General features: G+C 68.2%; 216 protein-coding genes (2 of these 216 running past the window's edge). 86 read left to right on the top strand and 130 right to left on the bottom strand.

Annotated features, from left to right (window positions below):
* Together QM806_RS02175 and mdo are read right to left on the bottom strand one after the other, a co-directional pair.
* Positions 1-1035, bottom strand: the 5' portion of a protein-coding gene (locus tag QM806_RS02175) for a MadB family AAA-type ATPase (protein WP_120659364.1). It extends 72 nt beyond the left edge of the window; 1035 of the gene's 1107 nt are visible here — the first part of the coding sequence; the start codon lies at positions 1033-1035; its stop codon lies beyond the left edge, outside the window.
* A 107-nt stretch (positions 1036-1142) separates the two neighbouring features.
* Entirely contained in the window at positions 1143-2414 is a 1272-nt protein-coding gene (mdo, locus tag QM806_RS02170) for an NDMA-dependent methanol dehydrogenase (protein WP_005573920.1), read from the bottom strand.
* A 322-nt stretch (positions 2415-2736) separates the two neighbouring features.
* Between mdo and QM806_RS02165 the strand changes: the two genes are divergently transcribed.
* The gene (locus QM806_RS02165) at positions 2737-3792 is read left to right on the top strand and encodes a ferredoxin--NADP reductase (protein WP_005253784.1); all 1056 of its coding nucleotides are present in this window, start codon (positions 2737-2739) and stop codon (positions 3790-3792) included.
* Between the two features lie 6 nt (positions 3793-3798).
* Here the strand turns inward: QM806_RS02165 and QM806_RS02160 are convergent, their stop codons facing one another.
* Both QM806_RS02160 and QM806_RS02155 read right to left on the bottom strand, forming a co-directional pair.
* The gene (locus QM806_RS02160; RefSeq protein ID WP_039950378.1) at positions 3799-4395 is read right to left on the bottom strand and encodes a CHAP domain-containing protein; all 597 of its coding nucleotides are present in this window, start codon (positions 4393-4395) and stop codon (positions 3799-3801) included.
* Between the two features lie 25 nt (positions 4396-4420).
* Entirely contained in the window at positions 4421-5149 is a 729-nt protein-coding gene (locus tag QM806_RS02155) for a DNA alkylation repair protein (protein WP_283290180.1), read from the bottom strand.
* A 173-nt stretch (positions 5150-5322) separates the two neighbouring features.
* Here QM806_RS02155 and QM806_RS02150 point away from each other — a divergent pair, with 173 nt between their 5' ends.
* Both QM806_RS02150 and QM806_RS02145 read left to right on the top strand, forming a co-directional pair.
* Positions 5323-5688 (top strand): SPW repeat domain-containing protein, encoded by a 366-nt coding sequence (locus QM806_RS02150; protein WP_025432213.1) that lies wholly within the window; start codon positions 5323-5325, stop codon positions 5686-5688.
* 86 nt (positions 5689-5774) lie between these two features.
* The gene (locus tag QM806_RS02145; protein ID WP_005253780.1) at positions 5775-6428 is read left to right on the top strand and encodes a TetR/AcrR family transcriptional regulator; all 654 of its coding nucleotides are present in this window, start codon (positions 5775-5777) and stop codon (positions 6426-6428) included.
* On the opposite strand, the gene QM806_RS02140 is transcribed toward QM806_RS02145, so the two are convergent.
* The 4 genes from QM806_RS02140 to QM806_RS02125 all read right to left on the bottom strand — a co-directional run bounded on the left by QM806_RS02140 (position 6416) and on the right by QM806_RS02125 (position 11845).
* Complete coding sequence (locus QM806_RS02140) at positions 6416-7189, bottom strand: glutamate racemase (protein WP_005253779.1); 774 nt, start codon at positions 7187-7189, stop codon at positions 6416-6418. The two genes, QM806_RS02145 and QM806_RS02140, sit on opposite strands and share 13 nt — an antisense overlap.
* A gap of 32 nt (positions 7190-7221) precedes the next feature.
* A complete protein-coding gene (locus QM806_RS02135) occupies positions 7222-8451 on the bottom strand; it encodes an NAD(P)/FAD-dependent oxidoreductase (RefSeq protein WP_169693553.1) in 1230 nt (409 codons plus the stop codon).
* 84 nt (positions 8452-8535) lie between these two features.
* Complete coding sequence (locus tag QM806_RS02130; RefSeq protein WP_283290175.1) at positions 8536-11067, bottom strand: ABC transporter permease; 2532 nt, start codon at positions 11065-11067, stop codon at positions 8536-8538.
* A 4-nt stretch (positions 11068-11071) separates the two neighbouring features.
* The gene (locus QM806_RS02125) at positions 11072-11845 is read right to left on the bottom strand and encodes an ABC transporter ATP-binding protein (RefSeq protein ID WP_005253776.1); all 774 of its coding nucleotides are present in this window, start codon (positions 11843-11845) and stop codon (positions 11072-11074) included.
* 144 nt (positions 11846-11989) lie between these two features.
* On the opposite strand from QM806_RS02125, the gene QM806_RS02120 reads away from it, so the two are divergent.
* From QM806_RS02120 to QM806_RS02100, 5 genes are all read left to right on the top strand, one after another.
* Entirely contained in the window at positions 11990-12907 is a 918-nt protein-coding gene (locus QM806_RS02120; RefSeq protein WP_169693546.1) for a DUF3159 domain-containing protein, read from the top strand.
* A 72-nt stretch (positions 12908-12979) separates the two neighbouring features.
* A complete protein-coding gene (locus QM806_RS02115) occupies positions 12980-14542 on the top strand; it encodes a long-chain-fatty-acid--CoA ligase (protein ID WP_120659366.1) in 1563 nt (520 codons plus the stop codon).
* Positions 14539-14967: a YchJ family protein gene (locus QM806_RS02110; RefSeq protein ID WP_005573931.1), complete on the top strand. Its 429-nt coding sequence runs from the start codon at positions 14539-14541 to the stop codon at positions 14965-14967. The genes QM806_RS02115 and QM806_RS02110 overlap by 4 nt, the downstream gene beginning before the upstream one ends.
* A gap of 24 nt (positions 14968-14991) precedes the next feature.
* On the top strand, positions 14992-15594 hold the full coding sequence (locus QM806_RS02105; RefSeq protein WP_054245417.1) for an AMIN-like domain-containing (lipo)protein: 603 nt from the start codon (positions 14992-14994) through the stop codon (positions 15592-15594).
* 100 nt (positions 15595-15694) lie between these two features.
* The gene (locus QM806_RS02100; RefSeq protein WP_005239412.1) at positions 15695-17593 is read left to right on the top strand and encodes an ABC transporter ATP-binding protein; all 1899 of its coding nucleotides are present in this window, start codon (positions 15695-15697) and stop codon (positions 17591-17593) included.
* Here QM806_RS02100 and QM806_RS02095 read toward each other — a convergent pair.
* Complete coding sequence (locus QM806_RS02095) at positions 17574-18977, bottom strand: maltokinase N-terminal cap-like domain-containing protein (protein ID WP_133986462.1); 1404 nt, start codon at positions 18975-18977, stop codon at positions 17574-17576. The two genes, QM806_RS02100 and QM806_RS02095, sit on opposite strands and share 20 nt — an antisense overlap.
* Positions 18974-20830, bottom strand: coding sequence for a maltose alpha-D-glucosyltransferase (treS, locus tag QM806_RS02090; protein WP_169693547.1), 1857 nt, complete (start codon positions 20828-20830; stop codon positions 18974-18976). Before treS ends, QM806_RS02095 begins: the two co-directional genes overlap by 4 nt.
* Positions 20831-20982: 152 nt before the next feature.
* On the opposite strand from treS, the gene QM806_RS02085 reads away from it, so the two are divergent.
* Both QM806_RS02085 and QM806_RS02080 read left to right on the top strand, forming a co-directional pair.
* The gene (locus tag QM806_RS02085; RefSeq protein ID WP_005253766.1) at positions 20983-21534 is read left to right on the top strand and encodes a mycothiol transferase; all 552 of its coding nucleotides are present in this window, start codon (positions 20983-20985) and stop codon (positions 21532-21534) included.
* An 87-nt stretch (positions 21535-21621) separates the two neighbouring features.
* Positions 21622-22254, top strand: coding sequence for a hypothetical protein (locus tag QM806_RS02080; RefSeq protein WP_005573939.1), 633 nt, complete (start codon positions 21622-21624; stop codon positions 22252-22254).
* 37 nt (positions 22255-22291) lie between these two features.
* Here QM806_RS02080 and QM806_RS02075 read toward each other — a convergent pair whose 3' ends face one another.
* A complete protein-coding gene (locus QM806_RS02075; protein ID WP_005253764.1) occupies positions 22292-24052 on the bottom strand; it encodes a DEAD/DEAH box helicase in 1761 nt (586 codons plus the stop codon).
* Positions 24053-24160: 108 nt separating this feature from the next.
* Between QM806_RS02075 and QM806_RS02070 the strand changes: the two genes are divergently transcribed.
* The 4 genes from QM806_RS02070 to QM806_RS02055 all read left to right on the top strand — a co-directional run bounded on the left by QM806_RS02070 (position 24161) and on the right by QM806_RS02055 (position 28378).
* Entirely contained in the window at positions 24161-24958 is a 798-nt protein-coding gene (locus QM806_RS02070) for a carbon-nitrogen hydrolase family protein (RefSeq protein ID WP_054245434.1), read from the top strand.
* Between the two features lie 59 nt (positions 24959-25017).
* Complete coding sequence (locus QM806_RS02065) at positions 25018-25647, top strand: phosphoribosyltransferase (protein ID WP_005253762.1); 630 nt, start codon at positions 25018-25020, stop codon at positions 25645-25647.
* A 99-nt stretch (positions 25648-25746) separates the two neighbouring features.
* On the top strand, positions 25747-26451 hold the full coding sequence (locus tag QM806_RS02060) for a DUF8548 family protein (RefSeq protein WP_005564759.1): 705 nt from the start codon (positions 25747-25749) through the stop codon (positions 26449-26451).
* Between the two features lie 139 nt (positions 26452-26590).
* Entirely contained in the window at positions 26591-28378 is a 1788-nt protein-coding gene (locus QM806_RS02055; protein ID WP_005564760.1) for an AMP-dependent synthetase/ligase, read from the top strand.
* A 51-nt stretch (positions 28379-28429) separates the two neighbouring features.
* On the opposite strand, the gene QM806_RS02050 is transcribed toward QM806_RS02055, so the two are convergent.
* Complete coding sequence (locus QM806_RS02050; RefSeq protein WP_052023948.1) at positions 28430-29053, bottom strand: alpha/beta hydrolase; 624 nt, start codon at positions 29051-29053, stop codon at positions 28430-28432.
* A gap of 78 nt (positions 29054-29131) precedes the next feature.
* Between QM806_RS02050 and QM806_RS02045 the strand changes: the two genes are divergently transcribed.
* A complete protein-coding gene (locus QM806_RS02045) occupies positions 29132-32599 on the top strand; it encodes a TM0106 family RecB-like putative nuclease (RefSeq protein ID WP_169693548.1) in 3468 nt (1155 codons plus the stop codon).
* Here the strand turns inward: QM806_RS02045 and QM806_RS02040 are convergent.
* Positions 32584-33783, bottom strand: a complete 1200-nt coding sequence (locus QM806_RS02040) for an amino acid deaminase/aldolase (RefSeq protein WP_133986459.1) — start codon at positions 33781-33783, stop codon at positions 32584-32586. The two genes, QM806_RS02045 and QM806_RS02040, sit on opposite strands and share 16 nt — an antisense overlap.
* Positions 33784-33842: 59 nt before the next feature.
* Positions 33843-34487: a TetR/AcrR family transcriptional regulator gene (locus QM806_RS02035; protein WP_005564766.1), complete on the bottom strand. Its 645-nt coding sequence runs from the start codon at positions 34485-34487 to the stop codon at positions 33843-33845.
* 101 nt (positions 34488-34588) lie between these two features.
* Between QM806_RS02035 and QM806_RS02030 the strand changes: the two genes are divergently transcribed.
* Entirely contained in the window at positions 34589-35905 is a 1317-nt protein-coding gene (locus QM806_RS02030) for a D-arabinono-1,4-lactone oxidase (RefSeq protein WP_133986458.1), read from the top strand.
* Positions 35906-35915: 10 nt separating this feature from the next.
* Positions 35916-37280, top strand: coding sequence for an amidase family protein (locus QM806_RS02025; RefSeq protein WP_169693549.1), 1365 nt, complete (start codon positions 35916-35918; stop codon positions 37278-37280).
* A gap of 12 nt (positions 37281-37292) precedes the next feature.
* Here QM806_RS02025 and QM806_RS02020 read toward each other — a convergent pair whose 3' ends face one another.
* From QM806_RS02020 to QM806_RS02010, 3 genes are all read right to left on the bottom strand, one after another.
* Positions 37293-38258 carry an adenosine deaminase gene (locus tag QM806_RS02020; protein WP_283290169.1) on the bottom strand — a complete coding sequence of 322 codons (966 nt, stop codon included), beginning with the start codon at positions 38256-38258 and terminating at the stop codon, positions 37293-37295.
* Positions 38259-38284: 26 nt separating this feature from the next.
* Complete coding sequence (locus QM806_RS02015) at positions 38285-39481, bottom strand: class I adenylate-forming enzyme family protein (protein ID WP_054245423.1); 1197 nt, start codon at positions 39479-39481, stop codon at positions 38285-38287.
* Positions 39482-39573: 92 nt separating this feature from the next.
* A complete protein-coding gene (locus tag QM806_RS02010; RefSeq protein ID WP_169693550.1) occupies positions 39574-40377 on the bottom strand; it encodes an enoyl-CoA hydratase/isomerase family protein in 804 nt (267 codons plus the stop codon).
* Positions 40378-40417: 40 nt separating this feature from the next.
* Between QM806_RS02010 and QM806_RS02005 the strand changes: the two genes are divergently transcribed.
* A complete protein-coding gene (locus QM806_RS02005) occupies positions 40418-41782 on the top strand; it encodes an FAD-binding oxidoreductase (RefSeq protein WP_005574840.1) in 1365 nt (454 codons plus the stop codon).
* On the opposite strand, the gene QM806_RS02000 is transcribed toward QM806_RS02005, so the two are convergent.
* Positions 41736-43247 (bottom strand): MFS transporter, encoded by a 1512-nt coding sequence (locus tag QM806_RS02000; protein ID WP_005574839.1) that lies wholly within the window; start codon positions 43245-43247, stop codon positions 41736-41738. The two genes, QM806_RS02005 and QM806_RS02000, sit on opposite strands and share 47 nt — an antisense overlap.
* 2 nt (positions 43248-43249) lie before the next feature.
* On the bottom strand, positions 43250-43873 hold the full coding sequence (locus QM806_RS01995) for a PadR family transcriptional regulator (protein ID WP_039950392.1): 624 nt from the start codon (positions 43871-43873) through the stop codon (positions 43250-43252).
* A gap of 71 nt (positions 43874-43944) precedes the next feature.
* Between QM806_RS01995 and QM806_RS01990 the strand changes: the two genes are divergently transcribed.
* Together QM806_RS01990 and QM806_RS01985 are read left to right on the top strand one after the other, a co-directional pair.
* Positions 43945-44667, top strand: coding sequence for a GNAT family N-acetyltransferase (locus QM806_RS01990; protein WP_169693554.1), 723 nt, complete (start codon positions 43945-43947; stop codon positions 44665-44667).
* 30 nt (positions 44668-44697) lie between these two features.
* Entirely contained in the window at positions 44698-45735 is a 1038-nt protein-coding gene (locus QM806_RS01985) for a glutathione S-transferase family protein (RefSeq protein WP_005574836.1), read from the top strand.
* A gap of 9 nt (positions 45736-45744) precedes the next feature.
* Here the strand turns inward: QM806_RS01985 and QM806_RS01980 are convergent, their stop codons facing one another.
* Together QM806_RS01980 and QM806_RS01975 are read right to left on the bottom strand one after the other, a co-directional pair.
* Positions 45745-46140, bottom strand: coding sequence for a VOC family protein (locus QM806_RS01980; RefSeq protein ID WP_043794081.1), 396 nt, complete (start codon positions 46138-46140; stop codon positions 45745-45747).
* 4 nt (positions 46141-46144) lie between these two features.
* Complete coding sequence (locus QM806_RS01975) at positions 46145-46999, bottom strand: AraC family transcriptional regulator (protein ID WP_169693551.1); 855 nt, start codon at positions 46997-46999, stop codon at positions 46145-46147.
* 99 nt (positions 47000-47098) lie between these two features.
* Here QM806_RS01975 and QM806_RS01970 point away from each other — a divergent pair, with 99 nt between their 5' ends.
* Positions 47099-47785 carry a hypothetical protein gene (locus QM806_RS01970; RefSeq protein WP_043794080.1) on the top strand — a complete coding sequence of 229 codons (687 nt, stop codon included), beginning with the start codon at positions 47099-47101 and terminating at the stop codon, positions 47783-47785.
* A gap of 1 nt (position 47786) precedes the next feature.
* Here QM806_RS01970 and gad read toward each other — a convergent pair whose 3' ends face one another.
* Positions 47787-49169: a glutamate decarboxylase gene (gene gad / locus QM806_RS01965; protein WP_064080489.1), complete on the bottom strand. Its 1383-nt coding sequence runs from the start codon at positions 49167-49169 to the stop codon at positions 47787-47789.
* A 128-nt stretch (positions 49170-49297) separates the two neighbouring features.
* On the opposite strand from gad, the gene QM806_RS01960 reads away from it, so the two are divergent.
* The 5 genes from QM806_RS01960 (at position 49298) to QM806_RS01940 (ending at position 59722) form a co-directional block, all read left to right on the top strand.
* Positions 49298-50410 carry an ABC transporter ATP-binding protein gene (locus QM806_RS01960; protein WP_043794334.1) on the top strand — a complete coding sequence of 371 codons (1113 nt, stop codon included), beginning with the start codon at positions 49298-49300 and terminating at the stop codon, positions 50408-50410.
* Positions 50407-51186 carry an ABC transporter permease gene (locus QM806_RS01955; protein WP_005575286.1) on the top strand — a complete coding sequence of 260 codons (780 nt, stop codon included), beginning with the start codon at positions 50407-50409 and terminating at the stop codon, positions 51184-51186. Before QM806_RS01960 ends, QM806_RS01955 begins: the two co-directional genes overlap by 4 nt.
* Before the next feature lie 50 nt (positions 51187-51236).
* Positions 51237-55109: an ABC transporter ATP-binding protein gene (locus tag QM806_RS01950; protein ID WP_081276557.1), complete on the top strand. Its 3873-nt coding sequence runs from the start codon at positions 51237-51239 to the stop codon at positions 55107-55109.
* A 111-nt stretch (positions 55110-55220) separates the two neighbouring features.
* A complete protein-coding gene (locus QM806_RS01945; RefSeq protein WP_043786942.1) occupies positions 55221-58997 on the top strand; it encodes a multifunctional oxoglutarate decarboxylase/oxoglutarate dehydrogenase thiamine pyrophosphate-binding subunit/dihydrolipoyllysine-residue succinyltransferase subunit in 3777 nt (1258 codons plus the stop codon).
* A gap of 8 nt (positions 58998-59005) precedes the next feature.
* On the top strand, positions 59006-59722 hold the full coding sequence (locus QM806_RS01940) for an AAA family ATPase (protein WP_039950361.1): 717 nt from the start codon (positions 59006-59008) through the stop codon (positions 59720-59722).
* Here the strand turns inward: QM806_RS01940 and QM806_RS01935 are convergent.
* The 3 genes from QM806_RS01935 to QM806_RS01925 all read right to left on the bottom strand — a co-directional run bounded on the left by QM806_RS01935 (position 59719) and on the right by QM806_RS01925 (position 61431).
* Positions 59719-60186: a hypothetical protein gene (locus tag QM806_RS01935; protein WP_247607418.1), complete on the bottom strand. Its 468-nt coding sequence runs from the start codon at positions 60184-60186 to the stop codon at positions 59719-59721. The genes QM806_RS01940 and QM806_RS01935 overlap by 4 nt on opposite strands.
* A 90-nt stretch (positions 60187-60276) precedes the next feature.
* Positions 60277-60690: a hypothetical protein gene (locus QM806_RS01930; RefSeq protein ID WP_249343804.1), complete on the bottom strand. Its 414-nt coding sequence runs from the start codon at positions 60688-60690 to the stop codon at positions 60277-60279.
* Positions 60691-60783: 93 nt separating this feature from the next.
* Positions 60784-61431 (bottom strand): TetR/AcrR family transcriptional regulator, encoded by a 648-nt coding sequence (locus QM806_RS01925; RefSeq protein WP_005239342.1) that lies wholly within the window; start codon positions 61429-61431, stop codon positions 60784-60786.
* 70 nt (positions 61432-61501) lie between these two features.
* Between QM806_RS01925 and QM806_RS01920 the strand changes: the two genes are divergently transcribed.
* From QM806_RS01920 to QM806_RS01910, 3 genes are read left to right on the top strand one after another with little or no spacing between them, the layout of a single operon-like run.
* A complete protein-coding gene (locus QM806_RS01920; RefSeq protein WP_120659378.1) occupies positions 61502-63103 on the top strand; it encodes a flavin-containing monooxygenase in 1602 nt (533 codons plus the stop codon).
* A complete protein-coding gene (locus QM806_RS01915; RefSeq protein WP_005560749.1) occupies positions 63100-63930 on the top strand; it encodes an SDR family NAD(P)-dependent oxidoreductase in 831 nt (276 codons plus the stop codon). Before QM806_RS01920 ends, QM806_RS01915 begins: the two co-directional genes overlap by 4 nt.
* 7 nt (positions 63931-63937) lie before the next feature.
* Positions 63938-64858: an alpha/beta hydrolase gene (locus tag QM806_RS01910; RefSeq protein ID WP_005560751.1), complete on the top strand. Its 921-nt coding sequence runs from the start codon at positions 63938-63940 to the stop codon at positions 64856-64858.
* Here the strand turns inward: QM806_RS01910 and QM806_RS01905 are convergent.
* Positions 64817-65758, bottom strand: coding sequence for an ABC transporter substrate-binding protein (locus tag QM806_RS01905; RefSeq protein ID WP_005560753.1), 942 nt, complete (start codon positions 65756-65758; stop codon positions 64817-64819). The genes QM806_RS01910 and QM806_RS01905 overlap by 42 nt on opposite strands.
* A gap of 143 nt (positions 65759-65901) precedes the next feature.
* Between QM806_RS01905 and QM806_RS01900 the strand changes: the two genes are divergently transcribed.
* From QM806_RS01900 to QM806_RS01885, 4 genes are read left to right on the top strand one after another with little or no spacing between them, the layout of a single operon-like run.
* Complete coding sequence (locus tag QM806_RS01900; protein WP_065490206.1) at positions 65902-66873, top strand: ABC transporter substrate-binding protein; 972 nt, start codon at positions 65902-65904, stop codon at positions 66871-66873.
* 10 nt (positions 66874-66883) lie between these two features.
* Positions 66884-68041, top strand: a complete 1158-nt coding sequence (locus tag QM806_RS01895) for an ABC transporter ATP-binding protein (protein WP_169693552.1) — start codon at positions 66884-66886, stop codon at positions 68039-68041.
* 4 nt (positions 68042-68045) lie between these two features.
* Complete coding sequence (locus QM806_RS01890; protein WP_005560756.1) at positions 68046-68744, top strand: ABC transporter permease; 699 nt, start codon at positions 68046-68048, stop codon at positions 68742-68744.
* Positions 68741-69445: an ABC transporter permease gene (locus tag QM806_RS01885; RefSeq protein ID WP_005560757.1), complete on the top strand. Its 705-nt coding sequence runs from the start codon at positions 68741-68743 to the stop codon at positions 69443-69445. Before QM806_RS01890 ends, QM806_RS01885 begins: the two co-directional genes overlap by 4 nt.
* A gap of 82 nt (positions 69446-69527) precedes the next feature.
* Here QM806_RS01885 and QM806_RS01880 read toward each other — a convergent pair whose 3' ends face one another.
* The 3 genes from QM806_RS01880 to QM806_RS01870 form a co-directional block, all read right to left on the bottom strand.
* Positions 69528-70721 (bottom strand): NAD(P)-dependent malic enzyme, encoded by a 1194-nt coding sequence (locus QM806_RS01880; protein ID WP_283290154.1) that lies wholly within the window; start codon positions 70719-70721, stop codon positions 69528-69530.
* A gap of 376 nt (positions 70722-71097) precedes the next feature.
* On the bottom strand, positions 71098-71457 hold the full coding sequence (locus tag QM806_RS01875) for a hypothetical protein (protein ID WP_169695220.1): 360 nt from the start codon (positions 71455-71457) through the stop codon (positions 71098-71100).
* On the bottom strand, positions 71454-72308 hold the full coding sequence (locus QM806_RS01870; RefSeq protein WP_005571687.1) for a PHP domain-containing protein: 855 nt from the start codon (positions 72306-72308) through the stop codon (positions 71454-71456). Before QM806_RS01870 ends, QM806_RS01875 begins: the two co-directional genes overlap by 4 nt.
* A gap of 146 nt (positions 72309-72454) precedes the next feature.
* Between QM806_RS01870 and corA the strand changes: the two genes are divergently transcribed.
* Positions 72455-73546, top strand: coding sequence for a magnesium/cobalt transporter CorA (gene corA, locus QM806_RS01865; protein ID WP_037207598.1), 1092 nt, complete (start codon positions 72455-72457; stop codon positions 73544-73546).
* Here corA and QM806_RS01860 read toward each other — a convergent pair.
* Positions 73543-74130, bottom strand: coding sequence for a suppressor of fused domain protein (locus QM806_RS01860; protein ID WP_169695219.1), 588 nt, complete (start codon positions 74128-74130; stop codon positions 73543-73545). The two genes, corA and QM806_RS01860, sit on opposite strands and share 4 nt — an antisense overlap.
* A 65-nt stretch (positions 74131-74195) precedes the next feature.
* Between QM806_RS01860 and QM806_RS01855 the strand changes: the two genes are divergently transcribed.
* Positions 74196-74891, top strand: coding sequence for a metallophosphoesterase family protein (locus QM806_RS01855; RefSeq protein WP_169695218.1), 696 nt, complete (start codon positions 74196-74198; stop codon positions 74889-74891).
* A complete protein-coding gene (locus QM806_RS01850; RefSeq protein ID WP_005264657.1) occupies positions 74881-75747 on the top strand; it encodes a hypothetical protein in 867 nt (288 codons plus the stop codon). The genes QM806_RS01855 and QM806_RS01850 overlap by 11 nt, the downstream gene beginning before the upstream one ends.
* Here QM806_RS01850 and QM806_RS01845 read toward each other — a convergent pair.
* Positions 75737-76843, bottom strand: a complete 1107-nt coding sequence (locus QM806_RS01845; protein WP_133986450.1) for a winged helix DNA-binding domain-containing protein — start codon at positions 76841-76843, stop codon at positions 75737-75739. The two genes, QM806_RS01850 and QM806_RS01845, sit on opposite strands and share 11 nt — an antisense overlap.
* Before the next feature lie 75 nt (positions 76844-76918).
* Here QM806_RS01845 and QM806_RS01840 point away from each other — a divergent pair, with 75 nt between their 5' ends.
* Positions 76919-78454, top strand: a complete 1536-nt coding sequence (locus tag QM806_RS01840) for an MFS transporter (protein WP_005573475.1) — start codon at positions 76919-76921, stop codon at positions 78452-78454.
* Here QM806_RS01840 and QM806_RS01835 read toward each other — a convergent pair.
* The 6 genes from QM806_RS01835 to QM806_RS01810 form a co-directional block, all read right to left on the bottom strand.
* Positions 78424-79593, bottom strand: a complete 1170-nt coding sequence (locus QM806_RS01835) for an ABC transporter ATP-binding protein (protein WP_005573474.1) — start codon at positions 79591-79593, stop codon at positions 78424-78426. The two genes, QM806_RS01840 and QM806_RS01835, sit on opposite strands and share 31 nt — an antisense overlap.
* A 4-nt stretch (positions 79594-79597) precedes the next feature.
* A complete protein-coding gene (locus QM806_RS01830; RefSeq protein ID WP_005239292.1) occupies positions 79598-80434 on the bottom strand; it encodes a carbohydrate ABC transporter permease in 837 nt (278 codons plus the stop codon).
* Between the two features lie 2 nt (positions 80435-80436).
* Positions 80437-81384, bottom strand: a complete 948-nt coding sequence (locus tag QM806_RS01825; protein WP_005573473.1) for a carbohydrate ABC transporter permease — start codon at positions 81382-81384, stop codon at positions 80437-80439.
* A complete protein-coding gene (locus QM806_RS01820) occupies positions 81381-82745 on the bottom strand; it encodes an ABC transporter substrate-binding protein (protein WP_169695216.1) in 1365 nt (454 codons plus the stop codon). Before QM806_RS01820 ends, QM806_RS01825 begins: the two co-directional genes overlap by 4 nt.
* A gap of 250 nt (positions 82746-82995) precedes the next feature.
* Positions 82996-83487: a general stress protein gene (locus tag QM806_RS01815; protein WP_005239275.1), complete on the bottom strand. Its 492-nt coding sequence runs from the start codon at positions 83485-83487 to the stop codon at positions 82996-82998.
* A gap of 67 nt (positions 83488-83554) precedes the next feature.
* Entirely contained in the window at positions 83555-84517 is a 963-nt protein-coding gene (locus QM806_RS01810; protein ID WP_169695215.1) for an HpcH/HpaI aldolase/citrate lyase family protein, read from the bottom strand.
* 71 nt (positions 84518-84588) lie between these two features.
* On the opposite strand from QM806_RS01810, the gene QM806_RS01805 reads away from it, so the two are divergent.
* From QM806_RS01805 to QM806_RS01785, 5 genes are all read left to right on the top strand, one after another.
* Positions 84589-85860: a magnesium transporter MgtE N-terminal domain-containing protein gene (locus QM806_RS01805; protein ID WP_005264648.1), complete on the top strand. Its 1272-nt coding sequence runs from the start codon at positions 84589-84591 to the stop codon at positions 85858-85860.
* Positions 85857-86378, top strand: a complete 522-nt coding sequence (locus QM806_RS01800) for a DUF1003 domain-containing protein (RefSeq protein WP_005264640.1) — start codon at positions 85857-85859, stop codon at positions 86376-86378. Before QM806_RS01805 ends, QM806_RS01800 begins: the two co-directional genes overlap by 4 nt.
* Positions 86379-86494: 116 nt before the next feature.
* On the top strand, positions 86495-87664 hold the full coding sequence (locus QM806_RS01795) for a lytic transglycosylase domain-containing protein (protein ID WP_169695214.1): 1170 nt from the start codon (positions 86495-86497) through the stop codon (positions 87662-87664).
* A 295-nt stretch (positions 87665-87959) separates the two neighbouring features.
* Positions 87960-88838, top strand: coding sequence for a lytic transglycosylase domain-containing protein (locus tag QM806_RS01790; protein WP_005264638.1), 879 nt, complete (start codon positions 87960-87962; stop codon positions 88836-88838).
* Between the two features lie 23 nt (positions 88839-88861).
* Positions 88862-89998 carry an Mrp/NBP35 family ATP-binding protein gene (locus QM806_RS01785; protein ID WP_005573467.1) on the top strand — a complete coding sequence of 379 codons (1137 nt, stop codon included), beginning with the start codon at positions 88862-88864 and terminating at the stop codon, positions 89996-89998.
* 66 nt (positions 89999-90064) lie between these two features.
* Here QM806_RS01785 and tatB read toward each other — a convergent pair whose 3' ends face one another.
* The 4 genes from tatB to sigE all read right to left on the bottom strand — a co-directional run bounded on the left by tatB (position 90065) and on the right by sigE (position 93189).
* On the bottom strand, positions 90065-90490 hold the full coding sequence (gene tatB, locus QM806_RS01780; protein ID WP_005264637.1) for a Sec-independent protein translocase protein TatB: 426 nt from the start codon (positions 90488-90490) through the stop codon (positions 90065-90067).
* 69 nt (positions 90491-90559) lie between these two features.
* Positions 90560-92083 carry a trypsin-like peptidase domain-containing protein gene (locus QM806_RS01775; protein WP_169695213.1) on the bottom strand — a complete coding sequence of 508 codons (1524 nt, stop codon included), beginning with the start codon at positions 92081-92083 and terminating at the stop codon, positions 90560-90562.
* A gap of 94 nt (positions 92084-92177) precedes the next feature.
* Positions 92178-92540 (bottom strand): DNA-directed RNA polymerase sigma-70 factor, encoded by a 363-nt coding sequence (locus tag QM806_RS01770; protein WP_005264635.1) that lies wholly within the window; start codon positions 92538-92540, stop codon positions 92178-92180.
* A 16-nt stretch (positions 92541-92556) separates the two neighbouring features.
* Positions 92557-93189, bottom strand: a complete 633-nt coding sequence (gene sigE, locus QM806_RS01765; protein ID WP_005239257.1) for an RNA polymerase sigma factor SigE — start codon at positions 93187-93189, stop codon at positions 92557-92559.
* Positions 93190-93472: 283 nt separating this feature from the next.
* On the opposite strand from sigE, the gene QM806_RS01760 reads away from it, so the two are divergent.
* Complete coding sequence (locus QM806_RS01760; protein WP_005239255.1) at positions 93473-94111, top strand: O-methyltransferase; 639 nt, start codon at positions 93473-93475, stop codon at positions 94109-94111.
* A 24-nt stretch (positions 94112-94135) separates the two neighbouring features.
* Here the strand turns inward: QM806_RS01760 and glgC are convergent, their stop codons facing one another.
* The gene (gene glgC / locus QM806_RS01755) at positions 94136-95350 is read right to left on the bottom strand and encodes a glucose-1-phosphate adenylyltransferase (RefSeq protein ID WP_005239253.1); all 1215 of its coding nucleotides are present in this window, start codon (positions 95348-95350) and stop codon (positions 94136-94138) included.
* A 121-nt stretch (positions 95351-95471) separates the two neighbouring features.
* Here glgC and glgA point away from each other — a divergent pair, with 121 nt between their 5' ends.
* Positions 95472-96641: a glycogen synthase gene (gene glgA, locus QM806_RS01750; RefSeq protein ID WP_005264634.1), complete on the top strand. Its 1170-nt coding sequence runs from the start codon at positions 95472-95474 to the stop codon at positions 96639-96641.
* Between the two features lie 9 nt (positions 96642-96650).
* On the opposite strand, the gene QM806_RS01745 is transcribed toward glgA, so the two are convergent.
* The 11 genes from QM806_RS01745 to QM806_RS01695 form a co-directional block, all read right to left on the bottom strand.
* The gene (locus QM806_RS01745; RefSeq protein ID WP_120659387.1) at positions 96651-97493 is read right to left on the bottom strand and encodes a putative RNA methyltransferase; all 843 of its coding nucleotides are present in this window, start codon (positions 97491-97493) and stop codon (positions 96651-96653) included.
* Positions 97494-97583: 90 nt separating this feature from the next.
* Positions 97584-97751, bottom strand: coding sequence for a DUF3117 domain-containing protein (locus QM806_RS01740; protein WP_003936084.1), 168 nt, complete (start codon positions 97749-97751; stop codon positions 97584-97586).
* 150 nt (positions 97752-97901) lie between these two features.
* A complete protein-coding gene (locus tag QM806_RS01735) occupies positions 97902-98477 on the bottom strand; it encodes a DNA-3-methyladenine glycosylase I (RefSeq protein WP_120659388.1) in 576 nt (191 codons plus the stop codon).
* Positions 98474-98785, bottom strand: coding sequence for a DivIVA domain-containing protein (locus QM806_RS01730; protein ID WP_005239244.1), 312 nt, complete (start codon positions 98783-98785; stop codon positions 98474-98476). Before QM806_RS01730 ends, QM806_RS01735 begins: the two co-directional genes overlap by 4 nt.
* A 52-nt stretch (positions 98786-98837) precedes the next feature.
* Positions 98838-99797 (bottom strand): glucosyl-3-phosphoglycerate synthase, encoded by a 960-nt coding sequence (locus QM806_RS01725; RefSeq protein ID WP_372448426.1) that lies wholly within the window; start codon positions 99795-99797, stop codon positions 98838-98840.
* Positions 99794-100693 carry a dihydropteroate synthase gene (gene folP, locus QM806_RS01720; RefSeq protein WP_133986446.1) on the bottom strand — a complete coding sequence of 300 codons (900 nt, stop codon included), beginning with the start codon at positions 100691-100693 and terminating at the stop codon, positions 99794-99796. The genes QM806_RS01725 and folP overlap by 4 nt, the downstream gene beginning before the upstream one ends.
* Positions 100694-100787: 94 nt before the next feature.
* The gene (locus tag QM806_RS01715; RefSeq protein WP_283290139.1) at positions 100788-102563 is read right to left on the bottom strand and encodes a long-chain-acyl-CoA synthetase; all 1776 of its coding nucleotides are present in this window, start codon (positions 102561-102563) and stop codon (positions 100788-100790) included.
* An 84-nt stretch (positions 102564-102647) separates the two neighbouring features.
* Complete coding sequence (gene log / locus QM806_RS01710; RefSeq protein ID WP_043788732.1) at positions 102648-103205, bottom strand: cytokinin riboside 5'-monophosphate phosphoribohydrolase; 558 nt, start codon at positions 103203-103205, stop codon at positions 102648-102650.
* Positions 103205-104002, bottom strand: a complete 798-nt coding sequence (locus tag QM806_RS01705; protein ID WP_005564607.1) for an LOG family protein — start codon at positions 104000-104002, stop codon at positions 103205-103207. The genes log and QM806_RS01705 overlap by 1 nt, the downstream gene beginning before the upstream one ends.
* A gap of 42 nt (positions 104003-104044) precedes the next feature.
* Positions 104045-105118, bottom strand: coding sequence for a succinyl-diaminopimelate desuccinylase (dapE, locus tag QM806_RS01700; RefSeq protein ID WP_169694976.1), 1074 nt, complete (start codon positions 105116-105118; stop codon positions 104045-104047).
* Between the two features lie 41 nt (positions 105119-105159).
* Positions 105160-106113 carry an SMP-30/gluconolactonase/LRE family protein gene (locus tag QM806_RS01695; RefSeq protein WP_169694978.1) on the bottom strand — a complete coding sequence of 318 codons (954 nt, stop codon included), beginning with the start codon at positions 106111-106113 and terminating at the stop codon, positions 105160-105162.
* A 140-nt stretch (positions 106114-106253) separates the two neighbouring features.
* Between QM806_RS01695 and dapD the strand changes: the two genes are divergently transcribed.
* Together dapD and QM806_RS01685 are read left to right on the top strand one after the other, a co-directional pair.
* Complete coding sequence (dapD, locus tag QM806_RS01690; RefSeq protein ID WP_037206621.1) at positions 106254-107207, top strand: 2,3,4,5-tetrahydropyridine-2,6-dicarboxylate N-succinyltransferase; 954 nt, start codon at positions 106254-106256, stop codon at positions 107205-107207.
* Positions 107208-107211: 4 nt separating this feature from the next.
* Entirely contained in the window at positions 107212-108603 is a 1392-nt protein-coding gene (locus QM806_RS01685) for an amino acid permease (protein WP_005263042.1), read from the top strand.
* A gap of 18 nt (positions 108604-108621) precedes the next feature.
* Here the strand turns inward: QM806_RS01685 and QM806_RS01680 are convergent, their stop codons facing one another.
* The 8 genes from QM806_RS01680 to pruA all read right to left on the bottom strand — a co-directional run bounded on the left by QM806_RS01680 (position 108622) and on the right by pruA (position 118236).
* Positions 108622-109035, bottom strand: a complete 414-nt coding sequence (locus QM806_RS01680) for a DUF1622 domain-containing protein (RefSeq protein WP_005263040.1) — start codon at positions 109033-109035, stop codon at positions 108622-108624.
* A gap of 70 nt (positions 109036-109105) precedes the next feature.
* On the bottom strand, positions 109106-110752 hold the full coding sequence (locus QM806_RS01675) for a substrate-binding and VWA domain-containing protein (RefSeq protein WP_133986441.1): 1647 nt from the start codon (positions 110750-110752) through the stop codon (positions 109106-109108).
* Between the two features lie 151 nt (positions 110753-110903).
* Positions 110904-112142, bottom strand: coding sequence for a PucR family transcriptional regulator (locus QM806_RS01670; protein WP_005263037.1), 1239 nt, complete (start codon positions 112140-112142; stop codon positions 110904-110906).
* Between the two features lie 259 nt (positions 112143-112401).
* On the bottom strand, positions 112402-113442 hold the full coding sequence (gene curA, locus QM806_RS01665; protein WP_037206609.1) for an NADPH-dependent curcumin/dihydrocurcumin reductase: 1041 nt from the start codon (positions 113440-113442) through the stop codon (positions 112402-112404).
* Between the two features lie 52 nt (positions 113443-113494).
* Positions 113495-114895, bottom strand: a complete 1401-nt coding sequence (locus QM806_RS01660) for an acyl-CoA synthetase (protein ID WP_167117628.1) — start codon at positions 114893-114895, stop codon at positions 113495-113497.
* Positions 114896-114907: 12 nt separating this feature from the next.
* The gene (locus QM806_RS01655) at positions 114908-115567 is read right to left on the bottom strand and encodes a rhomboid family intramembrane serine protease (protein WP_169694982.1); all 660 of its coding nucleotides are present in this window, start codon (positions 115565-115567) and stop codon (positions 114908-114910) included.
* A gap of 54 nt (positions 115568-115621) precedes the next feature.
* On the bottom strand, positions 115622-116599 hold the full coding sequence (locus QM806_RS01650; protein ID WP_005565396.1) for a proline dehydrogenase family protein: 978 nt from the start codon (positions 116597-116599) through the stop codon (positions 115622-115624).
* Complete coding sequence (gene pruA, locus QM806_RS01645) at positions 116596-118236, bottom strand: L-glutamate gamma-semialdehyde dehydrogenase (RefSeq protein WP_005263015.1); 1641 nt, start codon at positions 118234-118236, stop codon at positions 116596-116598. The genes QM806_RS01650 and pruA overlap by 4 nt, the downstream gene beginning before the upstream one ends.
* A 156-nt stretch (positions 118237-118392) precedes the next feature.
* On the opposite strand from pruA, the gene QM806_RS01640 reads away from it, so the two are divergent.
* The gene (locus tag QM806_RS01640) at positions 118393-118983 is read left to right on the top strand and encodes a hypothetical protein (protein WP_005565397.1); all 591 of its coding nucleotides are present in this window, start codon (positions 118393-118395) and stop codon (positions 118981-118983) included.
* Positions 118984-119093: 110 nt separating this feature from the next.
* Here the strand turns inward: QM806_RS01640 and QM806_RS01635 are convergent, their stop codons facing one another.
* Complete coding sequence (locus QM806_RS01635) at positions 119094-119633, bottom strand: helix-turn-helix domain-containing protein (RefSeq protein ID WP_169694984.1); 540 nt, start codon at positions 119631-119633, stop codon at positions 119094-119096.
* Between the two features lie 210 nt (positions 119634-119843).
* Here QM806_RS01635 and QM806_RS01630 point away from each other — a divergent pair, with 210 nt between their 5' ends.
* Entirely contained in the window at positions 119844-120965 is a 1122-nt protein-coding gene (locus QM806_RS01630) for a hypothetical protein (RefSeq protein WP_169694986.1), read from the top strand.
* Between the two features lie 249 nt (positions 120966-121214).
* Here QM806_RS01630 and QM806_RS01625 read toward each other — a convergent pair whose 3' ends face one another.
* Both QM806_RS01625 and QM806_RS01620 read right to left on the bottom strand, forming a co-directional pair.
* Positions 121215-122342 carry a flavin-containing monooxygenase gene (locus QM806_RS01625; protein ID WP_054248248.1) on the bottom strand — a complete coding sequence of 376 codons (1128 nt, stop codon included), beginning with the start codon at positions 122340-122342 and terminating at the stop codon, positions 121215-121217.
* Between the two features lie 27 nt (positions 122343-122369).
* The gene (locus QM806_RS01620; RefSeq protein WP_169694988.1) at positions 122370-123389 is read right to left on the bottom strand and encodes a methyltransferase; all 1020 of its coding nucleotides are present in this window, start codon (positions 123387-123389) and stop codon (positions 122370-122372) included.
* A gap of 107 nt (positions 123390-123496) precedes the next feature.
* On the opposite strand from QM806_RS01620, the gene QM806_RS01615 reads away from it, so the two are divergent.
* Positions 123497-124621: a helix-turn-helix transcriptional regulator gene (locus tag QM806_RS01615; protein ID WP_054248250.1), complete on the top strand. Its 1125-nt coding sequence runs from the start codon at positions 123497-123499 to the stop codon at positions 124619-124621.
* A 478-nt stretch (positions 124622-125099) separates the two neighbouring features.
* Here the strand turns inward: QM806_RS01615 and QM806_RS01610 are convergent, their stop codons facing one another.
* From QM806_RS01610 to QM806_RS01570, 9 genes are all read right to left on the bottom strand, one after another.
* On the bottom strand, positions 125100-125858 hold the full coding sequence (locus QM806_RS01610; RefSeq protein ID WP_249344014.1) for an SDR family oxidoreductase: 759 nt from the start codon (positions 125856-125858) through the stop codon (positions 125100-125102).
* Positions 125859-125866: 8 nt separating this feature from the next.
* The gene (gene dmpG, locus QM806_RS01605) at positions 125867-126904 is read right to left on the bottom strand and encodes a 4-hydroxy-2-oxovalerate aldolase (RefSeq protein WP_065490190.1); all 1038 of its coding nucleotides are present in this window, start codon (positions 126902-126904) and stop codon (positions 125867-125869) included.
* Positions 126901-127848 (bottom strand): acetaldehyde dehydrogenase (acetylating), encoded by a 948-nt coding sequence (locus tag QM806_RS01600; protein ID WP_169694990.1) that lies wholly within the window; start codon positions 127846-127848, stop codon positions 126901-126903. The genes dmpG and QM806_RS01600 overlap by 4 nt, the downstream gene beginning before the upstream one ends.
* An 18-nt stretch (positions 127849-127866) precedes the next feature.
* A complete protein-coding gene (locus QM806_RS01595; RefSeq protein ID WP_169694992.1) occupies positions 127867-128667 on the bottom strand; it encodes a 2-keto-4-pentenoate hydratase in 801 nt (266 codons plus the stop codon).
* A gap of 43 nt (positions 128668-128710) precedes the next feature.
* Entirely contained in the window at positions 128711-129655 is a 945-nt protein-coding gene (locus QM806_RS01590) for a 3-carboxyethylcatechol 2,3-dioxygenase (protein WP_065490183.1), read from the bottom strand.
* 119 nt (positions 129656-129774) lie between these two features.
* A complete protein-coding gene (locus tag QM806_RS01585) occupies positions 129775-130644 on the bottom strand; it encodes an alpha/beta fold hydrolase (RefSeq protein WP_167117607.1) in 870 nt (289 codons plus the stop codon).
* Complete coding sequence (locus tag QM806_RS01580) at positions 130641-132542, bottom strand: FAD-dependent monooxygenase (RefSeq protein ID WP_497586484.1); 1902 nt, start codon at positions 132540-132542, stop codon at positions 130641-130643. Before QM806_RS01580 ends, QM806_RS01585 begins: the two co-directional genes overlap by 4 nt.
* 13 nt (positions 132543-132555) lie before the next feature.
* The gene (locus QM806_RS01575) at positions 132556-133902 is read right to left on the bottom strand and encodes an MFS transporter (RefSeq protein WP_133986837.1); all 1347 of its coding nucleotides are present in this window, start codon (positions 133900-133902) and stop codon (positions 132556-132558) included.
* A gap of 378 nt (positions 133903-134280) precedes the next feature.
* Entirely contained in the window at positions 134281-135006 is a 726-nt protein-coding gene (locus QM806_RS01570) for a GntR family transcriptional regulator (RefSeq protein WP_065490176.1), read from the bottom strand.
* 364 nt (positions 135007-135370) lie between these two features.
* Here QM806_RS01570 and QM806_RS01565 point away from each other — a divergent pair, with 364 nt between their 5' ends.
* From QM806_RS01565 to QM806_RS01545, 5 genes are all read left to right on the top strand, one after another.
* The gene (locus QM806_RS01565) at positions 135371-136444 is read left to right on the top strand and encodes an LLM class flavin-dependent oxidoreductase (RefSeq protein WP_169694995.1); all 1074 of its coding nucleotides are present in this window, start codon (positions 135371-135373) and stop codon (positions 136442-136444) included.
* 29 nt (positions 136445-136473) lie between these two features.
* Positions 136474-137094 carry a cysteine hydrolase family protein gene (locus tag QM806_RS01560; protein ID WP_065490173.1) on the top strand — a complete coding sequence of 207 codons (621 nt, stop codon included), beginning with the start codon at positions 136474-136476 and terminating at the stop codon, positions 137092-137094.
* Positions 137095-137219: 125 nt separating this feature from the next.
* The gene (locus QM806_RS01555) at positions 137220-138329 is read left to right on the top strand and encodes an alcohol dehydrogenase catalytic domain-containing protein (RefSeq protein WP_169694996.1); all 1110 of its coding nucleotides are present in this window, start codon (positions 137220-137222) and stop codon (positions 138327-138329) included.
* Positions 138330-138401: 72 nt separating this feature from the next.
* Entirely contained in the window at positions 138402-138722 is a 321-nt protein-coding gene (locus QM806_RS01550; RefSeq protein WP_169694997.1) for a WhiB family transcriptional regulator, read from the top strand.
* A gap of 37 nt (positions 138723-138759) precedes the next feature.
* Positions 138760-138921 (top strand): hypothetical protein, encoded by a 162-nt coding sequence (locus tag QM806_RS01545; RefSeq protein ID WP_167120753.1) that lies wholly within the window; start codon positions 138760-138762, stop codon positions 138919-138921.
* A gap of 568 nt (positions 138922-139489) precedes the next feature.
* Here QM806_RS01545 and QM806_RS01540 read toward each other — a convergent pair.
* The 9 genes from QM806_RS01540 to QM806_RS01500 form a co-directional block, all read right to left on the bottom strand.
* A complete protein-coding gene (locus tag QM806_RS01540; protein ID WP_283290125.1) occupies positions 139490-139996 on the bottom strand; it encodes a hypothetical protein in 507 nt (168 codons plus the stop codon).
* Between the two features lie 102 nt (positions 139997-140098).
* Complete coding sequence (locus QM806_RS01535) at positions 140099-140746, bottom strand: hypothetical protein (protein WP_502943817.1); 648 nt, start codon at positions 140744-140746, stop codon at positions 140099-140101.
* Between the two features lie 52 nt (positions 140747-140798).
* Positions 140799-141614 carry a hypothetical protein gene (locus QM806_RS01530; protein WP_133986429.1) on the bottom strand — a complete coding sequence of 272 codons (816 nt, stop codon included), beginning with the start codon at positions 141612-141614 and terminating at the stop codon, positions 140799-140801.
* Between the two features lie 83 nt (positions 141615-141697).
* A complete protein-coding gene (locus QM806_RS01525) occupies positions 141698-142591 on the bottom strand; it encodes a hypothetical protein (protein ID WP_169694999.1) in 894 nt (297 codons plus the stop codon).
* Positions 142592-142636: 45 nt separating this feature from the next.
* Positions 142637-143737, bottom strand: a complete 1101-nt coding sequence (gene dapC / locus QM806_RS01520; RefSeq protein WP_005569079.1) for a succinyldiaminopimelate transaminase — start codon at positions 143735-143737, stop codon at positions 142637-142639.
* 2 nt (positions 143738-143739) lie between these two features.
* The gene (gene fdxA, locus QM806_RS01515) at positions 143740-144063 is read right to left on the bottom strand and encodes a ferredoxin (protein ID WP_005263360.1); all 324 of its coding nucleotides are present in this window, start codon (positions 144061-144063) and stop codon (positions 143740-143742) included.
* 108 nt (positions 144064-144171) lie between these two features.
* Entirely contained in the window at positions 144172-144939 is a 768-nt protein-coding gene (locus QM806_RS01510) for a hypothetical protein (RefSeq protein WP_169695000.1), read from the bottom strand.
* Positions 144936-147563, bottom strand: a complete 2628-nt coding sequence (locus QM806_RS01505) for a bifunctional FO biosynthesis protein CofGH (RefSeq protein WP_283290121.1) — start codon at positions 147561-147563, stop codon at positions 144936-144938. The genes QM806_RS01510 and QM806_RS01505 overlap by 4 nt, the downstream gene beginning before the upstream one ends.
* 45 nt (positions 147564-147608) lie before the next feature.
* On the bottom strand, positions 147609-147794 hold the full coding sequence (locus QM806_RS01500) for an Rv3202a family protein (protein WP_005566848.1): 186 nt from the start codon (positions 147792-147794) through the stop codon (positions 147609-147611).
* A gap of 83 nt (positions 147795-147877) precedes the next feature.
* Between QM806_RS01500 and QM806_RS01495 the strand changes: the two genes are divergently transcribed.
* From QM806_RS01495 to QM806_RS01485, 3 genes are read left to right on the top strand one after another with little or no spacing between them, the layout of a single operon-like run.
* Positions 147878-148378 (top strand): PH domain-containing protein, encoded by a 501-nt coding sequence (locus QM806_RS01495; RefSeq protein ID WP_167120746.1) that lies wholly within the window; start codon positions 147878-147880, stop codon positions 148376-148378.
* Positions 148375-149916, top strand: a complete 1542-nt coding sequence (locus QM806_RS01490) for a PH domain-containing protein (RefSeq protein WP_169693580.1) — start codon at positions 148375-148377, stop codon at positions 149914-149916. Before QM806_RS01495 ends, QM806_RS01490 begins: the two co-directional genes overlap by 4 nt.
* Positions 149901-150614: a uracil-DNA glycosylase gene (locus QM806_RS01485; protein ID WP_005566843.1), complete on the top strand. Its 714-nt coding sequence runs from the start codon at positions 149901-149903 to the stop codon at positions 150612-150614. Before QM806_RS01490 ends, QM806_RS01485 begins: the two co-directional genes overlap by 16 nt.
* Before the next feature lie 71 nt (positions 150615-150685).
* Here QM806_RS01485 and QM806_RS01480 read toward each other — a convergent pair whose 3' ends face one another.
* Entirely contained in the window at positions 150686-151519 is an 834-nt protein-coding gene (locus tag QM806_RS01480) for a uroporphyrinogen-III synthase (protein ID WP_005253643.1), read from the bottom strand.
* Positions 151520-151558: 39 nt separating this feature from the next.
* Here QM806_RS01480 and QM806_RS01475 point away from each other — a divergent pair, with 39 nt between their 5' ends.
* Positions 151559-151936, top strand: coding sequence for a VOC family protein (locus QM806_RS01475; RefSeq protein WP_005253644.1), 378 nt, complete (start codon positions 151559-151561; stop codon positions 151934-151936).
* Here the strand turns inward: QM806_RS01475 and QM806_RS01470 are convergent.
* The 6 genes from QM806_RS01470 to typA form a co-directional block, all read right to left on the bottom strand.
* Positions 151933-153450 carry a catalase gene (locus QM806_RS01470; RefSeq protein ID WP_005253645.1) on the bottom strand — a complete coding sequence of 506 codons (1518 nt, stop codon included), beginning with the start codon at positions 153448-153450 and terminating at the stop codon, positions 151933-151935. The two genes, QM806_RS01475 and QM806_RS01470, sit on opposite strands and share 4 nt — an antisense overlap.
* A gap of 30 nt (positions 153451-153480) precedes the next feature.
* Positions 153481-153909, bottom strand: a complete 429-nt coding sequence (locus QM806_RS01465; RefSeq protein WP_283290117.1) for a hypothetical protein — start codon at positions 153907-153909, stop codon at positions 153481-153483.
* A 14-nt stretch (positions 153910-153923) separates the two neighbouring features.
* Positions 153924-154082, bottom strand: coding sequence for a hypothetical protein (locus tag QM806_RS01460; RefSeq protein WP_005566838.1), 159 nt, complete (start codon positions 154080-154082; stop codon positions 153924-153926).
* A 99-nt stretch (positions 154083-154181) separates the two neighbouring features.
* Complete coding sequence (gene mshB / locus QM806_RS01455) at positions 154182-155060, bottom strand: N-acetyl-1-D-myo-inositol-2-amino-2-deoxy-alpha-D-glucopyranoside deacetylase (RefSeq protein ID WP_005566837.1); 879 nt, start codon at positions 155058-155060, stop codon at positions 154182-154184.
* Positions 155057-156877 (bottom strand): ABC transporter family substrate-binding protein, encoded by a 1821-nt coding sequence (locus tag QM806_RS01450; protein ID WP_275948798.1) that lies wholly within the window; start codon positions 156875-156877, stop codon positions 155057-155059. Before QM806_RS01450 ends, mshB begins: the two co-directional genes overlap by 4 nt.
* A gap of 122 nt (positions 156878-156999) precedes the next feature.
* Complete coding sequence (gene typA, locus QM806_RS01445) at positions 157000-158907, bottom strand: translational GTPase TypA (protein ID WP_005239154.1); 1908 nt, start codon at positions 158905-158907, stop codon at positions 157000-157002.
* A 334-nt stretch (positions 158908-159241) separates the two neighbouring features.
* On the opposite strand from typA, the gene QM806_RS01440 reads away from it, so the two are divergent.
* Complete coding sequence (locus QM806_RS01440; RefSeq protein WP_005253649.1) at positions 159242-159418, top strand: hypothetical protein; 177 nt, start codon at positions 159242-159244, stop codon at positions 159416-159418.
* Between the two features lie 2 nt (positions 159419-159420).
* Here the strand turns inward: QM806_RS01440 and QM806_RS01435 are convergent, their stop codons facing one another.
* Positions 159421-159801 carry a (deoxy)nucleoside triphosphate pyrophosphohydrolase gene (locus QM806_RS01435; protein ID WP_005566834.1) on the bottom strand — a complete coding sequence of 127 codons (381 nt, stop codon included), beginning with the start codon at positions 159799-159801 and terminating at the stop codon, positions 159421-159423.
* A 58-nt stretch (positions 159802-159859) separates the two neighbouring features.
* On the opposite strand from QM806_RS01435, the gene QM806_RS01430 reads away from it, so the two are divergent.
* Complete coding sequence (locus QM806_RS01430; RefSeq protein ID WP_005239148.1) at positions 159860-160144, top strand: 4a-hydroxytetrahydrobiopterin dehydratase; 285 nt, start codon at positions 159860-159862, stop codon at positions 160142-160144.
* Here the strand turns inward: QM806_RS01430 and QM806_RS01425 are convergent.
* The gene (locus QM806_RS01425) at positions 160092-161423 is read right to left on the bottom strand and encodes a mannosyltransferase (RefSeq protein WP_054247377.1); all 1332 of its coding nucleotides are present in this window, start codon (positions 161421-161423) and stop codon (positions 160092-160094) included. The two genes, QM806_RS01430 and QM806_RS01425, sit on opposite strands and share 53 nt — an antisense overlap.
* 318 nt (positions 161424-161741) lie before the next feature.
* On the opposite strand from QM806_RS01425, the gene QM806_RS01420 reads away from it, so the two are divergent.
* Positions 161742-162524, top strand: a complete 783-nt coding sequence (locus QM806_RS01420) for an Rv1157c family protein (protein WP_182623861.1) — start codon at positions 161742-161744, stop codon at positions 162522-162524.
* Between the two features lie 108 nt (positions 162525-162632).
* Entirely contained in the window at positions 162633-162983 is a 351-nt protein-coding gene (locus QM806_RS01415) for a hypothetical protein (protein WP_005566831.1), read from the top strand.
* A gap of 10 nt (positions 162984-162993) precedes the next feature.
* Here the strand turns inward: QM806_RS01415 and QM806_RS01410 are convergent, their stop codons facing one another.
* The gene (locus QM806_RS01410; RefSeq protein WP_005253654.1) at positions 162994-163464 is read right to left on the bottom strand and encodes a MarR family winged helix-turn-helix transcriptional regulator; all 471 of its coding nucleotides are present in this window, start codon (positions 163462-163464) and stop codon (positions 162994-162996) included.
* Positions 163465-163788: 324 nt separating this feature from the next.
* On the opposite strand from QM806_RS01410, the gene QM806_RS01405 reads away from it, so the two are divergent.
* The gene (locus tag QM806_RS01405) at positions 163789-164292 is read left to right on the top strand and encodes a nuclear transport factor 2 family protein (RefSeq protein ID WP_005253656.1); all 504 of its coding nucleotides are present in this window, start codon (positions 163789-163791) and stop codon (positions 164290-164292) included.
* A gap of 5 nt (positions 164293-164297) precedes the next feature.
* Here the strand turns inward: QM806_RS01405 and QM806_RS01400 are convergent, their stop codons facing one another.
* From QM806_RS01400 to QM806_RS01305, 20 genes are all read right to left on the bottom strand, one after another.
* Positions 164298-165032, bottom strand: a complete 735-nt coding sequence (locus QM806_RS01400; RefSeq protein ID WP_169693581.1) for a DUF1906 domain-containing protein — start codon at positions 165030-165032, stop codon at positions 164298-164300.
* Between the two features lie 164 nt (positions 165033-165196).
* Complete coding sequence (gene nuoN, locus QM806_RS01395) at positions 165197-166819, bottom strand: NADH-quinone oxidoreductase subunit NuoN (protein WP_169693582.1); 1623 nt, start codon at positions 166817-166819, stop codon at positions 165197-165199.
* Positions 166816-168387 (bottom strand): NADH-quinone oxidoreductase subunit M, encoded by a 1572-nt coding sequence (locus tag QM806_RS01390; protein ID WP_085999969.1) that lies wholly within the window; start codon positions 168385-168387, stop codon positions 166816-166818. Before QM806_RS01390 ends, nuoN begins: the two co-directional genes overlap by 4 nt.
* Positions 168384-170306 (bottom strand): NADH-quinone oxidoreductase subunit L, encoded by a 1923-nt coding sequence (nuoL, locus tag QM806_RS01385; RefSeq protein ID WP_169693583.1) that lies wholly within the window; start codon positions 170304-170306, stop codon positions 168384-168386. Before nuoL ends, QM806_RS01390 begins: the two co-directional genes overlap by 4 nt.
* Before the next feature lie 72 nt (positions 170307-170378).
* Entirely contained in the window at positions 170379-170678 is a 300-nt protein-coding gene (nuoK, locus tag QM806_RS01380) for an NADH-quinone oxidoreductase subunit NuoK (RefSeq protein WP_005239116.1), read from the bottom strand.
* Positions 170675-171484 (bottom strand): NADH-quinone oxidoreductase subunit J, encoded by an 810-nt coding sequence (locus tag QM806_RS01375; protein ID WP_166680703.1) that lies wholly within the window; start codon positions 171482-171484, stop codon positions 170675-170677. The genes nuoK and QM806_RS01375 overlap by 4 nt, the downstream gene beginning before the upstream one ends.
* 31 nt (positions 171485-171515) lie before the next feature.
* Entirely contained in the window at positions 171516-172082 is a 567-nt protein-coding gene (gene nuoI, locus QM806_RS01370) for an NADH-quinone oxidoreductase subunit NuoI (protein WP_007300246.1), read from the bottom strand.
* Positions 172075-173427, bottom strand: a complete 1353-nt coding sequence (gene nuoH, locus QM806_RS01365) for an NADH-quinone oxidoreductase subunit NuoH (protein ID WP_169693584.1) — start codon at positions 173425-173427, stop codon at positions 172075-172077. The genes nuoI and nuoH overlap by 8 nt, the downstream gene beginning before the upstream one ends.
* Positions 173424-175901 (bottom strand): NADH-quinone oxidoreductase subunit G, encoded by a 2478-nt coding sequence (locus QM806_RS01360; RefSeq protein WP_376744836.1) that lies wholly within the window; start codon positions 175899-175901, stop codon positions 173424-173426. The genes nuoH and QM806_RS01360 overlap by 4 nt, the downstream gene beginning before the upstream one ends.
* A gap of 76 nt (positions 175902-175977) precedes the next feature.
* Positions 175978-177276, bottom strand: coding sequence for an NADH-quinone oxidoreductase subunit NuoF (nuoF, locus tag QM806_RS01355; RefSeq protein WP_005570820.1), 1299 nt, complete (start codon positions 177274-177276; stop codon positions 175978-175980).
* 1 nt (position 177277) lies between these two features.
* Entirely contained in the window at positions 177278-178237 is a 960-nt protein-coding gene (gene nuoE, locus QM806_RS01350) for an NADH-quinone oxidoreductase subunit NuoE (protein WP_005570819.1), read from the bottom strand.
* Between the two features lie 67 nt (positions 178238-178304).
* Positions 178305-179621, bottom strand: a complete 1317-nt coding sequence (gene nuoD, locus QM806_RS01345; RefSeq protein WP_054246714.1) for an NADH dehydrogenase (quinone) subunit D — start codon at positions 179619-179621, stop codon at positions 178305-178307.
* Positions 179621-180358, bottom strand: coding sequence for an NADH-quinone oxidoreductase subunit C (locus tag QM806_RS01340; protein ID WP_043794073.1), 738 nt, complete (start codon positions 180356-180358; stop codon positions 179621-179623). Before QM806_RS01340 ends, nuoD begins: the two co-directional genes overlap by 1 nt.
* A gap of 93 nt (positions 180359-180451) precedes the next feature.
* Entirely contained in the window at positions 180452-181006 is a 555-nt protein-coding gene (locus QM806_RS01335; RefSeq protein ID WP_005574811.1) for a NuoB/complex I 20 kDa subunit family protein, read from the bottom strand.
* Positions 181007-181055: 49 nt separating this feature from the next.
* Positions 181056-181415: an NADH-quinone oxidoreductase subunit A gene (locus QM806_RS01330; RefSeq protein WP_005239104.1), complete on the bottom strand. Its 360-nt coding sequence runs from the start codon at positions 181413-181415 to the stop codon at positions 181056-181058.
* 218 nt (positions 181416-181633) lie between these two features.
* The gene (locus QM806_RS01325) at positions 181634-182056 is read right to left on the bottom strand and encodes an Rv3143 family two-component system response regulator (RefSeq protein WP_037202955.1); all 423 of its coding nucleotides are present in this window, start codon (positions 182054-182056) and stop codon (positions 181634-181636) included.
* A 105-nt stretch (positions 182057-182161) separates the two neighbouring features.
* Positions 182162-183370: a serine hydrolase domain-containing protein gene (locus QM806_RS01320; RefSeq protein WP_065490156.1), complete on the bottom strand. Its 1209-nt coding sequence runs from the start codon at positions 183368-183370 to the stop codon at positions 182162-182164.
* Between the two features lie 166 nt (positions 183371-183536).
* Positions 183537-184436, bottom strand: a complete 900-nt coding sequence (locus QM806_RS01315) for a restriction endonuclease (protein ID WP_005253670.1) — start codon at positions 184434-184436, stop codon at positions 183537-183539.
* 42 nt (positions 184437-184478) lie between these two features.
* Entirely contained in the window at positions 184479-185882 is a 1404-nt protein-coding gene (locus QM806_RS01310) for a chloride channel protein (RefSeq protein WP_005574808.1), read from the bottom strand.
* Complete coding sequence (locus tag QM806_RS01305; protein ID WP_169693585.1) at positions 185879-187510, bottom strand: amidohydrolase; 1632 nt, start codon at positions 187508-187510, stop codon at positions 185879-185881. The genes QM806_RS01310 and QM806_RS01305 overlap by 4 nt, the downstream gene beginning before the upstream one ends.
* Positions 187511-187648: 138 nt before the next feature.
* On the opposite strand from QM806_RS01305, the gene QM806_RS01300 reads away from it, so the two are divergent.
* On the top strand, positions 187649-188779 hold the full coding sequence (locus QM806_RS01300) for an NADH:flavin oxidoreductase (RefSeq protein WP_043789999.1): 1131 nt from the start codon (positions 187649-187651) through the stop codon (positions 188777-188779).
* A 9-nt stretch (positions 188780-188788) separates the two neighbouring features.
* Here the strand turns inward: QM806_RS01300 and QM806_RS01295 are convergent, their stop codons facing one another.
* The gene (locus QM806_RS01295; RefSeq protein ID WP_169693587.1) at positions 188789-189310 is read right to left on the bottom strand and encodes an OmpA family protein; all 522 of its coding nucleotides are present in this window, start codon (positions 189308-189310) and stop codon (positions 188789-188791) included.
* Between the two features lie 304 nt (positions 189311-189614).
* Between QM806_RS01295 and QM806_RS01290 the strand changes: the two genes are divergently transcribed.
* The gene (locus QM806_RS01290) at positions 189615-189752 is read left to right on the top strand and encodes a hypothetical protein (RefSeq protein WP_009479155.1); all 138 of its coding nucleotides are present in this window, start codon (positions 189615-189617) and stop codon (positions 189750-189752) included.
* Between the two features lie 324 nt (positions 189753-190076).
* Positions 190077-191321 carry an esterase/lipase family protein gene (locus QM806_RS01285; protein WP_005567013.1) on the top strand — a complete coding sequence of 415 codons (1245 nt, stop codon included), beginning with the start codon at positions 190077-190079 and terminating at the stop codon, positions 191319-191321.
* Positions 191322-191330: 9 nt separating this feature from the next.
* Here the strand turns inward: QM806_RS01285 and QM806_RS01280 are convergent, their stop codons facing one another.
* Positions 191331-192101, bottom strand: coding sequence for a CPBP family intramembrane glutamic endopeptidase (locus QM806_RS01280; protein WP_169693588.1), 771 nt, complete (start codon positions 192099-192101; stop codon positions 191331-191333).
* Between the two features lie 177 nt (positions 192102-192278).
* On the opposite strand from QM806_RS01280, the gene QM806_RS01275 reads away from it, so the two are divergent.
* Positions 192279-193976, top strand: a complete 1698-nt coding sequence (locus QM806_RS01275; RefSeq protein WP_169693589.1) for a fumarate hydratase — start codon at positions 192279-192281, stop codon at positions 193974-193976.
* Between the two features lie 60 nt (positions 193977-194036).
* Here QM806_RS01275 and QM806_RS01270 read toward each other — a convergent pair whose 3' ends face one another.
* Entirely contained in the window at positions 194037-194705 is a 669-nt protein-coding gene (locus QM806_RS01270; protein WP_169693590.1) for a L,D-transpeptidase family protein, read from the bottom strand.
* 52 nt (positions 194706-194757) lie between these two features.
* A complete protein-coding gene (locus tag QM806_RS01265; RefSeq protein WP_005567020.1) occupies positions 194758-195567 on the bottom strand; it encodes a class I SAM-dependent methyltransferase in 810 nt (269 codons plus the stop codon).
* A gap of 131 nt (positions 195568-195698) precedes the next feature.
* On the opposite strand from QM806_RS01265, the gene QM806_RS01260 reads away from it, so the two are divergent.
* Entirely contained in the window at positions 195699-197093 is a 1395-nt protein-coding gene (locus QM806_RS01260) for an acyl-CoA dehydrogenase family protein (protein WP_005253679.1), read from the top strand.
* Between the two features lie 13 nt (positions 197094-197106).
* Here the strand turns inward: QM806_RS01260 and QM806_RS01255 are convergent, their stop codons facing one another.
* The 5 genes from QM806_RS01255 to QM806_RS01235 form a co-directional block, all read right to left on the bottom strand.
* Positions 197107-197457 carry a hypothetical protein gene (locus QM806_RS01255; RefSeq protein ID WP_005253680.1) on the bottom strand — a complete coding sequence of 117 codons (351 nt, stop codon included), beginning with the start codon at positions 197455-197457 and terminating at the stop codon, positions 197107-197109.
* A gap of 25 nt (positions 197458-197482) precedes the next feature.
* Entirely contained in the window at positions 197483-198052 is a 570-nt protein-coding gene (locus QM806_RS01250; protein ID WP_283290112.1) for a mismatch-specific DNA-glycosylase, read from the bottom strand.
* Positions 198053-198071: 19 nt separating this feature from the next.
* Positions 198072-199061 carry an SDR family NAD(P)-dependent oxidoreductase gene (locus QM806_RS01245; protein ID WP_169693591.1) on the bottom strand — a complete coding sequence of 330 codons (990 nt, stop codon included), beginning with the start codon at positions 199059-199061 and terminating at the stop codon, positions 198072-198074.
* 6 nt (positions 199062-199067) lie between these two features.
* Positions 199068-200996 (bottom strand): molecular chaperone HtpG, encoded by a 1929-nt coding sequence (gene htpG, locus QM806_RS01240; protein WP_133986417.1) that lies wholly within the window; start codon positions 200994-200996, stop codon positions 199068-199070.
* Positions 200997-201146: 150 nt separating this feature from the next.
* Positions 201147-201359 carry a DUF4287 domain-containing protein gene (locus tag QM806_RS01235; RefSeq protein WP_169693593.1) on the bottom strand — a complete coding sequence of 71 codons (213 nt, stop codon included), beginning with the start codon at positions 201357-201359 and terminating at the stop codon, positions 201147-201149.
* Positions 201360-201483: 124 nt separating this feature from the next.
* Here QM806_RS01235 and QM806_RS01230 point away from each other — a divergent pair, with 124 nt between their 5' ends.
* Positions 201484-203139: an alkaline phosphatase D family protein gene (locus QM806_RS01230; protein WP_005253685.1), complete on the top strand. Its 1656-nt coding sequence runs from the start codon at positions 201484-201486 to the stop codon at positions 203137-203139.
* Here QM806_RS01230 and QM806_RS01225 read toward each other — a convergent pair.
* Positions 203136-203603, bottom strand: a complete 468-nt coding sequence (locus tag QM806_RS01225) for an SRPBCC family protein (protein ID WP_005253686.1) — start codon at positions 203601-203603, stop codon at positions 203136-203138. The two genes, QM806_RS01230 and QM806_RS01225, sit on opposite strands and share 4 nt — an antisense overlap.
* Positions 203604-203741: 138 nt before the next feature.
* On the opposite strand from QM806_RS01225, the gene QM806_RS01220 reads away from it, so the two are divergent.
* Positions 203742-205817, top strand: coding sequence for an elongation factor G (locus QM806_RS01220; RefSeq protein ID WP_065490136.1), 2076 nt, complete (start codon positions 203742-203744; stop codon positions 205815-205817).
* Between the two features lie 125 nt (positions 205818-205942).
* Positions 205943-206302, top strand: coding sequence for a hypothetical protein (locus QM806_RS01215; protein WP_005567029.1), 360 nt, complete (start codon positions 205943-205945; stop codon positions 206300-206302).
* Positions 206303-206309: 7 nt separating this feature from the next.
* On the opposite strand, the gene QM806_RS01210 is transcribed toward QM806_RS01215, so the two are convergent.
* On the bottom strand, positions 206310-207353 hold the full coding sequence (locus tag QM806_RS01210; RefSeq protein ID WP_169693594.1) for a helix-turn-helix transcriptional regulator: 1044 nt from the start codon (positions 207351-207353) through the stop codon (positions 206310-206312).
* An 86-nt stretch (positions 207354-207439) separates the two neighbouring features.
* Here QM806_RS01210 and QM806_RS01205 point away from each other — a divergent pair, with 86 nt between their 5' ends.
* The 3 genes from QM806_RS01205 to QM806_RS01195 all read left to right on the top strand — a co-directional run bounded on the left by QM806_RS01205 (position 207440) and on the right by QM806_RS01195 (position 209246).
* Complete coding sequence (locus tag QM806_RS01205) at positions 207440-207907, top strand: cupin domain-containing protein (RefSeq protein WP_005253690.1); 468 nt, start codon at positions 207440-207442, stop codon at positions 207905-207907.
* Positions 207904-208308 (top strand): DUF1304 domain-containing protein, encoded by a 405-nt coding sequence (locus QM806_RS01200; RefSeq protein ID WP_005253691.1) that lies wholly within the window; start codon positions 207904-207906, stop codon positions 208306-208308. Before QM806_RS01205 ends, QM806_RS01200 begins: the two co-directional genes overlap by 4 nt.
* Positions 208309-208376: 68 nt before the next feature.
* Positions 208377-209246, top strand: coding sequence for a cutinase family protein (locus QM806_RS01195; RefSeq protein ID WP_120659417.1), 870 nt, complete (start codon positions 208377-208379; stop codon positions 209244-209246).
* A 12-nt stretch (positions 209247-209258) separates the two neighbouring features.
* Here QM806_RS01195 and QM806_RS01190 read toward each other — a convergent pair whose 3' ends face one another.
* Positions 209259-209795 carry a winged helix-turn-helix transcriptional regulator gene (locus QM806_RS01190; protein WP_081315304.1) on the bottom strand — a complete coding sequence of 179 codons (537 nt, stop codon included), beginning with the start codon at positions 209793-209795 and terminating at the stop codon, positions 209259-209261.
* A gap of 55 nt (positions 209796-209850) precedes the next feature.
* On the opposite strand from QM806_RS01190, the gene QM806_RS01185 reads away from it, so the two are divergent.
* Positions 209851-211251, top strand: a complete 1401-nt coding sequence (locus tag QM806_RS01185) for an MFS transporter (protein WP_065490135.1) — start codon at positions 209851-209853, stop codon at positions 211249-211251.
* Here QM806_RS01185 and ychF read toward each other — a convergent pair.
* Together ychF and QM806_RS01175 are read right to left on the bottom strand one after the other, a co-directional pair.
* Complete coding sequence (gene ychF / locus QM806_RS01180; RefSeq protein WP_005239054.1) at positions 211241-212320, bottom strand: redox-regulated ATPase YchF; 1080 nt, start codon at positions 212318-212320, stop codon at positions 211241-211243. The two genes, QM806_RS01185 and ychF, sit on opposite strands and share 11 nt — an antisense overlap.
* Before the next feature lie 47 nt (positions 212321-212367).
* Positions 212368-212781, bottom strand: a complete 414-nt coding sequence (locus QM806_RS01175; protein ID WP_005560516.1) for a CD225/dispanin family protein — start codon at positions 212779-212781, stop codon at positions 212368-212370.
* Positions 212782-212900: 119 nt separating this feature from the next.
* On the opposite strand from QM806_RS01175, the gene QM806_RS01170 reads away from it, so the two are divergent.
* From QM806_RS01170 to QM806_RS01155, 4 genes are all read left to right on the top strand, one after another.
* Entirely contained in the window at positions 212901-214478 is a 1578-nt protein-coding gene (locus QM806_RS01170) for an FMN-binding glutamate synthase family protein (protein ID WP_120659418.1), read from the top strand.
* A gap of 126 nt (positions 214479-214604) precedes the next feature.
* Positions 214605-216908 carry a carbon starvation CstA family protein gene (locus QM806_RS01165; RefSeq protein WP_054246715.1) on the top strand — a complete coding sequence of 768 codons (2304 nt, stop codon included), beginning with the start codon at positions 214605-214607 and terminating at the stop codon, positions 216906-216908.
* On the top strand, positions 216901-217092 hold the full coding sequence (locus QM806_RS01160; RefSeq protein ID WP_037202947.1) for a YbdD/YjiX family protein: 192 nt from the start codon (positions 216901-216903) through the stop codon (positions 217090-217092). Before QM806_RS01165 ends, QM806_RS01160 begins: the two co-directional genes overlap by 8 nt.
* 77 nt (positions 217093-217169) lie before the next feature.
* Complete coding sequence (locus QM806_RS01155; RefSeq protein ID WP_005560521.1) at positions 217170-218381, top strand: AI-2E family transporter; 1212 nt, start codon at positions 217170-217172, stop codon at positions 218379-218381.
* A 7-nt stretch (positions 218382-218388) separates the two neighbouring features.
* On the opposite strand, the gene QM806_RS01150 is transcribed toward QM806_RS01155, so the two are convergent.
* Both QM806_RS01150 and QM806_RS01145 read right to left on the bottom strand, forming a co-directional pair.
* Positions 218389-221370, bottom strand: coding sequence for an AAA family ATPase (locus QM806_RS01150; RefSeq protein WP_169693596.1), 2982 nt, complete (start codon positions 221368-221370; stop codon positions 218389-218391).
* On the bottom strand, positions 221367-222551 hold the full coding sequence (locus QM806_RS01145; protein ID WP_054248945.1) for an exonuclease SbcCD subunit D: 1185 nt from the start codon (positions 222549-222551) through the stop codon (positions 221367-221369). The genes QM806_RS01150 and QM806_RS01145 overlap by 4 nt, the downstream gene beginning before the upstream one ends.
* 190 nt (positions 222552-222741) lie before the next feature.
* Here QM806_RS01145 and QM806_RS01140 point away from each other — a divergent pair, with 190 nt between their 5' ends.
* Both QM806_RS01140 and QM806_RS01135 read left to right on the top strand, forming a co-directional pair.
* Entirely contained in the window at positions 222742-223905 is a 1164-nt protein-coding gene (locus QM806_RS01140; protein WP_005560524.1) for a DNA recombination protein RmuC, read from the top strand.
* Positions 223906-223928: 23 nt separating this feature from the next.
* A complete protein-coding gene (locus QM806_RS01135) occupies positions 223929-224771 on the top strand; it encodes a DUF6542 domain-containing protein (protein WP_169693597.1) in 843 nt (280 codons plus the stop codon).
* 27 nt (positions 224772-224798) lie between these two features.
* Here the strand turns inward: QM806_RS01135 and QM806_RS01130 are convergent, their stop codons facing one another.
* Positions 224799-225809, bottom strand: coding sequence for a 4-hydroxy-3-methylbut-2-enyl diphosphate reductase (locus QM806_RS01130; protein WP_065490123.1), 1011 nt, complete (start codon positions 225807-225809; stop codon positions 224799-224801).
* Positions 225810-225951: 142 nt separating this feature from the next.
* Between QM806_RS01130 and QM806_RS01125 the strand changes: the two genes are divergently transcribed.
* Genes QM806_RS01125 through QM806_RS01115 form a run of 3 tightly spaced genes read left to right on the top strand, consistent with a single transcriptional unit; the run spans position 225952 to position 228077 of the window.
* Positions 225952-226584, top strand: a complete 633-nt coding sequence (locus QM806_RS01125) for a lipid droplet-associated protein (RefSeq protein ID WP_169693598.1) — start codon at positions 225952-225954, stop codon at positions 226582-226584.
* The gene (gene xseA / locus QM806_RS01120; protein WP_005253706.1) at positions 226581-227837 is read left to right on the top strand and encodes an exodeoxyribonuclease VII large subunit; all 1257 of its coding nucleotides are present in this window, start codon (positions 226581-226583) and stop codon (positions 227835-227837) included. Before QM806_RS01125 ends, xseA begins: the two co-directional genes overlap by 4 nt.
* Positions 227838-227840: 3 nt before the next feature.
* Positions 227841-228077, top strand: a complete 237-nt coding sequence (locus QM806_RS01115) for an exodeoxyribonuclease VII small subunit (protein WP_054248320.1) — start codon at positions 227841-227843, stop codon at positions 228075-228077.
* A 14-nt stretch (positions 228078-228091) separates the two neighbouring features.
* Here QM806_RS01115 and QM806_RS01110 read toward each other — a convergent pair whose 3' ends face one another.
* Positions 228092-228661 (bottom strand): DUF4245 domain-containing protein, encoded by a 570-nt coding sequence (locus QM806_RS01110; protein WP_054248324.1) that lies wholly within the window; start codon positions 228659-228661, stop codon positions 228092-228094.
* Positions 228662-228850: 189 nt separating this feature from the next.
* Between QM806_RS01110 and glpX the strand changes: the two genes are divergently transcribed.
* Positions 228851-229891 (top strand): class II fructose-bisphosphatase, encoded by a 1041-nt coding sequence (gene glpX / locus QM806_RS01105; protein WP_043791864.1) that lies wholly within the window; start codon positions 228851-228853, stop codon positions 229889-229891.
* A 99-nt stretch (positions 229892-229990) separates the two neighbouring features.
* On the top strand, positions 229991-230686 hold the 5' end (the start) of the coding sequence (locus QM806_RS01100; protein ID WP_005238997.1) for a class II fumarate hydratase. The gene runs 708 nt beyond the window's last position; only the first 696 of its 1404 coding nucleotides appear in the window; its start codon is at positions 229991-229993; its stop codon lies beyond the right edge, outside the window.

Raw genomic sequence — 230686 nt, 5'->3', positions numbered from 1 at the left:
GGTGGTGTTGGCCGGCCGCGATGCGACCGTCACCCGCTCCACCGGCCCGGCCGGAGCGGTTTCGCCGTCGTCCGCCGGGACAGGCTGTTCGCCGGAGAGCCGGGTGCGGACCAGTTCGACGTCGCTGGTGTATTTCAGCAGGGCGGTGAGCAGGATGTCGCGGACCTCGGCCTGCGAACTCACGGCCACTCCCGTCGACTTCAGGACCACCGCCGCCCGGGCCGCATCGATGACCTCCGCGATGGACGGACTCTTGCGGAGCGGCAACTGCCGCAGCGTGCGAGCCAGATCCACCACGTCCGCCGCGACGGCCTCCTCGACCTCGGGGGCCTTGGCCGTCACGATGTCCCGCTCGCGCTGTGGTGTCGGGTAGCCGAGGTGGTAGTGCAGGCAACGACGCTTGAGTGCGGGCGACAGTTCACGAGTGTCGTTGGACGTCAGGATCACCCACGGCGCCGACCGCGCGGTGAACGTCCCCACTTCGGGGATGGTGACCTGTCCCTCCGCGAGAACTTCGAGGAGCAGCGCCTCCATCGACTCCTCGGTGCGGTCCACCTCGTCGACGAGCAGCACCACCGGTTCCGGTGACAGGATCGCCTCGAGCAGCGGGCGGACCGACAGGAACTTCTCCGAATACAATCCGAAATCCTGCGCGGCCAGGAACTGCGACGCCTCGGCGACATCGTCGAACGCGGCCATCTTCTCACCGATGCGGTCGCGCAACATCTGCACGTGCAGAAGCTGTTTCGCGTAGTCCCACTCGTACAGGGCCCGGTTGTCGTCGAGACCTTCGTAGCACTGCAGCCGAACGAGCTTCCGCCCCGACGCCTCGGCCAGCGACTTCGCCAGCTCCGTCTTGCCGACGCCGGCAGGCCCCTCCAGCAGCAGCGGGCGCTCGAGCGCGGTCGCCAGGTGGACGACCACCGCGAACTCGTCGTCGGCGATGTAGTCGACCTCGCGCAACGCCTCCTTCAGTTCCGCGCCGTCGGCGAAGCGGATGTCCTCCGGTTCCGGGGCTGTGTGCGGTGCAGTCATGATCGGGGCGTCCGTCCTTCGTCAGCGGTGTGGTGGTGGGAACGCGTCCGGGGCGGGGCCGGGCTGGGGTGAGGCGCCCGCCCCGGACGCGAGTCTTCTGCGGTCGGTCAGTACGCGTTGTTGATCGCGTGATCGACCACGGGGAGCATCGACTCGACCGTCACCTCGCGCGGGTTGCCCGGTGTGCACCAGTCGCCCTGGATGTGCTCGGAGATGGCCCGCACGGTCTTCTCGTCGCCCCGGATGGTGTCACCGCGACCCTCGTACTTCTTGGTGTTCATCTGGTTCTTGTCGTACGAGTCGGTGCGCACCTGACCGAAGTTGTCCGGAATGCCGACGTCCTTCGCCAGGCGGATGGCCGCCTCGACCGCTGCGTCCGCTGCCTGCACCGTGGTGAGGTTGCGGGTGTCCACGCCCAGCGCTCCAGCCAGCTGAGCGTAGCGCTCGTACCGCGACGGCAGGTTGTACTCCCAGACGCGGGGCAGGGCGATGGCGTTGTTCAGGCCGTGGTGGCTGTCGAAGAACGCGCTGACCGCGTGCGAGATGGAGTGCACGATGCCGAGGCCGCCGGAGTTGAATGCCTGGCCGGCGATGTACTGCGCGTTCATCATTCCCTCGCGGGCCTTCAGGTTGCGCGGCTCGAACACGGCCTCCCGCAGGTTCTTCGCGACCAGTTCCACCGAGTACAGCGCGTTGCCGAGCGACGGCGCGAAGTCGAGACGCGACACGTACGGCTCACTGCCGTGCGCGAGAACGTCGAATCCGCAGTACGCCGTGAAGTGCTGGGGGCAGGTGTAGTACAGCAGCGGGTCGTCGATCGCGAGGGTCACGATGGTCGCCTCGTCGAATCCCACCCACTTGTGCGGGTTGTTCATGTCCGACGTGTCGGTGATGACGTACGCCCACGATGTCTCCGAACCCGTACCGGCCGTGGTGGATACGGCGATGTGGGGTGGGTTCTCCTTGTTGGTGGACTTCGCGAATCCCTCGAACTCGTTGATGTTACGGCCGTCGTGCGCGACCACCACCCGGGCGCCCTTGGCGGCGTCGTGACTCGAGCCGCCGCCGACGGAGATGATCGAATCGCACTTCTCCTTCTGGTAGAGCGCGGCGGCTTCCATGACGTTGTAGTCCTTGGGATTGGACTCGACCTTGTCGTAGAGCACGACCTCGACGCCCTGGTACTCGATCTTGCCGACCAGTTCCTCGATGATGCCCGAGCCGCGCAGGCCCGTGGTCATGAGCAGGGTCCTCTTGAATCCGAGGTTCTTCGCCTCGACGCCGATGATGTCGTGGGCGCCCACTCCCATCAGTGCCCGCGGGAACGGGTGGAATTCCTTGATGGGGAAGTCCCAGATCTGGTTGAGCTCGATGGCCATGGCCGTCTCCTCGATTAGTCGATGTCGGATCTGAAGCGTTGCGGAAGGGGACGCACTCGATGTGATCGGCGTCTCACCTGGAATCCACTGTGACCTAGTTCGGGCCCCGGTTACAGGCCTGCGGGGCCGAACCGTCCGACCGCGGCGCACAAACTGCCCGAACGGGCAGGTGCGGCCGGGCCGAGCCGGAGGGGGCGGCACTCGATAGGATGTCCACTTCACGCGGAGTCCACCCGCTAGGCAAAAACTAGAACCTGTTCTATATTTGGAGCAGGCAAGCGAGCGTTCCGGCGCTGCGAAGTACGGAAGGACTGCACACACGATGACGACTGTCGAGGTGCCGCACAGCTCACGATCGGTGGTGCTCACCGTGTCGGGCGTGGTCGAGGAAACCCCCGACTCCCGGTCACTGGTCTTCGACGTCCCGGCAGACCTCGCCGACAAGTTCGCCTACAAGCCGGGCCAGTTCCTCACCCTGCGCATCCCCAGCGACCGCACGGGCTCGGTCGCCCGGTGCTACTCGCTGGCCAGCTCACCGTTCACCGACGACGCCCCCAAGGTGACCGTCAAGCGGACGGCCGAGGGCTACGGGTCCAACTGGCTCTGCGACAACATCGCCGTCGGCGACACCCTCGAGGTCCTCCCCCCGTCGGGAGTGTTCACCCCCAAGTCACTGGACCACGACTTCCTGCTGTTCGCGGCAGGTAGTGGCGTCACGCCGGTGATCTCGATCCTCAAGTCCGCCCTCACCGAGGGGTCCGGCAAGGTCGTGCTCTTCTACGCCAACCGCGACGAGAAGTCGGTCATCTTCGCGGAGGAACTCCGCACGCTCGCGAGCCGGTACCCGTCACGGCTCGTGTCCATCCACTGGCTCGAGACGGTCCAGGGACTGCCGAGCGTCGATCAACTCGCCTCCGCCGTCGCGCCCTACCTGGGGCACGAAGCATTCATGTGCGGACCGGTGCCGTTCATGGACACCATCCACAAGGCGCTCGCCGACGCCGGGATGCCCCGCAGCCAGGTGCACGCCGAAGTGTTCAACTCGCTGGCCGGCGACCCGTTCCGTGACGCCGACGTCGTGGAGGTCACCGACGACGAGGCCGCCGACGCCGCCACCGTGGAGGTGGAACTCGACGGCGAGATCCACAACCTGAGCTGGCCCCGCAAGCAGACCCTCGTCGACATCATGCTGGCCAAGGGAATCGACGTGCCCTACTCCTGCCAGGAGGGCGAGTGCGGGTCCTGCGCGTGCACCGTGCTCGAGGGCAAGGTCGAGATGGAGAACAGCGAAATCCTCGACCCCGAGGACATCGAGAGCGGCTACATCCTGGGCTGCCAGGCCCGGCCGGTCACCGACCACCTCAAGATCGAATTCTGACTCCGCTCACCCGAGCCGGCCGAAGCCGACGACGGCGGAGTCGCTCGTCCAGTCCACGGTGTGGACGCGGATACGGCCGAACTCGTTGCCGCCGACCGTCGTAGCGGTGTCCCCGTCCACCGCGACGACGACATTGGTGTGCTGGCCGACCCAGCTGCTGTTGTCGTAGAGCACCACGTCCCCGACGGTCGGGCGGTATCCGCCCCCGACCTCCTCGAACCGCGACTGCGACTCGTAGTACTCCTGCAACGTGTAGACCCCGGGAATCCGCCAGTGCCCGGAATTCGGATTCGCCAGAGGCAGGCCGGCTTCCCGCATGATCCAGCTGACGAAGTCCGCGCACCAGGGCTCCTCGACCCCTTCGGAGTAGAACGTGCCCGGCCGCTGCCTGTCGTGTTCGGCCTCGAGCAGCCCGACGATCCGTGCCTGCTGCGGCGACAACGCGGATGTGTCGACGGCCGGGAATTCTGCGGTGTCCCACGGTAGATAGCGGTCCGGCGCGAGCCACAACACCCCTCCCGCCACGACGACCATCACAGCGACGACGGCGCCGAGGATCACCCCGGCACGTCGGCGGCGGCGAGTGGGCGCGGGAGCAGTCATGCCACCGAATGTAGCGGGTATCCGGTCACCGCATCGCGCGGTAGCCCGCACGCTCCTCTGCGGTCAGATGCTCGCACGCATACGTCAGGGCGGTGCGGCCCATCGCCGCGGCGTGCCGGTCGAGGAAACCGGTGAGCAGGTCGTGGTCGACCCGCTTGCCGACCTCGCGCAGCATCCAGCCCGTCGCCTTCTGCGTGAGGTCGCGGCGATCACCGAGAACACGCTCCGCGACCTCGAGCGTCGTGGAGGCGTCACCTCGGCGGATGAAACCGAACGTACTGAGCAGCGCGACACGGCGCCGCCAGAGGTCGTCGTCCGCGGCCAGATCGAACACCGGGGCGCGCGGCCGGTCGTACAGCCACGCGCCCAGGATCCGGTCGGCGGACGAGTCCACCAGATCCCAGTTGTTCACCCGTCCCCGCATCACCACGTCGAGGTAGAAGGTCGCGATCTTCTCGCGCAGGGCGTCGTCGTCTGCCTTCGCCGCCCGGTCGAACTGCGTCGCGAGCACCAGCAGCCCCGCCAGTCGATGCTCGTGCACCGGACTGTCGAGGAGCACCGTCACCTCCGGAAGGTCCAGATCGGCGTGCGCACGAACCACGCTGCGCGTCCCGGGAACCCGCACGCCGATGAAGACGTCGCCCTCCCCGTACTCCCCCGGACCGGTCTTGAAGAACCGTGCCAGATTGACGGCGTCGGTCTCGTCCGACAACTCGTCGAGTGCGCGCTTCACGTCGTCCGCGGTGGAAGTCACGAAGGCACTGTCCCACAGGGGGCCGACAGCCGCCGCGACAGCACGGGCAAAAATCACGAAACATACTCTGACCTGCAGTTCGCGTTATCCGACTGCAACGAGCCAGGTATTGATCGGTCGGTCAATCAGGCGTGTACTCGAGGTGGACACAATCCATTTCGAGGAGGCTGGACATGAGATCGTGGAGTCGTATGCAAGATGTGGTGGCGATCGTGATCGGAGCCTTCGCGGCGCTCTCGCCGTTGTGGCTCGACACCAACAACGCCGCGATGTGGTCACTCATCGTGCTCGGTGTACTCGTGGCCCTCTCCGGTCTCGTCCACATGAGCCGCCCGGAGATGACCGTGGCCGAGTACGCGATGGCCGTCTTCGGAGTGCTGTTGTTCCTCTCCCCGTGGGTGATGAACTTCGACGCATTCACGGGCGCGTCGTGGACCGCATGGGTCGTCGGTGTCCTGGCAGTCGTCGTGGCTGTCACGGGGTTGCCGATGATGAGTTCCCGGATGCACGGACACGGAGGTCTGGCGACACATCACTGATCTGTGAACCACAGCACCGAGAACATCGATTGGGGCGGGGCGCAGGCTTACGGCCTGCGCCCCGCCGTTCACGTCCGGAAAGGCCCATGCCAGCACCTCATCTCGGTAAGCCCGGTGGCCTCCAACCGCGGAAAGGCCGGCGGCGGCGCAGCGCGAAGATCGACGGCGACGCCCGGGAACTGATTCTCGACGCCGCCGAATCCCTCATCGCCGTACACGGATTCGATGCCACGTCCACCGCATCGATCGCCTCTGCCGCGCACGTCCCGAAAGGACTGGTGTTCTACTACTTCCCCTCCAAAACCGACATCCTTCTGGCGCTGCTGTCAGAGAGACTGCCCACCGAACCCTTCGGCGACGTGGCCCCCCTGGTGACTCCGGGCGACCCCGCCGCCAGCCTCGTCAACCTCGACAACGCGCTGAATCTGCGCGATCACCACTCGTCGGTGATGCGCGTGATCATCTGGCGCGAGGCCGAGACCCACCCGGACGTCCGTGCACACCTGCGGCGGTTCCGCGACTACCTCAGCGACATCACCGAGCGTCTCCTGCAGGCCAGTTCGCCCTACCCCGTGCAACCCGGGACGCTCCGGGCCTGCGCGACGGCGTGGGTGGCCGCGATGTTCTCCGTGGCGGGCAACGACCGCCTCCACGACCTCGACGACCTGCCGCGACGGCACGGCGAGGAACTCGACAACGTCGCACGCGTCGTGGCGGCCGGGATGGTTCAGCTCGGCTGAGAACGCCCCGCCGACAACAGCTGACCGGCGGGGAACGCCTCGGCGCTCGCGGGCAGCCGCCCGGGCCTGCCGCTGAGGAAGACCTCGACGGTGCCCTCCCCCGCGCTCGGACGGTTCAACGCATCGATACGGCGGAGGGTCTGCGCCGCCACCGCCTCCGCGCTGTCGAACAACCGCACCCCGGCGGGAAGCTGCGCCGCGATCTCGTCGGCCATCAACGGATAGTGGGTGCAGCCCAGCACCACCCCGCCCACGTCGTCGGGTGTGCGCTCCACGGCGGAGGCGATGGCAGCGGTGGCCGCGTCCCGCTCGCCGCGGTCGATCGCCTCGGCGAGACCGTGGCACGCGACACCCACCACGGAACTGCCGTTCCCGAACTTCTCGATCAGATCGGCCTGATACCGGCTCGCCGTGGTCGCCGCGGTCGCCCAGACGGCCACCGACGGACACGCGGCGGCCGCCGGCTTGATCGCCGGAACCGTGCCGACGACCGGAACAGCCGGTCCGACGAACTCCCGGACGTGGTCGAGCGCCGTGACGCTCGCCGTGTTGCACGGCAGCACGATCACCTCGGCTCCGCGGTCGAGGCAGCGCTGCGCGGTCGCGAGAACGCGGTCGATCACCCACTGTTCCGGCTTGGGACCCCACGGAGCCCCGTCCGGATCCAGAGCGAGGATCAGATCCAGTTCCGGTCGCAACTTGCGCAGCCACGCCGACGTCGGCAACATGCCGAGACCCGAGTCGATGAGCGCAACAATCACCCGGAGAATCTATCGCGCCCCCGCCCGGCGGCCTACGCCGACGCGGCCTCGAGGACCTCCCCGATCGGAGTTCCCGCCGCGATCTTGCCCCGCATCTTCATGACGCCCCCCGCCATGCCGGCGCCGACGACACCCGCCAGGATGCCGTCCCGCTCGTAGTAGGCGAGGAACTTGCGGCCGTCGTCCTTGATCACGTGCACCTCGTCGGTGGCCGCCACCGTGCCCAGTGCCTGGATCTTGATGTCGTACTGGTCGCTCCAGAAGTACGGCACCTGAGCGGCGGCGTTCTCGTCGCCGGTCCCGGTCAACGCCCCGGCGAGGATCTTGGCCTGCTCACCGGCATTGCTCCAGTGTTCGACGCGTTTGCGACCGCCCACCTTCAGCTGCCACGCGGCCACGTCGCCGACTGCCCATACGTGCGGGACCGCCGTGCGTCCCACGCCGTCGCACACCACACCGTTGTCCCGTTCGACGCCCGAGCCGTCGAGCCACGCGGTGACCGGCACCGAGCCGACTCCGATCGCCACCACGTCGACGTCCACCTCGCTTCCGTCGCCGAGGACGGCTCCGGTGACGCGGTCCGTGCCCACCAGCGAGGTGAGCCCGACACCGGCACGCAGGTCGACTCCCTCGTCCGTGTGCAGCCGGGCGACGAGTCCGCCGATCTTCTCGCCGAGCACGGACGCGAGCGGTGTCGGCTGCGGCTCCACCACCACCACGTCGAGACCACCGGCCCGCATGCTCGCCGCCAGCTCGCAGCCGATGAAGCCCGCCCCGACGATCAGGGCCCGCTTGGCCTCGGCGAGGTCCGCGCGCAACGCCAGGCTCTCGTCGATGGACCGGAGAACGTGGACGCCCGCGAGGTCGGGCAGACCCGGTATCCGCCGCGGCACGAGGCCGGTGGCGATCACCAGTTCGTCGTAGCCGAGTTCGGTGCCGTCCGCGAGTCTCAGGATGCGGGAACCGGTGTCCACCGAGGCCGCCTCGACCCCCAGACGCAACTGGATGTTCTTCTCGTCGAAGAACTCGCGCGGCTTGAGTGTGGTGTCGCTCTTCTCCCCGCGCATCACTTCCTTCGACAGCGGCGGGCGGTCGTACGGAAGGTGCGGTTCACCGCCGAGAAGCACCAGGTCACCCTCGTATCCGGCCCGCCGGAGTTCCTCGGCTGTGCGCAGACCTGCCAGGCCCGCTCCGACGATCACAATTCTCTGCACTGTCCCCGTACCCGCCCAATCTGCCCCTGCGACGAACATGACCGCCATCACATCTCTGGCACAAGTCATATCAAACGCGCTCCGCACCCGTGAGTACTTGTCAACCGCGGGCGGTTGACAAGTACTCACGGGTCAGAGATCGGCGATGGCCTCCAGCGGCCGGGTGCGGGCGGCCCGGCTCGCCGGCCACAGCGCGGCGAGGACGCCGACCACGCCGGATCCGAGGAGCATCGCTATCACCTGCCCCCACGGCACCGTCACCTGGTCGAGCCCCTGGTCCTTCAGGGTGCTCACGAAACCCCAGCCGAATGCGATGCCGAGCAGCACGCCGACGGCCGCACCGAACACCGCGATCAGCATCGACTCAAGGTAGATCGTGCGACGCATCTGGGACCGCTGCATTCCGACCGCGCGGAGCATGCCGATCTCCCGCCGACGCTCGACCACCGACAGCGCGAGCGTGTTGATGATGCCGAGAATCGCGATCACGACGGCGAGTGCGAGCAATCCGTAGAGGATGGCGAGGAGTGTGTCGATCTGTTGCCCCTGTGTTCCCTTGAACTGTTCGCGGTCCTGCACCTGAACCACGACGAACTGCTTGGTCGCGGATTCGAGGTCGGCGCGCAGCTGCGTCAGATCTGCACCCGGCTTCGCGTCGACGAGGACAGCCAGATCGGGAATGGTCGCGGCGGGCATCACCTGGCGGTACACGTCGTCCGAGACGAGCCAGTCGCCGACCAGCTGGTTGTCCTCGAAGACACCTGTCACCTCGGCGTCGACGACCTTGCCGTCCGCGCTCGTCATCGGGACGGTTGTCCCCAGTGTCCAGCCCTTCTGCGCGGCCGTCGTCTGGGACACGATGAGGTGGTTACCCGTCAGATCGGCGCCGCCCGCGACGAGCTTGTAGTCGAGGACGCCCTCGAGCGGGCCGTCCAGCGACGCGCCCTGCTGCTGCTCGTCGTCGACCTTCACGGACACCGGATGCAGGGCGGCGGCGCTCTGGACGTCGTCGAGGTTCCGCACGGCCCTCGCCGCGCCGCTAGGCACACCGATCTGGTTGGGGCCGGTGAGCACGTAGTCGGCGGACACCCCCGAGTCGACGAGCTGGTTGACGCTGGCCTTCGCGGACGCGCCGAACACGCCGATCACGGACACGAGCATCAGACCGAGCGTCAGCGCGAACGCGGTGGCGGCGGTACGACGCGGATTCCGCACGGCATTGGTGCGGGCCAGGCGCCCGACCGGGCCGAACGGCTTGGCCAGTACCGCTCCGAGCGCCCCGACGATCGGCCGGGACAACGCAGGCGCAGCGAACAGCACGGCCAGGATCAGACCGAGCGCGCCGGCACCGACGACGGCGGCCGCGCCCCCACCCGTGCCGCGCGAACCGATCACGAGTCCCACGACGCCGAGTACCCCGAGGACGGCGCCGGCGACGGTCCGCACGTGCAGCGAGTCACCGGTAGACGCGAATTCCTCCCGCATCGCCGCGACCGGCGGCACCTTGGACGCGCGCCGGGCGGGCGCGTACGCGCTGATCGTCGTCACCAGCACCCCGACCACGAGGGCGATGAGAATCGTGCGCGGCCCCACCTGCAGGGGCCCCTCGGGCAGACCGACGTCGAACGCGTTCAGCAGTCCGCGCAGACCGTAGGCCAGGCCGACGCCGGCGGCGATCCCGATCGCGCTGCCGATCACGCCGACCACGAGGGCCTCGAAGACCACGGAACGGCCCACCTGCTTGCGGCTGGCACCGATCGCGCGGAGCAGCGCCAGTTCGCGCAGGCGCTGGGCCACGATCATCGAGAACGTGTTGTAGATGATGAACGTGCCGACGAGCAGGGCGATCGCACCGAATGCGAGGAGGAAGTAGTTGATGAAGCTCAGCGCCTCCGTCACCTGCGCCTTGGTTTCCTCGCGCACCTCGTCGCCGGTCTGGACCTTCGCGTCGGGAAGGGCCGCGGCGATCTCGTCGCGCAATTCGGTCTGGGACGGACCCGTTCCGGCGACGTCGATGTACTCGACGTGCTTGCCGTCGGTGAACAGTTCGCGGGCCTGCGAGTCGACGAACGTCGCGCCGATGAATCCACCGGTCTCGTTGCCGGTGTCGTAGATGCCGGAGACGGTGACGTCGACCATGCCGCGAGCGGGCACGAGAACCTTGGTGGTGTCGCCGACCGCCAGTTGCGCGCGTTCGGCGGCACTGGCGTTGACGGCCATCTGACCGACCTGGGCCGGCGGGCCGCCCCGAACGTATTCGTCGGGTTCACCGAGCGCCTGACCCGGCGGGAGGTACGACTCGCCGATGCTCGGCGCACCACCAGTCTGGACGGCGGCGCCGTCGGAGTCGATGAGGACGATCTGCCCGCTGACGGCTGGTGCCACCGCGCGCACTCCGTCGAGCGCGGTGATGGTGTCGAGGTCGGCGAGGGGCACTCCGCTGGAGTTGCGCTCCTCGCTCGACACGCGGACGTCGACCCCTTGCGCGGTGTTCTCGAAGATCGAGTCGAACGTCTTCTGGAGTGTGTCGGTGAAGACGAAGGAGCCTGCGACGAACGCGGTGCCGAGCACCACGGACAGCACCGTCAGTGCCAGCCGAACCTTGTGTGCCGCCAGATTGCGCAGCGACACCTTGCGCATCGGAGCGCTGGATGTGGACGCCATGCGGTCAGACCGCCGCGTCGGACGCGAGGGCGTGGGCGGGCTCGTCGAGTCGCTTCATCGTGTCGAGGACCGAATCGGCCGTCGGGTCCCGCAGTTCGTCGACGATCTTGCCGTCGGCGAGGAAGACCACCCGGTCGGCGTAGGCCGCCGCGCGGGGATCGTGCGTGACGATGACGACGGTCTGGTGGAACTCGTCCACCGCCGCCCGCAGGATCGCCAGCACCTCACCCGACGACTTCGAGTCGAGGTTGCCGGTGGGCTCGTCGCCGAAGATGATCTCCGGCTGCCCGGCCAGGGCGCGGGCGCACGCGACCCGCTGCTGCTGACCGCCGGACAACTCGCCGGGGCGATGCTCGAGACGGTCCTGCAGTCCGAGCTTGGTGAGCACGTTCTCGAGCCACGCGGCGTCCGGCTTGCGGCCCGCGATGTCCAGCGGAAGGGTGATGTTCTCCAGTGCCGTCAGCGTCGGCACCAGGTTGAACGCCTGGAACACGAAACCGATGCGGTCGCGTCGCAGCTGCGTCATCTGTTTGTCCGTCAGCGTCGTCAACTCGGTGTCGCCGATCAGGACGGAACCCGAACTGGCCGCGTCGAGACCTGCCAGGCAGTGCATCAGCGTCGACTTACCGGAACCGGACGGTCCCATGATCGCGGTGAACTCACCACGGGCGAACTCGGCGGATACCGCGCTGAGCGCGTGAACCTGGGTGTCGCCGGTGCCGTACGTCTTGGACAGCTCGACAGCACGGGCAGCGACAGCGGGGGCATGCGTGCTCATGATCGCCTTTCGTCATTCCTCTTGTGGCGGTCCGGCCCCGTGGTGACGGGCCGGGACGGTGCACGCGCGGCGCACTCCTCCATCTTGTCGACACCCGCGGCGCCCCGCCATCAGGGACCACCCTGATCTTGGGTCCCCGCGGCCGTGATCTCGGACACGGAGACCCGCGCGGAAACGCCCACGACGGAAGTACCGACCTGGGAGAATTCCGGTATCGCCGGTGCGAAGGAGAGCCTCATGGCCAACGAATCCCCCCAACCCCGGGCGGGATCGCGGTTCCTCGACGCGTTCCTGCAATCACCCTTCGCCGGCCTGGCGCCGTGGATCCTGATGTCGCTGCTGTCCGGTCCCGGGCGGTTCGAGGAATCGGTCGCCACCGCTCTCGGGTTGTCGATTCTGTTCCTGTTCCTCAGCCACCGCCGCGGCGGAACCCTCAAACCCCTCGAAGTGTTCGACATCCTCTATTTCGGCTGCCTCGCCGCCATCGGACTGTTCGCGTCCGACGACCTGATCACGTGGCTGGAGAAGTGGTCGGGCGAGATGTCGAGCCTGGCGCTGGTCGCGTTCGCGTTCGGCTCGCTGCTGCTACGCAGTCCGTTCACCCTGCCGTACGCGAAAGAGACCACGCCCGAGGAATATTGGACCTCGCCGCTGTTCCTCAAGGTCAACCAGCTCATCACGCTGGTGTGGGCGCTGTCCTTCACGGTATCGGCAGCGGCCGGACTGTACGGCGACCTGGTCCTCGACCAGCCGGACAATTTCTGGACGGGCTGGATCATCCCGATCGGAGCGCTGCTGTTCGCGCTGTCCTTCACCGAGTGGTATCCGGACGTGGCGAGCGCGCAGGCGCCGCGGGCGCCCGGAGAACCGGAAGAAGTGGCACCGCCCCTCGTCAAACTGTTCGACTTCCTGCCGCCGTTCGTGGTCGGCGTGGGGATCGCGATGCTCGTCACCGACAACGACCCCGACTGGCTGGGCATCACTCTGATCGTGGTCGGCGCCGTCGGCACCGCCGCGCTGCGACGCGCGGACACACAGAGCCGAAGCAGTTCGGCCGCGTGAGGCAAAACGTCACTGATCGGATCACCGACTATTAGCCTGATGTGACTGACGTCACAGACGAGAGGTGGGCGCATGTCGGACGCCGACAACGAGATCATCTTCGACCGACTCGCGCACTGGGCGCAGGTCCGACCGGATGACGTCGCCGTGCAGTTCCAGGGCACCGAATACACGTGGTCCGGATGGCACGACCGGATCCTGCACATCGCGGGAGCCTTGGCGGAGGGCGGAATCGGGGCGGGCGACACGGTCGCGTTCGTCGACAAGAACCATCTGTCCTGCCTCGAGGTCACCTACGCCGCCTCGCTCCTCGGCGCGGCCGCCGCAGTCCCCAACTGGCGATTGGCCGGTGAGGAACTCGACTACGTGATCAACGATTCCGGGGCGCGGATCCTGTTCGTGGGCAACGAGTTCCTGCAACAGGTCATGGCACTGCGCGACCGGCTGACCGGCATCGAGCAGATCATCACCGTCGGCGGAGAGCACGACGAGTTCGAGCCGTGGCTCGCCGAGGCGTCCGTGCTGTCGTCGCCACCGGAGGTCGGAGCGGATGCGACCGCCCTGATCCTGTACAGCTCGGGAACCACCGGCAGGCCGAAGGGGGTTCAGCTGACCCACCGCAACCTGATCGCCCACAGCGCCGCCGTGCTCGAGATCCTGCCCGCGCGGCACGACGACTGCCTGCTCGTCGCCATGCCGCTGTTCCACGTCGGCGGCAGTTGCTACGCGATCATGGGCGTGCACGCCGGCGCCCGATGCCACTTCACCAGGGAGGCCGACGCCCCGTCCCTGTTCGGCGCGCTCGCGGCGGGTGCGAACATCGCGTTCCTGGTGCCGCCGGTGATCGCCGGAGTGCTGGCCGCGGGCGAGCAGGCCGTGGCCGCGTTCAGCGCGCTGCATCGCATCACGTACGGCGCGGCGCCGATGCCGCTGCCGTTGCTGCGCAGCGCGCTCGCGGCCTGGCCGGAGACGGAGTTCGTCCAGGTCTACGGAATGACCGAGTGCGCGGGTGTCGTCACCGCTCTGCTGCCCGAGGTGCATCGCGACCCGGCGCAGGAGGAGAGGATGGCGTCGGCGGGCCAGCCCATTCCCGGTGTGGAGATGCGCATCGTGGACCCGGCCACCGCCGAGGACGTCGCCCCCGGCGAGACGGGGGAATTGTGGTGGCGTTCGGAACAACGCACGCCCGGGTATCTCGGCAAGCCCGAGGCGACGGCGGAGGCCGTCACCGCCGACGGATGGTTGCGCAGCGGCGACATGGGACGCGCGGACGCCGACGGTTTCGTGTTCATCGAGGACCGGCTGAAGGACATGATCATCACCGGCGGTGAGAACGTGTACTCCCCCGAGATCGAACGGGTGCTCGTCGAGCATCCGGCGGTGGCGGAGGTGGCGGTGATCGGCGTGCCCGACGACCACTGGGGTGAGACGGTCAAGGCTGTCGTGGTGCCGGTGACCGGGACGAGTATCGAACCGGACGAGCTGATCCACTACACCCGCCAGCGTCTGGCGAAGTTCAAGTGCCCGACGACGGTCGACATCGTCGATCTGCTGCCCCGCAACCCCACCGGCAAGATCCTCAAGCGGGAACTCCGCGCGCCGTACTGGAAGGACCGCGCCCACAAACTCGTGTGACCGCCGTCCATACTGGAACCGTGACCGCTCGATGCCCCTGTCTGCTCGGTGAACCGTACGACGAGTGCTGCGGGAGGTATCACCGCGGCGAGACGACGGCGCCCACGGCCGAACGCCTCATGCGATCACGGTTCAGCGCGTTCGCCGTGCTGGATGCCGACTACCTGCTCGCGACGTGGCATCCGAGCACGCGGCCCAGGACTCTCGACCTCGATCCGGAGCAGCGCTGGACCCGCCTCGACATCCTGGGCACGAGCGGCGGCGGACTGCTCGACACCACCGGCACCGTCGAGTTCCGCGCGCACTACGTACTGGACGGCCACCGCGAATCGCTGCACGAGAACAGCCGATTCGTCCGGGAGGACGGCAATTGGCTGTACCTGGACGCGATCGCGACGCCACGCCAGGGGCTTCCTCGTGTCTGATCGGCTCCGGCTTACGATCGGATCATGATCAACCACCGGATCGGTCCTTTCGCCGCGTTCGCCGCCTGCGCCCTGACCCTGACGCTCACCGGATGCTCGGAGTCGAACTCCGCCAGCAGTGTGGCGGCGACGTCACCGGCCGCGGCCGCCACCACCAGCAGCGCCCTCGAATCCGAGTCGGCGCCGATCCCGACGGACGCGTCGCCGAAATCGTCCGCGGCGTCCGAGTCCGCGAAGCTCACGGTCACCGACGTCCGCGTCGGCGAGCACGAGGGATTCGACCGCGTGGTGTACGAACTCGGCGGCAAGGGCACGCCGGGCTGGCGGGTCGCATACGTGGACGAGGCGGTGCAGGACGGCAGCGGCAAGACGATCCCGGTGTCGGGCAACGGCATCCTGCAGGTGCAGATCGACGGCTCGGCGTACCCGTTCGACAGCGATGTGGAGGGGTACTCGGGCCCCAACCCGGTGCCCGGTGTTCCCGGCGGCACGGTGACCGAGGTGAACGGCGCGCTCGTGTTCGAAGGTGTCACGCAGTCGTTCATCGGCGTGACCCGACCGGACCGTCCCTTCACGGTGTCGGCCCTGTCCGATCCGACGCGGGTGGTCGTGGACGTCGCGAAGTAGCGCTTCCCGCCCGCAGCTTGACCTCGAGTAACGTTGAGGTTCTACCGTCGTGTCATACCCCGGCTCTACCGTGGGGGGATAGCGACAGGAGGCCGCTGGCATGAGCATGGAAGTCACGGCGTGGAACGCGATGTACAACGCGATGCACGCCCAAGAGGATCGTCGACCCTTCTCCCGCACGACGTTGCGGCGGATAGCCCGATTCGCCCTGCCGCATCGACGCAGCCTCGGGTGGTATCTGCTGCTCAGCGTCGTCACGGCCGCGCTGGCCGTGGCCACCCCGGTGCTGGCGGGCCGTGTCGTCAACGCCATCGTCGGGGGCGACGCGGTGTCCGTCGTCGTGCGCCTCGCGGCGCTCATCGCGGTCATCGCCGTACTCGAATCCGCACTCGCCCTGTGGACGCGGTGGCTGTCCGCGAGCATCGGTGAGAACCTGATCCTCGACCTGCGGACCGCCGTGTTCGACCACGTGCAGCGGATGCCGATCGCGTTCTTCACCCGCACTCGCACCGGCGCGCTGGTCAGCCGCCTCAACAACGACGTGATCGGTGCGCAGCGCGCGTTCAGCGACACGCTGTCGGGCGTGGTGTCCAACCTCGTCACGCTCGGCATCACGCTCATCGTGATGATCGGGATCTCCTGGCAGATCACGCTGTGCGCGCTGCTGCTGTTGCCGATCTTCGTCCTGCCCGCCCGCAAGATGGGAGCGCGGCTGGCGCAACTCAATCGTGAGGCAGCCAACCACAATTCGGTGATGAGCACTCAGATGACGGAGCGGTTCTCGGCACCGGGTGCCACACTCGTGAAGCTGTTCGGCCGCCCGTCCGAGGAGTCCGCCGAGTTCGCGGTCCGTGCCCGGCGGGTACGGAACATCGGCGTCCGCACGGCGATGCTGCAGTCGGTGTTCGTCACCGCGCTCACTCTCGTGTCCGCTCTCGCGCTGGCGCTCGTCTACGGGCTGGGCGGGTTCTACGCACTGCGCGGACAACTCGACGCGGGTGCCGTCGTCGCGATGGCGATGTTGCTGACCCGGCTGTACTCGCCCCTCACCGCACTGGCCAGCGCACGCATGGACGTGATGAGCGCGCTGGTGAGCTTCGAGCGCGTCTTCGAGGTCCTCGACCTGAAGCCGCTGATCGCGGAGAAGCCCGACGCGGTCGCGGTGCCCGAGGGCCCCGTGTCGGTGGAGTTCGACTCCGTCGAGTTCGCATACCCCTCGGCCGACAAGGTGTCGCTGGCGTCGCTCGAAGAGGTCGCGACCCTCGACACCCGCGGCGGCGTCGACGTGCTGCACCAGCTGTCGTTCCGCGCCGAACCCGGGCAGATGGTCGCGCTGGTGGGATCGTCCGGAGCAGGCAAGTCCACCATCGCCCAACTGGTTCCCCGGCTCTACGACGCAGACGCCGGCTCGGTGAAACTCGGCGGGGTGGACGTGCGCGACCTGACCGCCGACTCCGTGCGGGCCACCGTCGGCATGGTGACTCAGGACGGGCACCTCTTCCACGACACCGTGCGTGCCAACCTCCTGCTCGCCCGCCCGGGCGCCACGCCGGCCGAACTCGCGGAGGTGCTGGAACGGGCGCGGCTCACCGACCTCGTCGCCGCCCTGCCCGACGGCCTCGACACAGTGGTCGGCGAACGCGGCTACCGGCTGTCGGGAGGCGAACGCCAGCGGCTGACCATCGCGCGCCTGCTGCTCGCGCATCCGCGGGTGGTCATCCTCGACGAGGCAACGGCGCACCTCGACTCCACGTCCGAGGCCGCCGTCCAGGAGGCGCTGGGCGAAGCCCTCGCCGGACGGACCGCGGTGGTGATCGCGCACCGGCTGTCAACCGTCCGCGCCGCCGATCTGATCCTCGTGGTCGAGGCCGGGCGCATCGTCGAACGCGGCACCCACTCCGAACTGCTCGCCGCGGGCGGCCGGTACGAGGAGCTGTATCGCACTCAGTTCGACACGGGCACGGTGTCGTCCCCCACCCTCACCGAGGTACTCCGGTGAGTCTGCGAATGGCCGAGAGGGGCAGGCCGATCCAATGCGGGCGGTTCCGCGCCTCGTACACGGTCTCGTACACCGCCTTGTCGAGTTCGTAAGCCCGCAGCAACGCCGCCGCCTCACGCGGGTCGGTGCCCGACACGGAGGAATAGCCCTCGCAGAAGGCGTCGGCGTTGCGCTGTGCCCACTCCCTCGCGCGGAAGTCCCGCTGCGACGCCGCCCCCATCGCTCCCATCGGCACCGAATCGGCCAGCAGGTGGTGAGCGGCGTAGTCGAACGACCGCAGCATTCCCGCGACGTCCCGCAACGGACTGTCCCGTTCCCGGCGCTCGTCGAGCGTCTTGGCGGGCTCCCCCTCGAAGTCGATCAGCAGCCACCGCTCCGGCGTCCGCAGCACCTGACCGAGGTGGAGGTCGCCGTGAATCCGCTGGACGGTGGTGGCGCCCAGAGCTTCCGCCTCGGCGAACTTGCCCCGCACCGCCGAGGCCACCTCTCCCAGTTCGGGAACGATCGAGGTGGCGGCGTCCAGCCTGCGCGTCATCGCCTCCACGGTCGTCGACGCCACCTGTCGTTCCTCCGCCCCGAGCGCACGCGCCAGGGTCGCGTGCACCTCGGCGACCGCGGCGCCCATCCGGTAGGACTCACCGGCGAAGTCCGTCCCCAACTCCGCGGCGTGGAGATCCGCTTCGATCAGGAGGTCGCGGACGCTGCCGAGCGCCATGCTCCACCCGTCCGCCGAGTTGGCCTCGAAATCCTGCACCATCGCAAGGGTGGTCAGAATCCCGGCCACGTCCGTCTCCATCCACGCCCGCAGCGTCGCCACGTACTCGCAGCCCGCCTCGGCGAGCGCGAGGTGGAGTTCGACGTCCGGGTTCACCCCCGGCGTGACCAGACGGAAGATCTTCATCAGGAGCTTCTCCCCCAGCACCACCGACGTGTTCGACTGCTCCGCGCCGAGCGTCCGCCCGCGGAGCCCCGCTTCGATCATCGTGCCCGGCACGGTCTTCAACTGCACCGGCCCGGAACCCTCGGCCTCCGACAGCAAGTCGGCATACAGGGTGATGATCTCGGCATCGTGCAGGCCGTCGTACGCGATCATGATGTTTCCGTCGCCGTCCGGCAGCGCCCACGGCTCGAGGTCCTCGGGTAGATGACTGCGGAACCCCAGCGGTATCTGGTACACCTGCGGCGGCCCCGCCTCGAACTCCACCGACACCAGGAGATGCTCGGCGGAGAAGCCGGAGACCGCCATCAGCTCGTGGCGCAGCAGGATCCGCACCGCCGAAATGGTGGTGCCCTTGGCGGCGAACCACCGCCGGTCCGGCAACCAACGGACGAGTTGCCGCTCGAGGGTCTCGTCGGGAATGCGTTCACTGCTGGGTTCGTTCACTGCTGCACCGCCTGTTCCGCTTCGCTGCTGACCGGGTGGCCGCTCACCGCGCCGTCGGACTTCGGATCCGGTTCCAGCGCAAACCAGAAGAATCCGTGACCGGGGAGTGTGATCATGTACCCGTCCTCCCCGATGGAGGGGAAGGGAACGGAACCGGTGAGCTCCACGGGAATTCGGCCGGCGAACTGGGTGAGGTCCAGGATCACCGCCTGCGGGAACCTGGACAGGTTGTTGACGCACAGAATGACGTCGCTGTACGGCCGGTCCTGGCTCGGCGGCGTCTCCCGAACATACGACAGGACGGCCGGGTTCGCGCTGCCGAGTTCGGTGAACGACGCCGTTCCGAACGCCGGATGCTGTTTGCGGACCTGGATCAGGCGCCGGGTCCAGTGCAGCAACGAGTTGGTCGAGTTCATCTGCGCCTCGACGTTCACCGACTGGTAGCCGTACGTGGGATCCATGATGACCGGCAAGTACATTCGCGCCGGGTCGGCGCGGGAGAATCCGGCGTTGCGGTCGGGAGTCCACTGCATCGGCGTGCGCACCGAGTCCCGATCGCCGAGCCAGATGTTGTCGCCCATGCCGATCTCGTCCCCGTAATAGAGGACGGGCGAACCCGGCAGGCTCAGCAGCAGCGCGGTGAACAGCTCGAGCTGGTTGCGGTCGTTCTCGAGCAACGGAGCGAGACGTCGGCGGATGCCGATGTTCGCCTTCATCCGCGGATCCTGTGCGTACTCGGAATACATGTAGTCGCGCTCCTCGTCCGACACCATTTCGAGCGTCAGCTCGTCGTGGTTCCGGAGAAAGATTCCCCATTGGCACGAGCTCGGAATCGGTGGGGTCTGCGCGAGGATCTCGGAGATCGGGAACCGGTTCTGCCGCCGCACGGCCATGAAGATGCGAGGCATCAGCGGGAAGTGGAACGCCATGTGGCACTCGTCGCCCACGTCCGGTTCCCCGAAGTACTCCACGACGTCCGACGGCCACTGGTTGGCTTCGGCGAGCAGTGCCCGCCCCGGGTACTCGGCGTCGATGACTGCCCTGCACTTCTTGAGAAACGCATGGGTCTCGGGCAGGTTCTCGCAGTTGGTGCTCTCCCGCTCGAACAGATAGGGCACGGCGTCCAACCGGAAGCCGTCGATTCCGAGGTCCAACCAGAACCGCAGCACGTCGATCATCGCGTCCTGGACGTCGGGATTGTCGTAGTTCAGGTCCGGCTGATGGGAGAAGAAGCGATGCCAGTAGTACTGCTTGCGCACCGGATCCCACGTCCAGTTGGACGTCTCCGTGTCGACGAAGATGATGCGCGCCTCCGGATACCCTTCGTCACGGTCCGACCACACGTAGAAGTCGCCGTACGGGCCGTCGGGGTCGGCGCGCGACTCCTGGAACCATGCGTGCGTGTCGGACGTGTGGTTCATGACCAGGTCCGTGATGACTCTGATCCCGCGACGGTGCGCCTGATCGAACAGCTGGACGAAGTCGTCGACCGTCCCGAGCTCGGGGAGCACGGCGCGGAAGTCGCGGATGTCGTATCCGCCGTCGCGCAACGGCGAATCGTAGAACGGTGGCAGCCACAGGCAGTCGACGCCGAGCCAGGACAGGTAGTCGAGTTTGGACGTCAGCCCCCGGAGATCGCCCGTTCCGTCGCCGGAGGAATCGAAGAACGCGCGGACCAGAACCTCGTAGAACACCGCGGTCTTGAACCACTCGCTGTCCACCTGCAGTTCTCTGGCGTGGAAGAAGTCCTCGGACCGGGCCTCGATGATGTGGCCTTCCAGGTCGTGCTCCGGCGGGGCCGCGCCCTCCCGGGACGGGTCGGCGAAGGCCGACGACGAATCTTCCAGGGGCATAAGCACCTCGGTTCGCGACTCGATCACAGGAACAGGGGCGTTCCCCGGACACGTGCCTCGATCGTAGGTCGGTCCTGCCCGAACCGCTGGGGACGCGCGCAGCGTGTCGATCGAGGACAGTAGGTGTCCGCTATTGCCGCCACACTGGGTGCATGACCGAATCACCCAGCACCCAGAACCTCATCTCCGACGAGCGCGGACTCCTTCTCCTCATGCTGGACAACCAGCGCACCGCCTTCCGCAACGCGCTGTCCGGGCTGACCGAGGAGCAGGCCCGCAGTGTGCCCAGCGCCAGCGAGTTGAGCCTGGCGTCACTCCTCAAGCACGTGATCGACGGCGAGGAGGCGATGACCTCCCGCATCACCGGGGCCCCGCGCGATGTCGGCGACGATCCGGTGGCAGCGTGGATGGCCGCATGGAACGTCGCCGAGGACGAGACCGTCGACGTTCTCCTCGCCCGCTTGGACGACGCACAGCGCGCCACCGAGGCCGCGGTCGCCGCCGAAACCGATCTGGATCGCGACGTCGACCTGCCCGCCGACGTGGCGCAGTGGATGGCGTCGGGAGTCACCTTCACGGTCCGCTACATGCTGCTGCACCAGATCGAGGAACTCGCCCGGCACGCCGGTCACGCCGACATCATCCGGCAATCCCTCGACGGTGCACGCGCCGATACGCTGGCCGGCGGCGGCAGCTGGTCCTGACTGTTTCCACTCTCTCGGGTAAATTCTCCGCTCGGGCGGCGCTGCAGAGCTGCCCGGACGAGACAACGAGGAGTTCAGGTGGACGGTATGAGCGTGATGCGACGCACGATCGCGGCGGCAACGGTCGGTATCGCGGCGACTTTCGGCCTCTCGGGCACGGCAGCGGCGGAACCGGCCACCCCGGACGTCCCCGGACTCGCCGAACTGCGCACCCAGGCCGACAAGCCCGAGGAGAAGGCCGCGGTCGAGGCGCTGGCCACGTCGACCGTGCTGCATGATGTCGCGGGCGCGTACACGCCGTTCCTCTACACCGCACCGACCGTGGGTTGCGGCACCGTCGCACCGGTCACGCTGACGCTGGCGTCGGGCACCACCGGGCCCACCGCCGAGGTGAAGGCCAACGAGATCAGCTTCCAGGCTCTCTCCGCGTACCCCGGTGTCGTGAAGTCGTCGGGACTCAACGTCGCGTGGATCAACACCAACACCGGCGCCAGCGGAATCCTGCCCCTCGACGGCGTCACCGACGGCGGCTACCCGGCGCTGAACAAGGTCGTGACGACGGGGCCGGGCACCGTCGTGGCATCGATCTTCGGCACCGTCGGTTACACCAACGCGACGTGCTACGTGCTGCCGACCGTCGGTTCGTTCTTCGTTCCCGAGGAGGGGCCGCTGCCCGCCGAGGCGGCACAGCCCGCCCCGGCTCCCGCTCCCCCGGCGTAATCGCCGGGGGATCCCGTTCGGGACGGCCGCGCGAGAACTACTCGCGCGGCCTTTTCCGGCTGTCCCGGTCGCGCTGGAACTTTCCGCCTGCCCGATCGTCGCGGCCACCGCGCGGCCGACCCGACGGCGGACCCGAATCGGGCTGCAGCTGAATCAGCACACCGGAGATCCGGGTACGGCGCAGGGCTTCGAGGGTCTCGCTGGACAGGTCGGCGGGCAACTCCACCAGGCTGTGGTCCGGGCGGATGCTGATGTGCCCGAAGTCGCTGCGCCGCAGCCCACCCTCGTTCGCGATGGCACCGACGATCGCACCGGGCACCACACGGTGCCGCTTGCCGACCGCGATGCGGTACGTCGCGAGCTCCTGGCCCTCCGGTCCACGCGACCGCGTCGGGGGGCCGTCGTCGAAACGGCGCGCCGGGCGTTCGCGGGGCTCACGCTCGCGGCGGGGCGCGGGCGGCGGTTCGGGCGCCATGAGGAACGCCTCACCGTCGCGCGACTGCACCGCGAGCGCGGCGGCGATGTCGGCGAGCGGGACGTCGTGCTCCTGCTCGTAGTCCTCGATCATCTTGCGGAACAACGCCAGGTTGTCGGACGTGAGGCTCTCGGTGATCGAGTCGCCGAACTTGGCCACACGCTGCGCGTTGACGTCGTCGACGCTGGGCAGCTGCATCTCGGCCAGCGGCTGACGGGTCGCCTTCTCGATGGCCTTGAGCAGGTGACGCTCGCGCGGCGCCACGAACAGCAGCGCCTCGCCGGCGCGCCCGGCGCGACCGGTGCGGCCGATCCGGTGGACGTACGACTCCGTGTCGTGCGGGATGTCGTAGTTGACGACGTGGGAGATGCGGTCCACGTCCAGACCACGCGCGGCCACATCGGTGGCCACGAGGATGTCGAGGGCGCCGCTCTTGAGCTGGCCGATGGTCCGTTCACGCTGCGCCTGCACGATGTCGCCGTTGATCGCCGACGCGGAGAATCCGCGCGAGCGCAGTCGTTCCGCGAGGTCTTCGGTGGCCTGCTTGGTGCGCACGAAGATGATCATCGCCTCGAAGTCCTCGACCTCGAGGACACGCGTCAAGGCGTCGAGCTTGCGCTGGTGCGCCACCTGGACGTACCGCTGCGAGATGTTGGAGGCCGTCGACGTCTTCGACTTCATCGTGATCTCGACGGGGTCGTGCATGTACTGCTTCGAGATCTTGCGGATGGCCCCCGGCATCGTCGCCGAGAACAGCGCCACCTGCTTGTACTCCGGAGTGTCGGCGAGGATGCGCTCGACGTCCTCCTGGAAACCCATCTTCAGCATCTCGTCGGCCTCGTCCAGGACGAGGTACGAGAGCTTGGACAGGTCGAGCGTGCCCTTCTCCAGGTGGTCGATCACCCGACCGGGCGTGCCCACCACGACGTGAGCGCCGCGCCGCAGCCCCGACAACTGGACGCCATAGCTCTGACCGCCGTAGATGGGCAGGACGTGCAGGCCCGGAATATGGGCGGAGTACTTGCCGAACGCCTCCGCGACCTGCAGCGCCAGTTCCCTCGTCGGCGCGAGAACCAACGCCTGCGGCGACTTCTGCGTCAGGTCGATCTTCGAGAGGATCGGTACCGCGAACGCAGCGGTCTTGCCGGTGCCGGTCTGCGCCAGGCCGACGACGTCGTTGCCGGCGAGGAGGGGCGGAATGGTGGCTGCCTGGATCGGCGAAGGCGACTCGTAGCCCACATCGGACAGTGCCTTCAAGACCCGATCATCGATGTCGAGGTCGGCAAAAGTGGGGGGTTCGGGGTCACGCTCGATATCACTCATTGACCAGCAGTTTAGTGCACGAGTCCACAGTGCATCGCCACGCCGCGGAAATACGCGGCGACCGGGACGGGAGACACCTGCCGCACCTCGTCGCCTAGCGTGGACGGCATGGTCGATGTCGCTGTCATTCAGTTCGCTCCCGGTCAGGACAAGCAGGAGAACCTGCGCACCCTCCGCACGCTCGCCGCCGAGGCCGCGGGCCGCGGCGCGAAGGTGGTGGTGGCGCCGGAGTACGCGATGTTCACGGCGCCGAGAACGGACGAGCGGATCGTCGAGTCGGCCGAGGGCCTGGACGGCGAGTTCGTCAGCGGGCTGGCCGCGACCGCGAAGGAACTCGAGGTCCACCTGATTGCCGGGGTCAACGAGCAGTTGCCCGGGGACGATCACATCTCCAACACCGTCGTCGCGCTCGGACCGGGCGGCGACATCGTCGCCACCTACCGCAAACTCCACCTGTACGACGCGTTCGGCTACAAGGAATCCGACGTCATCCGCGCCGGGGAGATCGGCGCCCCGGAGACCTTCGCCGTCGACGGCCTCACGTTCGGCATGCAGACCTGCTACGATCTCCGGTTCCCCGAGGTCACCCGCCGCATCGTCGACGCGGGCGCCGACGTGCTGCTGCTGCCCGCACAGTGGGTGCCCGGACCGTTGAAGGAGGACCACTGGTCCACTCTCGTGCGGGCACGCGCCATCGAAAACACCGTGTACGTGGCCGCCGCCGACCAGAGCGCGCGCACCGGGGCCGGCAACAGCATGATCGTCGATCCGATGGGCGTGACCCTCGCGTCCCTCGGTGAGCGGGTGGGTACAGCGGTCGCGGCGGTCAGCGCGGAGCGGATCACCGAGGTGCGGGAGAAGAACCCCGCACTCGCCCTGCGCCGATTCACCGTCAGCGAGATCTGAACGGCCCGATCGGGAGTAGCGTCGGAGACGAACTGTTCTCCCCGATCACGGAGCGTTCGATGTTGTACACCAGTCGCGCCGACGCCGGCCGCAGACTGGCCGCCGCATTGGAGCACCTGCGCGGCACCGATCTGGTGGTGCTCGGTCTGCCGCGGGGCGGCGTCCCAGTCGCGTTCGAGATCGCTGCCGCCCTGTCTGCGCCCCTCGACGTGGTCCTCGTCCGCAAACTGGGTGTCCCGTGGCAGCCGGAACTCGCCATGGGCGCCATCGGTGAGGGTGAATCCCGGGTGATCAACGACGACGTCATCCGCATCGCCCGGATCAGCAAGACCGCACTCGCCATGGTCGAGGCGAAGGAGCGCCGCGAACTCGAACGGCGGGCGCGGGTGCTGCGCGGCGGGAAACCGCGCGTGTCGCTCAAGGGCCGCACGGCCGTCCTCGTCGACGACGGCATGGCCACGGGCGCGACCGCGGCGGTGGCCTGCCAATCGGTGAAGAAGCTGGGCGCGGCACGCGTGATCGTCGCGGTCCCCGTGGCGGCCCCGGAGGCCGTCGGACGTCTGCGCGTGACCGCCGACGAGGTGGTCTGCCCGTACATCCCGGCCGATCTCGGCGGAGTCGGCAACGCGTACGACGATTTCCATCAACTCTCGGACAGCGAGGTCACAGACCTTTTGGCCCACCACTGACGGTGGTTCTCGAGGAATCTTCAGCTCCAGTGCAACGTTCCCGGAGGCCCTGTCGATACACCGGACAGAGCACAGAACAGACTGCCTTTGGAGGATCTCGTGACCGTCTCTGCCGATACCGTCGAAACCGTCGTCACCGCGTGCCTCGACCGATTGGGAGACCCGTCCGGCTGGGTCACCTCCGATGCCTACCGGCACAGCCTCGCTCTCTGCATCATCGAATCGGTGCAGTCGAGCGCCGGGCACAGCGAGGTCGCCGTCGTCGACCGCTATCTGGCGTACCGGCGGGCGCACCCCGATCAGCCCCTCACCGACGGCGCGCGCGACCTTCTCCGCACGTTCGAGGAGGCGGGCAGCTCGGATCAGTGGGCGGGCAAGGTCGGTTCGTACAAGAGGCGGTACTCCGCGACCGGTGTGCCGATCGAAGCGCGCCACATCCAGCTGGCGGCGGAGCGACTACACCAGCTCCGGATCAACAGCATCGACGACCTTCTCGAGGCCGCCCGGGACGAAGCCGCCCTGGAGCAGATCCACGACGCGTGGATCGAGGTGTGCGGTGAGAGCAGCGACGTCACGTGGGCGCATTTCCTGATGCTCGCCGGGATCCCCGGGGTCCGGCCGAATCGGGTGGCGGACGTGTTCATCAGCGGCGCGCTCGGCATTTCGGAAGCCACCGACGACGGCCTCGCCGAGGAGATTCTCGAGGCGACCGCCACCGAACTCGGTGTCGATCCGGACCAGTTGAACTACGCGATCCGGCGCTGGCTGTCGGCCAACTCGCGCCGTCTGGAAGAGGCCGCCTGAGTTATCAGTTTACGCCGAGTTACACTTATCTCCGCTGGTCAGACACGAAATACACATAACGGACATCGACCCTGGTGCGAAACTGGGACAAATGTGATCGAATGCACATCCGTCATGTCGTTTCAGTGGAGGGGTCATAGTGCGTGAATTCTCGGTACCGCAGTCGTTCTCAATTCCGGAGGACGCCTCCATGGCGGACACGGTCTTCCGTCATGCCGAGGAAGACCCGAAGTTCGTTCCGTTCAAGCGCCCCGGCAACGGTGGGTGGGTAGACGTCACCGCCGCGGAGTTCGCGGAGCAGGTCTCCGCCGTCGCGAAGGGCCTCATCGCTTCCGGCGTCGAGCTCGGTGACCGCGTCGCGATCCTGTCGGCGACCCGGTACGAGTGGGTCGTCATCGATTACGCGATCTGGACGGCAGGCGGGTGCACCGTCGCCATCTACGAAACGTCCGCACCCGATCAGGCCAAGTGGATCCTCGAAGACTCCGGCACGTCGCTGCTGGTCGTCGAGAACGCCAAGCAGGCCGACGCGCTGAAGGTCGTCACCGACGCCGCGCCGGACCTGCGTGAGGTTCTGCAGATCGAGGGCGGCGCGATCGACGAACTGTCGAAGCGCGGCGAAGGCGTCACCGACGAGCAGTTGCACGAGCGTCGTCACCAGGTGCGCGCGTCCTCCCCCGCGACCCTCATCTACACGTCGGGCACCACGGGCCGCCCCAAGGGCGTGCAGTTGACGCACTCCAACTTCTACGCGGAGTCCGCGGCCGTGAAGCTGGCGCTCAGCGACGCGATGTACGCAGGCAGGCGCACCCTGATGTTCCTGCCCCTCGCGCACGTCTTCGCCCGCGCCATCTCCTTCGGTGCGTTCGACGCCAAGGTCACGGTCGCGCACACCGCCGACCTCACCACGCTGCTCGACCAGTTCGCCGCGTTCAAGCCGCACTTCATCCTGTCGGTGCCGCGGGTGTTCGAGAAGGTCTACAACTCCGCCAAGCAGAAGGCGTACGACGGCGGCAAGGGCAGCATCTTCGAGAAGGCGTCCGCCACGGCCATCGCGTACAGCGAGGCGCAGGACAACGGCGGCGCCGGGCTGGGCCTCAAGCTCAAGCACGCCCTGTTCGACAAGCTCGTCTACTCGAAGCTGCGCACCGCCCTCGGCGGCGAGTGCGACCGCGCCGTCTCCGGTGGCGCCGCACTCGGTGCACGCCTCGGTCACTTCTTCCGCGGCATCGGCGTCCCGGTGTACGAGGGCTACGGCCTCACGGAGACGAGCGCCGCCATCTCCGTGAACACCACCCGCGCACAGAAGGTCGGCACCGTCGGCAAGCCGATCGACGGCCATGCCGCGAAGATCGGTGAAGACGGCGAACTGCTCCTGACGGGTCCCGTGGTGTTCGGCGGTTACTGGCACAACGAGCAGGCCACCGCGGATTCGATCCGGGACGGCTGGTTCCACACCGGCGATCTCGGCTCGATCGACGAAGAGGGCTACATCTCCATCACCGGCCGCAAGAAGGAAATCATCGTCACCGCGGGCGGCAAGAACGTCGCGCCTGCGGTCCTCGAGGACGCACTCCGCGCGCACCCGCTGATCAGCCAGTGCCTCGTCGTCGGTGACGGCAAGCCGTTCATCGGCGCGCTCATCACCCTCGACTCCGAAACCCTGCCGGGCTGGAAGGAACGCCACGGACTGGCCGCCGACACCCCGGTGTCCGAACTGGTGAAGAACCCCGACCTGGTCGCCGAGATCGACGAGGCCGTGGCCGAGGGCAACACGAAGGTGTCCAACCCGGAGCGGATCAAGAAGTACCGCATCCTCGAGGTCGACTTCACGCAGGAGACCGGTGAGCTCACGCCCACGCTGAAGCTCAAGCGGAACGTCATCCACAAGGAGCACGGCGCGGCCATCGAGGCCATCTACGCGTAGGCGGCTCCGCCGCCCGTGAGTGGTCGAGGAGTCCGGAGACTCCTCGACCACTCACGGGCGCGCAGCGCCGAGGATGAAGTCGCGGACCACCGCGGTCACGGTCGCGTGGACCTTCTCGTGGAGCAGGTCGTGTCCGGCGTCGTCGAACTCCCGGAATTCGAGGCCTCGTATCCCCGCCGCCCAGTCCCGGACGGGGTCGATCGGTGCGATGCGGTCGTCCACGCCGTGGACCGCGAGCAGCGGTATCCCGAGTGATTCGAGCGCATCCGCCGTCTGCTGCACGGCTGCGGTCTTCGGTGTCCCGCACAGAATCGCGCACCGGAAACCGGCGTCACCGGACGCGAGAAGTTCCATCGAGACCGCGGCACCGAGCGAATGCCCCATGAGCACGAGCGGAACATCCGGTGCGTGCCTGCCGGCGAGGCCGGTGAGAAGCGCGGCGTCCTCCGCCAGGTCCGCCACGGATCCCGGATGGTCGCCTTCGGACAGTCCGTGACCGGCCTGGTCGATTCCCCACACCCCGATTCCGGCGGGCGTGAGTCCGCGCGCGAACCGGTGGTAATGACCCGTGTGCTGCCCCATGCCGTGGAGAAACACCAGCTGCGCGGCGGGTCCTCCCACCGCGCTCCAGTGCCGGTAGTGGACTCGTCCGGAGTGGCCGTCGAAGAAGGGCATGGCTGCCATTCTGGCTCTGTCGCACCCCGATGGCACAATCGGCCGGGTGAACTCACCGGCAGAACTGGGGACGTAGCTGTGTTCCTCCTCGACGACACCATCGTCTACAGCGCCAGCGACCTCTCCGCGGCCGCCACCTGCGAGTTCGCGTTGCTGCGCCGGTTGGACGCCACGCTCGGGCTCGCCGGGGCCGGTTCCGCCACCATGTCCGTCGACGACGACCCCATGCTGAAACGGACGTCGAGCCTGGGCGATGCTCACGAACATCGCCGGCTCGAGCAGTTCCGCGCCGAGTACGGCGACGGGGTGGTCACGATGGACCGTCCCGAGTACACCGCGGTGGGACTGTTCGAGGCGAACCTGGCCACCGTGGAGGCGATCCGCGGCGGCGCCGACGTCGTGTACCAGGGGACGTTCTTCGACGGCCGCTTCCTGGGTTTCTGCGATTTCCTCGTTCGCGACGGCGACACGTATGCCGTCCACGACACCAAACTGTCCCGGCACGCGAAGGTGTCGGCCCTGCTCCAGCTCGCCGCGTACGCGGAAGCACTGGCCGACAACGGGATCCCGACCTCACCGGACGTCCACCTGCTGCTCGGCGACGACAGCGACTCGGCGCACTCGCTCGGCGACATCTTTCCCGTGTACTCCGCGCGACGCTCCTCGCTCGAGCGAATTCTCGACGAGCACCGCGACGAGCAGTCCCTCGCGGAGTGGGGCGACCCCCGGTACACGGCGTGCGGCCGGTGCGACACGTGCACCCCGGAGGTGGAGCAGCACCGCGACCTCCTGCTGGTGGCCGGAATGCGCACGACGCAGCGGAGCCGGCTGATCGCGGCCGGGATCGGCACTCTCGACGCCCTCGCCGCGCATACGGGCAGCGTCGAGGGCCTGCCCGAGCGCACCCTGGAATCGCTTCGCGCGCAGGCCGCCCTGCAGTTGCGCCAAGAGTCCTCGGGCACCCCCGAGTTCCAGGTGTACGCCCCGCAGGCGCTGGGCGGGCTGCCGGAACCGGACGACGGCGACATCTTCTTCGACTTCGAGGGAGACCCGCTCTGGGCCGAGAACGGATCCACGGACTGGGGTCTCGAATACCTCTTCGGCGTGGTCGAGGGTCCCGCCGACGCCGCCGTGTTCCGGCCGTTCTGGGCACACGACCGCGCCGAGGAGCGGCAGGCACTCGTCGACTTCCTCGACTACGTGACCACGCGTCGTCAGCAGTATCCGAACATGCACATCTACCACTACGCCGCGTACGAGAAGTCGGCGCTGCTGCGGCTGGCGGGACGGCACGGCGTCGGCGAGGAGACCGTCGACACCCTGCTGCGCGACAACGTCCTCGTCGATCTGTATCCGGTGGTGCGCGGGTGCCTGCGCATCGGCGAACGGTCCTACAGCATCAAGAAGCTCGAACCGCTGTACATGCCGGAGCAGCCGCGCGACGGCGACGTCACCAACGCCGCCGCATCGGTGGTCGCGTACGCCGACTACTGCGATCACCGCGACAACGGCCGGGAGGACGAGGCACGCGCGCTGCTGCAGGGCATCGCCGACTACAACGAGTACGACTGCGATTCCACGCTGCGGCTGCGCGACTGGCTGATCGGGCAGGCGGAGACCCACGGTGTCGCCCTCCGGCCGCCCGGCGACGGGCCCACCCCGGTGACCGAGGAATGCACCCCCACGGAGGCGGCGTTACGCGAGTTCGCCGGGCACGGACCGAGCGAGCACCGGGAACACGACCAGCAGGCGGCCGCGCTCATGGCGGCGGCGGTCGGCTATCACCGCCGTGAGCGGAAACCGTTCTGGTGGGCGCACTTCGACCGGCTGGTCGTGCCGCACGACGAACTGTCGGACATCCGGGACGTTCTGGTGGTGTCGTCCGCGGTCGTCGAGGAGAACTGGCACAAGAGCAGCCCGCGGCAGCGCAAGCTGCGCCGGCGACTTCAGCTCACCGGCCGTTTCGGGACCGGGAGCACGGTGGGGCCCAAGACCACGATGTACGCGCTGTACGACACCCCTGCACCCGAGGCGGTCGCGGGCGACAATCCGCAGCAACGGGGAACGTGCACGGTCAACGTGCTCGACGTCGGGAAGGACGGCCGCCGCCGCGACGTGGTGATCGTCGAGGAACTCCTGAACGGCGAGGAGTACGTGCAACTTCCGACGGCGATCACCCCCGGGCCGCCGATCACGACCGACCGGATCGAATCGTCCATCGCGGTGGCCGCGGACGGCATGTGCTCGCCGCTGCCGGCCCTCCCGCTGTGCGCGTCGGTGGACATCCTGCGGCGGTCCGACCCGCGCACCCGGAGCGGGAATCCGCTCCCACCCGTCGACGGCACGGATTACGCGGGCGCGATCACCGCGGCACTACTCGACCTCGACGACTCGTACGTCGCGGTGCAGGGGCCTCCCGGCACCGGCAAGACGTACACCGGGGCCCGGGTGATCAAGGCGCTCGTCGAGCAGCACCACTGGCGGATCGGCGTAGTCGCACAGTCGCATTCGGTGATCGAGAACATGCTCGGCGGCGTCGTGAAGGCCGGGCTCCCCGCCGAACTCGTCGCGAAGAAGGACGGGCGGCATCGCGCCGCGACGTGGACCGACATCAGCTCCAACGACTACCCCGGCTTCATCGACCAGGCCGAGGGAACGGGCTGCGTGATCGGCGGGACCGCATGGGACTTCGCGAACACCGACCGGGTTCCGCCGGGCAGCCTCGATCTGCTGGTCATCGACGAGGCCGGGCAGTTCGCTCTCGCCAACACCATCGCGGTGGGCGGCGCGGCCCGCAATCTCCTGCTTCTCGGCGATCCTCAGCAACTTCCGCAGGTCAGCCAGGGCACCCACCCGGAACCGGTGGACGCGTCGGCCCTCGGGTGGCTCGCCGAGGGGCACGGGGCGCTGCCCGCGAGCCGGGGATATTTCCTCGAACGCACGTGGCGGATGCACCCGGAACTGTGCGCGCCCGTATCGACACTGTCCTACGACGGCAAGCTGCGTTCACAGGAATCGGCCAGTGCCGCACGACGACTCGACGGCATGGAACCGGGCGTGCACACCGTCTTCGTCGACCACCAGGGCAACGCCACCCAATCCCCCGAGGAGTCGCGGGAGGTGGTCAACCGGATCACGAAGCTGCTCGGTTCCGGCTGGACCGACCCCAGCGAGTTCGAGGGCACCCGCCCACTCGGCGAGTCCGACATCCTGGTCGTGGCGCCGTACAACGCGCAGGTCGGGTTGATCGAACGCGATCTGGCCGCGGTCGGCCTCGACAAGGTCGAGGTGGGTACGGTCGACAAGTTCCAGGGGCGGGAGGCGGCCGTCGCCATCGTGTCGATGACCGCGTCGGCGATCGAGGACGTGCCGCGCGGCATGTCGTTCCTGCTGTCGCGGAACCGGATGAACGTGGCGGTGTCCCGCGGCAAGTGGGCTGCGATCATCATCCGGTCGGAATCGCTGACGCGGTACATGCCGAGCACCCCGGAAGGTCTGACCGAGCTGGGTGCCTTCATGCGGCTCACCGGTCAGCCGAAGCACTGATCTTCGCCGCGGTAGGTGGGCACCACGGTGCGGGAGCCGTCCGACTCGACGAGGTGCACCTCGGTGAACCGCTCGCACAGCTCGCCGGCCTTCGCGTGCCGGAACCACACCCGGTCGCCGATGCCGAGATCCGCTGCCGCCTTTCCGGTCACCGGGGTCTGGACCTCACCGGCGCCCTCGTTGCGCAGTAGCTTCAGCCGCGGCGGCCACACCGGCGTGGGCACGCGACTGCCCCCGGCGGGACCGGAGGCGATGTAGCCGCCGCCGAACAGCGTCGCGATGCCGGGTGCCGGCCGCCGGACCGTCGACAGGGCGAAGTACAGCGACGGGTGCGGACGGAACGCGCGGTACTTGTCGAAGAGCGTCGGGACGTACAGACCGGAGCCGGCTGTCACCTCCGTCACGACCGGGTCCGCGGAGCTCACCTCCACCGAGCCGGTGCCCCCGCTGTTGACGATCTCGAGCACCCCGACCTCCGACTGCACGGCGTTCACCACGGCAGTGCGACGGGACGTGAGTTCTTTCGCGGACGCCCGCTTCATCCAGCCGATCGGCGGACTGGAGTCGGGCAGACCCGCGATCTGCGCTTCGTAGAACATGACACCGACGACGGCGAATCCCCGCCCCGCGGCGCGCTTCGCGAACGCGGCGACGGCGGACGGTTCGCGGAGCGGGGAACGGCGCACCCCGATGTGGACCGGCCCGAGCCGCAACGAGGCGTCGACGTCGATGCACAGCCGGGCCGGGAGGGACGTGGTGCCTGCCGCGGCGAGAACGAAGTCGAGGTGGTCGTCGCTGTCGACCATCAACGTGATCCTGTTCAGCAGTTCGGGATCGGCCGCGAGTTCTGCGAGTGCCCCGCGGTCGGCCGTCGGGTAGCCCATCAGGATGTCGTCCGCGCCGTGCCGGGCGAGCCAGATCGCCTCGCGCAGCGAATACGCCATGATCCCGCGGAACCCGCCGGCCCCGGTGAGATTCTCCCCCAGTGCGACCTGGAGGACCGCGCGGCAGCGGACGGATTTGCTGGCGACGCGGACGGGGGTGCCGCCCGCACGCAGCACCAGGTCGGCGGCGTTGGCGCGCAGCGTGGTCAGGTCGAGTGCGGCCAACGGCGGGTCGACCTCGGTCGTCGAGGCGATGAGACGGTCGAGCGTGGGCGTCACAGTTCGTCCAATCTTCTCCATCGGTCTGCGACGCCAGTCAACCATCGAGTTGGACGATTGTCCAGATCAAACGGGCCCGCTCAGGCCTGCTCGACCGCCTTCGACGCGATCACGTGCACCATGTCGTCCAGCGCCGCGATCATCGCCTCACTGTCGCGGTCGACCAGCCACCGCAGCACGAGCCCGTCCAGGATGGCCAGCCCGAACCGCGCGATCGCCTCGACCGGGGTGGCCCAGCCGACTTCGGCGATGCGGGCGCACTCGGCGAGGAACTCGATCGCCTCCTCGTCCATGGTCCGATACTGCTGACCGGCGATGTCGCCGGCCCGCTCGCTCCCGGACGCCCGGTGCCGCAACGCCTGCGCGGTGATCTCGTACGTCAGCAACTGGCGGTCCGGGGTGGCCTCGATGATCGGCCACATTCCGCTGATCCCGATGTGGAGGAGTTCGCGCAGACCGTCGATCCCGCGCAGGTCCGGCGCGTGCCGAACCTGACCGAACGCCAGTCGCATCGACGCGCTGAGCTGCAGAACCAGGCTCTCGCCCATCGCCGCGAGGAGCTCCTCCTTGCTCTCGAAGCAGTAGTGCACCACCCCGAGCGAGACGCCCGCCTCCTCCGCCACGGCACGCACCGTGACCGACGCGACGCCGCGCTGCTCCGCGATGGCGAGCGCCGACTCGACGAGTTGGGCACGACGTTCATCCGCAGGAAGCCTGTTCAGCATCCTCTGATCGTAGAACCTGCGGGAGCCTCGCCTGTGACCAACACGGACGCCCGACCAACCCGCCATTTGCCTGGACGAGCGTCCAGGTTCATGATGGGCGAATGGCACAGGACACATGGCGCAACTGGGCGGGCACCGAGACGGCGAACCCGCTGCGCTTCGCGACACCGCGCTCGGTGGAGGAACTCAGCGCGCTCGTCTGCGGTGCCGCGGAGCACGGACAGCGGGTCAAGGCCGTGGGGTCGGGGCACTCCTTCACCGGGGTCGCCGTCACCGACGGGATCCTCGTCAGCCTCGACGCCCTCACCGGAATCGAATCCGTCACCCTCGACGAACCGGCGGGCGCCCTCGTCACCGTCCTCGCCGGCACGCGGCTGCACGACCTGAGCGAGCAACTCTGGCACCGTGGCCTGGCGATGATCAACCTGGGCGACATCGACGTGCAGTCCATCGCGGGTGCGCTGTCCACCGGAACCCACGGCACCGGAGCGCGTTTCGGAGGCCTCGCCACTCAGGTCCGCGCCCTGCAGGTGGTGCTGGCGGACGGCTCGGTGGCCGACTGCTCCCCCACCGAGAACCCCGAACTGTTCGAGGCGGCACGGCTGGGACTCGGCGCCGTGGGCATTATCTCGAAGGTCACGATCCAGTGCGTGCCGCACTACGTGATGCACGCCGTCGAGAAGCCCGAGTCACTGGACGCCACCCTCGACCGGCTCGACCACGACCGCACCACGATCAACCACTTCGAGTTCTACTGGTTTCCGCACACCCGCCGCGTGCTGACGAAACGCAACACCCGGCTACCCGGTGACACCCCGGTCTCTCCCCTCCACCCGGTCCGCGCCTACGTCGACGACGAACTGCTCGCCAACGTCCTGTTCGAGGGCATCAACAGGGTCGCCGGCCTTGCGCCGGCTGCGATCCCGAAGATCAATCGGCTGTCGTCGCGCATGCTCAGCGCGCGCGAATTCACCGATCGCAGCTACCGCGTCTTCGCGTCGGAGCGCCGGGTCAAGTTCCGGGAGATGGAATACGCGGTTCCCACCGAGGCGCTTCCCGACACTCTCGCGGCGATCGACTCGTGGGTGGAGAAGTCCGGTTTCACGGTCGCGTTCCCCGTCGAGGTCCGGTTCGCCGCGGGCGACGACGTGTGGCTGTCGACGGCGAACGGTCGGGACACGGCGTACATCGCGGTGCACCAGTACCATCGCCGCGATCACGAGCCGTACTTCTCCGCGGTCGAGGCCATCGCCCGGGAAGTGGAAGGGCGACCGCACTGGGGCAAGATGCACGGCCGCACCGCCGAGGACTTGCGGCCCGCCTATCCGAACTTCGACGAGTTCGTCGCCGTGCGCGACAAGTACGACCCCGAGCGAATGTTCGGCAACGCGTACCTCCAGCAGGTCCTCGGTCGCTAACGTGAGCTAGGTGGCCCCCAGTCGATCTTTCGACCGTCGCGACTTCCTTCGCGTCGCGGGTGCCTCCGGGGCGGCGGCGCTCGGTGCCGTGATGCTCGGCGCGTGCGGGGAACGCCTGCACGACCCGGAGGTTCCGCCGCTTCCCGACGGCCTGTCCGTTCCGGGCGGCGGAGCGGTGTCCGAGTTCGCGCCCGTCGACAAGGCGACGTGGCGCGTGCAGGGCGATCCGCTGGTCGCGCCGACCGGTGACGGGCCCCTCGCCGGCAAGCGACTCGCCGTCACCGACCTGTACGCCGTTGCGGGACAGCAGATCGGTGCGGGCAGCGGACGGCGGCTCGCCGAGGCACCCGTCGAAACCGGTACCGCCGCAGTGGTGGCGCGCCTCCTCGGTCAGGGCGCCCGCGTCGTCGGCCTGGCGCAGACCGACGACCTCGGTTACGGGCATTCCGGCATCAACCAGCAGTTCGGTACGCCGCCCAACCCCCGCGCCGAGGACTGCCTGCCCGGCGGTGCGACCTCGGGTGCCGCGAGTGCAGTCGCGCAGGGTTCCGCCGACATCGGATTGGGTGTCGACACCACCGGTTCCGTCCGCATCCCCGCCTCGTATCAGGGCCTGTACGGCTTCGCGCCGTCCCGGGGCGCCGTCTCCACCGACGGGCTGTTTCCGCTGTCCCCCACGTTCGACACCCCCGCGTGGGTCTGCGGCGACCTCGACACCCTCGTCGCGGTCTCCGGCGCGCTTCTCCCGCTCACGGCGGAGACCCCGTTCCGCAGCGCGCTCACCTCCGACGGCATCAACGCCGTCGCCGAGGCGGGGGCGCTCGGCGCTGTGCGGCGGGCCCTCACCGCGTGGGAGAAGAGTTCCCTCCCCCGGCTGACGTGGACCGACACGGACATCGGCCGGCTTCCCGACTGGTACGACGCCGTCGTCGCCGTGCAGGGCTACGAGGCGTGGCGGCTGCACGGCGACTGGGTGAGCGGGGCGATGACGTCGCTCGGCGACGAACCCGGCCGCAATTTCGCCGCCGCGAGCCGCATCTGGGAATCCACGTACGGCCGGAAACTGATCAAGCTCGCCGAGGCGTCGCAGACGATCACCGCGTACGTGGGCGACAGCCTGCTCCTGCTGCCCGCGACCTCCTCCACGGCCCCCGAGCGGACGAGCTACCCCAGCGGTGACCGGTTCCGGAACACGATGCGCGCCACCGGCATGCTCACCTGCCTCGCGAGCATCTCCGGACTGCCCAACGCGACCGTGCCGTTGCGCACCGACGACGGAGTTCCCGTCGGTCTCTGCCTGGTCGGCCCGCACGGCCGTGACCGCGACGTCCTGGCGGTCGTCGCGAGTCTCGGCGACACGGGGCTGATCGACTGACGGCCGGAACCGTCAGCCGCGGAGCAGTTGCGCCTTGCGCGCGTCGCTCGCGAACGACGCCGTGATCGAGTTGCGCGCGAGGGTTTCCCGCTCGGCATCCGTGAGGCCGAGCTGATCCCGCAACTGGGCGAAGTTGTCGTCGACGTACCCGCCGAAGTACGCGGGGTCGTCGGAGTTCACGGTGACGAGCAGACCCGCCTCCAGCATGGTCCGCAGCGGATGCTCGGACAGCGAATCGACGACACACAGTCGCACGTTCGACAGTGGGCACACGGTCAGCGGCACTTCCTCGTCCACCAGACGCGCCACGAGCGCCGGGTCCTCGAGCGCCCGCACCCCGTGGTCGATGCGCTCGGCACCGAGGAGATCGAGCGCCTGCCAGATGTACTCCGGCGGGCCTTCCTCGCCTGCATGGGCGACCACGTGCAGCCCCTCCGACCGGGCGCGGGCGAACACGTCCTCGAACAGCGACGGCGGGTTGCCCACCTCGGCCGAGTCCAGGCCGAGCCCGACGATCGGCGTCTGCAACCGGATGATCTCCGAGAACACTTCCTCCGCCTCGTGCACGGGACGGTCCCGCAGGATCGCGGCGATCGCGGCGCTGCTGAGGCCGAACTCCCGCTCGCTGGTTCCCACCGCGTCCATGATCCCGTCGAGCACCTCGTGCAGCGGCACACCACGATTGACGTGAGCCTGCGGGTTGAAGAAGAACTCCACGTGCGCGACGCCGCCCGCCGACGCCCGGGCGAAATAGGCGCGAGTGAGGTCCGCGAAGTCCTGCCCCGTCCGAAGCACCTGCATGTTGGCGAAGTACAGGTCGAGGAACGACTGCAGATCGGTGAACTCGTACCGCGAGCGGAGATCGTCGAGGTCGGTGTACGGCAGCTGCACGGAATTCCGTTCGGCCAGCGCGAAGATCAGCTCGGGTTCGAGGGAACCCTCGATGTGCATGTGCAGCTCGGCGACGGGAGAGCTCACGGGTGGATACCTGCCTTTCGCACCACCTAGGCAGCGGTGTCGCGGTCGACGATACGGACGAAGCCGTCGCCGTCGATATTCGCGGTGTCGCCGGTGTGAAACCAGCCACCCGTGAAGGTCTTCGCGGTGACCTCGGGCCGGTTCCAGTAGCCGCGGCTGACTCCCGGACCGCGGCACAGCAATTCGCCGGTACCGCGGCCGGCGTCGGGACCGAGGAGGGCCACCTCCATCCCGCCGAACGCGACGCCCACGCTGCCCGCGTGTGTCAGAGCGCACTCGTCGGGCAGCGCCAGGCCCGCCCCGCACGTTTCGGTCATTCCCCACCCGAGGAAGTGCCTGGCCGCAGGGAACGTCCGCCGGAGCAGTTGCGACTGCTCCAGGGACAGGCCGGAGCCGCTGTAGTCGATCCAGCGCACCGCGCGCCGGCCGAAACTCGTCACCCGCGAGTTCTCCACGGCCCGCAGGAGGACGGCGGGCGCCGCAGTGAGCACGTCGGCACCGGTGCCGCGCCACGACGCCGCGTCGGTGCTCCCGGTCAGCAGGACCGTTCCGCCCACCACCAGCGTCGAGAGCAGTTCGACGAGCGATCCGACGGTGTGCAGTTCGGGTTCGACGAGAAGATTCCGCAGTCCCTCGGAGCTGAACCCGCGCGCATGGAGCACGGATTCGATGGTCGAGAGGACGTTCTCGTTACTCAGCTCCACCCCCTTCGGGGACTCCGACGGCCCGGGCGTGTACGACAGCAGCACCAGCTCGTCGGGGCTCGCTCCGTCGTCGATGAACGAGATGCCCTCCGGCAGTTCGCCGTCGAGGATCAGTACCGATTCGCTGTCGGCGAGCACCTCACCGGTTCGCGCGTCGTCGAGTGCCGGGCTCACCCCGACCGGCACGCCGCCGGCCAGCAACACCCCGAGGAAGGCCTCGACCCAACGGACCCCCATGGGCTGCCGGACGGCGACGCGGTCGCCGATCTCGACGCCCTTCGACTTCAGCCCGCCGGCCACCCGCGCCGCGGACGTCCACAGTTGCGAGAACGTGAGCGACCGGCCACCGTCCTCCTCGACCGCGACCCGGCCCGCGTAGCGGTGCACGGAGATGTCGAGCAGCTCGGTGAGCGACGGGTTGAGCCCGCCGTACCGGAGCAGGCCGTCGCGACCACGGACCACCCGGTCGTCGTGGAAGAAGGGACCACTACTCGGGTACTCGACGAGGGACGACGGCATCTGCACCTCCGCTGACGACACTGCTGCGCGACCGGGACGTTGCCACGACTATATGACGCCCGTCACAGTTACGGGGAGCAGTTCGCCGACGCCTACCGCCCGCGGTACGTCGCCTTGCCCGGTCCGACGTTGAGGAAGCTGCGTACCGCACCCCGGAGGTCGTCGGTCTCGAACAGCGCACCCGACACGTCGGGCGTGATCGAGTCGGCGTGCGCGACCCCACCCGACCGCCACGCGGAGATGATCTGCTTCGTGGCGTCGTGTGCGCGCGTCGGCCCGTCCGCCAGGCGTGCGACGAGGGCGCGGGCCTCCGCGTCGACGTCCTCGTGGACGGCGTTGACCACGCCCCAGTCGCGCAGCGTCGCGGCGTCGTACAGGTCGCCGGTCATCACCAGTTCCCGGGCGCGGCCCGACCCCGCCCGCTCGGCCAGCCGCTGCGGACCGCCCATCGACGGGGTCAGCCCCACCACCGTCTCGACCAGTCCGAACTTCGCCTTCGGTGCGGCGAGGATGATGTCGCAGGCGAGCGCGATCTCGAAGGCCGCGGTCAGCGTCAGTCCGTGCGCCGAGTACACGACGGGGCACGGCAGCGCCTCGAGCGGATGGCAGATCTCGGCGAACAACTCCTGCCACAGGTCCGCGCCCTGTTCCGCCGTGAGCCCGTCGAACACGTGGACGTCCACTCCTGCGGAGACCACCTTGCCCTCGGCGCGCAGCAGCACCGCGCGCGGCGGATCCTCGGCGAGCGCCGCAACGTCGGCCTGCACGGCGTCGAACATCGCCTGATCGAAGAGGTTCAGTGCGCCGTGGGCGAACGTCAGGATCGCGATCTCGGCGCCGGCGTCCGTACGGACACGCTCGAGTCGGGTGGGATGCGCGGCTGCAGGCTCAGTCATGCCGCCAGACTGCCACACGCGTTCCGCCTACGATCGGGGTGTGGACTCGCTGCGCGCGGCGCTGGCCGACGTCGTCGGAGAACGGTTCGTGACCGTGGACGCGGACGTGCTCGCCGCCCGGGCCATCGACCACACGGGGCGCTACAGCGGGCGGGCGAGCGCACTCGTCCGGCCCGCGGATGCCGCGGAAGTCTCGGCCGTGCTGGGCATCTGCCGCCGAGCCGGGGTGAAGGTCACTGTGCAGGGTGGCCGCACCGGACTCGAAGCAGGGACGGTGCCCGAGCACGACGACGTGTTGCTGTCGATGGAACGGCTGACCGCGGTCGGCGCCGTCGACCGCGAGAACCTGCGCGTCACCGTCGGCGCCGGGGTCACCCTCTCGACGCTCCGGAACGCCGCCGCCGACGCCGGACTGCTGTTCGGCGTCGACATCGCGTCCCGCGATTCCGCGACGATCGGCGGCATGGTGTCGACCAATGCCGGTGGGCTGCACACCGTGCGGTACGGACACATGTCGGCGCAGGTGCTGGGCCTGGAGGTCGTGCTCCCCGACGGGGCGATCGTGCGGCGCAGCATGCGGGTGGGCGCCGAGAACTGCGGATACGACCTGCCCGCGCTGTGGGTCGGCAGCGAGGGGACTCTCGGTGTGGTCACCACTGTCGACCTCACGCTCCGCCCCGTGCCCGAGTTCCGAGTGACCGCCCTCGCCGGCTTCGCGCAACTGCCCGGATTGATCGACGCCGCTCGCGTCGTCCGGCGGCTCGAGGGGGTCGACGCCGTGGAGATGCTCGACGGCCGCGGGCTCGAATTGGCCTCCTCGCGGCTGGGTTTCGCGGTCCCCACGGGTCTGCCGTGGTACCTCCTCGTGGAACTGGCCGGCCACCGCGATCTCACCGACGAACTGGCCGAGGCCCTGGCGCAGTGCGCTCCCGACGACGAACCCGCCGTCGGGATCGATCCCGCAGGCCGCGCCCGGGTGTGGGCGGCGCGGGATGCGTTCGCGGAGGTGGTCGGATTGTTCGGGCCCCCGCTGAAGTTCGACGCCGCCCTCCCGCTGGACACCCTGGCCGCGTTCGTCGCCGACGCGGTCGCGCTGGTGACGAGCCGGGCCCCCGACGCGATCCCGGTGCTGTTCGGGCACGTCGCCGACGGCAACGTCCACCTCAACGTGCTGCGCTGCCCCGACGAGTCCGTGCTGTACCGGACGGTCACGGAACTGATCCGCGATCACGGCGGCAACATCGCCTCCGAACACGGTGTCGGCGCACACAAGCGCAACTACCTCGACCTCGCCCTCAGCCGCGAGGACATCACCGCGATGTGGACGATCAAGCGGGCGTTCGATCCCGCCGACTACCTCAACCCTGCAGTGATGTTTCCCGACTGGCTGCGTCGCCCGCACTGACTCCAGGCCTCTTCTCGCGCAACGGTCGCGCGAAACACACCGAGGCGATGAACCCGATCAGCAGGACGGCGGCGGGCAGCCAGATCGACTGCGACATCGCCGTCGCGAACGGCTCCTTCACGAATTCGGGCATCTCGCCGACGCCGGCCTCCTGGCTGTCGCTGTTCAGCCCCTGCGCGGACAGGCGGGCCGTGATGAGCGCGCCGATCGCGGCGCTGCCGAGGACGGCGCCGACCTGGCGGGTCGTGTTGTAGACGCCGGCTCCGGCGCCCGCCTGATGGGGCGGAAGGTTGTGCGTGGCGGTGGCCGCGAGCGGCGACCAGATACACGCGTTGGCGAGACCGATCAGACCGATCGGCAGCAGCAGTTCCCAGATCGCCACGTCGGGCGACATGACCATGGCCAGCCAGCCGAGTGCGATCGAGAACAGCAGGAATCCGGCGCCCGCGATGTACCGCGGGTGGGTGCGGTCGACGAGCTTGCCGATGAACGGGGCGAACACACCGGTGAGAACGGCCATGGGCACGAGGAGCAGGGCCGATTTCGTCGGCGACAGACCCCGCACCGCCTGCGTGTAGAACATCAGCGGCAGGACCATCGCGGTGATCGCGAACCCCATCGCGGTGATCGCCACGTTGGCGAGCGAGAAGTTGCGGTCCGTGAACAGGCCCAGCGGCAGGAGCGGCTCGTTCTTGTTCCAGGACTGGTACCAGACGAAGATGCCGAGTAGGACGAGGCCGGCGCCGATCGACGCCAGCACGGTCGCCGACCAGTCGTAGGAGCTGCCTTCCTGGATTCCGAACACGAGGAAGAACATGCCGAGCGCACTGAGTACGACACCGGGGATGTCGAACTTGTGCTCGTGGGTCTCGAGCGCGGGCACCAGCCGCCAGGCCAGCACGAACGCGATCACGCCGACGGGCACGTTGACGATGAAGATCCACTCCCAGCCGAGATTGTCCACGAGCACGCCGCCCGCGAGCGGTCCCACCAGGGTGGCGACACCGGCGACGGCACCCCACAGACCCATCGCGGTGCCGCGGCGGTCCGGCGGGAACGTGCGGGTGATGACGGCCATCGTCTGCGGCGTCATCAGTGCGGCGCCCAGTCCCTGGAAGACCCGGGCGACGATGAGCATGGTGATGGTGCCGGACAGGCCGCACCACAGCGACGCCCCGGTGAACAGGACGAGCCCGATCAGGTAGATGTTCTTGGGACCGAACCGATCACCGAGTCGACCGGTGACCAGCAGCGGCACCGCATAGGCCAGCAGGTACGCGCTGGTGACCCAGACGACCTTGTTGATGTCGGTGTGCAGGTCGTTCATGATCGCCGGGTTGGCCACCGCGACGATGGTGCTGTCGACGAGGATCATGAAGAAGCCGATGACGAGGGCCCACAGGGCCGGCCACGGATTTCGATGCTCGGGTGGCGACGTGGGTGGTGCGGTGCGCTCGGTGTCCATCGTCAATCCTTTGCTGAACCGGATGGGATCCGGCGTGAGTGTGTCAGTCGTTCGAGAAGTTCCGGCGAAAGCCACGGGAGGGCTCCGGAGTCGATGTCGGCCACCAGGGCGCTGAGCCATTCGTGCTCCGCGCGGGCGACGGTGACGAGAAATTCGTTGCCGAGGAGGAAGATTCTGGGAGTCTCGGTGGAACAGGCGAGAGCGGCGGCGGTCTCGAGCTCGTCGATCTCGCGGGTGAGGTGATCGAGCCGTTCCCGGAGCAGTTCCACCACGGCGGGGGCGTCGACGTTGTGCGCCTCCGCCAGGGCGAGGGGAAACTGCGGGTACTCGTGCACCGGAGTGGCGAGCATGTCGCTCACCCGTTGGACGAGCGCCTCCCGGCCCGCATGCGTGACCTCGTACATGGTGCGTTCGGGCCGGTTTCCCGCCCGGTCGGTACCGGTGGTGCGCACCAGCCCTTCGCCTTCGAGCCTGCTCACGGTGTGATACAGCGAACCCGGCCGGATCTTCACGACGCGTCCACGCCGGGCGGCCGCGAGTTGGTACATCTCGTACGGATGCATCGTGCGCTCACACAGCAGACCGAGGATGGTGACACCGAGCGGGGTGAGTGTCACGGTCACCACCTTCCACTCCTCCAAGGCGAATACTCCACGTGGAATATACCGTCCGGGCCGATGGGGAACAAGCGGTTACCGTGGGTCCCGTGGACTCCCATCACCTCGACATCATTCGACTCGCCTGGTCACGCGAACTGGGATTGCCCGACGACGCACTGTCCACCCGGCCGGGTGCCGACGACCGCGCCGTCCGGGTGGACGACGACACGGACACGATCCGATTCCTGCGCCTGGGCGATACGTCCGCGCTCGTCGGACCGCGGTGGGCGATCGAGCGTGCCGACGGGCACACGTCGGCGGAACTGACCGAATCCGCGACCCTGCTCGCCCTCACCCAGGATCGGTCCGGACGGTGCGCCGGTCCCCTGGTGCTCGCGTTCGGCACCGACTACCAGGATCCCGCGACCGGGCAGCCACCGCTCGTCTCCCACGAACACGACCACGTCCGGCAGGTCGAGGAGGCGTGTCCCCCGGACGACGTTACCGAGGCCCATCTGGGTGACCGCGACCGATGGTTCACGATTCTCGACGACGCGCAGCAACCGGTCAGTTCCGCCGGGTACGCCGAGTTCCAGGGCTTCCTCGCCGATGTCGGCGTGCTGACGGCGCCGGAGTTCCGGCGCCGGGGACTGGGCGCCACGGTCGCCGGGATCGCCACCGACGACGCGCTCGACAGCGGCCTGATCGCCCAATGCCGTTCACCCCGCGACAATCTGGCCTCGCGCGCGCTCGCCGCCCGCGCCGGGTACCGGGAACTGGGAAGGTACGCTGCGGTCACGATCTCCCGAAGTACGCTCTGAGACACATCGAAAGACGGGGACGAGTCGACCATGACAGACCGAACGGCGGAACCGCACAGCACGGAAGGCGCCTACGTCGAATCCGGCGCCGAGTTCACGCGCGACACCCACTACATCCCCACCCGCATCACGGCCGACGGCCGCGACGGCTATCCCGTCGAACCCGGCCGCTACCGTCTCGTCGCCGCCCGTGCGTGTCCGTGGGCCAACCGCGCGATCATCGTGCGGCGACTGCTCGGACTCGAGGACGTGTTGTCGATGGGGCTGTGCGGCCCCACCCACGACAAGCGCAGCTGGACTTTCGATCTCGATCCGGGCGGGCTCGACCCCGTGCTGAAGATCCCGCGCCTGCAGGACGCGTACTTCGCGCGTTTCCCCGACTACTCGCGGGGCATCACCGTGCCCGCGATCGTCGACGTCCCCACCGGGCAGGTGGTCACCAACGACTACCCCCAGATCACCCTGGATCTGTCCTCGGAATGGACGCGGTACCAGCGTGAGGGCGCGCCCGACCTCTACCCCGAGCCGCTGCGCGACGAGATCGACGAGGTCGCCGATCTCGTGTTCCGCGACGTCAACAACGGGGTGTACCGGTGTGGTTTCGCCGGATCACAGGACGCGTACGACTCCGCGTACGACCGCCTGTTCGCCCGCCTCGACTGGCTCGAGGACCGACTGACCGACCGCAGGTTCCTCGTCGGGGACACGATCACCGAGGCGGACGTGCGCCTGTTCACCACCCTGGCCCGCTTCGACGCCGTCTACCACGGACATTTCAAGTGCAATCGGAACAAACTCGACGAGATGCCCGTGCTGTGGGGTTATGCGCGCGATCTCTTCCAGACACCCGGGTTCGGCGACACCATCGACTTCACCCAGATCAAGCAGCACTACTACATCGTGCACACCGACATCAATCCCACCGGGATCGTGCCGAAGGGTCCCGACCTGTCCGGCTGGCTCGAACCACACGGGCGTGAACAGCTGGGCGGCAGGCCGTTCGGGGACGGCACACCGCCACCTCCGCCGAAGCCCGGCGAGGACGTCCCGGCCGGGCACGGGGCGTGATGGGCCGGTCTACGAGCCGGTGTAGGTGCCGAAACTCCAGAACACGCCCTCGGGGTCGCGGCAGGTGAATCCGCGCGATCCGTAGTCCTCGTCCCGGAGTCCGCGGACGATCGTGGCACCGGCGGCCACCGCGCGCTCGTGGAGGGCGTCGGGGTCGTCGACCACGAGGTACACCGAGCCGGTCCCCGGCGGCAGGTCGCTGATGACCGAGTCCTCACTGGGCGAGCCGAGCATGATCCCGCCGCCCTTCGGCCAGCCGAGTTCGGCGTGATCGACCCGGTCGCCCTCGCCGTACACCGCCTTCTCGGCGAATCCGAAGGCGTCGACGAGGAAGCGGATCGCGGCCCGCGCATCGCGGTAGACGAAGGTGGGCCACACACATGTGGATTGCGTCGAAGTAGTCATGTCATCACTCTGCGCCGTCGTCGTGGTAGGGGTCTTGGACGAATGAGAACGGGTCGATCTCGCGCCACCGCGACGGTGCGACGCCCGCGAGGTCGCGCCAGTCCCGCGCCATGTGGGCCTGGTCGTAGTAGCCGCACACCGCGGACACGTCGGCGAGCGTCGCCCCGGCAGCACCCTTGAGCATCCGGTGCGAACGGTGGAAACGCGACAACCGCACCACATCCTTGGGCGTCACGCCGTACTCTGCGACGAACTTGTTCACCAGATGCCTTCGGCTCCAGCCGACCTCGTGCGCGACGTCACCGACCCGGGTACCCTCGCCGGCCACGAGCAGATGCCAGGCGTGGGTGAGGTGCGGGTCGATCTCCGCCGGCGCCGCGCGGCGAGTCAGGACGTCGTCGAGGATCGCGAACCGCTCGTCCCAGCCGGGTTCGAGCGACAGCCGTTCGGTCAGTTCCCCCGCGACGGGACCGAGCAGTTCCTCCAGTCCGACGACCCAGGCGCCGAGGGCGGCGGTGGGCACCCCTAGTAGCGCCCGGGCGCCGAGAGGGCTGAGCGCCAGTTGGACGCCGTGCTGGTTGCCGTCGTGCCGGATCGTCACCGGTGCCGTGGCGATGCCGCTGGCCAGAGTGGCGAAACGACCGGGCGCCTGCTCGGGCGTCGCCTGGGCGGCGATGTAGAGCGGCTCGTCGATCGTCACGATCACCGTGAGGCAGGGCGACGGCAGACCGAGGTGGATTCCGGGCTCGAAACCGGCCAGCCGATAGCCGTCGTATCCCGTGACCAGCGCGCGTAACGGTGCCGCCGGGCGCCGGAAGGCCCCGGACGACACCGCGGTATCGCTGTCGGCGACGCTCACGAAACCAGCCTAGGCACCGGTGCCGGCACCGGCCACACCGTTCACTCACCTACAGTCGGTGCCAGCACACTCGAAACACACGGCGAGACGGGAGTCCCGATGGCTGGCAATGGTGGACCGGTGGAGAAGGTACTGGTCTCGGTCCTCGACAACGGAAGCCGTCTCCAGGCTCCCGCGGTGGCCAGGTACGTCGAATGGGTCCGGCGCTCGCACCCCGGTGAGTCGCCCGCGCAGATCATCGAGCGCATGGAGAAGATGTTCCTGCTGGCCGTGACGGGCAGCGGCAGCGCGGTCGGGGCCACCGCCGCCATTCCCGGAGTCGGCACCATCGCGTCCATCGCGGCGGTGGGCGCCGAATCGGCGTTCTTCCTGGAAGCGGCGGCGCTGCTCACTCTCGCTGTCGCATCGGTGCACGGCGTCTCCGCCGTCGACCACCAGCAGCGGCGCGCACTCGTCCTGTCTGTGGCGCTCGGTGAATCGGGCATGGAAATTGTCCAGAAGGCGACGGGCGTGACCGCGAAGAACTGGGCCAGCGCCATCACCAGCCGCATCCCCGGCCCCACGATGAAGGGCATGAACAACACCCTGGTGCGCAAGTTCATCACCAAGTACGCCGCCCGCCGCAGCGCGCTGGTCCTCGGCAAACTCGTGCCCGCCGGCATCGGCGCGGCCATCGGCGGCGCAGGCAACCGGGCCATCGGCAAGGGTGTCGTCAAGAACGCGCGCGAAGCGTTCGGGCCCGCCCCGGCCCGCTGGCCGGACGAACTCCGCGCGATCGAGGCCTGACCTAGTGGGCGAAGTGCTGTTCCGTCGAACGCCCGCCACCCTTCTCGCGGAGTTCGGCGCACACTTCCTCGATCGCCTCGGCGACGAGGGATCCGAGATCGGCGCTGAAGCCCTCGCGCACGACGATGCGCAGGACCGCCACGTCCTCCGCGTCGGCGGGCATCGTGTAGGCGGGCACCTGCCACCCCCGCGCCCGCAGCTCGTGTGACACGTCGAAGACCGTGAACCCGGGGTCGCCGACGAGTTCGAACGCCACCACCGGAATGTCGGTGCCATCCGTGATCAGGGTGAAGCCGTCGATCTCGGCGATGCGTCTGCCCACGCGAACTGCGGTGTCGCGCAACGTCTCCATGATCGACCGGTAGCCGGCCCGGCCCAGTCGCAGGAAGTTGTAGTACTGACCCACCACCTGATTGCCGGGCCGCGAGAAGTTCAGGGTGAACGTCGGCATGTCGCCGCCCAGGTAGTTCACCCGGAACACCAGCCCCTCGGGAAGGTGTTCCTTGTCGCGCCACACCACGAACCCGATCCCCGGATACGTCAATCCGTACTTGTGACCACTCACGTTGATCGAGGCCACGCGCGGAACCCGGAAGTCCCACAGCAACTCCGGTTGCAGGAAGGGAACGACGAAGCCACCGCTCGCCGCGTCCACGTGGATCGGCACGTCCGGGCCGCCGGACGCGGCAAGTTCGTCGAGAGCGTCTGCGATCGCGGCCACCGGCTCGAGCTCCCCCGTATAGGTGGTGCCCACGATCACGACCGCTCCGATCGTGTTCTCGTCGACCGCATCCCGAACCTGCTCCGGCGTGATGACGTAGCGGCCCTTCTCCATCGGCAGGTACTTCGGCTCGACGTCGAAGTACCGGCAGAACTTCTCCCACACCACCTGGACGTTGCTGCCGAGCACCAGATTCGGTCGCGCAGTGTCCTTCCCGGCCGCCTCCCGCTTCGCCCGCCACAGCCACTTGAGCGCGAGACCACCGAGCATGACCGCCTCGCTCGAACCGATCGTCGAGACGCCGGTGGCGCTGGACGGGTCGGTGGTCGACAGGTCGGGAGCGTGGAACAGATCGGCCACCATCGACACGCAACGGGACTCGATCGCCGCGGTCGCAGGATACTCGTCCTTGTCGATCATGTTCTTGTCGAACGTCTCTGCCATCAGCTTGTCGGCCTCGGGATCCATCCACGTGGTGACGAACGTGGCCAGGTTCAGCCGCGAACTGCCGTCGAGCATCAACTCGTCGTGGATGAACCGGTACGCGGCCTCGGGATCGGTTTCCTCGTCCGGCAGCCGCAGCGCCGGAAACGGATCGATCGAGAGGCGCCCCGTGTAGGCGGGAGAAATGACGTCGCGATGGTGATGGTGGTGCTTGCTCATGTGCGTCCCCAATCGATTGGTTTCAGCATGCGCCGTCGCAGACGCCCTGTACGTCAGTTGGTGAATCTCGGCACGGCAGCCCAGTAGGGTCGAAACAGTTCCATTCGATTGTGGCAGGGGAGGACGGGTTGACCACAGCAATCCCGGGAAGTTTCACAGCACCGATCGAGGTGCGGGGGCTGTCGAAACGCTTCAAGAACGTCGACGCGGTCACGGACCTCAGCTTCACCGTGCCGCAGGGATCGATCACCGGATTCCTCGGGCCCAACGGGTCCGGCAAGACCACGACCCTGCGGATGATCCTCGGTCTCGTGAAGCCGACGTCCGGCGCCTCCACGGTTGCCGGTGTCCCGATTCGCCACCTCGTCGACCCCGCGCGCACAGTCGGCGCCGTCCTGGATTCGCAGAGCCTGCACCCCAACCGGACGGCACTCGACCACCTGAAGGTGTACGCGTCCGCGATAGGGGTACCGGACGCACGCGCCCTGCAGGTGCTCGCGCTCGTCGGGCTCGAGGACGTCGCCGGGCGCAAGGCGGGCGGCTTCTCCCTCGGCATGCGTCAGCGGCTGTCGCTGGCGACGGCGCTGCTGGGTGATCCGCGCATCCTGATCCTCGACGAACCGGCCAACGGACTCGACCCCGAGGGCATCGCCTGGCTGCGTGAGTTCTTGAAGGGCTTCGCCGCATCCGGCCGGACCGTGCTGATCTCGAGTCACATCCTCCGCGAAGTGGAGCAGACCGTCGACAATCTCGTGATCGTCAGCCGCGGCTCCCTCGTCTATCAGGGACGGATGGAGGAACTGCGCAAGTCGCAGCAGAGCCGGCTGCTCGTCGCGTCCTCGAGCCCGCCCGCGCTGGCGACCGCCCTGGCCGCCAAGGGCATCGTCGATGCCCGGTCGCTCGCGGACGGACGCCTCGCCGTCGTCGGCGCGTCCCTCGAACTCGTCGAGTCCGTCGCCGCCGAAGCAGGGGTCACGATCTTCGGCGCGGTCGGCGATCACATCGACCTCGAGCAACTCTTCCTGTCGATGACTGCGGGTCAGTACGTGGCCGGAGCGAGCGCCGCGGCGCCCTCGGGGTACGGCCCACCGCCGACGTACTCACCCCAGCCCGGGTACGCACCTCCCGGGTACGCCCCACAGCCGGGTTACGGTCCGCCTCCCGGGTACGCCCCACCACCGGGCTACGGTCCACCACCCGCACACCCTCAGCACGGTCCGATCTCCGGAGGTCCGCGATGACAGCGCTGCTCACCGCAGAATTCCGCAAGGTCACCACCCTGCGGTTCTGGTGGATGCTCGGTCTCGCACCGCTGATCGTCGGGATGTTCTCGAGCGCGATCACCCTGCCGGTGATGCGTGCGTTCACCGACGCGTTCGAGGCCGATCCGAGCGAGGCCAACCTCGCCGCCACCCTGTTCGGGCTGGCGGTCGCGGTCGCCCTCGTCGTCCTGTTCGCCGCGCTCTTCGGGGCGGTGAACGTGGGCACCGAATTCCGGTACAAGACGCTCACCACCACGTTCCTCACCGCTCGCGGCCGGGACGGGGTGATCGGCACCAAGCTCGCCGTCACCGCGGCCTTCGGCTTCTTCTACTGCCTCGTGGTGGAGGTGGTCAGCGTCGCCCTGCTGCTGACGTTCGGCGGTGACACCTTCGAACTGCGCGGATCCCTGTTCGCCATGCTCGGGGCCGCCCTGATCTGCGGGGCGCTGTGGGCGCTCATCGGCGGCGGGGTGTCGATGCTCACCGGCTCGTCCGTCGGAAGCTGCATCGCCCTGGTGGTCTGGTACACCCTCGGCGAGATGATCCTCCGCTCGATCCTCAGCGGGATCGGCATCGGCGCCGTCGGCAGTGTCCTCCCCGTGTCGGCCACCCTCGGGACGGTCGCGAACGCGGCCGCCGGCAACGAGATCGACTGGCTGACGTTCTGGCCCACGGCACCCCTCGCCCTGCTCGTGTGGACCGCGGTCTTCGTCGGCGGCGGCTGGGCGCTCACCCGGCAGCGCGACATCACCTGACACGGCGCCGGGTGCCGTCCCTGTCGGTACCCGGCGCTAACGTGGATCCAGTGGCAAGTGAGAGTGCATCCGGTTCGGTGATCGAACGGGAGCAGACGCTGGAGCAGGATCAGGCACGGCCGGGCTGGATTCGACGGCTGAGCGGTGAGTGCTGGGCGCACCGCCGCGTCGCACTCGGCGCCCTGTCCGTGACAATCGTCGCCGCGGGTATCGACATCTCGTTCCCCCTCCTCACCAAGTACGCGGTCGACGCCGCCGGCTCGGGTCACGACACCCAGGTGATCGGCATCGCCGCGCTGCTCATCGCATTGCTCGCGTGCGTCCGCTTCGGCTGTCAGTACGGCCGCCGGATGCTCGCCGGGAAGCTGTCGCTCGACGTCCAGCACGATCTGCGGCTGGGACTGCTGAGTGCGCTGCAACGGCTCGACGGGCGGGGGCAGGATCAGATCCGCACCGGTCAGGTGGTCTCCCGGTCCATCACCGACCTCCAGCTGGTGCAGGGCCTGCTCGCGATGGTCCCGTTGTCGGCGGGCGCGTTGCTCCAATTCGTCCTCGCGCTCGCCATCATGGCCTGGCTGTCGCCGCTGCTGACCGTCGTCGCGCTGGTGATCGTCCCCGCCGTGTGCCTCGTCGTCTACGCGATGCGACCGAAACTGTTCGCGGCCACCTGGTCGGCGCAGCAACGCGCGGCCGACCTCGCCCAGCACGTCGAGGAGACCGTCACCGGCGTCCGCGTGGTCAAGGGCTTCGGCCAGGAGCGCCGGGCCGTCGACCAGCTCGAGGACCACAGCCGGATGCTGTACGCGGAACGCCTGCGAGCCGCCCGGATCAATGCGCGCTTCGCGCCGACCATGGCGGCACTGCCCCAACTGGGTCTCGTCGGGGTCATCGCGGTCGGCGGCTACCTCGCCCTGCACGGCTCCATCACGATCGGCACGTTCCTCGCCTTCGCGACGTACGTCGCCACGATGACCGGCGTCACCCGCACGCTGTCGTCGGTCGTGATCATGGCCCAGCTGTCCCGGGCCGCCGTCGAACGTGTGTACGAGGTGATCGACGCCGAACCGGAGGTCGCGGACCCGCCGCACCCCACCGCCCTGCCCGGCGGACCGCTGGGTGTGGACCTGCGCGCGGTCACGTTCGGCTTCGAATCGGACCGGCACATCCTCCGTGGACTCGACCTGCGTATCGCACCCGGCGAGACGGTCGCGGTGGTGGGGATGGCCGGTTCCGGCAAGACCGCCCTGTCGCTGCTGCTCCCCCGCTTCTACGCCCCGTCCTCGGGCTCCGTGTCCCTCACGTCGGCGGGCGCGTCGTTCGACGTCGCGCAGCTGAGCGCCGAGCAGTTGCGCGAAGCCGTCGGCCTCGTGTTCGACGAGCCGTTCCTCTTCTCCGACACCATTGCGGCCAACATCGCCCTCGGCAGGCCCGACGCCAGCGCCGAGGAGATCCGCGCCGCCGCCGACATGGCGGCCGCCGACGAGTTCGTCTCCGCATTGCCGGACGGCTACGACACCGTGGTCGGCGAACGCGGTCTCACCCTCTCCGGCGGGCAGCGGCAGCGGATCGCGCTGGCACGCGCACTCCTCACCGACCCGAGAGTGCTGATCCTCGACGACGCGACCTCCGCCGTCGACGCCACCACCGAGGCGTCGATCTTCGCGGCGCTGCGCGCGAATCGTGGCCGAACTGCTCTGATCTTGGCGCATCGCCGCTCGACCCTGTCGCTCGCCGACCGAGTCGCCGTGCTCGACCGCGGACGGATCATCGATTCCGGCACGGTGGCCGAACTCGACGAACGGTGCCCGCTCTTCCGCGCACTGTTCGCCTCCCCCGACAACGCGGGCCCGATCGACGTCAGCGTTCCCGCACCGAGCGAGCCGATGCCGTATCAGCGCATGCCGTCCGAGTCCGAGTTGTGGCCGGAGGACGCCGAGGAGTGGGACGTGCCTGCCGCGTCCGGCCGCACCCCGGCTCCCGGCGCGGGACCCGGCGGCGGCCGCGCCGCCGGCGGACCGATGGCGGGAGCGCTGGGCAACGTAGCCGCGACCCCGGAACTTCGGCAGGCCGTGGAGGCGCTTCCGCCCGCCGTCGAGAGCCCGGGAATCGACACCCGGAACCTGCGCCTGCCCGAGCCCGACTTCCGGCTGTCGCGGATCCTGCGGCCGGTCCGTGCCCTCCTCGTCGCCGTCGCCGTCTGCCTCGCGCTCGACTCGCTCGCGGGGATCGCGTTCCCGTCGATCGTCCGGTTCGCGATCGACCGCGGTGTCGTCCCGCAGGACTCCGCGACGCTGTGGACCGCGACAGGGGTGGGCGTCGCTCTCGTGGTCGCCGGCTGGCTCGTCGTCGCCCTGATGACGGTCCTCACCGCCCGAGCGGGGGAACGTGTGCTGTTCGGGTTGCGGGTGCGCAGCTACGCCCACCTGCAGCGGCTCGGACTCGACTACTACGAGCGCGAGCTGTCCGGTCGCATCATGACCCGGATGACCACCGACGTCGACGCGTTGTCGTCGTTCATCCAGACAGGAATGTCCACCGCCGTGGTGAGCGTCCTGACCGTCCTCGGTATCACCGTCGCGCTCGTCGCCACCGACGTCACGCTCGCGCTGGTGGCGCTTGCCGTCATCCCGCCGCTCGTCGTCGCGACGCTGATCTTCCGCCGGATCTCCTCGGTGGCGTACACGGTCTCGCGTGAGCGCATCTCACTCGTCAACGCCGACTTCCAGGAGAACATCGCCGGGCTCCGTGCGGCCCAGGCATACCGCCGCGAAGGGTTCGCCGCCCGCCGGTTCGCCGAGCGGGCCGACAGTTACCGGCGCAGCCGGATGCGGTCGCAGCGGGCGATCTCGCTGTACTTCCCGTTCATCGCGTTCCTCTCGGACCTCGCCCTGGCCGCCGTGGTGTTCGTCGGTGCGCGCCAGGTCGCGGGCGGCGACACGACGACCGGGACGCTCGTCGCCTTCGTGCTGTACCTCGGGCTCCTGTTCGGCCCCATTCAGCAACTGTCGCAGGTGTTCGACGGATACCAGCAGGCCAGTGTCGGCCTGCTCCGGATCGGGGACCTGCTCCGCACACCCAGTTCCATCGAGCGGGCGACCTCGCGCGAGGACCTCCAGCCGATCGACGGGCACCTGCGCGGCGAGCTGTGCCTGCGCGACGTCGGGTTCCGCTATCAGGGGGCGGACAGCGACGCCCTGACCCACATCGACCTGCACATCCCCGCCGGCACCACCGTCGCCCTGGTCGGCCGGACCGGCGCGGGCAAGTCGACCATCGTGAAACTGCTCGCCCGCTTCTACGACCCGACGTCCGGCGCGGTGCTCGTCGACGACGTGGACCTCCGCCGGTACCCGCTCGGCGCGTACCGCGGACGCCTCGGCGTCGTCCCCCAGGAAGCCCACCTGTTCACCGGGACCGTCGCCACCAACATCGCGTACGGACGCCCGGATGCGAGCCGCGAAGAGATCGAGGACGCTGCACGCGCGGTCGGCGCACTGGGCACGATCGCCGGATTGCGGGGTGGGATGCGTCACCCCATCGGCGAGCGCGGGCAGGGCCTGTCGGCCGGCCAACGCCAGCTGATCGCGCTCGCCCGGGCCGAGCTGGTCGACCCCGACCTGCTGCTGCTCGACGAAGCGACCGCGACGCTCGATCCGGCCACCGAGCAGGTAGTTCTCGAGGCGAGCAGCCGGGTGACCCGCACCCGGACGTCGGTGGTGGTGGCACACCGACTGGCCACCGCGGCCCGGGCAGATGTGATCCTCGTCATCGACGAGGGGCGGGTGGTCGAAACCGGATCGCACGCCACCCTGCGCTATGCCGGTGGCCACTATTCGGGACTGTGGGATGCGGCGGAGACCGGGGCGGGGAATAATCGCGGGGCGAGAACCGTCATCGATGGTGACCCCATCGGTTGGCCGTGAGACAGCTCACACGTGCAGGCCTGGCGATCTACACGTCACACGCGAGGGCTAGTCTCATGTATATAGGCGCTCTGATCGGGTACCGAAATAGAAACGAGGCGAACACCTGCCGTGAGCAGCAGCTCTACATCCCAGTTCGGACAGAACCAGTGGCTGGTTGACGAAATGTACCAGCGTTTCCAGGACGATCCGTCGTCCGTGGACGCGAGTTGGCACGAATTCCTGACGGATTACTCTCCCGACGCCGCCGCCAAGGCAGGCGCAGCCAACGGACACGGCACGAACGGCACCACCACCGCCGCACCTGCTGCCGCTCCCTCCGCCAAGGCGTCGACTCCCCCGGTTCCCGAGTCCGAGACCGCACCCAAGCCTCAGACCAAGACGGCCAACGGTGCCGCGCCGAAGACTGCACCCAACGGTGCAGCTCCGAAGGCTGCTGCCCCGAAGACCGAGGCCTCCACGAAAGCCGCACCCGCGAAGGAGACCGCGGCGAAGGACGCGAAGGCGTCCGCTCCCGCTCCTGCCGTAGACGAGTCGAAGGTTCTCCGCGGCGCAGCTGCTGCCGTCGCCAAGAACATGTCGGCCTCGCTGGCCATTCCGACCGCCACCAGCGTTCGCGCCATCCCTGCGAAGCTGATGTTCGACAACCGGATCGTCATCAACAACCACCTCGCCCGTACCCGCGGCGGCAAGATCTCGTTCACGCACCTGCTGGGTTACGCGATCGTGCAGGCGGTCAAGGCGTTCCCGAACATGAACCGGCACTTCGCCGAGATCGACGGCAAGCCCAACGCGGTCACCCCCGCACACACCAACCTCGGTCTGGCCATCGACCTGCCGGGCAAGGACGGCAGCCGGTCCCTCGTCGTCGCCGCGATCAAGAACACCGACACCCACAACTTCACGCAGTTCTACAGCGCCTACGAGGACATCGTCCGGCGCGCGCGTGACGGCAAGCTCACCGCCGAAGACTTCTCGGGTGTCACGATCTCGCTCACCAACCCCGGCGGCATCGGCACCGTGCACTCCGTGCCGCGACTGATGAACGGCCAGGGCGCCATCATCGGTGCCGGCGCGATGGAGTACCCCGCCGAGTTCCAGGGCGCGAGCGACGAGCGCCTCGCCGAGATCGGCGTCGGCAAGCTCATGACGCTCACCTCGACGTACGACCACCGCATCATCCAGGGTGCCGAGTCCGGCGATTTCCTCCGGACCATCCACAACCTGCTGATCAGCGACGAGTTCTACGACGAGATCTTCCACGCGCTGCACATCCCGTACGAGCCGGTCCGCTGGCGCAAGGACGTGCCCGAAGGCGCCGTCGACAAGAACACCCGTGTTCTCGAACTGATCGCCGCGTACCGCAACCGCGGTCACCTGATGGCCGACACGGATCCGCTGCAGTTCGTCAAGGACAAGTTCCGCAGCCACCCGGACCTGGACGTCCGCACGCACGACCTGACCCTGTGGGACCTCGACCGCGAGTTCAAGGTCGGCGGCTTCCACGGCCAGGAGAAGATGAAGCTGCGCGACGTGCTCAGCGTGCTGCGCGACGCGTACTGCCGCCACGTCGGCGTGGAGTACACGCACATCCTGGAGCCGGAGCAGCAGCAGTGGCTGCAGGACCGGGTCGAGGCGCACCACGTCAAGCCCACGGTCGCTCAGCAGAAGTACATCCTGAGCAAGCTCAACGCCGCCGAGGCGTTCGAGACGTTCCTGCAGACCAAGTACGTCGGCCAGAAGCGGTTCTCCCTGGAGGGCGCCGAGTCCGTCATCCCGATGATGGACGCCGTCATCGACCAGGCCGCCGAGCACCAGCTCGACGAGGTCGTCATCGGCATGCCGCACCGCGGTCGCCTCAACGTTCTCGCGAACATCGTCGGCAAGCCGTACTCGAAGATCTTCACCGAGTTCGAGGGCAACATGAACCCGGCGGCCGCGCACGGCTCCGGCGACGTGAAGTACCACCTCGGCGCCGAGGGCACGTATATCCAGATGTTCGGCGACAACGACATCACCGTGTCGCTGACGGCCAACCCGTCGCACCTCGAGGCGGTCGACCCGGTCCTCGAGGGCCTGGTCCGCGCGAAGCAGGACATCCTCGACAAGGGTGAGGACGGCTTCACCGTCCTGCCACTCATGCTGCACGGCGACGCCGCGTTCGCCGGTCAGGGTGTCGTGGCCGAGACGTTGAACCTGGCACTGCTGCGCGGGTACCGCACCGGCGGCACCGTGCACATCGTGGTCAACAACCAGGTCGGTTTCACCACCGCCCCGGAGTACTCGCGTTCGTCCGAGTACTGCACCGATGTCGCGAAGATGATCGGCGCGCCGATCTTCCACGTGAACGGCGACGACCCCGAGGCCTGCGTCTGGGTCGCCCAGCTCGCTGTCGACTTCCGGGAGAAGTTCCAGAAGGACGTCGTCATCGACATGATCTGCTACCGCCGTCGCGGTCACAACGAGGGCGACGACCCGTCGATGACGCAGCCGGCGATGTACGACGTGATCGACACCAAGCGCAGCGTGCGTAAGAGCTACACCGAATCCCTGATCGGCCGCGGCGACATCTCGCTGAAGGAAGCCGAAGACGCACTCCGCGACTACCAGGGCCAGCTGGAACGGGTGTTCAACGAGGTTCGCGAACTCGAGAAGTACACGCCGGAGCCCAGTGAGTCGGTCGAGCTCGACCAGGTGCTGCCCACGAAGTTGAAGACGTCCGTCGACGAGTCGGTGCTCGAGCGGATCGGCGACGCGTTCGTCAACGTGCCCGAGGGCTTCACCGTGCACCCGCGCGTCAAGCCGGTCATCGAGAAGCGCCGCGAAATGTCCCGCGAGGGCAAGATCGACTGGGCGTTCGCCGAGCTGCTCGCATTCGGTTCGCTGGTCGACCAGGGCAAGATGGTTCGCCTGTCCGGCCAGGATTCCAAGCGCGGCACGTTCACGCAGCGTCACTCGGTCCTCATCGACCGCAAGACGGGCGCCGAGTACACCCCGCTGCAGAACCTGGGCAGCGAGAACCCCGGAAAGTTCCTGGTCTACGACTCCGCACTCAGCGAGTTCGCCGCCGTCGGCTTCGAGTACGGCTACTCCGTGGGCAACCCGGACGCGCTCGTGCTGTGGGAGGCGCAGTTCGGTGACTTCGTCAACGGCGCGCAGTCGATCATCGACGAGTTCATCTCGTCCGGTGAGGCCAAGTGGGGCCAGCTGTCCGACGTCGTGCTGCTGCTGCCGCACGGCCACGAGGGTCAGGGTCCCGACCACACGTCCGGTCGGATCGAGCGCTTCCTGCAGTTGTGCGCCGAGGGTTCGATGACCGTGGCCGTGCCGTCCACCCCGGCCAGCTACTTCCACCTGCTGCGTCGTCACTCGCTCGACGGAATCCGCCGCCCGCTGGTCGTCTTCACACCGAAGTCGATGCTGCGGAACAAGGCCGCGGTCTCCGACGTCGAGGACTTCACCACCGGCAAGTTCCGCTCGGTGTTCGAGGAGCCCACGTACGAGACGGGCGACGCCGAACGCGACAAGGTTCGTCGTGTCCTCCTCGTCAGCGGCAAGCTGTACTGGGAGCTGCTGGCGAAGAAGCAGAAGGACAACCGCGAGGACATCGCGATCGTCCGTATCGAGCAGCTGTACCCGGTTCCGAGCCGTCGTCTCCGCGAGACGCTGGACCGCTACCCGAACGCCACCGAGTTCCGGTGGGTTCAGGAGGAGCCGGCGAACCAGGGTGCGTGGCCGTTCTTCGGTCTCGCTCTGCCCGAGTTGCTGCCCGACAAGCTGTCCGGAATCAAGCGCATCTCGCGTCGTTCGATGTCGGCACCGTCCTCGGGTTCGAGCAAGGTGCACGCTGTGGAACAGCAGGAGATCATCGACGAAGCGTTCAGCTGAGCGTTTGATTGACTGATCTGCCATTGAGCCGGGTCGAGTTCACTCCACGGAGCGGATTCGACCCGGCTTCGTGGTATCTGGACCTGCCCTCGGTGGCGGAACTGTGCGACAACGGGCTGGCATTCGAGCGGCCGCTCACGGTGATCGTGGGTGAGAACGGTGTCGGGAAGTCGACTTTGGTCGAGTCGATCGCCGCGGCCTGGCAGGGCGGGTTCCGCGGGGCGCAGGACCGGTTGTGGTCGGCGGGATCCAGCCCCGAGGACGCGGACCTCGGCACTCACCTCACGTGTGTCGGCGCCCGGCCGCAGCCGTACGGCGGGTGTTTCCTGCGTGCCGAGTCGATGCATTCGCTGTTCGGTGCGGCCGACGAGTCACGTCCCCGCGCGGACGATCCGTCGTTCAACCAGCTCTCGCACGGTCAGTCGTTCCTGCGGTACGTCGCCGACCGTCCGATCGGCGTGGGCCTGTGGATTCTGGACGAGCCGGAGGCCGCGCTGTCGTTCCAGTCCTGCCTGGCGCTGCTCGGCGTGATCGCGGATCTCGCCGAGGAGGGCTCGCAGGTGATCATGGCGACGCATTCTCCCCTCCTCGCTGCCGCGCCCGGCGCCGCGATCTGGGAACTCACCGACGAGGGCATCGACTACCCCGAGTGGAATCAGCTCGACCTCGTCCGCAACTGGCGGTCGTTCCTCGACGGACCCGACCGCTTCCTGCGGCATCTCTAGGCCGGCCCCGCCTGCTGCCCAGCTTCCGCCAACGACCTCACGGCCCGGACGGCGAGGGCGGTGGCGGCGAGGAGTCCGCCGAGGGCGGCGAGGGTGAGCGCGTCGGGGTGGATCAGCGGCTGGCCGCGGAACGCCTGCCACGTGAGCACGGCGAGCAGCCCGGCGTAGGCGAGCGCCAGCACGGCCATCAGGGAGGCTCGGGTTCCCTCGCTGCGGAGCCACGGAATCCGCGACGCGAGGACGCTCAGAACGAGGGCGCCGATCAGCATCACCTGCAGGCCGTGCAGTCCGACGAAGTGCGGGATGCGGAGATCGCCGCCGGACGTGCTCCAGTTGGTGACCGGCAGTCCCGGATTCTCGTCGGTGACGCCGACGCTGTGCCGCGCGGCGAGTTCGGCGACGCGGCCGTTCGCGTCGGTAGTCGTCTGGCGACCCTGGAATCCCGTGAGGTAGCCGAGTGCCATCCCGGCCACCGCCAGGAACAGGCCTGCATGGATGGCTCGCTCGGGTGAGGGGACGATCCCCCACGCGCTGGAAGAGCAGAATCAGGGCGATCACGAGGTTCGCGACGAACAGTCCGGGACACCGGTCATGAACACGTACTGGCCGATCGTGTTGACGGCGTCGTCGGACGTGTTGAAGTGGCTGAACGTTCCGCGCGCAGCCTGCACCGCGATGAATCCGACGTCGAGGATGCCGGTCACGGCGAACACCGTCGCCATCGCGCGCGTCCATCTGCTGCCTCGGTGCGGGAGGGTCAGCAACCACGCCAAAGTGGCCCCGTAGAGCGCGAAGGAGACCGCGAACTTCAGCGGCTCGAGCCACACGGACACCCCGAGCACGGTCCGGTCGTCGCTGAGGAGGCCGACGGCGCACACCAGCGCGAGGACGGACATCGCGGCGACCATCACCGCCAGCGGCACCTGGCGGGACGCGACGACGCGGGAGCGGAGATCGAGGGTGGTCATGACGAGAACGCTAGAAACGTCGCATGCGTCACCACGTCACGCCGGGGAACGAAACCGGTGTCACCCGCGGGTACTACGGGCGTGCCCCGAGTACTAGGGGTGTCGGGTCGTGGTGGCCGACACCAGCGCGGCGGCGATCTCGGGTGCGGCGGCGACGGCGAGCGCGGGAAGGGCCTGAACGTTGAGTTCGATCAGTTCGTCGCGGGTCAGGTGCGGGTCGCGCAGCCAGGTGATCGTGACTTCCTCGACATAGGCGATCCAGCCCCGGACCGCGAGTTCGACCGCCCGGGTGGGCTCGATTCCGATCGCAGGCAGTTGTTCGAGGGTCCGTTCGGACATCACGGCGCGGGTCTCCTCGAAGACGGCGCGCATATCCGGGTCGCCACTCGCCGTTCCCCGCAGGAGCGACACGTACGTGCCCCGGTTCTCGCTGACGTAGTCGACGTACGACGCGAGCACCGAGCGCAGGATCTGCATCGGATCCCGCGCTTCCCCGACGTACGGGTCGGGGGCGGTGCGGGCGAGCATCTCGCTGCTGGTGTGCCGGACGATCTCGAGGTGGAAGTCGTGCTTGGACGCGAAGTAGTGGAACAGGAGGCCGCGGGAGACACCCGCCTGATCGGCGATGTCCTCGACGGAGATCTGTTCCAACGGGCGCTGCGCCAGCATCTTGGCACCGAGATCGATCAGTTGCGCGCGCCGTTGTTCGGGGCTGAGACGGGTCCGCTTCACGACGTCCATGAGACAAGACTACTGAATGAAGGTCAATAGGCTATTGACTGCCCCTCAATAGCGCCCTATTGTTTCTTACATGAGTCTCCCCGTCACAGATACTTCCGCCACCACCGCAGGTGTCCGGCACATCGACACGCTGATCATCGGCAGCGGGTTCGCCGGCCTCGGCGCGGCGATCAAGCTGACCCAGGCAGGCAAGACCGACTTCCTCGTGCTCGAACGCGGCACCGACGTCGGTGGTACCTGGCGAGACAACACGTACCCGGGCGCGGCGTGCGATGTTCCCTCACATCTGTACTCCTACTCGTTCGCACTGAACCCGGAGTGGACCCGGTCGTTCTCGACGCAGCCGGAGATCCAGAAGTACATCCAGTCGGTGGCCGACAAATACAAGGTGCGCGACAAGCACCTGTTCGGCTGTGACGTGCAGTCCGCCCACTGGAACGAGTCGACCACCCGCTGGGAGGTCACTACCACGAAGGGGAACTTCGTCGCGAAGGTCCTCGTCTCCGCGGTCGGCGCGCTGTGCGAGCCGTCCCTCCCTGACATCAAAGGCATCGAAGGCTTCCAGGGCGAGATCTTCCACTCCGCCCGCTGGAACCACGACGCCGACCTGACGGGGAAGCGCGTCGCCGTCATCGGCACCGGCGCCTCGGCCATCCAGATCGTGCCCGCCATCGGCAAGAAGGTGTCGCACCTCGACGTGTACCAGCGCACGGCGCCGTGGATCCTGCCCCGCGCGGACCGCGAGTACACGAAGCTCGAGCACGCCGCGTTCAAATACCTCCCCGGCTTCCAGAAGCTGTGCCGCACCGGCATCTACTGGATGCGCGAGAGCCAGGTCGTCGGACTCGCGAAGGCCCCGGTCTTCATGAAGCCGCTGCAGCTCGCGGCCGAGCGCCACCTGCGCCGCCAGATCAAGGACAAGGATCTGCGCAAGAAGGTCACGCCGAACTTCCAGATCGGCTGCAAGCGCATGCTGATCTCGAACAACTATTACCCCACCCTCGCGCAGGACAACGTCGACCTGGTGACCGACGGCATCGCCGAGGTCACGGCCAACTCGGTGATCTCGAAGGACGGCACCGTCCGCGAAGTCGATGCCATCGTCGTCGCCACCGGCTTCCACGTCACCGACTCCCCCACGTTCGAGGGCATCTTCGGCAAGGACGGGCGCTCGCTCGCCGACGTCTTCGACGAGGGCGGACAGCAGGGCTACAAGGGCGCGGCGATCGCGAACTTCCCCAACATGTTCTTCCTGGTGGGTCCGAACACGGGCCTGGGCCACACCTCGATGGTCTTCATGATCGAGTCGCAGCTCAACTACCTCGTCGACGCCCTGCAGACGCTCGACAAGTACGGCATCGGCAAGATCGAGGTCCGTCAGGACGCCCAGGACCGGTACAACGCCGAACTCCAGGAGAAGCTGTCGCACAGCGTCTGGAACAACGGTGGGTGCGCGAGCTGGTACCTCGACAAGCACGGCAACAACACCACGCTGTGGCCGGGCTTCACGTTCCAGTTCCGGAACGAGACGAAGCGCTTCGACCTCACCGCGTACGACAGCGTGGCCACCGCCGATCTTCCTGCACCCGTGCACGTGAACGGCAAGACCCCCGGCCCCGCCGCCATCCCGGCACAGATCGACCTCGACGACGACAAGGTGACAGCACAGTGAGCGAGTTCGCAGGCAAGGTAGTCGTGATCACCGGAGCCGGTTCCGGTATCGGCAGGGCGCTCGCCCTCAACCTGGCAGGCCGGGGTGCCAGACTGGCGATCTCGGACATGGACACGGTCGGGCTCGCCGAGACGACACGCCAGGCCGAGGCACTGGGCGCCGAGGTCAAGGCCGATCACCTGGACGTCACCCAGCGCGAGGCGGTGCTCGCGTACGCCGACGACGTGCGGGCGCACTTCGGCAAGATCAACCAGGTGTACAACAACGCCGGCATCGCCTACCACGGTGAGTTCGAGAAGTCCGAGTTCAAGGACATCGAGAAGATCATGGACGTGGACTTCTGGGGAGTCGTCAACGGCACCAAGGCTTTCCTGCCGCATCTCATCGCGTCGGGCGACGGCCACGTGGTGAACGTCTCGAGCCTCTTCGGGCTGCTGTCCATGCCGGGTCAGAGCGCGTACAACTCGGCGAAGTTCGCGGTGCGCGGTTTCACCGAGTCGCTGCGCCAGGAGATGCTGATCGCCAAGCACCCCGTCAAGGTGACGTGTGTGCACCCGGGTGGCATCAAGACGGCCATCGCCCGCAACGCCACCGCGGGACCGGGCGAGGACCTCGACACGTTCGCGAAGTTCTTCGACCAGAAACTCGCTCGCACCACTCCGGAGGCGGCCGCGGAGACCATCGTGAACGGTGTCCGCAAGGGCAAGCCGCGCGTCCTGATCGGCGCCGACGCCAAGTTCCTCGACGCCTGGGTGCGGCTCGTCGGACCGAGTTACCAGCGTGTGGTTGCCACCGTCGCCGGACGAGTCCTCCCCAAGTCGAACTGAGGTACCGATGAGCTTCCACCTGCCGCTGCCGGTCGTCGCGGCGGCCCTCCGGCCCTTCTACCGCCTCAGCCTCGACGCCCGGCTTCCGCACACCGTCCAGAGGGCGATCCTCGACCTCGGCGCTCCGCTGCAGCAGGTCCCTGCAGGTGCCGTCGTCCGCCCGACCTCGCTGGCCGGGCGGCCGGCGGAGCGAATCACGGTGGGAGCCACCGAACGCCGGACCGCCGTGCTCTACCTGCACGGTGGGGCGTACACGATCGGTTCGCTCGCCACGCACCGTTCGCTGGCCGCTCACATCGCGAGAGAATCCGGCAGTGTCGTCTACACCCTCGACTACCGGCTGGCTCCGGAGCATCCGTTCCCGGCCGGGCTCGAGGACGCGGTCGCGGCGTACATGGAGCTGAACACCGAACACGGTTACGAGACAGAGCAACTCGCCATCGCGGGCGATTCGGCGGGCGGTGGCCTGACGGTCGCCACCGCGCGGCGTCTGATCGACCGGCACGGTGTCACTCCGGCCGCGTTGGCGCTGATCGCCCCGTGGGTCGATCCCGGCAGGCGTGACACGTCCCGGGATCGGGATCTCGTGGTCAACACGGCGTGGTCGTTCGACGCCGCCGAGAAGTACCTGGGCAACGGAGACGCACACGATCCGGGTTACGCACCGCTGCATGGAAATCTGGCGGGACTGCCGCCGACGCTGATTCACGTCGGGGTGGACGAGGTGCTCTACCCGCAGATCATGGAATTCGTCGACAAGCTGAACGAGTCGGACGTGGACGTCACGCTCACCGAGTACGCCCGCCTGTGGCACGTCGCCCACCTGCAGGCGTCCCTGGTCCGCGAGGCCGCGGATGCGGTCGCGGAACTCGGGGCGTTCCTGGGTTCACAGATGAGCGTCGAGCCACACCCGCGCCACGTCGGCTGAATCTGCACCACCGCGGACCTGGCCGATCATGTCGGCCAGGTCCGCGGTCGTCAGCTCACCCGCCACGACGTTCAACGCCTTCAGCTGGGCTTCGGTGAGAGTTCCGATCCGGAACAGCGGCACCACGTTCTGTGCGGTGAACACGTGATCGTCGTCCGCCAGCAGCACCAGATCGGCGTCCGAGACGTCCGGTGACGCGGTGGTCACCCCGGCCACCCGCACGGCTCCGTCCGCCGATACCGGGGCGGCGAGTTCGCCGACGGCCGCGGCGTCGTCGGCCACTGTCCGGGTCTGCGCGAACGTGCAGCCGGTGAGGTCGGGAAGCGCGTCGGCCTCGAACGCCGGGGCGAGCACGGCAGTGCTCCTGCTGCACGAGGGAACGAGTTCGTCCAGGGTGGTGAGATCCAGCTGCCCCGACGTCTGCGAGGTCACGGCCAGCGCCGACCTGTCCTCGGCAGCCGCGAAGTCGGAGATCGAAAGCCCCTGCGGCAGAGCCTTGCTCAACGCCTCGAACACATCGTCCTGTTCCGTCTCCGCCGATTCGGGGGCGTAGTAGCGCAGCAACCGGCCCGTGAACTCCGGCACCAGCGTGACGTTTCCGGCATCGAGCTGCCCGAGGTACGCGGTCCGGTCGCCGAGTCCCCCGTCGGTGACGACCGGCGCCCCGGTCGAACGCAGGGCACCCGCATAGATTTCGGCCAGGATCCGGCTCTCCGCGCCGTCACCCGCACCCACCACGATCTCGCCCTGCCCCTGCCCCGCGGAACCGTCGAGGGTCGTGTCACCACCTGCGCATCCCGACGCCACCCCCGCGACCAGTAGCAGCGCGGACCCGGCGATCAGGGCCCGGGACCATGCCGCCGGGCGCTCGGCCGATCCGTCTGTCCGTGTGTGTGCCACGTCGCGCCTTTCGTTTACCTCGAGCTGGTCGAAAACCGTGCTCTGTCCGCCCCTATCGTTACACTGGCCAACCGATGGCGCGGACACGCGTCCACCGGTTTCCGTCGGCAGGTCCGGCGCCGGTGACAACGGGAAGGACGCTCATGCGCACCTCACGAATTCTGTCGGGCTTCACCCGCCGCTCCGTTGGCACTATCGCTCTCGCGACGGTGGCCGTCGTGTCGCTCGCGGCGTGCGGTGGCGGATCCGACCCCCTGTCCGCCGGCGGCGAGGGATCGGGTGACGACCCGAACACGATCATCGTGGGATCCGCGAACTTCCCCGAATCGGAGACGGTCGCGAACATCTACACCGAGGTCCTCCGTGCCAACGGGTTCGACGTGACGACGAAGTTCAACATCGGCAGCCGTGAGGCCTACATTCCTGCGCTCAAGGACGGGTCGATCGACGTCATCCCCGACTACACGGGCAACCTGCTGCAGTATCTCGACCCGGATTCGACGGCCACGAGCGCCGCCGACGTGGACGCCGCGCTGCCGGCCGCGCTGGGTTCGGAACTGACGATCACCACGCCGGCCCCGGCCGAGGACAAGGACGCCGTCGTCGTCACGAAGGAGACGGCGCAGCGCTGGAACCTCACCTCCATTGCGGATCTCGCGGCGCACTCGAACGAGGTCAAGTTCGGTGCACCCGCCGAATTCCAGGAACGCCCCGGTGGCCTGCCCGGCCTGAAGGCCAAGTACGGCCTGGACATCACGGCCGACAACTTCGTCCCGATCGCCGACGGCGGCGGTCCGGCCACGGTGGACGCCCTCGCGTCGGGACAGATCACGGCCGCCGACATCTTCACGACGTCCCCGGCCATCGCGCAGAACGGTTTCGTCGTGCTCGCGGATCCGCAGAACAACTTCGCGGCGCAGAACGTCGTGCCGGTGGTGCGCGCCACCAAGTCCTCCGACAAGCTGACCCGGGCGCTCGACGCACTGTCGGCGAAGCTGACCACCGAAGAGCTTGTCGCGCTCAACGATTCCGTGTCGGGTGACGCGAAAACCGAGCCGGCGGTGGCCGCGAAGCAGTGGGTGACGGACCAGGGGCTCGACAAGCCGGTCTCGTGAGGAGCCTGCCGTGATCACATTCTCGGGAGTCACGAAGCAGTACCCGGACGGCACGACGGCGGTCGACAACCTCGACCTGGAGATCGACGCCGAATCGTTCACGGTCTTCGTCGGGCCGTCCGGGTGCGGCAAGACCACGTCGATGCGGATGATCAACCGGATGATCACCCCGACCGCGGGAACGATCACGGTCGACGGCCGGGACATCGCCCAGACCGACGCGGTGAAGCTTCGGCTCGGCATCGGCTACGTCATCCAGAGCGCAGGACTGCTGCCGCACCGCACGGTGGTCGACAACGTCGCGACCGTGCCGGTGCTGCGCGGCGACTCACGACGCAACGCCCGCAAGGCCGCGTTGGCGGTGCTCGAACGGGTCGGACTCGACCCGGCGCTGGCGTCCCGCTATCCCGGGCAGCTGTCCGGCGGGCAGCAACAACGCGTCGGGGTCGCGCGGGCGCTGGCCGCCGACCCGCCGATCCTGCTGATGGACGAGCCGTTCAGCGCCGTCGATCCCGTTGTCCGCGAAGATCTGCAGGCCGAGATGCAGCGCCTGCAGGCCGAGATGCGCAAGACGATCGTGTTCGTCACCCACGACATCGACGAGGCCGTCAAACTCGGCGACCGGGTGGCGGTCTTCGGGCCGGGTGGCCGGTTGCAGCAGTACGACGCGCCCGACACGGTGCTGTCCGCGCCGGCCACCGATTTCGTCGCCTCGTTCGTGGGACGCGACCGCGGGTACCGCGGACTGTCGTTCCGGACGGCAGATCAGGTTCCGCTGCACACCATCCGGACGGCGACCGAGAAGGAGTTGCCCGGGCTCCGGCTCGAACAAGGTGAATGGGTCCTGGTCGTCACGGATGCGGGCGTTCCGCGGGGCTGGATCGACGTCACCGGCGTCGAGGGGGCGCGGGCCGGACGGCCCGTCTCCGAATGCACTGCGGCGGGCGGATCCCTCTTCTCCCCCGGTGCCGACCTGCGGCAGGCCCTGGACGCGGCCATCTCCTCGCCGTCGGGCATCGGAGTGGCCGTCGACCCGGACGGCGCGGTCACCGGCGGCATCCTCGGCTCCGAGGTGATCGCGAAGCTGGCCGAGCAGCGGGCGGCCGAGGATCGCGCGCGGGGTGAGCACTACTTCACTGCCCAACCGGCAACCCCGGACGGGCCGTGATCCCATGCGGTGGCTCATCGACAATTTCTCGGTCGTCGTCGACCTGACGAAGACCCATCTCTATCTCGCGCTGGTTCCGCTGTTGATCGGGTTGCTCATCGCGGTCCCGGTCGGGACCGCGATCCGGGGTGCGTCCTGGCTGCGGAAGATCACGCTGATCGTCGCGGGTATCGCGTTCACGATCCCGTCGCTGGCGTTGTTCGTGACGATCCCCTCCGTCGTCGGACTGCAGATCCTGGACCCGCTCAATGTGGTGATCGCGCTGACGATCTACTCCACCGCCCTGCTCATCCGCGCCGTGCCCGAGGCCCTCGACTCCGTTCCCGCCGACGTCGTCGACTCCGCCACCGCGATGGGTTTCACCCGGCTCCGCCGGGCCCTGACCGTCGAATTGCCCCTCGCGCTACCCGTTCTCGTCGCGAACGTGCGAGTGGTGGCGGTGACCAACATCTCGCTGGTGTCGGTGGGTTCGCTGATCGGGATCGGCGGTCTCGGCACCCTGTTCACCCAGGGCTACCAGCGAGACTATCCGGACCAGATCCTCGCCGGGATCATCGCGATCGTCGTTCTGGCCCTCGCGTTCGACCTGCTGCTGTTCCTGGTCGGGCGGGCACTGACACCGTGGACCCGGCAACAGAGGGTCCGGCGCACGCCGCTGGTCGCGGGACAGTCGGCGGCCCCGGCCGCAGGGGAGGCTTCGTGAACATCTTCGGCGGCGCATGGGAGTACATCGTCGATCCGGGTAACTGGTCGGGAAGCACAGGAATCGGGGCCCGCATCCTCGAACATCTCTGGTACAGCTTCCTGGCGGTCGCCCTGTCCGCGGTGGTCGCGGTGCCGATCGGTCTGATCATCGGGCATCTGCGCAAGGGTGACGTGGTCGTGGTCGGTCTCGTCAACGCGCTCCGCTCGCTGCCGACGCTGGGTCTGCTGACGTTCCTGGTGCTGCTGCTCGGGCTGGGTCTGATCCCGCCGATCCTGGCCCTGGTGATCCTCGGAATCCCGCCGGTGCTCGCGGGCACGTACGCGGGTGTCGCGAACGTCGACCGGACGGTCGTGGACGCCGCCCGCGCGATGGGAATGACCGAGTGGCAGGTCCTCACACGTGTCGAGGCCCCGAATGCGCTGCCGCTCATGCTCGGCGGGCTGCGCAACGCCACCCTGCAGATCATCGCGACCGCAACGGTTGCTGCGTACGTCAACCTCGGCGGCCTGGGACGCTACATCTTCGACGGACTGGCGCTGCGCCAGTACGACCGGGTGCTCGTCGGTGCGCTGCTCGTGACGATCCTCGCCCTCGTCGTGGACGGCCTGCTCGCCCTGGCGGTGTGGGCGTCCGTTCCGGGGACCGGCCGTCTGCGCCGCAACCCGAGCGCCGAACAGATCGCCGACCGCGCGTCGTAGCGAAGGAGTCGCCCAACGGCAAACACCCCGACACCGGAACCGTGGGTGCGGGTTCCGGATCGGGGTGCTCGACGGATTCTCGCTAGTCGGTGACGCCTTCTGCGCGAGCAGCGGCGGCGACTGCCTCCGCGACAGCGGGGGCGACGCGAGGATCGAGCGGGCTGGGAACGATCTTGTCTACAGCCAGCTCGTCACCGACGACCGAGAGGATTGCCTCGGCGGCGGCGAGCTTCATACCTTCGGTGATCCGGCGGGCACCGGCATCGAGCGCGCCCCGGAACACACCGGGGAAGGCCAGCACATTGTTGATCTGGTTCGGGAAATCCGAGCGTCCGGTGGCCACGATCGCCGCATGCTTGCGGGCGATGTCGGGGTGGATCTCCGGGTCCGGGTTCGACAACGCGAACACGATCGAATCCTGCGCCATCGTCGCGATCAGCTCCTCCGGCACGGTGCCCGCGGACACCCCGAGGAACACATCCGCCCCGTCGAGGGCTTCGGCGGTGCCGCCGCGGCGGCCGGCCGGGTTGGTGCGCGCGGCCAGGTCGACCTTGACCTCGTTCAGGTCCTTGCGGTCGGCGGAGACGATGCCCTTCGAATCGAGGACCGTCACGTCGGCGATCCCGGCGGCGAGCAGGATGTTCGCGCAGGCGACACCGGCGGCGCCGGCGCCGGAGATGACCACCCGCAACTGGTGGAGGTCGCGGTCCTGGACCTTGACCGCACCCTTGAGGGCGGCCAGGACGACGATGGCGGTGCCGTGCTGGTCGTCGTGCATGACCGGGCAGTCCAGGGCCTCGATGACGCGCTGTTCGATCTCGAAGCAGCGCGGCGCGGAGATGTCCTCCAGATTGACCGCACCGAAACTCGGGCGCAGCCGGATCAGGGTCTCGACGATCTCGTCGGGGTCCTTGGTGTCGAGGACCAGCGGGATCGAGTTCAGGCCCGCGAAGTTCTTGAACAGGGCGGACTTGCCCTCCATCACGGGCAGGGAGGCGCGGGGGCCGATGTCGCCGAGGCCGAGCACCGCGGAGCCGTCGGAGACGACGACCACGAGGCGGCTGGTCCAGGTGTACCGGTCGGCGAGGGTTTCGTCGGCGGCGATGGCGCGCGAGACCTGCGCGACGCCGGGCGTGTAGGCGATGGACAGGGCGCGCTGCGTATCGAGGGCGGTCGTGGTCTCAACCGAGAGCTTCCCCCCGATGTGGCCGGCGAAGATCTCCTCGTCGGTCAGCTCGACCTTCTGCGGTGTGGTGGGTTCGGACACGATGGACACGATGACACTCCTGCTAAGTCCAGGCTCACTCGGGGCCGGGTTACTGAGAAGTAACCGTGAGGATCGGCGCTGATCTTCACAGTTACTCCACGAACGACAACTGAGGGTGAAGCTTCCGGGGTGCGCGATCACGATGGCCGCAGAACTTCCGAAGCGTCATGGCACGGGCGGGTGAGCCCTGGCAACACTGCCATAAACCCCCGCCGAAGGGCGGTGGCGCCGACGTCGGAGTGGTGCTAAGTCTGGCACGAATATCGATGCACAATCAAATTGCCACGAGAGTCAGATGTCTCACGTTTTCTGGCCTCTACCTGTGAGAACAAGTTACCCGCGGGTCACTGTGAGAGCCGGTTTCACATAACGCGCCGGGCGTCCGTCAACCCCACCACTGGGTAGCCAGCAGAAGCGCCGCCGCCGCGAGGATGGCGACGGATGCGACCACGGCGACGAGACCGTCGCGGCGGTCCGCACACCTTTGCGCCACGATCACGAACACGGACGCGACCAGGTGTGCGGTGATGGAGATCGTCCCCGGGCCGGGGAAGCCCCGGCCGCCGCCCACGTAGGCGGAGCCGATCACGACGAGGCAGAGGATCACCACGCCGGCGGCGACGGCCCCGCTGAGGGCGCGCAGTGCGCGGACCACGAGAGGGCTGCGTCGCGGTCCGGTGGCCGTCACCGTCCGCGGGAGGATGGGAGCATAGGGGTCGTACCGCTCGGACTCGTGCGTGTTCATGCCGAGACCACCTGCACCCCGGATGCTTTCGATACGAGGGTGTCGAATTCGTCGGTGTCCGTCGAGAACTCGCCGAGCCGGATGGCCTTGTTCGTACCGTGGTAGTCGGAGGAGCCGGTGACGACCAGACCGCACTCGTCGGCCAGTTCCTGCAGTACCCGCGCGTCGTCCGACGAGTGGTCGGGGTGATGTGCCTCTAGCCCGTGGAGACCGGCTCCCGCCAGGTCACGGACGTGATCGAGTGACAGTAGTCGTCCCCTCGTGCGGGCCCGTCCGTGGGCGAGGACGCTCACGCCCCCGGCCTCGGCCACCAGTTGCACGGCGTCGTCGAGGGGGGTGTCCGACTTGTCGACGAAGTACCTGCCGCGTGGGGCCAGCAGATCCACGAACGCCTCACCGACGCTGCCCACCACACCGGCGCGCATCAGAGCCCTGGCCAGGTGCGGGCGCCCCGCCGCGGGTCCCGCCTCCGCGAGCACCTCGTCGGCGTCGATGGGCAGACCGTCCTCCATCATCAACTCGGCCATCGCGCGGATTCGCACGATCCGCTCGTTCCGCAACCGTTCCCGCTCGCGTGCGAACGCCGCGTGCGCGGGATCGAACAGGTAGGCGAGGAGATGCACCGCGACCGGGCGTCCGTCCTCACCGCGCCCCTCGCAGGACATCTCCATGCCGCGCACCAGCGCGAGCCCCGCAGGCAACGCCGCGGCCGCTTCGGCCCACCCCGCGGTCGTGTCGTGATCGGTGATCGCCACGATGTCGAGTCCCGCCGCCCCCGCGGCGCGCACCAGGTCCGCCGGGCTGTCGGTTCCGTCGGAGGCCGTCGAATGGGTGTGGAGATCGATGAGCACCAGACCAGTCTGTCAGGTGTCGCGGCACGGGGTCCGCGCGTGCGGCCCGGAGGCCTGGCGTGTCGTGCGACGCCGCCGGCCCGGAGCGGGTGCTGACGTACGATTCACCAGCAGCGTTTCCGACTCGACGGTGAAGGGAGGGGCCCGTGCCGTCTGTGCCCTCGCTCCCCAAGCGCGGCAGCGACAAGGATCAGCGCAGCGGTGACAAGGACCCGGGCCCCAGGATCCGCATCCCGACCGCGCGCGCCATCGTCGACTGTGGTGTGTATGTCGACGGCACGAGGCTTCCCGGCAAGTACACGCACCAGGCCGCGATGGCCGAGGTCCGCACACGGGGTGAAGGATTCGTGTGGGTCGGGCTGCTCGCCCCCGACGAGGGGCAGATGGAGAGCGTGGCCGAGACGTTCGGGCTGCACGAATTGATGGTCGAGGACGCCGTCCACGCCCACCAGCGGCCGAAGCTGGAACGCTACGACGACGTGCTGTTCCTGGTGCTACGGACCGTCAACTACGTGCCGCACGAGTCGGTGGCCACCGCCAGCGAGATCGTCGAGACCGGCGAGATCATGGTGTTCGTTGGCGCCGACTTCGTCATCACCGTGCGGCACGGTGACCACTCCCCGCTCGCGAACGTCCGCCACGCGCTGGAGGCGAACCAGGAGCGGCTCGCACTGGGCCCGTACGCGGTGCTGCACGCCGTCGCGGACCACGTGGTGGACACGTACCTCGAGGTCACCCAGGCCATCGAGGAGGACGTCGACGGCATGGAGGAGGCGGTGTTCAGTCCGCGCAGCAGCGTCGCGGTCGAACACATCTACCTTCTCAAGCGCGAGATCGTCGAACTCCGCAAGTCGGTGAACCCGCTGTCCAATCCGCTGCTCCGGCTGACGCGATCCCCGGGCAATCCGGTGCCGAAGGAGATCCGCCGCTACTTCCGCGACGTCCTCGACCACCACACCACCGTCGCCGAGCGGATCGCCGAATACGACGAGGTTCTCAGCTCACTCGTCGATGCCGCCCTCGCCAAGATCGCCGTGCAGCAGAACACCGACATGCGCAAGATCTCGGCGTGGGTGGCCATCGCGGCAGTGCCGACGATGATCGCGGGCATCTACGGCATGAACTTCGACAACATGCCCGAACTACATTGGCAGTACGGCTATCACGGCGTGGTGTTCGTGATCGCGTCGGTGACGGTGGGCCTGTTCGTCACGTTCCGCCGGAACCACTGGCTCTAGAGGGACGCGGCACCGCGGTGCGGATCGCGGACGTCGATGCCCGCCTCCGCCCAGGCGTCGCGCAGTGCGCCGGCGCCGCGCAGTCGGACCCACGCCGCCTCGGTGCCGGTGATCGGCACGACCGCGAGGAACCGCACGGCCTCCGCGGGTTCGGGCAGCGGGAGGTCGGGAACGGACGACTCACCGAGCAGCACGGCCGTGAACGGTGTGTCCTTCCACAGCGGCTCCCCCAGGTCGAGCAACGCGTCCTCGACGAGAACCACGCCTTCCACCGACGGCGCCGCCGCCAGGACCGCGAGTGTGCGCGCAACTCCCGACGCCACCCCGGCCCCGCCGCGCAGGGTGAGGATCAGTTCGGCGCGGGGGCCCCGGAGAGGGTCGGCCACCAGCTCGCCGGGGTCGCCCATCGGGTGCCGGGAGCACCCCAGGGTCACGTAGCGAACCAGATCCTCGTCGTCGGGTGCGAACCGCAGCACGTCCAGCGGCTCGACGCCCAGGAACGTCACCGATGCCGCAGTCGGCTCCGGTCCCCCGATCTGCCTCAGCAGGTGCGCGCGAACAGAGGCCACAACGCTGTCAGTCACCCCGCAATCAAACCACCGAAGCCGCTCACCCGTCCTCCGGCCTCGCGAGCCGGTAGCGTCGGAGCATGGTCTCGGTACTCGCAGTGTCCGACGAGACGATCGAGTCGCTGTGGAGTTCGCAGGTGCGTGCCATGGACGTCGACTTGATCCTCGGTGCGGGCGATCTCCCGTTCGACTACCTGGAGTACCTGATCGACGCGCTCGACGCGCCGTGCGTCTTCGTGCCGGGCAACCACGACGCCGATCTGTCCGGCTACTCCGCGGGACGTGTCGGATGGATGCGGGCGGGTCTGCCCTCGGCGTGGCCGGGGCCCTGCGGCGCGGTCAACGCGGACGGCCGGATCGTGCGGATCGCTGGCCTGCGCATCGCGGGCCTGGGTGGGTCGATCCGCTACAACGACGGCCCCAATCAGTGGACCGAGCGGCAGCAGCGGCGGCGGGCGCGCAACCTGGCGCTGACGAGTGCGTGGCACGCACGCCGCTCGGGTGTGTCCGGCGTCGACGTGCTGCTCACGCACAGCCCACCCCGCGGAGTGGGCGACCAGGAGGATCCACCGCACCGGGGTTTCGAATGCTTCGAGACCCTGGCGGGCAGGTTGCAGGCCCGCGTCATGATTCACGGGCACGTCCACCCGTACGGCCGGGCGGCCGAGGACCGCACGCTCGGCGCGACGACGGTGATCAACACCGTGGGATTCACCCTGCTGGAGTTGGCCCCGGGTGCCGACCCCACCATCGTCAGGCGCAGGCATGGCACGTGACACCGGGTTCCCCGCCGCCGACGCGGAGAACGATTTCACCCGCCAGCGTCGTCGCGCCGAGTTGTCGCGGCTGGTCAGCTGGCTTCGCCGCGAACCGGACGACGTCAACGAGATCCTGCCGTTCGACGAGGTGGTCGCGGCAGTCGGACGGGTCGGGGAACGATCGCTCGGACTGCAGGTGATCCCGGTCAACTCCATCGTCGGGAGCGTCGACCGGACCCGCGACTTCGACCGGTTCTTCCGGCCCACGTCCACCCGCGTGCGCGAGCGCTGGCAACGGCTGGCGGCCGCGCAGCGCCGGGGCGAGTCGGTGCCGCCGATCCAGGTGTATCGGATCGGGTCCATGCACTTCGTCAGCGACGGCCACCACCGCGTCTCCATCGCGTACGCGATGCACTGGAGCACGATCGACGCCTACGTCACCGAGATCCAGACCAAGATCTCCCCCGACGGGATCGCGCAGCGAGGCGACCTGGTCATCAAGGATCACCGCCGCCTGTTCCTCACGCGGGTGCCGTTGAGCGGGCCGCAGCGGGCGGCCGTGGTCGTCACCGATCCCTGGGAGTACGCCGAGATCAGCCAGAGCGTCGAGGCGTGGGGCTTCCGGCTCATGCAGGAGGTGGGCGAATTCCTCAGCCGTGAGACCGTGGCCCGGCGCTGGTTCGGTGAGGAGTTCCTGCCGGTGGTCCGGATGCTGCGGGCCGCGGAGATGCTGCCCGACCACACCGACGCCGAGGCCTACCTGTGGGTGGCGCGCGAGCGGTACCGCCTTGTGCGCCAGCATGTCTGGAACGACGAGATCATCGCCGAGCTCAGTCATCTCGCACCGCGCAGGCACAAACCGGCTAGTCCGTGAACCGCACGACGCGCTCGGGCGCGTCGGGGTGCGCGAACTTCAACAGTCGCCTGCCCTCCGCCTCGATCGCGGTGCGGTGCGTCTTCGCGATCTTCGCCAACGGCTCCACGTCGAGTACCGCACGGGACTTCTCGACCACCGTCGTGGTGAACGCCGCGACCCTGCCGTTCACCAGGACGGCAGGTTTGATGATGCCGTTCTGGGTGAAGACCTTCTTCCGCACGTCGTCGTCGAGGAGGCGCCCGCGGTCCGCGTGCGAGAGCAGCACGTTGTCGAACGGCGCGAGGATGCGGACGGGGGCGGGGGTGCCCGGGTCGGGGCGGGGTGCGTCGGGAAGGTCGAAGAGTTCCGGACCCGATTCCCCCGCGAACACCCGGAGTTCCGGCCGCAGCCGGTCCAGGACCTCACCGAGCCGGGTCAGTCCCGACCAGGCCTGGGCGTCCCGCGCGCTCGCGGGGCCGAACGCGGCGAGGTAGCGCAACAGCATCGTGTCGATGGACGGCGCGGCGGACAGTGGACGACCCACCCACGACTCCAGCGTCGACAGCGCCGGCTGCCCCGACCTGCCCCACAGCCCGCGCGGCGGAACCTGGACCATCGGGACCAGTCCCCGCACCCCGTGGGCGAGCGCGGCGCCGTCGCGGCCGGGGAACCGCTCCTCGAGCAGGGGCCGCATCTGCGATTGCGTGCGGGGTTCGTCACGCACCAGTTCGCGTCCCGCGGCGGCGAGGGCGCCGAGGTCGATCCCGTCGAGACTCGACCGGTACTGCGTGTTGGTGTGGAGGTCGCGGTCGAGCAGCGGTTGCGTCAGCGGACGGAACGAGAGCGCGTCCGAGGACGACAGGGCGAACACCGTCCCGCGCATCGCGACGATCCGCACCACCGCGCGTTTCTCGATGAGGTCCGACAGCGACTCGGCGCGGAATCGTGTCAACCGCGCCCACAGTGCGAAGTACGGCGGGGCCGGAGCCTGGGCCTGCAGTCCGCAGAGGTGCTCGATCATGTCGAGGGCGGACGCGTCCGAACGGCTCAGCAGCGATTGCCGGGCCAGTGTCGCCCTGCCCAGCGCTCGATTCGACATGCGGTCGGACCCCACCGTGAACCCCTTCGTTAGTTAGCCCCAGTACCGTATTTGATTACGCCCGTTCACCGACCCCTCCAGGAGGACCCCATGGCCGCCGGATCGACCACCGCAGCCAGGGCTCTCCTGCCTGTCATGTGCTTCGTCGTGATGATTGTCGCCGTTCTGCAGACGTTGGTGGTGCCGATCGTCGGGACCATCGGTGCGCAACTCGACGTCGGCCCCACCGCCGTCGGCTGGCTCCTCACCGCGAACCTCCTCGCGGCCGCCACCGCGACACCCGTCCTCGGCCGCCTCGCCGATCTCCGCGGCAAACGACCCGTCCTGCTCGGTGTGCTCGTGGTCGTCCTGCTCGGCTCCCTGATCGGTGCGCTGTCGACGTCCGTGGGAGTGCTGATCTTCGCCCGCGTGCTCCAGGGCGTGTCGTTCGCGCTGTTCCCCATCGGCATCGCGGTCCTGCGTGACGAACTTCCCGCCGAGAAGCTGACCGGGGCGATGGGGATCTTCTCCGGCACCCTCGGATTCGGCGGATGCTTCGGCATCGTCCTCACCGGTGTGCTGGTCTCCGACGGCGCCGACTTCCACCGCATCTTCTGGCTGTCGTCGGCCATCACCGCCGCCGGACTCGTCCTCGCCTGGATCGCCATCCCCCGCCGCCCGCGCGTCGGCACGGGTTCCATCGACTGGATCGGCGCGGCCGGTCTCGCCGCCGGCCTGGTCCTCGTCCTGCTGCCGCTCGCCGAGGGCGGAACCTGGGGCTGGACGTCGCCCGTCACCATCGTCAGCGGAATCGCCGGAATCCTGGTCCTGATCGGCTGGTTCCTCTACGAACGCAGGATCACGGACCCACTCGTCGCGCCCCGGCTGCTGACCAACCCACCCGTCCTCGTCACCCACCTGTCCGCGCTCGTGGTCGGCATGTCGATGTTCGTGATGTTCCTGGGCAGCTCGTACTTCGTCCAGACCCCGCGCGCGGTGGCCGGATACGGCTTCGGGGCCACCGTCCTCGAGGCCAGCACCGTGTACCTGCTGCCGGGCGCGATCAGCGGCGTCCTCGCCTCGATCCTCAGCGGGAAACTGATCCACCGCTTCGGTTCCCGTGCCGTCCTCATCGCCGCGAGCGTCGTCGGCGTCAGCGGTTTCGTCGTGTTCGTCTTCGCCCACGACCGCACGTGGGAAGTCATCGCGGCCATCCTGCTGGTCAACACGTACATCAGCCTCGCCTACGCGTCGCTGCCGTCGCTGCTCGTGGCCGAGGTCCGGCAGGACGAGACCGGCGTCGCGAACAGCATCAACTCCATCGCCCGGTCCGTGGGCAGTTCATTCGCCAGTGCGCTGCTCGCGACCCTGCTCGCCGGCATCACCATCGACGGAACGGACGTCCCGACCGAATCGGCGTACGTGATCGCGTTCGTCGTCGGCGCGACCGCGGCCGCCCTCGCCGGGCTGCTGCCGTTCTTCGGGATCACGCGCACCACCCGCACCCCGTCCGACGAGGAGGAGGACGAGGTCCACGCGACCGCCCTCGCGGCCGAATGGGGCACGGTCGGTGGCCTCGGCGGAGCGAACACCAGAGGTTCGGGTGAGCGCTCTGGTCAGAGCGTGAGGTTGGCTCCCGAGTCCTGATCGAACAGGGCGATCTTCGCCCGGTCGAACCACAATTCCACCGGCCTGCCGTGCGCCGCGGACGATTCGGTCGACAACCGGGCGACCAGCTGCCCGCCGCCTGCGACCGCGGTCCCCGAGTCGGCGGCGAGCTCCTCGAGTTCCCGGGAGGTCACCTGCGGTCCCTCGGCCGTGAAATAGGCGTACTTGTCCGAACCCATCGACTCGAGCACCTCGACGTTGGCCGTGAACGTGGCACCGGCCGCCCTCTGCCCCTCGTCCACGAGCCCCACGTCCTCGAAGTGCTCGGGACGGATCCCGACGACGACGTCCTTCGCCGTGTTCGACGACCCGATCGTGTCGCGTGTCTCCGGAGGCAGTGTGAACTCGCCGAGCGGCGTCGACACCCCGTCGGCAGTGAGCTGCCCCGGGAAGAAGTTCATCGACGGCGAGCCGATGAACCCGGCGACGAACAGGTTGTTCGGGTGGTCGTACAGATCCTGCGGCGCCCCGATCTGCTGGACCACGCCGCCCCGCAGCACCACCACCCGATCGCCGAGGGTCATCGCCTCGGTCTGGTCGTGCGTGACGTACACCGTGGTGGTGCCGAGTCGCTGTTGCAGCCGGGCGATCTCGGTGCGCATCTGGACGCGGAGTTTGGCGTCGAGGTTCGACAGCGGCTCGTCCATCAGGAACGCCTTGGGGCTGCGGACGATCGCCCGGCCCATCGCGACCCGCTGCCGCTGTCCGCCCGACAGATTGGCCGGTTTGCGATCGAGGTGCTGGGTGAGGTCGAGGATCTTGGCGGCGTCGTCCACCTTCGCCGCGATGTCCGACTTCGACATCTTCGCCAGGGTGAGCGGGAACGCGATGTTCTGCCGCACCGTCATGTGCGGGTACAGCGCGTACGACTGGAACACCATCGCGATGTCGCGGTCCTTCGGCGCCTTCTCGTTGACCCGCTCCCCCGCGATGCGCAGTTCACCGGACGAGATGTCCTCCAGCCCGGCGATCATGTTGAGAGTGGTCGACTTTCCGCAACCGGACGGTCCGACCAGAATGATGAATTCGCCGTCGGCGATCGTGATGTCGACGTCGCTCACCGCCTTGGCGCCGTCCGGGTACAGCTTCGTCACCTTGTCGAGCACGATTTCGGCCACAGAATTATCCCTTCACTGCGCCGGAGGTCAGACCGGCCACGATGCGTCGTTGGAAGAACAGCACGAAGATGATGATCGGGATCGTGATCACCATTGCGGCCGCGGCGATCGAGCCCGTCGGCTCCTCGAACTGGGAGGCGCCGGTGAAGTTCGCGATCGCGGCCGGCGCGGTGATGGACCGTTCCGTCGAGGTCAGCGAGATCGCGAACAACAGGTCGTTCCAGCAGAAGATGAAGACCAGGATCGCGGCGGTGACGATGCCCGGTGCCGCGAGCGGTGCCACGACCTTCCGGAACGCCTGCGCCGGAGTGGCGCCGTCCATCTTGGCCGCCTTCTCGAGCTCCCAGGGAATCTCCTTGAAGAAGGCCGACAACGTGTAGATGGCCAGCGGGAGGGCGAACGTGATGTACGGGAGGATCAGACCCGCCCAGGTGTCGAACAGCCCCAGTCTGCGCTCGATGTCGAACAGCGGGCTCACGAGGGAGATCTGGGGGAACATCGCGATCAGCAGGGCCACACCGACCAGCAGCTTCTTGCCCGGGAAGTCCAGCCGGGCAATGGCGTAGGCGGCCATGGTGCCGATGACGACGGCGATCACGGTGGAGATGAGGCCGATGCCGATGGAGTTGATCAGCGCACTGGTGAACGCGTTGGTCTGGAAGATCCCGCGATAATTGTCGAGTGTCCACTTCTGCGGAATGAACTTACCGTCCTTGATCGTTCCCGCGGGTTTGAACGACAGGCTGGCGATCCACAGCACCGGGACCAGTGCGTAGAGCAGGACGAGCAGGTTGACCACGGACCAGCTGATCTTGCGGCGAGGTGTGTCGACGACGGCCATGGCTATCGGTTTCCTTCCGTGTCGGACCCGGGAGCCGAGGCGCCGAACAGCTTGATGAACACGAACGCGAGCAGTGCGACGCAGAGGAAGATCAGGACGCTGATCGCCGAGCCGATACCGAGGTTGAACGCCTTGAACAGGTTGTCGTAGCCGAGGATCGACAATGATCCGGTGTCGTTGGCGCCCTTGGTGAGGACGTAGATGTTGTCGAAGATCCGGAACGCGTCGAGGGTGCGGAACAACAACGCCACGAGGATCGCGGGTTTCATCAGCGGCAGGATGATCCGCACCAGCCGCGTCCACGCCCCGGCGCCGTCGACCTGCGCGGCCTTGAGGAGGTCGTCGGGAACGAGGGCCAGTCCGGCGAGCAGCAGCAGCGCCATGAACGGCGTCGTCTTCCACACCTCGGCGAGCACGATGATCGCCAGCGACGGAATCTGCTGCGTCAGCGGGGCGCTGCCGTCGGGCAGCAGGTTGGCGAGATACCCGGTGCCCGGGGTCCACGCGTAGTACCAGCTGTATGCGGCGGCCACGGTGACGATGCCGTACGGGATCAGCACCACCGTCCGCACGATGCCCTTCCCGACCAGCGTCCGGTGCATCACGAGCGCCAGGATCAGGCCCAGGACGAACTCGATGACCACCGACACGACCGTGATGCCCACCGTCACCGCGAAGGCCTGCCACCAGTACGCGTCCGACAGCACCGATACGTAGTTCGCGAGGCCCACGAATTTGCGGTCGTCGGGAAACCGGAGGTCGTAACGCTGCAGGCTCAGCCACACCGCGTAGACGACGGGGTAGGCCGTGACCGCGACCATGAGGATCGCGGCGGGAGCCACCAACCACAAACCCAGTCGGCGTTCGGCCTTCTTCCCTTCCGAGATCTGCTTCTTCGACGCGACTTTCGGCTCTTCGGCCCGGTCCGCCTGCACGGTTTCGGTCGTCACGGGATCAGCCCTTCCGAGTTGACAGCCTTGCGTACCTGTTCGGCGAGTTCGTCGACGGTGCGCGGCGGGTCGATGTCACCGACCGGATTCAGCGTGTCGGTGATCAGGGTCGAAATGCTCTGGTACGCCGGTGACACCGGGCGGACGGATGCCGTCTCGAGGCTCTCCCGCACCTCACGCCACGCGGGGTACGCCTCCTGGAACGCCGGGTCGTCGTACAGGCTCGCCAACGTCGGCGGCACACCACCGTCGACGGCGTTGTTGCGCTGGTTCTCCTCGTTCCGCAGGCACGACACCGCCTCGAACGCCAGGTCCGGGTGCTGGCTGGTCTTCGCGACCGCGATGTTGAACCCGCCGATCGTCACCTCGGCCGGTCGCCCGGGGATCACCGACGGGTACGGCGCCGGGAGGAAGTTCTGCTGACCGTCGACGGTGAGCACCGTGTTGCCCGTGTCCACAGACGTCGGGTTGCCCTTCTCGTCGATGAACGGCAGGTCCCCCTTCTCGGCGTTCTCGATCATGCCCGGCAGCACGAACGGCCAATTGACCTCGAACGCAGCCTTTCCGCTCTCCATCCCCAGCCGGGACGACGCCTCGTCGCCCTGGGAAACCGACGGGTCGGCACCCTCCGCGGTGGCCACCCGCTTCATGACCTCGAGCGCCTTCAGCGCGGCGTCGCCGTCGGCAACCGTCACGGTGGTCCCGTCCTCGGCGACGACGGACCCGCCCGCGCTCGCGAGCAGGGTGTTGAACCACACCATCAGACCCTCGTACTGCTTGCCCTGCACCCCGATCCAACTGGGCCGGCCCTCCGCCGCGAGGCCCTCCGCAATGTCGATCATCTGATCCCACGTCTGCGGCGGCTGCCCGTCCGGCATGAGGTCCTTGCGGTACCAGAGCAACTGGGTGTTGGTGTTCAGCGGCGCGGCGTACAGCTGGTCCTGCCACTTCGCGGATTCGAGGGGGCCTTCGAGCGTGCCCTCGCTGACCTCCGCCGCGATGCCGGGTGGGAGCGGCACCGCCCAGCCGGCCTCGGCGAACTCGGCGGTCCACACCACGTCGAGTGTCATGATGTCGAGCGACGTGTCGTTTCCGGTGAGCCGGCGAGCCAGCTGGAGCCGCTGATCGTCCGCGCCCTTCGGCAGCGTGCGTTGCTCCACGGTGTACCGGCCGCCTGCCGCGGCCGTGCAGTTGGCCGCGGCCTCCGCATATTGTTCGGCGCCGTCGGCAGCCGTGTAGAAGCTGAGGACGATGCCCTCTTCGGACGACCCGCACGCAGCCAGCAGGGGAACGGTGAGGACGGCGGCCGCACCGATCAGTCCCCACTTCAGCGAGCGTCCGGACTTGGTGCGATGTAGCACAGCCGCCTCCTCGAGCGGCCCCTCACGGATCCAGTCGCGGTACGGCTGGGCACGCGGGCCCGCACACTTGTTCCTGCCGGAACGCGCACTCCACCGGCAGGTCACGGTTTCGGCGCGGGCCTGGGCCCACGCATTGCGCCGTAAACCTATCCGACATCGTCGGCGAACTGGGTGAAATCGCCGCGAACGTCGCGAATAGGACGTAATCCGTGACCCGGCCGCAACCCGCAGGTCGAGGCGAGAGCGCCGATCAGAGCGCCAGCTTGGCCAGCATGTCCCTGGCCTTCTCCGCCGACTTCGGCTCGCACAGCACGTCGTACCGGCCGGCGACCAGTTGCATCGTCGACGCGAAGTCCCGGGTTCCCCGCGTCGCCGCGTACGGGATCGTCGTGGAGATCAGCCCGAAGATGATCCCGCCGACGATGCCGACGACGAGCGGCGCCAGGAAACCGCCCGTGACGATGCCCAGCAGCAAACCGAAGAACACGCCGAGCCAGGCGCCCGAAACGATGCCCCCGCCAATCACTTTCGCCCAGGTGAGGCGGCCCAGCACCCGCTCGACCTGCATGAGGTTGACACCCACGATGGTGACGTCCTCCACCGAGAATTCCTGATCGGAGAGGTAGTCGACGGCGCGCTGCGCCTCGGCGTAGGTGGGATACGAACCGATGGGCCAGCCCGTGGGGGGTTCCGGCAGAGCCCCACGCCGCGCCCCATTGGACTGTCCGAGTGGATTCGTCATCGTCAGCTGGTCTCCTCGTGTGGTTCTCTCAGGATCGGTCCTGTGACAACCATTCTGCCTGCTGAGGCTATTTCTCGTCGGGTCGCACGAACTCGGTGGTCCGTTTCATACCCGCGGCGCGCCCCTTGGCCGAGATCACGAGCGCCATCTTGCGACTCGCCTCGTCGATCATCTCGTCGCCGAGCATCACGGCACCGCGACCGCCGCCGGCCGCGGAGGTGTAAAACTCGTAGGCGTCCAGGATCAGTTCGGCCCGGTCGTAATCGTCCTGACGGGGGCTGAACACGTCGTTCGCTGCCTCGATCTGGGTGGGATGCAGCACCCACTTGCCGTCGAAGCCGAGCGCGGCCGTGCGCTGTGCCGACCGGCGGAACGCCTCCACGTCGCGGATCTGCAGGTAGGGACCGTCGATGGCCTGCACCCCGTGCGCGCGGGCGGCCATCAGGATGGTCATCAGGATGTGGTGGTAGGCGTCGCCGCGGTCGTAGCCGTCCGGCTGCTCCCCGACGACCAGCGTGCGCATGTTGATGCTCGCCATGAAGTCGGCGGGACCGAACACCAGGGTCTGCACGCGGGGGCTGGCGGTCGCGATGGCGTCGATGTTGGTGAGCCCGATCGCATTCTCGATCTGCGGCTCGATTCCGATCCGGCCGACCTCGAGCCCGTTGGCCTTCTCTATCTGGGTCAGCAGCAGGTCGAGGGCCTGAACATGGCTGGCGTCCGGCACTTTCGGCAGCAGGATCGCGTCGAGGTGGGCACCCGCACGTCCCACGACCTCGACGACGTCGGCGTACGTCCACTCGGTGGTCCAGTCGTTGACCCGCACCACCTTGATCTGGTCGCCCCACCCGTCCTCGGCGAGCGCCTCGGCGATGGTGCCGCGCGCTTCCTGCTTCGCGAGCGGTGCCACCGCGTCCTCGAGGTCGAGGAAGATCTCGTCCGCGGGCAGTCCCTTCGCCTTGTCGATCATCTTGCGGCTGCTGCCCGGAACGGCGAGCACCGATCGCCGTGGCCTGTAGACGGAACTCATGACGGACGATCCTCCACTTTCGCAGGTGTTCGATTCTCTGTATTTCTGTACAAGGATCTAGCCTGGCAATCATGGCAGCTGCGAACAAGGTTTTTGCAGCCAGGCTGGCCGGCCTGGTGGTGCTCGGCCCCGATGGGGAGTCGATCGGCCGCGTCCGGGACGTGGTGATCACCGCGCGCGTCGGCCGGCAGCAGCCGCGCGTCCTCGGACTGGTCATCGAATTGTTCACGCGCAAACGCATCTTCGTCCCGATGCTCCGCGTCACCGCCATCGAACCGAGCTCGGTGACACTCACCACCGGCAACGTCAGTCTTCGCCGATTCCAGCAGCGGCCCGGCGAGGTGCTCGCCCTCGCCCAGGTGGCGGATTCCCACGTGCGCGTGGACGACCCGGAACTCGAGGAGCTGCGGGACGCCGACATCATCGTCGTCGATCTGGGCATCGAGCAGACCCGCACCCGGGACTGGGTGGTGTCGAAGGTCGCGGTGCGCGGGCACCGTGGCCGACTCGGTCGCCGCGCCGCCATGCACGTCGTCGAATGGCAGCACGTCCAGGGCCTCACGCAGACCGACCTGGCGATGCCCGGCCAGGGCGTCTCGGCGCTGCTCACGCAGTTCGAGGGCATGCGCGCGGCCGACGTCGCGAACGCGATGCGGCTCCTCCCGGAGAAACGCCGCCACGAACTCGCTCTCGCACTCGACGACGAACGCCTCGCCGACGTCGTCCAGGAACTGCCCTCCGACGACCAGACGGACCTGCTCATGCACCTCGAGGTCGAGCGCGCCGCGGATGTCCTCGAGGCCATGGACCCCGATGACGCCGCCGACCTCCTCGGTGAGCTTCCCGAGACCGAGGCCGAATCGCTGCTGCAGCTGATGGACCCGCAGGACTCCGAGCCGGTCCGCCGGCTGCTCGAGCACTCACCCGACACCGCGGGTGGTCTGATGACTCCGGAGCCGGTGGTCCTCACCGCGTCGACGACGGTCGCCGAGGCCCTGGCCCGCGCCCGGATCTCGGACGTCACCCCCGCCCTCGCGAGCATGGTGTTCGTCGTCCGCCCACCGACCGCGACCCCGACCGGCCGCTACCTCGGCTGCGTGCACCTGCAGAAACTGCTGCGCGAGCCGCCCGCGAGCCTGGTCGGCGGACTGCTCGACACCGATATGCCACGGCTGGCACCCGAGGATTCCCTGACGTCGGTGACCCGCTACTTCGCCACCTACAACCTGGTGTGCGGGCCGGTGGTCGACGACGAGGACCACCTGATCGGTGCGGTCACCGTCGACGATGTCCTGGACCACCTCCTCCCCGAGGACTGGCGCGAAGAGGAGATCGACGGATGAGCGAGAAATCAGCCAGCGCAGCCGCCCGGAGCCTGTCCGACCGACAGCGCCTCGACACCCCGCGGGGTACCCGCCGCTTCCGGGTCACGTACGACGTGGAGGCCGTCGGCCGGGCCAGCGAGAACTTCGCCCGGTTCCTCGGCACGGGCCGCTACCTGATGATTCAGACGGTGGTCGTGATCGTCTGGATCATCATCAACGTCTTCGCCGTCCGATTGCAGTGGGACCCGTACCCGTTCATCCTGCTCAACCTGGCGTTCTCCACTCAGGCCGCCTACGCGGCGCCGCTGATCCTCTTGGCGCAGAACCGCCAGGAGAACCGCGACCGCGTCTCCCTCGAGGAGGACCGCTCGCGCGCCGAGCAGACGAAGGCGGACACCGAGTTCCTCGCACGGGAACTGGCGGCTCTGCGCATCGCGATCGGTGAGGTCGCCACCCGCGACTACCTGCGGCGCGAACTCGACGAGATCAAGTCGCTGCTGGGCGACGAGGAAGACACGCGTACCCGGCGCAAATGAGGCTCGGCGAATCCCCGCAAACTCCGGCAGGGTCGATCACGTATATGTAACGTCAGCCACATCTTCTCGGATGTATGCGGTGTGCGAAAAGGAAGAGCACCGCAGGGGGTGATCGAGTGCGGATACGTGGACTGTTGACGGTGACTGCCCTGACAGTGGGCGCAGTTGCCACCCTCGGGTCCTCGACCGGCGGTTCTGCTGTCAGCGGCGCATCCGTCGGCACGAGTGCCGTCTCTTCCACCGGCGGGGCGACGACGCTCGGAGCAGCTTCGGTCACGGCGGGAACCACGCCCCAGGCCGCGTACTTCCCGCCGTCGGGAATCGTGGCGCCGACACCCCGGATCGCGCGGTCCCAGAGGGCAGCTCCCCCGCCGCCCGCGCCCGCGCCGCTGCCCGCGGTGACAAATCCCACATCTCCGATGTCGCCGTCCGGCACCGGGCTCATCGCCGCACCGGTGATCCTGAGCGCTCTGGGCATCCCGGAGATCGTGCTCAACGCGTACCGGTCCGCGGAACTCGAGATGATGGCGGAGGCCCCGAAGTGCGGTCTGCCGTGGCATCTGCTGGCCGGTATCGGCCGCATCGAATCAGGGCATGCCGGCGGCGGCCGGACCGACTCGGTCGGCACCACGCTCACCCCGATCCTGGGCCCCGTTCTCGACGGCCGGCTGGCCGGCAACGAGGTCATCCGAGACACCGACCGCGGCGCCACGGACGGCGACCCCGGGCACGATCGCGCCGTCGGACCGATGCAGTTCATTCCGTCCACGTGGGCCAAGTACGCGTCCGACGGCAACGCGGACGGCGTGGCCGATCCGAACAACGTGTTCGACGCGACGCTGGCGGCCGCCCGCTACCTCTGCTCGGGTGGTCTCGACCTCCGCGATCCGCTCCAGGAAACTCGCGCGGTCCTGCGGTACAACAACTCTGCCGCGTACGCCGCCAACGTCATCACCTGGTCGAACGCCTACAGGAACGGTGGAACTCCGACGCCGAGCCAGCTGTCGGAGTCGGCCTCGCCGTCGCCCGGGCGTCTCGCCGACGCCGCCGCGGCCGAATCGGACCTTCCACGCGATCTCGCGACCACCCCGCAGCCGTCCACGGACGGCGCGGCCACTTCCGCGGCGCCCGCTCCGGCCCCGCCGATTCCTGGACTCCCGCCGCTGCCGCAACTGCCCTGCCTGATCTTCTGCCCGCCCGCCGACCCCGGCGCCCCGGCATCCGTCACGCCCGGCCCGGTCGAGCCCGCCCCGGGCGCCCCTCCGGCCGACGCCGTTCCCCGGTAGTCACCCCCCGCCTCCGCCGCGCGCTCTGCTTGCAGGGCGCGCGGCGGAGTGTTCGGGTGTCCGGGTTCCTGACGGCACGACCGCCCGCTCCGTCCGACAACCTTGAGGCCCCTCGACGTCCTGGCGTGACCTTGCCGTGTTCGTTACGCTCGCTCACGTGCCTTCGGAGTAACGGAACCGTGCGATACAAGTCCGTTTGATCACGGTTGGATAACGGAAGCGTATCGAATCAGGTAGCCTCGATCCGGTCAGTTGAACGGAACACCCCGAGACGGGGGTCGCAGGAGGCAATCGAGTGGGTCGGCACAACAAGAAGACGGACTCCCATATCCGCCGCAATTCGGTCATCGCGCTTACCGGACTCGTCCCCATCGGACTGATCACCGCAGCCAACACGGCCGGCGCCGCACCCAAGGTCCCTTTCCTTTCCACGAGCTCCTCGTCGGAGGTCGCCGACGTCGCCCAGGAGGCGACTGACACCGCACCCGAGGCCGCGGAAGCCGTCACCCCCGTGGCCGAGACTGCCGCCGAGGCCGCACCGGCAGCCGAAGCAGCGCCCGCTGCGCCGGCGCTCGCACCCGTCCAGGCCACCCCTCCCCTTCCGGCGAGCATCGCCCAGGGCGCGCTCGGCATCCCGGCCATCAGCGTCTCGGCGTACCAGAACGCCGAACGCATCCTCGCGGTCGAACAGCCGGGTTGCGGCATGTACTGGACGCTCATCGCCGGAATCGGCCGCGTCGAGTCCACCCACGCCTACGACGGCAAGGCGGACGACAAGGGCAACATGCTCAAGCCCGTCCTCGGTCCCGTCCTCGACGGCACCCTCGGCGGCAACGCCGTGATCCGCGACACCGACGGGGGCACGTTGGACGGCGACGCCAACTACGACCGCGCCGTCGGACCCACCCAGTTCCTCCCCGAGACGTGGAATCGTTATGCGGGCGACGGCAACGGCGACGGCGTCGCCGATCCGCAGAACCTCTTCGACTCCGCGCTGACCACCGGAAAGTACCTGTGCGACGGCGGATTGAACGTCAAGGATCCGATTCAGGCCGCCAAGGCCGTGCACCGATACAACAACTCCGCCGCCTACGTGGCCAACGTGCTCGCATGGTCCGCCGGCTACTCCAGCGGAATCATCCCGGCGGCCGCGGACCTGCCGCGCATCCACTGAGCGCACATCCTTACCATTGAGTCATGCCAGTCCTGAGCGAGTCCGCTGTACGTAGCGCCCTGGCGCGCGTCCAGGATCCCGAGATCCGGAAACCGATCACCGAACTCGGGATGGTCAAGAGCGTCGACATCGCGGCCGACGACAGCGTCGACATCGCGATCTACCTGACCACCGCGGGCTGTCCGATGCGGACCGAGATCAGCGACCGGGTAACCAAGGCCGTGGCGGACGTCCCCGGTGTCGGTGCGATCCGCGTCGAACTCGACGTGATGAGCGACGAGCAGCGCACCGAACTCCGCAAGTCGCTGCGCGGAGACTCGGCCGAGCCCGTCATCCCGTTCGCCCAGCCCGGCTCGCTGACCCGCGTCTACGCTGTCGCATCCGGCAAGGGCGGTGTCGGCAAGTCCAGCGTCACCGTCAACCTTGCCGCCGCACTCGCGGCCCGCGGACTGTCGGTGGGCGTGCTCGACGCCGACATCTACGGACACTCCGTTCCCCGCATGCTCGGCACCGACGCCAAGCCCACGCAGGTGGAACGCATGATCATGCCGCCCGTCGCGCACGACGTGAAGATGATCTCGATCGCCCAGTTCACCCAGGGCAACACCCCGGTCGTGTGGCGTGGGCCGATGCTGCACCGCGCGCTGCAGCAGTTCCTCGCCGACGTCTTCTGGGGCGACCTGGACGTTCTGCTGCTCGATCTGCCGCCCGGCACCGGCGACGTCGCCATCTCCGTCGCACAGCTGATCCCCGGTGCGGAAATCCTCGTCGTCACGACCCCGCAGCAGGCGGCCGCCGAGGTGGCCGAGCGCGCTGGCGCCATCGCACTGCAGACCCGTCAGCGGATCGTCGGAGTCGTCGAGAACATGTCCTGGATGGACTTGCCCGACGGCAGCCGGATGGACATCTTCGGGTCCGGCGGCGGGCAGGCCGTCGCCGACCGACTGACGAAGGCCGTGGGCGCGAAGGTGCCGCTGCTGGGGCAGATCCCGCTCGAGCAGGCGGTCCGTGAAGGCGGCGACGGCGGTGTTCCCATCGTCCTCGGCCACCCGGATTCGCCGGCCGCGACGGCACTCCGCGACATCGCCGACAAGCTGGCCGTCCGCAAGCGTGGACTCGCCGGAATGTCGCTGGGGATCGACACCACCCGCCACCTCTAGGCGCTGCGCGCTCGTGCGCCTTTCTGGTTGCTGGAACAACCGGAAAGGCGCACGAGCCCGGAGGGCCTATGTTGCGTCGAGGTCGATCGGGGGGCGCTCGCCTGCCGCGAGCGGCTTGCTCTGCGGTGGAGTGGGCGCCGACGGATCGGCGCTGACGGCCTTCGTTCCCGGCTTGTCGAACGACACCGAACTCGGCTTGTCGAAGTTGCCGGTGAGAATCGAATCGTCACCGTCGAGCAGGTGTTTGGTGATGACCGCGCGCGGTGTCATGCCGCGCAGCTGATTGAGGTCCGACAGCGGCTTGCGCAGATCCTCGAACTCCGGACCGAGCTCGTCCTTGAGCTGCTGGCTGGCGCCGCTCGCATACTCACGGACCTGCCTCAGTGATTTCGTTACCCAGCTGACCGCACCCGGAAGCCGCTCGGGTCCCAAGATGACCAGAGCCGCGACGAGGAGGACCATGAACTCGCCCCAACCAATGTTGCCGAACACGTGGTCAGCCTACTGTGCGGTGAGGGTGTGTGCCCAGGTGACGGAGCGATCTCACAGCAACCATTCGAGTCAGTCGGAGGCCGGGGTCACGTCGACATCGACGAGTCGGCCCTCGCGGATCAGCTGAACCCGGACGGGTTCGCCGATCTTCTGCAGGTTGACGGCGACGACCAGTTCGTCGGCGCTCGTGACCGTGCGGTCGCCGACCTTGACGATCACATCGTTCTCGATGATCCCGGCCCGCGCGGCCGGGCTGTCCGAGCGGACATTGGCCACCTGGGCACCGCTGGTGTTGTCGTTGACGACGGTGCGGGCGTTGACGCCGATGTCCGGGTGGTGCATCCGGCCGTCCCGGATGAGGGTCTGAGCGACCGTCGTGACGTCGTCGATGGGAATCGCGAAGCCGAGACCCACCGAGCCGCCGGACTCACTGAGCATGGCGGTGTTGATGCCGATCACCCGGCCGGTGTCGTCGACGAGCGCGCCGCCCGAGTTGCCGTGGTTGATGGCGGCGTCGGTCTGGACGGCGTCGATGACGGCGTTCGTGTCGGAGCCCTCGCCGGACAGTCGCATCGGACGGTGCAGGGCGCTGACAATTCCGCGGGTGACGGTCTTGCTGAGCCCGAGGGGCGATCCGACCGCGACGACGTCCTCACCGACCTGCACGTCGCCGGACTTGCCGAGTTCCGCGACCGTCAGGTTGTCGGCGGAAACCTTGAGTACGGCCAGGTCGGTCTTGATGTCGCGACCGACGATCTGGGCCTCGGCCTTGGTCCCGTCCGAGAAGATCACCTGGATCTTGCCGCCGTCGGGGGCGGTGGCCGCGGCGGAGATGACGTGATTGTTGGTGACGATGTAGCCGGCGCCGTCGATGACGACACCGGAACCGGTGCTGCCCTGGTCGCCGACCGCCACCTGGATGGAGACGACGGCAGGCAGCACGGCGTCCGCGACTTGCGCGACGGGCGACTGGCCGAGGTCTTCCTCGCCGCCACCCTGGACGAGGGTGACGCTCTGGCTGGTGAGCGAGCTGCGATCGGCGGTGATCACGGCGGCGAGGAGGCCACCGACCAGACCGATCGCGAGCGCGATTCCGCCGAGCGCGACGAGGGCCTTCGGCGCCACCTTGCCGCCGAACAGGACCTCGCGGGCGCTGAGCGCGGGAGCGGGCGGGCGCGAATGTTCTTCGGCGTGCAGCGCCGGGGAGCCGAGCTCGACGCCCGCATCGGGATCTCGCCAGGGGTCGGCGGGCGGTGCCTCGCCCGCCGGGGTCGCGGGCTTCCGGTGAGGATCACGCTGAATGGTGTCGACCTCGCCGTCCGGCCGGCCGAACGCCTCCGCCAGCACGGGGTCGGGGGCACCGACCTTCACCGGGGGTTCGCTCTCACGCCGGGCATCCGACGGGGCGAAGGAACCGGTGACGCCACCCGGTCGGCCGAACGCGCGGCTGGACGCTGCGTCGATCTGCGGGCGGTAGACGGGCCTCGGATCGAGCCGTGGGGCGTCCGCCGGGCGGAGCGTGCCCGCCTCGTCCGCCACGGGACCGTCGGGTGCCGTCGTATCGGAACCCGGAGTCTTGTAATCCGCCGTCACGCTGTCGTGTCCCCCTCGTGTGCGTCAGTCACGCGCCCCAGTATCACCGATGCCTCGCTGAGCGCGGACACCGCCGTCGTCGGTCCGGATGCGCTCAACGGCGCCGGCGCCGGGACCAGATCCGGCTCGTGATCGAGTACGCGCTCGTGACCGGCGAATCCGGGGAGTGGGAGTCGAACGGGGACTTGTCGGCGGGATCGCCCTGGTTGCAACTGGGGATCTGGCTCAGCAGACCCAGGAGACCGGAGGGCATGGCGACGTCGCCGCTGCGGCGCAGGGCACGCCGAGCCTGCTGCTGGGAGTCCACCTCGAACGCGCACTCGGGGCAGATCGACAGGTGGTGGGCGGCGCGCAGATAAGCGGACATCCGGAGCTCACCGTCGACGTAGGCGGCGATCGCCTCACTCGCCAGGTGTTCGGTGGAGCCAAACTGGCGAGGTACACGCCCCTGCGTCATTCGTCCCTCCTGGTAACTACCCGACGCCGATCTGATCGGAGTCAACCTTTCCGTTCACAGCCAGATGCTCACGCAGAGCCTGCCTGCCGCGGTGGATGCGGCTACGCACGGTTCCGAGCTTGACACCCAGTGTGGCACCGATCTCCTCGTAGGACAGTCCTTCGATGTCACACAGCACGACCGCGGCGCGAAACTCCGGGGCCAACGAATCGAGCGCTGCCTGCAGATCCGCGTCCAGGCGGGCGTCGTGGTAGATCTCCTCGGGGTTCGGCCCGTCGGCCGGGACACGATCGTAGTCCTCCGGGAGCGCTTCCATGCGGATGCGGTTACGACGGCGGACCATGTCGAGGAAGAGGTTGGTGGTGATGCGGTGCAGCCAGCCCTCGAACGTGCCGGGCTGGTAGTCGGACAGGGACCGGAACACGCGGATGAACGTGTCCTGAGTGAGGTCCTCGGCGTCCTGCGCGTCGCCCGACAGCCGGTAGGCCAGTCGGTAGACTCGGTCGCCGTGCTCACGGACGAGTTCGTCCCAGGACGGCATGGCGGACTTCTCGCCTGTGGCATCGAACACAGCCGTGCCCGTCAGCTCGGCGTCCGACAGCTGCTCGTCGGTGTTTCTCTCGTCTGGAGCCATCGTGTGGTTGCTCATCGAGTTAAGTGGATCCTCCTACTCAGGACCGCAGATCACTGAACGTGGTATAGGCGTCAACTCCCGAGGGCCGGGATTTGTTCCCGGATTCTCGGACTTTCCTCCGTCGTCGTGATCTCCCCGCCGGGCGGTCTTCGGATCTGGCGTTGGACATACTCTTTCCCATCGCGATATGTGTGCGGTGTGAGCAAGCTGAGGTATTCCTGAGAATCGCGGCCGGGCAGGTCGCGGCATCGTTGTCGAGCGCGCCTCGCAGCGGCGACGACGAGACCCCGATAGCCTCATGTGCGTGCAGACAAACGCCGAACGGATACTCACCCACGCAGAAGGGGCTGTCCGTGAAGACGAGGCCCTCGGTGCGGCCAGGGAGCGGGCGGACGACCTCGGTGCCGGACCGGTACCTCCCGCGGTCGGTGCTGCTCTAGCCCTGTTTGCCCGCATGCTGGACGCCAAGACGGTCGTCGAGGTCGGAACCGGCGCGGGTGTGAGCAGTTTGTGGCTGCTCCGGGGCATGCGCGAGGACGGCGTCCTCACCACCATCGACAGTGAACCCGAGCACCAGCGGGCCGCCAAGCTGTCGTTCCGGACCAACGACATCGCACCGGCCCGGACACGGCTGATCAACGGCCGGGCACTCGACGTCCTGCCGCGGCTCGCCGACGGGGCGTACGACCTGGTGTTCGTCGACAGCGCACCGGTCGATCACCCGCACTACGTCCGCGAAGGGGTCCGCCTGCTGCGTCCGGGCGGCGCCATCGTGCTGCACAACGCCCTGCACGGGGGGCGGGTCGTCGACCCGAGCCAGCGTGACGCGGCGACCGTCGCCGTCCGCGAGGCCGCGAAGGCCCTCGCCGAGGACGACCAGTTGATCCGCGTGTTCCTGCCGATCGGCGACGGACTGCTCTGCGCGTCCAAGCTCTGAGAGCCCCGTTCCGGGGCCCTTCCGCTAGATCCAGACGCCCTTGCCGATGGCGACGACGCCGCCGTTGCTGACGGCGAAGCGTTGCTTGTCGCGCTCGAGGTCGACGCCGATGATTTCGCCGTCGCCGACGACCACGTTCTTGTCGAGGATGGCGCGGCGCACCACGGCGCCCTTGCCGATGCGCACACCGGGCATGAGGACGCTGCCCTCGACCGTCGCGCCGCTGTCGACCATCACGTTGGAGCTGAGCACGGAGTTGCGCACCGTGGCCGCCGACAGGATGCACCCGGCCCCGACCACGGACTCCTGCGCGAGGCCGCCCTGCACGAACTTGGCGGGCGCCAGGTTCTCCGTCTCACCGCGGATCGGCCACCGGCGGTTGTAGAGGTTGAAGATCGGGTGGACCGACACGAGATCCATGTGGGCGTCGTAGAACGCGTCGAGCGTTCCCACGTCGCGCCAGTAGCCCCGGTCGCGGTCGGTGGCGCCGGGAACGATGTTGTCCTTGAAGTCGTACACGGACGCCTCGCCCGCCTCGACGAGCGCGGGGATGATGTCGCCGCCCATGTCGTGGTCGGAGTCGGAGTTCTCGGAGTCCGCCCGGATCGCGTCGACCAGCACCTTGGTGGTGAACACGTAGTTACCCATCGACGCGAACGTCATGTTGGGGTCGTCCGGGGTTCCCGGCGGATGCGCCGGCTTCTCGAGGAACTGGACGATGCGGCCCGACTCGTCGCTGTCGATACAACCGAACGCGAACGCCTCGCTGCGCGGCACCCGGATCCCGGCCACCGTCACGCCGGCACCCGACTCGATGTGGTGCTGCACCATCTGCTCCGGATCCATCCGGTACACGTGGTCGGCACCGAACACGACGATGTACTCGGGATCCTCGTCGTAGACGAGGTTCAGCGACTGCAGGATCGCGTCCGCACTACCGGTGTACCAGCGCGGGCCCAGACGTTGCTGCGCGGGAACGGGAGTGATGTATTCACCCGCGAACCCGGACAGTCGCCACGTCTGAGAGATGTGGCGGTCCAACGAGTGCGACTTGTACTGCGTCAGAACACACAGGCGGAGGTATCCCGCATTGACCAAATTGCTGAGCACGAAATCGATCAACCGGTAGGCGCCTCCGAAAGGCACAGCGGGCTTCGCCCGATCCGCGGTGAGCGGATAGAGACGTTTGCCCTCGCCGCCGGCGAGCACGATTCCAAGCACATGTGGCTGGCTCCTCACCCTGTCAACCTATCGGGCGGCCACTCCCCCCGCCAGCGAAGCGCCGAGTCACCGTTTCTCCGATACCTGAATGTGTCCGAGAGCGGTGGCCCGAAGCGTCCCGGACGGTTACGTTAGGCCGGTGCGGGTGGCGATGATGACCAAGGAATATCCACCGGAGATCTATGGCGGTGCGGGTGTACACGTCACCGAACTGGTTGCTCAGTTGAAGCAGCTGTGTGAGGTGGACGTGCACTGTATGGGCGCTCCGCGCGTCGGAGCGGTCGTGCACACCCCCGATCCCGCGTTGGCCGGGGCCAATCCGGCACTCGCGACGCTGTCCGCCGAATTGCGCATGGCCGACGCCGCGACCGGTGCCGACGTCGTGCACTCCCACACCTGGTACACCGGCCTGGCGGGCCATCTGGCGTCCGCGTTGTACGACGTCCCCCACATCCTCACCGCCCACTCCCTCGAGCCACGGAGGCCGTGGAAGGCGGAGCAGCTGGGCGGCGGCTACCGCATCTCCTCGTGGTCGGAGCGCAACGCCGTCGAGCACGCCGACGCGGTGATCGCCGTGAGCGCCGGGATGCGACTCGACGTCCTCGACGCGTACCCGTTCGTCGACCCGCACCGGGTCCACGTGGTGCGCAACGGGATCGACACGTCGGTCTGGCATGCGGGGCCCGCAGGTCCGAGGGACTCCGCCCTCGCGAAGATCGGCGTCGACCCGGACCAGCCGATGGTGGCGTTCGTCGGCCGCATCACCCGGCAGAAGGGTGTCGGTCATCTGATCGCCGCAGCCCACCACTTCGCGCCCGAGATCCAGTTGGTGCTGTGCGCGGGCGCACCCGACACCCCGGAGATCGCCGCCGAGACCGAGCAGGCCGTGGCCGCGCTCGCCGCGCACCGGGGCAACGTGTTCTGGGTGCGGGAAATGCTGCCCACCGACCAGGTGCGGGAGATCCTGTCGGCCGCAACCGTCTTCGTGTGCCCGTCCGTGTACGAGCCGCTGGGGATCGTGAACCTCGAGGCCATGGCCTGCGAGACCGCGGTCGTGGCGTCCGACGTCGGCGGTATCCCCGAGGTGGTGGAGGACGGGGTCACCGGCCGTCTGGTGCACTACAACTCGTACGAGCCCGAGGCGTTCGAACAGGCGCTGGCCGAGTCGGTCAACGCAATCGCCGCCGACGTCGGCACCGCCCAGGCGATGGGCAAGGCCGGGCGGGCGCGGGCGATCGCCGAGTTCTCCTGGGCGGCCATCGCACAGCAGACCCTCGACGTCTACCAGGACGCGCTGTCGAGGCGCTGACCGAGGTGTTCAGAGCCGGGCGTAGGTGGACACCGTCACCGACGCCGTCACCGGATAGTCCTGCGGCAGCGCGGCGATCGAGGATGCGAGCCGGTCGGGGGTGAGGTGCCGCGCCGACGGCCCCATCCCGACGAGCCGGGCCACGTCGAGGTGCGACAACGACATGGGGTACTCCACGGCCACGTGGTCGGTACGCTCGAACCGCCCGGACATCGCGGCCCCGAGCCGCTCGACCTTCCGGTCGTCCACCCGGACCATGCCGAGCAGGTCCACGAGCTCCCCCAGGTGCCGCTCCGTGGGGGTGAGGACCACCAGGGAGCCGCGCTCGGCCAGTACCCGGTGCGCCTCGTCAGCGTTGCGCGGCGCGAACACGCACAGGACGTGGCTGAGCACGTGGTCCCGCACCGGAAGGTGTTGCCACACGTCGGCAACCACCGCGCCGGCACGTGGGTGAGCCTTGGCGATGCGCCGCGCCGCGTACTTGGACACGTCGAGCCCGATTCCCCGGCCGGTCGGGACGGCGTCGAGGACGCGCGCCAGGTAGTGGCCTGTGCCCGCACCGATCTCGAGGATCCGGGGATCGTCGCCGGGCCCGGTGCCCGCCACCACCGCGTCGGCGACGGCGTCCATCAGCGGGTCGAAGCTGCCGCCGCCGAGGAAGTCCGCACGTGCGGCGATCATCTCGGGGCTGTCGCCGTCGAACTTGCCACCGGCGCCGGTCATCAGGCTCACGTAACCCTGACGCGCCACATCGAAGGCATGCCCCTGGTCGCACAGGATCGCGCCTTCGTCGAGTTCCACACGGGACCGGCACTGCGGGCACGCCAGCAGGTCGGTCACATCGGCCAGCACGAACGTTCGCCTCCCCGTTCCGGACACGGAACAGGCCCCGCACCGAGAACGGCGACGGGGCCTGCCCTGTGAGGTTCTCTCCGCACTCGACTAACTGGTGACGCCCTTGAGCTCTTCACCGAGTGCGGCAGCTTCCTCCGGGGTGAGCTCGACAACCAGACGTCCACCACCCTCGAGCGGAACCCGCATGACGATTCCTCGTCCCTCTTTGGTTGCTTCGAGGGGACCGTCCCCGGTCCGGGGCTTCATGGCCGCCATCCTCTGCTCCCTCCAGATCTGCGCTGCCTGCTTGCGCCTCGACAAATTTTGGCACCCCGCCAACACTCGGCGAGGCTTGTGACATCCATTCTTCCCTATGGACACGAGTACCGGGAACCTGAGTCACGAATAGGCAGGTCCACCGGCAGTTCAGGCAGTGATCGGGACCCAGCAGGCGGCCACGTGGTCGTCCACCATCCCGGTGGCCTGCATGAGTGCATAAGCAGTGGTAGGGCCCACAAATTTGAAGCCTCGGCGCTTCAATTCCTTCGCCATCGCGGTGGACTCCGGTGTGACGGCCGGGACGTCGTTCACGGTGGCGAGGCGGCTCGGGCGCGGCGGCGGGGCGAACGACCACAGCAGGGTGTCGAGGTCGGTGTCCGACAACTCCAGGAGGGCCCGCGCATTGCTCACCGACGCCTCGATCTTGGCCCGGTTCCGCACGATCGACGCGTCCTCGAGCAGGCGCACCACGTCCCGTTCCGTGTACCGGGCCACCGCCTCCGGATCGAACCCGGCGAAGGCGGCCCGGAAGGCCTCGCGCTTGCGGAGAATCGTGATCCACGACAGTCCTGACTGGAACGCTTCGAGGCACAGCCTCTCGTACAACTCGTCGCGGCCGTGCAGCGGACGACCCCACTCGAGGTCGTGGTAGTCCCGGTACAGCCGGGACCCGTCCGTGTCGACCGCCCACGCGCACCGCACCCTGTCCTCGGGGGCTGTCACGAGGCATCCCCCGGCCGTTCGGACGCGGCTTCGACCGCCGCCAACTGCTCACGCAGCGAATCGATTTCACGGCCCAGCCGGGACAGCGCCCAGTCGACCTCGCTGGCCTTGTACCCCCGCAGCGTCTGCTGGAATCGCAACGCCTCCACGTCGGCGCCCGTCACACCCTCGGCGGGCAGGGCAGTGAGCGTGGTGCCGGGCGGCAGGGGCGCGAGTTCCTCGGAACGGCCGAACACCGCACTGGCGGCGAGGAACAGCATCGCGCCGACGAACGCCATGACGAGCAGATAGAGCAGGGCTGTCACCATGCCCCGATCCTGTCACGGACGTCCGACAGCAACCTCCCTCAGGGGCGCGCGGTCAGGGGCACACCGTGTTCATCGGCGGGCGGTCGGCCAGCGTGACGTCCGTCGTCGTCGGAACGAAGGAGTCGCCGTCCACCAGGAACTGGGTCAGACCCGCCCCGGAGTCGGGCACCCCGCAGCGCCGCATCATCGTGCCGATGATCTGCCTGCTCATCACCCCGAGTTCGGACAGCGGGCGGTTGCGGTGCTTGCGCACCCCCAGATTGACCTGGCCGATCGCACCGAGTCCGAGACGGTCGTACGTGTCGAGCAGCAGGCCGATCTCGACGCCGTATCCAGGGGCGAACGGAACCGCCGACAGCAACTCCCGGGTGCCCGCGTACTCGCCGCCCAGCGGCTGCAGCACGCACGTCAGCTCCGGCCGGAGCGAGGCCAGCATGGGACGCGCCACGAGCTCGGTCACCCGGCCACCTCCGTTGGCGTCCTCCGTGCCGCTCAGGCGGAGCGGACGGCGGTAGTAGCCCTTCACGAGATGGATGCCGTCGGCCGTCAGCAGCGGTCCCAGCAGCTTCGGGACGAAGGCCGGATCCGGGTTGATGAGATCCGAGTCGACGAAGGCGATGAGGTCACCGGTGCTCGCGGCGACGGAACGCCACAGCACCTCACCCTTGCCCGCCACGGGCGGGAATGCGGGCACCGCCTCCTCCCGGCTGATGACGGTGGCGCCCGCCGCGCGTGCGCGTTCCGCCGTCAGGTCCGTCGATCCGGAATCGAGCACGATCAACTCGTCCACCAGACCACCGAGCAACGGGTGGATCGTGTCCACCACCGCGGCGACGGTCTCCTCCTCGTTGAGCGCCGGCAGGACCACCGAGACGGTGCGCCCGGCCTTGGCTCGTTCGAGTTCGGCGATGCTCCACGACGGCTGGTCCCAGCTGTTCGCCTCGGCCCAGCTGCGTGGGGTTCGCTCCTCCGCCACCATCGTGCGGGCCGCCCGGGCCCCCACGGCACTCATGCCAGCCCCCGCACGGTGCGGGACGGTGCGCGCCGGCCTTGAATCGCGGCCACCATGTCCACCACTCGACGCGTGGGGGCAACTTCGTGGACACGGAAGACACGGGCGCCTCCTGCGGCGGCCATCGCTGTCGCTGCCAATGTTCCCTCCAACCGCTCGACGAGATCTACCCCTAGAGTCTCCCCGACGAAGTCCTTGTTGCTCAGCGCCATGAGCACTGGCCATCCGGTATTTACAAGATCTTCCACTCGCCGCAACAACTCGAGCCCGTGATAGGTGTTTTTCCCGAAATCGTGGGTCGGATCGATGAGGATCGAGTCGGCGGGCACACCCAGCCGGGCCGCGTTCTCGGCGGCCGACACCACTTCCCGGAGGACGTCCGCGACGACGTCGGTGTAGCGGACGCGGAACGGACGGGTCCGCGGAACCGCTCCCCCGGTGTGTGAGCAGACGATGCCGGCGCCCGTCTCCGCGGCCACCTCGACGAGCGCAGTATCGGCGCCGGCCCACGTGTCGTTGATGAGATCGGCGCCCTCGGCGACGGCGAGCCGGGCCACGTCGCTGCGCCAGGTGTCGACGCTGATGAGCAACTCCGGGTAGCGCTCGCGGATCGCGGCCACGAACGGCACCACCCGCCGGGTCTCCTCCGCGGAGTCGACGACGTCACCCGGTCCGGCCTTCACACCCCCGATGTCGACGAGGTCGGCACCCTCGTCCACAGCCCGTTCGACCGCCGACATGGCGGCGGAATCGGTGAACGTGGCACCGCGGTCGTAGAACGAATCGGGTGTCCGGTTCACGATGGCCATCACGAGCGCACGATCGACCGCCACGGGGCGCCCGCACAGCGTGGGCGACGGGTGGTCGGGCGCGGGCGGTACGTCTGTCTCGGCCATGTCACCAATATTGGCACGCAGCGAAATCGAAACCACCCGTGAGTACTTGTTAACGGCGGGCGGTTGACAAGTACTCACGGGCGCCGAAGGCGCATCACCCCTTGGGCAGCGAACCCTTCGCCACTTCGTCGACGTACCCGTCGTACGAGGGCTTGTAGCCGTCGCTGCGCCCGGACAGCACGTGCAACGTGTCGGTGTCCTCGACGTCGTAACCCTCCTTGCGGAGTTCCACCTTGCGGCTCTTGAACGTCGACGTCTGCTCGAGGGAATCGACGACGCGGACGAACAGCGGCACCGCGTACGACGGCAGCCGCTGGAACAGCAACTCCGCGACGTCGGCGCCGTCGAACTTCTCGTTCTCGTGCAACGTCACCGCGGCCATCCCCGCGCGACCGTCGGTCCCGGGGATCTCGACGCCGTAGACGACGGCGTGCTCGACCGCCGGATGCGCGAGGAGTGCGCCCTCGACCTCGGTGGTCGCGACGTTCTCCCCCTTCCAGCGGAACGTGTCGCCGAGCCGGTCGACGAACGCCACGTGCGACCAGCCCTGGCGGCGCACCAGGTCGCCGGTGTCGAACCAGCAGTCGCCGTCGTCGAAGCCGTCGCGGACGAGTTTCTTGTCGGTGGCCTCCTCGTCGGTGTATCCGTCGAACGGCGCACGGTCCGTCACCTTCGACAGCAGCAGTCCGACGTCGCCGGTGCGTACCTTCCGCAGCTTGCCGTCGGAGTGCCGCCGGGGCGATCCGCTGTCCTCGTCGTACTCGACCACCGCGTGCGGCAGGGGGCAGATGCCTGCCGTCCGGTCGACGTTGAGGGCGTTGACGAACGCGATGTTGCACTCGCTGGCGCCGTAGAACTCGGCGACCCGGGAGATCCCGAACCGGGTGATGAACTCGGACCAGATCTCCGGACGGAGACCGTTCCCGACCATCAGCCGGATGGAGTTGTCGCGGTCGCCGGGCTTCTCGGGCTGGTTCAGCAGGTACCGGCACAGCTCGCCGATGTAGGTGAACCCGGTGGCCCGGTTCAGTTCGACGTCGGCCCAGAACTTGGACGCCGAGAACTGCTTGCCCAGTGCGAGCGTCGCACCCGACCCGAGCACCGAGGACAGCGACACCGTCAGCGCGTTGTTGTGATAGAGCGGCAGGCAGCAGTACAGGACGTCGCTGCCGCGCAGCCGGACGCCCATGTTGCCGAGTCCGGACATGCTCTTGAGCCAGCGGAAGTGGCTCATCAGGCTGGCCTTCGGCAGTCCCGTGGTGCCGGAGGTAAAGATGTAGAAGGCCTTCTCCCGGGCCTGGATCTGCTCGCACACCTCGGGGTTGTCGTCCCCGGCCTTCTCGGCGAGACGGTCGAGGTCGTCGAAGTACAGCACCGAGGGCACGGCGGGTGGTTCGTCGAGCGAGTCCATGGCCTCGCTCGACGCCTCGGACACCACCAGGACCCGGCTGTCGAGCAGCGAGATGCTGTGGGCGAGCACGTCTCCGCGCTGGTTGTGATTCAGCATCCCGGCGGCGGCGCCGAGCTTGACCGCGGCGAGTGCGATGAGCAGCGTCTCGGGTGAGTTCTTACCGAGGATCCCGACGACGTCCCCGCGTGCCACGCCGAGGTCGGCGAGCACGTGGGCGTAGCGGTTCACGCGGATGTTGGCGTTCCGGTAGCTCAGCGATTCGCCCTCGAACCGCAGGAACGTGCGGCGCGGGTGCGCCGCGGCGGCGCGCTGGAAGACCAGGCCGATCGATTCCCTCGCGTCGGGGGTCCGGATCAGGCCGAGGACCCCTCTCGCCATGATCGGCAGCTCCGGAATCATGGCCGGCAGCCGCCTCGCGAGGTCGACCACCCCGATCGTTGAACGAGCTTCAGAACGCATGACATCCCCTCAGGCCTGCAGTATGAGTCAGGTCACCTTACTGCACGGTAACAACGTGCGCCACGACGCGGACCGGGCGGCGCCTCAGGAGACGCAGGCGTCCAGCGCCTCCCCGACATCGGCCCGGACGAGCAGCCTGTCGAGGGCGCGCTGCGCCACGAAACCGCCGCCCCGCAGCCCGTCCAGCCAGTCGAGCAGCCCGGTGTAGTGACCGTGCGGATCCAGCAGGACCACCGGCTTCTCGTGCATGCCGAGATAGCCCGCGGTCCACGTTTCGAACAGCTCCTCGAGCGTGCCGATACCGCCGGGCAGCGTCACGAACGCGTCGGCCCGGTCCTCCATGATCTGCTTGCGCTGACGCATGGTGTCGGTGACCACCAGCTCGTCGGCGTCGACGTCGGCGACTTCCCTGTGCACCAGAGCTTTCGGGATGACACCGACGGTTGTCGCCCCTGCCGCGCGGGCGGCCTCGGCCACCGCGCCCATCATCGAGACGTTGCCACCGCCGGACACGAGTTGCCAACCGCGCTTTCCGATTTCGGCACCCACCCGGGACGCGAGCTCCAGGAAGTGGTCGTCCACGGGGCCGGACGCACAGTAGACGCACACCGAGAACGGCTGCGGTGGAACAGTTTCCGGCATCACCACTGGTCCTCCGTCCCGAGCAGGGCAGCTTCGTCGACACCCTGCTGCGACCGTATGACGATCTGCACTGCTTCCTCCACGTCGTCCGTGACGTGCAAGAGATTGACGTCACCTTCCGAGATCTTGCCGCTGCGTTGGAGAGTTCCCCGCAACCAGTCCACCAGCCCGGACCAGTACTCGGTGCCGAACAGGACGATCGGGAATCTCGTGACCTTGCGCGTCTGCACCAGAGTCAGCGCCTCGAACAGTTCGTCGAGCGTCCCGAACCCGCCGGGCAGGCAGATGAACGCCTGCGAGTACTTCACGAACATCGTCTTGCGCGCGAAGAAGTAGCGGAAGTTGATGCCGAGGTCGACCCACTCGTTGAGGCCCTCCTCGAACGGCAGCTCGATGCCGAGGCCGATGGAGTAACCACCCGATTCGCTGGCGCCGCGGTTGGCCGCCTCCATGACGCCGGGGCCGCCGCCGGTCATGACGGCGTAGCCGGCCTCGGCCAGGCGGGCACCCAGCGCCCGTCCCGCCTCGTACTCCGGGTGGCCGTCCGGTGTGCGAGCGGAACCGAAGACGGTGACCGCGCGCGGCGCCTCGGCCAGGGCACCGAACCCCTCGACGAACTCGCTCTGGATCCGCAGTACGCGCCAGGGGTCGGTGTGCACCCAGTCGGTCGAGCCCCGCTCGTCGAGCAACCGCTCGTCGGTGGTGGTGTCGTCCTTGCGGGCGCGCCTCAACTGCACCGGACCCCGGTGCTTCACGGACGAGGACTTCCGGCCGTGAGTGTTCTTCTCGGGTGCCATGCGCCCCAGGCTAGCGGGTGGCCCGTTCGGGGCACCGGGCAGTCACGGGGCGCTCAGGTAGGCGCGCAGCACGGTCGTCACGTCGGTGATCTGCTGGACGGGCACGTGCTCGTCCCGCTTGTGTGCGAGGTTCGGATCGCCGGGACCGTAGTTGACGGCCGGGATGCCGAGGGCGGAGAACCGTGACACGTCGGTCCACCCGTACTTGGCGCGGAACTCGCCGCCCGCCGCCTCGATCAGGGCCGCGGCCGCGGGATCGCTCAGCCCGGGCAGGGCTCCCGGCGACAGGTCGGTGACCTCGAAACCCAGCTCGAGGCCGTCGAAGACCTCCCGCACGTGGTCGATGGCCTGCTCGGCGCTGCGGTCGGGGGCGAAGCGGAAGTTCACGTCCATCTCCGCCGCGTCGGGAACCACGTTTCCCGCGACCCCACCGGCGATCCGCACGGCGGACAACCCCTCCCGGTACACGCAGCCGTCGATGTCCACCGACCGCGCGGTGTAGTCCGACAGCCGCTGCAGAACCGGGGCGAAGCGGTGGATCGCGTTGTCGCCCAGCCACGATCTCGCGGAGTGCGCACGGGTGCCGCGGGTGGTCAGCGTCACCCGCAACGTGCCCTGGCACCCCGCCTCGATGAGGCCTCCGGTCGGCTCGCCGAGGATCGCGACGTCCGCGCGCAGCCAGTCGGGGTTCTCGCGTTCGATCCGTCCGAGCCCGTTGTGCACGGCTGCGATCTCCTCGCAGTCGTAGAACACCAGGGTCAGATCGTGCGCGAGGTTCCGGGTGGTGGCGGCGAGGTGCAGGAACACCGCGTCGCCCGACTTCATGTCGACCGTTCCGCATCCGTGCAGCAGATCGCCCTCACGCCGCGAGGGCACGTTGTCCGCGATCGGCACCGTGTCGAGGTGACCGGCGAGCATCACCCGGCTCGGCAGTCCCCGATCGGTCCGGGCGAGCACGGCGTTGCCGTTTCGGATGATCTCGAAACCGGTGGTCTGCTCCCGCAGCGCCGACTCGACGGCGGCGGCGATCGCCGACTCGTCGTGCGAGACGCTCGGGATGTCCACCAGGGCGGCGGTGAGGTCGATGGGATCGGCGTGGAGGTCGAGTGGGCTCACCCGTCCACCCTAAGCCGACCCGTCCGCCCGCTCGGGCGTTGCTACCCGTCGAAGCCGCCCGGGATCTCGTAGATCGCACCGTCGAAACCGATGCGGAACAGCCGTCCCGCCGAGAAGCCGCCGGACCCCTGCCCGTAGACGACCATGCTCGACGTCGGCAGACCGGACGCCAGCATGCAGTACCGCCCCGGCGAGTCGAGGCGCCAGATCTCGCCGCGCACATTGGCCGGGACCACCGGACGGCCTCTCGAGTCCAGGGCCAGACCGTCGGGTGCGGCGAAGGTGTCGAGACCGGACAGGTCGAGGATGCTCTCGGGCGCTCCGGGGTTCGAGAGCGGGATCCGGCTCACGCCCGGATTCACGAACGTCCGCGACACGTAGAGGTACCGATCGTCCGCGCCGAGCACCGCCCCGTTGGCGCTGGGCAGCGTCGCCCAGTTGGGTTCCACCCGCCCGTCGGGGAACACCCGCCCGATCTGGGTTCCGAAGTCGTTGGTGGCGTATGCCGTTCCGTCGGCGGCGACATCGAGTCCGTTCGCCGCGCTCAGGCCCGAAACGAACGGGGTGAGCACGTTGGTCGCGGTGTTCAGCTTCGCGATCGCACCCGGACGCAGGATGTCGCCGAGGAACACGCGGGCGTCCGCGCCGTACCCCACCAGCAGTGAACCGTCCGACGCCCAGGCCAGCGCCCCGGCCCCGCCGTCCGGCACCGTCGCGACCGGGACCGCGGGGGCTCCCGGGGCGTCGAGGCGGAACACCCGCCCGCTCAGAAGGTCCGTCGTGTAAAGGCGGCCGCCGCCGTCCACGGCGACTCCCTCGAGCGCCGCTCCCGGCACCCGCCCGACGAGGACCGGTGCCTGGCCGGCGCCCGGGCACACCGGAGCGGCGGACGCGGTCTGCGGCGCCACCACCGACACGGCCCCGGCGAGCAGCGCACCCGCGGCCACGGCCCGGACGCCTCCTCCGATGAATCGACCCCAGTGCGACATGCGCATTCCCACGACCTTTCCCGGTGTGTCCCACGTGCCCCGTGCATGGTCCCCCACATCGCCGGAACCCGCTCGGTTTCGATTCGATCACGCCCGATAACGACCGCTGGGAATGCCCGAGTAATGAGGCAGTAACCTTTACTGCCGTGAGCACACAGGGAGCATCAGCAGTAGGCATCGCCAACGTGACCGTCGGCGGCACGGTCCTCGACACCTGGTTCCCGGCGCCCGAGCTGGGAAACTTCGACGACGCGGGCACCGTGCGGATCGAGGGTGGCGACATCCCCTCCGATCTGGCACTTCTCGCCGGACCCGACGAGGCGCGTGAGGTCGACCAGGTCGTGGTGCGCACCACCATCGCCGACCTGTCGGCGCCGCCGGTCGACGCCCACGACGCCTACCTGCGCCTTCACCTCCTCTCGCATCGCCTCGTGACCCCGCACGGCGTCAACCTCGACGGTCTGTTCGGATTGCTGTCCAACGTGGTGTGGACCAACTTCGGTCCCTGTGCGGTCGAGGGCTTCGAGAAGGTGCGGTCGCGTCTGCGCATCCGCGGCGTGGTCACCGTGTTCGGTGTCGACAAGTTCCCGCGCATGGTCGACTACGTCGTGCCGTCCGGCGTCCGCATCGCCGACGCCGACCGCGTCCGCCTCGGCGCCCACCTGGCAAGCGGCACCACCGTGATGCACGAGGGCTTCGTCAACTTCAACGCCGGCACGCTCGGCAACTCCATGGTCGAAGGCCGTATCTCCGCGGGCGTCGTCGTCGACGACGGATCCGACGTGGGCGGCGGTGCGTCGATCATGGGCACCCTGTCCGGTGGCGGCAAGGAGACCATCTCCGTCGGCAAGCGCTGCCTGCTCGGCGCCAACGCCGGTCTCGGCATCTCGCTCGGCGACGACTGCGTCCTCGAGGCCGGCCTGTACGTGACCGCCGGCACCAAGGTCACCGGGCCGGACGGCACCGTCGTGAAGGCCAAGGAACTCAACGGCCAGTCCAACCTGCTGTTCCGTCGCAACTCCGTGTCGGGAGCCGTCGAGGTCGTGCCGTGGAAGGGCACCGGCGTGGAACTGAACGCCGCTCTGCACGCAAACGACTGACCCGGTGAGCGGTACGCGAACACCCGGCACCGTGAGCGATTCGACCAGCACCCTGGGCCGGGGCCTGAAGGTCCGTCACCTCACGATGATGGGCCTCGGTTCCGCGATCGGTGCCGGACTGTTCCTCGGCACCGGTGTCGGCATCGCGACCGCCGGTCCCGCCGTCCTCGTCTCCTACCTTCTCGCCGGCATCATCGTCGTCTTCGTGATGCGGATGCTCGGCGAGATGGGAGCGGCGATCCCCGCCAGCGGATCCTTCTCGCACTACGCGCGGATCGGCATCGGCGAGTGGGCCGGATTCGTGATGGGCTGGCTCTACTGGTTCATGCTGATCATGGTGCTCGGCGCCGAGATCACCGGCGCCTCCGGCATCGTGAGCGGCTGGCTGCCCGGCGTGCCGCAGTGGGTCGTCGCCCTCGTGTTCGTGATCTTCTTCGCGGCCGTCAACCTCGCGAAGGTCAGCAACTTCGGCGAGTTCGAGTTCTGGTTCGCCGCCATCAAGGTCACCGTCATCATCGCGTTCCTGGTGATCGGCGTGCTGCTGGTGTTCGGCCTGCTGCCGGACACCGAACCGGTGGGCACCACCAACCTCTTCGGCCACGGCGGCTTCATGCCGGAAGGCTTCGCCGGTGTCGCCGCGGGACTGCTGGTGGTGGCGTTCGCCTTCGGCGGCATCGAGATCGTGACCATCGCCGCCGCCGAATCCGAGGATCCCGAGCGGTCGATCGCCGTGGCGGTGCGCAGCGTCGTCTGGCGTATCAGCGTCTTCTACCTCGGTTCGATCTCGATCATGGTCCTCGTCCTTCCCTGGGATTCCTCGGACCTCAAGAGCGGACCGTTCGTGGCCGTCCTCAACCAGGCGCACATCCCGTACGTGGCCGGGTTCATGGAACTGGTGGTCGTGGTCGCGTTGTTGTCGGCGTTCAACGCCAACATCTACGGCACGTCGCGGATGGCGTACTCGCTGTCCCGGCGCGGCGACGGTCCCGCGTTCATGGCCCGGATCTCGAATTCCGGGGTACCCCTCAATGCGGTGTTGCTGTCGGTGTTCTTCGGTTTCGTCAGCGTCCTGCTCAACTGGTGGCTGCCGGACGACCTCCTGGGACTTCTCCTGAACGCCGTCGGTTCGGCGCTCCTGGTCATCTGGATTTTCATCGTCGTCTCGCATCTGAGACTGCGCCCGCGGCTCGAACGCGAGGGCAAGCTGACCGTGCGGATGTGGCTGTTCCCGTGGCTCAGCTACGTCACGCTCGCAATGCTCGCCGGTTTCGTCGTGCTCATGCTCTTCGACACCGACGCCCGCACCCAGCTGATCTCGACGTGCGTCCTGTTCCTCGCGATCGCGGCGCTCGGTGTGCTCAACACCCGGCTGCGCAAGCGGTCGCAGACGGTGTGACCGGTTCGGGCCGGCGACTCACCGGCCCGAACTCGACTCCTGCCCCGCGGACGAGCGCGCCGCATGGGCGAGCACCTGCGGTCCGGTCACGAACGCCTTCCGCCACGGTGCGACACCGTCGATTTCGATCTCGATGGACAGGCTCAGCACGGTGCGGATCAGCACGATCACTCCCAGGACGGCGGCATCGGTCAGTGACGGTGTCGACGTGACCGTCTTGACGATGTCTGCCGCGACGAGCAATTCCAGGCCGAGCAGGATCGCGCCCCCGAGCGACTCCCTCAGGGTCTTGAACGCCTGAGTGCCGTCTCCGGTCCGCTTCCACGCGCGCACCGCGAGGAAGAAGGCGAAGAGGAACCCGACAATCATCGCGAGGACACCGAGCACTTCGAACACTTCGGTTGCGAGTTCGAAGAACCTGACAGTGTCCATGGTGTGAGTGTTCCTGTTCGGGACGGTGTTCGCAGTCGAGCCCGGTCGTTCCAAGCATCACGCCAGGCGTCTAGCTCCGACCGCGGGCGGCCAACGCGTTGACGAACACGTTGGCGATGTCGGCGGGATCCTTCGCGACGTAGCTCGATCCTCCGGTCACCCGCGAGATCTCGGCGAGCGTGGCCGCGTCCGCGTCGTCGGTGATGCCGATCGTCACGATGATGACGGGCCGGGCCGGATCCGTCTCACGCTGCAGGATGCTCAGGAGCTGTTCCTTCGTGATGGAGTCCGGATCCTCGTTGGCGCCGTCGGTCAGGATGATCACACTGTTCACAGCGCGCGGGTCGTACGTCTCCTGCACCGTCCGGAACGCGGCGAGCGTCGTGTCGTACAGACCGGTGCCGCCGCCGATCAGCGCGTCGACCTTCCCCGCCTGCTGCGCCATCAGCTGGCGCTGCGTGAGACCGTCGACCACCGTGTCGTAGCGGCGGATCGGGACCATCTCCTTGTAGTCCTGCGGTCCCCCACCGAGGCCCTGCGAGAACGCCCACAACCCCGCCGACACGCTGTCCGGGAACATCGCATTGCCGGCGAGTGCGGCATCGACCGTGAGATCCATGCGCGACCGGCTGCCTGCGGGGGTCTCCATCGACCCCGACACGTCGATCGCGACGAGCGTGCGAATGGGTAGTGCCATCAACGCCCACCCGCCGAGGGCGTCCTGTAGTGCCGACTCGTCCTCGAGCGCGAGCTTGGTGACCCTGCCGACACCGCGGCCGTCGGCCAGTGGACTCCCGTCGGGTCCGCGGAATCCGTGCTCCGCGAGGACCGCGCGGGCCTCCTCGCCACCGAGAACCGCGGCGACGGCACGTGCCACCTGGGTGGCCTTGTAGTGCCGGTCGGGGGCCGGCGACGTGACGACGAGCGGGAAGTTCATGAAGTTGCTGCCCGTCGGGGGCACCGTCGCGGTGAGCGTGCGCGCGCCGTCACCGTCGGAAAAGTCGAGCACGGACTGTTCGGTGGCCACGGCAACTCCGCCGTTGTCGACGACGCCCTGCAGCATCTCCTCGCCGACGGGCTCGTCCGCGGTGCGTGCACTCTCCTCCTGCGCGAGCGGGACCAGCGCCGCCCGCACCGTCCCCGCGGACACGGGATCGGCCTGGCCCTCGGCGAGTGCCGCGTTTATCGGAGCCTGCGCCACCCCGGTCACGAGGGGGTTGCCCAGCTGGATGTCCTTGATCTGGAGGGCCGCGAGCCACGTCGGCGCCGTGGGGGCGTCCGCCTCGCGGGACGCCAGGACAACGGGCGACGATGCGATCGAACCCGACATCACCTCGACCGGACCGGCTGCGGTGAGTGCCGCCTTGCCCACCCAGGCGCCGGTGTCGGGGATCCAGAGATCCGGGGCGTCGGTCCCCTTGCCGAGCCGTCCCGCGATGTCGCCGGACGTCGCGCCGCTGACAGCGACGTTCGCGCAGCCCAGGTCGGTGTCCTTCGCCTCGCCGAGAATGCGGTTCAGAGCGGGCACGATGCTCGGGTCGGCGGCGAGCGTGTAGTCGGTGACCTGATCGCAGTCGTCGGCCCAGGAGCGCACCGCCTGAACGACGACGACCACGGAGGCCACGAGCCCGATCACGACAGCGGCGCACACCGCGTAGAACCCGGGCGAGCGACCACCGCGCTCCTGCCCCGCGCTCGAATGACGCCCTCCGGCCATCGTCTGCCTCCCTAACATTTCGGTCACGAGACGACCACCGACACACCCGGACCGAATATGATCCGCCCCACATCGTAGCGAACGGTGCAGCGTACGATGCTGCGCTAGTGACGGGGCGGTGCCCTCTTCCGCCTCGGGGGCGACCAGCGAGTCAGCGCTCGGGTTGTGCGACCTCGAGCCGGCGGGCGACGAGCGCGGCCTGGATCTGCCGCAGCCCGGACGGGCGGGTCGGATCGCAGCCCGTCAGCTGCGCCACCCGCTTGAGCCGGTAGTCCACCGTATTGGTGTGAAGGTGCATCTGCTTCGCGGTGCGCTGCCGATTGAGATCGTGGCCGATGTGCACCTCGAGCGTTTCGATCAGTTCGGGTGAGCCCTGCAACGGCTCGAGGAGCCGCGCCAGGTGGCTTCTGCCCGGTCCGGGCCGGGTGAGCTGGTATTCGAGCGCCAGATCGTCCATCTCGTAGAGACCCGGTTCCAGCGCCAGCTGATGGGCGAGGTCGAGGAGTTCGTGGACCTGGTCGGCAGCCGCGGGGATACCGGCGGTGCGAACCCGGGTTGCCGTGGCGGTGAGCGGAACTCCGGCGGCCGCTCCGATGCGGTCGAGCAGGGACACCATCCAGGCCCGCTCGGGTGAGCCGGGCAGCAACAGCGTTCCACCGTCCGGGCTCAGCGAACAGAGGGCGGCACCACCCGCGGCGTCCGCGAGCTCGATCTGCAACCGGCGGAGCTTCTGCCGGGCGACGACGGTTTTGCGCCGGTGTGTCACGGCCTCGGTGGGATGCGACGGAATCGACAGTCCCAGCACCACGTACTCGTCGGCCAGCTCCACGCCCGCGTGCCGCGCGGCGGTCGCCGCCTTTCTGCCGCTGAGCAGCGCCGTGACGAGATTGACCGCGGCACCGTCACGTTCGCTGTTGACGGCTTCGAGTTCCTCCACGTAGCTGGTCGTGGCGGCGACGGTCACGCATTCGAGGAGGCTGAACATCACCTTCTGGATGACCAGGAGTTCGGGCAGGTCTTCCTCGCGGGCGTTCGAGGCGACGAGGTCGCCGGCCTCCTGGATACCTTCGTGCAGGATGCGGAGTACGAGCTTCAACGGGAATCCCTCGCGGGCCCAGCGCGCGGAACTGTTGCGCACCTCTGCGAGGTCCTCGTCCGTCGGGCTGATGCCCTCGTCGAGCATCTGGATACCGAGGCCGAGGCAGACGATCGTGAAATCCATGACGTCGCTCTGCAGCTGTTCGCCGGGAAGCGAACCGCACGGGGTCACGTTGTCGGCGAAATGCCGGACCAGTTTCTGCGCGACCGTCAGTGTGTCGCGCAGCGGGGCGGAGGCGGGCCTGCCGTCGACGAGGATCTGCGAACCCGGCCCCGAACTATGATTCGTCATAGATCTGATCACTCCAATATGTGGATGACACCGAACTCCCGCACCATCGACATCACGAAAACATAACGAGGGTTCGCTTCTGTCACCGTTGTATCACGACAGAGCCCTGTCCAGGGCGAATACGGGTGATCCGACGTGGACGGCCGTCGTCCGGTCCCGTGTCCGGCGGCGAATCGACCGCCGGTCGAGTCTCGGCTCCGGGCCGAGCGGGGCCCTCCCGGCATCCCCGCGGGTGTGAGGTGCCACAGACCGGGGTGTGTCAGTTCTCCTCGGCGACCCGGACCACCAGCTTGCCGAAGTTGCTGCCCCGGAGGAGGCCGATGAACGCCGCAGGCGCATTCTCGAGCCCGTCGACGATGTCCTCGCGGTAGGCGAATCGGCCCTCTCGGATCCACCCGGACACATCACGCTGGAAGTCCGCGTACATCTCGGAGACGAACTCGCGCTGGATGAATCCGCGGATCGTGAGGCTCTTGACCAGCACCCGGGTGAAGAATCCCGGCAGCCGATCCGGCCCCTCGGGGGCCTCCGTGTCGTTGTACTGCGCGATCAAGCCGCACACGGGAACTCGCGCATACAGGTTGAGCAGCGGCAGCACTGCCGCGGCCACCGCACCGCCGACGTTCTCGAAGTACACGTCGATGCCGTCGGGACACGCGGCGCGCAGTTCCTCGGCGAAGTTCGGGGACCGGTGGTCGACGGCGGCGTCGAATCCGAGTTCGTCCAGCAGGTAGGCACACTTCTCCGGTCCGCCTGCGATCCCGACGGCACGGGCGCCCTTCAGTTTCGCGATCTGCCCCACCGCCGAGCCGACCGGACCACTGGCCGCCGCGACGACCACCGTCTCACCCGCCTTCGGTTGCCCGATCTTCAACAGGCCGGAGTACGCGGTGAAGCCCGGCATGCCGAGAACTCCGACGGCGGTCGACAGCGGCGCGGCGTCGCGGTCGAGTGTGCGGAGTTGGTTGCCGTCGACCACGGCGTGCGACTGCCAGCCCGCATACCCGAGAACGTAGTCACCAGTTGCGAAATCCGGGTGCCGGGAATCGACCACCTGCCCGACGGTGCCACCGACCATGACCTCGTCGATCTCGACCGGGTCGGCGTAGGACTCCGCCGCACTCATCCGGCCGCGCATGTACGGGTCGAGGGACAGGTAGATGACGCGGACCAGCACCTGACCGTCGGCGGGTTCGGGCAGGTTCACCGCCTCGAGCCGGAAGTTGTCGGCGGTCGGCGCACCGTCCGGCCGTGACGCGAGGACGATTCGGGTGCTCTGAACGATGCTCTCCACACTCACTGTGCGCCTGCCAATCCGTGTCGGGCCGGTATCGTTCGCCAGCCTACCGATTTCAGAACAGTTGCTTCTTCTGCACCTTGCCCATCGCATTGCGCGGAAGCGACTCGACCACCCGGATCTCGCGGGGCCGCTTGTGCACCGACAGTTCGGTGGCCACATGCTCGATCAGCTCGGATTCCGACACATCGTCCCCCACCACGAACGCCACGAGCCGCTGCCCGAGGTCCGGGTCGGGAACGCCGACCACCGCGGCTTCCCGCACACTCGGGTGGCCGAGGAGAGAGGTCTCCACCTCCCCCGCCCCGACCCGGAATCCGCCCGACTTGATGAGGTCCGTGGATTCGCGGCCGACGATGCGGTGGAACCCGTCCGGGTCGATGACGGCGACGTCGCCGGTCTTGAAGAAGCCGTCGTCCGTGAAGGATTCGGCCGTCGCGTCGGGCCGGCCCAGATAGCCGTCGAAGAGCATCGGGCCCCGCACCTGCAGACCGCCGATGGATTCGCCGTCGTGGGGGACGTCGCCGCCGCGCTCGTCGCGCAGCCGGGTCTCGACGCCGCGGACCGGCACACCGACCCACCCCGGGCGACGCTCGCCGTCGGCCCGGGTGCTGAGCGTGAGCATCGTCTCGCTCATGCCGTACCGCTCGATCGGTGCGAGCCCGGTCAGCTCGTGCAGCTTCTCGAACACCGGCACGGGCAACGGGGCGCTGCCCGACACCAGCAGTCGCGCACCCGACAGCGCGCGCGCCGACTCGGGGTCGTCGGCGATGCGACTCCACACCGTGGGAACACCGAAGTACATCGTTCCCCGTGCCGCGGCGTAGGCCGCCGGGGTGGGCTTGACCGTGTGGACGAGACGGCTGCCGATACGCAACGGTCCCAGCACACCGAGGATGAGACCGTGGACGTGGAACAGCGGAAGTCCCTGCACCAGTGTGTCGTTGCCGGTCCACTGCCAGGCGTCCGCGAGGGCATCGAGGCCGGCGGCGATGGCCTTCCTGCTGATCAGGACCCCCTTGGGCGGCCCCGTGGTGCCGGAGGTGTAGAGCACGAACGCGATGTCCGACTCGGGCGGCTCCGGGTAGCTGTGCCACGACCGGGCGTGGACGCGGACCGGAACGACGGGCAGGCCCGCCGCGTCCGCGGGCGCCTCGCCCAGCCACGCCTGCGCGCCGGAATCGCGCAGGATGTGCTCGAGTTCGGCGGGGCCGGAATCGGGCGGCACCGGCACCGCGGTCACCCCGGCGATGAGGCAGCCCACGACGGCGAGGACGGTGGTGACGGTGGGGGTGGCGAGGATCGCGACCCGATCCGCGCGTGCCACACGTTCGGCCACGGACGTCGCCGCACCGAGCACGTCGCCGCGCGACAGGGTGGTGTCGCCGATCCGGATGGCGTCGGGAATGTCGTCGCCCTGGGCGACGGCCAGAGGGTTCAGAGATCGCAGCAGCACACGGTCAGCTTCTCACAGGGCCCGGACGCGGTCCGGTGGGTCTCCCGGTGGCGGACTGACGGTGGCCAGCGCCGCGCCCAGCAGCGCCCCGGTCAGAACAGCCAGTCCGTGGGCGTCGTCGACGACCACCAGCAGGACACCGGCGACGACGATGCCGCCGCTCGCGGCGAGTGCTCGCCGCTCCTTGGACTGCATCACCACCAGACCGGCGAGGGACGCGGCCAGCGCGAGCGTGGCACCCGAGTTGCCCGCGCCGGGCGACGGGAACAGGAACGCGGTGAACAGGCCGAAGATGATCTGGCTCGCCACGAACAGCAGTACGGCCCGCGCTCCACCCCAGACCCGGACCGCGAGCGGGGCCACCCAGGCGAGAACGAGCAGATTCACCACGGTTCCGGCCAGTCCCCCGTCCTGCACCGCAACCGAGGTGACGATCCGCCACCACTGGTGGTCCCGGATCTGGGTGGGGTCACGCTCGAGGGCGTCGAGGACTGCGGGGACGACGAACTGCAGCAGCGACGGCACCGCGATCAGCAACCACAACACCACCGCGGTGCGCGGCGGACGGGTGAGCCGGACCTCGCCGATGCGCGTCGAACCGAGCAGCGTCGCGAGTACGAGAACGACCGCTAAGAGGACCGCGCTGGTCCATCCCGCGCCAGAAGTCGTCACCGCGAAACTCTACAACGGCGCGCCCTCGCGGGAACCGAACCGCGACTGCACCGGTCAGTCCCGGGTGACCACCGAGCGCAGGAAGAACCGCAGGTTCGAGGGACGCTCGGCCAGCCGCCGCATGAAGTACGCGTACCACTGACTTCCGTAAGGCACGTACACCCGAACCTGCTTGTCCTCGTTCGCGAGCCGACGCTGCTCGACGTCCCGGATCCCGAACAGCATCTGGTGCTCGTAGGCGTCCGCGGCGCGGCCGGTGCGCCCGACCAGCGGGGCGACCGCGTCGATGACGGCCGGATCGTGCGAGGCCACCATCGGGTACCCGGATCCGTCCATCAGGATCCCGAGGCAGCGCAGATACGACGCGTCCACGGCGGCGCGGTCCTGGAAAGCCACGGACTCGGGTTCCCGGTACGCCCCCTTGCAGAGCCGGACTCTCGAACCGGGGCCGGCGAGGGCACGGCAGTCGTCCTCGGTGCGTCGCAGGTACGACTGCACCACCGCACCGAGCCAGGGGTAGTCGCTGCGGAGTTCACGCACGATCGCCAGCGTCGAATCGGTGGTCGTGTGGTCTTCGGCGTCCACGGTCACCCACACCCCGGCCGCCTCCGCGGCGGCGCAGATCGTGCGGGCGTTGTCGGTGGCGATCCTGCGACCGTCGCCGGCGAGTGCCAGCCCGAGCGCCGACAGTTTCATCGACACCTCGAGGCGGCGAACACCCGAAGTCCCTTCCGCGGCTTCCGGTAGCGCTCCGAGATCGGCTACGAGCGCCAGATATTCGTCGACCGTCGCCTGGGCTCCGGCCGCGTCACGCGTGTCCTCACCGAGGAAGTCGATCGACACCGACCGGCCCGAATCGAGGATCTCCCGGACGGTCGCGAGCGCCGACTCCCGGTTCTCCCCGGCGACGAAGCGGTCGACGAGTTTCCGTGTGACGGGGGCGCCGGTGACCGCCCGTTTGACGCGGGACGACCGGGCCGCCGCGAGGATCGCCGGGCGCAACGGATTCGCCAGAACCGTGGGCGCTTTCATTCCGACCCCATGTGCGGATATCGGTAATCGGTGGCGGGGACGAACGTCTCCTTGATGGTGCGGGCCGACACCCACCGCAGCAGGTTGAGCTTGGACCCGGCCTTGTCGTTCGTGCCCGAGGCGCGGGCCCCACCGAACGGCTGTTGCCCGACGACGGCACCGGTCGGCTTGTCGTTGACGTAGAAGTTTCCGGCGGTGAACCGGAGAGCAGACGTTGCCTGCTCGACGGCCTGGCGGTCGTCGGCGATCACCGCACCGGTCAGCGCGTACGGGGCCGCCGAGTCGACCGTGGCGAGCACGTCGGCGAACGCGTTCGGCGCCGAGTCGTCGTACACGTGCACCGTCAGGATCGGACCGAAGTACTCGGTGGTCATCGCCTCGTCGGCCGGGTCGTCGGCGAGGAGCACGGTGGGGCGGACGAAGTAGCCGACGCTGTCGTCGTACTTGCCGCCGACGGCGATCTCGAGGCCAGTAGCGCTGCGGGCGCGTTCGATGGCCGCGACGTTCTTGTCGTACGCACGCCGGTCGATGAGGGCACCGCCGAAATTCTCCAGATCCGTCACGTCACCGTAGGTGAGGGCGTCGACTTCCGCGGTGAACGTGTCCCGCATCCGCCGCCACAGCGACTTCGGGACGTACGCACGGGAAGCGGCCGAACACTTCTGGCCTTGGTATTCGAACGCGCCGCGGATCAGCGCCGTTCGCAACACGTCCTCGTCGGCCGACGCATGCGCGACCACGAAGTCCTTCCCGCCGGTCTCCCCCACCAGCCGGGGGTAGCCGGCGTACTTCCCGATGTTCGCGCCCACCTCGCTCCACAGATGCTGGAACGTCCGGGTCGACCCGGTGAAGTGGATACCCGCGAGGCGAGGATCGCTCAGCAGCACCTCCGAGACCGCCTGCCCGCTGCCGGTGAGCAGATTGATCACACCCGGAGGCATTCCCGCAGCCTCGAGCAGCTTGATGGTCCAGTACGCGGCGACGGTCTGCGTCGACGACGGCTTCCAGATCACCGTGTTGCCCATCAACGCGGGCGCGGTCGGCAGGTTGCCCGCGATCGCGCTGAAGTTGAACGGCGTGATGGCGTAGACGAAGCCCTCGAGCGGACGGTATTCGAGCCGGTTCCACACACCCGGTGAGGAGATCGGCTGATCGGCGAGGATCTGGCGGGCGAAGTGAACGTTGAAGCGCCAGAAGTCGATCAGCTCGCACGGCGCGTCGATCTCCGCCTGCTGAACCGACTTCGACTGGCCGAGCATCGTCGCCGCGGCGAGCGTCTCGCGCCACGGCCCGGACAGCAGGTCGGCGGCGCGCAGGATGACCGCGGCCCGGTCGTCGAACGAGAGGGCCCGCCAGTGCGGTGCCGCGGCCGTGGCCGCCTCGACCGCCGCCGACGCGTCGTCGTGGGTGGCGCTGCGCAGTGTGCCGAGCACGGCGGCGTGCCGGTGGGGTTGCACGACGTCGACGCGCTCGCCGTTGCCGTGCCGGTGTTTCCCGCCGATCACGTGCGGGATGTCGACGGGATTGGTGGCGATGTCGGTGAGTGCCGATTGCACTCGGGAACGTTCGGGACTGCCCGGCGCGTACGTGTGGACCGGCTCGTTGGTGGGCACCGGAACCTGGGTGATGGCGTCCATGCTGCCTGCCTCCTGCCCTCAGATCGTGAGGAACTGTGACCGGGACCGCGGGCGGACGGGGACACCCGTCCGAGCGGAACCCTTGAGCCCAGGTTAGCGCCGGATGGGGGTACTCATCCGGTTTTGACGCGCGGGTCGGCTGGCTACCATCGGCACATGGCCGAACGGAATCGCGTGTCACCCCGATCCGAGGTCGTCGCCATTCCACTCCGTGGCCGGTTCATGGGGAACCGGGGCTGCCTGCACCGCGGGCACACCGTCGTGCGCAACCATTCCGGCAAGCGGTGGATCATCTGCGTCACCGACTACCCGGCCCGCACCGTCGCCCAGTGGAGCGAGGGCCATTACACGGTTCTGTTCTTCCACGACGAGGCGGTGGCCCTCGCGGCCGGGCACCGGCCGTGCGCCCTGTGCCGACGCGAGCGGTACAACGACTTTCGCGCCGCCTGGCAGTCGGCACACGGGGGCGGGCAGCCCGGCGCGGACGAGATGGACGCCCGGTTGCACGCGGAACGGCTGGTCGGTTCCCACCAGCGCACGCACGAGGCCCCGTGGTCGTCGTTGCCCGACGGCGCCTTCGCGCTGTTCGACGGCGGCCCCGCCCTCGTGCTGGGTGAGACCGTCGTTTCGTGGTCGGCCGAGGGATACGGGACTCCGGCGAACCGGCCGACCGGCACCGCCACCGTCCTGACACCGCCGCCCACCGTCGCCGTCCTCGCAGCCGGCTACCACCCGGACGTCGCGTAAGACTGGTGGTGTGCGGTATTCGAAAGGTGCGGTATTCCTCCACCGTGGCACGTGGGTCAGCCCGGCGCATCTCATGCGTGGCCCTGGCATAAGCGATCCGGTGTGACCGTCTACCCTGCGGCCGAGAGCCATCGTTGAACCGGCTCAGTCAGGTTGCCGTTCTTCGCTTGCTCGGCGAGTGTGCCGGCGAGGATGGGCCCGTCGCCGCAAATGCTGCAGGCGACATCGAATGAAGGTTGCCCGGGTTCGCAATGCCGACAGTGGTGACGGCTGGCGACTGTCCCTCGGTGGTCGGGATCGGCGTGGAGCCAGGCCACCGCGAGGTCCGCAGTTTGGTGCGCTACCTCGGCGCGAGTGGTGGGTTCATGTCCACAGGTCGGGCACGTCCGAGACGTCGGCAGCGGTGCAGGTGGATCGGCGACTACGGTGATCTCCTGCGTAATCGGCGCGATGTCCACGCGCTTGTTCAAATGCCCATACACCGTGGTGCGCGGCACTTTCAGCATGCCCGCCATCTGCGCGACGGTGTGTTCCCCCGCGTCGTACAGGCGTTGAGCGAGTTCGATCTGGTCCGAGCTGAGCTTCGAGGGCCGGCCACCCTTCCGGCCGCGGGCACGGGCGGCGGCCAGGCCGTCGCCGGTGTTAACCATGACCGGCCTGACGGCAGTGACGTTGTCGCCACCATCGACCCGGGCGGTTCGATTGTGACCAACCGCGGGGTGTTAGAAGTCGCACCTGAGGTGTCCGTTTGTTCACCCTAGGGCTGGTGCACCTTCCGGTGCGTGAGGACGAGGGTTGTCCGCAACCACGAGGGTGTTCCCAACCGAAGGGATGCTCCAGACGATAGAAGAAGAATCCCAATGACCGAGCCAGGAATACCCTGGGCAACAATCATCGAGAAACTGCGGTACGGGCAGATGACCGTGGCCGAAGCTGCCGCAGCGGCGAACACCACCGTCGCGACAGTCGAGGCGGAGCTTCAGACAGCAGCTTTCCTCGGAAAGCACGGCCCCGAAGCTGCGCAGATGGCCGAGAAGTTCTTTGAGATGCGCAAGTTCGTAGACGCTAAGAACGCCGCCCAGGCCGCTCGGGCGGTCCAGACACTCAGCCGGGGCGCCAGGCTCGCCAATAGTGCCGCCCAGGCGGCCCGACCCTTTGGTGTCGTGAAGAGGGCTCGGGAGGCACGGCTGCTCCTTGGCCTCAGCGGGCCCGCTGTGGTTCTCCTTGTCGTCGGCATCGCCGCGATCGGCCTGATCGGTGCCGTTTACGTGAACTACGGGAACACCCCGGTCCAACCCGGCCCGAAGATGTTGAACCGCCCGGCCGCCCAGATCGAGGCGCCCGATCCGGGGAGCGAGGTGGCCGCCCCGGTCGAGCCCGCACCGGGTCCGGAAGTGCCTCCTGAATCCGTATCCGATCCGCCCGCGCCCGCGCCGGTTCCCGTACCGGCTGCTGCGCCGGCGCCGCCAGCTCCCCCTGCCCCCGGCCCCGCAAATTCTGCACCCGGTGATCTACCTGCTGAGATCCCCGATCCTCCGGCGGATCCCGCGGCGGCGGCTCCTCCGGTGCCCATACCGGCCCCGGTGATAGCACCCGTCCCAGTGCCCTCGGCCACCGAACCGGGCCATGACGGGACGGCACCCGCGCCGCTCGCCCAGCCAGTTCCCGCACCCCCGGTCGAGGCCGCTCCCGAGCCCCCAACGCAGGGCCCTGTCCAAGGAGGGGTAGCGCCACCGCTCGTTGCACCGGCTCCGGTGCAACCGATGGCGGGCACGGACCAACACGGTGCGACGGATCCCGGCACCACCTACGGCGGGACGGACCCCGGCACCACCTACGGCGGGACGGACCCCGGCACCACCTACGGCGGGACAGATCCCGGAACCTATGGCGCGACGGACCCCGTGAATCCGGGCTACAACTACACCCCGGAGTGTTCTACGCCCGAGAAACCCTCCCCGGTGTATTGCGGCGGGTTTTAGCCCCGACGGCGACATCCCCGAGCCTTACCCAAGGTTCGGGGATGTCGCATATGCGGCCAGGGTGCCGTTCAGGATTGCGCGGTTCCCCCCAGCGCCCAAAAACGGCTGCGCACGTCGCACAGCACGGAGAGGCTGGCGAGGTTTGCCGCCGCAGGTGGTATTCGGTGCGGTGGTCAGGGTTCTGGTCTGCGCTGGAGACCCGTGCGTAGCCAGCGCCGGGGCAGGGCGGGAGAATCCTACCGCCGACGCTCACCGCAGTTCCCGCGCGATCGCTCGGGCCGCGCGGCGAGCCTGCTTCGCCGCGAACCCGATCTGCGACGGCCTGGGCACGAACCCGATGAAACGCAACCTCTCGGCGGCCGGCTTTTCACCGGTGGCGTGCGGCCAACCTCGCTCGTCCAGTACGCCGAGGTGCCCGACCAGCTTTTCGAGTTCCTGGCGGAACCCCGTCGCGCAGACCATCGCCTCCGGGTCGATTCGCACACCGTCCACCAGCCACACGCTGTCCGCGTCGAGTGACTCGACTCCGCGAACGACCTCGATGGACCTGTCTCGGATCGCGGCGATGAGCTCCTTGTCGACGATCGCCGGTGCCACGCCGAGGCGGGCGCTGCGGGCGAAGATCCCCTCGTCGGGGATCGGTAATCCGAACTCGCGCAGGTCGCCGATGCTCCTCTCCCGGCCGAACCGAGCGATTGCGTCCGCGATAGGGACCGGGGCATGGTAGAGCGGCGTCGCGATGAAGTCTCCCGGCATGCCACCAGGTCCCTGGCGGAGCATGATGTTCGGCGACGTGCGAGCCGAAAGCCAGACCTTTGCCGCGCCTCCGGTGGCGAGGTCGTAGGCAATTTCCATGCCCGAGCAGCCCGCTCCCACCACGAGGACCCGTTTCCCGTTGTACTGCGAGGGATTCCGGTACTGCGAGGAATGAACCAGTGCACCCCGCCAGTCCCCGCGTCCGGGCCAGTCCGGGACGAAGGGCTCATGATCGAAGCCGGTCGCGACCACCACCTCGGCAGCGTCGACCGAACCGGCAGCGGTGGTCAACCGCCAGTGCCCGTCCGTTAGGTCGAGCCGTTCCACCGGGCAGCCCAGGCGCAGCTCGATCCCGTCCGCACGTGCGTGCCGCTCGAGATGCTCGATCACCTGTTCCCGCGTGGGAAAGGTCGGTGTGCCCTTGGGGTAGGGGCGGTTCGGCAGGTGGGAGAACTGCCTGCCGGTGTTCAGTCGCAGCCGGTCATAACGAGAGTGCCACGACGAACCGACTTGGTCGGCTCGGTCGATCAGCAACGGGTTGATGCCACGGTCGGCGAGGGCCACCGCCGCCGCGACCCCGGAGGTGCCGGCACCGACGATTGCGACTTGATGCTCGCTCATCGTGTGCTCCTTGGGTGTTGTCTTGTTTCATGCGGTTTCGGCGACAATGACGCTCATCGGGCCGGTGAGCGAGCGATGGTCGCGGTAGCGCCAGCCAGTGTCCTGCAGCCAGGCGATGCCTTCGCCGACGCTGTAGACGTCGCCGTGTTCGAGGTGGACCGCGAATTCGCCCGCCATCAGGGCGGCCGCGACCGGCTGGGTGTGGGTGGGGTCGGTCCAGAAGTCGGCAATCAGCAGCGTGGCGCCGGGTGCGGCGACGTCGCGAATGCGTTGTAGCAGCGCACGATTCTGCTCCGGCGACCAGTAATGCACCAGGTTCGCGACCAGGAAGGCGTCATATCCGGCGGGCAGCGGGTCGGCCATCGCGTCGCCGGCGCATACGTCGATTCGCCCCTCCAGCCCGACCGACGCGATGCGGTCCTGCGCGGTCTGGGCAACCGCCGGCAGCTCGAACACGGTCGCGCTCAGTTGCGGGCAGTGGCGCGCCACCGCGATGGACCAGGAGCCGGTGCCGCCGCCGATGTCGAGGAGTCGATGACTGCCGGACAGATCGACCGTGTCCGGCAGGGCGAGCGAGGGGCCGGCCGAAAACGCCTCGACACCGATCGAGGCGATGGGTTGCAGGGCGGCGTCGAGGTCGAAGATCTGGCGTTTCGGCCCGCGGGCGAGTGCGCCGGCCAGGTCTTCCCACGCCGGGAAGCTGATCTTGTCCCAGAACCGCAGCAGCGGACGCAGGTCGGCGGGCGATCCGCCGGCGAGGAACGCGGCCGCCGTCTCGGTATTGACATACTGTTCGCCGCGGCGTTCGAGCATACCCAGCGCGATCATGGCGTCGGCGCTGATCCGGGTGGCTCGGGCAGTAAGCCCGGTGCGGGCGGCCAGGCCATGCAGGTCGGTGGGGCCCTCGCCCAACGCCTCGAACAAACCGAGTTCGCTGGCGGCGAAGAGGTGTTTGGCGGCCATGAACCCGGACGCCAGCTGCATGATCGGCTCCGGGTTAGGCAGGTCGTGGTCGGTTTCGGCGGAGGTATGGGCTGTCATCGTCATGAAACCAGCGTCGTCGTTGTCGGTTCTGCGTCATATCCCTGAATCCTGGGGAATTCACCCAGATTTCTGGGGTAGGCAGCCCTAACCTGCTGCGATACACTTCGGACATGGCACAGAGCTTGCTGCCACGCGTCCGCGATCAAATCTCGCGTGCCGCCGCCGACCAGCTGGACTGGGTGGGGTACAGCGCGCGAATGAGCGAGGCCCTGCGCACGGTGATCCCACATGACCGCTGCTGCTGGCACACCGTCGACCCGGGCACCATCCTGTTCACCGGCAGCGTCAACCGGAACGTTGGGTGCTCCGGATCCTGGTTGGCGCACTACGAATACGAGGTCGAGGACGTCGACAAGTGGGCGTTTCTTGCGCACAGTGGCCGCCTGGCGGGTGCACTTAGTCTGGATACCCACGGAGATTTGTCCCGCAGTGCACGGCACCGTTCGCACGAGGCGTACGGAATCGGCGACGAGCTGCGGGTCTCCCTGGTGTCGGACGGGGTCTATTGGGGTGCAGCGGCATTCCTGCGCGATGCGGGCGCGCCGTGGTACACCGCCGAGCACGTCCGCGCAATCGCCGCGCTGGCGCCCGCGCTCGCGACCGGTCTGCGACGTTCGATGCTCCACGAGGTCGAGGCCGCCGTGACGACCGTGGACTACGGCCCCGGCGTGGTGGTCTTCGACGCCGCGGGCAACCCGGAATCGGTCTCACCCGCCGCGGAACGCTGGATCGACGAAATTGTCGAGGTCCCGGCGCCTTCGACGCCGTTCGAATCGAAGGTCGTGCAGGCCATCGCGGCCCGGGCGCGGGCGATCGAACCGGGCACCGATCCGCTGGAACTTGCCGCGCGCTCGCGAGTACGCACGCGATCCGGCGCCTGGCTGTTGCTGTACGGGACCAGGCTTTCCGGCGTCGAAGACGGACGCACCGCCGTCATCATCCAACCCGCGACGCCGCATGAGATCGCGCCCGTCATTGCCATGGCCTACGGACTGTCCCAACGCGAATGCCATCTCACTGCGCTGTGCATCCAAGGGCGATCGACAAGGGAGATGGCGCACGCAATGTCGTTATCCGTCTACACAATTCAAGACCACATGAAGTCGATCTTCGACAAGACCGGGGTGCGCAGCCGCGGGGAACTGGTGGGGCAGATATTCCTCGAGCACTACGCGCCACGCTGGGAGCTTGCGGCATCCCCGCCATCCGGATGGTGGGCGAAGGGCATCAACTGAAGTCGCCGAACTCTCAGCTGTGCGTATCTGCTTCACGGCCAATGGCGCGCCAACCAAGAAGGTTCACCGCCCGAACCATCTCTCCTTCCACGACGCCGGCGCTCACCGACAGTTTGCCGTCGACCAGGAAGATGCCCCTCGCACATTCTGTCGCCGCCGCAGCGAACGGAGGTGGCCCCGATTCCCTCCGTTCGTCCTGCAAGCCCAATCCCAATTCACACGACCAACGGCGGCTCCGCGAGTCCGGCAGGCAACGCCATATAAAGCCTCGAAATCAATGCCACTTATCGCCGTGAGTCACAGCCATCAGCTTGTCGAAAAGTGCAGTGGGCTAGGGTTTTCGACATAGTTTCTCGACACAGGTTTTCGACACCTCCGACGTGCCGAATCCGCCGGTCAGAGGCGGTGTCGAAAAAGGATCGGTTTTCGACAGTGGGGTCGCGATCGGGTGCTGGGGCAGTCCTCGCCTGTCACGCCGTTACAGCCGGTTGCCGTTGGTGGCGTCGATGACCTGCCCGGTGATCGCACCGGCGGCGTCGCTGGCGAGAAAGGCCACGACCGCGGCGATGTCGTCCGGGGTGGCGAGTTTCCGCAGCGCGGTGGTGGACGCGGCGGTTGTGCGGGCATGGTCGTCACCGCGAAGCCAGTGCGCGTTCATGTCGGTGTCGAGGGCGGCGGGCGCCACGGCGTTGACGGTGATGCCTCGTTCGCCGACGTCTACCGCGAGGGCGCGGGTGAACACCTCGATCGCCCCCTTGGTCATGGCGTAGCTGATGACGTCGGGTCTGGCGTAGCGGGCGGATCCGGAGGAAATGTTGACGATGCGGCCGCCGTCGCGCATGCGGGGCAGGGCATGCTGAGTCACGAAGAACGGGGCTCGCTGGTTGAGCGCGACCAGACGGTCGAAATCCTCAACAGTGACGCGCTCGAGCGCTCCGCGTCGATTGACCCCGGCGTTGTTGACGAGGATGTCGAGCCCCCGGTCGAGCCCGAGACCGTCGAGCGCGGAGTCGAACTCCCGCATCAGCGCTTCGGGCCCCTCGGGTCGGGACAGGTCGGCCTGAACGGCGGCCGCGAGATGCCCGGCAGCCGTAATGCTGTCAACCACCGCAGCAGCGGCCACGTGGTCGGATCCGTAGTGAACGATCACGGCGACGCCGGAGGCGGCCACCGCATGTGCGATGGCCGCCCCGATGCCGCGGCTGCCCCCGGTGACCAGGGCGACCCGTCGGCCCATGTGCATTCCTACTGACGAGCCGCGAGGTCGAGGGCGATGTCGGTGATGAGGTCTTCCTGGCCGCCGACCAGTCCGCGTTCGCCGACGGCGAGCAAGATCTGCCGGGTGTCGAGCCCGTACTGTTTGGCGGCCGTTTCGGCGTGCCGCAGGAAGCTCGAGTACACGCCGGCGTAGCCGAGGGTGAGGGTTTCCCGGTCGACCTGCACCGCACGGTCCTGCAGGGGTCGGACGACGTCGTCGGCGGCGTCCTGGAGGGCGAACAGGTCGCAATTGTGCTTCCAGCCGTGCAGGTCGGAGACGGCAACGAACGGTTCGATCGGGCAGTTGCCGGCACCGGCGCCGTGCCCGGCGAGGGAGGCGTCGACCCGGGTGACGCCCTCTTCGACCGCCACAACGGAGTTGGCGACCGACAGAGACAGGTTCTGGTGGGCGTGGATGCCGATCTGGGTCTCGGCGTCGAGGATGTCGCGGTAGGCGCGGACCCGTTGGCGGACACCGTCCATCGTGAGCCGGCCGCCGGAGTCGGTGACGTACACGCAGTGCGCGCCGTAGGACTCCATCAGTTTGGCCTGCTCCGCCAACTGCTGCGGTTCGGCGAGATGGGACATCATCAGGAAACCGGAGACGTCCATGCCGAGTTCGCGGGCGGTGCTGATGTGCTGGGCGGAGACGTCGGCCTCGGTGCAGTGGGTGGCCACCCGCACCGACTGGACGCCCAGGGCGTGGGCGCGTTTGAGTTCGGCGACGGTCCCGATGCCGGGGAGCAGCAGGGTGGTGAGCTTGGCGCGGTGCACCACCGCGGCGGCGGCCTCGATCCATTCCCAGTCGGTGTTACTGCCCGGCCCGTAGGTCAACGAGTGCCCGGCCAGGCCGTCGCCGTGGGAGACCTCGATGGCGTCGACGCCAGCGCTGTCGAGGGCGCCGGCGATGACGGCGACGTTCTCGGGGGTGATGTGGTGGCGGGTGGCGTGCATGCCGTCGCGGAGGGTGACGTCCTGAATGTAGAGGGTGACGCCGTCGTCGGCGGTCGGGGTGGTGGTGCTCATCGTACGATCTCCAATGCTGCGCGCTCGGCCAGCTTTTCGGCGACCTGGAGCGCTGCGGATGTCATGATGTCGAGGTTTCCGGCGTAGGCGGGCAGGTAGTGGGCGGCGCCTTCGACCTCGAGGAACACCGACAGCTTCCACACCGGTGAGCCGATATCGGCGCCGCCGGTGAGGGTGGCGACCGTGTCGGCGCCGCCGAGCTCGGTGAACTGCACGTCCTGCTTGAGCCGGTAGCCGGGTACGTAGGCGGCCACCGTGGCGACCATGTCGGTGATCGACTGGCGGATTGCGTCCTGGTCGGGGTTGCTGACCAGGGCGAGGACGGTGTCGCGCATGATCAGCGGCGGGTCGGCGGGGTTGAGGACGATGATCGCCTTGCCGTGCGCGGCGCCGCCGACCTCCTCGATGGCCTTCGCGGTGGTTTCGGTGAACTCGTCGATGTTCGCCCGGGTACCGGGGCCGGCGGACTTCGACGCGATCGAGGCGACGATCTCCGCGTAGTGCACGTCGGTGACCTTGGAGATCGCGGCCACGATCGGGATGGTGGCCTGTCCCCCGCAGGTCACCATGTTCACGTCGGGGGCACCCAGGTGCTGGTCGAGGTTGACCGCGGGCACCACGTAGGGTCCGATGGCGGCGGGGGTGAGATCGATCAGGTGCTTGCCGTAGGGGCGCAATGCTTCTGCGTTGGTCAGGTGCGCCTTGGCGGAGGTGGAGTCGAAGATGATTTCGATGTCGTCGAACTCGGGGTGCTCGATCAGCCCCTGCACCCCGGTGTCGACGGTACTGATGCCCAGGCGGCGGGCCCGTGCGAGTCCGTCGGAGGCCGGGTCGATGCCGACGAGGACGGCGATCTCGACGTTCTTCGCGATCCGCTTGAGCTTGATGACCAGGTCGGTTCCGATGTTTCCGGATCCGATGACCGCTACTTTGGTGGTGCTCATGGGTTTCTGCTTCCTTCTTCAGTCTGTGAACGAGACCCGGACGTCGCCGATCCCGGTGATGGAGGCGGCGTAGGTGGCGCCGGCGACGACGGGGACCATCGGGCCCAGCGCCCCGGAGAGCACGACCTCACCGGCACGCAGGGGGGAGCCGTAGGACAGGCTGGTGTTTGCCAACCACACCAGCACGTTCCAGGGGCTGCCCAGGCAGTCCGCCCCCACCCCACTGGAGACTTCGGTGCCGTTCTCGGTCATCGTCATCGAGATGGCGGACAGGTCCGGTGCCTCCGTGCGGGGGATCGACGCACCGAGGACGTACAGGCCGGAGGAGGCGTTGTCGGCGATGGTGTCCGCGAGGCTGATGTCCCAGCCGGCGATGCGGGAGTCGACGATCTCGAACGACGCCACCACCTGCGCGACGTACTCGGGGGCGTCCTCGCTGGTGATCGGGTCGGTGATGTCGCGCGAGAGAATGAAGGCGATCTCGGCCTCGATGCGGGGTTGCAGCAACCGCGACCGTCTGACCTGCAGCTCGGAGCTGACATCCATGTGGTCGAACAGCACCCCGAAGTCGGGCTGATCGACACCGAGCTGGGCCTGCACCGCGGGTGAGGTCAGGCCGATCTTGCGGCCGACGATCCGGTGACCGGCGGCGACCGCCGCATCGACGTTGCGGGTTTGTACGCGGTAGGCGGTGTCGATGTCGGTCCGCCCGATCAGATCCCGTACCGGGGTGCACGGGGCGCCGGCACGTTCGGCGTCGGCCAGCCGTGCGGCGGCGTCCTCGATCAGGTGATTGTCTACTGGGCGGACGGAGGTCATCCGGGGTCCCTTTCGTTGGTCGGCGTGATGGGAGCGGCGGGGTCTATTCGTCGACGGCGACGGCGGTACTGATGCCGAATCCGGCGATCCACTCCGGGATTTCGCGGTAGAAGGTCGAGGTGACGCGGTACTTCCCGGCGGCGCTCATCGCCGCGTACGCGGCGATCCAGGTGCGTACTTCGTGGGAGGAGTGCCCGGCCTGTTCGACGAACCATTCGTTGGTCCAGGAGTCGATCTGCTCGATCTCGCCGGAGGCGAGAACGTCGAGCAGGTTGCGATCCCAGTGCGGGTTGAGCGGCGCAATGGTGGCCACCCCGGCGGCGAAGTCGCGACCGGCGTCGATGACCCGCTGTTCGCGGGCGTTGCGCTCGTCCTCGGTGGGGTTGCGACCGTCGATGAGCTTCTCCTTCACCTCCACGGGGGCGGTGGCGAACTGCGGTACCGGCGGATCGTGGGACAGCCCACCGGATCCGACGAACAACACCCGCTTGTCCAGGTTCGCCGCGGCCCGCCCGACTGCCTCGCCGAGTAGCCGGACCCGGCTGACCGGGCCGAGCGGTTCGGCGACGGAGTTGATGAAGATCGGGACGGTCGGGACCGCGGTGATCGAGCCGACCAGCAGCTGCAGGGCCTGCGCGAAGCCGTGGTCGACGTGCATGCGTTCGGAGAACGCGACGTCGACGCCGCTGGCGAGGACTTCCCGGGCGAGGGCGTAGGCGGCGTCGCGGTCGACGCTCAGCGGTCCGGATTCGGTGCCGTAATCGCCGACCGACTGGGCCGCGGCACCGATGCAGAACGGGGGCATCAGATCGTAGTAGACCCCGTTGTAGTGATCCGGGGCGAAGATCACGATCAGGTCGGGGGCGAAGTCGGCGATGAACGTGCGCGCATTCTCGAACGCGGCATCGACGTCGTCGATCACGGTTTGGGCCGGGTCGTTTCGTCCCATGAGGGGGGAATGCGACATCGTGCACAGCGCTACGGGCATCGTCTGTTTCCTTCTGGTTCTCGCGCGGTTCGTCGACCGGGAGTGCGAGGGATCGGGGTGGCTGTGTAAGGGGCGCCGATCGCGGGTGCCTGCTCGCGGTGGCAGACACCCACGGGCGATCAGGCGCGGTCGAGCATGAAATCCAGGTGCAGCTGGTTGAACGTGTCCGCGTCCTCGTACTGGGGCCAGTGCCCGCAGTTCTCCATGATCGCGAGCTTCGCGCCGGGAATGTGGGAGGCGATCCGCTTGGCTTCGTCGACGGGACCGGAGGGGTCTTTGGTGGTCCACAGCACCAGCGCGGGCGCGGTGATGCCCTCGAGGGTGGCGTCGGTGATCATGTTGCGTTTGCGGGTTTCCGGGTCCTGCAGGGCCATGTTCGCCTCGCAGGCCTTGAGCCAGTCCGGCTGTTGGAAGATCGCCTGCCGGGTGCGGATCAGGTCGTCGGTGACCATCGCCGGGTCGGCCATCAGCCACTCGAGCCGGGCCTGGACGCGTTCCCAGCTCGGGTCCTTCGCTGCCTCCATGGACAGGGTGTAGAGACGTTCCATCACCTTCGGGTTGGCCATGGTGCCGCCCATGGTGTTGAGCACGATCCGCTCGACCTTCTCCGGGTGATCGTGCGCGAACTGGGCGGTGACCCAGCCGCCGAGCGATTCGCCGGAGAACGAGGCCTTCTCCACGCCGATCGCGTCCATGAACTGCAGGACGTGGTCGATGTAGTGCTTGATCTCGAGCGGGTGATCGGGCTTGCTGCTGTAGCCGTGGCCGATGAAGTCGATCGCCCACACGTTGAAGTGCTCGGCGTGTGCGGCCAGGTTGCGGACGTATGCTTCGGCGTGGCCGGTGATGCCGTGCAGCAGGATCAGTGCCGGCTTGGAGGTGGCGCCGGCGTGCAGGTACCGGGTCCGGTAGGGGCCCGCTTGGATGAAGCCCTGGCTGAATTCGACCTGGTTCAGATCGTTCCAGACGCTGGTGTACGGGCGGGTCATCGGTTTACTCCCTCGGTTGTGGTGCTGGTGGCGGAGGCGGGTGCTGCGTCCGCGGGGGTGGTGTGCGGGACGGTGATCGGCACGGCCCGGGTGTTGTACTGCGGCTCCTGCGTGGCGCCCGGGGCCGGTTCGCTGCTGCCCGACGGGCGGTCGAGGACTGCGGTGAGCGCGTCCTCGAGGCTGGTCAATGCTTCGCTGTCGTCCCAGACCGGGGCGCTGTGCCGCCACGCGATGTACCCGTCGGGTCGGACGAGGAGGGCACCGCCCTCGTCGATGTCGCGGACCTGCCGCCAGTAGCCGTAGGGGTCGATGGTGCCGGGTTCACCGACGACCACGGTCCGCAGGAACGGCACGTCGAGTTTGGCGGCGGCACGCTTCCACGCCTGGCCGCCGATTCCGGTGAGCAGGGTCATCATTCCCTTCCCGGTGACATCGAGAGTGGAGATGCGGGTGCCGCCCTCGCCGACCAGCCACGCGTGCGGCAGCTTCGCGCCGGGCCGGGTGGTGGCCTGCAGGTACAACTGCCGGTCTCGTGCCCACACCTCGTCGCCCGCATCGGGCTCGGGGACGACCGCGGAGGAGGCGTAGCGCTGGTTGAGTTCGACGCCGTGGGCGTTGAATTCGGTGTTCTTCACCTCCAGCGCCTCGTACAGCTGCTCGCGCAGGGCGACCCCCTCGGGTGTGGGTTCCTTCAGCTTCGCCAGACCGGCGGCGACCGGATCGTCGCTGCCGGGGTCGAACCACTCGCGCAGCCCGGCGTAGTCCTTGCGGGACTGGTTGGCGCGAGCGACGATCTGCTTGCCGACCGGGACCCGCTCGGGCGAATAGGACTCGAGCAGGCCCTGCCCGGCGTAGCCCTTGACGACGAACGCGACCTTCCACGCCAGGTTGAACGCGTCCTGGATGGAGGTGTTCGATCCCAGCCCGCTGCTCGGGGGGTGCCGGTGCACGGCGTCACCGCCGCACAGCACCCGCCCGGACTGGTAATGCTCGGCGTACTGCTGGTTGACGTACCAGAAGGACCGCGACACGATCTCGACGTCCAGGTGCGGGTCGCCGACGAGGGTCCGGATCTGTTCGAGGACAACGTCGTCGGAGACGTCGGGCTGGCCCTTGGCCATGTCGAATCCCCAGCCGGCGATCCACTGGTTCCACGGCTTGATCGCCCGCAGCAGGCCCATGCCGATCTCACCGAACCCGGCCTTCGAGTTGACGATCCAGTGCAGGATGGACGGCCGGTGAGCGACGTACTTGCTCAGGTCCGCGTTGAAGAGCACGTAGGCGGTGCCGGCACGGGCCAGTTCGCCTTGGAAGGGAAGGTCGATCTCCTCGGCGATCTTCGAGCGTGCACCGTCGAAACCGAGCAGAAAGCGGGCTCGCTGGGTGAATTCGGTGCCCGAGCGGACGTCGCGGAACCGGACGGTCACCCCGTCCGCGTCCTGGGTGTGGTCGAGGTATTCGGTGTGGAAGCTGATGATCGCGCCGCGTTCGGCGGCGTTCTTGATCAGCACCGGCTCCATCAGCGGTTGGGGGATGTCGAGCATCGTGCACGGGCTGCCGGACAGGTAGTCCCCGTAGCGGGTATCGCCCGTTCCCCAGGTCTGCATCCGGACGATTTCTTCGCCGGCCAGGCTCGTGGTGAACAGCGTGTCACCCATCTGCTCCCACGGTGTCGCGTATTTGCGTGCCTCGTCTTCGACGCCCAGGTCGCGGAGCACCTCGACGGCGCGCTGGTTGGTGATGTGCGCGCGCGGCGAGTTCGCCACCCAGGGGAACATCGAGACGGCGTGGACGCGCAGGCCGTAGGTGGCCAGGGCGAGCGCCGCCGTGCCACCGGCGGGCCCGAGTCCGACGATCACGACGTCGGTGTCGTAGGAGGTTCGGTCGTGGTCACTCATGTCTGTCATCACTTCACTTGTCGAGGACACGCAGGTCCGTGGCCGTGTCCGGCGTTGAGAATGTGGTCACCGCGGGGGTGGGCTGGGCGGAGCCAGCTTCGTCTCGAACGAGTTGGCTCGCTGCGCCTTTGCGGCCCCAGCCGCCGGGCAGCAGGATCACCGAGACCACCGAGATCGCCGAGACCACCAGCAGGTAGGCGACGATCGAGGTGCTGGACTCGGTGGAGGCATACAGGGCGGTGGCGATCGTCGGCGCGAACGCCGAGCCCACGACCTGGGAAAGGGTGTAGCCGATCGAGACGCCGCTGTAGCGCACGTCCGCGTCGAACACCATGGTGAACAGGGATCCGGTGACTCCGGCGGCGGGTGCCATCGCGATCCCGAAGACCAGCACCTGTGCGGCCATGAACAGCCAGGGGTTGCCGGTGTTGATCAGCGCGAACGCCGGGGCGATCACCACCCCCATGGCCACGGCCCCGAGCAGATACATCGTCTTGCGGCCGAAGGTGTCGGAGAGGGCCCCGAAGACCGGGTAGAGGATGACGGCGACGATGCCGGCGACGAACACCCCGGCGAGGGCGAAGGTGCGGCTGATCCCCGCGACGGTGGTGCCGTAGGAGACGAGGTAGGCCATGCAGATGTAGGCGAACACGCCCTGGGACAGGTAGGTCCCCGCGATGAGCAGGATTTCCTTCCAGTGCTTGCGGAATGCTTCGGCGATCGGCATCCGCACCACCGCGCTCTGCGCCTTCACCTCGGCGAAGTCGGGGCTCTCGGCCAAAGACAGGCGGATGAACAGCCCGATCACGATCAGTACCGCACTGAACAGGAACGGCAGTCGCCAGCCCCAGCTGAGGAACTGCTCGTCGGGCAATTGGGAGACCGCGAAGAATGCCAGGGTCGCGACGCTGGTCCCGGCCGGGGCGCCCATCTGGGAGAAGGATCCGAAGAAGCCCTTCTTCGCGGTCGGGGCGTGCTCGACGGCCATCAGTGTGGCCCCACCCCACTCGCCGCCGACCGCGAAGCCCTGCACCAGGCGCAGCAGGGTCAGCAGGATCGGGGCCGCGATCCCGATCTGGGCGTAACCGGGCAACAGTCCCATCAGGACGGTGGCCGAGCCCATTCCGACCAGCGAGATCACCAGCATCTGCTTGCGACCGACCCGGTCACCGAAGTGACCGAAGACGATGCCGCCGAGCGGGCGGGCGAGGAACCCGACCCCGAACGTCGCGAAGGACAGCAGGATTCCGATTGCCGGGGACACATCGGGGAAGAACAGCGTGGGGAACACCAGGGCGGCGGCGGTGCCGTAGATGAAGAAGTCGTAGTACTCGACCGTGGTGCCGATGAAGCTGGCCATCGCCACCCGTAGCGGTGAGGTGGCTGCGGGCTTCGTCGAGGAAGCGGAGGTGTTGCTCACGGTCGGGCTTCTCCGATCCGCGGGCCGAAACATGCCGGCGCCGCGTGGACCAACCTGCGCGAAACGGGCGTCATGGCCGCTCCTTTCTCTGAGGGAAGTGAGAGAAACATTCGCAACTGGAATGCTAGACGTCTAGAAGAGAAGCTACGCCGCCGTGGAAGGTGACGCAAGTCTCTCCGGTGTGCGAGATGCGACCCGCAGTACTCACCGGCACGGGACGCCAGTCATCGTCAAAGGGTGTTTCGCCCGGCAGTGGGCATAGAAAAGGCCCGCCCCGTGCAACGTGTGGTTACGGGGGCGGGCCGCCGGTGGGGCGTCTCAGCCGGCCAAGTCGTCGGCTTCGTCGCGGATGACCGAAATGGTTCCCACGATGTGCCGTTCCATGGCCTCGCGGGCTCCCGCCTCGTCCTGTTGCCGAATCGCCTCGATGATCGCGTGGTGATCGTCCTGGCGTTCGGGGAGGGCGCTCGACAGCGGGTTGGTGATCCCGGTGGTGTTGATCAGGAAGTCGGACATGTCCCACATCCGCTGGCTGGTCTCGGCCATGATCCGCGAATGCGCCATTGTGTGGATGGCGGCGTGGAATTCGCGATTGTGGATGCGGTATCCGTGCGCGCGCACCTCGGGGTCGTGGGAGGTGAGCAGCGCATCGATCCGCGACGAGATCAGGCCCAGCTCGATGAGCTGGGCGTCGGTCCGGCGGGCGGCGGCGACCGCCGCGATCGTGCCCTCGAAGCCACCGAACAGAGTGAAGAAGTCCTCGACCTCACGCTGGGTGTAGGAGACGACCTCGCACCCGCTCTGCGGGAAGATGTAGACGAGCTTGTCGCTGGAGAGTCGGCGCAGGGCGTCCATGACGGGCTGCTTGCTGACCCCGAACTCCTGGCGGATGGACTCGACGACGATCTTCTCCCCGGCCGCGTAGCGTCCCTCGAGCAGTCTGGTCTTGAGGATGTCGTACATGGCGGCGGAGAGCCGCGCGCCCGAGGTCCGGACATTCGCGAGAAGGGCGGCAGCCTCCGGATCGGTGCTGGTGGTGCTCATACGTATACGCTTTCGTCGGGCGCGCTGATCATGGTGTCCCCCTCGTCTGCGGCGCTCACCACAGTAACTTGCATTCTAGTACTTGTGGTCCGCGTCACTGTCAGCTACGGTCATCTGGAACGCTAGAATTCCAGTTTTGAGGTGTGCGGCTTGTCTTACCAGCGCGACGGGTCGGCGGCAACTCTTCCAGAACGGGATCGCTCCGATCAATGCCGTTCCCTTTCAACGGAATTGCTCACCGTTCCGGCGCTTGCGCGCCCTGGCCCGGGACCGAACACACAGTCCCGGATCGCCCATCCCGCGAGCCAGTCGCCCTCGTTCATGGAGTCGAACCACACCAGCGGGTCAATGCAAGGAGAAGAAGATGGAATTCTGTATCGGCACCTGCGCGAAGATCGACCAGGTCGCGATGGTGAAGCAGGCCGAGGACCTCGGGTTCTCGCACTTCGGTGTCGGCGAAGGACCCTTGCTGTTTTCCGACCCGTACCAGTACCTGGCGCTCGCAGCGACGCAGACCAGCTCGATCAATCTGGGCACCATGGTCACCAATCCGCTGACCCGGATCGCCCCGGTCACCGCGAACTCCATGGCCACCCTCAACGCCCTGGCACCGGGGCGTACCTTCCTCGGTATCGGGACCGCCAACAACGCGCTGCGCTCAATGGGTAATCGCACCGCGAAGATCTCCGAACTCTCGCACGCCATCGAAGTCTCGAGGGAGCTGATGGCTGGACGCCGCGTCACCCACAACTGGCTCGGACAGTCCCGGGAGGTGGAGTTCCTCGACAAGGACAGCGGTTTCTACAACGTCACCGACCACATCCCGATCTGGGTGGCCGCCGGCGGACCGCGCGGGCTCGCCGAAGCAGCCAAGTACGCCGACGCCGTCGTCTACTGCCTCGGACCGAACGTCGAGATGATCAAGCTGATCCGCAGTCGCCTCGACAAGGCGGTCGCCGACGCCGGCCGGGCGCCGGGCTCGGTCAAACTCGTCTCCCTGTCCTGGTTCTACCAACTCGGCAGCGGTGAGACCTGGGAAGAAGGTGTCACCAACGGTTTCGGTTCCGGACCGATCAGCTCGTGCATCACCAACGCGGGCCTGATGGACCAGCACCGCGACCAGCTGGGCGATTCCATCGTCGATGCCTCCATCACCGCCGCGCAGCAGTATTTGGGCGACCCGAAGGCCCCGGACCAGCCGCACTACCTCGACGTCTGGGTGAAGTACCTGCGCGGACTCGATCCTGCACACCGGCCGATCATCACCAAGGATCTCGTCGACTACTGGTGCCTCTACGGATCACCCGCCGAGCTGCGGGACAAGGCCGCCCTGATGCGCGAGGCCGGTGTCGACATCCTCCAGGTCTTCCTGTCCAACCCCTTCACCGCGGCCCGTGACATCGACAACATCGGGCACTCGATCCTCGCTCACGCGTAAACCCGCACCCCCCGAACCAGGAGCTATTGATGGAACTCGACCCCCGCACCACCGCCGTCGTGGCCGTTCACTGCCAGGGCGACGTCGTCGGCCCCACCGGCGCTTTCGCCGACTTCTTCCACCAGCAGGTGAGCGAACGCCGCGTCATCGACCAGATCGCCGCGCTCATCGCCGCGGCCCGCGAAGCCGGCGCCCCCGTGGTCTACACCCGGGTCGCCTGGAAACCCGACTTCTCCGACCTCGAGGTCAACTCACCGCTGCTGGGCATCGTCGCCCAGTCCGGCTGCCTCAAAGAGGGCAGCGAACTCGCCGGGATCGTCGAACCGCTGAAGCCGCACGGCGACGACATCGTGCTCACGCACCAGCGGATCGGCGCCTTCGCCGGGACCGACCTCGACACCATCCTTCGGGGCAAGGGCATCACCACACTGCTGTTCGCCGGTGTGGCCACCAACGCCTCTGTCGAGGGAACAGCCCGCGTTGCAAGCGATCTCGGCTACCACGTCGTGATCGTTGAGGACGCGTGCTCGGCGGCCAACCCCCAAGCGCACGAGGCGAGCATCAACTCGCTCGGACTGCTCGCCGAGATCGCCACCGTCGACGACATCCGGACCGCCCTGACCGCATCGGTCACCGGCACCACCGCCTGAGCACACCACCACTCGAAACCCCGGTTGCACTGGTGTGGGCGCCCCGCGGCGCCCACACCAGCACTCTGTGCGCCTGCCAACCCCATTCCCAGTCCGAAGAACACACCACTCAGGAGTTTCCTTTCATGAAGTCGACCATGCGCGTTGCCCGCCTCCACGAGATCAACCAGCCGATGCAGATCGAGGAACTCCCGATCCCCGAACCGCGGGCGACCGACGTGCTGGTGCAGGTCAAGGCCTGCAACGTCGTACCGAACCTGTCCAACGTGCTCGCCACCTACAGCGAATGGTTCCCCTACCTGCCGCTTCCGAAGCTCCCCGCCATCTTCGGCCTCGACTCCGCCGGCGTCGTCGCCGCCGTCGGCAGCCACGTCACCGACGTCGCCGTCGGCGACCGCGTCTACGTCAACCCCGGAATCTCCTGCGGCGGCTGCCGCGCCTGCCGGCAGGGGCACGATCAGAACTGCGACAAGTACACCTTCATGGGCTACTTCTCCTTCGGCGCCGACGGCCAGGAGATCTTCGACGCCTACCCCTACGGTGGGCTCGGTGAGTATCTGACTGCGCCGCAACGCAACCTGGTGAAGCTGCCCGACTCCGTCAGTTTCGAAGAAGGCGCCCGATTCGGATACCTCGGCACCGGTTACTCGGCACTGCGCAAGGCCGGCGCCGGACCCGGCTCCACCGTCCTGATCGACGGCATCTCCGGAACCCTGGGACTGGGCACCTGCCTGAGCGCCCTCGCGCTCGGTGCGAGCCACATCTTCGGCACCGGCCGCAACGCCGATCTGCTCGAGGACGTCCGATCCATCGCGCCCGACCGCATCCACGTCCTCCCCGCCGGCGAGGGTGACCTGCGCAGCTGGGTGCGCGAACACAACAACGGGGAGGGCGTCGACATCGTCATCGACTCCCTCGGCCCCGGCGCACCGGCAGAATCGTTCCTCGACGCCATCACCACCCTGCGCCGCGGCGGCGTGGCCGTCGACATCGGCGGCATGATGGAACGCCCACCGCTGGACATGTTCTCGCTGATGTGCAGCCAGATCAGCGTCCTCGGAAGCCTGTGGTTCTCCACCGCCGAGGCCCAGGACATGGCCGAACTCGCCGGCGCCGGGGTCCTCGACCTGTCGGTGTTCGAGCATCACAGCTTCCCGCTCGAGAAGATCAACGAAGCTCTCGCCGACCTCCCGGCCCGGCACGGCGGCTTCACCAACTTCATCAGCGTCCCCTAATCCGCCTGCGCCCCGCATCACCCACCGGTGCGGGGCGCTCGACCGCCCTCCAGCAAAAAGGGGAGCATCGTTGTGCGGGCCTTTCGAACCGTGAGACAAAGCGACCTACCCGAGCCCGAGGAACTGAACTGGCGACTCGCCGCGATGTGCCGACTGGTCAGTCCTGCCCTGTTCTTCCACCCCACCAACGAACGCGGACCCAAGAGGCAGAAGCGCATCCACGAGGCCAAAAAGATCTGCTCCCAGTGCCCCGTCCAACGGCCATGCCGGGACTACGCACTCGCCGTGCGAGAACCCTTCGGGATTTGGGGCGGGATGTCCGAAGAGGACCGCGACCGCCTCCTCGGCCGCGGCCGAGGCCGTGCCGAAGACACCACCGAGCGCAGCGCGTGAGGACAGGCCGATCCCCGGACGAAAAGGGAGAATACCCATGCCGATCCTCCTCCTCCACGCCGTGATCGCCGGATTCAGCGTCGTCAGCGGGTGGCTTTCGGCACCGCTGAAGAGGCCCGTGGCCGCGCTCGCGCACTCGTACGCGGTCATGCGATGGTCGGCTCTGATTGCAGTCGAGGACGCTGCCGAGCACCGCTGACCGGGCAGACATGCGGTAGCAGTCTCAGCACTCCAGCGTCGCTGTCGGACAAGACGCTGATGCGACGGACAGGGCGGCAGAACTCCGCGAACCCAGTGATTAAGAGTCACTTGCTCTACCCGAGATCGCGGCCGATGTCGCATGGTCCGACTCGCAACCCACAGGGAACTGTATCTGCCGCGCGGATGTTGCTGTCCGTGCCTGCGAATGGGTGTCGCGCCCACTGGATAGAATTGCTGCTCATGCTGACAGCCGGCGGCGAAACACGTCCTCGGCTCGACAAGCCGGGTAGTCGGCCGATCTCGGTGGCGTAGGTGCAGCAAACAAACACTCTCCGGCGGGCACCGGGGTTGCGCTTGTGTGCAGGCCATGGGCTTCGCGGTTGCGTCGACGCAACCGCACCCACATAATGTGAGTGCCCGAGGCAGTAGCCGAGGGAAGTGGTTCGTGTAGGAGGTCTCCGGGGCGTAAGTACCCCCTGTAGGCAGCCCCACCTAGCGGTTTCCAGCCTTGCGCGCCCACCCACATACGACGAACGCCCCTCAGTGATGAGGGGCGTTCTCGTGTTTCAGACCCTGACGACGGTGATGCGGTGGGCGATCTTCGCGCGCATGCTGCCGCCGCGGCCCCAGGCCCAGGCATGGACGCCGGGGATCCACAAGAGGGAGTTCGAGGGTCGGTCGTGGGTGTACCGGAACGGGGTGGCGGCGCCGAGTTCGTCCCGGATGATGCGGTTGTCCTCGTGGTCCTGATCGCATGACTCGATGACCAGGTTCGTCACTGGCATCTGCGCCAGGTCCCGCACCGCGGCGGCCAGGATGGCGTCGCGGGCCTGGCGTTCGTTGACCTTTCGTGAGCTCATCACATAGATCCGGCTGTTTGCCTCCAGCCGGGCGACCTCGGCGACGATCTTCGGTGCCAGCTTCTTCCCCACACCGGTCATATGGATGCGGGTGTGCCCGGGCGGTCGGAGCGCGTTCATCTGCTTCCGCAGGGCCGTCAGATCGCCGGTCGCCACGGTCACCGCACACAGGGCGTACTCGCCCCGTTTGGATTCGTCGATGAACGCATGCACGCGGAGCAGTCTCTCACCAGCTCGGGCAACCTCTGCAGGCCATACGGCAGGGTCAGTTCCGGCTCTGCCAGTCAGGCACAGATTCGCTGTGCCGACGACGAGCTACCAGAGGGTGAGGGGTAACCCGGCCGCTTCGGCGCATCTGATCCGCTGTTCGATGCTGTTCTGATCCTCGCCGCAGGTAAGGCCGGTTCGGATTGCGGCGGCGATGGCACGGGTACGCCCGGCAGGACCGCGGACGTCGGAAAGCGGGCTGGCGAGGTTGCGGCGCCGCAGGTACTCGGTGCGGTTGACGGTGTTGGTGCCCAGCCGCATGTGCTGCGGGTTGACGCAGCCGGCGAAGTCGCATTGGTGGCACAGCACCGCGTCGTCGGCGCCGGACCACCCCAGCCGCGGAATGATGCCGTATTCGAGCTGATAGGCGAACAGATGCGCGGGAACGGTGCCGCGGCGCGAGGGGCCGGGCAGGCTGGCGGCACGGAAGGAGCCGTGCCCGGTGGATGAGACACTGCCGAGCCACACCGTGCACCGGCCACCCGGGCGTCGGTAGGTCTTCGCTTCGAATCGCGCCACGACGGTGGGATCGTCGAGCCAGGACCGCCACAGCCGTTCGGGGACCCGGATCGGTTGCGGCTGGCCGATCAGGGCGAGTTGCTCGATCTCAGAGACCGCCGGGGAGACGGGCATCCCCGGCAGCATCGGTGCGCTGGTGGCGGCGGTGACCATGGTTTCCCTCCGCTCGCTGCTCATTGGTGCTGTTACCGGTGAGGACAGGGGCGGGGACCGACACCATACGTTTTGCTCATGCTCGGGTGCGGTGTGCCAGCGAGGTGGATATTCGACTCGCGCGGCCGGGAAACAACCAATCCGGTGTCGTTGACGAAGGCGCCCCGCGACGGCGGCGATCCGGTCTGCTGGTGAGCTCGGTGGTCAGCGCGGCGAGTGCCGGCCGCAGCAGGACGGGACGATCGCGCAACCGTAGGGTGCTGTCACCTCGGCTGTCGGCGACGAGATCGCTGGTGGTGAGTTTGACGATGCGGGTGGGGATCTGACCGTAGAGCAGGACTAGGACACCGGCTACCCGCACCCGCAGATCGAGGCCGTCGTCGGTCAGGCACCGGCGTAGCGCGGACCAGCGTTCGTCGTCGGCGAGAAGCTGGGAGGGAAGACCGTCGCGGCCGAGCCAGGACACGTGCAGGTCGGCGGCACGATCGTGTTGGTGCGCCCAGCGCAGGAAGTCCCGCAGTCGGTGGCGGGTGCTGGCCCCCTCCCCCAGCCAGCGGTCGACGTCCGCCTGGGTCGCCTCGGCCAGTGCGTGGTGGTTGTCGGTGAGCCACGTCAGAAACTGAACGGCGACCTGGAGGCGGACACGCGCGTACTTGGATGCGCTGACGCTGAGGTGCCCGCGTGCGGCGCGGCCGCGGGCCCGGCGCAGCACCGACCAGGACGCGTACGCGCGCACCGTGGCCGCGAGATCCGGGGGCAGGTCGGCGACAAGGGTATCGAGCCAGGGCGCAACCGAATCGACGGCGTTGCCCCGGGGTTGGAGGGCACCGGTGTGGAGGAGGATGCTGCGCAAATGCTCGACCGGGATGTCGGTGCCGTGGTGATCGAGCACGGCGTGGGTGATCGGGGCACCGGCGGCGACGTGGCGGCGTTGTAGACCTCGAGTGAGCTGCAGGTCAAGGATCCGGGACGTCCTCAGCCGAGATCGTCGACCGCGCGCCGGGCTTCCTCGACGCGCCGCTCCGCCGCGTCGAGGTCTCGCTCCCCCCGATGCACCGCCTCCGCCGACGCCTTCTCCGCGTTCCGGGTGAACTGCCGCTCCTGCTCGGCATGTTCGAGTTCGGCGCGCAGTTCCTCGATCCGGTGGTCGATCTCCGTCAGCGTCGACCGCGCCTGCTCCAGTTCCGTTCTCGCGTCGTTCAGTTCGCCGCGGACCTCGTCGGCCCGGGACGTGGCGTCCGCCAGTTCGGCCCCGGCCGCCGCCTGTTCGGCGGCGCGGTCGCGCTCCGGCGACTTCTTCTTCGACGTCTTCCCCGACTTCTCGGCCGGAGGCGTGGGGGTGGGTTCGGACTTCCCGCCCTTCTTCGCGGTCTTTCCCTGGACGACGGTGAGTCCGGCCGGACCGAATCCGCTGTAGCTCGCCGCCGTCACCACCCGGCCGCGCCGCACCTGTTCGGCGGTCTCGGCGTCGGCGAGAGCGGCGTGCAGCGTCTGACCGACATCCCGCAGCGCGTCCTCCCCGACTGTCCGGCCCCGCTCGGCAGCGAGTTCACCGGCCTTGCGCGCCAACGCGCGCACTACTTGCTGCCGTTGCGTGTTCAGTCGCCGAAGGTCCGAGCCGGACAGGTGTCGCTGCGCGTCGCGGAGAGCGTCACCGAGGGTGAGGAGCGCGTCGACCTCGTCGGGCAGCTCGCGGGCGAGCAGGTTGACGAGCCAGCCGACGACCGTCGGCTTCCGCAGCTTCCCGATCTCGGCTGCCAATGCGCGGTCCTTGTTCTCCCGCGCCGCGGTCACCTGCGCGGTGCGCGCCTCGACGAACTCACCGGGGTCCAGGCCGTACAGTTCGTCGGCGACGTCGTCGAGGGTCACGGCCCAATACTTTCACCGTGACCGCGCCGCTCGGGCCGACTCGGGTCAGGCCAGTCGTTCGGCCGCGGCCGCGATTCGTTCGTCGCTGGCCGTGAGGGCGATGCGCACGTGGGTGCCGCCGCCGGGACCGTAGAACTCGCCCGGTGCCACGAGAATGCCCCGCTCGGCGAACCACTCGACGGTGTCCCGGCAGGCTTCGCCGCGGGTCGCCCACAGGTACAGCCCGGCTTCGGAGTTGTCGACGGTGAATCCGGCGCCGCGCACCGCTGCGAGAAGGATCTCGCGGCGACGGCGGTACCGCTCACGCTGCTCGTTCTCGTGGTCGTCGTCGCTGAGTGCAGCGGTCATCGCCGACTGGATCGGCAACGGCACCATCATGCCCGCGTGCTTGCGGACCTCGAGAAGTTCGGCCACCAACGCCGGGTCACCGGTGACGAACCCCGCGCGGTAACTCGCGAGGTTGGACGTCTTCGACAGAGAGTGCACCGCGAGGAGCCCGGTGAGATCGCCGTCGTTCACCCGCTCATCGAGGATCGAGAGGGCTTCGCCCTCCCAGCTCAATCCCAGGTAGCACTCGTCGGACGCCACGATCGCGCCGCGGCGACGCGCCCAGTCGACCACCTTGCGCAGATGCTCGAGACCGAGCACCTTGCCGGTGGGGTTGGACGGCGAGTTCACGAAGATCAGCGACGCGCCCTCCGGGCCGAGCCGGTTGAGACCATCGGCCCGGATCACCCGCGCACCGGCGAGGAGCGCACCGACCTCGTAGGTCGGGTACGCCAGCTCCGGAATGACGACGAGGTCGTCGGCGCCGAGCCCGAGAAGGCGTGGCAGCCAGGCGATGAGCTCCTTCGTGCCGATCGCGGGCAGCACCGCAGCCGGATCGATGCCGGTGATTCCGTAGCGGCGACGCAGCGCCTCCACCGCGGCGCTCCGCAGCTCTTCGGTGCCGTGCGTCGTCGGATATCCCGGAACCGCGGCGACCGCGGTCAGCGCGTCCTGGATGATCGGGGCGACCGGATCGACCGGGGTCCCCACCGAGAGGTTGACGATGCCACCCGGGTGGGCGAAGGCTTTCGCCTTCGCCGACTCGAGCGAGTCCCACGGAAAGTCGGGAAGTGCTTTTGCTACCGGGATTCGAGGCACATCTAGTCCTCGCCCATGGGGGGCAGAGCCTTGACGAACGGCGGGTCGTAGTCGACCTTGCCCAGCTTCGCCGCGCCACCGGGGGAACCGAGGTCGTCGAAGAAGTCGACGTTCGCGGCGATGTAGCCGTTCCACTGGTCCGGGACGTCGTCTTCGTAGAAGATGGCCTCGACGGGGCAGACGGGTTCACAGGCGCCGCAGTCCACGCATTCGTCCGGATGGATGTAGAGCATCCGTCCGCCCTCGTAGATGCAGTCGACAGGGCATTCCTCGATACACGCCTTGTCCAACACATCCACGCACGGTTCAGCAATCGTGTAGGGCACTGCCGCTCTCCCTGCCTTTCTGACACGAGTAAGCACGAGGTACGGGCCGCTTGTACCCCGCGGAAGAAACTATTATCGCCTGCCCGGCGGGCCTCTCTGCGGTGAGGGTTACCTGACCCGGCGCACCGCCGCGGTCAGCCGCGCCCGGGACGCGATCCACTGCTCGCCCGCTTTCGCAGCTCTCACCAGCGCGCCCCGTTCTCCGAGGTACCCGGCCACCACACCGACCACCGGGATGTTCCCCAGCAACGAGTAGGTCGAGCCCGGCCCAGGACGCTTGTCGAGTTCGTCACTGAGCGCGCGCACGGTGCGGGCGGTGCGCCACAGCGCGCCGATCAGCGCGAACGGGAGCCACACCGACTCGCCGTCCGCGGAATCGGATCGCGCCGTGCCGGCGAGCACCGCCGGCGCATCCGTCTCACGCCGGCAGAGTACGGACGCCAGCAGGTCCACCTGGTCGAACCGGTTCGTCACGCCGTGTTCCCGGGCGACGGCGACGAGAACGACGGCCTGATTCGCGAACCCGAGCACGTCCTGGATCGGGAGCCGATTGAGCAGCACACCGAAGATGCCCGGGAACGCGACCGCGATCGTGTTCAGCGCACCGATCCGCGTCACCCACCACTGGGCCCGCTCGTCGTCGCTCGCCTTCTCCCACGACGCCGTCCCCGGGAACTGGACGGTGTCGAGAACCCAGGCGATGACGTCGAGCAGCGCCTCCGCGGCGCTCCGGTCCTCCGCTGTCGGGGTGAACGTCCGGCTCTTGATGCCGAACGGATCCGTGAGAGCCAGATCGAGCACGGGGTTGATGCCCCGTGCGGCACGATCCAGGATGGTGACGACCTGGTCGTCGCCCAGCCGGTCCGTCTCGCTCATGCGGCCGGTGTCCTTCCCTCGCGTCGGGCGTGTGTCGTGGTGCGTTCGCGGGCCGGGCGGCCGATTCCCTCGGCGATGGCCCGCAGTTCGGCGACGGTCTTCTCGGATCCGTGCTCCGAACCCGCCATCCGGGAGATGGTCTCCTCCATCAGGGTGCCGCCGAGATCGTTGGCGCCGCCCTGCAACATCACCTGGGTACCGGTGACCCCCAGCTTGACCCAGCTGGTCTGGATGTTCGGGATCCGCCCGTGCAGCATGATCCGGGCCAGGGCGTGGACGGCCCGGTTGTCACGGTTGGTCGGGCCCGGACGGGACGCGCCCGCCAGATACAGCGGCGCACTCTGATGCACGAAGGGCAGGGGGACGAACTCGGTGAATCCGCCTGTCCGGTCCTGGATTCCGCGCAGCACCCGCAGATGCCCGACCCAGTGCTTCGGGTTGTCGACGTGGCCGTACATCATCGTCGAACTCGACCGCAGACCCAGCTCGTGTGCGGTGGTCACCACCTCGATCCAGGTGGCGGTGGGCAGCTTGCCCTTGGTGAGCACCCAGCGGACCTCGTCGTCGAGGATTTCCGCGGCCGTGCCGGGAATGGTGTCGAGGCCGGCCTCGCGCAGTTCCGTCAACCAGTCCCGGATGCTCTGCCCGCCGCGGGAGGCGCCGTTGACGATCTCCATCGGGGAGAACGCGTGCACGTGCATCGACGGCACCCGCGCCTTCACCGCACGCACCAGATCGGCGTACCCGGTGACCGGGAGCTCCGGGTCGATGCCACCCTGCATGCAGACCTCGGTCGCGCCCGCGACGTGGGCCTCCCAGGCCCGGTCCGCGACCTCGCCGGTGGACAGCGTGAACGCATCCGCGTCACCCTTGCGCTGCGCGAACGCGCAGAAACGGCACCCGGTGTAGCAGATGTTGGTGAAGTTGATGTTCCGGTTCACCACATAGGTCACCTCGTCGCCGACGGCGTCCTTGCGGAGCGCATCGGCCAGCGCCACCATCGCCTCGAGCCCCGGACCCTCGGCCGTCGCCAACGCCAGGTACTCGTCGTCGGTGCAGCCCGCCGGATCACGTTCGGCGCTGCGCAACGCCGCGAGGACGTCCGTGTCCACCCGCACCGGGCCGCTCAACTCCAGCACCTGCTCGCGGACGGTCTCCCAGTCCCCGAACGCGCTGCCGAGGTCGCTGCGCGTCTCGGTGTTGCGGCCCTCGGTGTCGATCTCGGTGTTCAGATCCACCCGGCCCGCCGACTCCCAGGACTCGTCCGGCTCCTGCCACGGCAACCCGACCGGGATCGTGTCCGGCCGTGCCAGCCCCGTATCGGGGTCGGCGAGGGCCTGCACGTGCCCGATGATCCGCGGATCGATCCACGGCGAACCGGCCAGCACGAACTGCGGCTGCGCCGCCGTGCGCTCGGTGAGCTCGAACCCGGCCTCGGCGGTGATCGCGGCCAGGGTGTCCAGGTTCGGCCACGGCCGCTCCGGGTTCACATGGTCCGGGGTCAGCGGCGACACGCCGCCCCAGTCGTCGACACCCGCACCCAGCAGCGCCAGGCACTCGGTGTTCGACACCAGGTTGGGCGGCGACTGGATGCGCATCCCCGGGCCGAGCAGCAACCGGGACACGGCGATGGTCGCGGCGAACTCCTCGAGGCCCGCGTCCGGGGTGTCGCGCATCGCGGTGTCGGGCTTGGCGAGGAAGTTCTGGACGATCACTTCCTGAACGTGCCCGAACGCCTTGTGCGACTTACGGATCGCCATGATCGATTCCGCCCGTTCCCGGACGGTCTCGCCGATGCCCACCAGAATGCCCGTCGTGAACGGCACACTCAACCTGCCGGCGTCGGTGAGTGTGCGCAACCGCACCGCCGGATCCTTGTCGGGGCTGCCGTAGTGGCACGCGCCCTTGTCGGTGAACAACCGGGTGGACGTCGTCTCGAGCATCATGCCCATCGAGGGAGCCACCGGCTTGAGGCGGGAGATCTCCTCCCAGCTCATCACACCCGGGTTCAGGTGCGGCAGCAGCCCGGTCTCCTCGAGTACCCGGATCGACATCGCACGCAGGTAGTCCAGCGTCGAATCGTAGCCGCGCTCGTCCAGCCACTGCTTGGCCTCCGGCCACCGATCCTCGGGACGGTCACCCAGGGTGAAGAGGGCTTCCTTGCAGCCCAATTCGGCGCCCTGCCGGGCGATCTCCAGCACCTCGTCCGGCTCCAGATACGCGCCGCGCCCCTCGGCCCGCAACTTGCCGGGCACCGTCACGAACGTGCAGTAGTGGCACTTGTCCCGGCACAACCGCGTCAGGGGAATGAACACCTTACGCGAGTACGTGACAGCCTTGGGTCTGCCCGCCGCCAGCAACCCGGCGTCCCGCACCTTCGCCGCCGACGAACACAGGTCGGTCAGGTCGTCGCCGCGGGCCTGCAGCAGGGTCGTCGCCTCGTCCACGTTCAGAGTGGCGCCGTCACGGGCACGTCGCAGCACCCGCCGCATGGCGGAGGCGGTGGGGGCCACTTCCTGCGCGGATGCGCCGGACGGAGCCGGTGCCGGAACACCGGGCATGGGAAGCATCGTGGGCCGGCCGGATTCTTCACCTGAATGGGTCACCCAGCGATCATGCGCCATCGACGACGACCACTGCCACCCAGACTCCCGCGAACGCGCGGATCGCTATTCGCGGGGGTAGTCCTCGTCGACCGGAACCGCCCGGCTCTGCTCGGCCACGTCCGCCTCGTTCACCTCCAGTGACGACACTTCTTCGACTTCGTCGGAACTGTCGTCGTCCACGGCGAGTTCCTGCTCGAGCCGGTCTGCCTCGGGAACCTCCGGAGAATCGGCCGCATCGAATGACGTCATGTCTGCGCTCCTTTCACTTCGGGGGGTTCTCTTACGATAGGTCGGTTCTCGACAGAATGCCGGGGCACGGCCAAAGTAGGGGCATGAGTGTGCCCACCACAGTCACGATGGCGGACCCGCTGTGGCGGCCCAGCCCCAGGGCCAAGCAACTGTGGGCGATCAACGCCGCCCTTCTCTGGCTTCCGCTCTTCGTCGCGCAAGCGGTCGCTCTCGTCTTCCACTGGTGGCCCGTGTGGGTGCACGTCACGGTCCTCGCGATCACCGTCGTGCTCGCGATCCTCCACGTCGCCGTCGTACCGCTCTGGCGGTACCGGGTGCACCGCTGGGAGATCAGCGACACCGCGGTCTACACCCGCAGCGGCTGGTTCACTCAGGAACGACGCATCGCGCCCATCTCCCGCATCCAGACCGTCGACACCGAACGCGGACCCATCGACCGCATGCTGGGGCTGGCGACCGTCACCGTCACGACGGCGTCGTCCGCCGGTGCCGTCAAGATCTCCGCCCTCGATCAGGACACCGCCGATCGCACCGTCGCCCGGCTCACCGGGATCGCGGGCACCAATGTCGGTGACGCCACATGAGTGCGGCACCGGAACCGGGAATCGCTCCCCCCATCGCGCACGGCGAGGCCGCGGCCGCCGCCGAGGAGGAACAGCCCTGGTTGCGCCTGGACCGCCGGATGCTGCTCGTCCACCCGGTCGACGAGATCGTCAAACTTCTGCCCGTGTTGCTGATTTCGCTGGTGATCGGCACCCAGAGCGGCAACCACGTGTGGAGTCTCGTCGCCATCGTCGTGTTCGTGGTGTTCGGCGTCTCGCGCTGGTTCACGACGAGCTACCGCATCGGTCCGGTCCACGTGCAACTGCGGCAGGGCCTGTTCCGCAAACGCCTGCTGTCGGTACCACGCAACCGCATCCGATCCGTCGACGTCGAGGCGGGGGTCCTGCATCGCCTGCTCGGGCTGTCGATCGTGCGCATCGGCACCGGCCAGCAGGTCGGTTCCAAACCCGACGCGGCGAAGTTCGAACTCAACGCCCTCTCCACCGGGCTGGTTCCCGGCCTGAGGGCCGCACTGCTCGCCCGGCAGCCCTCGCCCGACGTCGAACAGACCGCGGTCACACAGGAGCCCGCAGTGACCGAGATCGGCCACTGGACACCGGTCTGGGTCCGCTACGCCCCGTTCTCGGTGACCGGCGTGGTGACCATCGCGGCGATCGTCGGTCTCGCGTTCCAGTACGGAATCGGCGCGAAGATCGCCCGCTCGTCGACGGTGGCCGAGGGCATCGAATCCGCCGAGCGCGTCGGGATCGCCATCGCCGTCGTCGTCGGGATCGTCGTCCTCCTGATCGCCGCCAGCGCCCTGGCCTGCATCCGGTACCTCCTCACGTACGGCAACATGACGCTGACGGACAACGGCCGCACCCTGCACGTCAGCCACGGGCTGCTGAAGACCCGCCAGACCACCCTGGATCGCGCCCGCCTCCGCGGGACGACCCTCAAGGAACCGCTCCTCCTCCGTCTCGCCGGCGGTGCCCGACTGGATGCCGTCATGACCGGCGTCAGCGCCGAGAGGCGGGAGTCCTCGCTCCTGCTCCCCCAGGCGCCGCGTGCGGAAGCGGAGCGGGTGATGGCCACCGTCATCAGCGACCACCGTCAGGCCGCGGTCCCGCTCACCCCGCACGGCCCGGTCGCCCAGCGGCGGCGCTACACGCGGGCCCTGATCCCCGCCGAGATCGCGCTCGCCGTCGCCCTGGTCTTCGTGATCCTCGACCGGCCGGTGTTCTGGGCAGCGGGGGCCGCGATCGTCGCGCTCGCCGTCGGCGGCGTGGTCCTGGCGTGGGATCGGTACCGCGGCCTCGGCCATGCGGTGCTGCCCGGGTGGCTGATCACCCGCAGCGGCTCCCTCGACCGCGCCCGGGACAGCCTCGAGGCCGACGGGATCATCGGGTGGACCGTCCGTCAAACGTTCTTCCAACGGCGGGCGGGTGTGGCGACCGTCATCGCCGCCACACCCGCAGGCACCGGGAAGTACCTGGTGATCGATCTGCCTGCCGATCAGGCGTGGTCGCTCGTCGAGTCGGTGACACCCGGCGGAGGTGACGTGTGGGCGCGGCGCTGACCGACATCGCCGGTCTCGACGCCCAGCTGATCGAATGCCGAGCCTGCCCCCGCCTCGTCGAGTGGCGGGAGAAGGTCGCACGCGAGAAGCGCGCGTCGTTCCGTGACGAAACCTATTGGGGTCGCCCGGTCCCCGGATTCGGTCCACCCGATGCGTCCCTGCTGATCGTCGGTCTCGCCCCCGCCGCCCACGGCGCGAACCGGACCGGGCGCATGTTCACCGGCGACCGCAGCGGCGACTTCCTCTACGCCGCACTCCACGCTGTGGGACTCGCGAGCCAGCCCACCGCCACCCACATCGGCGACGGCCTCGAACTGTTCGGCGTCCGCATCACGTCCCCGGTGCACTGCGCGCCGCCCGCGAACAAGCCCACCCCGGACGAACGCGACAACTGCCGCCACTGGCTCGACGCCGAACTGCGCATCCTGCAACCCCACCTGCGGTCGGTGATCGTCCTCGGCGGATTCGGCTGGCAGTCGCTGCTCCCCGTCCTCGACGACGCCGGGTGGGCCGTCCCCCGGCCGCGACCCAAATTCGGGCACGGCGCGCACGTCGAACTCCCCGGCGCCGAACGTCCCCTGCACCTGTTCGGCTGCTACCACGTCAGCCAGCAGAACACCTTCACCGGCCGGCTCACCCCCGCCATGCTCGAGTCGGTGCTGTCCGACGCCGCCCGCGCGGCCGGGCTGATCGGGTGATTCCGGGCCACCCTCCCCGAACGAACTGGACGCCCGTTCGATCTGACGCAACGATCGTCCCGTTCGTCCGGCTACCGCCGGTTCGGGAGTTCCTCGATGATGTATTTGGCCATGCTGCCGAGCCGGGGACGGGCCGGTTGCATGGTGTCGACGCCGAGGGCGGTGAGGGGTGAGGCCGTCACCGAGCCCACGCAGACGGGTGCGACCGGACCGTGGAACGCGTGCAGGAGGGCCTCGACGCGGTCGGTGTCCTTCGCGGTGCTGAGGAGGGACGAGACGGCGGGTGCGCTGGTGAAGGTGACGGCGTCGACCTCGGCTCGGATGATCTGGTCGAGCAGCGTCAGCAGCGGCTTCTGGTTCTCGGGTCTGATCCACCGGTACACCGACACGGCCGTCGTCTCGGCCCCGGCGCCGGCGAGGGAGACGCTCAGGTCGGTCATCGGCTCCCATTCGGTGATGGTGCCGTGCAACTGGACCGCGACGCGCAGACCGCGCACACCCTCGGCGACGAGGTGTTCGTGCACCTCTTCGGACGATTCCGTCTCCGGCGACCACTCCTCGCGCAGGCCGGCGCCGCGGACGGCGCCCTTCGCCTTGGGACCGCGGGTGATGATCCGCGCCGATTGCAGGGCGGCGAGCAGTGCGTCTTCCTCGTCCCAGGCCCGGGCCGCATCCAGCCATCCCCGGAAGCCGACGGCGGTGCTGACGACGAGGAGGTCCGGCGGCGACGCGATGATGTCGGCCGTGCGAGACCGCAGATCGGAGTCGTCGACGAGCGGCAGCACGTGAATGGCCGGCGTGTGCACGATGGCAGCCCCGTGCCGTTCGAGGAGCGTGATGAACTCGGCGGCCCGGCGTTCGGCGGTGACGGCGATGGTCAGTCCGGAAAGTTCGTCGTTCGACATTCTCCCAGTGTGACGGACGAATCGCACTAAGCTGCCCACATGATCACTGCCGTGCACACACTGGTCTACGCCGACGACGCCGAGGCGGCCCGCGACTTCTTCCGGGACGTGCTCGGCTGGTCACACGTCGACGCCGGCGGCGGGTGGCTGATTTTCCGCACCGGACCGTCCGAGATGGGTGTGCACCCCACCTCGGACGATCGGGGCGGTGAGCCGTGGTCGACTCGGCCGCACCACGAGATCTCCCTGATGTGCGACGACATCGAGTCGACCGTCGCGGAACTCGAGGCCAAGGGCGCCGAGTTCACCCGCGGAATCCGCGACGACGGGTACGGCCTCACCACGTCCCTGAAGATTCCCGGTGCGGGCGAGATGATGCTGTACCAGCCTCGGCACCCGGTGGCGTTCGAGCGTTAGGCCTTCGCCTGCGCGCTGCTCCGCGCCGCATTGGCCTGTTCGCCCGCCTTCGGGTCGGTCTCCGACTGTTTCTTCCCGACACCGTCGGCGATCCGATCGCCGAGGGTCTTGTCGACGTTGCGCCAGTACTCGAACGCCTTCGCCAGAACCGGTTCGCTGACACCGTTCAGCAGATGGCCGACGATGTTGTCCACCAGGCGGTCCCGGGCGGCGTCGTCGAGCACTTCACGGACCATCGTCCCGGCCTGACCCCAGTCGTCGTCGTCCCTGTGCAGCGCGTACGGCGAGCGGACCATGTCGCCGGCGCTGTACCAGGTGGCGGTCGCCCCCACCTGCGACGGGTCGGCGTGCGGGCCGCCCTTGGAATTCGGCACGTAGACCGGATCCCCGGGGTTGTGGTGGCGCATGTTGCCGTCCTTCGAGTACGAGCGGACGGGCACGTGCGGCCTGTTGACGGGCAGCTCCTTGTAGTTGGCGCCGATCCGGTAGCGGTGGGCGTCCGGGTAGGAGAAGAGCCGGCCGATCAGCATCTTGTCCGGGCTCGGGCCGATGCCGGGGACCAGGTTGCTGGGCTCGAACGCGGCCTGTTCGATCTCGCAGTGGTAGTCCGTGGGGTTGCGGTCGAGCGTCATCCTGCCGACGGGGATCAGCGGGTAGTCGCTGTGCGGCCACACCTTGGTGAGGTCGAACGGGTTGAACCGGTAGTCGTCGGCATCCTCGAACGGCATGATCTGCATGTTCAAGGTCCAGCTCGGGTACTCGCCGCCTTCGATGTGCTCCCACAGGTCTCGCGTGTGGTAATCGGTGTCCATGGACGCCATCTGGTCGCCCTCGTGCTGTGTGAAGAACTCGATGCCCTGGTCGGTCTTGAAGTGGTACTTCACCCAGAACTTGTCGCCGGCGGCGTTCACCCACATGTACGTGTGGCTGGAGTACCCGTTCATGTGCCGCCAGGTGCGCGGGATGCCGCGGTCGCCCATGAGCCACGTGACCTGGTGCGCCGACTCCGGGGACAACGTCCAGAAGTCCCACTGCATGTCGTGGTCGCGGAGGTTGTTGTCGGCACGTCGTTTCTGCGAGCGGATGAAGTCCTGGAACTTCATCGGGTCGCGCATGAAGAAGACGGGTGTGTTGTTCCCGACCATGTCGTAGTTGCCCTGGTCGGTGTAGAACTTGACGGCGAATCCGCGTGGGTCGCGCCACGTGTCCGGGCTGCCGCGCTCGCCGGCCACGGACGAGAACCTGATCAGCAGGTCCGTCTTCTTGCCGGGTTGGAATAGATCGGCTTTCGTGTAGGCGGAGACATCTTCGGTAACTTCGAACCGTCCGAACGCCCCGCCCCCCTTGGCGTGCGGTTGGCGCTCCGCAACGCGTTCGCGGTTGAACTGGGCCATCTTCTCGATCAGATAGTGATCCTGGAGCAGGATCGGCCCGTCCGTCCCGATCGTGAGCGAGTGCTCGTCGCTCGACACCGGGATGCCGGCGTCGTCGGTCGTGAAGTTCTGATCTGTCATTGCGGTGCTCCTTCAGCAGACTGCTGGTCGCTACCGCGTACCCTCGCCCACCGTCGATGAAACAGATCCGAACGCCGCCTTCGCGCTGACTTTCCACAGGTAGACCGCCGCGGGAACCAGTGAACCGATCAGGAGCAGGAGCGTCCAGACGGAGGCGAGCATGAGCACGTCGCCGCCCGGACCGCCGAACATGCAGAGCAGGAATCCGAATCCCCATCCCGCGAGCGGCAGAATTCCCGTCCCCACCCGGCCGGTCGTGGACCGCGCTGCGATCACCAGCGCCAGGTTGGCGACCGCGGCGGCGAGGATGCTGATCGGGAACGGGGTGGCCCCGAGGTAGGTGGGCAGGAAGAGCACCGAGAGGACGGCGCACAGAAAACCGTCGAACACCAGCAGCGCGAGGGTGACCCTCCCCAGAACATCGAGGTGTCCGGGTTTCGCTGCGGTGCCGACGGTCATGTGTCAATAGTGGATCAGGCGACGGGCGGGTAGCCCAGCAGGGTCAGCAAATGACTCTGCATGTCGGCGAATCCGTACAGCACGCTGTAGTACAGGTCGTGCTGGGCCGGCCACGAAGGCCGAAGTGTCTCGACGAACGCGACGATGGCGTTCTGAACATCCCAGTTGTACATCTATCGCCTCTCCTGACGGGGGTCACGCGGACTCGACCTAGGCCGCTGCGTGACCTGGGCCACAGTTTAATACGTAACCCTCGTCACAGATACCGACGGTCAGTGACCGACGCCACCGAAGAGGTCCCGTTCCCTGCCGTCGGCGTCCCGATCCCCGACGGCGCCGCGGACCAGCACGAAATGTTCCTCCGCCAGAATCGGCTGCGCGATGTCGTTGGAGAGCGCGTACTCGGTTCCGCTCGGCGCAACCGTCACCTGGGTGGCGTGCGCCGACAACGCTTCCCTCTTCGCGGCGAGCACGCTCCGCACGTCGATCACCGTCGTCACGTCGGCGTCCGGGACACTCGGCAATTCGCCGGGCTCCGGCAGTCGCCAGCCGTCGGGGATGTCGCCGATGCGGCAGATTCCCGACTCGAGCGCACTCGCCTCGGTCACCGTCCAGTACAGCTTCGCGACCTCCCACGGTTCGCCGCAGTCCGGGTACTTCGCCGAACCCGCCGCCTCGACGGCCGCGGTGGTGATCGTGTGCACCTGGATGTGGTCGGGGTGCCCGTACCCGCCGTCCGGGTCGTAGGTGACCACGACGTGCGGCCGCAGCTCCCGGATGACCGCCACCATCGCGGCGGTCACGGAGTCGCGGTCGGCGTTGACGAAGGCGCGCGGATCGGCCGCCGACGCCGTGCCCGCCATGCCGGAATCACGGAAATGCCCCGCCCCCAGGAGGAACCGCGGCCTCCCCGCACCGAGACACGACAGCGCGGACGTCAGTTCGCCGATCCGGAACCCACCGAGCTGATCGGCGGCGTCGGCGATCAGCTGCGCCCACTCCTCGCCGATGACCTCGCCTTCCTCGCCGAGCGTGCACGTCAGGACGTGAACGTCGGCACCCTCGGCGGCGTAGCGCGCGATGGTGCCGCCGGTGGTGAGGGTCTCGTCGTCGGGATGGGCATGGACCAGTAGAAGCCGCCGCTCACTCATTCCTTGATCCTGCTCCAGTCCGCTGCGTCACTGAATATTCCGACCGGCACGGCGCCCGACAGCGACACCCCGTCGACGCCGGGGCCCGCCGCGACCAGTGTGCGGTCCTGCATGATCGGCAGCACCGCAGCCAGATCCCAGAGTGCGCGGTCGGCGTCGGCGAGAGCCTGCGGCACATCACCGACCCCCCGCAGCGCGGCGTCGATGGACGGCTGCAGGGTGGGGTCGCAGACTCCCGACAGGTTCGACGGGGCCTCGGCCTCCGCGACCGAATCACGTTCGGGGCCGGTGGTTTCGGTGTTCGGTTGGGTTGCCGCGACCACCGCGGGCGGGCAGCTGTGACGGGAGGCCAGTGCCGTCGCCGGGTCGGACCCGGCGCGCGACCATCCGACGACCGCTCCGATGTCGCCCTTGCCGAGCGACTCCCCATACAACTCCTCGGCGGGCAGGGACGTCACGGTGGCGTCGACGCCGGCGCCGCGCAACTGGTCGGCGGCCGTGTTAGCGACCGCGCTCGCGGTGTCGTCACCCTCGGGTGTCCCGATGACGAGCGTCAGCGGGACGCCGTCGCGGACGAGCTGGGTCGACGGCGCCGCCCCTGCGGGAACGACGGTGTCCGTCGGTGTTTCGGCGACATACCCGTACTCCGCCAGCTTCGCCAGCACCTGTTCGCGGCTCGGCCGCGCGGGTGCGGTCGCGGTGTAACCGGGATCGGAGGGGGCGTAGACCTGCGAGCGTGCCGGGACCGCCGACGCCTCGCTGCCGGCGCCGACGACGGCGAGCAGTTCGGTGTCCAGCAACTCCAGAAGGCTCTTCCGCACCCGGACGTCCGCGAGTTCGGGAACCCGGCCGTTCAGCGTGAGGTCGAGTCCGCGCGGCTGGAACGACGAACCCGTCCGCACCGTGGGGATCGCCGCGAGCTGGGCGGAAGTGGCTGTGCCCCCGTGAATCTGGACGACCTGCGTGTCGTTGTTGCGCATCGAGTCGGCGAGCTGCGACGGGGTGCCGTCGCGGCGCATCAGGATCTGGTCGGGCGTCGCCGGCTTGTCCCAGAACCGGTCGTTGCGTTCGAGCAGGATCTCGTCACGTCCGCGGTCGATCGACTTGATGTGGAAGTGCCCGCCCGACACCGGGATGTTCTCGGACAGTCCGGTCGCGAAGCCACCGGGGGAATCCTTGATGAGATGCGACGGCAGCAGGTCGGTGAAGAGTTCACGCCACGCCGGGTAGGCGGCCTTCATGACGACGCTGACCGTCTTGCCGCCACCGGACGACCTGACGTCCTCGATCAACTCGTAGCCGGCGGGGTCGACCACGCCGGGGGCACTGATCATCTGCTGCCACAGGTAGCGGAAGTCCTCGGCGGCGATGGGCGCGCCGTCGGACCACTGCGCCTCGTTCCGCAGCTGGTAGGTGACGGTGAACGGTTCCTGCGACGTGACGTCCGCGGAGATCACGAGCGAGGAGTCGGGAATCCAGTTGCTGCCGCCCGGGTGGGCGGGATCGGGCACCGGCCGGAACGGGCTCGGCAGCACGAGGGCGCTGACCGCGGAATTCGCCGGCGACTGGTCCGACAGGAGGTGCGGGTTGAACCCGCTGCCCACGTCGTCGATGGCCACGACGACGGGCTGCTTCTCGGTCGGCGACGCCGTCGGCTTGGGGCTGTCGGTGCTCTCGACCGGCGGGGGCGGATCGGCGGTGCACGACGTGAGTATCGCCGTCGACACTGCCAGCAGGAGCGCGGTCACTGCCACACCGTTCCCACGCCTTCGGCCCCGCACTCCTCGAACTCTTTCGAGTCGACCCCCAGCAACCACCGCGCCGCCTTTCCTCAGAGATACCGGAAGGCTCCGGAAACCCTCGAGCGAATGTACCTTCGGTCGCCGATCGACCGAAGGTACATCCGCCCGGTTGTGTCTGATGTGGTCGGACGTGCCGACTACAGGGCCGCCTTGTCGCGGGCCTTGGAACGCGAACGCTCACGGGCACGGTCGGTGGCCGACAGGTGCACCTTGCGCACGCGCACGACCTCCGGGGTGACCTCGACGCACTCGTCGCCGGCGCAGAACTCCATCGCGCCTTCGAGCTCGAGCTTGATGGGCTTGGCGAGGGTCTCCATCACGTCGGCGGAGGACTGACGCATGTTGGTCAGCTTCTTCTCGCGGGTGACGTTGATGTCGAGGTCCTCCTGGCGCGGGTTGATGCCCACGACCATGCCCTCGTAGGTGTCGGCGCCGGGCTCGACGAAGAACGTTCCGCGATCGGCGAGCTGGATCATCGCGAACGGGGTGACCGAACCGGTGCGGTCCGAGACGAGCGAGCCGGTGTGGCGGGCGCGGATCTCGCCGGCCCACGGCGCGTAGCCGTGGAACACGGCGTTCGCGATGCCGGTGCCGCGGGTCTCGGTGAGGAAGTCGGTGCGGAAGCCGATCAGGCCGCGCGAGGGAACGATGAACTCCATCCGGACCCAGCCCGCGCCGTGGTTGGCCATCTGCACCATCTTGCCCTTGCGGTTGGCGAGGAGCTGGGTGATGGCGCCGAGGTACTCCTCGGGGCTGTCGATGGTGAGCTCCTCGAACGGCTCGTGCACCTTGCCGTCGACCTGACGGGTGACCACCTGCGGCTTGCCGACGGTCAGCTCGAAGCCCTCGCGGCGCATCTGCTCGACCAGGATGGCGAGCGCGAGCTCACCACGGCCCTGGACCTCCCAGGCGTCGGGGCGACCGATGTCGAGGACCTTGAGCGAGACGTTGCCGACGAGTTCCTGGTCGAGGCGCGACTTCACCATGCGGGCGGTCAGCTTGTGTCCGCTGACCCGGCCGACGAGCGGCGAGGTGTTGGTGCCGATGGTCACCGAGATGGCGGGCTGGTCGACGGTGATCCGCGGCAGCGGGACCGGGTTCTCCAGGTCGGCGAGGGTGTCGCCGATCATGATGTCGGGGAAACCGGCGACGGCGACGATGTCACCGGCGACGGCCTTCTCGGCGGGCTGACGCTCGACACCCTTGGTGGCGAGCAGTTCGGTGATCTTGGCCTTGGTGACGACGGGCTCGCCGTCCACCTCGCGGCACCAGGAGACGGTCTGCCCCTTGGTCAGCTCGCCGTTGTGGATACGGACCAGCGCGAGGCGGCCGAGGAACGCGGACGCGTCGAGGTTGGTGACGTGAGCCTGCAGCGGTGCGTCGACGTTGCCCTTGGGCGCGGGCACGTAGTTGAGGAGCACCTCGAACAGGGCGTCGAGGTTCTCGGCGTCCGGTGCGTGACCGTTCTCGGGCTGAACCTTGGACGCCTTGCCCTCGCGGCCGGAGGCGTACAGAACGGGGAGGTCGAGGGCGAGCTCGGCGGCTTCGGCGGCCTCGTCGTCGAGGTCGGAGGCCAGGTCGAGCAGCAGGTCGTGGCTCTCGGAGACGACCTCTTCGATGCGGGCGTCGGGACGGTCGGTCTTGTTGACCACGAGGATGACGGGCAGCGATGCGGCGAGCGCCTTGCGCAGCACGAAGCGGGTCTGCGGCAGCGGGCCCTCGGACGCGTCGACGAGCAGGACGACACCGTCGACCATGGACAGGCCGCGCTCGACCTCGCCACCGAAGTCGGCGTGACCGGGGGTGTCGATGACGTTGATGACCGTGACACTGCCGTCGCCGTGATGCTTGTGGACGGCGGTGTTCTTCGCGAGGATGGTGATGCCCTTCTCGCGTTCGAGGTCGCCGGAGTCCATGACGCGATCGACCAGTTCGGCGCGCTCCTCGAATGCCCCCGACTGGCGCAACATGGCGTCGACGAGAGTGGTCTTGCCGTGGTCGACGTGTGCGACGATGGCAACGTTACGGAAGCTGGTGATGGTCACGCGGTGGCTCTCCTGGCTGAGTTGATTCGGCCACGCGAAAGTTCCCTCGCACGGCTTTCTGGCGGCCGCCTTGTCATCTCGATTCAGAATCCTCGTCGAGGCGATGGTAAATCGCCCAGTGCAGGCATCGCGGCCACGTGAATACTACCCGCCCGAGCGGCTACTTCGCGCATCGCCGACTGCCCGGGGCCTGCCCGACCAGCGTAAAGTGATCTGCGCCACGTCGAATTCGGCCTGTCTCGGGTGTGGATCGGGGCCGAAAGCTGAGGGGACGCTAACCTGGGTGTAGCCGGCGGATGCCGGTGTTCACCGAAGTAGGAAGGCCGAGCCGAGTATGGGCAAGGTGAAGGCCAGCAAGGTCTCGGGTCTCAAACCGAAGAAGAAGTGCTGCCGCAGCAAGACGCGCTGCATCAAGTGCCCGGTGGTCATCATGCGCATGAAGAAGCTCGAGAACGAGGGCGCTTCCAAGAAGGAACTGAAGAAGGGGCTCAAGAAGGCCCGCGCGGCCTGAGGTCAGCCCCACCCGTTCAGATGCACTCGCAGGTCCGGCACCCACCCGCGGTCGTTGCCGACGAGGTCGATGTCCCCCAGTTCCCGTCCGTCCACCCACCTCAGTTCCGCGTGGTCGAGCGCGACGGGTGTTCCCGACACCAGTTCGACCCGGTACGCGCGGAGCACCCGGCCGTCGGGCAGCGGCACGTCGTCACCGATCCGGTCGCCGCCCGACACCTCGACCCCGAGTTCTTCCCGCAGTTCGCGGCGCAGCGCGTCCTCGGCGGTCTCCCCGGCCTCCGCCTTGCCGCCGGGCAGCTCCCACAGTCCCGCGAGTTCCGGAGGCCGGGTCCGCTGGGCGAGCAACAGCCGGCCGTCGACGATGATCGCGGCCGCCACCACCTCTCCGGCGTGGTCGACAGGCCTTGCACGTTCCACTGGCACCGCACCATCATGGGGTATGGCCGAGTTGCTGTCAGACGGAGAGATCGACACCGCGCTCGCAGAACTGCCCGGGTGGCGGCGGGCCGGTGATTCCCTCGTCCGCACCGTCGAGTCGCCGAGTTTCCCCGAAGCCGTGGAGCTGGTCCGGAAGGTCGCGGAGGCGGCGGAGGCGGCGAACCACCATCCGGACATCGACATCAGGTGGCGCAAGGTCACCTACACACTGTCGACGCATTCCGCCGGCGGGCTCACGCAGCTGGATCTGGATCTTGCTGCGCAGATCGACTCACTGGCGGGCTGACCGTGGCGGCGTCCGCAGCACGCTTCGTGCGGCGCCCGGCGTAGGCGACCCAGGCGTAGACACCGAATGCGCCGACGACGTCGACCGTGCCCAGCCACGCGAGCACCGCGGGCCGGGAGATCAGCCAGATCGAGTCCTGGAAGAAGCTGAGCACCCACGGCACGCCGATGAGGGTGGTGACGAGCCAATATCCGGCGAGGATCCGGGTGCCCAGCATCGATCCGTAGGGGCCGTGCAGCAGCCAGATCAGCATCGGGATGACCCACACCCAGTGGTGTGACCACGAGATCGGTGAGACGAGCAGCCCCAGCAACTCGACGATGACGAGGGTTCCGAGCCGATCGTCCCGGGCGATCGCCCGCCAGGCCAGGACGGCGAGGACCGCCGTGACCGCCACGGCCAGCAACCAGAGGGCGCCCGTCTCGACGTCGTACCCGAGCAGCCGCGACAACGCGCCGCGCAGGGACTGATTCCACACCGAGCCGACCGGGCCGATGCGATCGGCGTCACCGAGCAGGTGGGTGAAGTACTCCCGAGCCTCCGAGCCGATCAGGAGATAGCTGACTCCGACGGTCGCGGCGAACGCGACGCCCGAGAAGACCGCGGCCTTCCACCGGCGCTGCATCAGGAAGTAGAGGCCGGTGATCGCCGGGGTCAGTTTGATTCCGGCGGCGAAACCGACGAGCGCGCCGGACAGCCACCACCGGGAGCTGCGGACCGCGGTCATCACGAGCAGCGCGAGGAAGACGTTGATCTGGCCGTAGTCCAGTGTGGTGCGCACCGGTTCCACCCACACCCCCACGGTGGTCCAGAGCACCGCGACCGCCCGCCAGTGCGGGCTGCGCGCGGCGTCACCGAGCACGAGCCCGAGGCTCATTCGCGCCAGCGCGTACAGGGCGAGGATGGTGAGCAGTTGCCAGCCGACCCCGACCAGGGGGAACGGCAGGAAATGCAGGGGAAAGAAGACCAGCGCGGCGAACGGCGGGTAGGTGAACGGCAGCGGAAAGTCCGGCGTCACTTCCGAGTAGGTGAAGTCGTAGAGACTGCCACCGCGGAGGGCCTCGGAACCGTCGACGTAAACGTGCAGGTCGACGAGGTTCATCCCGTTGGGACTCAACAGCGTCCACGCCAGGCGCCCGAGCACCGACAGCACGAGAAGCACGGGCGCGCACCGCAACAGGCCGTGCAGGGCGGACGCTCCCGGGGACGACGTGGGAGAACGCTCGGATGTCGGGTCGTCGGAGGCTGCTCCGTCGTCGGACGCTGCATGGTCGGACACAGTGTGGTGCTCTCCCCGTGAGGTGTGTAGATGTCTCAGCCGATCCCGAAACGGTCCCGCACAGCGTAGACGGCGGCCTCCGCGGGCCCCGAGCTGTCCGTAGCCGCGCGTAACAGTTGCATCACCAATCACACGAACCACACGTGCCACAAGCTATGGTCACCGGAAGATCACCGTCGGGGTCTGTATGCCATACACTCCCACCGGGATGCCACAGCTATCGGTGAACGAACTCGTGAGCTGTACAACCCGGGGGCGCTGTACATAGAGTGACCCCCCGAGCCGTCAGACGTGGATTGAGTTGTCGTCCACGCTGTTATGACTAAGGATGGGGAGACTGTGCTTCGAACCCGAGGTATGCGCAGAGCAGTGACTGCTCTCGCTGTTGCCGCAGCAGCCGCTATGGCAGTGCCGGCCCAGGCGAATGCGCAGCCGACGCCGCCGCCCGTGCCCGAAGGCATCCCCGTGGAGATGCTCGCCTCTTTCGCACCCGCGATCATCGGCGCAGCAGCTGGTACCGAAGACGTCGCCGCAGGACCTCAGGACGCGATCCTGGACCAGGCCCGCATCCTTCTCGAGTCCCCCGGCATCCCGCCGGAACTCAAGTCCACCCTCGAGCGCGTCATCACGTTCCTCGACGGCAGCGGCGGTGGCGGTCCCGAGATCCCGCAGGAGAACGCACCGGTCATCGCGCAGTTCCTCTACCCGACCATCGGCAAGGGCTGCATCGGAGAGGGCGCCGACTCGGTGGGCACCGCACTCGCGGTTCCCGGTCCGGCCCAGCTGCCCCCGCCCGGACCCAAGGCAGGTCAGGCCGGTTTCGTGTTCACCGCCCTCGGAACCAGTTCCGTTGCCGCCGAACAGCCCAATCCGCTGACCGTGACGTGGATCAACCTGGACAACCAGCGGCGTGCCACCCAGAACCTCACCGACGAGGCCAGGATCAACCCCGATGGACCGGCAACCCTGTCGGCGATCGCGGACACCGGCCCGGGCCGCGTCCTCGCGGTCGTGTCGGGCGGACTGACCACGCAGAAAGAGGGCGCCGCGCCGATCACGTGCAGCTTCCTCCCGACTGTCGGCATGTTCCAGGTCGCGTAACTCTTCACAGCTGACGAGCGAAGGGCCCTCCGGATCTTCCGGAGGGCCCTTCGCTCATGTCTGCACCGCTTCACTGTTGCCGACGTCACCACCGTGGTAGACCGAGGAATGCCCTCGACGCATCACACCCCACACCACTCACTGCGATCGCGACACGCCCGGCGGTCCATACTGTCGATCCGTTCGGAGGGGTCGATCCTCTCGATCGGTTCCGCCTACTCCATCCTGTCCATCGGGAGTGTCGGCTCGGTGCTCTCCATCGGGTCGGTCGGGTCGGCCGGCTCGGCACTGAGCACCGCCTCGTTCGCCAGCCTCGGGTCTGCGCTGTCGGGGCTCTCGCGGTGGTCTCTGATGTCATGGAAGGGGTGGCACGCCTCCCCGCCGGAACACCCCCACCTCACGGTCATCGCGGAGGAACCGGACCTCGCCCGGGACGCGACCGCGCACGTCCAGTCCTGACGCGGTCCGGTCAGGGCGTCCGTCCGGCGCGCGGCCAGGAGTTGCCGTCGTACTTCTCGATCTCGCCGTTGAACTTCGTCAGCAGCCGGCGCAGCTCGCCCCGGTCGTGGTCGCTCCACTCGGCGATGATGCGCTCGACACCATTTCGGCCCAGCGCGCGGTCGGCGTGAAGTTGTTCGAGCCCCAGCGCGGTGGCCTCGACCTTGCGGGCCATTCCGCCGTCCGGGTCGGGAACGCGTTCGACGAGGCCGCGCCTCAGCAACGCGCCGATCTGCCGGTTGATCGTCGAGATATCGAGCCGGAATGCCTCGGCGAGCTGTTTCAGGCTGAGCGGATGTTCCAGTTCCAGGCGTCCGAGGAGGAGGTAGGCGGAGCGGTCGAGTTGGAATCCCGCCCGTTGTGCATGCGCGTGATAGCGCGACAGCAATGTCAATTCGTTCTCGACATCTGCCGCCACCTCGTCACGATCGGACACCGACACCTCCAGTAGTTACCGTCATTCTGCCCGAGGCATTACTGTGCACCCTACACACTGTGTGTAGTGTGCACATCTTCATCAGGATCCGTTGACGAACAGCGCGGTATAGAGGACCGAGGCGACGGTGTACACGAAATTGAGAAGCAGTTCCATGGAGAACCTCCGGGTTCCAGAGTGAAAAGAGTGACACCAGGTAATCGGAGTTCCCCCGAGGAGCGTTTCACGCCGTCCCATCCACCGGAAAACACCCCGCACGAGAACTGAAACGTGTTCTCATTTTCCGGGGCGCTCACATTCGGGTGCCGGACGAGAGAAGGGGATGCACACATGCCGTGGAGCCGTGCCGAGCTGGAAGAGGCCTTCGCGCACTACCAGCGAACCGTCAGCCGCTGCGTCGAACTCGGAGACTGGAACGGCTTCGCCGACCTCTTCACGGAGGACGCCACGTACGTCGAGCACGCCTTCGGACACTTCGATGGACGCGAGGCCATTCGGCAATGGGTCACGCGCACCATGTCGGCCTTCCCCGGAAGCCGGATGACCGCGTTCCCGGCGAACTGGTACGTGATCGACGAAGACCGCGGATGGGTCATCTGCGAGATCGACAACCCGATGGAGGATCCCGGCGACGGCTCGGAGCACGCCGCCGCGAACATCACGATCCTGCACTACGCCGGCGACAACCTGTGGTCACGCGAGGAAGACGCGTACAACCCGATGAATTTTCTCGCCGCGGCCAAGAAGTGGTGCCGCGCAGCGGAAGCCGCAGGCAAGCTACCCGACGACGCCCGGGAGTGGCTTGCCCGGATGGGCGGGCAACCGGCGGCCTAGCCCGGTCACCACTGCCCGTAGTCGGGCTTGAGAATGTCATTGAGGTCGATGCCGACGCCGTCCACGTTGCTCGCGTCGATCTCGTACTGGTGCAGGTGCGCCGACGGGTGGACGTACCCCTCGGGTGTCCCCCAGTCGTGCTGCCAGTACCACGATCCGAGCCCGGCGAGGACCGCCAGATCCAGCGTCGTGGAGTTGGCGTAGATGCCGGTGTTGGCCTTGCCGACCACCGACTCCCACCCGGCGAGATACGGGGCGATCATGGTGAGGAAATCGGCGGGCGTGGGATTGTCGTCGATGGACGCGTAGATGGGCCGGTCCTCGGAACCGCCTGCGGCGAGATGCAATTCGAGTCCGCGCTCCGCGTGCCGCTTGCCCGCCTCGAGACCGCCGCGCCAATCAGCCGTCGGCCCCTTGCCGAACTGGTAGCACGAGACGACCGACAGTCCGGCGTCGAGCAACGCCTGCGCCTCGTCGGCGAGCATCGGCTTGCCTTCCATCCATTCGGCGCCGGGACGGCGGTCGGACACGTAGCGGATGGCGCCGGCAAAGCCTGCCTCGAGGATGGCGTCCGCCGACGGCACGCCACCCGCGTAGTCGATCAGGATGCCGAGACTGTCCGCCTTCGCGACGCCGACCGAGGACGTGGTGGACGTGAGCGCCGCGATCCCGGCCACGGCGGATCCCGCTGCCGCGTACCGGAACAGGTCTCTCCGAGAAATCTGCACTGTGGCCCCCATATCCGATCGGTCGCGCTCCGGCGTGTCTCCGACATTCACTCTCGCTCAGTCGGTATGTTGTCCGGTTTGCATTCCACCACACTCACACGGGTCCCGCCAGCCACTTGGACTACATCCGTCACATCGGACACTCGCGACCCGCGCCGAACCGGCAGCGCCCCGAGTCAGCGGAAGAACACCGCGGCCTGGTCGGCCAGATCGAGTGCCCCCTGCGGCAGGATTCCGAGCACCACCGTCACCACCACCCCGACCGCGATGGCCGCGGCGGTGAACATGCTGGGCACTACGATCGTCGGGGCGTCGCTCTGCGGCTCCGAGAAGAACATCAGGACGATGACCCGGACGTAGAAGAACGCCGCGATCGCGCTGCTGACGACACCGACGAGAACGAGCGGAACGGCGCCGCCCTCGATGGCGGCCTGGAAGACCGCGAACTTGCTGACGAACCCACTCGTCAAGGGGATTCCGGCGAACGCCAGCAGGAACAGCGCGAAGACCCCACCGGCCAGGGGCGAGCGCCGGCCCAGCCCCGCCCAGCGGGACAGGTCCGTAGCCTCGCCCCGGCTGTCCCGCACCAGGGTGACGACGGCGAACGCGCCGAGCGTGCTGAATCCGTAGGCCAGGAGATAGAACATCGTGGACGACAGACCGGCCCGGTTTGCCGCGACCAGACCGGTGAGGATGAATCCGGCGTGCGCGACCGACGAATACGCGAGCATCCGCTTGACGTCGTTCTGCGTGACCGCCATGACCGCACCGACCACCATGGTGAGGATGGCGACGCCCCACATCACGGGCCGCCAGTCCGCCCGCAGGTCGGGCAGTGCCACGTAGAAGATGCGCAGCATCGCGCCGACGGCCGCGACCTTGGTGGCCGCCGCCATGAAGGCGGTGATCGGGGTCGGTGCACCCTGATAGACGTCGGGGATCCAGGAGTGGAACGGGACGGCGCCGATCTTGAACAACAGGCCCACCGACAGCAGCGCGGTACCGATCAGCGCCAGCGTCGTGTCGTCGGTGCCCCGGGCGAGCGCGTCGGCGATCCTCGGCAACTCGACGGTGCCGGCGTAGCCGTACAGCAAGGCCACCCCGAACAGGAAGAACGCCGACGAGAACGCCCCGAGCAGAAAGTATTTGAGGGCCGCCTCCTGCGACAGGAGACGGCGACGGCGCGCCAGCCCGCACAGCAGGTACAGGGGCAGCGAGAGGACCTCGAGCGCCACGAACATGGTGAGGAGGTCGTTGGACGCCGGGAACAGGAGCATCCCGCCGACCGCGAACAGGGTGAGGGGAAAGACCTCGGTGTGTCCCGGGGCGTTCTTGGTGGCCTCCCGTTCGGCGACGCTGCCGGGGACGGCGAATGCCTGCGGGGTGAAGGCATCGGTTCCGCCTTCCGGCTCGGCTGCACTCGCGGCCGTGACCTCCGCGGTCGCGGCGGCGACCCCGCTGTCGACGCTCCGCTCGGCGATGAGCAGGATCGCGGGGATCGAGATCAGCAGAATCGTTCCCTGGAGGAACAGCGTCGGACCGTCGACGGCGACCGCGCCCCCGACGGCGGAGTCACGGGTTCCGGCGAGCATGACGACGGCCACGAACGCGGCGGTGAGTCCGCCGAGCGCGAGGACGAGATGGCTCGAGTAGCGGCCGCGCCGGGGCAGGAACGCCTCGACGAGCACACCGGCGACAGCCACACCGAACACGATCAACATGGGTGCCAGCTGACCGTATTCGATGTCCGGCGCGCGCAACGTCGAGGACTGGGCGAGTACGAGTTCGGAGGTACTCATCGGTGTGTGCCTCCCTCTGGGTCCTGTCCGGCGACGGTGGGTGCTGGATCGTGCTGACCGACGGTGACGAGGACGTGGCTCACCGCGGGGGTGATGACGTCCAGCACGGGCTTGGGGTAGACGCCGAGGACGAGCAGCAGGGCGATCAGCGGCGCCACGACCGCGATCTCACGGCGCACGAGATCGCGGACGGTCTCGTTGCCCTCCTTCAGCGGCCCGGTCATCATCCGCTGGTAGAGCCACAGCACGTAGATCGCGGCGAGGACGAGCGCGAAAGTCGCCACGACGGCTGCGATCTGGTAGCGCGAGAACGTGCCGACCAGGACGAGGAACTCGCTGATGAACGGCGCCAGGCCGGGCAGCGACAGCGTGGCCAGCCCCGCCACGAGGAACGTCCCTGCCATCACCGGCGCGACCTTCTGCACGCCGCCGTAGTCGGCGATGAGGCGGGTGCCGCGCCGGGACACCAGGAACCCCGCGATCAGGAACAGCGCCGCGGTCGAGATGCCGTGGTTGACCATGTACAGCGTCGATCCGGCCTGTCCCTGGCTCGTCATAGCGAAGATGCCGAGAATGATGAACCCGAAGTGCGAGATCGACGTGTAGGCGATCAAGCGCATCACGTCGGTCTGGCCGATGGCCAGCACCGCGCCGTAGATGATGCCGATCACCGCCAGCACCGTGACGAACGGTGCGAAGTACGCGGACGCCTCGGGGAACATCTGCAGGCAGTAGCGCAGCATGCCGAACGTCCCGACTTTGTCGACGACGGCCATCATGAGCACCGCGCTGGCCGGGGTGGCTTCCACCGCGGCGCCCGGCAGCCACGTGTGGAACGGCCACAACGGCGCCTTGACCGCGAACGCGAACATGAAACCGAGGAACAGCGCCTTCAGCACGCCGGGGTCGGCGTCCAGCCCTTCGGCGACGATCACCCGGAAGTCGAAGGTGCCGCCGCCGAAGACGTCCTGACGCGCCGTCACCACGTACACCCCGATGACCGCGGCCAGCATGATCAGGCCGCCGAACAGGTTGTAGAGCAGGAACTTCACCGCGGCGTACGTTCTCCCCACCCCGCCGAATCCTCCGATCAGGAAGTACATCGGGATGAGCATGGCCTCGAAGAAGATGTAGAAGAGCAGGACGTCGAGGGCGGTGAACGACACGATCACCATCGCCTCGACCATCAACGTCAGCGCCACGTACGTGTGGGCCATTCGCCGGTGCCCGTAGTCGGGCGCGGTGTCACCGTCGTTCCACCCCGCCAGCAACAGCAGCGGCACCAGAACGGCGGTGAGGAGCACCAGGACGAGCGCGATGCCGTCGAGGCCGACGATGTACCGGGTGCCGAACGCCGGGATCCAGGCGTGCGATTCCACGAACTGGTACTGCTCGCCGGTCGGATCGAAGCGGATCGCCAGCACGACCGCCAGGCACAGCACCACCACGGACACGCCCACGGCAACGGATTTCGCGAGCGCGCGCTTGTGGACGGGCAGAGCCAGGACCACCCCGGCACCGACGAGTGGCAGCACCCAGAGGGCCGTCAGCCACGGGAAGCCGCTCACCACAGCCTCACCAGCATCGTGGCGACCAGAAGTGCCGCACCGGCGAACATGAACAGCGCGTACGACCGGACGAACCCCGTCTGCAGACGCCGCACCCGCATCGACGTTCCGCCGACGAGCGCGGCGAACCCGTTGACGGCACCGTCGACTCCCCTGCCGTCGACGGTCACGAGTGTTCGCGTCAGTTCCTGCCCGGGACGCATCAGTGCCGCCTCGTTGAACGCGTCGCCGTACAGGTCCTTCCTGGCCGCGGCGGTGAATGCGGTGACCTTCGCCGGCGCGACCTCGGGGATCGGCTGCCGGGCGTACTGCCGGTAGGCCACCGCGACTCCTGCGAGCACCACCACCAGTGTGAGTGCGGTGATCGCCCACACGGGCAGGGCGGGCTCGCCGTGGTGGGTGCCGACGACCGGTTCCAGCCAGTGCTGCAGGGAGGAGCCGACCGCGAGTAGGGCGCCGGCAGCGACCGAACCGACCGCGAGCAGAATCATCGGCACCGTCATCACCCCTGGCGATTCGTGTGGGTCGGCGACGGGAACATCCCCCCTCGCGTCGCTCGCCCCGGAAGCCCACCGCGGTTGTCCGAAGAAGGTCATCAGCATCACCCTGGTCATGTAGAAGGCAGTGAGTCCCGCACCGAGCAGCGTGACCGTACCGAGGACGACGCCCTGGACGCCCTCGGCGGCGAACGCCGCTTCGATGATCTTGTCCTTGGAGAAGAAGCCGGAGAACGGCGGAATCCCGATGATGGCCAGGTATCCCAGCCCGAACGTGACGAACGTGATCGGCATGACGGTGCGCAGACCGCCGTAGCGGCGCATGTTCACCTCGTCGTTCATGCCGTGCATCACCGAGCCTGCGCCGAGGAACAGGCCAGCCTTGAAGAAGCCGTGGGTGAGCAGCAGCATGATGGCGAACGCGTACCCGGCCGGTCCCAGACCGGCGGCCAGCACCATGTACCCGATCTGGCTCATCGTGGATGCCGCCAGCGCCTTCTTGATGTCGTCCTTCGCGCAGCCGATGATCGCGCCGAACAGCAGGGTCACCGCGCCGACGATCACGACGGCGAGCTGGGCGTTCGGGGCCAGGTCGAAGATCGCGTTGGACCGGACGATCAGATACACACCCGCCGTGACCATGGTCGCGGCATGGATGAGCGCCGACACCGGTGTCGGGCCTTCCATGGCGTCACCGAGCCAGGACTGCAACGGGACCTGCGCCGATTTGCCGCACGCGGCGAGCAGCAGCGCGAGCCCGATCGCGGTCAGCACCCCCTCGCTGGCGGCGTCGGCACGAGTGAACACGTCGGCGAACTCGATCGAGCCGAAAGTCGAGAACATGATCATGATCGCGAGAACCAGACCCATGTCACCGACGCGGTTGACCACGAACGCCTTCTTCGCGGCCGCCGCCGCGGACGGCTTGTACTGCCAGAACCCGATGAGCAGGTACGAGGCGAGACCGACACCCTCCCAGCCGACGTACAGGCCGAGGAAGTTGTCGGCCAGCACGAGCAGCAGCATCGCCGCGAGGAACAGATTGAGGTAGGCGAAGAAACGCCTGCGCTCCGGGTCGTGCGCCATGTAGCCGACCGAATAGATGTGGATCAGCGAACCCACCCCGGTGATCAGCAGCACGAAGCACACGGACAGCTGGTCGAGTTGGAGACCGAAATCCACCTGGAGTTCGCCGACGGGCACCCAGCTGAACAGGGTCTGGTGCACAACCCGCTCGGCGGCGTCCCGGCCCAGCATGTCGACGAAGAAGGCGACGCCGAGCGCGAAGGAGACCAGTGCCGTCGCGCAGCCGAGGAGATGGCCCCACGCATCGCTGCGCCGGCCCGCCAGCAGGAGCACGGCGGCTCCGAGGAGCGGCAGAACCGGCAGCAGCCACACGGCCGACGAGAGCGTTCCGCTCATGCCGCACCGCCGATCGGGGAGTCGTCGTCGGGCAAAGTCACCTTCTCGAGGATGTGCGTCATCGGGGACCCGTCAGTTCTTGAGGAGGTTGGCGTCGTCGACGGAAGCCGAACGGCGGGAACGGAAGATGGTCATGATGATCGCCAGACCGACGACGACCTCGGCGGCCGCGACGACCATGGTGAAGAACGCGAAGACCTGGCCGTCGAGGTTGCCGTGCATCCGGGCGAACGTCACGAACGCCAGATTCGAGGCGTTGAGCATCAGTTCGATGCACATGAACACGATGATCGCGTTGCGGCGGATCAGCACGCCGGCCGCGCCGATCGTGAACAGCAGCGCCGACAGGTAGAGGTAGTTCTCGGGGTTCATCGCCGACTCCCCTCGTCGGTGGCACCGGGTTCGGGGGTCGCGACGTCCGCGGTGCCCAGCGCCCGGGCGGGCAGGCTCGGCCGCCGTTCGAGCGACCGGCTGACGGACAGCTCGGAGAACGTGCCGTCGGGCAGCAACGCCGGTATGTCGACGGCGTTGTGTCGCGCGTAGACACCCGGACTGGGCAGCGGTGTGACACGGGCACCCTCGCGGACGCGGTCCTGGGACAGCTCGCGCTGGTCCTTCCGCCGCTCGAAACGCTCCCGGTGGGCGAGCACCATCGCACCGATGGTTGCGGTGATCAGCAACGCACCGGTCAGTTCGAAAGCCCACACGTACCGGAGGAACACGAGTTCGGCCAGTCCCTCGACGTTGCCGCCCGCGTTGGCCTGATCGAGACCGGTGAACGCGGAGACGGACGCACTCCCGATGCCGCCGATCAGCAGGAGGCCGAATCCCAGTCCCGCCGCGATCGCGGCCACCCGCTGACCGCGGAGGTTCTCGACGAGGGATTCGGAGGAGTCGACGCCGATGAGCATGAGCACGAACAGGAACAGCATCATGACCGCGCCGGTGTACACCACGATCTGCACGACGCCGAGGAAGAGTGCGCCCTGGGCGATGTAGAAGACGGCCAGGATGATCATGGTCGTCGCGAGGAAGATCGCCGAGTACACGGCCTTGGTTGCGCTGACCACTCCGAGCGCGCCGATCACGGCCACGGTCGCGAGGACCCAGAACTGCACACCCTCGCCCGTCGAGGTCTGGGTGAAGGGTTCCGCGACCAGCTGGACCGCGGACGGCATCGTGTTCACCACGTCGGCTCTCCTCCCTCGATCACGGCCTGTCCCCCGCCGTGTCCTCGACCTCGGACTCGTCCTGCGCCGCGGCCGCCGCTCCCCCGGTCACTGTGCCGCGGTAGTAGTCCTCAGCGGTGGTGCCCGGGGCCATCGGGTGCGGCGACGCGACCATGCCGGACTCGAGCGGGGCCAGCAGCCGGTCCTTCTCGTAGATCAGACCGGCCCGGTTGTCGTCGGCCATCTCGTACTCGTTGGTCATGGTCAGCGCCCGCGTCGGGCACGCCTCGATACACAGCCCGCACCCGATGCAGCGCAGGTAGTTGATCTGATACACCTGGCCGTACCGCTCGCCGGGCGAGAAGCGTTCCTCGTCGGTGTTGTCGGCGCCCTCCACGTAGATGGCGTCGGCGGGGCACGCCCAGGCACACAGTTCGCACCCGATGCACTTCTCCAACCCGTCCGCGTAACGGTTGAGCTGATGCCTGCCGTGGTAGCGGGCCGCCGTCGGCACCTTCTCTTCGGGGTAGAACTCGGTGTTCGATTTCTTGAACATCGTCGAGAAGGTCACGCCGAAACCCGCTATGGGGCCGAGGAATTTAGTCATCGCTGTTCTCCTGGGTGGGACCGGTGGAGTGTGCGCCGGTGACGGAGACGGGCGTGCGCCGGAACGCAGGCAGCGTCTGACCCGGCATCGGCGGAACCGGGTATCCACCGGCCATGGGGTCGAACGGTTCGAGTGTCTCCGCGGCCGGTTCGGCACGTCCCCGCGGCTCGACCGGCTTCTCGGGTGCGCGAACGCCGCCCGGGCGCAGGCGCTTCCACAGGAGCACCACCACGACGAGGGCAATGACGAGGCCCGCGACGACGAGCGCGATCGTCCGGGCGTCGTAGCCCTCGTTGCGGAAGGCCCGGACGGTGGCGACGATCATGACCCACACCAGCGAGATCGGGATCAGGATCTTCCAGCCGAGACCCATGAACTGGTCGTACCGCAGCCGGGGCAGCGTGGCGCGCAGCCAGACGAACACGAACAGGAAGCCCCAGACCTTCAGCGTGAACCAGAGCACCGGCCACCAGCCGGAATTCGCGCCGTCCCACAGGCTGAGCGGGAACGGGGCGTGCCAGCCGCCGAGGAACAGTGTGGTGGCGAGCGCCGAGACCGTCACCATGTTCACGTACTCGGCGAGCATGAACATCGCGAAGCTCAGCGAGGAGTACTCGGTGTGGAATCCGCCGACCAGTTCGCCTTCGGCCTCGGGCAGGTCGAAGGGCGCCCGGTTGGTCTCGCCGACCATCGACGTGACGTAGATGAGGAACGACGGCAGCAGCAGGAAGACGTACCAGGTGTGTTCCTGGGCGGCGACGATGCCCGACGTGGACATCGTTCCGGCGTCCAGGAAGACGGCCGCGAACGACAACGCCATCGCGATCTCGTACGAGATCACCTGCGCCGTCGAGCGCAGCCCGCCCAGCAACGGGTACGTGGAGCCGGACGCCCAGCCGGCGAGCACGATGCCGTAGACGCCGATCGACGTGGCTGCCAGGACGTAGAGGACGGCCACCGGCAGGTCCGTCAGCTGCAATGGCGTGTAGTGCCCGAAGATCGACACCGCCGGGCCGAACGGGATCACGGCGAACGCCATGAACGCAGGTACCGCGGCGATGATCGGCGCCAGGATGTAGATCGGCTTGTCCACACCCTTCGGGACGATCCCCTCCTTCAGTGCGAGCTTGATGCCGTCGGCGAGGCTCTGCAGCATGCCCCGCGGGCCCACCCGGTTCGGGCCGACGCGCATCTGCATCCAGGCCATGACCTTGCGTTCGGCCAGGATCGTCAGAAGCGGGGTGAGGACGAGGAACACGAAGATGGCCAGGGCCTTGCCGAGCACCAGCCACCACGGGTCGTGGCCGAACAGCGCCGGGTCGGGGTAGACGGCCTCGATCGTCACAGCGCACCTCCCGCGACCATCCCGTTGGTGCCGGCCGCGCGGCGGACGTTCACGACGCTCCCCGCCCGGGCGGCCAGTTGCCGGTAGACGGCGGATCCGGGCGAGTTGAGGGGCAGCCACACCACTCGATCCGGCATGTCGGTGATCACCAACGGCAGGGTGACCGCGCCCCGTTCCGTCGTCACGGTGACCGGATCTCCGTCACCGGCACCCGACTCTGCAGCCGAGGCCGCGGACATCCGCACGACCGGAGTGCGGGCAGTGCCTGCCAGGTGCGGCTCCCCGTCCTGCAGCCGTCCCGAGTCGAGCAGCATCCGCCAGGTGGCGAGCACCGCCTCCCCCGGCCCGGGTTCCCGCCGTGGCGGTTGCGGATGGTCGGGCGGATCCGGGAAGTCACCGTCCCAGGCGCCGAGCCTCTCGAGTTCGCGCCGTGCGGTGGCGGCGTCCGGAAGACCCAGCGGGACCCCCATTTCGCCGGCGATCGCGTGGAGCACCCGCTGATCGGGCATCGACCCGGTGGCGCGGAGGGCGGCGTCGAAATCGCGTGTGCGCCCTTCCCAGTCGAGGAAGGTGCCCGGCTTCTCCATGACCGGTGCGATGGGGAACACCACGTCCGCGCGCTCGCTGATCGCACTGTGGCGCAGTTCCAGACTCACGACGAACCCTGCCGCCTCGACCGCGGCCAGCGCGGCCTGCGGGTCGGGGAGGTCGTCGGCCTCGACACCGCCGATCACCAGCGCCCCGAGCGTCTTTGCCTCGGCCGCGGCGAGGATGCCCGCGGTGTCCCGGCCTGCGGTGTCCGGCAGATCCGCGGCGTTCCACACTGACGCGACCTGCCGCCGCGCCTCCGGATCGCCCACCGGTCTGCCACCCGGGAGCAGTCCGGGCAGCGCGCCCGCCTCGAGCGCGCCGCGTTCGCCGGCCCGTCGCGGCACCCAGGCCAGCCGGGCCCCCGTCTCGTCGGCCAGCCGGACCGCCGCGGACAACGCCCCCGGCACCCCGGCGAGTCTCTCCCCGACCACGATGACCGCACCCGGCCGGCGCAGCAGCTCGGTGACGCCCGGGTCCAGATCACCCGTGCGGAGTCCGTCGAGGACCTCCGCCTCCGCATTCGGCGCGGACAGCAGCAGCCGGCCGGACACCTTCTCCAGGCCACGGGACGCGTACGGGGCGATCGAGTAGACCGGGACGGCCTTCGCGCGCGCGGCCTTGCGCAGCCGGAGGAAGACGATCGGCGATTCCTCCTCCGGCTCGAACGCGGCGAGAAGGACGACCGGCGCGGCGTCGAGGTCCTCGTACGTGACCGCGAGTCGCTGCCCCGCCACCCGGGCGGCCAGGAACTCGGCCTCCTCGCCGGAGTGCGCGCGACTGCGGAAGTCGATGTCGTTGGTGCCGAGCGCTGTTCGCGCGAACTTCGCGTAGGCGTAGGCGTCCTCCCACGTGGACCGGCCCCCGACGAGAACACCCGCGTTCCCCCGCGCGGCGGCCAATCCCCGCGCCGCGACGGCCAGGGCCTCGGACCAGGACGCGGGCGCCAGAATTCCGTCGTCGCCGCGGACCAACGGGGCGGTGATCCGGTCGCGCTCGGTGGCGTAGGCGAACGCCCACCGCCCCTTGTCACAATTCCACTCCTCGTTGACCTCCGGATCGTCGCCCGCCAGCCGGCGCAGCACTTTGCCCCGCCGGTGGTCGGTGCGCTGGGCGCACCCGCTCGCACAGTGCTCGCACACGCTGGGGCTGGAAACCAGGTCGAACGGGCGGGCCCGGAAACGGTACGCAGAACCCGTCAGCGCACCCACCGGGCAGATCTGCACGGTGTTGCCGGAGAAGTACGACTCGAACGGTTCCTTCGCGTAGATCCCGACCTGCTGCAGCGCACCCCGTTCCATGAGTTCGATGAACGGGTCGCCGGCGACCTGCTGGGAGAACCGGGTACACCGCGCGCACAACACGCACCGCTCACGGTCCAGCAGGACCTCCGTGGACAGCGGAATCGGTTTGGGGAACGTGCGCTTGACCTCACCGAAACGCGACTCCGCGCGCCCGTTCGACATCGCCTGGTTCTGCAGGGGGCACTCGCCGCCCTTGTCGCACACCGGGCAGTCCAGGGGATGGTTGATCAGCAGCAACTCCATCACACCCTTCTGCGCCTTGTCGGCGACGGGCGACGTGAGCTGGGTGTGGACGACCATGCCGTCGGTGACAGTCGTGGTGCAGGAGGCGAGCGGCTTGCGCTGCCCCTCCACGTCGACGAGGCATTGGCGGCAGGCACCGACCGGATCGAGCAGTGGGTGATCGCAGAACCGCGGGATCTGGATGCCGATCATCTCCGCGGCACGAATTACCAACGTGCCCTTGGGGACACTGACCTCGACGCCGTCGATGACGACGCTCACTGCATCAGGGCTCGTATCATGGCTCGCTATGCTCGCTGGCGCGGAGCCCTTCACGCGCGCCCTTCCCTCATCGCTCACTCGCTGCGCTCCCTCGCTCCTCGGTCCAGAACGCGCGGCCTCCGCGCCGAAACATCGCTCGCTACACTCGCTGGCTTCATGCATGCACTCCCGCCATGAGCGTGGACTGATGCGGGTCGAACGGACAGCCACCCTGCTCGAAGTGTGCAAGGTATTCGTCGCGGAAGTACTTGATGGAGGACATGATCGGACTGGCCGCACCGTCACCGAGAGCGCAGAACGACTTGCCGAGGATGTTGTCGGCGATGTCGAGCAGCTTCTCCAGATCGGCGTCGGTCCCCTCCCCTCGCTCGAGCCGCTCCAGGATCTGCACCAGCCAATAGGTGCCCTCCCGGCAGGGCGTGCACTTGCCGCACGACTCGTGCGCATAGAACTCGGTCCAGCGCAGCACGGCACGCACCACGCACGTGGTCTCGTCGAAGATCTGCAAGGCCTTGGTGCCCAGCATCGATCCGGCGGCGCCGACACCCTCGTAGTCGAGCGCGACGTCGAGATGCTCGTCGGTGAAGATCGGTGTCGAGGAACCGCCCGGGGTCCAGAACTTCAATCGGTGTCCGGCACGGACTCCACCCGCGTACTCGAGCAACTCCCGCAGGGTGATTCCGAGCGGGGCCTCGTACTGTCCGGGCTTCGTCACGTGCCCGGACAGGGAGTACAGGGTGAAGCCGGGCGACTTCTCGCTGCCCATCGACCGGAACCACTCGATGCCGTTCACGATGATCGGCGGGACGCTCGCAATCGACTCGACGTTGTTGACGACGGTCGGTGACGCGTAGAGACCGGCCACCGCGGGGAACGGCGGACGCAACCGAGGCTGGCCGCGGCGACCCTCCAGCGAATCGAGCAGCGCCGTCTCCTCCCCGCAGATGTACGCCCCTGCACCCGCGTGCACGACCAGTTCGAGGTCGAAACCGGTGCCCAGGATGTTCTTGCCGAGGTAGCCCGCCGCATACGCCTCCGCGACCGCGGCCTGCAGCCGGCGCAGCACCGGCACCACCTCGCCGCGCACATAGATGAAGGCGTGCCCGGCGCGGATCGCGTACGCCGCGATGATGACGCCCTCGACGAGCGCGTGCGGCGTGGCCAGCAGGAGCGGCATGTCCTTGCACGTGCCCGGTTCGGACTCGTCGGCATTGACCACGAGGTAGTGCGGCTTGTCGTCGCCCTGCGGAATGAACGACCACTTCATCCCGGTCGGGAACCCGGCACCACCGCGACCGCGCAGTCCGGCCTCCTTGACCGTCGAGATGACCTCGTCCGGGTCCATGCGCAGCGCCTTCTGCAGGCCCTCGTACCCGTCGTGGCGACGGTACGTGTCGAGGGTCCAGGACTCGGGCTCGTCCCAGTAGCGGCTGAGGACAGGGGTCAGCGGCATGTCAGTCTCCCTTTCGACCCGGGTCGGTGGCCGCCGGATCCGTCTCGGAGGTGGACCGATCCGGCGGCACCGTCGCGGACGGGGCAGGCGACGGCTGGTCCTTCGCCGATTCCTCCGCGACCGGCTCGGTGTCCCGCGACGGCGGCTCCGGGATCAGCGACGTCTCCGCGGGATCCGGCGCCGCCATGCCCCGTTCGTGCGCCACGCGCAGGCCGGCCAGTGTGGCGTCACCCGCGGTACCGCCCTCCGCCAGCGCACCGGGACGCTCGTCGGGGAACCCGGCGAGAATGCGGGCGGTCTCCCGGAACGTGCACAGCGTCGCGCCGCGACTCGGCGACACCCGCTCACCAGAACGCAGGGAATCGACGAGTGAGCGAGCCGACTCCGGGGTCTGGTTGTCGAAGAACTCCCAGTTGACCATCACCACCGGGGCGTAATCGCACGCCGCATTGCACTCGATGTGCTCCAGCGTGACCTTGCCGTCCGCGGACGTGCCCCCGTGCGGCAGGTCGAGGTGCTCCTCCAGGGCGGCGAGGATCGCGTCGCCGCCCATGATCGCGCACAACGTGTTGGTGCACACTCCGACGTAGTAGTCGCCCGTCGGGTCGCGCCGGTACATCGAGTAGAAGGTGGCCACCGCGGCCACCTCGGCGCCGGTCAATCCGAGCCGGCCGGCACAGAACTCGATCCCCGCCGGCGTGATGCATCCGTCCTCCGCCTGCACCAGATGCAGCAGCGGTAGCAGCGCGGAACGCGAATTCGGGTAACGCGCGACGACGACGTCGGCATCGGCGTCCAGCCGCGCACGGACCTCCGGCGGATACTCCTCACGCGCACCCGGCCGCACCAGCAGCCCGTGCTCCTCCGGCCGGGGCCCGAACTCGATGAAGACTTGTGCGCTTTGGCTCGCTGCGCTCGCGGGTGCCTGGGCTTGGTCGTGCGCTCTTCCCTCGATACTCACTCGCTGCGCTCCCTCGCTCCTCGGTCCAGACCACACGGCCCAGACACCGAGCTCCTTGGCAGGGGCCTCATCGGTCCACGCCCCCCATCACCGGATCGATGCTCGCGACCGCCGCAATGACATCCGCAACCATGCCGCCCTCACACGTGGCCGCCACCGACTGCAGGTTCGTGAACGACGGATCCCGGAAATGCACCCGGTACGGGCGGGTGCCGCCGTCGCTCACCATGTGCACACCGAGCTCACCCCGCGGCGACTCCACCGCCACATACACCTGACCCGGCGGCACCCGGAAACCCTCCGTCACCAACTTGAAGTGATGGATCAGCGACTCCATCGACGAATCCATGATCTCGCGGACGTGCCCGGGCGAATTGCCCAGACCGTCGGGGCCCAATGTCAGATCCGCCGGCCACGCGATCTTCTTGTCCTCCGCCATGATCGGGCCCGGCCGCAACTTGTCGAGGCACTGCTCGACGATCTTCAGCGACTCCTTCATCTCGTCGACCCGGATCAGGTAGCGGCCATACGCGTCACACCCCGTGTCGGTGCTGACGTCGAACTCGTAATTCTCGTAACCGCAATACGGCTGCGACTTGCGCAGATCGTGCGGCAGACCCGTCGCACGCAGCATCGGACCCGTGATGCCGAGCGCCATGCACCCCGTGAGGTCGAGATACCCGATGCCCTGCGTGCGCCCCTTCCAGATGCGGTTGTCGTTGAGAAGATTCTCCATGTCCCGCAGCCGTTCCGGCATCAACGTGAGCAACTCGCGCACCTTCTCCACGGCACCCTCCGGCAGGTCCTGCGACAAACCGCCCGGCCGGATGTACGCGTGATTCATGCGCAGTCCCGTGATCATCTCGAACACGTCCAGAACCAGCTCGCGTTCCCGGAAACCGAACAGCATCGCCGTGACCGCCCCCAGCTCCATACCACCCGTGGCCAACGCCACCAGATGCGAGGAGATGCGGTTGAGCTCCATCAACATGACCCGGATGACGCTCGCCCGCTCCGGCACCTGATCCGTGATGTCGAGCATCTTCTCCACGCCGAGGCAATACGCCGTCTCGTTGAAGAACGGCGACAGGTAATCCATCCGCGTCACGAACGTCACGCCCTGCGTCCACGTCCGGTACTCGAGATTCTTCTCGATCCCCGTATGCAGATAACCGATACCGCACCGGGCCTCCGTGACCGTCTCACCCTCGATCTCCAAGATGAGCCGCAACACCCCGTGCGTCGACGGATGCTGCGGACCCATATTGACGACGATCCGCTCCTCGGCGCCCTCCGAACCCGCATCACCCGACGACGCCTTCACCGCATCGACGACCTCGTCCCAGTCCTGACCCGCGACAGTGAAAACCGTGTCCTCGCTCATCAGTTGTACCCCCGCCGCTCGTCGGGCGGCGCGATCTCCGCGCCCTTGTACTCAACGGGAATGCCGCCGAGCGGATAGTCCTTCCGCTGCGGATGACCCGGCCAGTCATCCGGCATCTCGATCCGGGTCAACGACGGATGACCATCGAACACGATCCCGAAGAAGTCGTACGTCTCCCGCTCGTGCCAATCGTTCGTCGGATACACCTCGTACAACGACGGGATGTGCGGATCCGCATCCGGTGCCGCGACCTCCAGACGAATCCGACGATTGTGCGTGATCGACAACAACGGATACACCGCATGCAACTCCCGGCCCGCATCCTGCGGGAAATGCACACCATTCACACCCAGACACATCTCGAACCGCAGATCCGGCTCATCACGCAACGCCCGCGCCACCAACGGCAAAAACTCCCGCCGCACACCGAACGTCACCTCACCCCGAAACACCACAACCGACTCGATCGCCACCTCGAAATCCACACCCGACTCCGCCAACGCCGCCCCCAGCCCATCCGCGACCTCGTCGAAATATCCGCCGTACGGCCGCGGCGTACTCCCCGGCAACAACACCGGACGCACCAACCGCCCATACCCCGACGTATCCCCACTACCCCGCACCCCGAACAGCCCCTTGCGCACACCGATCTGTTCTGGGACATGGCTCGCGGGGACATGGCTCGCTTCGCTCGCGGGCGTCTGGGCTTCTACGTCCGGCCTTCCCTCGTCACTCACTCGCTACGCTCCCTCGCTCCTCAGTCCAGACCGGACGGCCCAGACGCCGGATCTCGGTTCCTCGACCTGGCTCAGCCCACCGATCCACGCCACTCATCTCAGAAGGCCCTTCATCTGGATGGTGGGGGTGGCGGCCAGCGCCGCCTGCTCCGCCGCCCGCGCCACCTCCTCGCGATGAACGCCGAGCGGCATCTGCTGGATCTTCTCGTGCAGGGCGAGGATCGCGTTCAGCAGCATCTCGGGCCTCGGCGGGCACCCCGGCAGATAGATGTCCACCGGCACGATGTGGTCGACGCCCTGCACGATCGCGTAGTTGTTGAACATGCCGCCCGACGACGCGCAGACGCCCATCGCCAGCACCCACTTCGGCTCGACCATCTGGTCGTAGATCTGCCGCAGCACCGGCGCCATCTTCTGGCTCACCCGGCCGGCCACGATCATCAGGTCCGCCTGCCGCGGCGACGCCCGGAACGCCTCCATGCCGAAACGGGCGATGTCGAAGCGTCCGCCTGCGGTCGCCATCATCTCGATCGCGCAACAGGCGAGCCCGAAACTCGCCGGCCACAGCGAGCCCTTGCGGACGTAACCCGCGAGCCCTTCGACCGTGGTCAGCAGGAAGCCGCTCGGCAGCTTCTCCTCGATGCCCATATCCGACTCTTCTCTTCCGACTTAGCTTTTGGATCGCTGGCGGGACCGATCAGTCCCAACTGAGACCGCCACGCCGCCACTCGTACGCGTAGGCGACGGAGACGTTGAAGATGAACAGGGCCATGGCCCCGAGACCGAAGAAACCGAGAGCATCGAAATGAACAGCCCACGGATAGAGGAAGACGATCTCGATGTCGAAGATGATGAAGAGCATGGCCGTCAGGTAGTACTTCACCGGGATGCGGCCCGCACCCAGAGGCGAGAGTGTCGGCTCGATGCCGCACTCGTAGGCGTCGAGCTTGGCACGGTTGTAGCGCCTCGGACCGACGATCCTCGCCACGATCACGGAGAAGACCGCGAACGCGACCGCAATCGCCCCGAGCACGAGGATCGGCACGTAGACATTCAATCCGTCTCAGCTCCCCTCTTCCCGAGCCTGTCCGCCCGATTCCCGGACGGTCGTTTCCGAAGCTACGCTCTTGTGAGTTATGCCACAGCGTACAAGGGAAGTAGTCGAGCCCGGTCGATTTGACCGTGCGAGTTCCAGGCGATCTCGAAGTACGGAAAACCCCTGCGGCACAGGCGCTCGATGCACCTTCACGCGGCGGAAATCGGAGTCAGGAGAGCCTAAGCTGAGCGGCGGGTGCGCAGCAGCGCTATGACCGCTTCGGACAACCGGATCGGGTCGAGCGGATGCGGCACCGCGGCCTCGGCCCGCGACCAGGTGGCCAGCCAGGCGTCGTCGGGGCGCCCGGTCAGAACCAGGATCGGGGGGCAGTCGTCGATCTCGTCCTTCAACTGCTTCGCGATCCCCATCCCGCCCGCGGGCACCGCCTCCCCGTCCAGAACGGCCAGGTCGACACCGCCGGCATCCATCTGCCGAATCACCACGGGCGCGGTCGCCACCTCGACGTATTCCAACTCCGGAAGGTCGGGGTGCGGACGCGTCCCCAGCGCCAGCACAACCTTCTGGCGGGTGTTCGCATCGTCGCTGTAGACGAGGACACGCAACCGATCAGGACGGCTGGTGTGGGCGGTCGCGTCGGTCACGGACACGATGCTACCGGTCCCCCGCTCTCCAGACCTGCGGCTCGCGACGATCGAAAAACGGCGCGTCGAAATCGAATTGGTTCGCCGGCGGCCGGAACTGCTCGGCTACAGCCGCTCGGCGATGGCGAGCGCCGTCGAGCCGAGCTTCGGCAGGCGGAGGTCGGCGATGGGGGTCAGCATGTTGCCGAGCCGGTTGGTGACGAAGGCGATCGACAGCCCGCTGTCGGCGTCGGCGAACGCGCCCGACCCACCCAAGCCGTAGTGCCCGAAGGTATTCGACGGCTGCCTGCGGCGTGCCACCATTCCCGCGTGGTAGCCGAGCCGCCAGTTCATCTGTATGCCCAGGACGTAGTCGCGGGCCGTCGTCTGCACCTGGCTCAGTTGCGCCACGACGTCCGGCGGGAGGAACTCCACACCGCCGACGGTTCCGCCGTTCGCCAGCGCCCCGTACATCCGCGCCAGCGCGCGGGCACTGAACACGCCGTTCCATCCCGGCATCACGCTGTCGTGGATCGCGGGGTTGCGGACGAGGGCATCGAAACCCGCGGGCATGCCCGCGTCGGCGAGGTTGCGCAGACCGGGCAGCCGCGACATCGCGAACGACGTGGCTCCCCACGGAACGCCGAACGGGTTGATGTGCGGGAAGGTCCTCGCGATCCGGGCACGCTCGGCCGGCGGCACCTCGTACCAGAACTCCTTCACCCCGAGCGGTTCGGCGACCTCGGTGCGCACCAGTTCGGTGAAGGGTTTCCCGGCCGCGCGGGACGTCAGTTCGGCGACGAGCGAACCGAACGTCACCGCGTGATATCCGGGGACCTTCAGCCGCCGCTGATCCGGGGTCGCCGCGGCCAGTGCGGCACTGACCAGCGAATGGTCCATCAGACTCAGCGGTCCGGGCACGAGCCCACGAACCCGGTGCAGTCCGGCGCGGTGCGACAGCAGTTCGCGCACCGTGATCTCGTCCTTGCCCTCGGCGGCGAACTCGGGCCAGTACTGCGCCACCGGCGTGTCGTAGTCGATGATCCCGCGTCCCGCGAGCCGGTGCAGCACCGTGGACGCGACGCCCTTGCCCGTGGAGAACGTGAGGGTGACGGTGTCGTCCTGCCAGAACGTGTCGCGGCTGGCCCATCCCGCCCACACGTCGACGACCGGTTCACCGTGGAGATAGACGGCCAGCGCGCCGCCGCCCTGGCTGCTGTCGTGGAAGAGTCGGAAGAACTGGTCGACGAGCATCCCGAAGCGACGGTCCGCGAGCATTCCGGCGGGCGGCCGTGCCCTGTGGCCCGTCAACGGCCACGGCGTCGTGGTCGTCATAACGACTTCCCTCGATCGTCTTTCACGTCAGCGACATGTGTATTTAACTTCCTCTTTACACACGGAAGGACACTGTCGGCACCGCTTCAGGGCCTGCGTGATCGCTTCGTGGCCATACCGCAACGGGAAAGAGTGTCCGGGCACCGGGTAGGTGACCCGGCGCTGATCATTTCGGCTCCAGCGAGTGGAAGTAATCCGACCTGACCTCGACGTCCTCGACGAGACGCGTGGTGGTCTGGACACCCAGTGAATGCTCCTTCAACAGGTCGCACAGCCGGTCGCCGTCGATCAGGTCGATCGGCGGCGCCCCGTCCCTCTTGGACTCCGTGCGGGCGTCACCGGTGAACGTTCCGGTGGTGATGAGCAGGCCCTTCTCGCCGCGGCCCGCCATCGCGCCGCGGAAATCGCGCACCGCGCCGGCCCCGACGCTGCCGCTGTAGCGCTTGCACTGGAAGAACACGGGGAAACTGAGCAACGACAACTGATACACCCCGAGCCCCTCGATGTCCCCGTCACCGCCGCGACCGGTGACGGACGCGCTCGAGAATCCGGCCTCCCGCAGCAACCGCTGGGTCAGCCGCTCGAACGCGGGCGGCGACATCTTCAGGACCGTGTCGAGCAGGAGGTCCTTCCAGTCCGCGTCGTTCTCGGCCTCGGCAATGTTGGCATCCGGTTCGTCGTTGCGGCGGGACGCGGCCTTCGCTGATTTGCGGGCGGCATTCTTCTTGCGGTTCTCGGCGGAGAACTCGGCGTGCAGGGGGCGGATCTCGCTCTCGGCGACCTCGCGGCCCTTCTCCGTCACACTCCACACCCCGCGCCGGCTGTTCGTGAGCAGACCCATCCCCTTGAGGTAGGTGCGGGCCCACGCCAACCGGTACTCGATCTCGGTGCTGGGACCGTCACCGTGCAGCACACCCTGCACGTCGGACGAAAGCCCTTCTCGCTCAACGACTGCACTGTCGAGCTCCTCGTTGGACGCCGACCCACCGAGAGCAATGGCAGCCTGAAGCGCTGGCCAGAGGAGGTCGACGTACTGAGGAACGTGAACAGTCATGGCCACAAGCATGCCGGAATCCACCCGGCACTCCGCACACGGACCCCGATCCGATCATCCCGGGGCGAGCCGAGCTTCCGCACGGTTCTCGAGCTGCGCCCGGTAGATCGTCTTCCCCGATCGGCGCACGATGAGATAGGCGAGCCCGACAGCGATCATTCCCGGCACCAGCACACCGACGCTGCCCGTCATCTCCGCGACCATCAGCATGACCGCGAGAGGAGCGCGGGCGATGCTCCCGAAGCAGGCCATCATGCCGACGATGACGAAGGGCGCCGGATTGTCGGGGACGCCCGGGGCAAACGGTTCCAGCAGTCGCCACACCGCTGCGCCGGTGAACGCCCCGATCACCATTCCCGGGCCGAAGATGCCGCCGGATCCCCCCGAGCCGATGGACAGCGACGTCGCGAGGATCTTCGCGAACGGCAACAGCAGCACCACCCACAGCGGGATCGCCGTGAGGTCGGCGCGGGCCATCGACTGCTGGATCCAGCCGTAACCGCTGCCCAGCACCTCCGGCAACACGAGCGCCATCAGTCCGACGAGCAGCCCGCCGACCGCCGGTTTGACGATCCGGCTGCCGGGCAGACGGTGGGTGAGATCGACGGCCGTGTAGAACGTCCCGCTGTACAGCAATCCGATCAGGCCGCCGAGCACACCGATGAGCGCGAACCACACCAGCTGGACCGGGGTGTCGAAGACGTAGTCCTGAGCGGCGTACCCGAACAGCGGCCCGAATCCGAGGAAGCTGCCGAACACCGTGTAGCTGACGATCGACGTGACCAGCGCCGGCACAAGCACCTCGAAATCGAAGTCTTCCTTGTAGGGAATCGTGCAGCACAACACCGCGCCGCCGAGCGGGGCGCCGAAGATCGCGCCGATACCGGAGCCGATCCCGATCGCCACGGCGATTCGGCCGTCCCGTGGGGACAGGTCCAGCCTGCGGGCGAGCAGCGATCCGAAACCCGCCGAGATCTGCGCGGTGGGTCCCTCGCGACCGCCGGATCCGCCGGACCCGATCGTGATGGCGGACGCGACCAGCTTCACGAGGACAACGCGGACGCGGATCATGCGGGGATCCCGGTGAACGGCGTCGATCGCCGCGTCGGTGCCGTGCCCCTCGGCCTCCGGTGCCAGCGTGAACACGATGATGCCCGACACCAGACCACCCAGGCACACCACGAGCGGGATTGCCCACGGTCTCGTGAACTCCCGGCTGCCGACCGCCCCACCGTCACCCGCCGCGGTCGGCGGGTGGTAACCCCCGATGCCGACGATCAGCAGTTGCGTCGCCTCCGACAGCGCGACGTAGAACACGACCGCTCCGAGCCCGGCGACGATCCCGATCACGACGCCGAGAACCAGCCATTTGCGGGTGTAACCCGAAGTCCGGATCCAGTTTCCGGCTGACGTCCCGATCGACCGCAGAGCCCTCGACCCAGGCGCCACCCGGATCACTCCAGCTTTCCGAAGACCGTCCGACCCTCCAGGATCGTGGCGAGCACCTCGAGACCCGCGATGTCGTCGGGATCCACCAGCAGTGGGTTGGCCGACAACACGACGAGATCGGCGTGCATACCGGGGACGATCGCCCCGATGGCGTCCTCGCTCCGGAGGTGCCACGCCGAGTTGATCGTCTCCGCCCGCAGGGCATCCGGGACGGAGATCCGTTCCTCGGGAGCGAGCACACGTCCCGATCGGGTGCGGCGGGTGACGGCGTCGGCGATGTTGCGCAGCGGGTTGGTCGGGGTGACCGGGCCATCGTTGTGGAACGAGATCCGCTGGCCCGCCTTGATCGCGGAACCGGCAGCCGCCCAGCGTGCTCCGCGCTCGGGACCGAACAGGTCGTCGACGAGCACGTCGCCCCAGTAGTAGAGGTGGTCGACGAAAAGGCTGCACGTGACGCCGAGTTCGGTCGCTCGGCGGAACTGGTCCGGGGTCATCGCCCCGACGTGCTCGAGCCGGAGTCGGTGGTCTTCGCGTGGCGAGTCGGCGAGCATCCGCTCCCACGCGTCGAGGACCAGGGCGACCGCGGCGTCGCCGTTGGCGTGACAGGAGATCTGCCAGCCTTTCTCGAAGTACGGCTTGCTGATCTCGAGAATCTCGTCCGTCGTGTAATTGGCCTCACCACGCGTTCCGGCGAGGCCGAGCGACCGGGTGACGTCCGTGTCGAGGTACGGAAAGCTGGTGGCCGCGTTGCCCACCCACGGCGAGCCGTCCGACCAGATCTTGATGCCCACCTGGCGCAGCAGGTCGTTTCCGACTCCGGGTGACACGTCCGTGGCGCGCTCCGGGTTCGACATCTCGTACAGCCGCAGCCGGGTGGTGAGAGCGCCGGACCGCGCGAACGCGGTCACGGCGCTACGGAAGCGTGGGTCGAACGCCATCTCACTGGCGGTGGTGATCCCTGCCGCGTTCATCCGCGCGCATTCCGCGGCGAGGAGCTCCGGGAGCCGGGTGCTCGCGCCGGCGAGGATCGAGGCGGCCACCGCCATCACCGCGGGCGCCTCGAACGCCGAACCGTCCAGTTCACCCGACTCGTCGCGGCCGAAACTACCGCCCTCGGGGTCCGGCGTGTCCTTGGTCAATCCGGAATCCCGCGCGGCGACGTCGTTGAAGTAGGCCACATGGCCGGTGTTGTGCAGGATCACCAGGGACGTGTCGGGAGCGATCGAATTGAGCCAGTCACGGGTCGGTTCGGGCAGTCCCTTCTGGAGCAGGGGATCCCAGCCGTTGAGGACGGCGCCGTCGGGGTGTTCGTCGACGGCGCGGCGCACGGCGTCGACCACCTCCCCCGCATCGGCGATGGTCACCGGCCTGATGTCCACCACCGGTTCGCCGAGCAACACCGCGGAGTTCAGCGGGTGGCCGTGCGCCTCGATGAAGCCCGGGAGTATGCATGCGCGGTGCAGGTCGACCGTGATCGTTGCCGGTCCGATCAGCGGGAACACCGCGGAATCGTTGCCGACGGCGGCGATCCGCCCGTCGCGCACCGCGACTGCCCGAGCGCGTGGCGCGGCGTCGTTCATGGTGACCACGTCACCGAACAGCACCAGATCGGCAGGTTTTCCGTCGTTCGTGCCCATCAGTGCACCCTCCCGTCAGACCGGGCGTGGGCGAGGGCCCACGCGCCGGCAGCGAGTGTCGACTGTGACTTCAGATTACAACTACACAGCAGGCCGTATGCAGGAATAGTGCGTAACCAAGATCAGTTGCAGACAGGCATGACCGAAACACCGCTACCCGTGGACGGGCTCTTCGAGTCGTTCGCCGTCAAATCCCTCCGGCTACGGAACCGCTTCGCGATGGCACCCATGACCAGAGCTTTCTCCCCCGGCGGCGTTCCCGGGGACGATGTCGCGGCCTACTACCGGCGGCGTGCGGCGGGCGGCGTCGGACTCGTCATCACCGAGGGGACGTACATTCCCGACCCGGCCGCCGGATCTCACACCCGGGTGCCGCGGCTCTACGGACCGGACAGCCTCGCGGGCTGGAAATCGGTGGTGGACGCGGTCCACGACGAGGGCGGGCAGATCATCCCGCAGCTGTGGCACCTGGGTGTCGAACGCGGTCCGCGGCCCCGCCTGAATCCCGACGTGACCACCGCCAGCCCGTCCGGAATCGCGCTGGACGGGACCCGCCTGGGACGCGAATTCACCGAATCCGATCTCGACGCGCTGCGCGAGTCGTGGGTGGCGGCCGCCGTCAACGCACGCGACGTGGGCTTCGACGGCATCGAACTCCACGGTGCCCACGGCTATCTGCTCGACCAGTTCCTGTGGGACCGCACGAATGTCCGGTCCGACGGCTACGGCGGATCCCTCGAGGACCGCACCCGGTTCCCCGCCGAGGTGGTCGCAGCGATCCGCGAGGCCGTCGGCGAGGACTTCGCGATCGTCTACCGCTTCAGCCAGTGGAAGTCGAACCACTACGACTCCCGGATTGCACAATCCCCCGACGAACTCGCGGCCGTGCTCGCACCCCTCGTCGCCGCCGGTGTCGACGTGCTGCACCCCTCCACCCGCAGGCACTGGGAACCGGCGTTCGCCGAGCTGGCCGGTGAGGACGGGGAACTGGGCCTGGCCGGCTGGACCAAACGGCTGACCGGACTACCCACCATCACGGTCGGTTCGGTGGGCCTCGACGACGTGTTCACGACGGCCTTCACCTCGGACGGCGCGTCGAACACCGCCGGTATCGACCGCCTGCTCCGGCAGTACGAGAACGGCGAATTCGATCTCGTCGCGGTGGGTCGCGCGCTGCTGTCCGATCCCGAGTGGGTGCTCAAACTCCGCGACGGCAGAACCGCCGAGCACGTCCCGTTCACGAACGAGCACCGGGCGGTCCTGCACTGACCGTGCCGGTCAGCTGTCCTCGACGGTGATCTCCACCTGATCGGCGTTCACGCCTTCGGGCGGGTTCGCCGTTCCTTCGACGGAAATACGGCTCTTGTCGACGCCCTTGGCCTCGAGTGCGTTTGCGACGGCCTGGGCGCGCTGATCGGCCAGCAGTTCGGCGGCGGACTCGTCCGAGTTGGCGGCGTACGCCTCGATCCGGATGTTGTTGTCGCTGGCGTTCAGCGCTGCGGCCACTGCGCTGACGGTGACGTCGGAGATCGCGTTGAGCTCGGCGGTTCCCGACTCGAATCCGATCGGGACCGCCGAGATGGCCGAGTTGATCGCGTTCTGCGTGGCCTCGCGCGCGGTGTTCACAGCGGACGACGCCGTGGCTTGGACACTGCTGATCGCGCCTTCCACCCGGTCGGACGCCGAGGAGGTCGTCGTGGTCGCGATCGGAGCCTCGTTCGAACTGTCGTCGGAACAGCCGGCCGCGCCGAGCAGAGCGATGGCCGCGACCGCGATACCGGTGACGATGGTCTTGCGCATGATGGATTCCCCTATACGTCGGTATGTCCGGAAGGCGCTACACGTCGTGGGACGAGGATAGCCCCGCCGGCGCCCGGCGACGGCGGTATTCAGGCAGCGCCGCGGCTCCCACATCGTGGGATCAGGCCCGACGGATGTGAATCCGGACACGGGCTTCTCACCTGGTCGGAACCCGGTAATTCGTCCTGCGTTTCATTTCGGTTAAACCTTCGGATTGCGATCTCATTTCAATAACGGTAGGAATGAATCCGGCGCCCGCTCAGCGCCGACATAAATGCCCACAACCGAGCAAGGAGTTAAAAGCATGGATCTCGCCTTCCTGTCCGAATTCTTCTCCGCCTTCTCCGACCTCGCCGGTGCCCTGGACTTCTTCTCGGGTTCCGCCGACGCATTGGGCGGTGGCGCAGACGCCGCAACCGCGGCCGCGGCCACGATTGGCTAGCATTTCCGCTGGCACAAGACTTGAACACCCGTGACGGGGTTCGCACGCTCAGGCGCGCGAGCCCCGTCACGGCGTTGTCGGCACACTTCGTTCGGCTCAATCACGTGCCTATCACGGCGATTAATGCGTGACGTGAACATGTTCATTATCCACGTCACCAGCGAGTTCCCGGAATTGGTCGGTCGACCAATTGAGTCGACCTTCCGAAGATCAACTTTTCCGCTTCACCGTTGATTTATTCTCGAAATAATCGACTGCGGCGCATATGTTCGACACTTCCGTAACACGCGCGCATCTCAGTGCACATGCGTACACTCAAATCTCGTGACCGACCCGCAGATCAGACGCCGCTCCGAGGTGCGGGCCCTCGCCCGGCTGGCCCTCGAGGAAATCGGGGCCGCCGCCACCGGCATCGGCAGCATCCACCGCGCCATCTCGGATCGTGTCTTCGCCGGCATCCGGCTCGGTGTCGGCTCCCACGCCGTCCCCGCCAAACTGCTCCACGACGAGATCTCGGGCGCCGCGTACACACTCGTCGCCGACACCGCACGTCTCGGTGGTTCCCTCGCAGGACGGTTCCTCGATCTCCCGTCGTCGGAGAACGTCGCCCCGTCCCAGACACGCCGCGGAGCCCAGGCCATCGCCGCGATCCAGGGTCTGATCGGCGACATACTGGAATCGGAGGGGTCGCCGCTCGCCGAACCCCTGTCGATACGGGTGAACGGTGTCGCGCTCGCACCGGACGCGGGCACGCTCGCCGACGCCTTCCCGCGCGCCGGTGGCCGCATCGTCGTCTTCCTGCACGGACTCGTCGAGACCGAGGACGCGTGGGCACTGGGTCGCCGTCCCACCTACGGTGAACGGCTCGGGACGGACCTGGGGTACACGGCGTTGCAGATCCGGTACAACTCCGGCAGGCACATCTCGGACAACGGCAGGAGCCTGTCCGAACTTCTGGACGCGGTCACCGAGCACTGGCCGGTCCAGGTCGAGTCGATCGCCCTCGTCGGGCATTCCATGGGTGGCCTCGTCGCCCGCAGCGCCTGCCGGATCGCCTTCCTCGACGACCGCCCGTGGGTGAGGCAGGTTCAACATGTCGTGAGTCTCGGCTCACCCCACCTCGGAGCCCCGTTGGAGCAGGCCGTCCACTACGCGAGCGCCGGCCTGGCCGCACTGCCCGAGACGCGGGCGATCTCCGGGCTCCTGCGCAGAAGGAGCGCCGGCATCCGCGATCTGAACCAGGGTTCGCTCGTCGACGAGGACTGGCGCGATCGCGATCCCGACGCGCTCCGCGCCGCGGCGTGCAGTGAGGTCCCGCTCCTCGACGGCGTGACGTACTGCTTCGTCTCCGCGACCATCACGCGCAGCCCGAGACACCCGCTGGGACGCCTGCTCGGCGACGGCATGGTGCTCGTGCCGAGTGCGTCCGGCCGTAACCGGACGCGGATGATCGGCTTCCGCGACGAGGACGGCATGCACCTCGCGCCCGCGAACCATTTCACGATGCTCAACCACGAGTCGGTGTACGAAAAGCTGCTCGAATGGCTCGGAACGCCGGAAGCCGGCTGACTTGCGGACTCAGGCCATGGTCGTGTGCCACACGATGGCGGCGGCGAGCGCACCCGCGCCGTTCAGTGACCAGTGCAGCGCGATGGGCGCGATCAGACTGCCGCTGCGGCGGCGGAGCCAGGTGAACACGACGCCCGCGGCGGCGGTGGCGACGACTGCCCCCAGGATGCCCAGCACCTGACCGGCAACCCCGCCTCCGAGGAACCCGGACAGCCCCTTGTTCCCCGACGTCAGTCCCAGCGACGACGCGATGTGCCAGAGACCGAACATCAGCGATCCGGCCGCGAACACGCCACGTGCGCCGTAGACCCGGCCGAGGGTGCCCTGCAGTACGCCGCGGAACGCGAGCTCCTCGGGGATGACGGTCTGCAACGGGATGACGATCATCGACGCGACGAGCGCACCGGACAGGGTGGCGTACCGGTCGGCCATGAAGAAGGGGCGGGTGATCGGCAGGGCCGCGCCGATCGCCACGACGCCGATCACGAGTCCCATCGCCGCCAGCGCGTACAACGAACCCTTTCGCCAGTGCCGGGGCGAGAGCCCCAGTTCGACCCAGCCGAGTCCGCGGCGGCGGGTGAGCACGAGCAGCACGACAGCGGCGATGGGAACGGTGGCGATGCTCGCCCACGCGGTGGTGAAGTGTGCGATCAGATTCGTGGCCACGAGGACGACCACCACGATCGCGATGTCGAGGTAGGCATGCAGCACGGGCCGCTTCGCGCGTGCACCGGACGTCTCGCCGTCGACAGCTCCGGCGCACTGGACTTCAGGGGTCATTCGGCCGGCCGATCTGCTTCGCGTACACGCATCAAGTCAAGTGTACGGATTCGTCTGTGAAACCTCTGTGAGCCACGCCACTGCGCAGGTCGAAGCATGCCCCCGCGTCACAGGGCTGCCGGAGCCCGCGTCTAGCCTGGATACGAACTTCACACAACCCGCTGTCCAGGAGATAGAATGGCCGACTTCCTCTACGAGGACTTGCTGCCGATCGGTGAGGACCCCACCGAGTATCGGCTGCTGACCACCGAGGGGGTGTCGACCGTCGAAGGACCCGACGGCCGCACCTTCCTGTCCGTCGAGCCCGAGGCGCTGCGCCTGCTCACCGAGACCGCGCTCCACGACATCTCGCATTACCTGCGCACCGACCATCTGACGCAGCTCGCGAGCATCCTCGACGATCCCGAGGCATCGGGCAACGACAAGTTCGTGGCACTGGATCTGCTCAAGAACGCCAACATCTCCGCGGCCGGCGTGCTGCCGATGTGTCAGGACACCGGCACCGCGATCGTCATGGGCAAGCGCGGCCAGCACGTCCTCACCCCCGGCGACGACGAGAAGGCCATCGCCCGGGGGGTCTACGACGCCTACACCCGGCTCAACCTGCGGTACTCGCAGAACGCGCCGATCACGATGTGGGACGAGAAGAACACCGGGAGCAACCTCCCCGCCCAGATCGAGCTCTACGCCGACACGGCGACCGGCCACGAGAACGCCTACAAGTTCCTGTACATGGCCAAGGGCGGCGGCAGCGCCAACAAGTCCTACCTGTTCCAGGAGACCAAGGCGATCCTGAACCCGGACGGCATGATGCGGTTCCTCGAGGAGAAGATCCGCGCCCTCGGCACCGCAGCCTGCCCGCCGTACCACCTCGCGATCGTCGTGGGCGGCACGTCCGCGGAGTTCGCGCTCAAGACGGCCAAGTACGCGTCGGCGCACTACCTGGACGAACTCCCCAACGAGGGTGCGATCACCGGCCGCGGATTCCGCGACCTGGAACTCGAGGAGAAGGTGCTCGAGCTGACGCGTCAGATCGGCATCGGCGCACAGTTCGGCGGCAAGTACTTCTGCCACGACGTCCGCGTCATCCGCCTCCCCCGGCACGGCGCGTCGCTGCCCGTCGCTCTCGCCGTGTCCTGCTCGGCGGACCGCCAGGCCAAGGCGAAGATCACCCCCGAGGGCGTCTTCCTCGAGCAGCTCGAATTCAACCCGGGGAAGTTCCTCCCCGAGGTCACCGACGCCCAGCTCGACGCCGAGACCGACGGCGTCTCCGGCACCGGCAAGGGCGCCGCAGTGAAGATTGACCTCACCAAGCCGATGCCCGAAATCCTCGCCGAGCTGTCCAAGCACCCGGTGAAGACGCGGCTGTCGCTCACCGGCCCGCTCGTCGTCGCGCGCGACATCGCCCACGCCAAGATCAAGGAACGGCTCGACGCCGGCGAGGACATGCCGCAGTACCTCAAGGACCACCCGGTGTACTACGCCGGCCCGGCCAAGACCCCCGACGGCATGGCGTCCGGTTCCTTCGGCCCCACCACCGCCGGTCGCATGGACTCCTACGTGGAGCAGTTCCAGGCCGCGGGCGGTTCGATGGTGATGCTCGCGAAGGGCAACCGCTCCAAGCAGGTCACCGACGCATGCAAGTCGTACGGCGGCTTCTACCTCGGGTCCATCGGCGGTCCCGCGGCGCGTCTCGCCCTCGACTGCATCAAGAAGGTCGAGATCGTCGAGTACGAAGAGCTCGGCATGGAAGCGGTCTGGAAGATCGAGGTCGAGGACTTCCCCGCGTTCATCGTGGTCGACGACAAGGGCGAGGACTTCTTCGCCGGTGTCTCCACCCCCACCCTCACCATCGGCAAGCGTCCCGGCCTGTAGGCGGCTCCGCCGCCCGTGCGCCTTTTTGGTAGCTGGAGCAACCAGAAAGGCGCACGGGCGCTACGCGCCTACGGCGATCTCGATGACGGGGTTCTTCGCCGGGTCGAGCCGGCCGAGGAGTGAGGTCAGCGTGTCGCGGTCGATGGCGACGCACCCTTCGGTGGTGGTGCCGTCCGTGACGTGCAGGAACATCGCCGAACCGAGGCCGGGAACGCGGGCGGCGTTGTAGCCGATCGCGACCGCGTAGTCGTACAGCGGTCCGGCCGTGTAGAGGTTCTCGCTGTTACCACCGGGGCTCGCGTCCTGCCGGACGTGCGTGTTGTACGTGGCCGAGAGCGGATTGGAATCCCACCAGTCCCGCCGGTCCGACTGGAAATACGGCATCGCCGTCTCCGGTGCGGGCTGCCGGCCGAACGCCTGCGACAGCGGAAAGACACCGGCCGGCGTGCGGGTGGAGAATTCGTTCGCCGCACCGATTCCTTCTGCGCCGACGTCGGCGGGGACGGGGCCCGCGAACACCTGCCACGTGCCGTCCGCAGTCCGTTCCCAGGCGGTCAGTTCGGCGATCACTGCCCCCGCGGACGGCGCGTAGACCGTGATCACCTGGTCCGAGGCGCCGGAGAAGACTGCTCTGTCCGGGGCTGCGGAGGCGCCGGGTGCGAGCACCAGCCCGATCAGAGCCACCATCAGTCCCGCCAACCACAGTCGACCCACCCGTAACGTCGTCATGGGGCGAGTGTTCCATCCTCGGGCACTCGTTGCGTGATTTCCCTCCGCGCTGCTACACCCGGCAGAGGATCTCGCTGTGCAGCAGCGCGAACCAGCCGTCGTCCTCCCGCACCCACGAACGCCAGCCCGCCGCGATGCGTTCCAGGTCCGCCACGGTGGCGAGCCCCAGTTCGAGCGCCCGGTCCGCGTAGTGCGACTGCAGCGAGCGATCGGCCCAGGACCCTCCCCACCACTCGCGATCCTCGTCGGAGGAGAAGCACCACGTGCTCGCGGTGTTCACGACGTCGGCGAGACCCGCCTCGTGCGCCCACGCCCGCAGGCGACGGCCGGCGTCCGGTTCACCACCGTTCGCCCGCGCGATGGAGTTGTACAGCGTCAGCCATTCGTCGAGTTCCGGTGTCGGCGGGAACCATGTGAAGGTGCCGTAGTCGGCGTCGCGGGCGGCGACGATTCCACCGGGCCTGCACACCCGCTTCATCTCGCGCAGCGCCTGCACCGGATCGCCGACGTGTTGCAGGACCTGATGCGCGTGCACGACATCGAAGCTGTCGTCGGGAAAGTCGAGGGCGTGGACGTCCGACACCACGGTCAGGACGTTCGGGACTCCCCGCTTCGCGAACTCGTTCCTGGCGAGGGACAGCGCCTCGTCGTTCATCTCGACGGCGGTGACGACTCCGGGTGCGACGAGTCCCGCGAGGTCGGCGGTGATCGTGCCCGGCCCGCACCCGACGTCGAGCAACGCCATGCCTGCGCGCAGGTGCGGGAGCAGATAACCGGCGGAGTTCTCGGCGGTGCGCCATCGGTGGTTTCGCAGCACCGATTCGTCGTGACCGTGGGTGTAGACCGTCTCGTCGCCGTTCATGTCTCCGACGCTAGCAACTTCGACCAGATAATGGGATCACCATCTCACCATCCAGGATAACGTGAATCTCGCCCGCGACAGGCCGTGAGTGTTACGTTGTTGCACACCAACGCGGCAACCGAGGGACTGCCATGACTTTCAGCCTCGCTCTCACTCCGGCGCAGAAAGACCTCGTCGAGCGGACGCACGCCTTCGCGGAGAACGTGATCCGGCCGGTGGCGGCCGAGCACGACCGCGCGCAGGAGTTCCCCTGGGACGTTCTCGAGAAGGCCGCGCAGGAGGGCTTCTACAGTCCGCTGTTCTACCGCGACCTCATCGGCGACCCGACCGGCCTGTCCCTCCCCCTTTTCATGGAGGAGTTGTTCTGGGGTTGCGCCGGAATCGGGCTGGCCGTCGTGATGCCCGCGCTGGCGCTGTCGTCGATCGGGCAGGCCGCGACGCCGGAGCAGATGCTGCGCTGGGCGCCCGAGTGCTTCGGCGAGCCCGGCAACCTGAAACTCGCCGCACTGTGCATCTCCGAACCCGAGGGCGGCAGCGACGTCCGCAATCTGCGGACCACCGCGACGCGCGACGGCGACGAGTGGGTGATCGAGGGACACAAGATGTGGATCGGCAACGGGGGAATCGCCGACGTGCACGTCGTGAACGCGACCGTCGACCCGGACCTGGGCCATCGCGGTCAGGCGCTCTTCGTTGTGCCCGGCGGAAGTCCGGGTATCGAACTCGTCCGCAAGCTCGACAAGTTGGGCTGCCGCGCGTCGCACACGGCGGAGCTGAAGTTCCATCAGGTGCGGGTTCCCGCCGATCATCTGCTCGGCGGCGACGACAAGTTGCAGAACCGCATGCGGAAGGCCCGTGAGGTGCAGGAAGAGGTGGCCACCGGCGCGCCCCGGCGGAAATCGGCCACCCTCGGCACGTTCGAGCAGACACGCCCCATGGTCGCCGCTCAGGCGCTGGGCATCGCCCGCGCAGCGCTCGAATACGCCACCGAGTACGCGAACCGCCGCGAGGCGTTCGGCGGCCCGATCATCGACAACCAGGGCATCGCATTTCCGCTGGCCGACCTCGCGACCCAGATCGACGCCGCGCGGCTGCTCACCTGGCGGGCGTCGTGGATGGCGGCGGCGGGAGTGGAGTTCCGCCACGGCGAGGGCTCGATGGCGAAACTCGCGGCGTCGGAGGCCGCGGTGAAGACCACCGAACGCGCACTGCAGACGATGGGCGGGTGGGGGTACATCAGCGACCACCCCGTCGAGAAGTGGTACCGGGACGCCAAGCTGTACACCATCTTCGAGGGCACCAGTGAGATTCAGCGGATGGTGATCGGGCGCGCTCTCGGCGCCGCGGACGGCGCCCCGCCCCTCCACTTCGATCAGCCGACCGAGGGATCCGCCTTCAACCGGCGGTTCGGCAGGGGCACGTCCGTGCGCACGAAGGCAGGCGAGTTCGCGATGTCGATGAAGGACCGGATGCCCGAGTCCGCGCAGCGACTGGCGATGAAAATCCTTGCTCCACCGAAGAAGTGAAACCGGCGCGGGATCAGGTCCAGAGGGCGGCCACGAGCACGGTGACGATGCCGAGCCCACCGGTCACGTGGACCAGGTTCGGATTCTCCTGCCCCTTGTTCTGCTTGCCCCGGACGATCTCGGCGAGCGCGACCACCACCAGTGAGAGCAGAAGCTTCACGCCGATCTTGACGTGGTTGTAATCCTTGTCCAGTGCGGCCTCGCCGAGCCCGACCAGGATCAGTCCCGTCACGAACTGGAGCCGCGCACCCCAAACCATGACCTCGGAGATCCGCGGCGCCCCGAGCACCGCGAAATAGCCGCCGACGAGGGCGGCCATGCCGAGCAGGTGGCAGACGAAGAAGAGGTTGTAGACGACGGTCATCTCCGCAGCCTAGCGACCTGCCCGGTCAGCCGGATATGCTTCCCGCCTCGATCGCCGCCTCCCGGTACGACGCGGCCAGCGTGGCGACGGTTTCGTGGGCGTTGAGCCCGCTGGGGTTCGGGACCAGCCACAACTCCGCGCCCTCGAGGTCGCGCGGCTGCTTGCCCTTCTTCGCGGCACGCTCCCCGAAAGCCGTGCGATAGGCGGTGATTCCGGCGACGGCGACCACCCGGGGAGTGGTGTCGCGGACCACGGTGCGCAAGCGCTCGGCGCCGACGGCCAGCTCCTCACCGGTCAACTCGTCCGCCTTCGCCGTGGCGCGCGGGGCAAGGTTGGTGATGCCGACGCCCCGCTCGATCAGGTGATCGCGATCCGCGTCCGACATCCCTGCCGTCGGATCGATCGGACGCTCGATGATCCCCGCGGCCAGCAGGGCCGGATAGAAACGGTTGCCCGGGCGCGCGAAATGCGCCCCAGTGGCGGCCGTCCACAGTCCCGGGTTGATACCGACGAACAGCAGTCGGCAGCCCGGTCCGATGAGGTCCGCAACCTCGGCGTCCCGGAACGACTCCAACTCCGCACGAGTGAAGCTCACAGCCTGCCCGCCTGCGCACTCACAGTCGGCCCGCCTCCGTCAGCCCCGCAACGGTGTCGGCCAAGGTCTCCGCCGAATCCCGGTACTTCACGCCCAGTTCGCTCTCGCTCGGGCGGTCGTCCGTGTCCGGCATCCGCGTGTAGTACTCCATCGCGGCCTCCGAAATCGGGGTGTCGATGGGGACGAACCGGTCGACGGCGTCGACCAGCCTGCCCACCAGGCGCAACGCGGCGTCCGGAACCGGGAACACCCCCATCCATTTGCCGGTGATCACGCCCAGCATCTCCGCGATCCCGGCGATCGGAATCCGGGGACCACCGAGCATGTACCGGCGGGCGCCGCGTCCCGACTCGAGGAGGGCGGCGTGCGCGCTCGCCACCTCCCGGACGTCGACCATCGTCCACGCCGCGCTCCGCCCGGGCAGACCCCGCAGGTGAACGGCGGCCTCGACTGCCTGGGCCGCCTCGCCGAACTGGTTTCCCGCGGGCGGGCCGATGATCATGCCCGGATAGGTGATCGCGATCGGTGCGCCGTCGGCCTGAAGGTCGCGAGCGTACTGCTCCACACGTGCCTTGCTCCGGCCGTAGGCGTCGGGAGGCCCGCACACCGGCAGTTCGGGAGTGAGCAGCCGGGCCCCCGGCTGGAACAGCGCGGCGATACTCGAGACGTAGACGATCGGGTCGAGGCCCAGCTCGACTGCGGTTCCCAGCACGTTCTGCGCGCCGGCCAGGTTGGTCTGCAACATCTCCTCCGCGCGCCGCGGGTCGACCGCGACCACGGCCGCGGCGTGGATGACGGCATCGCAGCCGTCCAGAGCGCGGCGCACGGACTCGGCGTCCGTGATGTCACCGACCACGTGATCGGACGTGTCCAGTCCGAGTGCCGCGGCACTGGTCACGAGGCGAGCAGGATCCCGCACGAGGAAGCGCACCCGGTGACCGGCGTCCACCGCAGCCTTCGCACTCCACGCCCCGACGAAACCTGTTCCTCCCGTGACCAATACGAGCAAGGTGAACTACACCGTCCTGGCGAGACGGTTGGCGAGCATGGTGGTGAACCGGGCGGGATCCTCCAGCTCGCCGCCCTCGGCCAGCAACGCCATCCCGTAGAGCAGCTCCGCGGTCTCCCCCAGCGCCGGATCCTCGTTGCGTTCGCCGTGCGCCTCCCGCAGCCCGGTGACGAGCGGGTGGGTCGGGTTCAGCTCGAGGATGCGCTTCGTGGTGGGGACGGGCTGTCCGGACGCCCGGTACATCCGCTCGAGTGCCGGCGACATGCTGAACGCGTCGCCGACGATGCAGGCCGGCGACGTGGTCAGCCGCGTCGACAGCCGCACCTCCTTGACCTGCTCGCTCAGCGCGTCGGCCATCCAGGAGAGCAGGCCGGCGAAGTCCTTCTCCTGCTCCTCCCGCTCCGATTCGTGCGCCTTCTTGTCTTCCTCGGTGTCGAGATCGACCTCGCCCTTGGCGATCGATTGGAACGCCTTGCCGTCGAATTCCGGCACGGCACCGACCCACATCTCGTCCACCGGATCTGTGAGCAGCAGCACCTCGAAGCCCTTCGCGCGGAAGGCCTCCATGTGCGGTGAGCTCTCGAGCAGCTGCCGGGATTCGCCGGTTGCGTAGAAGATCTGCTCCTGACCGTCCTTCATCCGCGCCACGTAGTCTTCGAGCGAGGTCAGCTCCTCCTCACTGTGGGTGGACGCGAACGACGAGATACCCAGCAGCACATCCCGATTGTCGGTGTCCGACATCAGGCCTTCCTTGACCGCGCGGCCGAACTCCGCCCAGAACGTGCGGTAGTCGTCGGGCCGCTCGGCCTTCAGGTCCTTGATCGTGGTGAGGACCTTCTTGGTGAGCCTGCGCCGGATGGCACGAATCTGCCGGTCCTGCTGAAGGATCTCACGGGACACGTTGAGGGACAGGTCCTGAGCGTCGACCACACCCTTGACGAAGCGGAGGTACTCCGGCATCAGCTGGTCGCAGTCGTCCATGATGAAGACGCGCTTGACGTACAGCTGCACACCCGTCTTCCCGTCCCGCATGAACAGGTCGAACGGCGCGTGGGACGGGATGAACAGCAGAGCCTGGAACTCGAACGTGCCCTCCGCCTTCATCGGGATGACCTCGAGCGGATCGTCCCAGGCGTGGGCGATGTGCTTGTAGAACTCCTTGTACTCGTCCTCGGAGACGTCGTCCTTCGAGCGCGCCCACAGCGCCTTCATCGAGTTGATCGTCTCGGACGTCGTGGTGACCTCGTCCTCGCCGTCGCCCTCCGCGGGGACCGTGCGCTCCACGTTCATCCGGATCGGCCACGCGATGAAGTCGGAGTAGCGCTTGACGAGCTCCCTGATCTTCCGTTCCGACGTGTAGTCGTGCAGGTGATCCTCGGCGTCCTCGGGCTTGAGGTGCAGGGTGACGGAGCTGCCTTGCGGGGCGTCGTCGACCGCTTCGATCGTGTACGTGGCCTCGCCGCTCGACTCCCAGCGCGTGGCCTCGCTCTCGCCTGCCTTCCGCGTCAGCAGGGTGACCTTGTCGGCGACCATGAACGTCGAGTAGAAGCCGATGCCGAACTGCCCGATCAGTTCCTCGGAGGCGGCGGCGTCCTTCGCTTCCTTCAACTTGCGGCGCAGGTCTGCGGTGCCGGACTTGGCCAGCGTGCCGATGAGGTCGACGACCTCCTCGTGGGACATGCCGATGCCGTTGTCGCGGACGGTGAGCGTGCGCTGCTCCGCGTCCACCTCGATCTCGATGTGCAGATCCGACGTGTCGACGTGGAGCTCCTTGTTGCGGAAGGCTTCGAGCCGCAACTTGTCCAGCGCATCCGACGCGTTGGAGATGAGCTCCCGCAGGAACGAGTCCTTGTTGGAGTACACCGAGTGGATCATGAGGTCCAGGAGCTGGCGGGTCTCCGCCTGGAACTCCAGTTGTTCGATTTTCGTGCTCACTTCGATTCCCTTCGACAGCAGAACCCTCGACACCAGATTCGTCGTCGGAATGATATCCCGCGGCCGAATACCGGATTTATCGTGGCGAGAGGTCCGGATCCGGCCGCGCCAGGGAGGCGAGGACCTCCGGCGCCGATCTGCCCGGGACCCTCAGCCGGCGGCGTCCTCCTTCAGGGTGTACGCGACCAGCGCGTTGGCGTGGCCGTGACCGAGGCCGTGCTCGGACTTCAGCCAGCTCACCAACTCCATGTGCTTGGTCAGCTCGGACGACCGGATGAGCGTCTGCCATTCACTGATCGGCCGACTGTACTTCTCCTCGATCGACGGGAAATAGGACGCGGGGCCCTTCACTGGTTCAGCCATGCGCGACAGGCTACCGGCACCCGCCGACACATACTGCCCGACAAGCATCTTCGGATGTCGCGCCCTTGCCGACGCCGACGTCCGTAAGCTGACTGCATGGAACGAACATCGGCAGGGTGACGTCATGGCGGAGCTGATTCTGGGGCCACTGCTGAGACATGTCGGCACGTGCGACGCGACGGTGTGGGTCGAGACGTCGGAGGCGTGCACCGTCCGAGTCCTCGGCCACGAGGAACGCACGTGGAACGTGTCGGGTCACCACTATGCGCTCGTCGTCGTGGAGGGTCTGGAGCCCGGGTCGACCACCCCGTACGAGGTGACCCTCGACGGCCGCCCGGTGTGGCCGTTGCCGAGTGCCGTCCCGTCGATGATCCGGACGCTCCGGGAGGACGACGACACGCTCGTCCTCACGTTCGGGTCGTGCCGGTTCGCCACGATGTCCACGACGGAGGGCAACCGGCACCTCGGCGCCGACGCCCTGGACGCGTATGCGGTGCGGATGGCCGAACAGTCGCCGGACCAGTGGCCCGACGCCCTGCTGCTGCTCGGGGATCAGGTGTACGCCGACGAACTCTCCCCCGAGACCGAGGCACGGGTCGCCGAGATCCACGACGTGAACGAGCCACCGGGGCCGCAGGTGCGCAATTTCGAGGAGTACACCTGGCTCTACGCCGAGTCGTGGTCGGACCCTCAGGTGCGCTGGCTGATGTCGACGGTGCCGACGTCGATGATCTTCGACGACCACGACGTCCGGGACGACTGGAACACCTCGGAATCCTGGCGCGCCGAAATCGAGGCCACATCGTGGTGGGAGGAGCGCATCGTCGGCGCGCTTTCCTCGTACTGGGTCTACCAGCACCTCGGGAACCTGGCGCCGAGTCACCTCGCCGAAAATGAACTGTACCAACGCGTTCGGAAGCACGGCGGCGACGTCGAGCCGATGCTCCGCGAATTCGCGTCTGCCGCCGACGAGGAAGCGGACGGGGCCAAAGGCATGCAATGGTCGTATCGCCGGGACCTCGGGGTTGCGAGGCTGCTCGTCATCGACTCGAGGTGCGGTCGCATCCTCTCCGGCGGTCGCCGCGAGATGGTGTCCGACCCGGAATTCTCCTGGATCGAACGTCAGACCGAGGGCACCTACGACCACCTCCTCGTCGGCACGTCGCTGCCGTGGTTGCTGCCCCGCGCCCTTCACGACCTCGAGTCCTGGGACGAACGCCTCGCCGCCGGGTCCCGTGGCCCGCGGGTCGCGGCCTTGGCGGAGAAGATCCGGCGGGGAGCGGACCTGGAGCACTGGGCGGCGTTTCGCGACTCATTCGACCGGCTCGCCCGCCTCTTCGCCGAGGTCGGCGCAGGCCGTCGGGCCGGGCCGGGGGGCCGGGCGCCGTCCACCATCTCGGTGCTGTCCGGGGACGTCCACCACGCCTACGTCGCGCAGGCGCACTACACCGAGCGGTTGCAGTCACTGGTGTATCAGCTGACGTGCTCGCCCCTGCACAACTACGTTCCGGCCGCCATGAAGGTGACGTTCCGGATCTCGTGGCGGCGCGCCACCGAGCGGACCGTGCGTTTCATCCTCGGCCGGGTGTCGCGGGTGCCACCCGTCCCCATCGACTGGTCGAAGGTCGCCGGACCGTTCTTCGGCGATCAGGTCGCGACTCTCCACCTGAACGGGCGGGCCGCCCGCCTCGTGATGGAACAGGCACGCAACGGCAGCGACGGCACGCCCCGATTCAGGACCATGACCGACCTCGAGTTGACGACGGGAACGGACGCCTAACGCTGCTCGGCCGCCGCCTTCAGCTGTGCGAGCCCCTTCTCGAAGTCCTTGCCCACCATCTTGTCCATCGGGAAGAGGACCCCCACGATCGTGAAGAAGCGGTTGGTCTTGCCGGTCATCTGCCAGCGGACGGTGGTCCCGGCGCTGTTCGGCTCGAGGAGGAACGTCGTGACATTGTCGGCCTTGAACGGTTTGAGGAATTTCAGGTCGAGCACGACCTTCGAGCCGGGCACCGACTCGGTGATCACCATCGACCCCGCACCCGCCTTGCGATTGCCCTCCCAGGCGTAGGCGGCGCCGACGCCCGACTCCGGGCCGGAGTACGTGCGCTTCAGGTCGGGATCGACGTTCTCCCACGGCGACCACGACTGCCACAGCCGGAAGTTGTCGAGAAGCGGCTGAACGACGTCGGGGCTCGCATCGATGACGGTGGAACGTTCGACGAGGAAGTCGTCCGAAGCCATGCCGGTCTCCATTCGGTGTCGGGTGTGGTGGACCGACGTCGCGCCCACCTGTCGAGGTGGAAGATAACGCCTCACCGGCGGTCGCGCGCGCGGTATCGTCGGGAGCGACCCAACGACAGTGCTGTGGTGGGGGTAGCAGTGACGACCGAGACGGATCTGATCCGCAATATCGCTCTGGTGGGACATCAGGGTAACGGGAAGACGACGCTCGCGGAGGCGATGCTCTTCCGCGCCGGTGTCGTCACCCGGCCCGGACGCGTCGAGAGCGGTAACACCGTGCTCGACACCCAGCCCGAGGAGCACGACCGCACGCAGTCGCTGACGCTCGGCCTGGCCTCCTTCTCGTGGGGCGACTACCGGATCAACCTCCTCGACCCGCCGGGCTACGCCGATTTCGTCGGCGACGCGACGACCGCGCTCCGGGTCGCGGACGTCGCCGTGTTCGTGATCGACGGAGTCAGCGGTCTGCAGGTGAACGACGAGTTGCTGTGGCAGGTGGCCGGCGAGCGATCCATCCCACGCATCCTGTTCGTGAACAAGATGGACAAGGAGCGGGCGTCGTTCGATGTCGTCCTTGCCGGGATCCGCGACCATTTCGGGTCGGGAGTCGAGCCGGTCGACCTGCCCGTAGGCGAAGCGTCGGCGTTCACCGGGGTCGCCGATCTCCTCACCGAGCACGTCATCCTCTACGACAGCGGGTCCGCGAACACGAGCGACGAACTGCCCGCCGACATCGCCGACCGCGAGCACGAACAGCACGAGCATCTCGTGGAGGACGTGGTCGAGATCGAGGACGACCTGCTGTCGAAGTACCTCGACGGGGAGGACATCTCCGTGGCCGAACTCGAGCACGCGCTCCGCGCGGGTTTCGCGGCGGGCTCGCTGTGGCCGGTGCTGTGCGGGTCGGCCGTCGATGCGATCGCCGTCGACCGGTTGCTCGACTTCGTGTGCCGGATCGCGCCCGCACCGTCGGAGGTCCCGGGCATCGAGGTGCGCGGTGACGGGGTCGCCAAAGTGCGCGGCGACGGGGTCGCCAAAGTGCGCGGTGACGGGGTCGCCGAGGTGCGGTGCGATCCCTCGGGGGACCCGCTCGCGTACGTCTTCAAGACGCAGACCGACGAATACGTCGGGCAGGTGGCGTTGGTGAAGATCCTGTCCGGCACCGTGCACGCCGATGACGTCCTCGTCAATCAGCGCACCGGCGCGAAGGAGCGCCTGCACAACCTCCTTCGCGTCCTCGGCAGTAAGCACACCGCGATCGACACCGCGGAGGCGGGCGACATCGTCGGCGCCATCAAGCTGACCGACGTGTCGACGGGCGACACCCTCGCGCCGATCGGCTCGTCCCTCACCGTGCCTCCGATCGTGCACCGGCGTCCGGTCTACGGGATCGCCGTGGCCGCCGAGAGCGCAGGCGACGAGGACAAACTGGCGACCGCCCTGGCGGAGCTCGTCAGCGACGACCCGACGCTGGAAGTGACCCGCGACAGCGAAACCCACCAGACGGTGGTCCGGGGCGCGGGCGACGTGCACGTGCAGGTGGCGCTGACCCGGTTGAAGCGGCGGTACGGCATCACCCTCCAGACCGAACCGGTCAAGATCGCCTACCGCGAGACGCTGCTCGGCACCGTGGAGACGGAGGGCCGCCACAAGAAGCAGAGCGGCGGCCATGGCCAGTTCGGGGTGGCGACGGTCCGCTTCGAGCCGCTCCCCCGCGACGAGGGCTACGAGTTCGTCGACGAGACCCGCGGTGGAGTGATACCCAAGTCCCTCATTCCCGCGGTCGGCAAGGGGATCGCCGAATCGATGGGACGCGGAGGCAGGCACGGGTTTCCGCTCGTCGACCTACGGGCCACCGTTCTCGACGGCAAGCATCACTCGGTCGACTCCGACGATTTCAGCTTCCGGATGGCGGGGGCACTCGCCCTTCGGGCGGCCATCGACAAGGTGGGCACCCTCGTCCTCGAACCCGTCGACCACGTCGAGGTCACGGTGCCGTCGGCGCTTCAGGGTGACGTGATGGCGGATCTCGGACGGCGGCGCGGCCAGATCGAGGGCACCGAACCGGCAGGGGACGGCGAGGTCACCGTGATCGCGTCGGTGCCGACCAGCGAGGTCACCGACTATCCGGTCGCGCTGCGCTCGATGACACACGGGCGTGGTCGTCTCGCACTGAGTTTCAAGTGCTACCAGGAGCGGCCCGAACCGCGCTGACAGTGCCCTTCCAGCGTGCACGCAGCGTTCTTTCAGCCTCCCGCGGTGTAGTGGTGTCTCACTCACAGAAGGGAACGGCATCGATCATGCGTTCACAATTGGTTCGAGGCATCGGTGGAGCGGCGATGGCTGTCGGTCTCGCATGTTCCGTCGTCGCGTGTAGTTCGGGCGAGGCGTCGTCCGGCACTTCGTCGACCGACACCAGCAGCGCCGCCGTGGAGGGCGGCGCCCCGGCCGCGACGATAAGCGATGAACTCCAGGCCTGCCTCGAGGAGAACGGCGTACCCGCACCGCCCGACCAGGCCGGTGGCGGCGCACCGGGAGGAATGGCGCCGCCCGGCGGCGAGATGACACCGCCGGAGGGCGGCGATGGTTCGACCCCGCCTGAGGGCGGAACTCCGGACGCGTCGAGCGCTCCTCCCGGGGTCGACAGTTCGACGTGGGCGGCCGCGCAGGAGGCGTGTTCCGGCGGGGCCGGTTCGTGAGCCGCAGCTAGTGCTCGCGACCGGTCCGCAGCCGCGCGGCGAGTTCCGCGCGGCTGCGGACCCCGGCCTTCGCATACACCGATTTCAAGTGGTCCTGGACGGTGTTCACCGTGATGCCGCGGCGGTCCGCGATCTTGGACGTCGCGTAGCCGGCGATCACGTCGGCGCACACATCACGTTCGCGTGCGGTCACCGCATAGGCCGCGAGCAGCAGTCCCGTGAGCTCGCCGCCGACCGCGGGTTCGAGGGTGACCACAGTCTGCGGTTCGTCGCCGCCGATCAAGGCCGTGGCGCGCACCAGAATCCAGCCACCTTCCGCATCGCGGACACGCGCCTTGAAGATCCCCGAACCGCTGGATCGCGCCCCGAACGTCGCGGCCCGCAACACGACGGTCAGCCTGCCCGGGGCCACCTCGTCGAAGCGATCCTGCCAACCGCGGGCAGCGGCCGTGAGCGCGACCGGATCGCCGGCGGCATCGGTCAGCACCACCGCCGGACCCTGGTCGCCGCCACCGGAGATCGCCGGGGCGTGCACGGACGCGGCCCGTGTCGCGACCGCCAGGCCGGGGGCCACGAGTGTGAGGAACTCGAGCTCACGGTCGGTGAAATCCGGTCCGGACCGCACGAATCCGGCTGCGCCCCAGCACACGCCGTCGACGCGGAACACGAGGCGGACCTCGCTGCCGAGCCCCAGCGGCGCCCACACCGCGCCGTGACGGAGGCTGTGCGCGACCTCGTCCGCGGGGAGGTCCGAGGCCCGCGCGACGGTTCGACCACTGCGGGCGAGTTCGGCGAACGTGCCCGGATCGTCGCCGTTGTACTCCGATTCGGCGAGCAGCGGCTCGTACTGCTGCGGGATCCGGCTACGCCCGCTGGTCATCGAACTGATCGCGAGCGTCTCCGGGTCGAGCATCGCCCAGCACGTCAGGTCGCTGCGCACCGTCTCACCGACTAGTTCTAGGGCGCGCTCGTGCAGCTGTGTGACACCGGCGCCCGATCCCGCGACCGCGAGCACCTCGCGGCGCAGCTTTTCCGCCCGGACCTCCAGCATGAACACAGTATGCGCTGGTCACAGGCACACCACCATCCCAGATTCCGGGGATGGGCAGCGGGGTACGCCGGTCCTACCGTCGCAGTATGTCCACCCACGTTCACGTAAACAGAGCAGGCGACGGCAGGCACCTCACCGCACCGGACGCCGACATCACGGTCCTGGTCGGCGGCGATCACGCCGGCGGAGCGTACGAAGTCTTCCTCGTCGAAGCGTCCCGGAATGCGCCGGACGGCCCACTGCACGCCGAACCGTGGCCGAAGTCCTACCACGTGCTGCGCGGCCGGATTCTCGTCCAGGCCGGAGACACCGGGTACGAGCTCGCGGCGGGGGAAACCATCGCCGTCGAGGCGGGAACGATGAATACGTTCACGGTCCTCTCCGAGTCCGCCGACTTCCTCCTCGTCTCCGCCGGGGCATCCAACAGCGGCTTCTTCGGTGATCTCGACGCGGTCGGCCGCGGCGGGCACTCGCCGGCGGAAATGGACCGGCTGCTGCACGAGGTCACCGATCGGTACGGCGTCGAACTCGCGACCGGGGCGGGTGCGCCGTGACCATCGTCGCCCAGATCGCCACACTGGTCGCCGCAGGCGTGCACCTGCTGGCGTTCGTGTGGGAATCGGTCCTGTTCCGCAGGCCGTCGGTGCACGAGGGCATCTTCCGCATCCCCGGCAGCGATGTGCCCGCCGCCCATCTGTGGGCGTTCAACGTCGGCTTCTACAACCTGTTCCTCGGTTCCGGCGCCATCGCCGGCGTCGTCCTGTGGTGGGCGGGTCACGACACTCCGGGTCGCACCCTCGTCGTCTACACCTGCCTCTTCATGTTCCTGGCCGGCATCGCCCTGGCCCTTTCGGACCGGATGGCGCTCAGCCGACAGCGCGGGGACGGCGTCGTCGGCGCACTGTCGCAGAGTGTGCCCCCGCTGGTGGCCTTGATCGCGCTGGCGATCGGGTGACATCCCACGGCGTCCGATTGCCAGGAACTTCTCAGGGTCGACCGAACGGATCCTTACTCGCGGTCGGCATGATGGGAGCCATGTTCCAGGTGACCGTTCTCGCCGTCGGTGGCACCGGAGAGTCCCACCCCGATGACCACCGACGCCACGTCTCCGGACTGTTGCGTGACGTCACCGATGCCCTCGACGACCGGTTCGTGTCGCGGTGGGTCGGCTATCCGGCGTCGTACGGGCCGGTCGCCGCGGGCGGGCTCAGCTACCGGGAGAGCACCGAGGTCGGCGTCCGCCGCTTGATCGACGCCATGGAGGACGCTCCGGGACCGGTCATGCTGATCGGCTACTCGCAGGGATGCACCGTGATCCGTGAGGTGCTCGGGCAGATCGCCACCGGCGCCCTGCGCGCCGACAACCTCTCCGCGGTGGGTCTCGTCTCCGACCCCGAGCAACCCGCGGGGGTGGTGCCGGGCTGCCGGGGGCGCGGTGTCGCGGGCGACGGCGCCCCGATCCCCGACTCCGTTCCGGTCCAGTGGATCGCGCACCCGGACGACATGATCTGCAATGCCAGCGAAGACAGCTACGTCCGCGACATCGCGGACCTCACCCGGTGGATGTCGTTTCGCGCGCTGCGGACGTGGCTCGCCCAGACGTGGGAACTGATCCGCAACAACAGCTTCCAGAACGCGACCAAGACCCGCGTCAGCCCTCGGCAGTGGCGCACCGACCTGCGTCGACTGCGGACCGCGGCGATCGAGGTGCTCGGCTACCTACCGCCGCGCCTCGCCTGGCGCGGTGTGCGCGTCGTCAATGCGCGGGGCGGGCGGCATGTCGCGTACGCCAGCGAACCCCTCGATGCGAGCGGGCTCACCGGATGCCAGATCCTCGCCCAATGGCTGCAGGTGCGGGCGACGTTCGAACCGGCCCTGCCCGTCGCGGCGTAAGGGTCGCGCCGATCAGGCGTCGCTGCGCGGACGCAGCGGAGTGAGCATCCGGCGGGGTGCACGCAGGGCCACGGCGACGGCGTCGCTGCGGGGACGGACGGCCTCCCCCGGCCCGGGCGCGACCACCAGGTCCTCGGGGCCCGGGATCGTGCCGCAGTCGGGGCATCGCCCGAAACGATCGAGTTGCGTTCCGCACTCCGCGTGCGAGAACACGCGGCCCGGGTAACTGCCGGGCGACACGTACTGCTCACCCCATTGCGACAGCGCATAGATGCTCGGCCACAGCGCCTTTCCGGCCTCGGTGAGCTCGTACTCGGGATGACCGCCGTCGGCGACACGGACGAGGACACCGGTCTCGACGAGAGCGGTCAGCCGATCCGTCAGGACGGCGCGCGAGATGTCGAGATGGGCCAGCAGATCACTGAAGCGGCGGACCCCGTAGAAACAGTCGCGCAGCACGAGCATCGTCCACCGCTCACCCACCACTTCGAGGGCGCGAGCGAGGTTGCAGTTCTGCTGCGAGTACCCGGTTCCCAGTGCCACGCCCACATGCTATCGCAATTCAGTCTTGTCACCAGACCAAATTGGTTCTAAGTTCAGTCTTGTGAACAGACCAACTGCGGTTGCCCCACCGATCCGCGCACGCACACCCCGCCCGGCGACCACGCTGGCCGTCGCGTCGCTCGGGACGTTCGTCGCTCTGGTCGCGTTCTGCGCCCCGCTCGGCAACATGCCCACCGTTGCCGCGGCACTGTCGGCAGGGCCGGCAGCGCAGACGTGGATTCTCAGTTCGATGAGCGTCGGCCTCGCCGCGGTCCTATTGACTGCGGGCGCACTCGCCGACGACTACGGCAGGTGCCGGGTGTTCCACTGGGGTGCCTGGCTTCTCGCCCTGGGCGCGGTGGTCGGCGCGGTCAGTCAGGAACCCGTCCTGTTCATCGTCGGACGACTGATCCAGGGAGTGGCGGGCGCGGCACTGATCGCGGCCAGCCTCGGCGCCGTCGCACACGCCTTCACCACGCCAGGGGCGCGGGCCACGGCAAGCGGGATCTGGGGCGCGAGCGTCGGCGCCGGCATCACCGTCGGTCCCGTCCTGGCCGGCCTCCTCGACCTCGCCGGGTGGTGGCGCGGACTGTACTGGGCACTCGCCGCCGCGTCGCTCGTGATCGGACAGGTCGCGACGCGTGCGCTCGCGGAGTCACGCTCCGCCGTCCCGAAGCGGATCGACGTCCCGGGAGCGGTCACGCTGTGCGCCGCGATGGTCCTGGTGCTCGTCGCACTCGTCGAGGGCAGGCAGGGCAACCTCGCCGCCACCGTGCTCTGCGGCGTCGGCGCTGCCGTGTTCACCCTCGCCTTCGTCGCGGTCGAGCGGCGACGACCGTTCCCGATGCTCGACCTCGCGTTGTTCCGCCGACGCGACTTCCTGGCCGCCACCCTCGCGGCCCTCGCGACCGGGGCGGGCATCATCGGTCTGATGTCGTTCGCGTGCACGTTCCTCGTCAAGACGATGCACGTCAGCACGCTGGCCGCAGCCGGGGTGATCGCGCTGTGGTCGGGCACGAGCGTCGTGGCGTCACTGCTCGCCCGCACACTCCCGGCGCGGCTCGCCGGCTCACCACAACTCGTCATCGGACTCGCCGGCGTCGGCGTCGCCATGCTCACGATGACGGGCCTCACCCCCGACTCGTCCCTGCTGCGCCTCGTCCCGGGACTGCTGCTCGCCGGCGTCGCCAGCGGGCTCCTCAACGCCGGGCTCGGCCGCCAAGCCGTCGCCAGCGTGCCCGCCGATCAGGGCGGACTCGGCAGCGGCGCCAACAACACCGCCCGCTACCTCGGCTCGTCCATCGGCGTCACCGTCGTCAGCATCATCGCTCTCGACCCGGTAGGCACCGTCGACGGCATGGTGTCGGGCTGGAACTACGCCGCCGTCACCACCGGGCTGATCTCACTGGTCGGCGCAGGGGTGGTCGGCGTGCTCGTGCGAGGAACCGCTGTCAGACGTTGAAGCGGAATTCCACCACGTCGCCGTCGGCCATGATGTAGTCCTTGCCCTCCATGCGGACCTTGCCTGCGGCCTTGGCGGCGGCCATGGACCCGGCGGCGACGAGGTCGTCGAAGGAGACGATCTCGGCCTTGATGAAGCCGCGCTCGAAGTCGGTGTGGATGACGCCGGCGGCCTGCGGGGCGGTGTCGCCCTTGTGGATGGTCCAGGCGCGGGATTCCTTCGGACCTGCGGTGAGGTAGGTCTGCAGGCCGAGGGTGTGGAAGCCGGTGCGGGCGAGTGCGTGCAGGCCGGGCTCGGACTGTCCGATGGAGTCGAGCATCTCCTGCCGGTCCTCTTCGTCCAGCTCCAGCAGCTCCTGCTCGACCTTGGCGTCGAGGAACACGGAGTCCGCGGGGGCGACGGAGGCGCGCAGTTCGGCGACCTTCGCTTCGTCGGTGAGCACGGCCTCGTCGGCGTTGAACACGTACAGGAACGGCTTGGTGGTGAGCAGGCTCAGCTCGCGCAGCAGCGAGAAGTCCAGCTTGTCCTTCGCGCTGAACAGGGTCTTGCCCTCGTCGAGGACTTCCTGCGCCTTCAGCGCCTCCTCGTGGATGGGCTTGAGTTCCTTGTTCTTCTTCGCTTCCTTCTCCAGACGCGGCAGGGCCTTCTCCAGCGTCTGCATGTCGGCGATGACGAGCTCGGTCTCGATCACCTCGATGTCGGACGCGGGGTCGACGCGGCCGTCGACGTGCACGACGTCGTCGTCGTTGAAGACGCGAACCACCTGGCAGATCGCGTCGGCCTCGCGGATGTTGGCGAGGAACTTGTTGCCGAGGCCGGCGCCCTCGGAGGCGCCCTTGACGATGCCGGCGATGTCGACGAACGACACCGTGGCGGGCAGGATGCGCTCGGAACCGAAGATCCGGGCGAGCTCGGACAGCCGCGGATCGGGCAGTTCGACCAGGCCGACGTTGGGTTCGATGGTCGCGAACGGGTAGTTCGCGGCCAGCACGTCGTTGTTGGTCAGCGCGTTGAACAAGGTGGACTTGCCGACGTTGGGCAGTCCGACGATTCCGAGGGTAAGGCTCACGGTCGTTGGATTCTACGGCGTCGGGGCCGTATCAACGACCATCGGCCTCACCAGCTCGAAGTATTGCTGTTCGCGACGAGGGCGATGATCAGGATGGCGTACCCGATGACGAAGACGACGATCAGCGCCACCCAGATCCACAGGGCGATCTTGCCGAGCGCCTTGGCGCGGTCGGACGCGTACTGGGCGCCCTGGTAGTCGCCCATCGCCCACTTCGGGTACACGTCGTGGACGTGGTTGAACGCGGCGAACGCGAGCGGCCAGAAGAACAGCACGGCGGCCACCGCCCAGCCGGCGTTCGAGGGCGGCAGCGGCGGCGGGCCGTACTGGCCCGGGTACGGCTGCGACTGCGGCGGCTGCTGTTGCTGCGTCGGGTACTGGTAGCCGTACGCACCCGTGTCGCCGGGCTTCGGCGGCACCGGATTGCTCGACACCTCCGGATTGCTCGATGACTCCGTCATGACATCCCCCTGTCGTGGCAGCTGACCTCGTGCGTCCACTATCCCACCTGTCTCCCCCGTGAGTGGGAAAGTGCGCCGGAGTACGCGTCGGCACTCACGTGAGGTTCTAGTCTCAGCGAGTGACCCGCTGGTTGATCGTCCTCGCGTTATGGATCCTCGGACTGGGTGCTCTCGCCCTGGCCCTCGGCGTTGCCACCGGGTGGTGGTTCGCCGCGGTCGTCCTTCTCGCGCTCGCAGCCCTCGGGACATGGGATCTGCTGCAACGGCGGCACAGCATTCTGCGGAACTACCCGGCGCTCGGGCACGCACGGTTCCTGCTCGAGAAGATTCGCCCCGAGATCCAGCAGTACTTCGTCGAATCATCCACGGACGGAACGCCCTTCGACCGGGACACCCGCGACCTCGTCTACGAGCGGGCCAAGGGGACCCTCGCCGAGGAGCCGTTCGGCACCGAACGGGACGTGCACGCCGTCGGCTACGAGTTCATGGCCCATTCGCTGCGCGCCCGGATGGCACCGCCCGAGCCGCCGACCGTGCGCATCGGCGGCCCCGACTGCGAACGGCCCTACGACATCGCGCTTCTCAACGTGTCGGCGATGAGCTTCGGCTCGCTCTCCGCGAACGCCATCGAAGCCCTCAACGCCGGGGCCGCGCGCGGCGGGTTCGCGCACGACACCGGCGAGGGCGCGATCAGCCCGTATCACCGCAAGCACGGCGGCGACCTGATCTGGGAGATCGCGTCCGGCTACTTCGGGTGCCGGACGGACGACGGTCACTTCGATCCCGGCAAGTTCGCCGAACATGCAGCCTCAGAGCAGGTGAAGGCGATTTCGATCAAGTTGTCGCAGGGCGCGAAACCCGGGCTCGGCGGTGTGCTGCCCGGGGCGAAGGTGTCGCGGGAGATTGCCGAGACGCGCGGCGTGCCGGTCGGGAAGACGGTGATCTCCCCGCCCTCGCACACCGCGTTCTCCACCCCGAACGAGCTGATCGACTTCATCGTTACCCTGCGAAAGCTCTCCGGCGGCAAACCCGTCGGGTTCAAATTGTGCGTCGGATCGCGCACCGAGTTCCTCGGCATCTGCAAGGCGATGCTCGAACGCGACGTCACCCCGGACTTCGTCATCGTCGACGGCTCCGAGGGCGGAACCGGTGCAGGTCCAGTGGAATTCGAGGACAACATGGGCATGCCCCTCACCGAGGGGCTGATGCTCGTGCACAACGCGCTCACCGGCGCCGGACTGCGGAACCGCATCAAGATCGGCGCGTCCGGGAAGGTCGCCAGCGCATCCGACATCGTCAAACGGATCATCCAGGGCGCCGACTTCACGCTGGCCGCCCGCGCGATGATGTTCGCCGTCGGGTGCATCCAGGCGCAGATGTGCCACACCAACCGCTGCCCCGTCGGGGTGACGACCCAGGACCCGGCGCGGACCCGCGCACTCGACGTCCCCGACAAGGCGGCCAGGGTGTTCCGGTTCCAGAAGTCGACGGTGGCCGGCGCCCAGCAGATGGTGGCATCGATGGGTCTCGACAGCTTCGACCAACTGACACCGTCGATGCTCAACCGGCGAATCGACGGAGTCACCACCCGCACCTACGCGGAACTGTACGAGTGGCTGATGCCCGGCGAACTGCTCGAGGATCCGCCGTCGGAGTGGCTCACCGACTGGATCGACGCCGATTCGTCTCGCTTCTGACGTCGTTTTTTCGTCGAACCGAACGTCGGCGCAATAGGGTGACGGGGGCCACAAGAGATGTGGCATCTGTCGACGGCGTCACCCCTGGCACACAATGACGACGGGGGCGCTGGGAAGGAGTTCGCGATGGCCCTGAGAGCCGCACCCGAATCCGAGATCGAGTACCTGAAAACGGATCCGGATCTACCAGCGGTCGGCGTCGTGGACCGCACCCCCATCTCACCGGCGACGCGGATCACGTTCGCCGTCCTCGGCCTTCTCGGCGGCATCGCCTGGGTGATGATCGCGTTCATCCGCGGCGAGAACATCAACGCCGTCTGGTTCGTGGTGGCCGCCGTCTGCACCTATCTCATCGCCTACCGCTTCTACGCGCGGCTGATCGAGCGCAAACTCGTCCAACCCCGTGACGACCGGGCCACGCCCGCCGAGATCCTGGAGAACGGCAAGGACTACATGCCGACGGACCGGCGGGTGCTGTTCGGGCACCACTTCGCCGCCATCGCCGGCGCAGGCCCCCTCGTCGGTCCCGTCCTCGCCGCGCAGATGGGCTACCTGCCCGGCACGCTGTGGATCATCATCGGCGTCGTCTTCGCCGGGGCCGTCCAGGACTTCCTCGTCCTGTGGATCTCGACGAAACGCCGCGGACGCAGCCTCGGTCAGATGGCCCGCGACGAACTCGGCCTCGTCGGCGGTGTCGCCGCCATGATCGGCGTCTTCGTCATCATGATCATCCTCATCGCGGTGCTCGCCCTCGTCGTCGTCAACGCGCTCGCGGAAAGCCCGTGGGGCGTCTTCTCCATCGCCATGACCATCCCGATCGCCCTGTTCATGGGCGTCTACCTGCGGTACCTGCGCCCGGGCAAGGTCGCCGAGGTGTCGCTGATCGGCGTCGTGCTGCTGCTCCTCGCCATCGTGTCCGGCGGCTGGGTCGCCGACACCGGCTGGGGCGCCGACTGGTTCACGCTTTCCAAGGTGACCATCGCCTGGCTGATGATCGCCTACGGTTTCGCCGCATCCGTCCTGCCCGTCTGGCTGCTGCTGGCCCCGCGCGACTACCTGTCGACGTTCATGAAGATCGGCACGATCATCCTGCTGGCCATCGGCATCCTGGTCGCGCAGCCCACCATCAAGATGCCCGACGTCACGACGTTCGCCATCCAGGGCAACGGCCCCGCGTTCGCGGGCTCGCTGTTCCCGTTCCTGTTCATCACGATCGCGTGCGGCGCGCTGTCCGGCTTCCACGCCCTCATCTCCTCCGGCACCACACCCAAGCTGCTGGCGAAGGAAAAGCAGATGCGGCTGATCGGATACGGGGGCATGCTCACCGAGTCGTTCGTCGCGATCATGGCGCTCGTCACCGCGTGCATCATCGACCAGCACCTGTACTTCGCGCTCAACGCGCCGGCCACCCTCACCGGCGGGACCCCCGAGACGGCCGCCGCGTATGTGAACGGCCTCGGACTGTCCAGCCCGAACATCAGCCCCGACACGCTCGCGCAGGCCGCGGAGAACGTGGGCGAGGAGTCGATCATCTCGCGCACCGGCGGTGCCCCGACGCTCGCGTTCGGCATGTCGGAAGTGCTCAGCCAGTTCCTCGGCGGCGCCGCCCTCAAGTCGTTCTGGTATCACTTCGCGATCATGTTCGAGGCGTTGTTCATCCTCACCACCGTCGACGCAGGCACCCGTGTCGCCCGGTTCATGCTGTCCGACTCGCTCGGCAATTTCGGCGGACCCGCCCGCAAGTTCAAGGATCCGTCGTGGCGCGTCGGAGCCTGGGTGTGCTCGCTGGCCGTCGTCGGCCTGTGGGGCGCAATCCTGCTGATGGGCGTCACCGACCCGCTCGGCGGAATCAACACCCTGTTCCCGCTCTTCGGCATCGCGAACCAGTTGCTCGCTGCGATCGCGCTGACCGTGGTCCTCGCCATCGTCATGAAGAGGGGCCTGTTCAAGTGGGCATGGATTCCCGGCGTTCCCCTCGTCTGGGACCTGATCGTGACCATGACGGCGTCCTGGCAGAAGATCTTCTCCGGCAACACCGCCGTCGGCTACTGGTCCCAGCACGCCGCGTTCAAGGAAGCGAAGGAAGCCGGCAAGACCAGCTTCGGTTCCGCCAAGACCCCCGAGGCCATCGACGCCGTCATCCGCAACACGTTCATCCAGGGGACCCTGTCGATCGTGTTCGCCGGCCTCGTCCTCGTCGTCGTGGTGGCCGGAGTGCTCGTGTGCATCAAGGCGTTCCGGGCGGGTGGACTGCCGACCACCGAGTCACCCGAGCAGCCGTCGAAGATCTTCGCGCCTGCCGGGTTCGTCCCCACCGCCGCCGAGAAGGAACTCGACAAGGAATGGAACGAACTCATCGCGTCGGGAGCGGTGCGCGCGCCCGGTGCTGCGCACACCCACACGGACAGGGCACATCACCATGATGAATAGGGTCGTGCGGGCCGTCCGGACCGCCTGGTGGTGGACGGGGTCGCTGATGGGCGACCACGACTACAGCAGGTACGTCGAACACCTCCGCCGGAACCATCCGGACGCCGAGGTGCCGACCGAGCGCGAGTACTGGAAGGCGCGCTATGCGGACGCCGACGCGAACCCAGGTGCCCGCTGCTGCTGACCACACCGGGCCGTCCCGGCGTCCCCCAGTACTGTCAGTACTGATCAACTGAGCAGACACGGCAGGGAGGACCATCTGTGACGGAGAAGGAAGCCCCGGCACCGTCCGGGAGCACGGTCACGAAACCGGACCGCGGGCATCTCATCGGGGTGGGTGCGATGTGGCTGGCCAAGTGGTCACTGGTCCTCGTGGCCATCTCGCTGGGTGCGTTGTTGTTCGGGTGGATCATCGAAAAGCTGTGGGTGATCGTCCTCCCCGTGCTCCTGGCCGTCGTGGTGTGCACGGTGCTGTGGCCGCCGACCCGGGCGATGACGAGACGACGTATTCCCCCGGCGGCGGCCGCCGCGACGTCGCTCGTCGTGTTCATCGCCGTCGTGGCCGGAATCATCGCGGGCATCGTGCCGTCCGTCGTCAACCAGGCACCCGAGCTGGCCAACAAGGCCACCGAGGGCATCAACCAGGTGCAGGACTGGTTGAAGGGTCCGCCGATCAACCTGCAGGACGATCAGATCGAGCAGGGCATCCACACCATCGTCGTGAAGGTGCAGGAGAGTGGGACGGTCATCGCGTCCGGTGTGTTCACCGGGGTCAGCACTGCCAGCTCCCTACTGCTCACGCTCGGCCTCGTGCTGGTGCTGTCGTTCTTCTTCATCAAGGACGGCCCGCGGTTCATCCCGTGGCTGCACTCCGTCGGCGGCGGCCGCGCGGGCCGTCACCTCGAAGTGGTGCTGGGCCGCATGTGGGACACGCTCGGCGGGTTCATCCGGACGCAGGCACTGGTCAGCCTCATCGACGCCGTCTTCATCGGCGCCGGACTGCTCATTCTCGGTGTGCCGCTCGCACCGGTCCTCGCGATCCTGACGTTCATCGGTGGCTTCGTCCCGATCGTCGGTGCATTCGTCGCCGGTGCTCTCGCCGTGCTCGTCGCGTTGGTGGCCAACGGCCTCACCACCGCGGTGATCGTGCTGATCATCATCCTCGTGGTGCAGCAGATCGAGGGCAACGTGCTGCAGCCCGTTCTCCAGAGCAAGAGCATGAAACTGCACGCCGTGGTGGTTCTGCTCGCCGTGACCGCCGGCGCCTCCGTCTTCGGGATCGTCGGCGCCTTCCTCGCGGTGCCCGCCGCCGCCGTCGCCGCCGTGGTGGTGCGCTACATCGGTGAGCAGATCGACGAGCACAGCGCCGAAAGCAACATCGCCGACGCCGACGCCGCGAACGACGACCTCGACGACGCCGAACGGGAGGGCGTCACCGTCGACGAGGCCGCCGTCGCGCCCAAGGCGGACTGACCGGCACTCAGCCGGCGACGACCTCCACCGTGGAGCCGGTGCGTCCGCGAATCACGTGCAGCCGGCTCGGGATTCGCTGACGCATCTCGTCGACGTGACTGACGATCCCGACCACCCGGCCGCCGTCACGAAGCTCGTCGAGGACGCCCATCACCGAGTCGAGGGTGTCCGCGTCGAGGGTGCCGAATCCCTCGTCGATGAACATCGTGTCGAGGACAACGCCTCCCGACTCCGCCGCGACGACATCGGCGAGACCGAGCGCCAGCGACAGCGACGCCAGGAACGACTCACCGCCGGACAGGGTCTTGGCCGAACGCACCACTCCGGTGTAGTCGTCGCGGATGTCCAGCCCCAGGCCACCGCGGCGGCCTCTCGGACCGGCCTCGTCGCTGTGGACGAACTCGTACCGTCCCGCCGACATCCGGCCGAGCCGCGCGGATGCCGAGACGGCCACCTCTTCCAGCCGGGCCGCCAGCACATACGACCGCAGCGACATCTTCCTGGCGTTCTGGCCACGGCCCGCGATCACCTCGGCGAGGGCGGCCAACTCCTCGTGCGCGGCCTGCATCGGCGCGATCGCCTCGGCGGCCTTGTCGAGTTGACCGACGAACCGTTCCAGATCGAGCAGTCGGCGCTCGGCGTCGGATGCCGCCGCGACGGCGACGTTCACGACCTCCGCGGCCACGTCGTGCGCGTGCTGGACGGACGCCAGTTCCACGGGATCTGCCTCGGCGACGGCAACGACCTCGGGGTCGTCGAGCACGCTGCGCGCCCCGACCTCGGCGTCCCGCGCCGCCGTGAGGACGGCCTCGATCTCACCCTGACGGGCGGCCGTCCGGACCGCGGCCACGGCGTCGGCAGAGCTGTCGAAACCGGCATCCCCGGCCAGCGTTTCGGCCTTGGCCGCGAGTTCACGGGCCGCCGACTCGGCTCCGGCACCGGCGTCCCGCGCGTCGAGCAGTTCGGATGCGGACTCCGCAAGCGCGTCGAGTCGTGCGCGGCGTGCCTCCACGCTCGGGTCGTCGCCCGCCGCCTCGCTCACTCGGGCCCGGATCTCCCCGAGCTGTGTCGTGCTCGCCGTGATCCTCTCGGCCACGGTGGCGGCGTCGACGCCCAGGTCCCGGGACCGTTCCTGCAGGTGACTCTCGCGGTCCCGCAGTTCGGTGAGTGATGCGGACCGACGCTCGACCTCGTCGCCGAGCGCAGTCGCCTCCCCCACCGCCGCCTCCGCGGCCGTGAGTGCCTGCGCGAGTTCGTCCGCGTCACCGTCGCCGCCGCGCTGGACGAGCACGTCGATCGCGCGCTCCACCGCGCCCAATTTCTCGGTCGCGGTCGTCAGCGCCGCCGCAGCCTTCTGCTCCGCTGCGAGGGCCTTGTCCTCGTCGGCCTTCGTGACCGACAGCTCGGACGGTTCGGCAGGCTGCGGGTGCTCGGGCGAACCGCACACCTGGCACGGGACACCGTCCTCGAGCGTGCCTGCCAATTCGGCGGCCATGCCCGCGATCCGACGTTGCAGCAGGTCGAGCCAGTGCTCGCGCGCGTCCTGGTGCTGTCGCCGGGCATCGAGCACGCCGCGCTCGAGCCGATCACGCTCGGCCCGGCGGGTGCGGACATCCGCCGCCGCCGAGGCAGCGTCGGCCGCCCGGTCCCGGGCATCGACGAGGGCCGGGAGTGCGGCGCGGGCCTTCTGCGCCGAGTCGAGCGCCTTCTCCGCTTCCCGCAGAGCGAGCGGCAATTGTTCCCGCTCCCGGGTCAGCGCGTCACCGGCCTCGGCGAGTTCGACCTGCCGGGCGTGCAGTCGCTCCACTTCGACAGCGAGCCGGTCGGCGGCGACGGATTCGGCGAGTGCTCCGTCGAGGCGCACGATCTCGTCACGCCAGGCCCGGATACTCGACCGGATGTGCTCCCGTTCGTCAGCGGTCGGAGGCCAGGACAACTCCGCCACGAGATCGGCGCCGCCCGCCGTCGAGCGCAATCCGTCCGTGATCGCCTCGACGTTCCGCGCGGCAGCCGCAGCCTTGGCCCGGGCGGCGTCGGCCTCGTGCGCGACGGTCGCGACAGGTTCGGCCCGGCGCGCATCCGCCAATTCGGCGACCAGGACCGCCCGCCGGGCCGCCCCCGCTGCGTGGGCCTCGAGTTCCGCCTCGGCTCGCCGCCTGCGGTTCTGGAGTTCGAGGACGCGGCGCGCCTCCGTGAGCGCGTCGCGGGCCATCTTCGCCCGGCTCTTGGCGTTCTGCAGGTCGTCCGCAGCCAGGTCACGGGTCTCGCGGGCCTCGTCCTCGAGCTTGTGGGCCCAGGTCACCGGATCGGCATCTGCGCCTCCCTCGATACCCGCGGCCGTCGCGACCCGTGCCAGCAGCACGTCGATGGCCCGTTGATGCTCGTCCAGGTCGTGGGCGCTGGTGCGCCTGCGGTCGAGGAACCACTCCTCCACCGTCCCGAATCGGGTGGTGTCGAACAGCCTCTCCAGGAGCTGACCGCGTTCCTCGTTGTCGGCGCGCAGGAACTTCGCGAACTCCCCCTGCGGCAGCAGAACCACCTGGAAGAACTGGTCGGCGCTCATACCCATCAGCCGACCGACCTCGTCGGCGATGTCGGGGATTCGTGACAGGTTCTCCCCGCGGCCGTCGAGCCAGGTGAGCGTGGCCTTCGCGTTCTCCTTGATGGTCCCCGACCCACGGCGCTTCGGACGCTCGAACTCGGGGCTGCGGACGAGACGCAGATGCCGGCCCGCGATCGTCGCCTCGAGCGTCACCGTGGGAACGGAACCGGCGGGCGCGTGGTCGGACAGGAGGCGCTTGCCGTCCTTCCGTGCCCCGGGCACCGTGCCGTACAGCGCGAACGCCACCGCGTCGAGGACTGTCGTCTTACCGGCGCCGGTATGACCGTGCAGCAGGAAGAGCCCGTCCGCGCCGAGCCGATCGAAGTCGACTTCCACGGATCCTGCGAACGGCCCGAAGGCTTCGACTTCGAGTCGATGCAGCCTCATGCCGTCTGTTCCAGCGCGACGACCTCGGCGGTGTCTTCGCCGGCCCGGTCGGCGAAGCCGAGTGCGGCTTCCACCAGCCGGATCTCGCCGGTCGACGGTTCGCTGCGCACGTCGGTGAGGAAGCTGCGCGTGATCTGCAGATCGCTGCGCCCGTGCACCTTGTCCCGGTAGCGCAGATCGTCGCCGCCCTCGGGGCGTTGCCACTCGAGGTGAACGGCGAACGGGAAGCGGGTCTGGAGTGAGCGCATGGCGTCGACCGGGCGTTCCGGGTCGGTGAGCACCGCCGACACGTAGCAGTCCTCGGCGTCGCGGTACGTGTCGTCCTCGAGCAACTCCTGCACCGTCCCTGTCAATTGTCGGAGACCGCGGACCACCGGCAGGTCGACCCGCTCGACGGTCCGCAGTCCGTCGGCGTCGAGATCCACGAGGTAGACCGCCTTGCTGTGGGTGCGCTCGCCGAAGGAGTACGGCAGCGGCGAACCCGAGTACCGGATGTTTTCCGCGAGGGTCTGGGGCGAGTGGAGGTGGCCGAGCGCGACGTAGTCGACCCCGCCGAAGGCCGAAGCCGACACCGTCTCGACGCCGCCGACGGAGATGGACCTCTCCGACCCGGTGGCCTCGGCGCCCACGACGAACGCGTGGGCGAGCACCACGGACCTGGTGAGCGGTGTGGTGTCGTTCCGCCTGTCGAGGTCGGTGCGGACACGGTCCATCGCGGCGTCGAGGATCTCGGCGTGCGACCGCGCGGTCGGCACGTCCAGTTGCGCGCGGGTGATCTCGGGCTCGAGATAGGGAATGCCGTAGAACGCGACGGGACCGTGCGCGTCCTCGAGCACGACGGGCGAGCCGATCCCGGCGACCGTCGTCATGAGGTGCAGCCCGCCCGCGCGGGAGAACGCGGCACCCGCCCCGAGCCGCGCCGCGGAGTCGTGGTTGCCGGACGTGGCGACGATGACCGCGCCGGCGTCCCGGATCGCTTCGAAGCCGCGGTTGCACACGGTGACGGCGTCCGCGCTCGGGATCGACCGGTCGTACACGTCGCCGGGTACGACGACGACGTCCACGCCGTGCTCGGCGACGAGGGCGGCGATCGCGTCGAGCACACGGGCCTGGTCGGTGAGCAGGTCCACCCCGTGGAACGTGCGTCCGATGTGCCAGTCCGAAGTGTGCAGGATCCTCATGTCCCGAGACCGTAGAGCACCGTGCCGACAACCTCGAACACCTCGGCCGCGTGGCGTCCGAGCGATTCGACGTGTCGCTGGGGCGGTGCCCCACATGTAGCGGGGCGGTGCCCCACATGTAGCGGGGCGGTGCCCCACATGTAGCTGGGCGGTGCCCCACATGTCGGTGGGTCGGTGCACCATGAGCCACATGAATGCACTCGCTGCACTCGGAATGCTCCTGGCGCTCGCCGCGGGCACCGCCCTCGGGTGGCTGCTGCACGCGGCGCGGAGCGGTGATCGGGCGGCGCGAGCGGAGGCACAGCTCGCCGCGCTGCGCGAGAACGAGGCCCTGCTGCGGCAGTCACTCGGCGCCGTCAGCGAGGATTCTGCCCGCCGCCACTCGGGTGCGATCGGCGAGCAGATCTCGCGACTGGTCGGGCCGCTGCACGAGGCCGTCGGCGCGCTGGCGGAACAGGTGGACCACGTCGAACGCAGCCGGGTTCACGCGTACGCCGGACTCAGTGAGCAGGTCGAGGGCATGCACCGCACGTCACAGATGCTGTCCACGCAGACGAACAGACTCGTCACGGCGCTGCGGGCGCCGCAGATCCGGGGCCGGTGGGGTGAAATCCAGTTGGAGCGGGTGGTCGAACTGGCCGGGATGGTTCGGCACTGCGACTTCGACACCCAGGTGTCGAAGGAGGGTGTCCGTCCCGACCTGCTCGTGTACCTCGCGGGCGGCAAGCAGATCGTGGTCGACGCCAAGGTCCCGTTCGCGGCGTACCTGGACGCCGCGCAGACGGAAGACCCGGCCGCCCGGGAACAGCACCTCTCCAGACACGCCCGGCAGCTGCGGACGCACGTCGACCAGTTGGCCGACAAGACGTACTGGGAGTCGTTCGACCCGACGCCGGAGTTCGTGGTGCTGTTCGTGCCCGGTGATCCGTTCCTGGACGCGGCGCTGACCGCCGATTCCGGGCTGCTCGAGCACGCGTTCTCACGGAACGTGATCCTCGCCACCCCCACCACGCTCATCGCATTGCTGCGGACCATCGCGCACACCTGGCGCCAGGAGGCGCTGTCTCGGGACGCCGCGAAGATCCACCAGCTCGGCCGGGAGCTGTATTCGCGGCTGGGGACGGTCGGCGCGCACCTCGACCGTCTCGGCTCCCAACTCGGCAAGGCCGTCGACTCGTTCAATCTCACCGTCGCGTCGATGGAGTCCCGGGTCACAGTGACCGCCCGCAAGCTTCACGACCTCGACGTGTTCGACGGCGACGTCACCGAGGTCAGCGCCGTCGATTCGTGGCCGAGACGCACAAATCTCGAGGATCTCTCAGGCTCTACCGGTCACGCCAACGAGGCTAGTTAACAAGTTGCCGCTACTGTCGTTGTGTGTCTGCAACCCAACGTGCTCGCTCTGGGGTGCCGCTCGACAGGCGGTCGATTGTCCCTACGGTCCCCGGTCTCCCCTGGTGGGGTGTCATTCTCCTGGCCGTCGGAGTCACCTTTGTCGGATTCGCTGTCGATGCGGCTCGTGGCACCGAACTCACGGCTGCGTTCTCCACGTTCTATTTCCTCGGCTGTGTCCTCGCCGTGGCGGCTGCCGGCAACCGCGCGCTGTTCACCGCGATCGTCCAGCCGCCGCTGATCCTGTTCGTCGCGGTGCCGCTCGGGCAGAGTCTCATCGCGGAGGAGAACAGCACCGCACTGAAGGACCTGGCGATCAACGTCGCGTATCCACTGGTCAACCGCTTTCCGGTGATGCTCGCCGCCACCGTGGTGACCCTGCTGATCGGCGGACTCCGCCTCTTCCTGCTGCAGCAACGCAAGACCGGTCCCGCTCGCACGTCCGAGCGGCGACGCGCGCAGCGGGCGCCACGCGCCGCCCGCCCTCGGCGCGCCGCCGAGGAGTCGGAGCAGTCTCCGCCGCCGCGTCGGACGCGTGACAAGGACGCCGCACGGGAGCACCCCCGCTCGGCGCGACGGGCGGCCACCCCACCGCCTCGCCGCTCGTCCTCGTCGGGCGGACGCACCGCGCCCCCACCGCCGATGGTCGACCGGGCAGCGCAGGCACCCCGGTCGGCACCTCCGCGCACCACTCAGGCGCCGCGTTCGGTCCCGCCGCGGACGACGCCGCGACCCCGGCCCAACTCCGACGTGCCGGCCCACCCCATTCCCCAGGTGCGCTACCGCGACCGGTACGAGCCGCCGTTCGAGACGGAGCAGCCCCGCTAGAGGAGGGACGGGCGGGTAGCGAACCGATCAGGTCCGCGCGGCCCGCAGCTCGCGCGGCAGTGCGAAGACCAGCGTCTCGTTGGCCGTCGTGACCGGCTGGACGTCGTGGAAGCCGTGCTCGTCGAGCAGATCGATCACACCACGCACCAGGATCTCCGGCACGGACGCACCCGAGGTGATCCCGACCGTCCGGACACCGTCGAGCCAGGCCGGATCCACTTCGCGTGCGTAGTCGACCAGGTACGACGCCTTCGCGCCCGCACCCAGTGCCACCTCGACGAGACGAACCGAGTTCGAGGAGTTTCGGGATCCGACGACGATGACAAGGTCGCATTCGGGTGCCATCGCCTTGACGGCGACCTGACGGTTCTGGGTGGCGTAGCAGATGTCGTCGCTCGGCGGGTCCTGCAGATTCGGGAAACGCTCCCGCAGCCGGGCGACCGTCTGCATCGTCTCGTCGACGCTCAACGTGGTCTGCGACAACCAGATGACCTTCGATTCGTCGCGGACCGTCACGGCGTCCACGGAGTCGGGTCCGTCGACCAACTGCACGTGCTCGGGTGCCTCGCCGGCGGTGCCCTCCACTTCCTCGTGGCCCTCGTGGCCGATCAGGAGGATGTCGAAGTCGTCCCGGGCGAAGCGCTTGGCTTCCTGGTGGACCTTCGTGACCAGCGGGCACGTGGCGTCGATCGTGCGCAGGTTGCGCGCCGCGGCCGATTCGTGGACCGCGGGAGACACGCCGTGGGCGGAGAACACCAGCAGCGCACCCTCCGGAACCTCGTCGGTCTCGTCGACGAAGACGACACCCTGATCGGTGAGCGTCTCGACGACGTGCCGGTTGTGGACGATTTCCTTGCGCACGTAGATTGGGGCGCCGTGCTTCTCGAGCGCCTTCTCCACCGTCTCGACGGCGCGGTCCACGCCGGCGCAGTAGCCGCGGGGTTCCGCGAGCAGTACGCGCTTCTCGCCGTCGGCGCGCGACGCTCCCGAATCTGCAGAACGTGTGATACCCACATTGAGTGGAACAGCCGAAGACATGGCTCCAGACTACGGGTCGCCCCGTACGGACGACACTTTCGCGGGGCCTCGGCGGGGTAGTGTGCGCATCGTCGCACCGAAGTCGTCGACGCTGTGGGCACGTCGGCTACCCAAACGTGCCGTTGTCAGGCAGGCTGTGGGAATGATTCGTCCCCCGTTCGTGGCGCGTGTCGCCGCTGGAATCGCCGTGACGGCCGTCGAAGAGGCCAGGAAACTGCCGACCACCGCGGCGACCCTGCCCATGACCGCGGTCAGTCAGGTGCTGCAGACCACGATGCGTGTTCAGCAGTCCATGACGGCGCTGGCCATCAAGGGCGACCAGGCTTTCGCACTGATCAACTGGACCCACGACGAGGAGCAGCCGGTCTGGGCCGTCTTCGACGAGGACACCGATCCGGTACCCGCCGTCGACGGCGGGACCGACGAGCGGTCGGCCGGGCCTGGGCGGTTCGCCCTGTACTCGCTGAGTCCGCAGGACGAGAGCACTCCTGAGAAGGTCTCGACCCCGAAGGCTGCTCCCGCCGCCACCAACGGCGCCGCCTCCGTGAAGCCGGTGAGCAAGAAGGTCGCGACCTCCGCCCCGACGGTGGCCGAACCCGAGATCGCCGTCGTACTCGACTACGGCACGCTGACGCTCGCCCAGCTGCGGGCGCGCCTGCGCAGCCTGTCCGTCGAGGACCTCACGACGCTGCTGGACTACGAGAACGCGACCCTGGCACGCGCACCGTTCCAGACCATGCTGACCAACCGCATCACCTCCGCCAAGGCCAAGTGACCTCCGCACAGCCCCGCGCAGCCAGTACCGGACCGAGTACCGCCGAGCAGCCGTGGCCGGTCCGCACCGTGTCGGCCAAGGTCGCACAGTGGATCGACCGGCTCGGGAGTGTCTGGGTCGAGGGACAGATCACCCAGATCAACGCGCGTCCGGGAACCCGGACCGCGTTTCTGGTGCTGCGGGATCCGTCCGTCGACATGTCGTTGTCGGTGACCTGCTCCCCGCAGCTGTTGCAGAACTCCCCCGTCCCGCTCACCGAGGGCAGCCGGGTGGTGATGTTCGGCAAGTTGTCGTTCTACACCGGCCGCGGGTCGGTCTCGCTGCGAGTGACGGAGATCCGCGCGATCGGGATCGGTGAACTCCTCGCCCGGATCGAGCGGCTGCGCGCGCTGCTGGCAGCGGAGGGTCTGTTCGACCCTCGACTGAAGCGTCCGCTGCCGTTCCTGCCGGGCACCATCGGGCTGATCACCGGTCGCGCCAGCGCCGCCGAGCACGACGTTCTCAGCGTGGCGCAGCGCCGCTGGCCCGCCGTGCGCTTCGAGGTGCGCAACACCCCGGTGCAGGGCGCGACCGCCGTTCCGCAGATCCTCGACGCGTTGAAGGAACTGGACGCCGACCCGCACGTCGACGTCATCATCCTCGCGCGCGGCGGCGGCAGCGTGGAGGATCTGCTGCCGTTCTCCGACGAGACGCTGTGCCGCGCGATCGTCGCCTGCCGAACTCCGGTGGTCAGCGCCATCGGCCACGAGCCGGACAGTCCGCTCAGCGATCACGTCGCCGACCTGCGGGCCGCGACACCGACGGACGCTGCCAAGCGGGTCGTACCGGATGCCGTAGCCGAGCAGGCGCTGGTCGGCGAACTGCGGTCGCGGAGCGCGGCTGCTCTCCGCAACTGGGTGCAGCGCGAGTCCCACCTGATCTCCCAGCTGCGGAGCCGGCCGGTGCTCGCCGATCCGCTGCGCGCACTCGACCACCGGTCGGACGAGGTCGAGCGACTGCGGGAGGCCGGGCGACGCGACATCAGCCGGGCGATCGCCGCGGAGAGCACCACGATCGAGCACCTGCGGGCACGGCTGACGACCCTCGGCCCCGCTGCGACCCTGGCCCGCGGCTACTCCGTGGTCCAGCGGATCGTGCCCGACGGCGATCCCGAGGTCCTGCGCTCGGTCGACGACGCCCCGCCGGGCACCCAGATTCGCGTTCGAGTCGCCGACGGCGCAATCCGTGCCGCGGTGATGGGAAAGGACAAGTAGGACATGAGCAAGCCCACCGGAAACGACACCGACACCGACATCGCGGAGCTCGGCTACGAGGCGGCGCGCGACGAACTCGTCGACGTGGTCAAGGTGCTCGAACAGGGCGGCCTCGACCTCGACGCGTCACTCGCGCTGTGGGAGCGGGGCGAGGCCCTGGCCAAACGCTGCGAGGAGCACCTCGCAGGGGCGCGCAAGCGCGTCGAGACGGCGCTCGCCCACGCCGACGACGAGGGCTGACACGCCCCCGGTCGTCAGGCGGCGAGGACCTGGGCGTCGGCCGCGGCGGTGGTGAGTTGCTCGAACGCCTCGGGTGACGCACTGCCCGTCACGAGGAGCCGGACGTCGCCGAAGTCGGAGACCCAGATCGGCTCGACTCCCTCCCCGCCGTACACGATCCAGCTGTGACCTGCAACGTCCTCGGTTCCCGTCGCCGTACGCGGACCACCCGCGACGAACGGCACGAGCACCGTCTCGACGGCATTGCTCTGCGTCAGCTGGATGTAGCGGCCTGCCTCGGTGATGAAGCCGACGGTGCTCGAATCGCCGCCGCCGTCGCCGCTGACGATGCTGCGGCTGCCCGAGTTGGGCGTCCAGCCCTCCGGTGTCTCCGGCTTACGCACCGGGAACGGAAGGTCCTGCGCGTCGTACTTCAGCGCCGCATCGACGTCGAAGCTGGGAATCGGACCACTGGTGGGTCCGCCCGGGCTGAACGTGCACTGGCTGGCGATACCCGCGATCAGTACGCAGAACAGGACAAGGGGTACGAGCGACCACACCATGTCGCGGTTGTTGTGCAGGATGCGGGGTTTATCAGATGCCACGCCCACCAGTATCCAGGGTCGGTCCCGGAACAACGATTCTCGGTCCCATGATTCGCGCCCCAGCAGCGCACGTCACACTTCTTTCTGGGAGAATCAGCAGCGAGATCCACTCGACACTCGGCGGCCGACGGCCACCGACACAGCGTCGACGTACAACGTCGACCGTGACTGCACCAGGAGGCACTGCCCATGACGGCTAGCACCACTTCGAGTCGCCGCGAGGCCCCGGACCGAAATCTTGCTCTGGAATTGGTCCGAGTCACCGAGGCTGGTGCGATGGCTGCCGGTCGCTGGGTCGGCCGTGGCGACAAGGAGGGCGGCGACGGAGCCGCCGTCGACGCCATGCGCCAGCTCGTGAGCTCGGTCTCGATGCGCGGCGTCGTCGTCATCGGCGAGGGCGAGAAGGACGAAGCTCCGATGCTGTTCAACGGCGAAGAGGTCGGCAACGGCGACGGACCCGACTGCGACTTCGCCGTCGACCCGGTCGACGGGACCACCTTGATGGCGAAGGGCATGCCCAACGCGATCGCCGTGCTCGCGGTCGCCGAGCGCGGCGCGATGTTCGACCCGTCTGCCGTGTTCTACATGGAGAAGATCGCCGTCGGCCCCGACGCCGCCGATGTCATCGACATCACAGCGCCCGTCGCCGAGAACATCAAGCGCGTCGCGAAAGTCCGCAAGGCGTCCCCCTCCGACGTGACGGTCTGCATCCTCGACCGTCCGCGGCACGCCAGGCTCATCCAGGAGGTCCGGGACACCGGCGCCCGGATCCGTCTCATCTCCGACGGCGACGTCGCGGGTGCGATCGCCGCCGCACGTCCGGAGTCGGGCACCGACATCCTGATCGGCACCGGTGGAACGCCCGAGGGCATCATCGCCGCCGCCGCCATGCGCTGTATGGGTGGTTCGCTGCAGGGCCGGCTGGCCCCGACCGACGATGCCGAGCGCCAGAAGGCCATCGACGCAGGCCACGACCTGGACCGTGTGCTCTCCACCGAAGATCTCGTGTCCGGTGAGAACGTCTTCTTCTGCGCCACCGGTGTCACGGACGGCGACCTGCTCCGCGGTGTCCGCTACTACGGTGGCGGCGCCTCGACCCAGTCGATCGTGATGCGGTCGAAGTCGGGCACCGTCCGCATGATCGACGCGTACCACCGTCTCGAGAAGTTGCGCGAGTACTCGTCCGTGGACTTCACGGGCGAGGACGGCGCCATTCCGCCGACGTTCTAGGCAGCTCCGCTGCCCGTGCGCCTTTCCGGTAGCCAGAGCTACCGGAAAGGCGCACGGGGAGCGCCCCCACGACGCGCTCAGAAGTGGCATGTTTGACGCATGACCGAGAGCAACGAGCAGCAGTACCGGATCGAACACGACACCATGGGCGAGGTGCGGGTGCCCGTGGATGCCCTGTGGCGCGCGCAAACTCAGCGCGCCGTCGAGAACTTCCCGATCAGCGGTCGAGGTCTCGAGCGCACCCAGATACGTGCAATGGGTCTGCTGAAAGCGGCCTGCGCGCAGGTCAACAAGGACCTCGGCCTCCTCGACGCCGAGAAGGCGGACGCCATTATCGCCGCGGCGGGCGAGATCGCCGAGGGCAAGCACGACGATCAATTCCCCATCGACGTCTTCCAGACGGGCTCGGGCACCAGTTCCAACATGAACGCCAACGAGGTGATCGCGTCGATCGCCGCGGCGAACGGTGTGGTCGTCCACCCCAACGACGATGTCAACATGTCGCAGTCGTCCAACGACACTTTTCCCACCGCGACGCATGTCGCGGCCACCGAGTCCGCGGTGAAGGACCTCCTCCCCGCCCTCGACCACCTGCGCCTGGCCCTGCTCGACAAGTCCACCGAGTGGAAGCACGTCGTGAAGTCGGGCCGCACCCACCTCATGGACGCCGTCCCGGTGACCCTCGGCCAGGAGTTCGGCGGTTACGCCCGCCAGATGGAGGCGGGGATGGAGCGGGTCGTGGCCTGCCTTCCCCGGCTCGGTGAGCTGCCCATCGGCGGCACCGCGGTCGGAACG

The organism is Rhodococcus sp. IEGM 1351, assembly GCF_030056875.1.
Classification (GTDB): Bacteria; Actinomycetota; Actinomycetes; order Mycobacteriales; family Mycobacteriaceae; genus Rhodococcus_F; species Rhodococcus_F opacus.
The sequence above is the reverse complement of the archived record's forward strand: the minus strand, read 5'-3'. Positions and strand labels throughout refer to the sequence as shown.

What these genes read in the sequence shown, in the direction of transcription:
- QM806_RS01335 (WP_005574811.1), bottom strand. Translation starts at nt 181,006, where the DNA reads ATGGGCATCGAGGAGAAGCTGCCGAGCGGCTTCCTGCTGACCACGGTC.
- QM806_RS02080 (WP_005573939.1), top strand. Translation starts at nt 21,622, where the DNA reads ATGAGCGTGATGCGACGCACGATCGCGGCGGCAACGGTCGGTATCGCG.
- QM806_RS01715 (WP_283290139.1), bottom strand. Translation starts at nt 102,563, where the DNA reads ATGCGTTCTGAAGCTCGTTCAACGATCGGGGTGGTCGACCTCGCGAGG.
- QM806_RS01290 (WP_009479155.1), top strand. Translation starts at nt 189,615, where the DNA reads ATGGATCTCGCCTTCCTGTCCGAATTCTTCTCCGCCTTCTCCGACCTC.
- QM806_RS01320 (WP_065490156.1), bottom strand. Translation starts at nt 183,370, where the DNA reads ATGACGACCACGACGCCGTGGCCGTTGACGGGCCACAGGGCACGGCCG.
- QM806_RS01300 (WP_043789999.1), top strand. Translation starts at nt 187,649, where the DNA reads ATGACCGAAACACCGCTACCCGTGGACGGGCTCTTCGAGTCGTTCGCC.
- QM806_RS01875 (WP_169695220.1), bottom strand. Translation starts at nt 71,457, where the DNA reads ATGAACACGCACGAGTCCGAGCGGTACGACCCCTATGCTCCCATCCTC.
- QM806_RS02105 (WP_054245417.1), top strand. Translation starts at nt 14,992, where the DNA reads ATGATCAACCACCGGATCGGTCCTTTCGCCGCGTTCGCCGCCTGCGCC.
- QM806_RS01440 (WP_005253649.1), top strand. Translation starts at nt 159,242, where the DNA reads ATGGGCAAGGTGAAGGCCAGCAAGGTCTCGGGTCTCAAACCGAAGAAG.
- dmpG (WP_065490190.1), bottom strand. Translation starts at nt 126,904, where the DNA reads ATGAGCACCACCACCCCGACCGCCGACGACGGCGTCACCCTCTACATT.
- QM806_RS01650 (WP_005565396.1), bottom strand. Translation starts at nt 116,599, where the DNA reads ATGAAAGCGCCCACGGTTCTGGCGAATCCGTTGCGCCCGGCGATCCTC.
- QM806_RS01195 (WP_120659417.1), top strand. Translation starts at nt 208,377, where the DNA reads ATGATGGGAGCCATGTTCCAGGTGACCGTTCTCGCCGTCGGTGGCACC.
- QM806_RS01815 (WP_005239275.1), bottom strand. Translation starts at nt 83,487, where the DNA reads ATGACGAATCCACTCGGACAGTCCAATGGGGCGCGGCGTGGGGCTCTG.
- nuoF (WP_005570820.1), bottom strand. Translation starts at nt 177,276, where the DNA reads ATGCCGCTGACCCCTGTCCTCAGCCGCTACTGGGACGAGCCCGAGTCC.
- QM806_RS02010 (WP_169693550.1), bottom strand. Translation starts at nt 40,377, where the DNA reads ATGACTGAGCCTGCAGCCGCGCATCCCACCCGACTCGAGCGTGTCCGT.
- QM806_RS01600 (WP_169694990.1), bottom strand. Translation starts at nt 127,848, where the DNA reads ATGAGCACCACCAAAGTAGCGGTCATCGGATCCGGAAACATCGGAACC.
- log (WP_043788732.1), bottom strand. Translation starts at nt 103,205, where the DNA reads ATGCCGGAAACTGTTCCACCGCAGCCGTTCTCGGTGTGCGTCTACTGT.
- QM806_RS01500 (WP_005566848.1), bottom strand. Translation starts at nt 147,794, where the DNA reads ATGACGTCATTCGATGCGGCCGATTCTCCGGAGGTTCCCGAGGCAGAC.
- QM806_RS01305 (WP_169693585.1), bottom strand. Translation starts at nt 187,510, where the DNA reads ATGGGCACGAACGACGGAAAACCTGCCGATCTGGTGCTGTTCGGTGAC.
- QM806_RS01125 (WP_169693598.1), top strand. Translation starts at nt 225,952, where the DNA reads ATGATTCGTCCCCCGTTCGTGGCGCGTGTCGCCGCTGGAATCGCCGTG.
- QM806_RS02135 (WP_169693553.1), bottom strand. Translation starts at nt 8,451, where the DNA reads ATGGCGGTCATGTTCGTCGCAGGGGCAGATTGGGCGGGTACGGGGACA.
- QM806_RS02000 (WP_005574839.1), bottom strand. Translation starts at nt 43,247, where the DNA reads ATGGACACCGAGCGCACCGCACCACCCACGTCGCCACCCGAGCATCGA.
- QM806_RS02130 (WP_283290175.1), bottom strand. Translation starts at nt 11,067, where the DNA reads ATGGCGTCCACATCCAGCGCTCCGATGCGCAAGGTGTCGCTGCGCAAT.
- QM806_RS01490 (WP_169693580.1), top strand. Translation starts at nt 148,375, where the DNA reads ATGAGTGCGGCACCGGAACCGGGAATCGCTCCCCCCATCGCGCACGGC.
- QM806_RS01810 (WP_169695215.1), bottom strand. Translation starts at nt 84,517, where the DNA reads ATGAGTTCCGTCTACAGGCCACGGCGATCGGTGCTCGCCGTTCCGGGC.
- QM806_RS02030 (WP_133986458.1), top strand. Translation starts at nt 34,589, where the DNA reads ATGGCACAGGACACATGGCGCAACTGGGCGGGCACCGAGACGGCGAAC.
- QM806_RS01480 (WP_005253643.1), bottom strand. Translation starts at nt 151,519, where the DNA reads ATGTCGAACGACGAACTTTCCGGACTGACCATCGCCGTCACCGCCGAA.
- QM806_RS02075 (WP_005253764.1), bottom strand. Translation starts at nt 24,052, where the DNA reads ATGAGTGATATCGAGCGTGACCCCGAACCCCCCACTTTTGCCGACCTC.
- QM806_RS01635 (WP_169694984.1), bottom strand. Translation starts at nt 119,633, where the DNA reads ATGGTTAACACCGGCGACGGCCTGGCCGCCGCCCGTGCCCGCGGCCGG.
- QM806_RS01970 (WP_043794080.1), top strand. Translation starts at nt 47,099, where the DNA reads ATGGCTGGCAATGGTGGACCGGTGGAGAAGGTACTGGTCTCGGTCCTC.
- QM806_RS01140 (WP_005560524.1), top strand. Translation starts at nt 222,742, where the DNA reads ATGAATGCACTCGCTGCACTCGGAATGCTCCTGGCGCTCGCCGCGGGC.
- QM806_RS01280 (WP_169693588.1), bottom strand. Translation starts at nt 192,101, where the DNA reads ATGACCCCTGAAGTCCAGTGCGCCGGAGCTGTCGACGGCGAGACGTCC.
- QM806_RS01295 (WP_169693587.1), bottom strand. Translation starts at nt 189,310, where the DNA reads ATGCGCAAGACCATCGTCACCGGTATCGCGGTCGCGGCCATCGCTCTG.
- QM806_RS01675 (WP_133986441.1), bottom strand. Translation starts at nt 110,752, where the DNA reads ATGGCCGGAGGGCGTCATTCGAGCGCGGGGCAGGAGCGCGGTGGTCGC.
- QM806_RS01510 (WP_169695000.1), bottom strand. Translation starts at nt 144,939, where the DNA reads ATGAGCGAGACGGACCGGCTGGGCGACGACCAGGTCGTCACCATCCTG.
- QM806_RS01585 (WP_167117607.1), bottom strand. Translation starts at nt 130,644, where the DNA reads ATGACCCGCCCGTACACCAGCGTCTGGAACGATCTGAACCAGGTCGAA.
- QM806_RS02150 (WP_025432213.1), top strand. Translation starts at nt 5,323, where the DNA reads ATGAGATCGTGGAGTCGTATGCAAGATGTGGTGGCGATCGTGATCGGA.
- QM806_RS01840 (WP_005573475.1), top strand. Translation starts at nt 76,919, where the DNA reads ATGGCCGCCGGATCGACCACCGCAGCCAGGGCTCTCCTGCCTGTCATG.
- QM806_RS01930 (WP_249343804.1), bottom strand. Translation starts at nt 60,690, where the DNA reads ATGACCACCCTCGATCTCCGCTCCCGCGTCGTCGCGTCCCGCCAGGTG.
- QM806_RS01175 (WP_005560516.1), bottom strand. Translation starts at nt 212,781, where the DNA reads ATGACGGAGTCATCGAGCAATCCGGAGGTGTCGAGCAATCCGGTGCCG.
- QM806_RS01535 (WP_502943817.1), bottom strand. Translation starts at nt 140,746, where the DNA reads ATGAGCAGCGAGCGGAGGGAAACCATGGTCACCGCCGCCACCAGCGCA.
- QM806_RS01205 (WP_005253690.1), top strand. Translation starts at nt 207,440, where the DNA reads ATGTCCACCCACGTTCACGTAAACAGAGCAGGCGACGGCAGGCACCTC.
- nuoL (WP_169693583.1), bottom strand. Translation starts at nt 170,306, where the DNA reads ATGAGCGGAACGCTCTCGTCGGCCGTGTGGCTGCTGCCGGTTCTGCCG.
- QM806_RS01545 (WP_167120753.1), top strand. Translation starts at nt 138,760, where the DNA reads ATGCCGATCCTCCTCCTCCACGCCGTGATCGCCGGATTCAGCGTCGTC.
- QM806_RS01830 (WP_005239292.1), bottom strand. Translation starts at nt 80,434, where the DNA reads ATGGCCGTCGTCGACACACCTCGCCGCAAGATCAGCTGGTCCGTGGTC.
- QM806_RS01615 (WP_054248250.1), top strand. Translation starts at nt 123,497, where the DNA reads ATGGCACAGAGCTTGCTGCCACGCGTCCGCGATCAAATCTCGCGTGCC.
- QM806_RS01145 (WP_054248945.1), bottom strand. Translation starts at nt 222,551, where the DNA reads ATGAGGATCCTGCACACTTCGGACTGGCACATCGGACGCACGTTCCAC.
- QM806_RS01465 (WP_283290117.1), bottom strand. Translation starts at nt 153,909, where the DNA reads ATGACCGTCGGCACCGCAGCGAAACCCGGACACCTCGATGTTCTGGGG.
- QM806_RS01160 (WP_037202947.1), top strand. Translation starts at nt 216,901, where the DNA reads ATGAATAGGGTCGTGCGGGCCGTCCGGACCGCCTGGTGGTGGACGGGG.
- QM806_RS01375 (WP_166680703.1), bottom strand. Translation starts at nt 171,484, where the DNA reads ATGCCGTCCGCGGTCCAGCTGGTCGCGGAACCCTTCACCCAGACCTCG.
- QM806_RS01460 (WP_005566838.1), bottom strand. Translation starts at nt 154,082, where the DNA reads ATGTACAACTGGGATGTTCAGAACGCCATCGTCGCGTTCGTCGAGACA.
- QM806_RS01705 (WP_005564607.1), bottom strand. Translation starts at nt 104,002, where the DNA reads ATGGCACCCGAGAAGAACACTCACGGCCGGAAGTCCTCGTCCGTGAAG.
- QM806_RS01415 (WP_005566831.1), top strand. Translation starts at nt 162,633, where the DNA reads ATGCCCTCGACGCATCACACCCCACACCACTCACTGCGATCGCGACAC.
- treS (WP_169693547.1), bottom strand. Translation starts at nt 20,830, where the DNA reads ATGCCCCTGGAAGATTCGTCGTCGGCCTTCGCCGACCCGTCCCGGGAG.
- QM806_RS01560 (WP_065490173.1), top strand. Translation starts at nt 136,474, where the DNA reads ATGGAACTCGACCCCCGCACCACCGCCGTCGTGGCCGTTCACTGCCAG.
- QM806_RS01475 (WP_005253644.1), top strand. Translation starts at nt 151,559, where the DNA reads ATGATCACTGCCGTGCACACACTGGTCTACGCCGACGACGCCGAGGCG.
- QM806_RS01115 (WP_054248320.1), top strand. Translation starts at nt 227,841, where the DNA reads ATGAGCAAGCCCACCGGAAACGACACCGACACCGACATCGCGGAGCTC.
- QM806_RS02160 (WP_039950378.1), bottom strand. Translation starts at nt 4,395, where the DNA reads ATGACTGCTCCCGCGCCCACTCGCCGCCGCCGACGTGCCGGGGTGATC.
- QM806_RS01935 (WP_247607418.1), bottom strand. Translation starts at nt 60,186, where the DNA reads ATGGCACTCGGCTACCTCACGGGATTCCAGGGTCGCCAGACGACTACC.
- QM806_RS01910 (WP_005560751.1), top strand. Translation starts at nt 63,938, where the DNA reads ATGAGCTTCCACCTGCCGCTGCCGGTCGTCGCGGCGGCCCTCCGGCCC.
- QM806_RS01575 (WP_133986837.1), bottom strand. Translation starts at nt 133,902, where the DNA reads ATGGCCAGCTTCATCGGCACCACGGTCGAGTACTACGACTTCTTCATC.
- QM806_RS01920 (WP_120659378.1), top strand. Translation starts at nt 61,502, where the DNA reads ATGAGTCTCCCCGTCACAGATACTTCCGCCACCACCGCAGGTGTCCGG.
- QM806_RS01740 (WP_003936084.1), bottom strand. Translation starts at nt 97,751, where the DNA reads ATGGCGGCCATGAAGCCCCGGACCGGGGACGGTCCCCTCGAAGCAACC.
- QM806_RS01215 (WP_005567029.1), top strand. Translation starts at nt 205,943, where the DNA reads ATGGCTGTCGGTCTCGCATGTTCCGTCGTCGCGTGTAGTTCGGGCGAG.
- QM806_RS01900 (WP_065490206.1), top strand. Translation starts at nt 65,902, where the DNA reads ATGCGCACCTCACGAATTCTGTCGGGCTTCACCCGCCGCTCCGTTGGC.
- QM806_RS01955 (WP_005575286.1), top strand. Translation starts at nt 50,407, where the DNA reads ATGACAGCGCTGCTCACCGCAGAATTCCGCAAGGTCACCACCCTGCGG.
- QM806_RS02050 (WP_052023948.1), bottom strand. Translation starts at nt 29,053, where the DNA reads ATGCCCTTCTTCGACGGCCACTCCGGACGAGTCCACTACCGGCACTGG.
- QM806_RS01590 (WP_065490183.1), bottom strand. Translation starts at nt 129,655, where the DNA reads ATGCCCGTAGCGCTGTGCACGATGTCGCATTCCCCCCTCATGGGACGA.
- QM806_RS01230 (WP_005253685.1), top strand. Translation starts at nt 201,484, where the DNA reads ATGGCGGAGCTGATTCTGGGGCCACTGCTGAGACATGTCGGCACGTGC.
- QM806_RS02100 (WP_005239412.1), top strand. Translation starts at nt 15,695, where the DNA reads ATGAGCATGGAAGTCACGGCGTGGAACGCGATGTACAACGCGATGCAC.
- QM806_RS01695 (WP_169694978.1), bottom strand. Translation starts at nt 106,113, where the DNA reads ATGCGCATGTCGCACTGGGGTCGATTCATCGGAGGAGGCGTCCGGGCC.
- QM806_RS01580 (WP_497586484.1), bottom strand. Translation starts at nt 132,542, where the DNA reads ATGAGTGACCACGACCGAACCTCCTACGACACCGACGTCGTGATCGTC.
- QM806_RS01400 (WP_169693581.1), bottom strand. Translation starts at nt 165,032, where the DNA reads ATGGGGGCCACAGTGCAGATTTCTCGGAGAGACCTGTTCCGGTACGCG.
- QM806_RS01890 (WP_005560756.1), top strand. Translation starts at nt 68,046, where the DNA reads ATGCGGTGGCTCATCGACAATTTCTCGGTCGTCGTCGACCTGACGAAG.
- QM806_RS01565 (WP_169694995.1), top strand. Translation starts at nt 135,371, where the DNA reads ATGGAATTCTGTATCGGCACCTGCGCGAAGATCGACCAGGTCGCGATG.
- QM806_RS01255 (WP_005253680.1), bottom strand. Translation starts at nt 197,457, where the DNA reads ATGACCGTCGTCTACAACCTCTTCTTCGTCTGCCACCTGCTCGGCATG.
- QM806_RS01555 (WP_169694996.1), top strand. Translation starts at nt 137,220, where the DNA reads ATGAAGTCGACCATGCGCGTTGCCCGCCTCCACGAGATCAACCAGCCG.
- nuoN (WP_169693582.1), bottom strand. Translation starts at nt 166,819, where the DNA reads ATGAGTACCTCCGAACTCGTACTCGCCCAGTCCTCGACGTTGCGCGCG.
- QM806_RS01130 (WP_065490123.1), bottom strand. Translation starts at nt 225,809, where the DNA reads ATGTCTTCGGCTGTTCCACTCAATGTGGGTATCACACGTTCTGCAGAT.
- folP (WP_133986446.1), bottom strand. Translation starts at nt 100,693, where the DNA reads ATGGCCGAGACAGACGTACCGCCCGCGCCCGACCACCCGTCGCCCACG.
- QM806_RS02035 (WP_005564766.1), bottom strand. Translation starts at nt 34,487, where the DNA reads ATGCTGAACAGGCTTCCTGCGGATGAACGTCGTGCCCAACTCGTCGAG.
- gad (WP_064080489.1), bottom strand. Translation starts at nt 49,169, where the DNA reads ATGAGCAAGCACCACCATCACCATCGCGACGTCATTTCTCCCGCCTAC.
- sigE (WP_005239257.1), bottom strand. Translation starts at nt 93,189, where the DNA reads ATGAGCAACCACACGATGGCTCCAGACGAGAGAAACACCGACGAGCAG.
- QM806_RS01770 (WP_005264635.1), bottom strand. Translation starts at nt 92,540, where the DNA reads ATGACGCAGGGGCGTGTACCTCGCCAGTTTGGCTCCACCGAACACCTG.
- QM806_RS01470 (WP_005253645.1), bottom strand. Translation starts at nt 153,450, where the DNA reads ATGACAGATCAGAACTTCACGACCGACGACGCCGGCATCCCGGTGTCG.
- QM806_RS01275 (WP_169693589.1), top strand. Translation starts at nt 192,279, where the DNA reads ATGGCCGACTTCCTCTACGAGGACTTGCTGCCGATCGGTGAGGACCCC.
- QM806_RS02070 (WP_054245434.1), top strand. Translation starts at nt 24,161, where the DNA reads ATGGTCGATGTCGCTGTCATTCAGTTCGCTCCCGGTCAGGACAAGCAG.
- QM806_RS01570 (WP_065490176.1), bottom strand. Translation starts at nt 135,006, where the DNA reads ATGAGCACCACCAGCACCGATCCGGAGGCTGCCGCCCTTCTCGCGAAT.
- QM806_RS01680 (WP_005263040.1), bottom strand. Translation starts at nt 109,035, where the DNA reads ATGGACACTGTCAGGTTCTTCGAACTCGCAACCGAAGTGTTCGAAGTG.
- QM806_RS01505 (WP_283290121.1), bottom strand. Translation starts at nt 147,563, where the DNA reads ATGGCGCATGATCGCTGGGTGACCCATTCAGGTGAAGAATCCGGCCGG.
- QM806_RS01925 (WP_005239342.1), bottom strand. Translation starts at nt 61,431, where the DNA reads ATGGACGTCGTGAAGCGGACCCGTCTCAGCCCCGAACAACGGCGCGCG.
- QM806_RS01630 (WP_169694986.1), top strand. Translation starts at nt 119,844, where the DNA reads ATGACCGAGCCAGGAATACCCTGGGCAACAATCATCGAGAAACTGCGG.
- QM806_RS01610 (WP_249344014.1), bottom strand. Translation starts at nt 125,858, where the DNA reads ATGGGCCGACGGGTCGCCCTGGTCACCGGGGGCAGCCGCGGCATCGGG.
- QM806_RS01625 (WP_054248248.1), bottom strand. Translation starts at nt 122,342, where the DNA reads ATGAGCGAGCATCAAGTCGCAATCGTCGGTGCCGGCACCTCCGGGGTC.
- QM806_RS01670 (WP_005263037.1), bottom strand. Translation starts at nt 112,142, where the DNA reads ATGACGAATCATAGTTCGGGGCCGGGTTCGCAGATCCTCGTCGACGGC.
- mdo (WP_005573920.1), bottom strand. Translation starts at nt 2,414, where the DNA reads ATGGCCATCGAGCTCAACCAGATCTGGGACTTCCCCATCAAGGAATTC.
- QM806_RS01150 (WP_169693596.1), bottom strand. Translation starts at nt 221,370, where the DNA reads ATGAGGCTGCATCGACTCGAAGTCGAAGCCTTCGGGCCGTTCGCAGGA.
- QM806_RS01430 (WP_005239148.1), top strand. Translation starts at nt 159,860, where the DNA reads ATGGCCGAGTTGCTGTCAGACGGAGAGATCGACACCGCGCTCGCAGAA.
- QM806_RS02165 (WP_005253784.1), top strand. Translation starts at nt 2,737, where the DNA reads ATGACGACTGTCGAGGTGCCGCACAGCTCACGATCGGTGGTGCTCACC.
- QM806_RS01985 (WP_005574836.1), top strand. Translation starts at nt 44,698, where the DNA reads ATGACAGACCGAACGGCGGAACCGCACAGCACGGAAGGCGCCTACGTC.
- nuoK (WP_005239116.1), bottom strand. Translation starts at nt 170,678, where the DNA reads ATGAACCCCGAGAACTACCTCTACCTGTCGGCGCTGCTGTTCACGATC.
- QM806_RS01855 (WP_169695218.1), top strand. Translation starts at nt 74,196, where the DNA reads ATGGTCTCGGTACTCGCAGTGTCCGACGAGACGATCGAGTCGCTGTGG.
- QM806_RS01495 (WP_167120746.1), top strand. Translation starts at nt 147,878, where the DNA reads ATGAGTGTGCCCACCACAGTCACGATGGCGGACCCGCTGTGGCGGCCC.
- mshB (WP_005566837.1), bottom strand. Translation starts at nt 155,060, where the DNA reads ATGAGTGAGCGGCGGCTTCTACTGGTCCATGCCCATCCCGACGACGAG.
- QM806_RS01270 (WP_169693590.1), bottom strand. Translation starts at nt 194,705, where the DNA reads ATGACGACGTTACGGGTGGGTCGACTGTGGTTGGCGGGACTGATGGTG.
- QM806_RS02115 (WP_120659366.1), top strand. Translation starts at nt 12,980, where the DNA reads ATGTCGGACGCCGACAACGAGATCATCTTCGACCGACTCGCGCACTGG.
- QM806_RS01760 (WP_005239255.1), top strand. Translation starts at nt 93,473, where the DNA reads ATGTGCGTGCAGACAAACGCCGAACGGATACTCACCCACGCAGAAGGG.
- QM806_RS01235 (WP_169693593.1), bottom strand. Translation starts at nt 201,359, where the DNA reads ATGGCTGAACCAGTGAAGGGCCCCGCGTCCTATTTCCCGTCGATCGAG.
- QM806_RS02015 (WP_054245423.1), bottom strand. Translation starts at nt 39,481, where the DNA reads ATGCCGTCGTCCCTCGTCGAGTACCCGAGTAGTGGTCCCTTCTTCCAC.
- QM806_RS01165 (WP_054246715.1), top strand. Translation starts at nt 214,605, where the DNA reads ATGGCCCTGAGAGCCGCACCCGAATCCGAGATCGAGTACCTGAAAACG.
- QM806_RS02145 (WP_005253780.1), top strand. Translation starts at nt 5,775, where the DNA reads ATGCCAGCACCTCATCTCGGTAAGCCCGGTGGCCTCCAACCGCGGAAA.
- pruA (WP_005263015.1), bottom strand. Translation starts at nt 118,236, where the DNA reads ATGGACGCCATCACCCAGGTTCCGGTGCCCACCAACGAGCCGGTCCAC.
- QM806_RS02065 (WP_005253762.1), top strand. Translation starts at nt 25,018, where the DNA reads ATGTTGTACACCAGTCGCGCCGACGCCGGCCGCAGACTGGCCGCCGCA.
- nuoI (WP_007300246.1), bottom strand. Translation starts at nt 172,082, where the DNA reads ATGACTAAATTCCTCGGCCCCATAGCGGGTTTCGGCGTGACCTTCTCG.
- QM806_RS01640 (WP_005565397.1), top strand. Translation starts at nt 118,393, where the DNA reads ATGGCCGAACGGAATCGCGTGTCACCCCGATCCGAGGTCGTCGCCATT.
- QM806_RS01210 (WP_169693594.1), bottom strand. Translation starts at nt 207,353, where the DNA reads ATGCTGGAGGTCCGGGCGGAAAAGCTGCGCCGCGAGGTGCTCGCGGTC.
- QM806_RS02125 (WP_005253776.1), bottom strand. Translation starts at nt 11,845, where the DNA reads ATGAGCACGCATGCCCCCGCTGTCGCTGCCCGTGCTGTCGAGCTGTCC.
- QM806_RS01800 (WP_005264640.1), top strand. Translation starts at nt 85,857, where the DNA reads ATGAGCGAGAAATCAGCCAGCGCAGCCGCCCGGAGCCTGTCCGACCGA.
- QM806_RS01315 (WP_005253670.1), bottom strand. Translation starts at nt 184,436, where the DNA reads ATGCTTGTGGCCATGACTGTTCACGTTCCTCAGTACGTCGACCTCCTC.
- QM806_RS01265 (WP_005567020.1), bottom strand. Translation starts at nt 195,567, where the DNA reads ATGAACGGCGACGAGACGGTCTACACCCACGGTCACGACGAATCGGTG.
- QM806_RS01730 (WP_005239244.1), bottom strand. Translation starts at nt 98,785, where the DNA reads ATGGTGACAGCCCTGCTCTATCTGCTCGTCATGGCGTTCGTCGGCGCG.
- QM806_RS01785 (WP_005573467.1), top strand. Translation starts at nt 88,862, where the DNA reads ATGCCAGTCCTGAGCGAGTCCGCTGTACGTAGCGCCCTGGCGCGCGTC.
- QM806_RS01725 (WP_372448426.1), bottom strand. Translation starts at nt 99,797, where the DNA reads ATGAGTGCCGTGGGGGCCCGGGCGGCCCGCACGATGGTGGCGGAGGAG.
- QM806_RS01805 (WP_005264648.1), top strand. Translation starts at nt 84,589, where the DNA reads ATGGCAGCTGCGAACAAGGTTTTTGCAGCCAGGCTGGCCGGCCTGGTG.
- QM806_RS01405 (WP_005253656.1), top strand. Translation starts at nt 163,789, where the DNA reads ATGCCGTGGAGCCGTGCCGAGCTGGAAGAGGCCTTCGCGCACTACCAG.
- QM806_RS01850 (WP_005264657.1), top strand. Translation starts at nt 74,881, where the DNA reads ATGGCACGTGACACCGGGTTCCCCGCCGCCGACGCGGAGAACGATTTC.
- QM806_RS01595 (WP_169694992.1), bottom strand. Translation starts at nt 128,667, where the DNA reads ATGACCTCCGTCCGCCCAGTAGACAATCACCTGATCGAGGACGCCGCC.
- QM806_RS02085 (WP_005253766.1), top strand. Translation starts at nt 20,983, where the DNA reads ATGACCGAATCACCCAGCACCCAGAACCTCATCTCCGACGAGCGCGGA.
- glpX (WP_043791864.1), top strand. Translation starts at nt 228,851, where the DNA reads ATGACGGCTAGCACCACTTCGAGTCGCCGCGAGGCCCCGGACCGAAAT.
- QM806_RS01620 (WP_169694988.1), bottom strand. Translation starts at nt 123,389, where the DNA reads ATGACGATGACAGCCCATACCTCCGCCGAAACCGACCACGACCTGCCT.
- QM806_RS02040 (WP_133986459.1), bottom strand. Translation starts at nt 33,783, where the DNA reads ATGGAGAAGATTGGACGAACTGTGACGCCCACGCTCGACCGTCTCATC.
- QM806_RS01980 (WP_043794081.1), bottom strand. Translation starts at nt 46,140, where the DNA reads ATGACTACTTCGACGCAATCCACATGTGTGTGGCCCACCTTCGTCTAC.
- QM806_RS01225 (WP_005253686.1), bottom strand. Translation starts at nt 203,603, where the DNA reads ATGGCTTCGGACGACTTCCTCGTCGAACGTTCCACCGTCATCGATGCG.
- nuoD (WP_054246714.1), bottom strand. Translation starts at nt 179,621, where the DNA reads ATGAGCGAGGACACGGTTTTCACTGTCGCGGGTCAGGACTGGGACGAG.
- QM806_RS01260 (WP_005253679.1), top strand. Translation starts at nt 195,699, where the DNA reads ATGACTTTCAGCCTCGCTCTCACTCCGGCGCAGAAAGACCTCGTCGAG.
- QM806_RS01420 (WP_182623861.1), top strand. Translation starts at nt 161,742, where the DNA reads ATGACTAAGGATGGGGAGACTGTGCTTCGAACCCGAGGTATGCGCAGA.